General features: G+C 72.5%; 199 protein-coding genes, 3 pseudogenes and 1 riboswitch (2 of these 203 cut by a window edge). Of the genes and pseudogenes, 103 read left to right on the top strand and 99 right to left on the bottom strand.

Annotated features, from left to right (window positions below):
• Positions 1 to 155, bottom strand: partial view of an SseB family protein gene (locus tag ACIPAE_RS01750; RefSeq protein WP_402442222.1) — the beginning only. 364 nt of this gene lie to the left of the window's left edge; the window shows 155 of its 519 coding nt (coding positions 1–155); it begins with the start codon at positions 153 to 155; the stop codon falls past the left edge of the window.
• 139 nt (positions 156 to 294) lie between these two features.
• On the opposite strand from ACIPAE_RS01750, the gene ACIPAE_RS01745 reads away from it, so the two are divergent.
• Positions 295 to 2,121 (top strand): acyl-CoA dehydrogenase, encoded by a 1,827-nt coding sequence (locus tag ACIPAE_RS01745; RefSeq protein ID WP_366413031.1) that lies wholly within the window; start codon positions 295 to 297, stop codon positions 2,119 to 2,121.
• A 142-nt stretch (positions 2,122 to 2,263) separates the two neighbouring features.
• The gene (locus tag ACIPAE_RS01740) at positions 2,264 to 3,568 is read left to right on the top strand and encodes a M18 family aminopeptidase (protein WP_366413032.1); all 1,305 of its coding nucleotides are present in this window, start codon (positions 2,264 to 2,266) and stop codon (positions 3,566 to 3,568) included.
• Between the two features lie 39 nt (positions 3,569 to 3,607).
• Here ACIPAE_RS01740 and ACIPAE_RS01735 read toward each other — a convergent pair.
• Together ACIPAE_RS01735 and ACIPAE_RS01730 are read right to left on the bottom strand one after the other, a co-directional pair.
• Positions 3,608 to 3,772 (bottom strand): annotated as a pseudogene (locus ACIPAE_RS01735) (LD-carboxypeptidase); the annotation flags it as partial.
• Positions 3,773 to 3,811: 39 nt separating this feature from the next.
• A complete protein-coding gene (locus tag ACIPAE_RS01730) occupies positions 3,812 to 4,189 on the bottom strand; it encodes an LD-carboxypeptidase (RefSeq protein WP_402442647.1) in 378 nt (125 codons plus the stop codon).
• A gap of 91 nt (positions 4,190 to 4,280) precedes the next feature.
• On the opposite strand from ACIPAE_RS01730, the gene ACIPAE_RS01725 reads away from it, so the two are divergent.
• The gene (locus ACIPAE_RS01725; RefSeq protein WP_402442220.1) at positions 4,281 to 4,472 is read left to right on the top strand and encodes a hypothetical protein; all 192 of its coding nucleotides are present in this window, start codon (positions 4,281 to 4,283) and stop codon (positions 4,470 to 4,472) included.
• Positions 4,473 to 4,572: 100 nt separating this feature from the next.
• Entirely contained in the window at positions 4,573 to 4,812 is a 240-nt protein-coding gene (locus tag ACIPAE_RS01720; protein ID WP_329366869.1) for a DUF6458 family protein, read from the top strand.
• Here ACIPAE_RS01720 and ACIPAE_RS01715 read toward each other — a convergent pair.
• Complete coding sequence (locus ACIPAE_RS01715) at positions 4,806 to 6,650, bottom strand: NHL domain-containing thioredoxin family protein (RefSeq protein ID WP_402442218.1); 1,845 nt, start codon at positions 6,648 to 6,650, stop codon at positions 4,806 to 4,808. The two genes, ACIPAE_RS01720 and ACIPAE_RS01715, sit on opposite strands and share 7 nt — an antisense overlap.
• 65 nt (positions 6,651 to 6,715) lie before the next feature.
• Between ACIPAE_RS01715 and ACIPAE_RS01710 the strand changes: the two genes are divergently transcribed.
• Complete coding sequence (locus ACIPAE_RS01710) at positions 6,716 to 7,210, top strand: LURP-one-related family protein (protein WP_329366872.1); 495 nt, start codon at positions 6,716 to 6,718, stop codon at positions 7,208 to 7,210.
• 174 nt (positions 7,211 to 7,384) lie between these two features.
• On the opposite strand, the gene ACIPAE_RS01705 is transcribed toward ACIPAE_RS01710, so the two are convergent.
• On the bottom strand, positions 7,385 to 8,161 hold the full coding sequence (locus tag ACIPAE_RS01705; RefSeq protein WP_402442216.1) for a carbon-nitrogen family hydrolase: 777 nt from the start codon (positions 8,159 to 8,161) through the stop codon (positions 7,385 to 7,387).
• Between the two features lie 135 nt (positions 8,162 to 8,296).
• Between ACIPAE_RS01705 and ACIPAE_RS01700 the strand changes: the two genes are divergently transcribed.
• The 5 genes from ACIPAE_RS01700 (at position 8,297) to ACIPAE_RS01680 (ending at position 13,781) form a co-directional block, all read left to right on the top strand.
• The gene (locus tag ACIPAE_RS01700) at positions 8,297 to 9,124 is read left to right on the top strand and encodes a maleylpyruvate isomerase family mycothiol-dependent enzyme (RefSeq protein WP_328466774.1); all 828 of its coding nucleotides are present in this window, start codon (positions 8,297 to 8,299) and stop codon (positions 9,122 to 9,124) included.
• A 444-nt stretch (positions 9,125 to 9,568) separates the two neighbouring features.
• Positions 9,569 to 11,299, top strand: a complete 1,731-nt coding sequence (locus ACIPAE_RS01695) for an ATP-binding protein (RefSeq protein WP_402442214.1) — start codon at positions 9,569 to 9,571, stop codon at positions 11,297 to 11,299.
• A complete protein-coding gene (locus ACIPAE_RS01690) occupies positions 11,299 to 11,730 on the top strand; it encodes a roadblock/LC7 domain-containing protein (RefSeq protein ID WP_328466770.1) in 432 nt (143 codons plus the stop codon). The genes ACIPAE_RS01695 and ACIPAE_RS01690 overlap by 1 nt, the downstream gene beginning before the upstream one ends.
• On the top strand, positions 11,730 to 12,080 hold the full coding sequence (locus ACIPAE_RS01685) for a DUF742 domain-containing protein (protein WP_402442645.1): 351 nt from the start codon (positions 11,730 to 11,732) through the stop codon (positions 12,078 to 12,080). The genes ACIPAE_RS01690 and ACIPAE_RS01685 overlap by 1 nt, the downstream gene beginning before the upstream one ends.
• Positions 12,081 to 12,182: 102 nt before the next feature.
• Positions 12,183 to 13,781 carry a cytochrome P450 gene (locus tag ACIPAE_RS01680; RefSeq protein WP_402442212.1) on the top strand — a complete coding sequence of 533 codons (1,599 nt, stop codon included), beginning with the start codon at positions 12,183 to 12,185 and terminating at the stop codon, positions 13,779 to 13,781.
• 240 nt (positions 13,782 to 14,021) lie between these two features.
• On the opposite strand, the gene ACIPAE_RS01675 is transcribed toward ACIPAE_RS01680, so the two are convergent.
• The 5 genes from ACIPAE_RS01675 to ACIPAE_RS01655 all read right to left on the bottom strand — a co-directional run bounded on the left by ACIPAE_RS01675 (position 14,022) and on the right by ACIPAE_RS01655 (position 18,117).
• A complete protein-coding gene (locus tag ACIPAE_RS01675; RefSeq protein ID WP_329366883.1) occupies positions 14,022 to 15,335 on the bottom strand; it encodes an MFS transporter in 1,314 nt (437 codons plus the stop codon).
• Positions 15,332 to 15,976: a GntR family transcriptional regulator gene (locus tag ACIPAE_RS01670; protein ID WP_328466763.1), complete on the bottom strand. Its 645-nt coding sequence runs from the start codon at positions 15,974 to 15,976 to the stop codon at positions 15,332 to 15,334. The genes ACIPAE_RS01675 and ACIPAE_RS01670 overlap by 4 nt, the downstream gene beginning before the upstream one ends.
• Positions 15,977 to 16,090: 114 nt before the next feature.
• Entirely contained in the window at positions 16,091 to 17,116 is a 1,026-nt protein-coding gene (locus ACIPAE_RS01665; protein WP_329366885.1) for a hypothetical protein, read from the bottom strand.
• On the bottom strand, positions 17,101 to 17,763 hold the full coding sequence (locus ACIPAE_RS01660) for a hypothetical protein (RefSeq protein ID WP_329366887.1): 663 nt from the start codon (positions 17,761 to 17,763) through the stop codon (positions 17,101 to 17,103). Before ACIPAE_RS01660 ends, ACIPAE_RS01665 begins: the two co-directional genes overlap by 16 nt.
• A gap of 159 nt (positions 17,764 to 17,922) precedes the next feature.
• Positions 17,923 to 18,117: a hypothetical protein gene (locus tag ACIPAE_RS01655; protein ID WP_329366889.1), complete on the bottom strand. Its 195-nt coding sequence runs from the start codon at positions 18,115 to 18,117 to the stop codon at positions 17,923 to 17,925.
• A gap of 281 nt (positions 18,118 to 18,398) precedes the next feature.
• On the opposite strand from ACIPAE_RS01655, the gene ACIPAE_RS01650 reads away from it, so the two are divergent.
• The 3 genes from ACIPAE_RS01650 to ACIPAE_RS01640 all read left to right on the top strand — a co-directional run bounded on the left by ACIPAE_RS01650 (position 18,399) and on the right by ACIPAE_RS01640 (position 20,692).
• Positions 18,399 to 18,767 carry a hypothetical protein gene (locus ACIPAE_RS01650; RefSeq protein ID WP_402442208.1) on the top strand — a complete coding sequence of 123 codons (369 nt, stop codon included), beginning with the start codon at positions 18,399 to 18,401 and terminating at the stop codon, positions 18,765 to 18,767.
• 102 nt (positions 18,768 to 18,869) lie between these two features.
• The gene (locus tag ACIPAE_RS01645; RefSeq protein ID WP_366413252.1) at positions 18,870 to 19,334 is read left to right on the top strand and encodes a GtrA family protein; all 465 of its coding nucleotides are present in this window, start codon (positions 18,870 to 18,872) and stop codon (positions 19,332 to 19,334) included.
• A gap of 197 nt (positions 19,335 to 19,531) precedes the next feature.
• On the top strand, positions 19,532 to 20,692 hold the full coding sequence (locus ACIPAE_RS01640; protein WP_402442206.1) for a site-2 protease family protein: 1,161 nt from the start codon (positions 19,532 to 19,534) through the stop codon (positions 20,690 to 20,692).
• Between the two features lie 73 nt (positions 20,693 to 20,765).
• Here ACIPAE_RS01640 and ACIPAE_RS01635 read toward each other — a convergent pair whose 3' ends face one another.
• Entirely contained in the window at positions 20,766 to 22,397 is a 1,632-nt protein-coding gene (locus tag ACIPAE_RS01635) for a N,N-dimethylformamidase beta subunit family domain-containing protein (protein WP_402442204.1), read from the bottom strand.
• A 326-nt stretch (positions 22,398 to 22,723) separates the two neighbouring features.
• On the opposite strand from ACIPAE_RS01635, the gene murJ reads away from it, so the two are divergent.
• The 14 genes from murJ (at position 22,724) to ACIPAE_RS01565 (ending at position 41,597) form a co-directional block, all read left to right on the top strand.
• Positions 22,724 to 24,868, top strand: a complete 2,145-nt coding sequence (gene murJ / locus ACIPAE_RS01630; RefSeq protein WP_402442202.1) for a murein biosynthesis integral membrane protein MurJ — start codon at positions 22,724 to 22,726, stop codon at positions 24,866 to 24,868.
• 75 nt (positions 24,869 to 24,943) lie between these two features.
• Positions 24,944 to 25,366 carry a hypothetical protein gene (locus ACIPAE_RS01625; RefSeq protein WP_402442200.1) on the top strand — a complete coding sequence of 141 codons (423 nt, stop codon included), beginning with the start codon at positions 24,944 to 24,946 and terminating at the stop codon, positions 25,364 to 25,366.
• Positions 25,363 to 27,951: a DUF4132 domain-containing protein gene (locus ACIPAE_RS01620; RefSeq protein ID WP_402442198.1), complete on the top strand. Its 2,589-nt coding sequence runs from the start codon at positions 25,363 to 25,365 to the stop codon at positions 27,949 to 27,951. The genes ACIPAE_RS01625 and ACIPAE_RS01620 overlap by 4 nt, the downstream gene beginning before the upstream one ends.
• A gap of 98 nt (positions 27,952 to 28,049) precedes the next feature.
• Positions 28,050 to 28,970 (top strand): RNA polymerase sigma factor SigF, encoded by a 921-nt coding sequence (locus ACIPAE_RS01615; protein WP_329364684.1) that lies wholly within the window; start codon positions 28,050 to 28,052, stop codon positions 28,968 to 28,970.
• Between the two features lie 260 nt (positions 28,971 to 29,230).
• On the top strand, positions 29,231 to 31,651 hold the full coding sequence (locus ACIPAE_RS01610; RefSeq protein ID WP_402442197.1) for a phosphatidylglycerol lysyltransferase domain-containing protein: 2,421 nt from the start codon (positions 29,231 to 29,233) through the stop codon (positions 31,649 to 31,651).
• Positions 31,652 to 33,458: 1,807 nt separating this feature from the next.
• Positions 33,459 to 35,081, top strand: coding sequence for an ATP-binding protein (locus ACIPAE_RS01605; RefSeq protein ID WP_402442195.1), 1,623 nt, complete (start codon positions 33,459 to 33,461; stop codon positions 35,079 to 35,081).
• A gap of 2 nt (positions 35,082 to 35,083) precedes the next feature.
• Complete coding sequence (locus ACIPAE_RS01600) at positions 35,084 to 35,518, top strand: roadblock/LC7 domain-containing protein (protein WP_328469353.1); 435 nt, start codon at positions 35,084 to 35,086, stop codon at positions 35,516 to 35,518.
• Positions 35,515 to 35,865: a DUF742 domain-containing protein gene (locus ACIPAE_RS01595; protein ID WP_328469351.1), complete on the top strand. Its 351-nt coding sequence runs from the start codon at positions 35,515 to 35,517 to the stop codon at positions 35,863 to 35,865. Before ACIPAE_RS01600 ends, ACIPAE_RS01595 begins: the two co-directional genes overlap by 4 nt.
• A 16-nt stretch (positions 35,866 to 35,881) precedes the next feature.
• The gene (locus tag ACIPAE_RS01590; RefSeq protein WP_402442643.1) at positions 35,882 to 36,517 is read left to right on the top strand and encodes a GTP-binding protein; all 636 of its coding nucleotides are present in this window, start codon (positions 35,882 to 35,884) and stop codon (positions 36,515 to 36,517) included.
• Complete coding sequence (locus ACIPAE_RS01585) at positions 36,514 to 37,758, top strand: cytochrome P450 (protein WP_329364694.1); 1,245 nt, start codon at positions 36,514 to 36,516, stop codon at positions 37,756 to 37,758. Before ACIPAE_RS01590 ends, ACIPAE_RS01585 begins: the two co-directional genes overlap by 4 nt.
• Before the next feature lie 15 nt (positions 37,759 to 37,773).
• Entirely contained in the window at positions 37,774 to 39,018 is a 1,245-nt protein-coding gene (locus ACIPAE_RS01580) for a cytochrome P450 (RefSeq protein WP_402442192.1), read from the top strand.
• Between the two features lie 151 nt (positions 39,019 to 39,169).
• Positions 39,170 to 40,639 (top strand): PE-PGRS family protein, encoded by a 1,470-nt coding sequence (locus ACIPAE_RS01575; protein WP_402442190.1) that lies wholly within the window; start codon positions 39,170 to 39,172, stop codon positions 40,637 to 40,639.
• Positions 40,640 to 40,648: 9 nt separating this feature from the next.
• Positions 40,649 to 41,221: a hypothetical protein gene (locus ACIPAE_RS01570; RefSeq protein ID WP_402442188.1), complete on the top strand. Its 573-nt coding sequence runs from the start codon at positions 40,649 to 40,651 to the stop codon at positions 41,219 to 41,221.
• 7 nt (positions 41,222 to 41,228) lie between these two features.
• Positions 41,229 to 41,597 (top strand): hypothetical protein, encoded by a 369-nt coding sequence (locus ACIPAE_RS01565; protein WP_402442186.1) that lies wholly within the window; start codon positions 41,229 to 41,231, stop codon positions 41,595 to 41,597.
• A gap of 43 nt (positions 41,598 to 41,640) precedes the next feature.
• Here ACIPAE_RS01565 and ACIPAE_RS01560 read toward each other — a convergent pair whose 3' ends face one another.
• The 4 genes from ACIPAE_RS01560 to ACIPAE_RS01545 form a co-directional block, all read right to left on the bottom strand.
• Positions 41,641 to 42,504: a hypothetical protein gene (locus ACIPAE_RS01560; RefSeq protein ID WP_402442184.1), complete on the bottom strand. Its 864-nt coding sequence runs from the start codon at positions 42,502 to 42,504 to the stop codon at positions 41,641 to 41,643.
• A 94-nt stretch (positions 42,505 to 42,598) separates the two neighbouring features.
• Complete coding sequence (locus tag ACIPAE_RS01555; RefSeq protein ID WP_329364705.1) at positions 42,599 to 42,847, bottom strand: hypothetical protein; 249 nt, start codon at positions 42,845 to 42,847, stop codon at positions 42,599 to 42,601.
• A 126-nt stretch (positions 42,848 to 42,973) separates the two neighbouring features.
• Entirely contained in the window at positions 42,974 to 44,812 is a 1,839-nt protein-coding gene (locus ACIPAE_RS01550; protein ID WP_402442182.1) for an aromatic amino acid ammonia-lyase, read from the bottom strand.
• 274 nt (positions 44,813 to 45,086) lie between these two features.
• Entirely contained in the window at positions 45,087 to 46,058 is a 972-nt protein-coding gene (locus tag ACIPAE_RS01545; protein WP_329364709.1) for an ABC transporter substrate-binding protein, read from the bottom strand.
• A gap of 367 nt (positions 46,059 to 46,425) precedes the next feature.
• Between ACIPAE_RS01545 and ACIPAE_RS01540 the strand changes: the two genes are divergently transcribed.
• The 4 genes from ACIPAE_RS01540 (at position 46,426) to ACIPAE_RS01525 (ending at position 50,880) form a co-directional block, all read left to right on the top strand.
• The gene (locus tag ACIPAE_RS01540; RefSeq protein ID WP_402442179.1) at positions 46,426 to 49,239 is read left to right on the top strand and encodes an ATP-binding protein; all 2,814 of its coding nucleotides are present in this window, start codon (positions 46,426 to 46,428) and stop codon (positions 49,237 to 49,239) included.
• Positions 49,236 to 49,694, top strand: coding sequence for a roadblock/LC7 domain-containing protein (locus tag ACIPAE_RS01535; RefSeq protein WP_328469339.1), 459 nt, complete (start codon positions 49,236 to 49,238; stop codon positions 49,692 to 49,694). The genes ACIPAE_RS01540 and ACIPAE_RS01535 overlap by 4 nt, the downstream gene beginning before the upstream one ends.
• Positions 49,695 to 49,904: 210 nt before the next feature.
• Positions 49,905 to 50,315 carry a DUF742 domain-containing protein gene (locus ACIPAE_RS01530; RefSeq protein ID WP_402442177.1) on the top strand — a complete coding sequence of 137 codons (411 nt, stop codon included), beginning with the start codon at positions 49,905 to 49,907 and terminating at the stop codon, positions 50,313 to 50,315.
• Positions 50,263 to 50,880: an ATP/GTP-binding protein gene (locus tag ACIPAE_RS01525; protein ID WP_329364713.1), complete on the top strand. Its 618-nt coding sequence runs from the start codon at positions 50,263 to 50,265 to the stop codon at positions 50,878 to 50,880. The genes ACIPAE_RS01530 and ACIPAE_RS01525 overlap by 53 nt, the downstream gene beginning before the upstream one ends.
• Positions 50,881 to 50,910: 30 nt before the next feature.
• On the opposite strand, the gene ACIPAE_RS01520 is transcribed toward ACIPAE_RS01525, so the two are convergent.
• Positions 50,911 to 51,945, bottom strand: a complete 1,035-nt coding sequence (locus tag ACIPAE_RS01520; RefSeq protein ID WP_402442175.1) for an acyltransferase family protein — start codon at positions 51,943 to 51,945, stop codon at positions 50,911 to 50,913.
• Between the two features lie 629 nt (positions 51,946 to 52,574).
• Between ACIPAE_RS01520 and ACIPAE_RS01515 the strand changes: the two genes are divergently transcribed.
• Complete coding sequence (locus tag ACIPAE_RS01515) at positions 52,575 to 53,459, top strand: class I SAM-dependent methyltransferase (RefSeq protein ID WP_402442173.1); 885 nt, start codon at positions 52,575 to 52,577, stop codon at positions 53,457 to 53,459.
• A gap of 346 nt (positions 53,460 to 53,805) precedes the next feature.
• Here ACIPAE_RS01515 and ACIPAE_RS01510 read toward each other — a convergent pair whose 3' ends face one another.
• Positions 53,806 to 54,183 (bottom strand): hypothetical protein, encoded by a 378-nt coding sequence (locus ACIPAE_RS01510; protein WP_402442171.1) that lies wholly within the window; start codon positions 54,181 to 54,183, stop codon positions 53,806 to 53,808.
• Between the two features lie 22 nt (positions 54,184 to 54,205).
• Here ACIPAE_RS01510 and ACIPAE_RS01505 point away from each other — a divergent pair, with 22 nt between their 5' ends.
• Positions 54,206 to 55,189, top strand: coding sequence for a polymorphic toxin-type HINT domain-containing protein (locus ACIPAE_RS01505; RefSeq protein ID WP_402442169.1), 984 nt, complete (start codon positions 54,206 to 54,208; stop codon positions 55,187 to 55,189).
• Between the two features lie 415 nt (positions 55,190 to 55,604).
• On the opposite strand, the gene ACIPAE_RS01500 is transcribed toward ACIPAE_RS01505, so the two are convergent.
• From ACIPAE_RS01500 to ACIPAE_RS01490, 3 genes are read right to left on the bottom strand one after another with little or no spacing between them, the layout of a single operon-like run.
• On the bottom strand, positions 55,605 to 57,677 hold the full coding sequence (locus ACIPAE_RS01500; protein WP_402442167.1) for an iron ABC transporter permease: 2,073 nt from the start codon (positions 57,675 to 57,677) through the stop codon (positions 55,605 to 55,607).
• 4 nt (positions 57,678 to 57,681) lie between these two features.
• Positions 57,682 to 58,701 carry an ABC transporter substrate-binding protein gene (locus ACIPAE_RS01495; RefSeq protein ID WP_402442165.1) on the bottom strand — a complete coding sequence of 340 codons (1,020 nt, stop codon included), beginning with the start codon at positions 58,699 to 58,701 and terminating at the stop codon, positions 57,682 to 57,684.
• Positions 58,698 to 59,573 (bottom strand): ABC transporter ATP-binding protein, encoded by an 876-nt coding sequence (locus tag ACIPAE_RS01490; protein ID WP_329364725.1) that lies wholly within the window; start codon positions 59,571 to 59,573, stop codon positions 58,698 to 58,700. Before ACIPAE_RS01490 ends, ACIPAE_RS01495 begins: the two co-directional genes overlap by 4 nt.
• A 176-nt stretch (positions 59,574 to 59,749) precedes the next feature.
• Between ACIPAE_RS01490 and ACIPAE_RS01485 the strand changes: the two genes are divergently transcribed.
• A complete protein-coding gene (locus ACIPAE_RS01485) occupies positions 59,750 to 60,256 on the top strand; it encodes a DinB family protein (RefSeq protein WP_402442163.1) in 507 nt (168 codons plus the stop codon).
• Positions 60,257 to 60,328: 72 nt separating this feature from the next.
• Here the strand turns inward: ACIPAE_RS01485 and ACIPAE_RS01480 are convergent, their stop codons facing one another.
• The 6 genes from ACIPAE_RS01480 to ACIPAE_RS01455 form a co-directional block, all read right to left on the bottom strand.
• Positions 60,329 to 61,099, bottom strand: a complete 771-nt coding sequence (locus ACIPAE_RS01480; protein ID WP_402442161.1) for an alpha/beta fold hydrolase — start codon at positions 61,097 to 61,099, stop codon at positions 60,329 to 60,331.
• The gene (locus ACIPAE_RS01475) at positions 61,096 to 61,869 is read right to left on the bottom strand and encodes a VOC family protein (protein WP_402442159.1); all 774 of its coding nucleotides are present in this window, start codon (positions 61,867 to 61,869) and stop codon (positions 61,096 to 61,098) included. The genes ACIPAE_RS01480 and ACIPAE_RS01475 overlap by 4 nt, the downstream gene beginning before the upstream one ends.
• Positions 61,870 to 61,977: 108 nt before the next feature.
• Positions 61,978 to 62,160, bottom strand: coding sequence for a hypothetical protein (locus tag ACIPAE_RS01470; RefSeq protein WP_402442157.1), 183 nt, complete (start codon positions 62,158 to 62,160; stop codon positions 61,978 to 61,980).
• Between the two features lie 67 nt (positions 62,161 to 62,227).
• Positions 62,228 to 62,749 (bottom strand): PASTA domain-containing protein, encoded by a 522-nt coding sequence (locus tag ACIPAE_RS01465; protein ID WP_402442155.1) that lies wholly within the window; start codon positions 62,747 to 62,749, stop codon positions 62,228 to 62,230.
• The gene (locus ACIPAE_RS01460; RefSeq protein ID WP_402442153.1) at positions 62,746 to 63,381 is read right to left on the bottom strand and encodes a SigE family RNA polymerase sigma factor; all 636 of its coding nucleotides are present in this window, start codon (positions 63,379 to 63,381) and stop codon (positions 62,746 to 62,748) included. The genes ACIPAE_RS01465 and ACIPAE_RS01460 overlap by 4 nt, the downstream gene beginning before the upstream one ends.
• A 270-nt stretch (positions 63,382 to 63,651) precedes the next feature.
• On the bottom strand, positions 63,652 to 64,431 hold the full coding sequence (locus ACIPAE_RS01455) for a VOC family protein (protein WP_329364740.1): 780 nt from the start codon (positions 64,429 to 64,431) through the stop codon (positions 63,652 to 63,654).
• 161 nt (positions 64,432 to 64,592) lie between these two features.
• Here ACIPAE_RS01455 and ACIPAE_RS01450 point away from each other — a divergent pair, with 161 nt between their 5' ends.
• Both ACIPAE_RS01450 and ACIPAE_RS01445 read left to right on the top strand, forming a co-directional pair.
• Entirely contained in the window at positions 64,593 to 65,171 is a 579-nt protein-coding gene (locus tag ACIPAE_RS01450; RefSeq protein WP_402442150.1) for a hypothetical protein, read from the top strand.
• A 201-nt stretch (positions 65,172 to 65,372) separates the two neighbouring features.
• On the top strand, positions 65,373 to 66,245 hold the full coding sequence (locus ACIPAE_RS01445) for an alpha/beta fold hydrolase (RefSeq protein ID WP_402442148.1): 873 nt from the start codon (positions 65,373 to 65,375) through the stop codon (positions 66,243 to 66,245).
• 794 nt (positions 66,246 to 67,039) lie between these two features.
• On the opposite strand, the gene ACIPAE_RS01440 is transcribed toward ACIPAE_RS01445, so the two are convergent.
• Positions 67,040 to 67,954, bottom strand: coding sequence for an alpha/beta hydrolase (locus ACIPAE_RS01440; protein WP_402442146.1), 915 nt, complete (start codon positions 67,952 to 67,954; stop codon positions 67,040 to 67,042).
• 68 nt (positions 67,955 to 68,022) lie between these two features.
• On the opposite strand from ACIPAE_RS01440, the gene ACIPAE_RS01435 reads away from it, so the two are divergent.
• Positions 68,023 to 68,499, top strand: a complete 477-nt coding sequence (locus tag ACIPAE_RS01435) for a MarR family transcriptional regulator (RefSeq protein ID WP_366412405.1) — start codon at positions 68,023 to 68,025, stop codon at positions 68,497 to 68,499.
• A 704-nt stretch (positions 68,500 to 69,203) separates the two neighbouring features.
• Here the strand turns inward: ACIPAE_RS01435 and ACIPAE_RS01430 are convergent.
• On the bottom strand, positions 69,204 to 70,079 hold the full coding sequence (locus ACIPAE_RS01430; protein WP_402442144.1) for an NAD(P)H-binding protein: 876 nt from the start codon (positions 70,077 to 70,079) through the stop codon (positions 69,204 to 69,206).
• Between the two features lie 187 nt (positions 70,080 to 70,266).
• Between ACIPAE_RS01430 and ACIPAE_RS01425 the strand changes: the two genes are divergently transcribed.
• The gene (locus tag ACIPAE_RS01425; RefSeq protein ID WP_402442142.1) at positions 70,267 to 70,869 is read left to right on the top strand and encodes a TetR/AcrR family transcriptional regulator; all 603 of its coding nucleotides are present in this window, start codon (positions 70,267 to 70,269) and stop codon (positions 70,867 to 70,869) included.
• A gap of 23 nt (positions 70,870 to 70,892) precedes the next feature.
• On the opposite strand, the pseudogene ACIPAE_RS01420 reads toward ACIPAE_RS01425, so the two are convergent.
• The 5 genes and pseudogenes from ACIPAE_RS01420 to ACIPAE_RS01400 all read right to left on the bottom strand — a co-directional run.
• Positions 70,893 to 71,540: pseudogene (locus tag ACIPAE_RS01420) on the bottom strand (alpha/beta hydrolase); the annotation flags it as partial.
• Positions 71,541 to 71,553: 13 nt separating this feature from the next.
• The gene (locus ACIPAE_RS01415) at positions 71,554 to 72,813 is read right to left on the bottom strand and encodes a DUF2332 domain-containing protein (protein WP_402442140.1); all 1,260 of its coding nucleotides are present in this window, start codon (positions 72,811 to 72,813) and stop codon (positions 71,554 to 71,556) included.
• A gap of 21 nt (positions 72,814 to 72,834) precedes the next feature.
• A complete protein-coding gene (locus ACIPAE_RS01410) occupies positions 72,835 to 74,646 on the bottom strand; it encodes an SPFH domain-containing protein (RefSeq protein WP_402442139.1) in 1,812 nt (603 codons plus the stop codon).
• Positions 74,643 to 76,082 carry a TIR domain-containing protein gene (locus tag ACIPAE_RS01405; protein WP_402442137.1) on the bottom strand — a complete coding sequence of 480 codons (1,440 nt, stop codon included), beginning with the start codon at positions 76,080 to 76,082 and terminating at the stop codon, positions 74,643 to 74,645. The genes ACIPAE_RS01410 and ACIPAE_RS01405 overlap by 4 nt, the downstream gene beginning before the upstream one ends.
• Before the next feature lie 162 nt (positions 76,083 to 76,244).
• Positions 76,245 to 76,823: a toll/interleukin-1 receptor domain-containing protein gene (locus ACIPAE_RS01400; protein ID WP_329364763.1), complete on the bottom strand. Its 579-nt coding sequence runs from the start codon at positions 76,821 to 76,823 to the stop codon at positions 76,245 to 76,247.
• Positions 76,824 to 77,015: 192 nt separating this feature from the next.
• Between ACIPAE_RS01400 and ACIPAE_RS01395 the strand changes: the two are divergent.
• The 7 genes and pseudogenes from ACIPAE_RS01395 to ACIPAE_RS01365 all read left to right on the top strand — a co-directional run.
• Positions 77,016 to 77,354, top strand: a pseudogene (locus tag ACIPAE_RS01395) (multiprotein-bridging factor 1 family protein); the annotation flags it as partial.
• 132 nt (positions 77,355 to 77,486) lie between these two features.
• A complete protein-coding gene (locus ACIPAE_RS01390) occupies positions 77,487 to 78,515 on the top strand; it encodes a hypothetical protein (protein WP_402442665.1) in 1,029 nt (342 codons plus the stop codon).
• Complete coding sequence (locus tag ACIPAE_RS01385; RefSeq protein WP_329364768.1) at positions 78,512 to 79,141, top strand: HAD-IA family hydrolase; 630 nt, start codon at positions 78,512 to 78,514, stop codon at positions 79,139 to 79,141. The genes ACIPAE_RS01390 and ACIPAE_RS01385 overlap by 4 nt, the downstream gene beginning before the upstream one ends.
• A 173-nt stretch (positions 79,142 to 79,314) precedes the next feature.
• Positions 79,315 to 80,064 (top strand): hypothetical protein, encoded by a 750-nt coding sequence (locus ACIPAE_RS01380; protein ID WP_402442134.1) that lies wholly within the window; start codon positions 79,315 to 79,317, stop codon positions 80,062 to 80,064.
• Between the two features lie 92 nt (positions 80,065 to 80,156).
• Positions 80,157 to 81,071 carry an aminoglycoside phosphotransferase family protein gene (locus tag ACIPAE_RS01375; protein WP_366412415.1) on the top strand — a complete coding sequence of 305 codons (915 nt, stop codon included), beginning with the start codon at positions 80,157 to 80,159 and terminating at the stop codon, positions 81,069 to 81,071.
• Positions 81,072 to 81,129: 58 nt separating this feature from the next.
• Positions 81,130 to 81,741, top strand: a complete 612-nt coding sequence (locus ACIPAE_RS01370) for a class I SAM-dependent methyltransferase (protein WP_329364775.1) — start codon at positions 81,130 to 81,132, stop codon at positions 81,739 to 81,741.
• Positions 81,742 to 81,768: 27 nt separating this feature from the next.
• Positions 81,769 to 82,314, top strand: a complete 546-nt coding sequence (locus tag ACIPAE_RS01365) for an HAD domain-containing protein (protein ID WP_329364777.1) — start codon at positions 81,769 to 81,771, stop codon at positions 82,312 to 82,314.
• Between the two features lie 83 nt (positions 82,315 to 82,397).
• Here ACIPAE_RS01365 and ACIPAE_RS01360 read toward each other — a convergent pair whose 3' ends face one another.
• Positions 82,398 to 82,937, bottom strand: a complete 540-nt coding sequence (locus ACIPAE_RS01360; protein WP_402442132.1) for a class IV adenylate cyclase — start codon at positions 82,935 to 82,937, stop codon at positions 82,398 to 82,400.
• A gap of 661 nt (positions 82,938 to 83,598) precedes the next feature.
• Here ACIPAE_RS01360 and ACIPAE_RS01355 point away from each other — a divergent pair.
• A complete protein-coding gene (locus tag ACIPAE_RS01355; RefSeq protein ID WP_402442130.1) occupies positions 83,599 to 85,260 on the top strand; it encodes a TlrC/CarA/OleB/SrmB family ABC-F type ribosomal protection protein in 1,662 nt (553 codons plus the stop codon).
• A 314-nt stretch (positions 85,261 to 85,574) separates the two neighbouring features.
• Here the strand turns inward: ACIPAE_RS01355 and ACIPAE_RS01350 are convergent, their stop codons facing one another.
• Positions 85,575 to 87,044: a DHA2 family efflux MFS transporter permease subunit gene (locus ACIPAE_RS01350; RefSeq protein WP_402442641.1), complete on the bottom strand. Its 1,470-nt coding sequence runs from the start codon at positions 87,042 to 87,044 to the stop codon at positions 85,575 to 85,577.
• 152 nt (positions 87,045 to 87,196) lie between these two features.
• On the opposite strand from ACIPAE_RS01350, the gene ACIPAE_RS01345 reads away from it, so the two are divergent.
• On the top strand, positions 87,197 to 87,763 hold the full coding sequence (locus tag ACIPAE_RS01345) for a TetR/AcrR family transcriptional regulator (RefSeq protein ID WP_402442128.1): 567 nt from the start codon (positions 87,197 to 87,199) through the stop codon (positions 87,761 to 87,763).
• 60 nt (positions 87,764 to 87,823) lie between these two features.
• On the opposite strand, the gene ACIPAE_RS01340 is transcribed toward ACIPAE_RS01345, so the two are convergent.
• The 3 genes from ACIPAE_RS01340 to ACIPAE_RS01330 form a co-directional block, all read right to left on the bottom strand.
• Positions 87,824 to 88,099 (bottom strand): DUF397 domain-containing protein, encoded by a 276-nt coding sequence (locus tag ACIPAE_RS01340; RefSeq protein WP_402442126.1) that lies wholly within the window; start codon positions 88,097 to 88,099, stop codon positions 87,824 to 87,826.
• 89 nt (positions 88,100 to 88,188) lie between these two features.
• Positions 88,189 to 88,404 carry a DUF397 domain-containing protein gene (locus ACIPAE_RS01335; protein ID WP_402442125.1) on the bottom strand — a complete coding sequence of 72 codons (216 nt, stop codon included), beginning with the start codon at positions 88,402 to 88,404 and terminating at the stop codon, positions 88,189 to 88,191.
• On the bottom strand, positions 88,401 to 89,222 hold the full coding sequence (locus ACIPAE_RS01330) for a Scr1 family TA system antitoxin-like transcriptional regulator (RefSeq protein ID WP_402442123.1): 822 nt from the start codon (positions 89,220 to 89,222) through the stop codon (positions 88,401 to 88,403). Before ACIPAE_RS01330 ends, ACIPAE_RS01335 begins: the two co-directional genes overlap by 4 nt.
• Positions 89,223 to 89,658: 436 nt before the next feature.
• On the opposite strand from ACIPAE_RS01330, the gene ACIPAE_RS01325 reads away from it, so the two are divergent.
• From ACIPAE_RS01325 to ACIPAE_RS01315, 3 genes are all read left to right on the top strand, one after another.
• Positions 89,659 to 90,234 (top strand): DUF6907 domain-containing protein, encoded by a 576-nt coding sequence (locus ACIPAE_RS01325; protein ID WP_402442121.1) that lies wholly within the window; start codon positions 89,659 to 89,661, stop codon positions 90,232 to 90,234.
• Positions 90,231 to 90,890: a hypothetical protein gene (locus ACIPAE_RS01320; RefSeq protein WP_402442119.1), complete on the top strand. Its 660-nt coding sequence runs from the start codon at positions 90,231 to 90,233 to the stop codon at positions 90,888 to 90,890. The genes ACIPAE_RS01325 and ACIPAE_RS01320 overlap by 4 nt, the downstream gene beginning before the upstream one ends.
• Before the next feature lie 181 nt (positions 90,891 to 91,071).
• Positions 91,072 to 92,601 carry an RICIN domain-containing protein gene (locus ACIPAE_RS01315; protein ID WP_402442117.1) on the top strand — a complete coding sequence of 510 codons (1,530 nt, stop codon included), beginning with the start codon at positions 91,072 to 91,074 and terminating at the stop codon, positions 92,599 to 92,601.
• 65 nt (positions 92,602 to 92,666) lie between these two features.
• Here ACIPAE_RS01315 and ACIPAE_RS01310 read toward each other — a convergent pair whose 3' ends face one another.
• Positions 92,667 to 93,164 (bottom strand): hypothetical protein, encoded by a 498-nt coding sequence (locus ACIPAE_RS01310; RefSeq protein ID WP_329364799.1) that lies wholly within the window; start codon positions 93,162 to 93,164, stop codon positions 92,667 to 92,669.
• Positions 93,165 to 93,208: 44 nt separating this feature from the next.
• Positions 93,209 to 94,306 (bottom strand): hypothetical protein, encoded by a 1,098-nt coding sequence (locus tag ACIPAE_RS01305; protein WP_402442115.1) that lies wholly within the window; start codon positions 94,304 to 94,306, stop codon positions 93,209 to 93,211.
• 402 nt (positions 94,307 to 94,708) lie between these two features.
• Here ACIPAE_RS01305 and ACIPAE_RS01300 point away from each other — a divergent pair, with 402 nt between their 5' ends.
• Positions 94,709 to 95,443, top strand: a complete 735-nt coding sequence (locus ACIPAE_RS01300; RefSeq protein ID WP_402442113.1) for a hypothetical protein — start codon at positions 94,709 to 94,711, stop codon at positions 95,441 to 95,443.
• Between the two features lie 78 nt (positions 95,444 to 95,521).
• Entirely contained in the window at positions 95,522 to 97,369 is a 1,848-nt protein-coding gene (locus ACIPAE_RS01295) for an FG-GAP-like repeat-containing protein (protein WP_402442112.1), read from the top strand.
• Between the two features lie 99 nt (positions 97,370 to 97,468).
• On the opposite strand, the gene ACIPAE_RS01290 is transcribed toward ACIPAE_RS01295, so the two are convergent.
• Complete coding sequence (locus ACIPAE_RS01290) at positions 97,469 to 97,852, bottom strand: winged helix-turn-helix transcriptional regulator (protein WP_402442110.1); 384 nt, start codon at positions 97,850 to 97,852, stop codon at positions 97,469 to 97,471.
• A 73-nt stretch (positions 97,853 to 97,925) separates the two neighbouring features.
• Between ACIPAE_RS01290 and ACIPAE_RS01285 the strand changes: the two genes are divergently transcribed.
• Positions 97,926 to 98,855: an NADP-dependent oxidoreductase gene (locus ACIPAE_RS01285; protein WP_366412429.1), complete on the top strand. Its 930-nt coding sequence runs from the start codon at positions 97,926 to 97,928 to the stop codon at positions 98,853 to 98,855.
• 113 nt (positions 98,856 to 98,968) lie between these two features.
• On the opposite strand, the gene ACIPAE_RS01280 is transcribed toward ACIPAE_RS01285, so the two are convergent.
• On the bottom strand, positions 98,969 to 99,709 hold the full coding sequence (locus tag ACIPAE_RS01280) for a TetR/AcrR family transcriptional regulator (protein ID WP_402442108.1): 741 nt from the start codon (positions 99,707 to 99,709) through the stop codon (positions 98,969 to 98,971).
• 118 nt (positions 99,710 to 99,827) lie between these two features.
• Here ACIPAE_RS01280 and ACIPAE_RS01275 point away from each other — a divergent pair, with 118 nt between their 5' ends.
• From ACIPAE_RS01275 to ACIPAE_RS01265, 3 genes are all read left to right on the top strand, one after another.
• The gene (locus ACIPAE_RS01275) at positions 99,828 to 100,535 is read left to right on the top strand and encodes an NAD(P)H-binding protein (protein ID WP_366412431.1); all 708 of its coding nucleotides are present in this window, start codon (positions 99,828 to 99,830) and stop codon (positions 100,533 to 100,535) included.
• A 211-nt stretch (positions 100,536 to 100,746) separates the two neighbouring features.
• Positions 100,747 to 101,610 (top strand): maleylpyruvate isomerase family mycothiol-dependent enzyme, encoded by an 864-nt coding sequence (locus ACIPAE_RS01270; RefSeq protein ID WP_402442106.1) that lies wholly within the window; start codon positions 100,747 to 100,749, stop codon positions 101,608 to 101,610.
• Between the two features lie 77 nt (positions 101,611 to 101,687).
• Positions 101,688 to 102,188: a DUF1990 domain-containing protein gene (locus ACIPAE_RS01265; RefSeq protein ID WP_366412433.1), complete on the top strand. Its 501-nt coding sequence runs from the start codon at positions 101,688 to 101,690 to the stop codon at positions 102,186 to 102,188.
• A gap of 8 nt (positions 102,189 to 102,196) precedes the next feature.
• On the opposite strand, the gene ACIPAE_RS01260 is transcribed toward ACIPAE_RS01265, so the two are convergent.
• The 7 genes from ACIPAE_RS01260 to ACIPAE_RS01230 form a co-directional block, all read right to left on the bottom strand.
• On the bottom strand, positions 102,197 to 104,326 hold the full coding sequence (locus tag ACIPAE_RS01260; protein WP_402442104.1) for a PQQ-binding-like beta-propeller repeat protein: 2,130 nt from the start codon (positions 104,324 to 104,326) through the stop codon (positions 102,197 to 102,199).
• Between the two features lie 206 nt (positions 104,327 to 104,532).
• Positions 104,533 to 105,183, bottom strand: a complete 651-nt coding sequence (locus ACIPAE_RS01255; RefSeq protein ID WP_402442639.1) for an ABC transporter permease — start codon at positions 105,181 to 105,183, stop codon at positions 104,533 to 104,535.
• Positions 105,184 to 105,197: 14 nt separating this feature from the next.
• Positions 105,198 to 105,959 carry an ABC transporter permease gene (locus ACIPAE_RS01250; RefSeq protein WP_329364822.1) on the bottom strand — a complete coding sequence of 254 codons (762 nt, stop codon included), beginning with the start codon at positions 105,957 to 105,959 and terminating at the stop codon, positions 105,198 to 105,200.
• Positions 105,956 to 107,143: an ABC transporter ATP-binding protein gene (locus ACIPAE_RS01245; protein ID WP_366412435.1), complete on the bottom strand. Its 1,188-nt coding sequence runs from the start codon at positions 107,141 to 107,143 to the stop codon at positions 105,956 to 105,958. The genes ACIPAE_RS01250 and ACIPAE_RS01245 overlap by 4 nt, the downstream gene beginning before the upstream one ends.
• Before the next feature lie 241 nt (positions 107,144 to 107,384).
• Complete coding sequence (locus ACIPAE_RS01240; RefSeq protein WP_402442102.1) at positions 107,385 to 108,311, bottom strand: ABC transporter permease; 927 nt, start codon at positions 108,309 to 108,311, stop codon at positions 107,385 to 107,387.
• Positions 108,308 to 109,897, bottom strand: a complete 1,590-nt coding sequence (locus tag ACIPAE_RS01235) for an ABC transporter permease subunit (RefSeq protein WP_402442100.1) — start codon at positions 109,895 to 109,897, stop codon at positions 108,308 to 108,310. Before ACIPAE_RS01235 ends, ACIPAE_RS01240 begins: the two co-directional genes overlap by 4 nt.
• Positions 109,894 to 110,934 (bottom strand): ATP-binding cassette domain-containing protein, encoded by a 1,041-nt coding sequence (locus tag ACIPAE_RS01230; RefSeq protein WP_402442098.1) that lies wholly within the window; start codon positions 110,932 to 110,934, stop codon positions 109,894 to 109,896. Before ACIPAE_RS01230 ends, ACIPAE_RS01235 begins: the two co-directional genes overlap by 4 nt.
• 148 nt (positions 110,935 to 111,082) lie before the next feature.
• Between ACIPAE_RS01230 and ACIPAE_RS01225 the strand changes: the two genes are divergently transcribed.
• Both ACIPAE_RS01225 and ACIPAE_RS01220 read left to right on the top strand, forming a co-directional pair.
• The gene (locus ACIPAE_RS01225; protein ID WP_329364832.1) at positions 111,083 to 111,745 is read left to right on the top strand and encodes a response regulator transcription factor; all 663 of its coding nucleotides are present in this window, start codon (positions 111,083 to 111,085) and stop codon (positions 111,743 to 111,745) included.
• Positions 111,742 to 113,013, top strand: a complete 1,272-nt coding sequence (locus tag ACIPAE_RS01220) for a sensor histidine kinase (RefSeq protein WP_402442096.1) — start codon at positions 111,742 to 111,744, stop codon at positions 113,011 to 113,013. The genes ACIPAE_RS01225 and ACIPAE_RS01220 overlap by 4 nt, the downstream gene beginning before the upstream one ends.
• 51 nt (positions 113,014 to 113,064) lie before the next feature.
• Here the strand turns inward: ACIPAE_RS01220 and ACIPAE_RS01215 are convergent, their stop codons facing one another.
• Positions 113,065 to 114,540, bottom strand: coding sequence for a polysaccharide pyruvyl transferase family protein (locus ACIPAE_RS01215; protein WP_402442094.1), 1,476 nt, complete (start codon positions 114,538 to 114,540; stop codon positions 113,065 to 113,067).
• Positions 114,541 to 114,908: 368 nt separating this feature from the next.
• Between ACIPAE_RS01215 and ACIPAE_RS01210 the strand changes: the two genes are divergently transcribed.
• Complete coding sequence (locus ACIPAE_RS01210; protein ID WP_366412441.1) at positions 114,909 to 115,625, top strand: type 1 glutamine amidotransferase; 717 nt, start codon at positions 114,909 to 114,911, stop codon at positions 115,623 to 115,625.
• 88 nt (positions 115,626 to 115,713) lie between these two features.
• Here ACIPAE_RS01210 and ACIPAE_RS01205 read toward each other — a convergent pair whose 3' ends face one another.
• The 4 genes from ACIPAE_RS01205 to ACIPAE_RS01190 form a co-directional block, all read right to left on the bottom strand.
• The gene (locus tag ACIPAE_RS01205) at positions 115,714 to 116,397 is read right to left on the bottom strand and encodes a hypothetical protein (protein WP_329364841.1); all 684 of its coding nucleotides are present in this window, start codon (positions 116,395 to 116,397) and stop codon (positions 115,714 to 115,716) included.
• 69 nt (positions 116,398 to 116,466) lie between these two features.
• On the bottom strand, positions 116,467 to 117,342 hold the full coding sequence (locus ACIPAE_RS01200; RefSeq protein WP_402442093.1) for a carbohydrate ABC transporter permease: 876 nt from the start codon (positions 117,340 to 117,342) through the stop codon (positions 116,467 to 116,469).
• A gap of 5 nt (positions 117,343 to 117,347) precedes the next feature.
• Positions 117,348 to 118,310: a carbohydrate ABC transporter permease gene (locus ACIPAE_RS01195; protein WP_402442091.1), complete on the bottom strand. Its 963-nt coding sequence runs from the start codon at positions 118,308 to 118,310 to the stop codon at positions 117,348 to 117,350.
• Positions 118,311 to 118,415: 105 nt separating this feature from the next.
• Entirely contained in the window at positions 118,416 to 119,762 is a 1,347-nt protein-coding gene (locus tag ACIPAE_RS01190; protein WP_366414274.1) for a sugar ABC transporter substrate-binding protein, read from the bottom strand.
• A gap of 230 nt (positions 119,763 to 119,992) precedes the next feature.
• Here ACIPAE_RS01190 and ACIPAE_RS01185 point away from each other — a divergent pair, with 230 nt between their 5' ends.
• Both ACIPAE_RS01185 and ACIPAE_RS01180 read left to right on the top strand, forming a co-directional pair.
• Positions 119,993 to 121,144 (top strand): right-handed parallel beta-helix repeat-containing protein, encoded by a 1,152-nt coding sequence (locus tag ACIPAE_RS01185; RefSeq protein ID WP_402442088.1) that lies wholly within the window; start codon positions 119,993 to 119,995, stop codon positions 121,142 to 121,144.
• A 202-nt stretch (positions 121,145 to 121,346) separates the two neighbouring features.
• Positions 121,347 to 122,291 carry a 5-dehydro-4-deoxyglucarate dehydratase gene (locus ACIPAE_RS01180; protein ID WP_329364849.1) on the top strand — a complete coding sequence of 315 codons (945 nt, stop codon included), beginning with the start codon at positions 121,347 to 121,349 and terminating at the stop codon, positions 122,289 to 122,291.
• 411 nt (positions 122,292 to 122,702) lie between these two features.
• Here ACIPAE_RS01180 and ACIPAE_RS01175 read toward each other — a convergent pair whose 3' ends face one another.
• Both ACIPAE_RS01175 and ACIPAE_RS01170 read right to left on the bottom strand, forming a co-directional pair.
• The gene (locus ACIPAE_RS01175; RefSeq protein WP_402442086.1) at positions 122,703 to 123,134 is read right to left on the bottom strand and encodes a hypothetical protein; all 432 of its coding nucleotides are present in this window, start codon (positions 123,132 to 123,134) and stop codon (positions 122,703 to 122,705) included.
• A gap of 228 nt (positions 123,135 to 123,362) precedes the next feature.
• Complete coding sequence (locus ACIPAE_RS01170; RefSeq protein ID WP_402442085.1) at positions 123,363 to 124,508, bottom strand: Gfo/Idh/MocA family protein; 1,146 nt, start codon at positions 124,506 to 124,508, stop codon at positions 123,363 to 123,365.
• A gap of 210 nt (positions 124,509 to 124,718) precedes the next feature.
• On the opposite strand from ACIPAE_RS01170, the gene ACIPAE_RS01165 reads away from it, so the two are divergent.
• Together ACIPAE_RS01165 and ACIPAE_RS01160 are read left to right on the top strand one after the other, a co-directional pair.
• The gene (locus ACIPAE_RS01165; RefSeq protein WP_366414270.1) at positions 124,719 to 125,726 is read left to right on the top strand and encodes a helix-turn-helix transcriptional regulator; all 1,008 of its coding nucleotides are present in this window, start codon (positions 124,719 to 124,721) and stop codon (positions 125,724 to 125,726) included.
• Positions 125,727 to 125,873: 147 nt separating this feature from the next.
• On the top strand, positions 125,874 to 126,110 hold the full coding sequence (locus ACIPAE_RS01160; protein WP_366414269.1) for a hypothetical protein: 237 nt from the start codon (positions 125,874 to 125,876) through the stop codon (positions 126,108 to 126,110).
• Positions 126,111 to 126,240: 130 nt separating this feature from the next.
• Here ACIPAE_RS01160 and ACIPAE_RS01155 read toward each other — a convergent pair whose 3' ends face one another.
• Both ACIPAE_RS01155 and ACIPAE_RS01150 read right to left on the bottom strand, forming a co-directional pair.
• Positions 126,241 to 126,705, bottom strand: coding sequence for a hypothetical protein (locus tag ACIPAE_RS01155; RefSeq protein ID WP_328469216.1), 465 nt, complete (start codon positions 126,703 to 126,705; stop codon positions 126,241 to 126,243).
• A 176-nt stretch (positions 126,706 to 126,881) separates the two neighbouring features.
• A complete protein-coding gene (locus tag ACIPAE_RS01150) occupies positions 126,882 to 127,556 on the bottom strand; it encodes a pentapeptide repeat-containing protein (RefSeq protein ID WP_402442082.1) in 675 nt (224 codons plus the stop codon).
• A gap of 199 nt (positions 127,557 to 127,755) precedes the next feature.
• Here ACIPAE_RS01150 and ACIPAE_RS01145 point away from each other — a divergent pair, with 199 nt between their 5' ends.
• Complete coding sequence (locus tag ACIPAE_RS01145; RefSeq protein WP_402442080.1) at positions 127,756 to 129,297, top strand: FtsW/RodA/SpoVE family cell cycle protein; 1,542 nt, start codon at positions 127,756 to 127,758, stop codon at positions 129,295 to 129,297.
• Positions 129,294 to 130,784, top strand: coding sequence for a penicillin-binding transpeptidase domain-containing protein (locus tag ACIPAE_RS01140; protein ID WP_402442078.1), 1,491 nt, complete (start codon positions 129,294 to 129,296; stop codon positions 130,782 to 130,784). The genes ACIPAE_RS01145 and ACIPAE_RS01140 overlap by 4 nt, the downstream gene beginning before the upstream one ends.
• On the opposite strand, the gene ACIPAE_RS01135 is transcribed toward ACIPAE_RS01140, so the two are convergent.
• The 3 genes from ACIPAE_RS01135 to ACIPAE_RS01125 all read right to left on the bottom strand — a co-directional run bounded on the left by ACIPAE_RS01135 (position 130,762) and on the right by ACIPAE_RS01125 (position 134,448).
• Complete coding sequence (locus tag ACIPAE_RS01135; protein ID WP_402442076.1) at positions 130,762 to 131,781, bottom strand: polysaccharide deacetylase family protein; 1,020 nt, start codon at positions 131,779 to 131,781, stop codon at positions 130,762 to 130,764. The genes ACIPAE_RS01140 and ACIPAE_RS01135 overlap by 23 nt on opposite strands.
• A gap of 183 nt (positions 131,782 to 131,964) precedes the next feature.
• Positions 131,965 to 133,275 (bottom strand): CapA family protein, encoded by a 1,311-nt coding sequence (locus ACIPAE_RS01130; protein ID WP_402442074.1) that lies wholly within the window; start codon positions 133,273 to 133,275, stop codon positions 131,965 to 131,967.
• Positions 133,276 to 133,320: 45 nt separating this feature from the next.
• Positions 133,321 to 134,448: a ferritin-like domain-containing protein gene (locus ACIPAE_RS01125; RefSeq protein WP_402442073.1), complete on the bottom strand. Its 1,128-nt coding sequence runs from the start codon at positions 134,446 to 134,448 to the stop codon at positions 133,321 to 133,323.
• A 248-nt stretch (positions 134,449 to 134,696) separates the two neighbouring features.
• Between ACIPAE_RS01125 and ACIPAE_RS01120 the strand changes: the two genes are divergently transcribed.
• Entirely contained in the window at positions 134,697 to 135,587 is an 891-nt protein-coding gene (locus tag ACIPAE_RS01120; RefSeq protein ID WP_402442072.1) for a diiron oxygenase, read from the top strand.
• Between the two features lie 405 nt (positions 135,588 to 135,992).
• Here ACIPAE_RS01120 and ACIPAE_RS01115 read toward each other — a convergent pair whose 3' ends face one another.
• Positions 135,993 to 136,700, bottom strand: coding sequence for a TetR/AcrR family transcriptional regulator (locus ACIPAE_RS01115; protein ID WP_329364866.1), 708 nt, complete (start codon positions 136,698 to 136,700; stop codon positions 135,993 to 135,995).
• Positions 136,701 to 136,803: 103 nt separating this feature from the next.
• On the opposite strand from ACIPAE_RS01115, the gene ACIPAE_RS01110 reads away from it, so the two are divergent.
• The 3 genes from ACIPAE_RS01110 to ACIPAE_RS01100 all read left to right on the top strand — a co-directional run bounded on the left by ACIPAE_RS01110 (position 136,804) and on the right by ACIPAE_RS01100 (position 140,500).
• Positions 136,804 to 137,058 carry a hypothetical protein gene (locus tag ACIPAE_RS01110; RefSeq protein ID WP_328469200.1) on the top strand — a complete coding sequence of 85 codons (255 nt, stop codon included), beginning with the start codon at positions 136,804 to 136,806 and terminating at the stop codon, positions 137,056 to 137,058.
• A 146-nt stretch (positions 137,059 to 137,204) separates the two neighbouring features.
• Positions 137,205 to 138,851: a chitinase gene (locus tag ACIPAE_RS01105; RefSeq protein ID WP_402442069.1), complete on the top strand. Its 1,647-nt coding sequence runs from the start codon at positions 137,205 to 137,207 to the stop codon at positions 138,849 to 138,851.
• A gap of 305 nt (positions 138,852 to 139,156) precedes the next feature.
• Positions 139,157 to 140,500 carry an NlpC/P60 family protein gene (locus ACIPAE_RS01100; protein ID WP_402442067.1) on the top strand — a complete coding sequence of 448 codons (1,344 nt, stop codon included), beginning with the start codon at positions 139,157 to 139,159 and terminating at the stop codon, positions 140,498 to 140,500.
• An 8-nt stretch (positions 140,501 to 140,508) separates the two neighbouring features.
• Here ACIPAE_RS01100 and ACIPAE_RS01095 read toward each other — a convergent pair whose 3' ends face one another.
• From ACIPAE_RS01095 to ACIPAE_RS01075, 5 genes are all read right to left on the bottom strand, one after another.
• Positions 140,509 to 141,774: a styrene monooxygenase/indole monooxygenase family protein gene (locus ACIPAE_RS01095; RefSeq protein WP_329364870.1), complete on the bottom strand. Its 1,266-nt coding sequence runs from the start codon at positions 141,772 to 141,774 to the stop codon at positions 140,509 to 140,511.
• Positions 141,775 to 141,984: 210 nt separating this feature from the next.
• Positions 141,985 to 142,593, bottom strand: coding sequence for an ATP/GTP-binding protein (locus tag ACIPAE_RS01090; protein ID WP_328469194.1), 609 nt, complete (start codon positions 142,591 to 142,593; stop codon positions 141,985 to 141,987).
• Positions 142,574 to 142,921, bottom strand: coding sequence for a DUF742 domain-containing protein (locus ACIPAE_RS01085; protein ID WP_329373912.1), 348 nt, complete (start codon positions 142,919 to 142,921; stop codon positions 142,574 to 142,576). Before ACIPAE_RS01085 ends, ACIPAE_RS01090 begins: the two co-directional genes overlap by 20 nt.
• Positions 142,922 to 143,019: 98 nt before the next feature.
• A complete protein-coding gene (locus ACIPAE_RS01080) occupies positions 143,020 to 143,475 on the bottom strand; it encodes a roadblock/LC7 domain-containing protein (RefSeq protein ID WP_329373914.1) in 456 nt (151 codons plus the stop codon).
• An 89-nt stretch (positions 143,476 to 143,564) separates the two neighbouring features.
• Positions 143,565 to 146,543 carry a nitrate- and nitrite sensing domain-containing protein gene (locus tag ACIPAE_RS01075; RefSeq protein ID WP_402442064.1) on the bottom strand — a complete coding sequence of 993 codons (2,979 nt, stop codon included), beginning with the start codon at positions 146,541 to 146,543 and terminating at the stop codon, positions 143,565 to 143,567.
• Positions 146,544 to 146,876: 333 nt separating this feature from the next.
• On the opposite strand from ACIPAE_RS01075, the gene ACIPAE_RS01070 reads away from it, so the two are divergent.
• Entirely contained in the window at positions 146,877 to 147,632 is a 756-nt protein-coding gene (locus ACIPAE_RS01070) for a protein phosphatase 2C domain-containing protein (protein WP_329364874.1), read from the top strand.
• 247 nt (positions 147,633 to 147,879) lie between these two features.
• Here ACIPAE_RS01070 and ACIPAE_RS01065 read toward each other — a convergent pair whose 3' ends face one another.
• Positions 147,880 to 148,302, bottom strand: coding sequence for a MarR family winged helix-turn-helix transcriptional regulator (locus ACIPAE_RS01065; RefSeq protein WP_402442635.1), 423 nt, complete (start codon positions 148,300 to 148,302; stop codon positions 147,880 to 147,882).
• Between the two features lie 266 nt (positions 148,303 to 148,568).
• Here ACIPAE_RS01065 and ACIPAE_RS01060 point away from each other — a divergent pair, with 266 nt between their 5' ends.
• The gene (locus ACIPAE_RS01060; RefSeq protein ID WP_329364876.1) at positions 148,569 to 149,459 is read left to right on the top strand and encodes a lysozyme; all 891 of its coding nucleotides are present in this window, start codon (positions 148,569 to 148,571) and stop codon (positions 149,457 to 149,459) included.
• A 164-nt stretch (positions 149,460 to 149,623) separates the two neighbouring features.
• On the opposite strand, the gene lon is transcribed toward ACIPAE_RS01060, so the two are convergent.
• Complete coding sequence (gene lon / locus ACIPAE_RS01055; protein ID WP_402442062.1) at positions 149,624 to 152,047, bottom strand: endopeptidase La; 2,424 nt, start codon at positions 152,045 to 152,047, stop codon at positions 149,624 to 149,626.
• 376 nt (positions 152,048 to 152,423) lie between these two features.
• Positions 152,424 to 153,368, bottom strand: a complete 945-nt coding sequence (locus tag ACIPAE_RS01050; protein ID WP_402442060.1) for a class I SAM-dependent methyltransferase — start codon at positions 153,366 to 153,368, stop codon at positions 152,424 to 152,426.
• A 146-nt stretch (positions 153,369 to 153,514) separates the two neighbouring features.
• Here ACIPAE_RS01050 and ACIPAE_RS01045 point away from each other — a divergent pair, with 146 nt between their 5' ends.
• The 4 genes from ACIPAE_RS01045 (at position 153,515) to ACIPAE_RS01030 (ending at position 160,390) form a co-directional block, all read left to right on the top strand.
• Complete coding sequence (locus tag ACIPAE_RS01045; RefSeq protein ID WP_366414042.1) at positions 153,515 to 154,291, top strand: spermidine synthase; 777 nt, start codon at positions 153,515 to 153,517, stop codon at positions 154,289 to 154,291.
• A 74-nt stretch (positions 154,292 to 154,365) separates the two neighbouring features.
• Positions 154,366 to 155,079 (top strand): response regulator transcription factor, encoded by a 714-nt coding sequence (locus ACIPAE_RS01040; protein WP_329364884.1) that lies wholly within the window; start codon positions 154,366 to 154,368, stop codon positions 155,077 to 155,079.
• Entirely contained in the window at positions 155,076 to 156,272 is a 1,197-nt protein-coding gene (locus tag ACIPAE_RS01035; RefSeq protein ID WP_366414041.1) for an ATP-binding protein, read from the top strand. Before ACIPAE_RS01040 ends, ACIPAE_RS01035 begins: the two co-directional genes overlap by 4 nt.
• A gap of 236 nt (positions 156,273 to 156,508) precedes the next feature.
• Positions 156,509 to 160,390 (top strand): multifunctional oxoglutarate decarboxylase/oxoglutarate dehydrogenase thiamine pyrophosphate-binding subunit/dihydrolipoyllysine-residue succinyltransferase subunit, encoded by a 3,882-nt coding sequence (locus ACIPAE_RS01030; protein ID WP_402442058.1) that lies wholly within the window; start codon positions 156,509 to 156,511, stop codon positions 160,388 to 160,390.
• Positions 160,391 to 160,573: 183 nt separating this feature from the next.
• On the opposite strand, the gene fxsT (ACIPAE_RS01025) is transcribed toward ACIPAE_RS01030, so the two are convergent.
• The 12 genes from fxsT (ACIPAE_RS01025) to ACIPAE_RS00970 all read right to left on the bottom strand — a co-directional run bounded on the left by fxsT (ACIPAE_RS01025) (position 160,574) and on the right by ACIPAE_RS00970 (position 182,474).
• On the bottom strand, positions 160,574 to 164,194 hold the full coding sequence (fxsT, locus tag ACIPAE_RS01025; protein ID WP_402442056.1) for an FxSxx-COOH system tetratricopeptide repeat protein: 3,621 nt from the start codon (positions 164,192 to 164,194) through the stop codon (positions 160,574 to 160,576).
• A complete protein-coding gene (locus tag ACIPAE_RS01020; protein WP_402442054.1) occupies positions 164,191 to 165,657 on the bottom strand; it encodes a CHAT domain-containing protein in 1,467 nt (488 codons plus the stop codon). The genes fxsT (ACIPAE_RS01025) and ACIPAE_RS01020 overlap by 4 nt, the downstream gene beginning before the upstream one ends.
• Entirely contained in the window at positions 165,644 to 167,626 is a 1,983-nt protein-coding gene (locus tag ACIPAE_RS01015; protein ID WP_402442052.1) for a magnesium chelatase, read from the bottom strand. Before ACIPAE_RS01015 ends, ACIPAE_RS01020 begins: the two co-directional genes overlap by 14 nt.
• Positions 167,623 to 168,708: an AAA family ATPase gene (locus ACIPAE_RS01010; protein WP_402442051.1), complete on the bottom strand. Its 1,086-nt coding sequence runs from the start codon at positions 168,706 to 168,708 to the stop codon at positions 167,623 to 167,625. Before ACIPAE_RS01010 ends, ACIPAE_RS01015 begins: the two co-directional genes overlap by 4 nt.
• Positions 168,705 to 169,082, bottom strand: a complete 378-nt coding sequence (locus tag ACIPAE_RS01005) for a CU044_2847 family protein (RefSeq protein WP_328469166.1) — start codon at positions 169,080 to 169,082, stop codon at positions 168,705 to 168,707. The genes ACIPAE_RS01010 and ACIPAE_RS01005 overlap by 4 nt, the downstream gene beginning before the upstream one ends.
• Before the next feature lie 57 nt (positions 169,083 to 169,139).
• Entirely contained in the window at positions 169,140 to 172,148 is a 3,009-nt protein-coding gene (gene fxsT, locus ACIPAE_RS01000) for an FxSxx-COOH system tetratricopeptide repeat protein (RefSeq protein WP_402442049.1), read from the bottom strand.
• 96 nt (positions 172,149 to 172,244) lie between these two features.
• Positions 172,245 to 173,768 carry an aKG-HExxH-type peptide beta-hydroxylase gene (locus tag ACIPAE_RS00995; RefSeq protein WP_402442047.1) on the bottom strand — a complete coding sequence of 508 codons (1,524 nt, stop codon included), beginning with the start codon at positions 173,766 to 173,768 and terminating at the stop codon, positions 172,245 to 172,247.
• The gene (locus ACIPAE_RS00990) at positions 173,765 to 175,024 is read right to left on the bottom strand and encodes an FxsB family cyclophane-forming radical SAM/SPASM peptide maturase (RefSeq protein ID WP_329364904.1); all 1,260 of its coding nucleotides are present in this window, start codon (positions 175,022 to 175,024) and stop codon (positions 173,765 to 173,767) included. The genes ACIPAE_RS00995 and ACIPAE_RS00990 overlap by 4 nt, the downstream gene beginning before the upstream one ends.
• A 263-nt stretch (positions 175,025 to 175,287) precedes the next feature.
• Positions 175,288 to 175,491, bottom strand: coding sequence for an FxSxx-COOH cyclophane-containing RiPP peptide (fxsA, locus tag ACIPAE_RS00985; RefSeq protein WP_328469158.1), 204 nt, complete (start codon positions 175,489 to 175,491; stop codon positions 175,288 to 175,290).
• 271 nt (positions 175,492 to 175,762) lie between these two features.
• The gene (locus ACIPAE_RS00980; RefSeq protein ID WP_402442044.1) at positions 175,763 to 179,320 is read right to left on the bottom strand and encodes an SAV_2336 N-terminal domain-related protein; all 3,558 of its coding nucleotides are present in this window, start codon (positions 179,318 to 179,320) and stop codon (positions 175,763 to 175,765) included.
• Positions 179,321 to 179,327: 7 nt separating this feature from the next.
• Complete coding sequence (locus ACIPAE_RS00975; protein WP_328469154.1) at positions 179,328 to 180,350, bottom strand: MoxR family ATPase; 1,023 nt, start codon at positions 180,348 to 180,350, stop codon at positions 179,328 to 179,330.
• 36 nt (positions 180,351 to 180,386) lie between these two features.
• The gene (locus tag ACIPAE_RS00970) at positions 180,387 to 182,474 is read right to left on the bottom strand and encodes a trypsin-like peptidase domain-containing protein (protein ID WP_402442042.1); all 2,088 of its coding nucleotides are present in this window, start codon (positions 182,472 to 182,474) and stop codon (positions 180,387 to 180,389) included.
• A 470-nt stretch (positions 182,475 to 182,944) separates the two neighbouring features.
• Between ACIPAE_RS00970 and ACIPAE_RS00965 the strand changes: the two genes are divergently transcribed.
• The 3 genes from ACIPAE_RS00965 (at position 182,945) to ACIPAE_RS00955 (ending at position 185,279) form a co-directional block, all read left to right on the top strand.
• Entirely contained in the window at positions 182,945 to 183,127 is a 183-nt protein-coding gene (locus ACIPAE_RS00965; RefSeq protein ID WP_328469150.1) for a DUF6104 family protein, read from the top strand.
• Between the two features lie 150 nt (positions 183,128 to 183,277).
• Complete coding sequence (locus tag ACIPAE_RS00960) at positions 183,278 to 184,213, top strand: DUF4097 family beta strand repeat-containing protein (RefSeq protein ID WP_402442040.1); 936 nt, start codon at positions 183,278 to 183,280, stop codon at positions 184,211 to 184,213.
• A 1-nt stretch (position 184,214) separates the two neighbouring features.
• Complete coding sequence (locus ACIPAE_RS00955) at positions 184,215 to 185,279, top strand: helix-turn-helix transcriptional regulator (RefSeq protein ID WP_402442038.1); 1,065 nt, start codon at positions 184,215 to 184,217, stop codon at positions 185,277 to 185,279.
• On the opposite strand, the gene ACIPAE_RS00950 is transcribed toward ACIPAE_RS00955, so the two are convergent.
• From ACIPAE_RS00950 to ACIPAE_RS00940, 3 genes are all read right to left on the bottom strand, one after another.
• Entirely contained in the window at positions 185,269 to 186,231 is a 963-nt protein-coding gene (locus ACIPAE_RS00950; RefSeq protein ID WP_402442036.1) for a zinc-binding dehydrogenase, read from the bottom strand. The two genes, ACIPAE_RS00955 and ACIPAE_RS00950, sit on opposite strands and share 11 nt — an antisense overlap.
• Positions 186,232 to 186,312: 81 nt before the next feature.
• Positions 186,313 to 186,867 carry a Uma2 family endonuclease gene (locus tag ACIPAE_RS00945; RefSeq protein ID WP_402442034.1) on the bottom strand — a complete coding sequence of 185 codons (555 nt, stop codon included), beginning with the start codon at positions 186,865 to 186,867 and terminating at the stop codon, positions 186,313 to 186,315.
• Positions 186,868 to 187,046: 179 nt separating this feature from the next.
• Positions 187,047 to 188,261, bottom strand: a complete 1,215-nt coding sequence (locus tag ACIPAE_RS00940; RefSeq protein ID WP_402442032.1) for an NADP-dependent malic enzyme — start codon at positions 188,259 to 188,261, stop codon at positions 187,047 to 187,049.
• 422 nt (positions 188,262 to 188,683) lie between these two features.
• On the opposite strand from ACIPAE_RS00940, the gene ACIPAE_RS00935 reads away from it, so the two are divergent.
• From ACIPAE_RS00935 to ACIPAE_RS00925, 3 genes are read left to right on the top strand one after another with little or no spacing between them, the layout of a single operon-like run.
• Positions 188,684 to 189,658 (top strand): ABC transporter substrate-binding protein, encoded by a 975-nt coding sequence (locus ACIPAE_RS00935; RefSeq protein WP_329364920.1) that lies wholly within the window; start codon positions 188,684 to 188,686, stop codon positions 189,656 to 189,658.
• A gap of 1 nt (position 189,659) precedes the next feature.
• Positions 189,660 to 190,682, top strand: a complete 1,023-nt coding sequence (locus ACIPAE_RS00930; protein ID WP_402442031.1) for an amino acid ABC transporter permease — start codon at positions 189,660 to 189,662, stop codon at positions 190,680 to 190,682.
• Between the two features lie 52 nt (positions 190,683 to 190,734).
• Positions 190,735 to 191,487: an amino acid ABC transporter ATP-binding protein gene (locus ACIPAE_RS00925; protein WP_329373917.1), complete on the top strand. Its 753-nt coding sequence runs from the start codon at positions 190,735 to 190,737 to the stop codon at positions 191,485 to 191,487.
• 134 nt (positions 191,488 to 191,621) lie between these two features.
• Here the strand turns inward: ACIPAE_RS00925 and ACIPAE_RS00920 are convergent, their stop codons facing one another.
• Positions 191,622 to 192,404: a class I SAM-dependent methyltransferase gene (locus tag ACIPAE_RS00920; protein WP_329364924.1), complete on the bottom strand. Its 783-nt coding sequence runs from the start codon at positions 192,402 to 192,404 to the stop codon at positions 191,622 to 191,624.
• An 82-nt stretch (positions 192,405 to 192,486) separates the two neighbouring features.
• On the opposite strand from ACIPAE_RS00920, the gene ACIPAE_RS00915 reads away from it, so the two are divergent.
• Positions 192,487 to 193,119 carry a CGNR zinc finger domain-containing protein gene (locus tag ACIPAE_RS00915; RefSeq protein WP_328469132.1) on the top strand — a complete coding sequence of 211 codons (633 nt, stop codon included), beginning with the start codon at positions 192,487 to 192,489 and terminating at the stop codon, positions 193,117 to 193,119.
• Here the strand turns inward: ACIPAE_RS00915 and sodX are convergent.
• Positions 193,023 to 193,448, bottom strand: a complete 426-nt coding sequence (gene sodX / locus ACIPAE_RS00910; protein ID WP_328469130.1) for a nickel-type superoxide dismutase maturation protease — start codon at positions 193,446 to 193,448, stop codon at positions 193,023 to 193,025. The genes ACIPAE_RS00915 and sodX overlap by 97 nt on opposite strands.
• A gap of 134 nt (positions 193,449 to 193,582) precedes the next feature.
• On the opposite strand from sodX, the gene sodN reads away from it, so the two are divergent.
• Complete coding sequence (gene sodN / locus ACIPAE_RS00905) at positions 193,583 to 193,978, top strand: superoxide dismutase, Ni (RefSeq protein WP_103884447.1); 396 nt, start codon at positions 193,583 to 193,585, stop codon at positions 193,976 to 193,978.
• Positions 193,979 to 194,084: 106 nt separating this feature from the next.
• Here the strand turns inward: sodN and trxA are convergent, their stop codons facing one another.
• Positions 194,085 to 194,501 (bottom strand): thioredoxin, encoded by a 417-nt coding sequence (gene trxA, locus ACIPAE_RS00900; protein ID WP_402442027.1) that lies wholly within the window; start codon positions 194,499 to 194,501, stop codon positions 194,085 to 194,087.
• Positions 194,498 to 194,917, bottom strand: coding sequence for a MerR family transcriptional regulator (locus ACIPAE_RS00895; RefSeq protein ID WP_328469124.1), 420 nt, complete (start codon positions 194,915 to 194,917; stop codon positions 194,498 to 194,500). The genes trxA and ACIPAE_RS00895 overlap by 4 nt, the downstream gene beginning before the upstream one ends.
• A 218-nt stretch (positions 194,918 to 195,135) precedes the next feature.
• Between ACIPAE_RS00895 and ACIPAE_RS00890 the strand changes: the two genes are divergently transcribed.
• Positions 195,136 to 197,157, top strand: a complete 2,022-nt coding sequence (locus ACIPAE_RS00890; RefSeq protein WP_402442025.1) for an N-acetylmuramoyl-L-alanine amidase — start codon at positions 195,136 to 195,138, stop codon at positions 197,155 to 197,157.
• Positions 197,158 to 197,288: 131 nt separating this feature from the next.
• On the opposite strand, the gene ACIPAE_RS00885 is transcribed toward ACIPAE_RS00890, so the two are convergent.
• Positions 197,289 to 198,182: a MurR/RpiR family transcriptional regulator gene (locus ACIPAE_RS00885; protein ID WP_329364941.1), complete on the bottom strand. Its 894-nt coding sequence runs from the start codon at positions 198,180 to 198,182 to the stop codon at positions 197,289 to 197,291.
• A gap of 208 nt (positions 198,183 to 198,390) precedes the next feature.
• Here ACIPAE_RS00885 and ACIPAE_RS00880 point away from each other — a divergent pair, with 208 nt between their 5' ends.
• The 4 genes from ACIPAE_RS00880 (at position 198,391) to ACIPAE_RS00865 (ending at position 201,715) form a co-directional block, all read left to right on the top strand.
• The gene (locus ACIPAE_RS00880; RefSeq protein WP_402442022.1) at positions 198,391 to 199,305 is read left to right on the top strand and encodes a 1-aminocyclopropane-1-carboxylate deaminase/D-cysteine desulfhydrase; all 915 of its coding nucleotides are present in this window, start codon (positions 198,391 to 198,393) and stop codon (positions 199,303 to 199,305) included.
• Positions 199,306 to 199,357: 52 nt separating this feature from the next.
• Positions 199,358 to 199,939 carry a GNAT family N-acetyltransferase gene (locus tag ACIPAE_RS00875; RefSeq protein WP_402442020.1) on the top strand — a complete coding sequence of 194 codons (582 nt, stop codon included), beginning with the start codon at positions 199,358 to 199,360 and terminating at the stop codon, positions 199,937 to 199,939.
• Between the two features lie 155 nt (positions 199,940 to 200,094).
• On the top strand, positions 200,095 to 200,508 hold the full coding sequence (locus ACIPAE_RS00870) for an anti-sigma regulatory factor (protein WP_093740726.1): 414 nt from the start codon (positions 200,095 to 200,097) through the stop codon (positions 200,506 to 200,508).
• 262 nt (positions 200,509 to 200,770) lie between these two features.
• Positions 200,771 to 201,715 carry a SigB/SigF/SigG family RNA polymerase sigma factor gene (locus ACIPAE_RS00865; protein ID WP_402442633.1) on the top strand — a complete coding sequence of 315 codons (945 nt, stop codon included), beginning with the start codon at positions 200,771 to 200,773 and terminating at the stop codon, positions 201,713 to 201,715.
• Positions 201,716 to 202,159: 444 nt separating this feature from the next.
• Here the strand turns inward: ACIPAE_RS00865 and ACIPAE_RS00860 are convergent, their stop codons facing one another.
• Entirely contained in the window at positions 202,160 to 202,633 is a 474-nt protein-coding gene (locus tag ACIPAE_RS00860; RefSeq protein WP_366410977.1) for a hypothetical protein, read from the bottom strand.
• Positions 202,634 to 202,681: 48 nt separating this feature from the next.
• On the opposite strand from ACIPAE_RS00860, the gene ACIPAE_RS00855 reads away from it, so the two are divergent.
• Positions 202,682 to 203,650: a diacylglycerol kinase family protein gene (locus tag ACIPAE_RS00855; protein ID WP_329364949.1), complete on the top strand. Its 969-nt coding sequence runs from the start codon at positions 202,682 to 202,684 to the stop codon at positions 203,648 to 203,650.
• Between the two features lie 324 nt (positions 203,651 to 203,974).
• Complete coding sequence (locus ACIPAE_RS00850; RefSeq protein ID WP_037913060.1) at positions 203,975 to 204,232, top strand: WhiB family transcriptional regulator; 258 nt, start codon at positions 203,975 to 203,977, stop codon at positions 204,230 to 204,232.
• 160 nt (positions 204,233 to 204,392) lie between these two features.
• Here the strand turns inward: ACIPAE_RS00850 and ACIPAE_RS00845 are convergent, their stop codons facing one another.
• Complete coding sequence (locus ACIPAE_RS00845) at positions 204,393 to 205,844, bottom strand: histidine kinase N-terminal domain-containing protein (protein WP_329373922.1); 1,452 nt, start codon at positions 205,842 to 205,844, stop codon at positions 204,393 to 204,395.
• A gap of 346 nt (positions 205,845 to 206,190) precedes the next feature.
• The gene (locus ACIPAE_RS00840) at positions 206,191 to 206,784 is read right to left on the bottom strand and encodes a TetR/AcrR family transcriptional regulator (RefSeq protein WP_329364952.1); all 594 of its coding nucleotides are present in this window, start codon (positions 206,782 to 206,784) and stop codon (positions 206,191 to 206,193) included.
• Between the two features lie 160 nt (positions 206,785 to 206,944).
• On the opposite strand from ACIPAE_RS00840, the gene ACIPAE_RS00835 reads away from it, so the two are divergent.
• Positions 206,945 to 207,727 carry an SDR family oxidoreductase gene (locus ACIPAE_RS00835; RefSeq protein ID WP_402442016.1) on the top strand — a complete coding sequence of 261 codons (783 nt, stop codon included), beginning with the start codon at positions 206,945 to 206,947 and terminating at the stop codon, positions 207,725 to 207,727.
• Positions 207,728 to 207,794: 67 nt separating this feature from the next.
• Here the strand turns inward: ACIPAE_RS00835 and ACIPAE_RS00830 are convergent, their stop codons facing one another.
• Positions 207,795 to 208,871 (bottom strand): SIS domain-containing protein, encoded by a 1,077-nt coding sequence (locus ACIPAE_RS00830; RefSeq protein WP_329364956.1) that lies wholly within the window; start codon positions 208,869 to 208,871, stop codon positions 207,795 to 207,797.
• Positions 208,872 to 209,006: 135 nt separating this feature from the next.
• On the opposite strand from ACIPAE_RS00830, the gene nagB reads away from it, so the two are divergent.
• Positions 209,007 to 209,792, top strand: coding sequence for a glucosamine-6-phosphate deaminase (gene nagB, locus ACIPAE_RS00825; protein WP_329364958.1), 786 nt, complete (start codon positions 209,007 to 209,009; stop codon positions 209,790 to 209,792).
• Between the two features lie 125 nt (positions 209,793 to 209,917).
• Here nagB and ACIPAE_RS00820 read toward each other — a convergent pair whose 3' ends face one another.
• The 4 genes from ACIPAE_RS00820 to ACIPAE_RS00805 form a co-directional block, all read right to left on the bottom strand.
• Entirely contained in the window at positions 209,918 to 211,456 is a 1,539-nt protein-coding gene (locus ACIPAE_RS00820) for a glycoside hydrolase family 3 protein (protein ID WP_329364960.1), read from the bottom strand.
• Positions 211,453 to 212,280 carry a carbohydrate ABC transporter permease gene (locus tag ACIPAE_RS00815; RefSeq protein WP_329364962.1) on the bottom strand — a complete coding sequence of 276 codons (828 nt, stop codon included), beginning with the start codon at positions 212,278 to 212,280 and terminating at the stop codon, positions 211,453 to 211,455. Before ACIPAE_RS00815 ends, ACIPAE_RS00820 begins: the two co-directional genes overlap by 4 nt.
• Complete coding sequence (locus tag ACIPAE_RS00810; RefSeq protein ID WP_366410975.1) at positions 212,277 to 213,296, bottom strand: sugar ABC transporter permease; 1,020 nt, start codon at positions 213,294 to 213,296, stop codon at positions 212,277 to 212,279. Before ACIPAE_RS00810 ends, ACIPAE_RS00815 begins: the two co-directional genes overlap by 4 nt.
• Before the next feature lie 96 nt (positions 213,297 to 213,392).
• Positions 213,393 to 214,688, bottom strand: a complete 1,296-nt coding sequence (locus ACIPAE_RS00805; RefSeq protein ID WP_329364967.1) for an extracellular solute-binding protein — start codon at positions 214,686 to 214,688, stop codon at positions 213,393 to 213,395.
• 316 nt (positions 214,689 to 215,004) lie between these two features.
• Here ACIPAE_RS00805 and ACIPAE_RS00800 point away from each other — a divergent pair, with 316 nt between their 5' ends.
• The 3 genes from ACIPAE_RS00800 to mctP all read left to right on the top strand — a co-directional run bounded on the left by ACIPAE_RS00800 (position 215,005) and on the right by mctP (position 217,866).
• On the top strand, positions 215,005 to 215,775 hold the full coding sequence (locus ACIPAE_RS00800) for a GntR family transcriptional regulator (RefSeq protein ID WP_329364969.1): 771 nt from the start codon (positions 215,005 to 215,007) through the stop codon (positions 215,773 to 215,775).
• A 259-nt stretch (positions 215,776 to 216,034) separates the two neighbouring features.
• Positions 216,035 to 216,229 carry a DUF3311 domain-containing protein gene (locus tag ACIPAE_RS00795; RefSeq protein ID WP_329373924.1) on the top strand — a complete coding sequence of 65 codons (195 nt, stop codon included), beginning with the start codon at positions 216,035 to 216,037 and terminating at the stop codon, positions 216,227 to 216,229.
• Positions 216,226 to 217,866, top strand: a complete 1,641-nt coding sequence (mctP, locus tag ACIPAE_RS00790; protein WP_329364971.1) for a monocarboxylate uptake permease MctP — start codon at positions 216,226 to 216,228, stop codon at positions 217,864 to 217,866. Before ACIPAE_RS00795 ends, mctP begins: the two co-directional genes overlap by 4 nt.
• Positions 217,867 to 217,987: 121 nt before the next feature.
• Here mctP and ACIPAE_RS00785 read toward each other — a convergent pair whose 3' ends face one another.
• On the bottom strand, positions 217,988 to 218,953 hold the full coding sequence (locus ACIPAE_RS00785) for a GlxA family transcriptional regulator (RefSeq protein ID WP_402442630.1): 966 nt from the start codon (positions 218,951 to 218,953) through the stop codon (positions 217,988 to 217,990).
• A gap of 89 nt (positions 218,954 to 219,042) precedes the next feature.
• Here ACIPAE_RS00785 and ACIPAE_RS00780 point away from each other — a divergent pair, with 89 nt between their 5' ends.
• The 8 genes from ACIPAE_RS00780 to ACIPAE_RS00745 form a co-directional block, all read left to right on the top strand.
• On the top strand, positions 219,043 to 219,180 hold the full coding sequence (locus ACIPAE_RS00780) for a hypothetical protein (protein ID WP_328469078.1): 138 nt from the start codon (positions 219,043 to 219,045) through the stop codon (positions 219,178 to 219,180).
• A gap of 158 nt (positions 219,181 to 219,338) precedes the next feature.
• Positions 219,339 to 219,467: riboswitch (cobalamin riboswitch) on the top strand.
• 151 nt (positions 219,468 to 219,618) lie between these two features.
• Positions 219,619 to 222,240 carry a ribonucleoside-diphosphate reductase subunit alpha gene (locus ACIPAE_RS00775; RefSeq protein ID WP_402442011.1) on the top strand — a complete coding sequence of 874 codons (2,622 nt, stop codon included), beginning with the start codon at positions 219,619 to 219,621 and terminating at the stop codon, positions 222,238 to 222,240.
• Positions 222,240 to 223,292 (top strand): ribonucleotide-diphosphate reductase subunit beta, encoded by a 1,053-nt coding sequence (locus tag ACIPAE_RS00770; protein ID WP_402442628.1) that lies wholly within the window; start codon positions 222,240 to 222,242, stop codon positions 223,290 to 223,292. Before ACIPAE_RS00775 ends, ACIPAE_RS00770 begins: the two co-directional genes overlap by 1 nt.
• A gap of 194 nt (positions 223,293 to 223,486) precedes the next feature.
• Complete coding sequence (locus ACIPAE_RS00765; protein ID WP_402442009.1) at positions 223,487 to 225,607, top strand: hypothetical protein; 2,121 nt, start codon at positions 223,487 to 223,489, stop codon at positions 225,605 to 225,607.
• 14 nt (positions 225,608 to 225,621) lie between these two features.
• Positions 225,622 to 226,329, top strand: a complete 708-nt coding sequence (locus tag ACIPAE_RS00760; protein WP_402442007.1) for a hypothetical protein — start codon at positions 225,622 to 225,624, stop codon at positions 226,327 to 226,329.
• Between the two features lie 23 nt (positions 226,330 to 226,352).
• Positions 226,353 to 226,664 carry a hypothetical protein gene (locus ACIPAE_RS00755; RefSeq protein WP_402442006.1) on the top strand — a complete coding sequence of 104 codons (312 nt, stop codon included), beginning with the start codon at positions 226,353 to 226,355 and terminating at the stop codon, positions 226,662 to 226,664.
• Between the two features lie 177 nt (positions 226,665 to 226,841).
• Positions 226,842 to 227,495: a hypothetical protein gene (locus ACIPAE_RS00750; RefSeq protein WP_402442004.1), complete on the top strand. Its 654-nt coding sequence runs from the start codon at positions 226,842 to 226,844 to the stop codon at positions 227,493 to 227,495.
• A 164-nt stretch (positions 227,496 to 227,659) separates the two neighbouring features.
• Positions 227,660 to 228,039: the beginning of a hypothetical protein gene (locus ACIPAE_RS00745; protein ID WP_402442002.1), read on the top strand. It continues 451 nt past the right edge of the window; only the first 380 of its 831 coding nucleotides appear in the window; the start codon lies at positions 227,660 to 227,662; its stop codon lies off the right edge, out of view.

Raw genomic sequence — 228,039 nt, 5'->3', positions numbered from 1 at the left:
TCCGGGTACGCGGGAGAGGGGTCCTGGTAGCCGGGGCCGCCCATCGGACCGCCGCCCATCGGGGAGCCCATGGGCGCACCCATCGGCGGACCCATCGGGCCTGCGCCCATCGGACCGCCGGGCCCGCCGTTCCCGCTCTGCTCGTAGCCGTACACGGGCCCAAGGGTATCGACCCGGGCGGGCGGGCAACGAGGAAGGCGTCACATCCGGCCGGAAGGGGTTGCGCCTTATTACCGACCGGTAGCATCATTTCGGGTGAAGCCTTCTTCTTGACTGCGATACGGAGCCTCCGTCATGGGCCACTACAAGTCGAACCTCCGCGACATCGAGTTCAACCTCTTCGAGGTCCTGGGCCGCGACCAGGTCTACGGCACCGGTCCGTTCGCCGAGATGGACGTGGACACCGCGAAGGACGTCCTGAGCGAGATCGCCCGCCTCGCGGAGCGCCAGCTCGCCGACTCGTTCGCCGACGCCGACCGCAACCCGCCGGTGTTCGACCCCGAGACCAGCACCGCGCCGCTGCCCGAGTCGTTCAAGAAGAGCTACGCGGCCTTCATGGACGCCGAGTACTGGCGGCTCGGCCTGCCCGAGGAGATCGGCGGCACCACCGCGCCCCGCTCCCTGATCTGGGCCTTCGCGGAGATGGTGCTGGGCGCCAACCCGGCCGTGTGGATGTACGGCTCCGGTCCCGCCTTCGCCCGCATCCTCTTCGAGGAGGGCACCGAGGAGCAGAAGAAGATCGCGGCCGTCTCGGTCGAGAAGCAGTGGGGCACCACGATGGTCCTCACCGAGCCCGACGCGGGCTCCGACGTCGGCGCCGGCCGCACCAAGGCGGTCCGGCAGGAGGACGGCAGCTGGCACATCGAGGGCGTCAAGCGCTTCATCACCTCGGGCGAGCACGACCTGACCGACAACATCATCCACTACGTGCTGGCCCGCCCCGAGGGCGCGGGACCCGGCACCAAGGGCCTGTCGCTGTTCATGGTCCCGAAGTTCGAGTTCGACTTCACCACCGGCGAGTTGGGCGAGCGCAACGGCGTGTACGCCACCAACGTCGAGCACAAGATGGGCCTGAAGGCGTCCAACACCTGCGAGCTGACCTTCGGCGACCGGCACCCCGCCAAGGGCTGGCTGATCGGCGACCGGCACGACGGCATCCGCCAGATGTTCCGGATCATCGAGTTCGCCCGCATGATGGTCGGCACCAAGGCGATCGCCACCCTCTCCACCGGCTACCTCAACGCGCTGGAGTACGCCAAGGAGCGGGTCCAGGGCCCGGACCTGGCCCAGTTCACCGACAAGGCCGCGCCCAAGGTCACCATCACCCACCACCCCGACGTACGCCGCTCGCTGATGACGCAGAAGGCGTACGCGGAGGGCATGCGCTCCCTCGTCCTCTACACGGCGACCGTCCAGGACAGCATCGAGGCCGCCGAGGCCCGCGGCGAGGACACCAAGCAGCTCCACGGGCTCAACGACCTGCTGCTGCCGATCGTCAAGGGCTACGGCTCCGAGCGGTCCTACGAGCAGCTCGCCCAGTCACTTCAGACCTTCGGCGGCTCCGGGTACCTCCAGGAGTACCCGATCGAGCAGTACATCCGGGACGCCAAGATCGACACCCTCTACGAGGGCACCACCGCGATCCAGGGCCAGGACTTCTTCTTCCGGAAGATCGTCCGCGACCAGGGGCAGGCGCTGACCGCGCTCAGCGAGGAGATCAAGAAGTTCCTCGCCGAGGCACCGGGCGGGCAGGACCTGGCCCCGGCCCGCGACCAGCTCGCGAAGTCCGCGGCCGACCTGGAGTCGATCGTCGGCACCATGCTCACCGACCTCGCGGCCACCGAGCAGGATGTGCGCTCCATCTACAAGGTGGGGCTGAACTCCACCCGGCTGCTGCTCGCCTCCGGCGACGTCGTCACCGGCTACCTGCTGCTGCGCGGCGCCGCGGTGGCCGCGGAGAAGCTGCCGGCGGCGACCGGCAAGGACCAGGCGTTCTACGCGGGCAAGGTCGCGGCGGCGAAGTTCTTCGCGGCCACCGTCCTGCCGGAGGTCGGCACGGCACGGGCACTGGCCGAGGCCGTCACGCTCGACGTCATGGACCTGCCCGAAGAGGCGTTCTGACCGAGGCACGACGGTGTGCCGCCGCCCTTCCGGGGCGGCGGCACACCGTCGTGTGCGGCCGGACCGCCGTCGGGTGCCGCCGCCTGACCACCGGGCGAACGGCCGGGTGGGGCTGGAACCGAGCCGAAACTAAGCTGCTGCCATGACCTCTCAGCACCCTGCGTTCGACCGCGGGCACACCGACGACCTGGCCGCGTTCGTACGATCCGCGCCCTCTCCGTACCACGCCGCGGCCTCCGTGGCCGAGCGGCTGGACGCGGCCGGATTCCGCCGGGTCGAGGAGGCCGAGCGGTGGGAGGACGGCACCGGCGGCGGGGCCGGCGGGCGGTACGTGGTGCGCGGCGGCGCCGTCGTCGCCTGGTACGTGCCCGAGGGCGCCGCACCGCACACCCCGTTCCGCGTGGTCGGCGCGCACACCGACTCCCCCAACCTGCGGGTCAAGCCGCAGCCCGACCTCGGCTCGCACGGCTGGCGCCAGGTCGCCGTCGAGATCTACGGCGGCCCGCTGCTCAACAGCTGGCTCGACCGCGACCTCGGCATCGCCGGGCGGCTGTCGCTGCGCGACGGCTCCACCCGCCTGGTGAACGTCGACCGGCCGCTGCTGCGGGTGGCCCAGCTCGCCGTGCACCTCGACCGCTCGGCGAACGACGCGCTCACCCTGGACCGGCAGCGCCACCTCCAGCCCCTGTGGGGCCTGGGCGACGCGACCGAGGGCGACCTGATCGCCTTCCTCGCCGAGGAGGCGGGCGTCGCCGAGGCCGACGTCACCGGGTGGGACCTCATGACGCACGACGTCCAGCCGCCGGCGTATCTCGGGCGCGACCGCGAACTGTTCGCGTCCCCCCGGCTGGACAACCTGCTCTCCGTGCACGCGGGCGTGGCCGCGCTCATCGCGGCGGCCGCGCGGCCCGACCTCGCGTTCGTGCCCGTGCTGGCCGCGTTCGACCACGAGGAGACCGGCAGCCAGTCCGACACCGGGGCCGGCGGGCCCCTGCTCGGGCGGGTCTTCGAGCGGTCCGTGCTGGCGCGGGGCGGTGACCAGGAGGACGTGCTGCGCGCGCTGGCCTCGACGGTCTGCGCGTCCTCCGATGTCGGGCACGCCGTGCACCCCAACTACGCGGAGCGGCACGACCCGAGCCATCACCCGCGGGCGAACGGGGGGCCGATCCTCAAGACGAACGTCAACCAGCGGTACGCCACCGACGGGGTGGGCCGGGCGGTGTTCGCTGCCGCGTGCGAGCGGGCCGGGGTGCCGTTGCAGCACTTCGTCTCCAACAACACGATTCCCTGCGGGACGACGATCGGGCCGATCACCGCGGCGCGCCACGGCATCACCACCGTGGACATCGGGGTGCCGCTGCTTTCCATGCACTCCGCCCGCGAGCTCGCCGGCGCGGACGACCCGCACCACCTGGCGAACGCCCTCACCGCGTTCCTGGCGAGCTGACCCGCCCGGCTGCCCCGTCCTGCCGGTGGCCGGTACCTCCTAGTACGTCACCGTGATACGGCGGGCGGGGCCGTCGACGCGGACCTGGCCGCCGTAGGGGATGACCTGCTGCGGGTCGGTGTGGCCGAGGTCGACGTCGAAGACGATCATCGTGTCCGGGGCGTACCGCTCGAACGCACGCAGGACGGCGGCGCGTTGCCTGGCACGGTGGTCGACGCGTCGGGCGGGTCCGTCCCGGCTGCCTCACCCTGACGGTTCCCGGACCTGACGGCCGGTGGTGGGCTGGTCGCGCAGTTCCCCGCGCCCCTGATGGTGGACGTCTTCCGCACGATTCAGCCGGCACCCGTGGCTCGGAAGCCTGCGCACGACCAAGGCGAGCGGCCACAACAGGGCGCGTGGGAGTACCTCCCAGGCGAAGTTCCGGGGGAGAGCCGCGCGAGCAACCGGCCACCGGGCCGCACCCGGAAACAGACCGGACCCGTCGCGGCGCCAAACCCCACCGATGCTGCTGATCGCCGCCTTGATGTCGGGGTCGGCGAATGCCGCGTGCAGGTCCGCGGCCCGCTCCTCCGGCGTCGCATACCGCCATGATCGCCGATCCGCGCATCCTGTCGAGCGAATGGGATGTTCCTGTCACCGCGCTGTGAAACTCTCCCGGCAGGATGTCCGTTCGAACACCGCAGCCGAAGACACCCCCGGGGGATACCGCGCCATGCCGAGCCGCACGCACAGAAGCAGCGACAGCACCAGCCGTACCAACAGCCTTGCCAGCAGCCGTAGTCGGAGCGTCGTGGTCGCCGCCGTGGTCGTCGCGGTGTGCGGGGTCGGGCTGACCGCCTGTCACAGCACGTCGGGGAGCAGCCACAGCCACCACTCGCACAGCCACAGCCGCAGCCACCACTGAGGAACCGCACCGCCGAGGAACCGCGCTGATTGCGGGTCGGGGGTCCGGGTAGGCGACAGCCGTCACCACACGCCGTCAACTCGACAGGGAGGCGGGCATCGTGGGCATCGGAGGCTGCATAGTCCTCATCGCCGTAGGCGCGATCATCACGTTCGCGACCGACTGGCACATGAAGGGCGTCAACGTCGACCTGGTCGGCCTGATCATGATGGCCGTGGGCATCATCGGACTCGCCGCGTACGTCAGCATCTTCAAGCGTCGGCGCATCCCGCCCACGGCGGACGGCGACGTGCCGCCCGTCGTGGAGGAGCGCTACTACCCGTCGGACCGCCGCTACTGAGCCTGTTCGGCGGGGCCCTCGTCCATGCCCGCCAGGACGAGGGCCAGCCGGGCGTCGCCGCCCGGCACCAGCCGCACCGGGACACCCCAGTCCTGCTGGTGCACATGGCAGGCGGGATACGGATTGGCCGTGTCGTCGTCGCACGACGCCGCCATCGCCGAGACGTGCAGGACGCCCTCGGTCACGGCCGGGTCCAGTTCCAGCTCCCGGAAGAGGTCGGTGCCCTTGCCGGTGCCCGCCTTCAGCAGTTCCGGCGGGGTCGCCTCGACCAGCAGCCGGGTGGCCGGACCGTAGCGGTCGTCCAGCTTCTGGCCGGGCGGCGCGCTGAACACCACGTCCAGCCGCAGCGGGCCCGGCGCCACGTCGGTCGCCGCCCGCTGCGTGCGGTGGGCGGCGCCCTGCACGCGGGCCGCCTCCTCGGGCAGCCGCATCCGGGTCAGCCGGTGCCCGGCGGACTCCACCACCACCACGTCGCCGTCGACCACGGCCGCGTCCGACGGCTCGCGCAGATCGCCCGCGAGCGTGGTCACCTCGCCGCTCACCGGGTCGTACCGGCGCAGCGCGTTGTTGTACGTGTCACTCACCGCGACGGAGCCGTCCGGGAGCGCGGTGACGCCCAGCGGGTGCTGGAGCAGCGCCTGCCCGGCCGGGCCGTCACGGTGCCCGAAGTCGAAGAGCCCGGTGCCGACCGCCGTACGGATCACGTACCCGTCGCCGTCGGCCGCCTGCTCGGCCCAGCGCAGCGCGGACGTCTCGGCGTCGGCGATCCACAGCCGGCCGTCGGCCGCCGACAGCCCGGACGGCTGGGCGAACCAGGCGTCGCCGGCGTGCCCGTCGACCAGGCCCTCGTTGGTGGTGCCCGCCGCGACCTCGACCCGCTCGGTGGCGGGGTCGTACGTCCACAGCTGGTGCACGCCGGCCATCGCGATCCACACCCGGTCGTCGAACCAGGCCACGTCCCACGGCGAGGACAGGTCCACCTCCAGGGCCGGCCCGGAGGTGGGGGAGCCCTGCCACCACTGCCGGCCGGTGCCCGCGACCGTGGTGACCTCGCCGGTGTCCAGGTCGAGCCGGCGCAGCGCGTGGTTCACGGTGTCGGCGACGATGACGGTGCGGTCGGGCAGCAGGGCGAGGCCCTGCGGCTCGCTGAACATGGCGGCCTGCGGGCCGCCGTCGGCCAGTCCGCGCTCGCCGGTGCCGATCCGGCGCACCACGGTCTCGCCGTCGGCCGCCAGCTCCACCAGCGCGTGCCGGGTGGAGTCCGACACCAGGTAGTGGCCGCTGCCCGGCAGCGACAGCACCTTCGCGGGGAAGCGCAGGTTCGTCGAGACCGGCTCCGGCGGTACGTACAGGTCGTCGCCCCGGCGCAGGGTGCCCTTGGCGGCGTGCTCCTGCTCCAGCCGGTTCACCAGCTTCTCCAGCGCGTGCGCGTGCCCCTCCCCGGCGTGCTGCGCGACCACGTAGCCCTCCGGGTCGATCACCACCAGCGTCGGCCACGCCCGCACCGCGTACTGCCGCCACGTGGCGAGCTCCGGGTCGTCCAGCACCGGGTGGTGCACGCCGTACCGCTCCACCGCGTCGACCACGGCCTGGTGCTCCGCCTCGTGCACGAACTTCGGCGAGTGCACGCCCACGATCACCACGGTGTCGCGGTGCCGCTCCTCCAGCTCGCGCAGCTCGTCCAGGACGTGCAGGCAGTTCACGCAGCAGAACGTCCAGAAGTCCAGGATCACGATCGATCCACGCAGGTCAGCGAGGGTGGGTTGGCGATCACCTGTGTTCAGCCAGCCGCCCTTGCCGACCAGCTCGGGCGCTCGAACGCGTGCGCGTGCAGTCATATCCCCATCAAACCGCATCACGGCACCGAACACATTCCGGTCCCCGGCCGGGGTACACATGCCCCATGAAATACGTGGTGCGAGAGAAGATGTTCGCGATCGGCGACGACTACTGGGTGGAGGACGAGCACGGGCGGCGCGCCTTCTACGTGGACGGCAAGGTGCTGCGGATCAGGGACACCCTGGAGATCCAGGACGCCGACGGCAACGAGGTGGCGGTCATCCACCAGAAGCTGCTCAGCCTGCGTGACGCCATGACCATCGAGCGCGGCGGGCAGACCCTGGTCACCGTCAAGAAGAAGCGGCTCGCCCTGGTGCGCGAGGTCTTCCGCGCGGAACTCGCCTCCGGCGAGGAGCTGGAGATCCGCGGCGACCTCATCGACAAGGAGTACGACATCGAGTACGACGGGGAGCGGCTCGCCCGCATCTCCCGCCGCTGGTTCACCCTGCGGGACGCCTACGCCATCGACGTCGAACGCGAGGACGCCGACGCGGGCATGCTCCTCGCGATCGCGGTGTGCGTGGACCACATCATCGCCAAGGAGCACGACTCCCACTGAGCCGCTTTCCGCGGCGGAGGCACGGATGTACGGCTCTCCGCCGTACGGCTCTCCGCCGCGACGGTTCCGGTGCACTGCCGGGTGCGGTCCGGCGGCCGGTCGCGCGACCGGCCGGCGCGGACCGCGAGGTCCCGGCGTCCACAGGACGGGGCAGCCGGGCGGGTCAGGGCACCGTCACAGGCGGCGGTCCCGGAGGACGGGGAAATCCGCCCGGGTGGAGGCGACGAGGGCGGGGTCGAGGTCCACGGAGAGGGCCTGTTCGCCGGGGCCGGCCTCGCAGAGGATCTCGCCCCAGGGGTCGACGACCATGCTGTGCCCGGCCTGCTCGACCCCCGCGTGGGTCCCCGCGGTCCCGCACGCGAGGACGTACGCCTGGCACTCCACCGCGCGGGCCTGCACCAGGACCCGCCAGTGGGCGAGGCGGCGGGCGGGCCAGCCGGCGGGGAGGACGACGATCTCCGACCCGGCGTCGACCAGCAGCCGGAAGAGTTCGGGAAAGCGGAGGTCGTAACAGGTCGCGAGGCCGAGCACGGCCTCGGGGTGCCGCACGGTGACGACGGACTCACCCGGAGCCATCAGCGCGGCCTCTCCCCGGTCGAAGCCGAACCGGTGGATCTTGCGGTAGGCGCCGCGCAGCTCCCCGTCGGGTGCGAAGACCAGCGAGGTGTTGTAGAGCGGCCCCTCGGGGTCGCGCTCGACGACGGAGCCCGCGTGCAGCCACACCCCGGCGTCGCGCGCGGCCGCGGCCATCGCCTCGACGGTGGGCCCGCTCTCGACCGGTTCCGCCTCCGCCGGGAACAGGTCCGAGGCGAACGCGCCGACCGGCCACAATTCGGGCAGTACGACAAGATCCGCCCCGGCCTGCGCCCGCACCAGCGCCGCCACCCGGGCCCGCCGCGCGGCGGGCTGCTCGGCGGGGTCCACGTCGATCTGGAGAAGCGTTGCGCGCATCCGGACACCGCCCCTACGTTGGGTCGTCATAGTCGGGCCTACCATCGTCACTCGAAAGCACTGCGTGGGCGCCCGCGCGAAGACTAACTTAGGCGCCAAACCGCCACGACCGCGCACCGACCGTCGAGGGGTCCCGTGACCGTCCACAGCAAGATCCAGCCGTATATCGACGCCTGGACCCACTCCATAGAGTCCATCAACGAGCTGGTCTCGCCACTCGCCGAGGGTGAGTGGAACCGCCCCACCGAGTGCCCGTACTGGTCCGTTCGCGACGTGGTCTCGCACGTCATCGGCTTCGAGTGCGAACTGCTCGGCGACCCGCGGCCGATACACAGCCTGCCCAGCGACCTGCGGCACATCACCAGCGAGACCGCCCGCTACACCGAGGTCCCGGTCGACATCCGCCGCCACCACACCGCGCCCGAGATGACCTCCGAACTGGAGTACACCATCATCCGGCGCTCCCGCCAGCTGCGGAACGAGTCGCGGCAGCCCGACGCCGACGTGCGCGCGATCGGCGGCGGCGAGACCACCCTCGAAGAGCAGCTCTGGTCGCGGGTGTTCGACGTGTGGGTGCACGAACAGGACCTGCGCCGGGCCCTGGACAAGCCCGGCAACCTCGCGTCGGCCGCCGCGGTGCTGTCCCGCGAGTTCGTCCTGCGCGCGCTGCCGAAGGTGGTCGCGCACGACGCGGGCGCCAAGCCCGGCTCCGCGGTGGTCTTCGACGTGCACGGCCCGCTGGAGTTCATGCGCACCGTCCGGGTCAACGCCGAGGGGCGCGGCAGCATCGACTCCGCGGTCTCGCTCGGCCCGGCGGTCACCTTCGTGGTCGACTGGGAGACGTTCCTGCGGCTGCTCACCGGCCGGGTGAAGGCGACCGCGGTGTCCGAGGACCGGCTGAAGGTCGAGGGCGACCCGGAGTTGGCCCAGCAGATCCTGGCGCAGCTCGCGGTCACGCCGTAGCGGCGGCGGCCGGTCGCATCACGGGGCCGGTCGCATCAGGGTGCCGGTCACATCAAGGTGCCGGCCGATCCGGTTCCGGCTGTACGGGGCCCGGCCGCCGCACAATGCACCGCAGGGCCGGGCGAGTTGCCCAACTGCCCCTGGAACAGGGCGAATCGGTGGCCGAAAGTGAATTCTTGCACGGGCGGTGATGATCCAGTAACGGTACGGCGACCAATCCCTCGCGTTTCGGGCGTTGAAGGCGAGTTGGGCGAGTAGGGTGAGGCGAACTCATCCTGTTGCCGCCCGTAACGTCAGCGTGACCCGGCACGGCGGTCGGCTTCCGGCCCGGCCATGGGGTATCGATTGATGTCAACTCAAGGCTCCCCGTTACCTTTTCAGCCGCCGCGAGACTCCGGCGGCGGGTTCCGTGCCGTCGTCCGCGCCGCGCCGCTCCCGCTCGCCGTGGTGGTCGCCGGCGCCGCGGCCGGCGGCTGGGCGGTGCGCCGCGCGAGCCACCAGGACCGCCCGCTGGTGGCCGTGACCGGTGCGCTGGCCGCCCTGCTGCTCGGCACGGTGGTCGCGCTGGCCGCCTCCCGCCGCCGCACGGTGCGCCGACTCCGCGCCGAGGCAGCGGAGTTACGGGACGACACCGCCCGTACGGTCGCGCTGCACGCGGAAGCCACCCGGCAGGCCGCCGCCGAACTCGACGCGGCCCGGCGGACGGTGCGGGAGACGGAGGCGCGGCGGCGCGCCTGGGCCGAGACCGAGGCAGCGCTGCGGGCCGCGCTGCACACCGAGACCGCGCGGGCCGCCGCCCTGGAGGACGAGGCCGCGCGGATGGCCGAGGTGACGATCCCGCTCGCCGTCGAGCGGATGCGCGAGGGCGGCTCCACCAGCACCGTGCTGGCCCAACTGCCGCGCCCGGTCGGTGAGGTGCACCAGCGGCTGCTGGAACTGACGGTCCGCGAGCTGGGCACGAGCGAGCGCGCCAAGGCCGCCGGGATGGCCGCCTGCGCCAGCGCCGCCGCCCGCGTGCAGGCCCTCACCACCACCATGCTCGCCGACCTGCGCGAGATGGAGCAGCGGCACGACGAGAGCGTCCTGGACGACCTGCTGCGGCTGGACCACTGCGCCGCGCAGACCGGTCGGCTCGCCGACAGCGTCGCGGTGCTCAGCGGCTCGCGCTCCGGCCGCCGTTGGACCCGGCCGATCGCGATGGAGAGCGTGCTGCGCGGCGCGATGGGCCGTATCCACGCCTACCGCCGGGTGCGGCTGCACACCACGGCCGGCGCGGCCGTCGCCGGGCACGCCGCCGAGGGCGTCATGCACGTGCTGGCCGAACTCATGGACAACGCCTGCAATTTCTCGCCGCCGTCCGAGGAAGTCCACGTCTACGTCCAGGAGTCGCACTCGGGCGTCGTCGTCACCGTGGAGGACGCCGGGCTCGCGATGCCCGCCGGCGACCTCGCCCGGATCGAACGCCTCGTCTCCGGCGACCCGGCCGAGGCCGCGAACGACCTGCTGCCCGGCCTGTCCGGCACCCGGATCGGCCTCACCGTGGTCGGCCGGCTGGCCCGCAAGCACGGCCTGCGGATCTCCTTCCGGCCGTCCTCGCGCGGCGGCACCGGCGTGGTCGTCCTGATCCCGTCGAGGATCGTCACGCGCACGGCGGAGTCGTACGGCCCCGCGTCGTACGGCACGCCGGCGGTCGGCGGGCGGTACGACACGCAACCCGGCCCGGGGGAAGGGCAGTTGGGCCGCGGCGGTGGATACGGCGGCGCCCAGGGGTCCACGGGGGCGCCCGGGGCCGACATCGGCGCCGGGTACGACGGCTTCCCGGAACCCGGGCGGCCCGAGGAGATCGGTCACGCGGGACCGGCCGAGCGCGGCTCGGCAGGCGGCCCAGGAAGCGGTGTACGGCCCCCTACGGGCCCGGACGCGGGCGCGGGCACGGTCCGGGACCCCGGAGCGGCGCCGGGCCCTGCCTCGGCCGTACACATGCCGCTGCCGCGGCGGACCCGGGGGCGGGGCATGCCCGATACCGCGCCCGGGTACGACTCTCCCCCGTGGGCTCCGGCGCGGGAGGCGCCGCCCGGCGGCGCCGACGCGGGCGCCCGGTTCGGCGCCTTCCGGGACGCCGCGACCGGCCGGGACCGGGGAACCGCCGACAGCGAAGGGGAGGGTGGCCAGTGATGACGAACGGAACCGGTGGCGGCGGAGGCGGGGTCGCGTTACTGCTCGAACGGTTCGTGGCACTGACGCCCGGCGCCCGCCACGCGCTGCTGCTCTCCGCCGACGGGCTGAAGCTGCACTGGTCGCCCGAGCTGTCCGTGGACCGCGCCGACCAGCTCGCCGCGATCGCCTCCGGCATCCAGAGCCTGGTGCACGGCGCGTGCGTCGAGTTCGGCGACGGCAGCGGCGGCGTACGGCAGTCGATGACCGACTTCCACGGCGGCGCGCTGTTCCTCGTCGAGGCCGGCGCGGGCGCCCATCTGGCCGTGGTGGGGGAGGAGTCGGCGGACGCCCGCGCGGTCGGGCGCGGCATGAACGACATCGTCGAGGCGGTCCGCGACCAGCTCGGCACCCTGCCCGCGGCGGGCATACGCGGGAAGCTCCCGGCATGATGGGCGTGCCGGTCGACAGCGGCGCCCCGGACCGGCTCTACACCCTCACCGGTGGGCGGAGCAGCGCCGGCACCAAGGGGTTCGACCTGGCCACGGTCATCGCCGCACGCGCCGAACCGCTCCCCGGAATGCCCTCGGAACACGTCCGCATCCTGCGGCTGTGCCGCCGCCCCATCGCCGTACTCGAACTCGCCTCCCGCCTGGCCCTGCCGGTCGGCGTGGTCCGGGTGCTGCTCGCCGACCTCCTCAACGCGCAGCACATCAGCGCCCATGCGCCCACCACCGCGGCGGAGTTGCTGCCCCCTTCCGACATGCTGAGGAAGGTCCTCCGTGCGCTGCACAACCTCTGAGCCGGGAACCGCGGCAGGGCGCGGAGCCGGTCACGGGACGGGGCGCCGGGCGGGGCGCGTCGCGGTGGGCACCCGCGTGAACGCAGGAGAGAGAACGGGCACATGACATCGTCACAGGAGCGGGAACCGGAGGCGCGGCGCGACCGGGCGGACGAGGTGGTGCCGCCGCGCGGGCTCGCACCGGAGCGGCGGGTGCCCCAAGTGGGTGCTGCGGCACGGCAGAAGCTCGCGGAGATACCCGGGCCGCAGCCGGTGCCGCCGTGGGGCCCGGCCGCGGCGCAGGGGCAGGGGCACGTGCAGGGGCAGGGGCCCGGGCCGGGTCCGGAAGGGGCCGCGGAACCGGAGCGGGCCCTGCGGCCCGGGCCGGAACAGGGGCACCCGCCGCAGGCCCGGGAGCAGGCGCAGGCACAGGCGCACCACCAGGTCGCCCACGTGCCGCAGCCGGCCGGGCCCGCGTTCGACCACGCCGACCCGGGGGCGTACTACCGGGCGCTGCGGGAGGCGTACGGGCCGGTCGCACCCGTGCTGCTGGACGGCGGGATGCCCGCGTGGCTCGTCCTGGGCTACCACGAGGTGCATGTCGTGGCCGGGAACCCGGAGTTGTTCGGGCGGGACCCGCGCCGCTGGCACGCGTGGGACCGCGTCCCCGCCGGCTGGCCGCTGCTGCCGCACGTGGCGCACACCCCGTCGGTCCGGTTCACCGAGGGGGAGGAGCACGTACGGCGCGCGGGCGCGGTCGCCGACGTGCTCGGCGGGGTCGACCCGTTCGAGCTGCGGCAGCGCGCCGAGCGGGCCGCGGACGCCGCGGTGGACGCGTTCGCGGGGGCCGGGCGGGCGGAGTTGGTGGCGCAGTACGCCGAGCAGGTGCCGTTGCACGTCATGGCCGGGCTGTTCGGGTTGCAGCCGGCCGAAACAGCGGCGCTGGAACGGGACTTGGCCGGCCAGTACGGCTACGGCACCGCCGCGCCCGGGCCGGCCGCGGAGCCCTCGCACCCGGTCCACCCGGTCCACCCGGCCCACCTGGCAGCGCCGGCCGGGCCCGCCGCGTCCGCCGCGCGGCTGCGGGCCACGCTGGAAGCGGTGCTCGCGCGGGCCCGGCGGGCCCCCGCGCCCGGGGCCGACATCCCGTCCCGGCTGCTCGCGCATCCGGCGGGCCTTACCGACGAGGAGGTCGTGCAGGACCTGCTCACGATCATGGCGGCCGGGCGACGGCCCACCGCGGACTGGATCGGCAACACGCTGCGGCTGCTGCTCACCGACGAGCGGTTCGCGCTCACCCTGTCCGGAGGGCGGCGCAGCATCTCCCAGGCGCTCGCGGAGGTGTTGTGGACCGATCCGCCCGTGCAGAACGTCATCGGGCGGTGGGCCACCCGCGACACCCAGCTCGGCGGGCGGTACATCCGGCGCGGCGACTGCCTCGTGCTCGGGCTGGCCGCGGCCAACGCGGACCCCCAGGTCCGCCCGGCACTTCCCGGGGCCGCCGTCGGCAACCACGCGCATCTGTCGTTCAGCCACGGCGCCCATCGCTGTCCCGCGCCCGCGCCCCAGCTCGCGGAGGTCGTCGCGACCACGGCGCTGGAGATCCTCCTCGACCGCATCCCCGATCTCGTCCCCACCCTCCCCCCGGACCAGCTCCCCTGGCGCCCCTCCCTCTGGCAACGCGGCCCCGCGGCCCTCCCGGTGACGTTCACTCCCTTGTGAGCCCCTGAACCCCCGGTTGCCCACGGCCCGTCGGGGCGCCCCTCGGCCAAGCACCGTTGTGGTGCCGGTTCGTTTCCCGACCGCGGGCCGGTGGCCTGCTGAGCGCGCAGTTCCCCGCGCCCCCGGGCAGGTGACCCTCTTTCCGCGGAAGGAGCCGCACGTTCTCAGCGGCGCGTGGTCCGGGAGCCGACAGCACCACGCGGCCCGGGCGGACCCGCGGCCGCACCTCCCCGCCAGGCCCTAGTCGCGGATCGCTGCGGCGTGGCCGCGGTGGACGCTTTCCACCCGGCTCACCGCGATCCGCTCCCGTTCGAGCTGAGCCGTCCGCCGCCGCAGCCGCAGGATCTGCACGGTCCCGAGCAGTTGGAGGACGAACACGCTGCTCCAGGCCACCTGATAGTCGTCGCCGGTGGCGTCGAGCAGCAAGCCGATCGCGAGAAGGGTCACCATGGACGCGGTGAACCCCCCGATGTTGACGATCCCGGACGCCGTACCGAAGCGCTCCGGCGGGTTCGCCGGCCGGGCGAAGTCGAACCCGATCATGGAGCCCGGGCCGCAGGCCCCGAGCACGACGCACAACACCACGAGCAGCCAGAGCGGATCGTGCCCGCCGGGCCACCCGAGAACCGCCGCCCAGGCGACCGCGGTCGCCGCGATGACGCCGAGCGTCAACGGCATCCGAGCCCCGTGATGCCGCCCGATCAACTGCCCGAAGACCATCCCGAACACCATGTTCGCGAGGACCACCAGCGTGAGCAGCCCACCCGCGCCGCCTCGCGACATCCCCTGGTCCTCGACGAGGAACGGCATCCCCCACAGCAGCAGGAACACCATCCCGGAGAACTGCGTGGTGAAGTGCGTCCACATGCCCAGCCGGGTACCGGGTTCCCGCCAGGCATCGGCGATCTGCCGCCGTACGTAGGCGAGTCCGGCGTGCTCGGCGGGAGCGGGGACGTACCCGTCGGGGTGGTCCTTGAGGAAGAGGGCGACCAGGACGAGGACGAAGGCACCGCCGATCGCGGTGCCGAGGAACGTGGGGGTCCAGCCGGCGGAGTGCAGTACCCGCGAAAGCGCCACCGTGGACACGAGGTTGCCCGCGACCCCGAAGAGCGCCGCACCCTGGGCGATCATCGGCCCGCGCCGCGCGGGGAACCAGCGCGAGCCGAGCCGCAGCACGCTCACGAAGGTCATCGCGTCGCCGCAGCCGAGTACCGCGCGGGCGGCGAGCGCCATCCCGTAGGAGTGCGACAGCGCGAACGCGCCCTGACCGACGGTGAAGAGGACCGCGCCGAGCATCAGCACCCGCTTCGTGCCGAGCGAGTCCACCATCAGGCCGACGGGTATCTGCATGCCCGCGTAGACCAGCACCTGGAGGATGGAGAACGACGACAGCGCGGAGGCGCCGATGTGGAAACGGGCGGCGGCGTCGATCCCGGCGACGCCGAGGCTGGTGCGGTGCACGACGGCGACGAGGTAGACCAGGGTGCCCACACCCCAGACGAGCGCGGCCCGGCGGCCGCCCGGTGGGTCCCCCGGCAGTGGCTTCCCGGTCACGACTCGCCCCGGGCCAGCGTGTTGACCCAGGACACGTGCCGGTCCACGACCTCCGCCGCGGTCCGCTCGTCGCCGTTCCGCAACGCCTGGAGGATCTCCGTGTGTTCGGCGATGTTCTTCGCCACCCGGCTCGGCTCGGCGTGCATCGTCGCCACCCCCATCCGCAACTGCCGGTCCCGCAACTGGTCGTAGAGGTGCGCGAGGATACGGTTGCCCGCCGCGCGGACGATCTCCGCGTGGAAGCTGCGGTCCGCGGCGGCGAAGGCGGACAGGTCGCCGGCGGCGGCGTGCTCGCACTGCTCGGCGAGCGACTCCTCCAACCGCTCGATCAGCCGCGCCGGCACCGCGTGCACCACTTTCGCGACCGCGTGCTGCTCCACCAGCAGCCGGGTCTCCACCACGTCCGCGATCTCCTGCGCGGAGACCGGCAGCACCAGGGCGCCCTTCTTCGGATACAGCTTGAGCAGCCCCTCCGCCTCCAGCTTCAGCAGCGCCTCCCGCACCGGCGTCCGCGACACCCCCACCGCCTCGGCGAGGTCCCCCTCGGTCAGCAGCGTCCCGCCCTCGTACGACCGGTCCAGCACCCCGCTCTTCACATGCAGGTAGACCCGCTCGGCGGCGGGCGGCGACTTCGTATCCATAATGCGCACATCATAGATACAACACACAACCAGACGATACCCCCGGGCGGCACGGCACCCCGTTCACGCCGCGGCCGCGGACCCGTTCGGTCCGCGGCCGACGACGAACCGGGCTCAACGGTTGACGGTCTGGATCTCCTCGACGGTGACGGGCTGGTCGGAGTCGGACCGCCCGTCGGGCAGCGGGGTCCCGCCGGGCCGCACCTCCGCGGTCGGGGTCCACGACACCCGCCACGTCATGGCCGCGGTGAACGTGTACGTCCCCGCGCTCGCCTTCGTGTACGTGATGTTGCAGGCCGCGCCGGACGAGTCCAGCGAGGCACCCTCCCCGGACTGACCGAGCCGGTAGTCACAGCTCTCCGGGCTCGCGTACTGCGTCCCCGCCTCGACATGCAGGCTGTACGGCCGCGCCACCACCGTCGCCGCGACCGTGTCGCCGTTCGGCTCGGTGAGCTGCGCCGTGACGGACACCTGCGCGTCGGCCTCCTTGAAGTCCACGTACGTGGGCAGGTTCACCTTCTGGTTCCCCGGCTTCGGGCTGAGCTCGACGCCCTTCGTGGGCAGCTTCAACTGTCCGTACGCGGCCTGGGCGAGCACCTGCGGGGAAATGGCGCCCTCCGGCGGGTCCGCCGGCGGCTCCCATATCCACCCGGTGCTGTACGGGCAGGTGGCCCCGGGCTCGTTCAGGGCGTTGTCGTCCCAGGTGAGGACCCACCAACTGCCCTTGTCGCCCTTGTGGTACTTGATGTCGTTCATGTCCGACTGGACCTGGTTGTAGTAGTCGGAGACCGTCCCCGCGCCTTCCTGACCGGCCTCGTCGTACCGCCGGTCGATCTCCGCGTGGAACTGGTCCGGCGTGAAGCTCGTGTACCAGCACACCGGCGGCGAGAAGTTCGCGTCGGACGATGTGACGGGGGCCGCCCCGTCCCCGTCCGAGGTCCCGCGATGCGTGTACTTCACGTGCACCTGGTAGGAGCTGCCGCCGCCGCTGGCCCCGCTGTCACTGCTGCTGGACGAACCCGAATCGCCGTAGCCCTTGCCGGTATTGGCCCAAGCTCCGTCGGCGGCAGCCAGCGCGGAGACGCAGGTGAGGATGACGACAACGCCGCGCGACAGGCGACGTATCAGGCGATCTGACACTGCTTTGCCCCGTTCTGCCACGTGTGATCGTATGCCTGCCATTCCCCCGTCGAACTCTTGGTCATGGTCAGGGTCCACAGGTTGAAGTCCGCCAAGGACGGTGTGGTCACGTTGACCTTGCCCGTCTTGGCGTCCTTGCCGTATGCCTTCCGCTGGTCCTCGCAGTACTGGACCGACAGGTTTCCGGTCACGAGCTTCTTGACCACCGGCTTGTAGTAGTCGAAGGTCCCGGTGACGACACTGCCGCCCTTGCCTTGCGAGATGAGCGAATCGGCGAACTCGGCACCGTGCTCGCCGGTCCAGAACCGCTTGAAGAACGCCGGTTCCTTCGTGTACGTCTTCGCCGTGAACGCGACCACCGCCGTCGCCGCGTACGTGGCGTCCTTCAGCGCGGCCTTCTTGGTCGGGTCACTGCTGTCGAACCCGTCGAAGTTGACCTTGATGTCCGACGGCAGGTCGAAACTCGGCGCGCCCGGCCCCGCCGCCTGCGTCGGGGACGCGGTCGTCGCCGACGCCGTGGCGCTCGCGGTCGGGGAGTCCGACGCGTCGATCTTGTCCGAACCGTTCGAACCGCCGCCGCACGCGGCCAGCAGGAGCACGGCCGCGGCCGCGGTGACCGCGGCGACGGGCAGAGAAGAGCGGGTCACGATGGCATCCCCCGTGAAGTACCTGTACGTAAAGAGAATTGGCACCCCGACGCTACCGGCGCCGCGCACGGGACCGGAAGCGTTCCCCCCGGACTGTGACCCGCCCGGCACACGGGCCCCACGGATCATGCACCGCCGGCACCGCGGGAGAAGGCGGCCCTAGGGATGGATGGTGCCGACCAGGGAGGCGGTCGAGGTGAGGGTGGACTGGATGGTGGGGGCCAGGCTGGAGGACGCGAGGCAGAAGCCCAGCAGGACGCAGGTGATGGCGTGGCTGGGCTTGAGGGACCGGTTGTGCATCTGCATCCCGGCGAGGACGAGGAGCAGCAGGACGACGGAGACAGAGACGACCATACGGTCGATGGCAGCACAAAACGGACGGGAAGTGCGGGAGACACGCACAGCGGCGGGGGGGGGGGGGGGGGGGCCGCCCGCCCCCCCGGGGGGGGGGGGGGGGGGGGGGGGGGGCGGCGGGGGGGGGGGGGGGGGGGGGGGGGGGGGGGGGGGGGGGGGGGGGGGGGGGGCCCCCCCCCCCCCCCCCCGCCCCCCCCCCCCCGCGCCGCCCCCCCCCCCCCCGCGGCCGCCCGCCCGCCCCCCCGGCGGGGGGGGGGGGGGGGGGGCCCCCCCCCGGCCGGGTGCCGAACGCCACCGCGTGGGGAGCGGTGGCCTGCGGTGTCACCTCTCTCCTGGTCAGCCCGATCACCTGGACCCACCACTGGGTGTGGAACGTGCCCATGACGGTCCTGCTCGTCCACGAGGCGCTGCGCCGGCGCGATCCGCGCTGGGCCCTGGGCGCGGCGGCGTGCGTGCTGGTCTTCTGCTGCGACGCGGTGTGGTCCCTCCCGCACGGCGCCGGCCGGCCCGAACTCCACGAGAACGCCGGCCAGATACTGGTCGCCGCGAGCTACCCGCTGGCCGGGCTCGCCTTCCTCGCCACGGCCGCCGCCGTCACCGTACGGCCCCGCGCGACCGCCCCGGCGGAGACCAGCACCGTGTACCCCTGACGGCCGGCCCGCCTGCGGGACCGTCCCCCCTTGTCCTGGCGGCCGGGGGCGGCCCCGGCGGGCCCCACCACCGGCCGGCGGGCCGCACGACGGAAGGACCCCATGAGCGTCGCGTCGCAGAGCAGGATGGCCGGCCTGGCGCGGGAGGCCGCCAGGTTCGGCGCGGTGGGCGTCAGCGGCATCTTCGTCAACCTGGGCGTGTACAACCTGCTGCGCCGCTACACGTCCCTGCTCGTGGTGCAGGCCGGCGTGATCGCCACCGTGGCCGCCGTCGCCTTCAACTACGTCGGCTTCCGCTACTTCACCTACCGCGACTGCGACCGGCGCCGCCGGCTGCGGCGGATCACGCTCTTCCTCGCCTTCAGCGCGGTCGGCGTCGTGATCGAGAACGGCGTCTTCTACGGCGCGACCCGGGGGCTCGGCTGGAGCAGCCCGCTGCGCAGCAGCGCCGGGAAGTTCGCGGGGATCGCGCTGGCCACCGCGTTCCGCTTCTGGGCCTACCGGACCTGGGTCTTCACGGCGCTGCCCGCCGCCCAGGACCCCGTCCGGCCGGCCGGCGAGGAGTGAGCGCCGGCGGACCTCCGCCCTCCGCGCGCACGCACCCGACACGCACCCGACACGCACGCGCGGAACCGTCACGGACCCGTCTGCCGGAACCGGTCGCGCCCGGCCGTCCGGCCGCGCCCTCACCGGAGCAAACTGGAAGGGGAAGGTGTCCCGCCGGATGGCGGGCCCGCCTGCCGGGAACGGGCGTGGGAGGTGCGATGAACGGATCGCTACCGCTGGGCCGGATCGCCGGTGTGCCCCTGCGGGTCCACTGGAGCGCCCCCCTGCTGATCGTCGTCCTGAGTTTCGGGCTGGCCGGCGGGGTGCTCCCCGCCTGGGCCCCCGGCCACTCCGGGGCGGCCTACGACGCGTGGGCGGTGGTCGGCGCGCTGCTGCTGATGGTGAGCCTGGTCGCGCACGAGGCGGCGCACGCCCTCGTCGCCCGCCGCTCCAAGGTCGAGGTGGAGGACGTGACGGTCTTCGCGCTCGGCGGGGTGACCAGGATGGGGTCGGCCACCACCGCGCGCAGCTCGGGTTGGATCGCCGCGGTCGGCCCGCTCACCAGCCTGTTCCTGGGCGGCCTCGGCCTGGGCGCGGCGGTGCTGGCCGGCGACGTCCTGCACTGGACGCTCTTCGCCGCGCTGCTGGCCTGGACCGGCTGGGCCAACGTCCTGCTCGCCGCCTTCAACCTGATCCCGGCCGCGCCCCTGGACGGCGGCCGGGTGCTTCAGGCCGTGATCTGGCGGATGCGCGGGGACCGCGAGAAGGCGGCCCGGATCGCCGCGCGCTGCGGGCAGGTGGCCGGTGTGCTGATGATCGCCGGCGGCTGGCTGGAGTTCCTCGCGGGCGGCGCGGCCGGACTGTGGCTCGCCCTGGTCGGGCTGTTCGTGCTGATGGCCGCGTTCTCGGAGGTGCGCCGGTCGGTGCTGTTCGAGGCCGTACGCGGGGTGCGGGCCGCCGACGCGATGCGACCGGTGGCCACCGGCCAGGACTGGCAGACCGTGGACCGGTTCCTCACCGAGACGATGCCGCGGGCCACCGACCAGGCCGTGGTGCCCGTGACGGACCTCGACGGCCGGCCCAGCGGGGTGGTCACGGTGCCCTCGCTGCGCGCGGTCCCCCTCGCGCAGCGGGCCCAGGTCCGGGTACGCGACATCGCCGCGCCCCTGGAGAGCTGCACGCTGGCCGCACCCGACGACCAGGTCACCGACATCCTCGACCACGCCGTGAAGACCGCGGGCCGCCCGATCCTGGTGATGGCGGACCGGCACGTCGTCGGGATGATCACCACCGAGGACATCATCGGCTTCACCCAGCGCCGGCCGCCGCACCCGCCGGCGTGGCCGCCCACAGCGCACAGCGCCGGGCACGGCCGCTGACGGGTGCGCGCGTCCAACGGTGGGCCCACGTCCAGCAGCCCGCGCGCGTCCAACGGTGGCCGCGCACCCGGCGTCAGGCGCGCCCTCCGCCGTAGAGGGAGGCCACGTTCTCCCGCGGGGCGGGCTGGTGCCGGACGGCGGGTCCCTCGGCGAACCCGGTCAGCACGTTCTCGGTGACCTTGGTGACGAACCCCCGGGTGCGGGCGTCCATCTTGTGGTCCCGCCCGTCCAGGCCGGTGCCCGCCATCAGCCCCTCCACCCAGCGCATAGTGCCGGTGGAGAAGACACCGGCGCCGCTGGGCACCGTGTAGTACGCGGAGTCGGAGTGGCTGTGCTTGCCGTGGCACACCAGCGGCGAGTGGGCGACGACCTCGATCGACCTGGGCATGGGAGAGCCCGGGGTGACCCGGTCGTACTCGACGCCGACCAGGTGGGCGAAGCTCTCGCCCCGGCGCACCCCGGTGCCGCGGAAGGCCCAGTGGTCGGGGTTCTCCACGACGTAGGGCGCGTCGGTCGGGAAGCCCTCGTACAGGACGCCGGTCAGCGAGGACTCCGGGTCGGCCCCCGGGCCGCTGCGGAAGTCGGTGGTCGCCATGTGCGGGTGGTCGGCGAGGTACGGGTCGGCGTAGAAGTCGGTCTTGTAGCAGACCACCGGGGGCGGCGCGGTGGCCGTGGTGGCGGCCAGCCGGACCCGGCGGAAGCAGGTGTTGGCGCCCAGGAAGGCCAGGTTGGTGCCGGCGTCGCGGGCCGCCGTGACATGCTGCCGCTGCTCCGGGGTCCAGTACTCGTCGTGGCCGAGCGCCACCGCGGTGGTCGCGCCCTTCAGCACGCTCGGGTCGCGGTGGACGTCCATCCCCGTGGTGTACGCCAGCGGGATGCCCGACCGCTCGGCCAGCACCACCGCGGCCCGCTCGTAGACCAGGAACTTCTCCGCGCCGCTCTTGGCGTAGGGCCGCTCGAAGGACACCTCGTACGCCCGGCGCGCGTACGAGCCGTCCGCGCCGTAGTAGAGGCAGTTGCCGCCCCAGTCGTTGTACGCCTGCCAGGTCGCCGGGGCGTGCATGAGGAGGGTGCGGCCGTGGGCGCTGGTCGAGCGGACCACCAGGGGGACGTACCGCTGGTGGCCGCTGTCGGCCTCCAGCCGCAGCAGGTAGGCGCCCGCCGGCCAGCCGTCGGCCGCGATCTCCAGGCTGCGGTCCCAGCCCGCGTGGATCATCCGCGTGTCCAGGGCGGTGCTGTACGGGCCCTGCCGCCGGCCGGCCACCGTGTGCGAGGCCCACACCAGGGCCGCCTGCTTGCCGTCGTACCAGCCGACCCGGAAGGCGGAGACCCGGAACGCCCGCGCCGTGGTCGACACGTGCAGCCCGAAGGTCTCCCCCGGCAGCACGCTGACCCGGTCGGCGTAGCCCTCGATCGCGTGCGGCGGGCCGATCGGGCCGAGCCGCCAGTCGTCGGTGCCCTTCGGCGCCGCGTGCCCGGTGAGGCGGTACGCGCCCGGGTCCGGCGCGGGCGGCGTGGGGCGCGCCCGGTGCGGGCTCCCGCCGCATCCGGCGCTCGCGACGACGACCAGCCCGGACGCCGCGACCCGCAGCACCCGCCGTCGCCCCGGCCCGCCCGGGCCCCCCGGATCTGCCGGATCTGCCGGATCTGCCGGACCGGTGCCGTCGGCGCCACCCCTGGCCGCGTGCTCCTCACCGCTGCGCATGACGCCGCCCTCTCCACCCGTCTCCACCGCTCGCCCCCTCGATCCTGCGCCGGACCCCGCCCGCGGGCCAGCCGAACACGACCGAACGGCGGCACCGGGCACGGCTGTTCGGCCACCAGCCCCCGTCGGACGTCGCCGAGGCCGAACACGGTCGTCGTCGGCGCGGAGCCCGCGCGCGGTCGTGCGGTCGGGTGGCGTACGTTCCGCCCCCGCCGCCTGACGCCACTCGGGGAGATGCCGCGCCGCCGCGGATGAGAAGGTATGCGGTACGGGCGGCGGACCGGGGGCGCCGGTCCCGTCCTGGTGCAGCGGAAGCGGAGAGACCTATGAGCACGCCGGACGGCGGCAACGGTCGGCGTGACGGATACGAAGGTCCGTACGGGGAGGACGGGTACCCGCGGGACGGCGGGTACCCGCAGCAGTACCCGGGCCAGTACGGCGGGTACGACCAGCAGGGACCGTACGACCAGCAGGCGCCGTACGGCCAGCAGGCACCGTACGACCAGCAGGGCGGGTACGAACCGCAAGCGCCGTACAGCCAGCAGGCGCCGTACGGCCAGTACGGCGGGTACGAACAGCAAGCCCCCTACGCGCAGCAGCAGTACGGGCCGTACGGCTACACCTCCGTGCCGCAGCAGAGCGCGCCGGACCCGGACCCGTACCGGCACCTCTACCGGGACGACGACGCCGACTACTCCCTCTACTACGCGCCGAACGTCTACGGCGGGGCCAGCGGGGACGTGGCGGCGGAGGCGACCGGGACGTTCCCGGTGATCGACGTGGACCGGGCGCCGCCGCGGGAGGCGGGGCGCGAACCGGCCGCGGAGGGCAAGGCCAAGTCCAAGGGCTCGGTGCTCGGTTCGAGTGCCGTGATGGCGCTGGGCACCATGGTGTCGCGGGGCACCGGCTTCGTCCGCAACATGATGATCGCCGCGGCGATCGGCCAGGGCGTGATGGGCGACTCGTACCAGGTCGCCTACACGCTGCCCACGATGGTGTACTTCCTGGTCGGCGGCGGCGCGCTGAACGCGGTGTTCGTCCCGCAGCTGATCCGCAGCATGAAGAACGACGCGGACGGCGGCGAGGCGTACGCCAACCGGCTGCTGACGCTGGTGATCACCGCGCTCGGCGCCGTGGTGCTGGTGATGGTGGCGGCCGCGCCGCTGCTGGTGCGGATGCTCTCCCCCTCGCTGATGTCCACCCCGGCCAGCGCGCACGTCACCGTGGACATGGCGAGGTACTGCCTGCCGACGATCTTCTTCATGGGCGTGCACGTGGTGGCCGGCCAGATCCTCAACGCCCGCGAGCGGTTCGGGGCGATGATGTGGACCCCGGTGCTCAACAACATCGTGGTGATCTTCACCTTCGGGATGTACATCTGGGTGTTCGGCAGCTTCGGCCACTCGGCGGTCAGCCCGAACACCATCTCCCCGCAGGGCGTACGGCTGCTGGGTGTCGGCACCCTGCTCGGCCTGGTGGTGCAGGCGCTGTCGATGCTCCCCTACCTGCGCAAGTCCGGGCTGCACTTCCGGCCGCGCTTCGACTGGCGCGGCCACGGTCTGGGGCACGCCGCCAAACTCGCCCGCTGGACCTTCCTGTTCGTGCTGGCCAACCAGGCCGGGCTGATCGTGGTCACCCAACTCGCCACCGCCGCCGAGAAGTCCGCGGCGGCGCACGGCTTCGCCAGCGGCACCGGCCTGGCCGCGTACACCAGCGCCCAGACCATCTGGCAGCTGCCGCAGGCGGTCATCACGGTCTCGGTGATGAGCGCGGTGCTGCCCCGAATATCCCGGGCCGCCTCCGACGGCGACGCGGCCGCGGTTCGCGCCGACATCTCGCACGGCCTGCGCACCTCCGCGGTGGCGATCGTGCCGGCCGCCTTCCTCTTCCTCTCCCTCGGCCCGTGGATCGGCGCGCTGATCTACGGCACCGGCGCCAACGGCGGCCGCTCGGTGGGCTACATGCTCGCCGCGTTCGCCCTCGGCCTGATCCCGTACTCGGCGCAGTACGTCATGCTGCGCGGCTTCTACGCGTACGAGGACACCCGGACGCCCTTCTTCAACACGGTGTGGATCGCCCTGGTCAACGCGGCTGTCGCCGGGCTGTCGTTCCTGCTGCTGCCGCCGCAACGGGCCGTGATCGGCATGGCGTTCGGCTACGGCGTCGCGTACTTCGTCGGCCTGATGGTCGCGCTGCCCCGGCTGCGGCGCCGGATCGGCACCCTCGACGGGCCGCGCATCCGCCGCACCTACGGCCGCCTGATCGTGGCCAGCGTCATCCCCTCGATCCTGAGCTTCCTGCTCGCCCGGACCACCGAGCACGTCCTGGGCGGCGGCCTGCTCGGCGCGGCCGGCGCCCTGCTGATCGGCCTCGTGGTCCAGATCGGCCTCTTCCTCGCGATCGCCAAGCGGATGCGGATCGAGGAGCTGAACGCGCTGCTGGGCATGGTGCGCGGCCGGTTGGGCCGCTGACCGGGCCGGAAGGCGTTGTCAGAGGGTCGCCCTAGGGTCGTGGTGGAGTGATCGTGAGGGAGGGGGCGGGCGGCGATGGTGCTGCTGGAGGTGCGCAGTCGCGCGGTGGGGGTGCCGGACGGGCCGACGGTGCCGGCGGTGTGGCTGGAAGTGGCCGCGGACGAGGCCGTGCTGACGCTGCGGGAGATCGTGGGCCGCGCGGTCGAGGCGCAGCTCGCGGCGGCGGACGCGGCGGACCGCGAAGGGGCCGCTCCGGGCTCCAAGAGGCCGCGCGCGGCGCGGAGTTCGGTGGGCGCCCAGTTCCGGTCCGGCCCTGACCGCACCGAGCCGGTGGGCGGCGCCGCGGCCGAGACGGAGCGGGCGATGGCGGCGATCGACCGCGGCCTGGTCGCCGTGTTCGCGGGCGGCCGCCGGCTGGAGTCCCCGGACGAGCCGGTGGCGGTCCGGCCGGGCGACCGGATCACCTTCCTCCGCGTCACCGCGCTGGTCGGCGGATGAGCGCCGTCCCGGCCACGGACGAAGTGGCGCACCGGCTCGGCGAGTTGCTCGCCCGGGCAGCCGGCCCGTTGCGGCAGCTCGCCGACGAAGTGCCGTTCGACGTCCCGGTGGAGCTGCACACGTTCCTGCAGGAGACGTTCGGCCCCGGGTCCTACGGCCTGCACGAGTGCTGGGACGCGGCGGCCCGCGCGGTCCTGGAGCGCCCCGTCACGCCGGAGCGCACCGCCCTGCTGCGTTCCCTGCTGCTCGGCAACGGCTCCGGCTTCCGCGGGTGGGAGCTGATCCGGCTCGTGCAGGGCTTGTACGACGCGGGGGCACTGGACGACGACGTCCTGCACCCGCTGCTGCGGGTGCGCCATCGGTCCTGGGAGCTGTGCCCGGTCGATCCGGCGCGCCGGGAGCAGCCGCACTTCCACGACCGGCCCGCGCTGTGGGACGAGGTCTCCGCGGGCTGCCGCGACAGGATCGCGGACTCCCTGGACCGCTTCGTCGACCTGCTCTGCGCGGCGCCCACCGCGGAGAGCGTCAGGCAACTCCCGCCCTGGCGCCCGCGCGGCACGCGGTTCTTCCTGCGGGCGCTGGAGCTGTGGCGGGCCGAGACCACCGCGCCGGGCGGGGACCGCGCCCGCGGCACCGCCGCCGTGTACCTGGCGCGGGCCCGCCTCACCGAGGCCGAACAGGTCTCGCTGCTCGACGAGTTGGGCACGCGTCCCCGCGCCGAGCGCGAGGCGGCCGTGGCCCTCGCGGCGTCCGCGCGGGAACAGCCCCTGGACCTGCTGGAGTTGCTCGACGCCGCCGACGCGCGACCGCTGGCCCGCCTGATCCGTGCCGGCGTCGCGCCCGTCGACCCGGAGTCCGACGCGATCGACCTGGGCGCGCTGCGCCGCGTGGAACTGCCGGCCGAGCGGATGGCCGAACTGCTCCCGCTGCTGTGCGCCACCGCGACGACGGTCACGGCCGACCTCGCCGGCCTCGGCGCCGGGTCGGTCGGCGCGGCGGACGACCTGCCGGAGTTCCTGCTCGCCCGGTACGGCCTCAACGAGCCGCGGGTCCGCGAACGGCTGCGCCGGCACGCGTACTCGGCGATCGCGTGTCTGGGCCTGCTGCCGCTCACCGCCGGCGAGACCGTGCTCGACCGCTATCTGGAGCTGCGCGGCTGCGCGAAGGCGGCCACCCGGTTCGGCGCCGAGCGCCGCGCCAACCACCTGCGGGCGGTGCACGCCGGGCTGTGGCACCTCGCTCAGGTCACCGGGTACCCGTCGGCCGACCGCCTGGAGTGGGACATGGAGGCCCGGCTGGCCACGGACACCCCGCAGCGCTGGAGCATCGGGGCGTACACCCTCTCCGTCGACCTGGCCGACCCCGCTGTGCCCCTGCGGGTCGAACGCGCCGGCAAGCGGCTCGCGTCCGTACCGAAGCAGGTCCGGCAGGACCCTTCCTACGGTGAGATCCGCGCCGTGCAGGAGCGGTTGCGCGAGCAGGCCCGCAGGGTGCGCACCGGGCTGATCGAGCCCCTGGTGGCCGGGGGCGACCTGCTGGACGCGGCCGGCTTCGACCGCCTGCTGGCCCTGCCCGCCGCGCGGGCCATGCTGTCCGCGCTGGTGCTGCGCACCGCCGACGGCGTGTTCGGCCTGCTGGACCTCTCCGGCGCCGCCCCCGCGCTGGTCGGCCTCGACGGCGTACCGGTGCCGATCGGAGCCGGCGGCGGCGCCGGGGTCGGGGTCGGGATTGGCGCGGCCCACCCGCTGGACCTCGCCGCCCGGGACCTGCTCGGCGGGTGGCAGCGGGAGGTCGTGCGGCGGCGGATACGGCAGCCGGTCAAGCAGGTCTTCCGGGAGTGGTACCGCCTCACCGCGGCCGAGCGGGAGGACGGCACGTGGTCACTGCGGTTCGCCGGGCGGGACGTGGCCGGCGCGGTCGCCGGGCGGCTGCTCACCGCCCGGGGCTGGCGGGCGTCGGTGCGCGAGGACCAGCCGTTCGCGACGCGGCGCCTGGGCGGCTGCCACGCCGTGCTGCGCTTCGACGAGTTGGGCCACTTCCTGGGTGAGGGCTCGGCCAGGACCGGGCCGACCGGGTTCGTCGAGACGGTCGACGGCCCCGGCCACAGCCTGGTGCTCGGCGCGGCGGTGCCGCTGGCGCGGGTGCCGGCGCTCGACCTGTCCGAGGCGCTGCGCGACGTGGACCTGGTGGTCTCGGTCGCCGCGCGGCAACTGCCGTCCGAGGAGTCGCCGTCCGATTCGGCGGCGGCGGTCCGCGGCGCGCTGCTCGCCGCCCTCGTGGCCGACCTCGGCCTGGACCGGGTCACCCTCGACGGCCGGTACGCCCGGGTGCGCGGCACCCGCGCCGACTACCGCGTGCACCTCGGCAGCGGCAGCGTCCACGTGGACCCGGGCGGCCACCTGTGCATCGTCCCGGCCGGGTTGACCCGCACACCGCACCGCGACCTCTTCCTCCCCTTCGCCGACGACGACGAGCAGACCTCGGTGATCCTCAGCAAGGTCCTCCTCCTCGCCGACGACGAACACATAGCAGATCAGGACATATTGGGGCAGATCGCCTACGTATCGGCGCCGGTCGACCGCTGAAAAGATGCCGCGTGGAAACTGTTCTGAAGAAGTGGGAGTGTGGGGGGAGGTCGGGGGTAAGAGGCCGAAGAGCAGTTCCGACGACTGAGGATGATGACATGACGGTGGCCACGCAGACCGCAGAAGCATCCGTCCAGCCTGCTGCGACGGGTTCCGCTACCTCTCCTGGTGCCCCCGTGTCGGGCGCGCACGCAGGGTCGGTCGGTGAACTGCCCTGGATCGAGGAAGCCGGCAAGGTCGCCCCCAAGGACGCGCGGGCGCTGTCGAAGCTCTTCTTCGACCGGCTGCAGACCCTTGAGGAGGGCACCCGCGAGTACAGCTACGCGCGGAACACCCTCATCGAGATGAACATGTCGCTGGTGCACTTCAGCGCCCGCCGGTTCCGCAGCCGCGGCCCGGAGGAGATGGAGGACATCCTCCAGGTCGGCACGATCGGCCTGATCAAGGCGATCGACCGGTTCGACCTGAGCCGCGAGGTGGAGTTCACCACCTTCGCCGTGCCGTACATCGTGGGCGAGATGAAGCGGTTCTTCCGCGACACCAGCTGGGCCGTGCACGTGCCGCGCCGGCTCCAGGAGCTGCGGGTGGAGCTGGCCAAGGCCCGCGACCACCTCACCGCGGTGCTGGACGCCAAGCCGTCCGTCGCCGAGCTGGCCGCCTACCTGGAGATCGGCGAGGAGGACGTCATCGAGGGCCTGGTGGCGTCGAACGGCTACACCGCCGGCTCGCTCGACCTGCCCGCCGGCGACGAGGAGGGCGGCTCCGACAACAGCCGGCCGTACGCCGAGTCGATCGGCGCCTGCGACCCGGCGATGGAGCTGGTCGAGGACTTCCACGCCCTCGCCCCGCTGCTGGGCCGGCTCGACGACCGCGAGCGGAGCATCCTGCGGATGCGCTTCGCCGACGAGATGACGCAGGCCGAGATCGGCGCCGAGCTGGGCTGCTCGCAGATGCACGTCTCCCGGCTGCTGTCGCGCACCCTCACCAAGCTGCGCAACGGGATGCTCACCGAGCGGTGAGCCGCCCCACGCGGCAACCCCGCGCCACCGGGTGAGCCACCTCACACACCTCGACCGGGTGCCGATCCACCCCCGGCCCACCCGCGGCACACCGATCCGCGGCACTCGCTGAGCGCCGCTCCGACTCCGAGCCCCGCATGGTCACGATGCGGGGCTCAGTCGTGTGCCCGTCGCCCGGCATGCCCCCATCTGCGCCAAGCCCGCCACCCGTTCCGCGCGTCCCGGTCCGCGTCGGGGCGCGCGGCCAGCACCCTTGGCCCATGAGGCACTGGTTGGGCGGCACGCACGGCATGCAGACCTCGGGCGCCGGGCGCGAGCAGCTCTTCCTGCTGCTGGCCGGGCTGGTCTGCTCCTTCCTCTTCATCCGGTTCAGCACCCGGATGATCCGGCGGCAGGTGTCGTGGTGGCCGGGGAACGTGCAGCCGGGCGGGATGCACATCCACCACGTGGTCTTCGGCCAGGTGATGATGATCATCGGCGGGGTGGGCGCGTTCGGGATCAGCGGCGGGCCGGTGGCGCACGACATCCTCGCGGTGGTCTTCGGGATGGGCTGCGGGCTGGTGCTGGACGAGTTCGCGCTCGTGCTGCACCTGGAGGACGTGTACTGGAAGGAGGAGGGCCGGCGGTCGGTCGACGCGGTGATCCTCTCCGTCGCGGTGATCGGGCTGCTGGTGGCGGGCGAGGCACCGCTCGGCGGGTACGTCGGCGGGGGGTCGTACGGGTCGTACGCGGTGGCCGCGGTGCTGCTCGGGTTCGTGGTGCTGTGCCTGCTCAAGGGCAAGGTGTGGACCGGGCTGCTGGGCGTGATGGTGCCGGTGCTCGCGGTGGTGGGCGCGCTGCGGCTGGCCCGGCCGCACAGCCCGTGGGCGCGCTGGCGCTACGCCGCGCGGCCACGCCGGATGGCGCGGGCCGAACGGCGCGAGGAGGGCGCGCGGCGGCGGGTGATGGCCGCGAAGACCGCGGTGATGGACGCGGTCGCCGGGGCACCCACCCCGGTGTCGCTGGCGAAGCGGGCGTCGGCGGTGCCGACGGTCGTGGAGGTGCCGCCGTCGCGGCTGGAGTTGCTGCTGGGCCGGGTGCTGGGGCCGCTGCGCGGGCCGGGCGCGGTGATCGCCGTGTGGTACCTGCGGCTGGCGGCCGCGGTGGACGTCGTCAGCGGACTGGTCGGCCCGCTGCGCGACCGGGTGCGGGCCGCGAGCGGCGGCGGTCACGTCTCCGCGTTCCTGGTCAGCCCCGGATTCACCGGCGCCGCGCTGGCGTTCGTGCTGTCGGTGAGCCTGCGCCGGCGCAAGCGGGCGGCGTGGCTGCTCACCACGGTGGCGACCGCCGCGTACACCGTGGCGATCGCGAGCACCGTCGCGGCGGCGCCGGGGGCGCACCGGCACGCCGCCAACTGGCTGGCGATCGCCCTGACATTGGTGCTGCTGGGCGCGCTGCTGGTCTCGCGCACCGCCTTCAACGTGCGCGGCGAGCGGCGCAACATCGCCGTGGGCCTGCTCAGCCTGGTGGTGGGGGCGGCGGTCGCGGTGGGCGCCGGCACCCTGCTGGTCCAGGCCACCGACCAGGACCCGCCGTCGCGTTGGGGCCCCAGCGCCCGGTACGCGGCGGTACGGACGCTGACGCTGTCGGCGATCTTCGACCACCCCGGGATCAGGGTGCCGTGGTGGGCGGACCTGCTGATCAACCTGATCAGCGTGGCGCTGCTGCTGCTCGTGGTGCTGGCGTTCCTGCGTGCGCCGCGCGGCCGGGACCGGCTGCTGCCCGCGGACGAGCGGCGGTTGCGGGCGCTGCTGCGGGCGGACGGCGGCCGGGACTCCTTCGGGTACTTCGCGCTGCGCCGGGACCGCGCGGTGTGCTGGGCGCCGGACCGGCGGGCCGCGATCGTGCACCGGGTGGTGAACGGCGTGACGCTCGCGGCCGGAGATCCGGTGGGACCGCCGGCCGCGTGGCCGGCGGCGGTCGCGCACTGGCTGGACACCGCCCGCCGGCACGCCTGGGTCGCGGCCGTCGCGCACGCGGGCGACAGCGCCGCGGGCGTCTACACCGCGGCCGGGCTGCACGGCCTGGACTCGGGCGTGGAGCCGGTGGTCGAGGTCGGCGCCCTGCCGGCCGAGCCGGCCCGGCTGCGGCAGGCGATGGAGGGCGCCGGCTACACGGTGGTGGTGCGCCGCGAGCGGGAGGTGGCCGAGGAGGAGTGGGTACGGCTGCGGCAGCTCGCCGACGCGTGGCGGCGGCACGGCCGGGCGGCCGGCGGGGTGCAACTGGGGCGGCTCGGCGACCCGGCCGACCCGGGCTGCGTGATCGCCGAGTGCCGCGACCGGCACGACCGGACCTGCGCGCTGCTGGCGTTCGTGCCGTGGGGCGAGGACGGGCTGACCCTGGCGCTGCTGCGGCACGACCAGGAGTCGGGGCACGGCCCGGTCGATCTCGTCCTCACCGAGGTGCTGCTGCGGGCGCGTACCGGCGCCGAACCGGTGGCGGACGTGGTCCGCGTCTCGCTCAACCTCGCGCCGTCCGACGGCGAGCAGGCGTACGCGGGGTACCGGCCGCGCTGGGTGACCCGGCACCTGCTGTACGAGCGGCGCGCCGAACTCCCCCGGGTGATCGCCGCCGCGGCCTACACCGAGGGCCTGCGCCTCGCCGCCGCACGAACCGCCCGGGCTTCCCACCAGGTGCACTGACCCGCAGCGTTGTGGACGCGGGTCACCACACCCGGGGCCCGCCCGGGGGTGGCCGCGCGGGCGGTTCGGGGGTGCCCCGGCGGCCCCCTCCCTCCGGCCGTTCGGGCACTCCCGCCGCCGGACGCACCCGTCTCCGCGGATTTCCGCTGCCGAATCGCCTGCGCGGTGCGGGAATTCCGGCACCTCGGGTCGGCCGCGAAGGAATCAGCCGGGCGAATTCGCGGCGGGCGCATACGGCAGCCGAATGAGGCGGGCGAATGCGTCAGCCGAATACGCCGTCCGGGAACCGAATACCGGATGTCCGGCCGCGTTCCGGCCGCCGGAATCCGCGCTCGCGGATTCACCCGGGCGGGGCCGGGCGAAAGGCGAAGCGCACCGTGCCGAAAGGGAGGAAGCGCGGGCCGTACGGCCCCCTGCGACCGCCACGGCACCCGCCGCGCGGCGGCCGCGTCCCCGGCGGGCGCCCGCCGGTCGTACGGGCGGCACCCGCACCGCGGACGGGAGCCGAGCGGCCGCCCGGCGGGCGCCCCACCATTGCCGGCACCCGCAATTCCGACCGCGCGGCACCATACGCGGCACGGAACGCGGGGGAAGTCGGCGGCGAAGTCCGCGGCTCGCGGGAAACCCGGGCCGGTGCGGCCGACTTGTACCGCGGTGACCAGCGCGGCGGCGCCCAGGACAGCCCGCACCGGACGCCGTCGAGACGCCGAGCGCGAATGCCAGGCTCTCCCCTGAGATCGGACGGAACGTCAACTCCGGTTCATCCAAACGGTGTTGATATGAAGTCATGATGGGCTGACGCTGCCGAGATCCACGCCCGGACCGCGCCCGGACCAGGGCGAGAAGCCCGCCGCACCCCCGCCCGCCGGTGAAGCGGGGGCCGATCGACCGGTCCCCGCGGGACCGCGGCAGGGGCAGCCGCGCCCGGTCGTCGTCGCGCCGACGGAGGGAAACCGGGCCGCCGCCGTCAAGCCGGCGCCGGCGGATCGTCGCACGCGCCACCCGTTCGCGGTCGGCATTCGCGACTCCAACTCCTTCCGGCCTACGTAACGGTAGGCTCCCTCTCCGTACCTGACCGCGATCGCCTGCGACGCCGGCCCGGGGACCGGTGCGCCCACCATCGCGCCCGCCCCGTGGACTCCACCGCGGCCGCGACTGCCACAACCCTCGAAGGGGTGGAGAATTCGGTTGTCTGATCGAGCGACTCGCCCGAATTCGCCGCCTTCTTCCGCACATATGGGCGGCGAGCAAATGCAGCGGCTTGGCGCGGAACGGCCGCCTGTATATGATCGCAAAGTGGCCGCACCAAGGCCGTTCCCCAATGGCCAGGCACAATCGAATCCAGTACGGCGCCCCGAACCACTCGCACCGCGCGACCGTTCGGCCGGGCGATCAGGACACCACCCACGCCCGCTCGTTCCGGTCGCCGGCCGGCGTGATCCACCGAGCCGCCGCACCCCCGACGGTGAGGACAGGCAAGTGACCACGGCCGTCAGCCGCAGCCTCCGCGAGGACCCGGCCCGGTGGCCGCGCCCCGCCCGGGGGCAGTTATCCGCGGACCCGCCGCCGTCATCGACCGTCAGCGTCTCCCGTGCCGCGGCCGGAAGGGTGTGCCTGGTTCGCGGTGCCCGGTGCGGAGCGTCGCCAGGCGGAGGATCGCCCTCGTACCGGGCGTACGCGGACGACTCCGACCACGCAGCGAGGTGCCGCGCCGGGCGCCGCGAACCGGTGCACCTCTCCGGTCACGGCACCAGAGACCGCCAACCCCGGACGGGCGTTGAGCCGCGTCCAGATTCCTGAGGATCTGATGACCACGTTGATACAGGAGGCGGCAGCTGCGCTGCTGTTGGCCCTCGCGCTGGCCGCCGGCGGTGCGGCTCTGCGGTTCCGCCGTATCGCCCGCACCCGGCAGCGGCAGGCCGAGCAGCAGCACGCACAAAGCCATGCCACGGTCCTGGCCGAGCGAGAGCGGGTACGCCAGCACGCCGAGCAGCAAAGGGCGTTGGAGGACGCGCTGGGCTACCTGGCGTCGGCCGGCCTGGCCGAGGCCACCGCCGCGGCGCTGGAACCCGGCGAGAACCGCGAGGTCGAGTTCGTGCTGCCGCAGCCGCTGGCCGGCACCCTGGCGGCGCAGCGCATCGAGGAACTGGTCTCCCAGCACACCGCGTTGGTCCGGCAGACCCGGCGCGACGCGCAGGACGCCGCCGAGTTGCGGGTCGAGAAGGCCCACGAGGACGCCCGCGACGCCACCCGCGCGGCCGTACTGACCTTCGCCTCGGCCCTGGTGAGCCTCGGTGCCGAACTCGCCGAGGAGGTCAGCGTGGGCGTGCGCCGGCACCACGGCGACGACGCGTACGAGACGCTGATGGAGATCGACCACACCGCCCAGCAGATGCTGCGTATCGCCCAGGGCTACATGGTGCTGTCCGGCGGCACCCTCGGCCGCCGGCTGCCGGCCACCGAGTTCACCGACATCGCCCGGGCCGCGATGGGCCGTATCCAGAACTACGAGCGGGTGCGGGCGCAGGAGCTGGACCAGGCGGTGGTGCCGCGCGCGGTCGAGGCGCTGGTGCACACCCTGGCGATCCTGCTCGACAACGCCGTCCGCTACGCGCCGCCGACCTCCTACGCGGAGGTGTCCTTCCGTACCGGGCACAACGGCGTGACGGTGGTCGTGGACGACGCCGGGCTGCAGATGAGCACCGAACAGCTGGAGCGGGCCCGGGAGATCCTCAGCGGCAAGCAGTCGCTGGACATCCACGCGCTCGGCGCGTACCCGCAGACCGGCTTCCGGGTCGCGGCCCAGCTCTCGGCGCGCTACGGCTTCCGGATCGACCTCGAAGCGCCCAACCTGTTCGGCGGCACCCGGGCGCTGGTGTTCGTGCCCGCCGCGCTGCTGACCACGCTGCCGGCCGAGCAGCCGGCCGGCCACCGCGCGGGCCCCGGCGCCGACCAGCCGTACCTCCCGGCGCAGGGCCACCCGAACGGGCCGCAGCCGGGGCAGCCCGCGCAGTACGCGCAGAGCCCGCAGCCGGTGCAGGCCGCCCACGACCCGCAGCCGTACGCGGCGGGACCCTCGTACGGCTCCGACAGCCGTCACGACGGGTCGCTCGGCGCCCAACCGGCCACCACCGCGAGCGGGTTGACCCGGCGGCGGCGCCGGCCGCAGCCGGCACCCGCGCCCGCCGCACCCGCCGCGCCGGTGGCCGAGACCCGGCCGGGCCGGCCGGACATCGCCGCCGCGTGGGCCGACGGGTCCCGCCGGGGCCGGGCGCTGTCGGAGCAGGCATCTTCAGCGGCCTCCTCCTCGGCGGGGAGCCGGCCGGACCCGGACGAGGGTCCGCGGGAGGACCTGCCGGACCGCCCCTGGGGCACCGACCGGCAGGGCACGTCGGAGAACACGTCGGCCACTTCGAAGGGCGATTCCTGACCATGTTGAAAGCTCACGACGACAATGCGCTGGGGTGGCTGCTCGACGAGCACCTCGGCAATTGCCCGGGCGTGCGGTTCGCGGTCCACATGACATCAGACGGCCTGCTCAGCTCGTACACCAAGACCATCGACAAGGACACCGGCGACAAGCTCGCGGCCGTGACGGCTGCGCTGCGGGCGGCCGGGCTGGCCTGGGCCGAGGTCACCGGGCGGCGGGGTGAGCCCAACTCGGTGCGCCAGCACCTGATCGAGACCGACCAGTGGATCGGGCTGACCTCGGCCGCCGCGGAGAACTCGCTGCTGGCGGTCTGCGCCGAACTCGACAGCGACATCGGGCTGATCAGCGAGCGGATGAACGCGCTGGCCCAGCGGGTCGGCCACGAGCTGGTCAGCAGGGAGCGCCGACCCGTCGGCGAGGGCGGTCGGGCGAGGTGAGCGGCCCGCGGCGTGACCCGGATGTGGTCCGGCCCTACGTCCGCACCGGCGGGCGCAGCCGCCCCTCCCGCGACGTACGCCTGGAGTCCCTGGTGATCGCCGCGCCCGCCCCGGTGCAAGGACTGGAGCCGGACGCCCGCCGGGTGTTCCTGCTGTGCCGCGGCGGGGTGCTGGCGGTGGCGGAGATCGCCGCCGGGCTGGAGCTGCCGCCGTCGGTGGTCAGGATTCTGGTCTCCGGCCTGATCGACTCCGGCCACCTCGCGGCCCCGGTCCGGCGTACCCGCGCCGACGCGCCGTCCACCGACCTGCTGAAGGAAGTGCTGCATGGCCTCCGCTCCATCGCCTGACGCCGGCCTGTCCGAGATGACGGGCCCGTCCGGCGAGACCGCCCGTCCCGACGACGACTCCGCCGCCGAGCCGCTCGGCTTCGACTACCTCCCCTCCACCATCACCCGCTCGGCGAAGCTGCTGGTCACCGGGCCGTTCGGGGTCGGCAAGACCACCTTGGTGGGCACCGTCGCGCCGCTCGTGCTGCGGATGGACGAGCCCATGACCGAGGCGAGCGTCGGCGTCGACGACCTGCGCGGCACCCCGGAGAAGACCACCACCACCGTGGCCATGGACTTCGGCCGGCTGCACCTCAACGAGAGCCTGGTGCTCTACCTGTTCGGCACCCCCGGCCAGGTGCGGTTCAAGCCGCTGTGGGAGGGGCTGGCCGACGGCGCGCTCGGCGCGCTGGTGCTGGTCGACACCCGGGACCTGGACCGCTGCCACGACGTCCTGGACCTGCTGGAGGAGTACGACACCCCGTACGCCGTGGCGATAAACCGCTTCGACGACGGGATGGAGTACCCGCTGGAGGAGGTCCGCCAGGCCCTCGACCTGGACGACGCCACCCCGCTGACCACGTGCGACGCGCGGGACCGGCAGTCGTGCCTGGGCGCCCTGATCACGCTCGTCGAATTCCTGTCCACCCGCCAACTGGAGCCCCGCCCGTGACGTCCCCGCCCTATGCCGACCCCGCGCCCGCCACGCACGCGCCGGGCCGGCGCGTCCCGCTCTACACCGAGGAGTTCGCCGCCGACCCGCACGGCGCCTACGACCGGATGCGGGCGGAGTTCGGCCCGCTGGTGCCGGTGGACCTCTCGCCCGGTGTCCCCGCCACCCTCGTCATCGGCTACGCCCAGGCGCTGCGCATCCTCAACGACCCGCAGCGCTTCCCGGCCGACCCGCGGGTGTGGCAGCGCGACGTGCCCGACGACTGCCCGGTGAAGCCGATGATGGAGTGGCGGCCGAACGCGCTGCGCTCGGCCGGCGAGGAGCACCACCGCTACCGCGGGGCGAACACCGCGAGCCTGGACCAGGTCAACCAGCACCAGCTGCGGGCGACCGTGGAGCAGGTCGCCGCCGAGACCATCGGCCAGTTCAGCCCCACCGGCACGGCCGACCTGCTCACGCAGTACGCCTGGCCGATCGCCTTCCGCGTGCTCAACGAGATGCTGGGCTGCCCGCCGCAGATCGGCCAGCGGGTCGCCGACGGCATGGCCGCGATCTTCGAGGGCGTGGACGCCGCCGCCGGGAACGTGATGCTCGGCCAGGCGCTGCGCGACCTGACCACCAGCAAGCGCACCTCCCCCGGCGCGGACATCACCAGCTGGCTGATCGGCCACCACGCGGCGCTCACCGACGAGGAGATGGACCACCAGCTGGTCACCCTCTACGGCGCCGGCATCGAGCCGACCACCAACCTGATCACCAACACGCTGCGGCTGATGCTCACCGACGACCGGTTCTCCGGCAACCTGCACGCCGGCAGCCTGTCGGTACGCGACGCGCTGGACGAACTGCTCTTCACCGACCCGCCGATGGCGTCGTACTGCGTGTCGTACCCGCCGCGGCCGATGGACGTCGACGGGGTGCGGCTGCCCGCGCACCAGCCGGTCGTCATCTGCATGTCCGCCGCGAACAACGACCCGTCGATCGGCGCCGCACCCTCCCGCCGGGTCGGCAACCGCGCCCACCTGGCCTGGAGCAACGGCCCGCACGCCTGCCCGGCCAAGTCGCACGCCTACCTGATCGCCGAGACCGCCCTGGTCCACCTCGTCGACGCGCTGCCGGAGATGGATCTGGCCGTCCCCGCCGAGGAGTTGACCTGGCGGCCAGGACCGTGGCACCGCGCGCTCACCGCGCTGCCGGTCACCTTCCCGCCCGTCCCCGCCCCGCCCGCGCCCCAGAGCTGAACGGAGCACTCCGCCGTGTCCCTGCCCACCCCTCTCGTCCTGGACCCCACCGGCTCCGACCCGGACTCCGAGCACGAGAAGCTACGCTCCCAGGGCCCCGCCGCCCGCGTCGACATCCTCGGTGTGCCGGCCTGGGCCGTCACCGACCCGACCCTGCTCAAGCAGCTCCTGACCGGCCCCGACGTCTCCAAGGACGCCCGGCAGCACTGGCCGGCGTACGACCACGCGGTCGCGACCTGGCCGCTGGCGCTGTGGGTGTCGGTGCACAACATGTTCACCGCGTACGGCGGTGACCACCGCAGGCTGCGCCGGCTGGTGGCCCCCGCGTTCAGCGCCCGCCGGATAGCCGCGCTCGGCGACCGGGTCGAGCAGATCGTCAGCACGCTGCTGGACCGGCTCGACGAGCTGTCCCACGACGCCCCGGACACCCCGGTCGACCTGCGCGAGCTGTTCGCCTACCCGATCCCGATCCAGGTGATCAGCCATCTGATGGGCCTGCCCGAGGAGCAGCAGGCGGACTTCCGTACCGTGGTGGACGGCGTCTTCTCCACCACCCTCACGCCTGATGAGGCGATGGCCAACACCGTTCGCCTGTACGGGGTGTTGGACGACCTGATCGCCGCCAAGCGGACCGCGCCCGGCGACGACATGACCTCCCTGCTGATCGCCGCGCGCGACGAGGAGGGCGACGGCTCGGCGCTGTCCGAGACCGAACTGCGCGACACGCTGCTGCTGATGATCAGCGCCGGCTACGAGACCACGGTCAACCTCCTCGACCAGGCGATCTCCGCGCTGCTGACCCACCCCGACCAGCTCGCGCTGGTCCGGTCCGGGGACTCGGACTGGTCGTCGGTGGTGGAGGAGACGCTGCGGCTGGAACCGGCGGTGAAGAACCTGCCGATGCGCTTCGCGGTCCGCGACATCCCGCTGCCCGACGGTCAGATGATCGCCGCGGGCGAGGCGATCCTCGCCGCGTACGCCGCGGCGAACCGGCACCCCGACTGGCACGGCGACACGGCCGGGCAGTTCGACCTCACGCGCACCGCGCCCGGCCCCGAGCACCTCGCGTTCGGCCACGGCGTGCACTTCTGCCTGGGTGCCCCGCTGGCCCGGCTGGAGGCGGTGGTCGCGCTGAGCGCGTTCTTCACCCGCTTCCCCGACACCCGCCTGGCGACCCCCGCCGACACCCTCCCCCGGGTGCCCTCCCTGATCACCAACGGCCACCAGACCCTCCCGGTGGTCCTGCGCCCCACCGACTGACGCTCCCCCACGACCCACCCGCGGCGGGCCGCCCCACTCCGGGGCGGCCCGCCGCCTCCTTTCCCCCTCACAGGGCACGGGTTCACCACCCGGTCACCAAGGAACGTTAAAGTTGCCCATGGTGACGACGTGCCTCCGGGGAGGGAATCGCATGGGAGACGGCCGCGACCAGAAGTTGCGCAGCGTGGACCCCGTCGACCTGGAGCAACTGGCCACGCTGCTCGACGGCAAGGGGCCGAACAGCCTCAAGAGCCGTACCGACGCCGCTTTCCGCAGCGCGGCGGCGCTCGGCGCCACCTCCCATCTCAACGGCCTGCGGCCGCTCGCGCGTTGGGCCGACGACACCGCGCCCGACCTGCGCCGCCGCGCGGCCCGGGCCCGCATGAACGCGGGTGACCTCACCGGGGGGTTCCTCTGGGCCGGGTTCTCCGCTCAGGACCTCGCGAAGTACAAGGGCGACGGGCTCTCCCCCGAACTCGCGCTCGTCGCCAACTCCGTCGCCGCCAGTGACGACCCGAAGGCGTCGCAGTTCCGGCGCCGCCCCAATGAGAACCTCGACGACTGGATCGACCGCCTCAAGGCCCAGGCCCTCACCGCCCTCCCCGGACTCCAACCGTTCGAGCCCGCGGTCCAGAGCTACCTCACCAACTTCGGCGACTGGAAAAGCGCCACCGACGCAGCCGGCCACGTCATCTTCCAGGGCTCCCAACTCACCAAGGTGCTGGTGGGGAACTCCTTCAAGAAGGGATGGCTACGGCAGTGGCAGACCTGGGCGGCGACGAAGCTGCGAGGTCCTGGCATCAACCGCCTCGCTGACGTGGCCAGCCGGATTGACCAGTGGGAGCCGAGAATCCGCTCGCTGAGCGCCCCCGGCGCATGGCTTCCCAGCAAGCTGACCTCGGCGCTTCAACACGTTCCAGGATTGAACGGAATGATCGGAGACTTGGCAAGCGATCGCTGGGACCCACTCCGCGAAAAGCCGCTCATGAACCTTGCCTTGCATGGCGTCTCGGCAAACAAGGTGATCAATTTCCTGGTCGGCAATGACAAGCTCGCGAAGCAGTTCGGCGGTCTGACGCACTCCGGCGTCGAGGTCAAGCGCGCGGCCCACGCCAACCTGGCCAGAGTCGGTGCCAAGGCATATCGAGGCCTGCGGGAAGGCACCGCCTTCGAAAACGTCGCGGCCAAGAGCCGCTACGGCGCTGCCCTGAAGGGGCTCGCCACCGTGAGCGAGACCGCCGGCGCGTTCCGCAGCTTCAACATCGTCACGAGCGTCGCCATGACCGGGATCAGCACGGCGAACCTGATATCCGACGGCAATCCCGTCAAGGCGTTCAAGCGCGAGGGTGCCGGCTACGTCGCCGACGCCGCCGACACGGCCTTCAACGCATCCCTGACCGCCACTCTCATCGCACCGAACCCGGTCACCTTCGGCCTCACCATCGCCACCGGCAGCGTCTACGCCGGCGCGGAAGTCGTACAGCACTGGGGCGACATCAAGAAGGGCACGTCAACGGCCACGCACTGGGTGGACAAAACCACGAGCAACGTGACTCATGACATCGCCAGCGGCGCCAAGTCCGCGGCGAAGAAACTCAACCCGACCCACTGGCACTTCTAGGATCGACATATGAGCGGCCTTACCTTCGAGCTGGAACCCTTCAGAAACGAAGCGCAAGAGGGCTTCCGCGGTGTCGCGGGGCCCTACGGCGACACCATGGCCTACTACGTCAAGTCCGTGCGCGATCATCAACCCAACGCGACACTCCGGGCTCAACTCGTCTCCGAGCACCTCCCTGAAGCACACGTCGACGGCATCGGGATGGGCGGGCAACCCTCACCCTACAAAGCGACCCTCGAAGTCGACGGCATCACCGGAAAGCTCAAGTACAACTCCTACGGCCTCACCCGAGCCGCACGCGCACTCCACATCACCTACGCCGACCGCACGTACACCTACGCCTACACGCGAACCCTCAGAACCGACACGGAACTCCGCAGACGCGGCGCACGCATCACCCTCACCAACGGCCGCCGAATTCGCGGAACCGGCCAGGTCCGCAAGGTGACGACGCACGGCGACACCGACGAAGTGGACCTCGCCATAGCCCTCGTCTTCGAAGCCGTCGCCACCGACCCTCTCGACCCCACAGCAGCGCCGCTCTACGGACTCTTCAGAAGCGACACCAATGGGGACGGATAACCGCGAAGTGATCAACCTCACCTTCGAACTCGGACCCTTCGAACTCGGACCCTTCGAAGACGACCCGCAGCGCGGATACCGCGGCACCGCCGGGCGCTACGGCGACGTCATGGCTTTCCACACGCGCCGGCCGAACCATCCCAAGGCCGTGTTCCAGGCCCAGCTGGTCTCGGAGCATCTTCCGGAAGCGCACGTCGCCGGGATGGGCATCATGGGCCAGCCGTCCACTCACAAGGCCACGCTCCAAGTCGGTGGCACAGCAGGCAAACTCAAGTACAACTCATTCGGCCTCACCCGAGCCGCACGTGCACTCCACATCACCCACGCCCAACACGAACCGGACCGCCTCGGTGCCAACACCGTGGGCAGTGGCTGACCCTCCGATGGCCGGCTTCACCTCCGCCGCGTTCGGGGTTGGCCTACGCCGCGTTGCCCTCGTCCGCCAGTTCCGGCTGGTCCGGGAGGAGGTCAGTCAGGCGGGTCCAGAGGGTTGAGGTGGTGGCGGGGGTGAGGTGGAGGGGGGTGGTGGGGTCGACGCCGCCGGGGAGGATCGGCTCTTCCGGCTGCTCGCGCACCCAGTAGCCGAGGGCGCCGCAGTCCCAGACGGCGAGGGCGCGGAGTGCGGTGACGGGTTCGGCCGCGGGCGTGGGCGGGGCGCCCCAGACGACGGTGACGCGCCAGGTGCCGGCGAGCGCGCAGACGAGGTCGGCGAGCAAGGAGAGTTCGGGGTCGGCGAGGGAGCCGTCAGCGGCGGCGAGGGCGGCCCGGGCGAGGAGGGCGCCGTCTTCGGGTGGGACCGGGGCGCCGTCGGCCGTGGCTGCGGCGAGGGCAGCGAGAGCGGCGTCCAGCGCGCCCATGGTGGTCGTGATCCGGGGCGGCACGGCCGGCTCCGGCGCGGAGACACCGTGCAGATTGACCATGCGGGCGATCTCCCAGACCAGGGTGGTCGGGAGGATCGAGAGGTACTCCGACTCCTCCTCACCGGGCCAGCCGTCGTGCGCGATGACGGCGTCCGGGCCGACGACCAGCCCGTGGTGGACCGGACCGTGGCCGCCGGTGACCTCGATCCGCACGACGGCGACGGGATCGGCGAGGGTCTCGATCAACTGCTTGAGAGAGAGGTCGAGTTCGCCCTCGGGCCCGACCAGCCCGAGCTCCTGGAGTTCGCCGAGCGAGGGAAGCAGTTCCTCGGGCGGGGACTGGTGGTCGGAGAGATGGCCGAGCACGGCGATGTGCCGGTCGGCGAGGCGGAACCGGCTACGTGAACTGTCGTACGAAGGCATGCGGGTGGCGCGCTCCTGGTCGGGCCGACCGAACCCGGGCGGCGTGCGGCGGCGTATCGCGGCGTAAGGCGGCACACGAGTGCCGTACGGGCGGCTACTTGAGCTTCTTCGCGTTCTGCTCGCACGTACCCGCCTCGGTGCGCAAGGACTCCGCCACGGTGCGGCACGTGGTCCGCCACGTGCCGAGTTCCCCGCGGGTACGGTCGGCGTGCGGGCCGGACCAGTCCTTCATCGTGGCGGTGGCGAAGGTACGGGCCGCGTCCGGCAACGCCTCGATCTCGTCGGCCAGGCCGCGCAACCGGCTCGCCCTGTCGGTCAGTTCCTGGACGCCTTCCGATGCCATCCGCGCCATCCCCCCAGGTGGGCCGCATATACGAAAACATGATCAGGACCCACGATAGATCCCGGTCCGGCCGCGCTCCAGACGGGTTCGCGCCGAAGCGACCACGGGAGTGGTCCGCGCGGCGGCTCAGAGGGCGGCGAGGGCGGGGAGGAGGAGGGTCGCGGCGGTCACGTCGGGGGTGAGCGGGCGGTCCCCCGGGCCGGCCGGGAGCGCGGGCGAGGTCAGGACCGCGTGCACGGGTGCGCCCGGGTCGAGAAGGTCCGCCGGCTGGATACGCAACGCCCGTACCGCCGCGACGAGTTCGCAGGCGAGCACGAGACGGTAGGCGCCCGCGGCTCGGAGCGCCTGCCGTGCCGCCTGGGAGGCGAAGCTCGCCGCCTCTTCGAGCCCGCGGGAGATGACGGTGTGCCCAGCGGACGCGGGCGACGAGGCGGAGGCCCGCAGCTCCGCGAGCGCGGAGTTCGCGCTGTACTCGAGGATCATGATCCCTGAGCTGGCCGCGGGCCCGTCCGCGAGGAAGGGCCGCAGCCCGGTGATGTCGGGGTCGCCGAGGTGCCCGAGGCGGGCGGTGGACAGCCGGGCGGTCTGGAGCACGGCCAGCGAGAGCTGGTCGAGCGCGAGGCCGAGCGGCGCGGCGAAGAACCCGCCGTGGTGGTAGACCGCGGGACCGCCGTCCGGCCCGCCGTCCTCGGTGATCAGCGGGTTCTCCGAAGGGCAGTTGATCTCGACGCCGAGCACCCGGCGCAGCGCGCCGACCGCTTCCAGCGCCGGCCCGTGCACCTGCGGGAACGCCCGGAAGCCGTACGGGTCCTGGATACGCCGGCCGGGCGCCTGCGGGCGTTCCGGCTGCCCGAGCAGCCTGCGCACCTCGGCGGCGGCGTGCAGGGTGCCGGCGTACGGGCGCAGGGCGTGCACCGGAGCGGCGTACGCCTCCAGGGAACCGCCGACCGCGGCCAGCGAGAGGGCGGCGATGGCGTGCGAGGCCCGCAGCAGGACGTCGATGTCGTGGCAGACCAGCGCGGCCTGGCCGAGCGCGAGGGCGTTGCTGCTCATCAGGGCGAGCCCGTCGCCGCGCTGAAGGGTCACGGGCGCGGGTCCGGGCGCGGTGGCGCTGGTGTGCAGCGGCGCGACGGGGCCGCCGTCGGGGTGCGGATCGGCGTGGACGCCCACCGGCCCCGGCTCGGTGGAGTTCGCGCCGGGCGGTACGGGACCGGGCGATACGGCTCCGGGCGGTACGGCTCCGGGCGACGCGGGACCGGCTGGTACGGGACCGGCCGGTACGGCGCCCGGCCTCACCCCGCCGTGCCGCACCCCGCCGTCCCGTACCGTTTCCGCGCCCAGCACCTCCGCACCCCGCGCCTCCGCACCGATCGGGTCGAGTTCCGGCCCCAGCGCCCCCACCGGGTCCGCCAGCCAGGGCCGCTCGCCGATCAGCGTCAGCCCGGTCTGCGCGAGCGCCGTCAGATCGCCGGTGCCGACCGCCCCGTACTCGTTGACGGCCGGGTGCACATGCAGCCGCAGCGCCTCGACCATCGCGTGGACGAGTGCGGGCTGGAGGCCGGAGCCGCCGGCCAGCACCTGGTTGGCGCGGACCGCCAGCATCGCGCGGACCTCGCGGGCGGGCAGCAGCGCGCCGACCCCGCCGGCGTGGCTGCGCAGCAGCCGCAGGTCCTGCTCGTCCTTGTCCTCGTCGCTGAGGAAGACCATCCGGTTGGCGCCGACCCCGGTGTCGCGGCCGTAGATCCGGCCGGAGGCGGCGAGCCGCTGGGCGGTGCGCCAGGAGCGTTCGGCGCGTGCGTACGCCTCCGGCGGGACGACGGGTCCGGCCACGCCGTCGGCGAGCAGTGCGACGCCGTCGGCGTCGAGGCCGAAGCCGTCGAGGACCGCGCCGGCCGCCTGCGCACGCTGGGGTGCGGAGGAAGCGTCGTTGCCGCGGTGCGACGACGACTCAGGGGCTGTTCCCACGGTCGCCTCCGGCTGAGGGCGGTACGGAAGGGTGGTTCGGAAGGGTGGTTCGGAGAGGCAGTGCACAAGGGCGGTACGGAGGGGCCGTCCGTCACGGTCGCGCCCCGGGTCGTACGTCGTGCGGGCTCCGGGGTGTCCGTGACGCGTGCTCGGGGCGCCCCGGTCGTCCCCGCGGCCTGGGCCGAACCGGGCCGCCCCGGGGTGCGCTCGGCACCCCGGGACCGTCCTCAGGCTCGTACGCGGGCCTACGCGGGCCCGGCTCAGCCTTCCCCGCTCAGCTGACGCCGATGGACTTCAGCCACGTCTGCGCGACCGCGAGCGGGTCCTTCTTGTCGGTCTGCACCTGGGTGTCCAGGTCGAGCAGCTTCGCGGTGTCGAGCTTCGCCGACACGCTGTTGAGCGCGTCGACACCGGCCTGCGAGAGCCCCGACTTGTAGACCAGCGGAAGCACGTTGCCGAAGCCGAAGAGGCTCTTCGGGTCCTGGAGCGTGACGAACTTCTCGGACGAGATGGTCGGGTCGGTGGTGAAGATGTCCGCGGCCTGGACGTTGTTGCTCTTCAGCGCCGACTCGGTGAGCGGGCCGCCGGCGTCCAGCGCCTTGAAGGACTTCGGCACCACGTTGTACTCGGACTTCAGGCCGACCAGGCCCTGCTGGCGGGTCTGGAACTCCGGCGAGCCGCCGATCACGAGGTCCTTGCTGATCGAGGCGAGATCGGCGATCGAGGAGGACGCGGTCAGGTGGTACTTCTTCGCGGTGGCGGCGTTGACCGTCACCGAGTCCTTGTCCTCGGCCGGGGCGTCTTTCAGCACCGTCAGCTTCGGGTCGAGCTTCGCGGTGATCGCGGAATCCGTCGCGGCCGCCGTCGTGGCCACCGCCTTGGGGTTCAGGTAGGAGAGCAGCGCGCCGTTGAACTCCGGCATCACCGTCAGCGTGCCGTTCTTCATCATCCCGTAGGTGGTCTCACGGGTGCCGATGTTCAGCTTGTAACTGACCTTGATGCCCTTGGACTTGAGGGTCTCGCCGTAGATGTAGGCAAGCACGGTGCTCTCGGCGAAGTTGTTGGAGCCGACGACCACGGTGCCGCCGGACGCCTTCTTCCCGGCCAGCGGGTCACTGCCGCTGTCGCCGGACGAGGAGGAGGAACAGCCCGCCAGCAGGGGCGCTGCCACGGCAGCGACGACCGCCACGGCGGCCAGTCGGAGGTAACTCGGGCTGGACCAGGTGCTGTTCTCGCGAGTAGTCACGGTTTCCGCTTCCGGCTCGGTGTTCGAAAGATGATCAACGTTGTTCGAAACATGCCTTGGTGACGATCCAATCCAGCCGCTTCCCACCCAGTCAAGTGAAGGCTGGTCACCGATTGGCATCGACGCGTGCGAAGCGCCGATCCGGCACCCGGCGGCACCGCGCTGACCTGCGGCGGAACCGGATCGCCACAGGTCGGTGCGTGGGCGGACTTAACAGGATCTTGATGTGCAGGCCAGGTGCCGGACGACAAGACGAGGTAGTCTCCGGGCAGTTGGCGACCATTCCCGGACTGACACGGGGAGTTTTCGGCCACTTCCGTCCGACCAAGGTGACGAAAGTGGTCAAAGTCACGGAGGAGGGCGCGTCGTGTCCGCGAACGGAGCGATCGGACCGGAACGAGAGCATCCGGTACCGGAAGTCCCGCACGATGGCGACCGTCCGCCCCGAACATCCGCGCTCGCCCGCTTCGCCGACCGCCGGCCCTTCCGGCGCAAGCTCGACGTGCTGCTCGGCGTCCCCCTCGTCGTGATCGCCCTGCTGCTCGGCTATGTGATCTCCGGGCTGGTCGGCCAGGCCAGGGACGCGGGCTCCGCCGCCCAGCTGGTCCGCAGCAGCCGCCAGGTCGCGACCCTGGTCGACCGGGTCGAGTCCGAGCACCAGCAGGCGCTGCTGCTGTCGGTGCGCTACGAGTCGGCCACCACCGGCGGCCGGCCGTCGCTGACCGCCTACCGCGACGCGCAGGACGCGGTGGACCGGCAGGTCGCCGCGGTCCGCCACGCCTTCGGCTCGCGGCTGCCGGCCGCCGAGGAGCAGGTGCTCAAGGAGATCGACGGCCTGAGCAGCCTGCGCAGCACCGTGGAGCAGAGCTACCTGCCGGCCGACAACATCGACCCGGCGTACACCTCCGCGATGGACGACCTGATCGACGGCCTCGACCTGGACACCAGCACCAACCTCTCCACCACCCGCACCGGCAGCCTGCTGGACTCGCTGCTGCGCGCCGAGGCCGCGCACAGCTCCTTCGAGACCAGCGTGTTCTCCGCGCAGACCGGTGACGCCAACGCGCTGATCGAGTTCGTCCACGCGGTCGGCGACGAGCAGGTCTACACCACCGAGGCGGCCCGGTTCGGCCGCTACGCGACCTCCAAGCAGAGCGCCGAGCTGGCCGGGATCGAGCAGGGCACGGCCTGGAACACCATCTCGCAGCAGTACGCGGGCCTCCAGGTGGACCCGAGCTCGCTGGTGGCCAACGGCCCGGCGGCCATCAAGGCGGCCTTCACCTCCGCGCTCCAGGCGTACCCGCAGTACCAGCAGCAGGCGGAGAGCCGGCTGCGCGTCACCAGCTCGCTGATCGGCCAGATCGCCGACCGGGCCGACCACGCCTCGGACAACGCGTGGTGGCGGGCGGCCTGGCTGCTGGCCGGCGCGCTGGTGGCGTTCGTCCTGTGGCTGGCGCTGTCGGTGGCGATCCGCCGCTCGGTGATCCGGCCGGTGCAGGCGCTCACCGGGGCGGCCGCCGAGGTCGCGGAGGTGGCCGGGCGGGAACTGGCCCGGGTCGCCGACGACGACGCGGTGGACGCGAGCCCGCCGCGGCTGCGCGAGATGCCGGTGACCGCGCGCGACGAGATCGGCGACCTGGCCGCCGCCTTCAACCGGGTGCAGACCACCGCGGCCGCACTGCTGGAACGGCAGGTGCTCAGCCGCCGCAACACCGCGGAGATGTTCGGCAACGTCGGCCGCCGGGTGAGCAACCTGACGGCCCGTCAACTCTCCCTGATCGACGCGGTGGAGCGCGGCGAGACCGACCCCGCGCTGCTCGACCGGCTCTACCGCATCGACCACCTCGCGGTCCGGCTCCAGCGCAACGCCGACAGCCTGATGCTGCTGGCCGGCATCCGCGAGACCGGCATGGAGGCGGGGCCCACCCCGCTCACCAACGTGGTGCGCGCCTCGCTCGGCCAGATCGAGGGCTACCAGCGGGTCTCGCTCAGCGCCGAGACCGAGGTCACCGTCGCGCCCGACATCATCGCCGACCTGACCTTGATGCTCGCCGAGCTGCTGGAGAACGCGGTCGCCTTCTCGCCCGCCCGCAGCCCGGTCGAGGTGACGGTGAGCGCGCGCTCCGAGGGAGCGCTCATCGAGGTCACCGACCACGGCCTGGGCATGAGCGCGGCCCGGCTCGCCGAGGAGAACGCCCGGCTGGTGCGCCGCGAACGCCTCGACCTGGTGCCCACGAAGGTGCTCGGCCTGTTCGTGGTCGGCAGCCTGGCCCGGCGCTGGGGCGTGCGCGTCACGCTGACCCGTACGCAGGGCGGCGGCGTCACCGCGCAGGTGGCGATCCCGTCGGCGCTGCTGCTGATGATGAGCCCGTTCGCGGAGCCGAGGAAGCGGCTGGACACCGGGAACGGGGCCGGCGCCGGAACCGAGGGCCGGGCCGGGCGCAGGTCGTACGAAGGCGGGGCCGCGGAACTCGAACGGGGCGACCTGGCCGAGCGCGGCGAGCGGGCCGCACGGGGGCCGCGGCACGCCGCCCGGGTGCCCGAGTCGGGCCCGGCCCGCCCGCACCCGGAGCCGGGCCGCGACACGGAGGCCGGCGGCGGCGCCCGGCACGCGGCGCCGAACCGCCCGGACGCGCCCGCGCCGCTCCCCCGCAGGGTGCCGCAGCGCAACGCGGCGATCAGCTCAGCGGCCGTGCCGTCCGCGCCCGCCGCACCGGTCCGCCGCCTCGGCCCGGGGCAGGGGACCGCCCCGAACGGCAACGGAACCGGGAACGGGAACGCAATAGCGCTGGGCGGCGCCGCGACCGGCGCACATACGGTGAACGGCGCGGCGAGCGGGCCCGGTTCCACGGGTGCCTCCACCGCACCGGGTACTCCCGCCGCGCCCGGCACACACGCCCACGGGAGTACGTCGCCGGGCGGGCTGCGGCGCCGCGTGAAGGGCGCCACCCTCGCCACCACGCTCGGAGCGGCGGCCCCCGCCGCCCCGGCCGCCGCCGGCCCCGCCGTACCCTCTCCCCCAGACCCGCACCGCCCCGCCGCAGACGCCGAGCAAGTCCGCTCCGAGCTGGACGAGTTCGAGGCGGCGGTGGAACGGGCGCACCGCGACACCGCGACGGCCGACACCGGCCAGAGCCGCACCACACTGGACACGGGGTTCCCGGAAGGAGCCGAAGAGTGACAACGCCGACAGGTGGCGGGCCCGAGGAACTGCGGGCCGCCGCAGCCGATTTCACCTGGCTGCTGAACCGTTTCGCCACCGAGACCGCGGGGGTGGTGGACGCCATCGCGGTGTCCTCCGACGGCCTGCTGATCGCGGTGTCGCAGCTCCGCGACCCGGCGGACTCCGAGCGGCTCGCGGCGATCGTCTCGGGCATGACCAGCCTCGCGGCGGGCGCCGCCGGCAACTACGGCCTGGGCCCGCTGAACAAGGTGATCATCGACCTCGCCGAGGGCCACATCCTGGTCTCGGCGATCGGCAGCGGTGCTGTCCTGGGCGTGGTGACCTCCAAGGAGGCAAAGCTCGGGAACATCGCCTACGAGATGACGGTGTTCGCGAACCGGGCCGGGGCGGCGCTCAATCCGGAGCTGGTGCTGGAGTTGAAGAACACCGTCGGTTCGCCGTCGGCCCGTTGACGTACCGGCCTTCCGCGTACGGGCAGTTGACGTACCGGCCGGGCGGGTACGGCCGGTACGCGTACCGCCCTTGCGGGCACGGGCAGTTGCCGTACCGGGCTTCCGCGTACGGGCAGTTGACGTACCACCTGTTCACGTATGCGCGGCCGGAGGCGCCGGCCGCCGCTGAGCGCACACCGCTGACGGCTCACCGCGAGGAGGTGAAGGCCCATGGGTGCCGGTGACGAACCGGTCGACCGGGCGCCCGCCGTACGGCCGTTCCTGGTGACCGCGGGCCGGGTGGCCGGGGCGGCCGGCGGCTCGGACCTGCCGCCGATGCCGGTCGAGACCCAACTCGTGGCGACCGCGGCCGGGTTGGAGCGGCTGGACCTGATGTCGTTCGAGCGGCACGACATCGTGGCGGCCTGCCGCCGACCGCAGTCGGTGGCCGAGATCGCGGCCACGCTGCGGCTGCACCTCAACGTCGTCCGGGTGCTGGCCGAGGACCTTTCGGCGGGCGGCCACCTTTCGGTGTACGTTCCGAGCGCCGACATCGCCCGCGACGTTTCCGTACTGCGAAGGGTTATCGATGGTCTCCGCACCATCCCCGACTCCGGGGGGACACTCCGTGACAACGACTGAGGCGCCCGGCCGGGGCGCTCCCCCGCTGCCGGTGAAGATGGTGGTCGCGGGCGGGTTCGGGGTCGGCAAGACCACCGCGGTCGGGTCGATCTCGGAGATCCGGCCGCTCACCACCGAAGCGGCGATCACCGAGGTGGCTGCGGGGGTGGACGACCTCAGCCACACCCCGCACAAGACCACGACCACCGTGGCGATGGACTTCGGCTGCATCACCATCGACGCCGGCCTGAAGCTCTACCTCTTCGGCACCCCGGGCCAGGAGCGGTTCGGCTTCATGTGGGACGACCTCGTCCAGGGCGCCCTCGGCGGCCTCGTCATCGTGGACACCCGCCGGCTCGACGACTGCTACGCCGCGGTCGACTACTTCGAGCACCGCCGGATACCGTTCGCGGTCGCGGTGAACGCCTTCGACGGGCGCGTCGAGCACACCCTCGACGAGGTGCGGTGGGCACTGGACGTGGCGGAGAACGTCCCCGTCATCACCTTCGACGCGCGGGAGCGGGGTTCGGTGCGGGACGCGCTGCTGGTCGTGCTGGACGTGGCGCTCACCCGAGCGGAGGCGTGAGCGGGGACCGTGGGAAGAGCCGCTCGACCCTCAGCGCAGGAGGGCCCGTTTCAGCAGCGGGGCGAGCGGCTTCTCGACCAGGCGGTGCAGCAGCCAGGCGAGCACCAGCATCATCCCCGCGGCCAGCAGGAGCACCACGGCCGGCGGTAGCACGGTGCTGTGCACGAGGACCGCGACGGTGACCGTACCCAGGTGGTCGTGGACGAGGTAGAACGGGTACGTCAGAGCGCCGGCCGTGGTCAGCCAGCGCCAGTTCAGGCGGGATATGGACGGCACCAGGGTCACCGCCGCCACGGCGGCGAAGCCGAAGGCGACCACCGCGATCACGCCGAATTCCGTGCGGTGGTGGAAGACGCTCATGTGCGCGGGCGCGACGTTCGCCTTGACCGCGTTGCGCTGGCCGAGCAGGAAGCCCACCGCGACCACGCCCCAGGACATCGCGTCGTGCCCGAAGCGGTACACGAGGTACATCCCCATGCCGGCCACGAAGAACGGCGCGTACTCCGGCATGAGCGCGGTCTTCGCGAACGCCTCCCCCGAGGTGTCGGCGTAGAGCGCGAGGACCGTCCAGGCCGCGCAGAACACCAGCACGCGGCGGCGGGTGGCGCCCGGCCAGACCACGGCGAGGGCGAAGAGCAGGTAGAACCGCATCTCGGCCCAGAGCGTCCAGCACACGCCGAGCACGCGCTCGGCACCCGCCGGCATCTGGAGCATGGTGAAGTTCGTCAGCAGGTCCGGCCGGGACACGACGTGGCGGCCGGCCAGCGCGAAGGCGGCGGTGACGATGATGAGCGCCGCCCAGTAGGCGGGGTACAGGCGGGTCACGCGGGACACCGTGAAGCTCTTCAGGTCCCGTCCCCAGCCGGACATGCAGATCACGAACCCGCTGATCACGAAGAAGATCTCGACGCCCAGACAGCCGTAGGAGAACGGTCCGGCCAGATGCGGGAAGACCTCCGCGGGCGAGCGCCCCCACGACTGGTCGATGTCGCCGCCACGACCCGCGTAGTGGTAGGCGCAGACCATCAGGGCGGCGACCAGCCGGAGGCCGTCGAGGGCGCGCAACCGCCCTCGGGGGACGGAGGCCGGGGCCGCCGGCCCTTGGGACCGCGCCGCGGCGGCGGGCAGCGGGGCGGGCGAGGCGCCGGGTGTACGGTCGGCCGAGGGGCGGGGGCGTGAGGGGGTTCATCTCCGGCGGGACTCCTTCGAGTCTTGTCGAGGTGGCGCCGCGGGGGAGCCGTGCGGGTGCGGGTGCGGAACGAGCGCGAGCGGCAAGTGGAAGCCGATCGTCCGATCAGACACAGTTCCCGCCGGAAGGGATGCACGGATATCCGGCCGCACGGGACATGTCATCGAAGCGTCTTCCGTGCGTCAGCCCGCGTTCCCCGAACGGTGGGCGGATCGCCACCCGGGGCGAACCGGGGAGCGCGTCGAAGGAGCCGGGCGTCAAGGCGAGCGGACGTCGAAGAACCCGGGCGTCAAGGCGAGCGGACGTCGAAGGAGCCGGGCAACGATCGGCAGGCGGCCGGCCAACACCCCGGATCGGGCGACATACCCGCATCCGGCTTCCCGTGCTTGCTAGCGTGCTGGCCCTGTCCCTACGGGTGACGAGGACCTACGTCGAACGTGGAAGCGGTGCCGGCCGTCGCGACGGCCGCCGCCCGAGCCACCGGATGCACCGGAAGAGGACCGATATGGCGACCGATCGGAACGGGCCGGGCGACCCGGGCGACTCCGCTGACGGGCCCGAGAGTTCGGCGGAGCGGGTCGCGCTGTGGCGCGCGCTGCACGTACGACTGGACGCGCCGCCGCACGTGTTCGTGGACGAGGTGGGGCTGCGGCTGGTGGCCCCTCCGGAGGGGTGGCGTGACCGTCCCGACATGGACCCCGAGGCCAGCCGCGGGTTCCGCGCGGCCATCGTGTCCCGGGCGCGCTTCATCGAGGACCTGGTCGCCGAGCGGGCCGGGCAGGGCGTGGACCAGTACGTCATCCTCGGCGCGGGGTTGGACACGTTCGCCCAGCGCGAGCCCGAGACCGCCGCCCGGCTCACGGTGTTCGAGGTCGACCAGCCCGCCCCGCAGGCGTGGAAGCGGCGCCGCCTGGACGAACTCGGCTACGGCGTCCCCTCGTGGCTGCGCCTGGTCCCGGTGGACTTCGAGGCGGGCGACTCCTGGCTGGACCGGCTCGTCACCGCCGGGTTCGACCGCTCCCGGCCCGCCGTCTTCGTCTCCGCGGGCGTCACCATGTACCTGACCCGGGAGGCGACCGAGGCCACCCTCCGCCAGATCGCGGCCCTCGCCCCGGGCACGACCCTCGCGATGACCTTCCAGCTCCCCACCGAACTCGTCGACCCCGTCGACCGCCCGATCCGCGAGGCCACCCTCAAGAACGCGCGCGCCTCCCGCACCCCCTTCATCAGTTTCTACGCCCCGCACGAGATGCTCGCCCTGGCCCGTACGGCCGGGTTCCCCTCCGCCCACCACGTCTCCGGCTCCGACCTGTTCCACCGCTACTTCGCCGCCCGCCCCGACTCCCTCCGCCCCTCCACCGGCGAGGACTTCCTCATCACCACCGCCTGACCCCCACCCCTGTCCCCACCCCCCGCCGCGGCTCCGGCCGCCCCGGCGCGAACCGTTGAATCGTCGGGTTCTCGGCCGGCCCGGGCACCTCCCCGTTCAACCGAGCATGCGCCTCCCGCAGGAAGCTGCCGAAAGCGTCCACCCCAGGGCCCCGGCGAAGTTGTTGGTCATGCGGCCAGGTGCAGGTTGATGGGGCGGTCGGTGTCGCGGGCGTGATCCCCTGGTCGGACGGTACGGCGTAGGAACCTCCATCCAACCGGACCGGAACACGCCCGCGCACCGCTACCCCGCCGCAAAACCCCACGCCACAGAGCTACAAGACAACCTTGCCGGGGCTCTGAGGAGGCTACCGAGACTCGCCCTCGCTGACGGGCCGCAATACAGCTCTCAAACTGTCGATCGCGGCCTGAGCCTCTTCCCTCTCGCCGACGTCGACCCAGCTCCTCCAAAACCAGCCGTCTGCAGGAAATGTCAATTCCAGCGCCTGACTTGCAGACGAGGCGAGGAGAGGCGCAATGGGCTTCGTCAGCCATTCTGTGATTCTCGGATATTCCTCGTTCCAAGGCAAGGAGCGCCCAGCTGGAACATTAGCCGCAACCACAGCGGAAGCAGCCATAATTTCCTCAGGCAGCACGGATGAGGTCGAACCTCCGCCCGCCTCAATGGCGGCGCGAAACGTACGCTCAACGACTTCCAGACGCCGCGGTGCGGGCTGTTCTTCCATCTCATCGAGGAAGTCCTCTGCGGTGTCACTGTCGAACGGGCCTGAGCCCCAGGTTCCCATCACAAACTCCAGTAGAGGCTTAGGGCAGATATCCGCCGATTGGAACTTCGATCTCTGGGTTTCTCCGGTTCAAGAGTCTTACACCCTGCGACGTCAATCCATCCATGACTGTCTGCTCAACTCTGCGTGCACCTACAGTTCCTATCTCGGAAGGGAGAGGAATCCAAGTGACGTTCACGACGTCGTCGGCAACCACGACGGCGACCTTATCGACCTCACCATCGAAACGACCCCCGGCCAAAGCAGCGTCCGCCATACCACCTCCAACCACCCCTTCTGGGACGACACCACCCACCGATGGGTACCCGCCGGGGAGCTCGCAATTGGTGACAACCTCAGCGCGGCCACCAACGGACACGTCCGTCTCGTCGCGCGCCAAGTGCGCCCGGGCGCTGCGGGCATGTACAACCTCACCATCGACCAACTCCACACGTACTATGTTGTGGCGGGGACCACGCCGGTCCTCGTTCACAACGCAAAATGCGCGAACCTGGAACGAAGTTCGATGTTCCGAATTGATCCAGGTGGCCGTGACAGCGCGAGGGCCCTGGTGTTTTCCGTTGTCCGGGTCCGCGGCTTGGACTTTGTCACCGGGCTTGACCTTGGCGATGGGTTTCGTCTTGCCGTCGGCCATGAGGATGGGGTCGTCGGCGCGAAGCTGCATCCCCTGCCGGAAGATACTCCTTCCTCGGGCAGATCCATCATTCCCATGATCCCGATCAGGGAATTTGCCATGTTGTTGCTACCGTCGCCAAAGGAGTCACTCCTCGGCAGGTCCGCATCATTGCTTCCAGGACTCCTGGGTCCACTGCTGTTTGGTGTCGACATCTCCAAAGCGGCCGTCACCGCGGACGACGGGGGCCCCAGTACCGGTTACGTGGCGGTAGCCGTCGCCAGGGAGTTGGGGAACTTTCGCGCGACAGATCAACTTACGTCTTCCGAATAGGGTGAAGACGGTTAAATGATGATGAATTCCCCTCCAATGAGCACGCGAAGTCCCACTGACAACCACGCCATGGACACAACTCGCACGAGCCCTCACCAGTCCGTCACAAGTTCGGCCTCTCTGGTGAATCTGCGTCAGGCGGCTTGTGCAAAGCGGAAGTTGGGTCCCTCTCGCACCCCAGTTCCACCCATCCGATGACGCCAGCGCGGGGAGATCGCGTCAACTGGACGTCGGCGAAGATCCGACTCCCCTGCCCACCTTCACGGTGACGGGCTGTCAACCCGGTCACGACACCCCCACGCCGGTGGAAGAGTTGCAGTCAGGAGTTCACCCGGGGGGAGGGCGCCCCCGCCGCGCCCGCCGAAAAGGGCGCCCCCTTCCCGCGTACCGCAAGAAGGCGGGGCGCCGCGTTCGGCTACTTCCGCGTGCGGACCAGCAGGCGGACGAAGTACGGCGTGCCCACCACCGCTGTCATGAGCCCCGCTCCCAGTTGGGCCGGGGCGATCACGGTGCGGCCCAGGAGGTCCGCCGCGCAGACCAGGGTCGCGCCGAGCATCATGGCGACCGGGAGGACTCGGACGTGTCGGCGGCCCACCAGTGCGCGGGCCGCGTGGGGGGCCACCAGGCCGACGAAGCCGATGGTTCCGGCGGCGGCGGTCGCGGTGGCGCTGAGCAGCACGGCGACCGCGAGGAACCCGAACCGCGTGGGGGCGAGCCGTAGTCCGAGCAGGCGGGGGGTGTCCTGGTCGAGGGAGACCAGGTCCAGCTCGCGACGCCTGACGACCGCGTAGCCGGTGCCCGCGAGGAGGACGACCGCGACCGGCGCCAGGTCGGGGCCGGTCCGCCCGTAGGTCGAACCGGACAGCCAGGTCAGGGCCTTGGTGGCGTCGAACGGGTCGGTGAGCACGATGACCAGGCTGATGAGCGCGGTGGTGGCGGCGGACACGCCGACGCCGACCAGGACCAGCCGGTTCTGCTGGAACCCGCCGCGCGCGGCGAGCCCGAAGACGATCAGGGCGGCGGCCGAGGACCCGGCGAACGCGGCCCCGGCGATGCTCCACGCGCCGGCCGCCGGCACCGAGGTGACCAGCAGGACGGCGCCGAGGCCGCCCCCGCCGGAGACGCCGAGGATGCCGGGTTCGGCGAGCGGGTTGCGGGTGACGGCCTGCACGAGCGTGCCGGACAGCGCGAGCGCCGCGCCGGCCAGCAGTGCGGCGCCCACCCGGGGCACCCGGGTGTCCAGCACGAAGGTGACCCCTTGACCGGCCCTGCCCAGCGCCCAGTTGGTGACGTCGCCGAGCAGCAGCTTGGTGTCGCCGAGCAGCACCCCCGCGATCACCACGGCGACCAGCACCGCGGTGAGCACGACCAGGCAGACCGCGAACCCCGCCCGGGTCGGCACGCGCATCCGGTCGGTGTCGGCGGCGGCCGCGGAGTCGCGGGCCCGGAACGCCATCGCGATCAGGAACGCCGCGCCGACGACGCTGGTGATGACGCCGGTGGGCACCGCGGGCGCGGACTGCTTGCTGACCAGCGCGCGCAGCAGCACGTCGGAGCCGAGCACGAGGGCCGCGCCGACCAGTCCGGCGAAGGGCACGGCCGCCCGGACCCGGACGAGCGTGCGCAGCCGGCGGGCCAACGGCCGTACCAGCGCGGGCGCGCACAGCCCGACGAAGCCGATCGGCCCGGCGAGCGTCACCGCCGCGGCGGACAGCAGCGCGGCGAGCACGACGACGGTGACGCGGGTGCCGCGGACCGGGACGCCGACGCCGCGGGCCGCGTCGTCGCCGAGGGCGAGCGCGTCGACGCGGCGGGCGACCAGCAGCAGCCCGGCCAGGCCCACCGCGACGACCGGTGCCATCTGGTCGACGCCGCCGAACCCGTTCTGGCTGATGCTGCCCTGGCTCCACTGGTACAGGCCGTTGGTCCGCTCGGGGAAGAGCAGCAGCAGCGCGTCGGTGATCGCACCGAGCCCGAGCGCGAGGGCGCTGCCGGCCAGCACGAGCCGCACCGTCCCGGCGCCGAGGCCGGACAGGCTGAGGACGACGGCTGCCGCGGCCAGGCCCCCGGCGAACGCGACGCCGGAGGAGGCCAGCAGCGGGAGCGAGGCGCCGGTGACGGTGAGCACCCCGAGCGCGAGGTACGAACCGGCGTTCACCGCGAGCGTGTCGGGGGCGGCGAGCACGTTGCGGCTCACCGCCTGGAGCGCGGCGCCCGCACTGCCGAGCGCGGCGCCGACGAGGATGCCGGCCACCATCCGCGGCAGCCGCGAGGCGATGACCACGGACGCGTCGGCCTGGTCGGCGTGTCCGGTCAGCGCCTTCCACACCTCGCCCGCGCCGACCGCGGCGGTGCCCTGCGTGATGTCGACCATCGCCAGCGCGGCGACCACGAGCACCAGCGCGCCGGCCGCGGCGGCCGCCCCCGCGCCGGACCTGGCCGAGGCCGTACGGGCGGGGGCGGGCACGGTCGTCTCGGTGACGGCCATGGCGCTACTTCGTCAGGGCGTCGACGAGGCCGTCGATGTACGCCTCCATCGACCCGGGTCCGCCGAACATCCAGACGCCGTCGGGCAGCCGGTGCACATGGCCCGCCTTCACGAACGCCAGCGACTTCCAGACCGCGTTCTTGCCGAGGTTGGCGGTGAACGGGTCGCCGTCGCTGCTGTTCTGGATGTAGGCGAACGACACGTCGCCGAGGCCGGTGAGCCCTTCGACGTCGGTGGTGGCCAGGCCGTAGCTCTTGTCGCCCTTGACCGTCCAGGCGTTCTTCAGGCCGAGTTGCTCGTTGACGGCGCCGATCAGGGAGCCGCTGGTATAGGCGCGCACCGAGACCTGGTTGGACACGACGTAGCTGTCGGCGAAGGCGATCTTCTTCCCGGCCAGACCCGCGTCCTGGAGCTTCTTGCGGCCCGTGGCGAGCTTGTCCTGGAAGGCGGCCTTCACGGCCGTCGCCTTCGTGGTGGTGCCGGTGGCGCGGGCGATGAGGTCGAGGTCGTCGGTCATCGTGCCGATCTGGTCGGCGGCGTCGGCGGGCTTCACCACCAGGACGGTGGCGACCTTGCGCAACTGCTTCAGCACCGAAGGCGAGAGGTCGGTGGTCGCCACCACGAGGTCGGGGGTGAGGGCCGCGATCGCGTCGGTGCTCGGCTCGCCGCGGGTGCCGATGTCCTTGGGCGAGCCGGTCAGCGGGGCGGCCTTGTCCCAGTCCGTGTAGCCCTTGACGTCCGCGACGCCGACCGGGGCGACGCCGAGCGCGACGAGGTCCTCGACGACGTCCCACTCGGTACCGACGACGCGGGTGGCGGGGTGGTCGAGGTGCACCGTCGCGCCGGACGCGTCTTTGAGCGTGACCGGGCCGGCCGGCGTCGCCGAGCCGCCGGCGGACGCGGCGGAGGGGGAACCGGCGGAGTCCGAGGAGTCGGTGGAGTGCTCGGTGGTGCCGCAGCCGGCCAGGACGAGCACCGAGGCGAGGGTCGCGGAGAGGGCCGCGACGGCGGGGAGACGTCTCATGAGGGGGTGTGGTGCCTTTCGCTTCGTGCGTGGTGGCGGCCGACCGCGCGGGTGCGCAGCCGACCGGTCGCGGGGTCGGTGTCCACGTTGATCCGGATGCCGTAGACCTCGGTGAGGCGCTCGGGCGTCAGCACCTCGTCGGGGGTGCCGTCGGCGACGATCCGTCCGTCGTGGAGCAGGGCGATCCGGTCGGCGACGGCCGCCGCCTGGTCGAGGTCGTGCAGGACCACGCCGACGGCGATGCCGTGGTCGTCGGCGAGGTCGCGGATCAGGTCGAGGAGTTCGACCTGGTAGCGCAGGTCGAGGTAGGTCGTCGGCTCGTCGAGCAGGAGCACGCCGGTCTCCTGGGCGAGGCAGCCGGCGAGCCACACCCGCTGGAGCTGCCCCCCGGAGAGGTGGTCCACGCCGCGGCCGGCCAGGCTCTCCAGGCCGGTCAGCGCGAGGGCCCGGTCCACCGCCGCGGTGCCGCCGGGGTCCGGCCGGCCCCAGCGGCCCCGGTACGGGTAGCGGCCGAACTCGACCACGTCCCGCACCGTGAGCCCGCTCGGCGTCGGCCGGCCCTGCGTCAACAGGGCGATACGGCGGGCGAACTCGCGCGCGGACAGCACCCTGCCGTCCAAGGCCGCCTCGGTGCCGCCGTCGAGCGTGAGCGTTCCGGTGCGCGGGTCCTGGAGGCGGGCGAGCGTACGCAGCAGCGTCGACTTCCCGCTGCCGTTCGGCCCGACGAGCGCGGCGACCTCGGCGGGCCGCAGCGTGATCGCGACGCCGTGGACGACGTCGGTGCCGTCGTACGCCACGGTCACGTCCGCGGCCGACAGCTCATGACCACGGCGCGGCGGCGCCGACTTCTCGGAACGTTCCCCAACTCTCACGCGAGTTAGGATAGCCTTACTTTACTTCGCCCATGGTCAGGGGTCCCCGGCGGGGATCAGGGGGTGCTCGGCGGGAAGCGGGCGGCCCCGGTCGGGGCGGCCTCGAACGCGGCGGCCTCGAACGCGGGGGCCGCGCAGGGGGGATCGCCGGGCCGGGCAGGTGGGATCATCACGGCATGACCCGTACCGACATGCCACCCGCCTTCGACGAGCGCACGATGCTGACGACGTTCCTCGACTACGCGCGCGCCACGGCGGTCGCCAAGTGCGCGGGGGCGTCGGCGCAGGACGCCGCGAAGGCTCCGCTGCCGGGGTCGCCGTTGATGACGCTGGGCGGGCTGCTCAGCCATCTGCGGTGGGTGGAGTACTGGTGGGTGCAGGCAATGTTCCTCGGGGAGGAGGACACCGAGGGCCCCTGGACCGACGAGGACCCGGACCGGGAGATGCGGATCGGCGCGCGCACCCCGCTCCCGGAACTGATCAGCGCATACGAGGAACAGAGCGCGCGCTACCGCGAGTTGGTCGCCGCCACCGACCTCGCGACGACCGCGAAGCGCCCGACGCGGGACGGCACGTACGTCACCCTCGGGTGGGTGCTGATGCACCTCATCGAGGAGACCTCACGGCACAACGGCCACATCGACGTCCTGCGCGAACTGGCCGACGGCACCACCGGCGACTGAGCGTACGGCGCGCCCCTCGGCCGCGATGGGACGGCGAGTCACGCCGCGAGCCGGACCGCGATCAGACCGCGATCAGACCACGGGGTACGTCTCCCGCAGGAACCCGGTCACCAGCTCCGTGACCTCCTCGGGCCGCTCCAGGCCGGGGAAGTGCCCGGCCCAGGGCAGTTCGACATGACGAACGTCGGCGCCGGTGAGCAGTTTCGGCAGCCGGGCCCCGATCTCCCGGAAGTCGGTCACGTCCTGCCCGCCCGACACCGCGAGGCACGGCGCGCCGACCACCGACAGATCGACCGCCACCTCCCTGCGCCCGGCCCCCTCGGGCGCGGCCAACTGCACGTCGAACGCGCGTTGTTGCATCGTCCGCACCGCGGCCCGGGCCTCCTCGCCGGCATCCGGCCCCAGCCAGGTCTCCACGTTCAGCTCCACGGCCGCCGCGATCTCGCCCGCTTCCAGCAGCGCGTCCTCCCGCTCGCCGATCGCGCGCAGTTCGGCGCTGGGTTCGTGCCCCGGCTGCCCCGGGCACAGCAGCGCCAGCGCGGCCACCCGCTCCGGGCGGCGCGCGGCGATCTCCAGCGACACGTGTCCTCCGTACGACGACCCGACCAGCGCGGCCCGCCCGATGCCGAGGACGTCCATCAACTCCACCACGTCCTCGGCGTCGTTGTGCCGCTCCCCCGGCAGCGGCGACTCGCCGAACCCGCGGAAGTCGCAGGCCACCACGCGGTATCCGGCGGCCACCAGCGCGGGCACCTGCCGTTCCCACATCCGCCGGTCACACACCCCGGAGTGCAGCAGCACCACCGCGGGCCCGTCCCCCGTCACACCATGCGCAAGCGTCATGCGCCCGACCCTAGGTCCCGCGTGCTGGCAGCGCCTCCCGATTTCGCCACTGGTGGAAGTACGCGGAACTCGTTGCCGTCGGGGTCGGCCAGGGTGACGCCGACGGTGCCGGTCCCGGGGGTGTCGAGACGGGTCGCGCCCAGCGCGAGCAGGCGTTCGACCTCGGCGTGGAGGTCGCCGTCGGCGGGCGGCGCGAGGTCGAAGCGCACCCGGTCCCGGCCGGACCTCGGCATCAGCGGCGGGCCGCCCCAGGTGAACTTCGAGCCGCCGTGCGGCGACTGGATCGCGGTCTCCTCGTCCTGGTCCCAGACCAGGGGCCAGCCCAGGGCCTTGCTCCAGAAGTAGCCGACCGCCTGGGTGCCGTCGCCGGCCAGTGCCCCGATGAAGCCGCAGCCGGCGAGGAAGTTGTTGCCCGCCTCGATGACGCAGAACTCGTTGCCCTCCGGGTCGGCCAGCACCACATGGCCCTCTTCGGGGAGTTGGCCGACGTCGGTGTGCCGCGCGCCCAACTCCAGTGCCCTGGCCACCGTTTGCCGCTGGTCCTCCGGGGAGGTGCTGGTCAGGTCGAAGTGCGCCCGGTTCTGGCTGGTCTTCGGCTGGTCGGTGGGGAGGAAGCGGATACTGAAGCCCGTGTCGTCGGCGGGCGGCAGCACGATGCCGCCGCCGTCAGGGTCGTCCGCGGACTCCCGGCCCAGGAAGGCGGACCAGAAGCGGGCGAGGCGCGGCGGCGAGGTCGCGTCGATACAGAGGGCGAAGAGCGAGGACGTCATGGTGCTGGGCTTCTCCGGTTCCGGTGGCCGACCGGCCACGGCCGGCGGGGCGCGGTGTCCGCACCTCCCGCCGCAGCCTAGGAGCGGTCCGGCCCGGCCGCATCCGAGTTACCCGGGGGCCGGCCGCCCCCGGAGTCCCCCCTGGCTGTCCGCCGTCCCGGACCGCACCAGCCACCACCCGGTGAGTACGGCCCCGCCCAGCGTCACCGCGCCGGCCACCACGAACGCCTCGTCGAGCCCGGCCTCCAGCAACGACGCCCCACCGGACTGCTCGACCCGATCCTGCGCCACGCCGCAGAGTGAGCCCGCCGCACGACGAAAGCGCCGCAGCGTGAACGCGCCGACCCGGGGCCCTCGGTCAGCGGCAGAGGGTCAGATCGACCTTCTCGCCGCCGTGGAGGACCGTCGGGCTGAGCGGCGAGACCGCGATGACCGCGCCCGGCTTGCACGCGGGAACCGCCCGGTAGGTGACCTTGCCGACCGTGAGGTCGCCTTGCGCCAGCGCCTCCTTGGCCATGTCCAGGTTCATGCCCCCCAGGTCGAACGGCTTGACGTACGGCACCGTGGTGTCGTTGCCCTTGACCGCGGTCGGGGTCGGGGTCGGGGTGCCGTGGGCGGCGGCGGAGTGCGTGGCGTGCGAACCGGTGCCGACGGTGGCCAGGGCGGTGCCGCCGCCGACCACGATGAGGGCCGCGGAGGCGGCGGCGATGAAGCCGGCCCGCTTGCGGCGCACACGGCTCCTGATGCCGGTGGCGTCGAAGTGGGGCGCGGGGGAGGTGCGGGAGAAGTCGTTCAAGGCGGTCACCAGTTCCTGTTCGAAGGGGTCGACGTGGGTGTCACCGTCAGGGCCGCCTGAGGACGGCGATGCGTAGCCGGTCATCGGATGGGGTTTCCTTCCCGGGACCGCGGTGACGGAGGTTCGGCGAGCGCGGGCATCTGGGCCCGGAGCTTCGCCAGGCCGCGGGTGAGCTGGGACCTCACGGCGCTCGGCGAGATCCGCAGGTCCTCGGCGATCTCGGCGTCCGAGAGGTCGTGGAAGTAGCGCAGCACCACGACGGTGCGCATGCCGATCGGCAGACGTTGCAAGGCGCGGACCAGCTGGTCCCGGCTGTCGACGCGCCCGTACTCGTCCCCCGGGGCGGCCCGGTCGTCACCCGCGTCCTGCTGGGGTACGACCCGGCGGAAGCGCCGCCAGCGGTCGTTGGCCAGATTGACCATGATGCGCCGCACGTAGGCGTCCGGTACGTCCTTGGCGGCGATGGTGCGCCAGCGGCGGCAGGCGCGCTCCAGGGTCTCCTGGACCAGGTCCTCGGCCGCCTCCCGGCTTCCGGTCAGGACCAGGGCGCCGCGGAACAACACCGCCGAGCGGGCGGCGACGTAGGAGTGGAAATCCTCCTCCGGGTCCATGCCGGACGACGCCGCGGACGCCGGATCGGATCGGCCGCGCCGACCGAGCCGACGTGTGCGCACCGCCTCGGAAAGCGGCGCGTTCCATTTGGCTGCCAGAGCCACACCGTCCCTCCCTTCCTGTCCCCCCATTGACGGCGGGGCGTCCCCGGCTGCTGCACCGCTTCGTTGAGACCTGCGTCACAAGGGGTGCGGCTGGGGGGCCGGTTGGGGGGTGCGGGCGGCAGCGCGGGCAAGGGCGGGCGCCGAACGCCGCCCGCACCGGAGGTCCGGCGGGCGGCGCCGGGTGGTGCGGGCGGCGGGTGGAGCAGGTCCGGCGGGCGGAGCGGGTGGAACGGGCGGAACGGGTGGAGAAGGTGGAACGGGTGGCTCGGGCTACATCGGGGTCGGCTTGAGCAGGGCGAACGGAGCACCCTGGGGGTCGGTGACGACCGACATCCGGCCCGCCACCATGTCGAACGGCGGGGCGAGAACCGTCCCGCCGCGCTTGACCAGCGCGTCCACCGTGGAGTCGGTGTCGTCCACCGCGAAGTAGGCCAGCCAGTGCCCGGGCGTGCCGGGCGGGTCGTTGTCGAGCAGCGACGCACCGCCGACGGTACGGTCGCCGACCCGCAGCTCCCAGTAGTCGTCGGCGCCGTCCATCGGCTTGATCTCGATGCCGAAGACCTCGCCGTAGAACGCGGTGGCGGCGAGCACGTCGGGGGTGTGCAGCTCGTTCCAGAGCAGCGCGCCGGCCTCGTTGACGATCCGGGCGCCGAAGAACTCGCCGGGCTGCCAGACGCCGAACACCACGCCCTGCGGGTCGGCGGCGATCAGCATCCTGCCGAGCGAGCCCACGTCCATCACCGGGGCGATCAGGGTGCCGCCCGCGCCGACGATCGCGTCCTGGGTGGCCTGGGCATCGGTGGTGGCGAGGTAGCTGGTCCACACGGTCGGCGGAACGGCCGTGCCCTCGGCCGCCATCGCCTTGCCGATGCCGGCGACCGCCTTGCCGTTCAACTCGCAGACCGTGTACCCGCCGAACTCGTCCGAGCCGACCTCGCCCTGCCAGCCGAGCAGGTCGCGGTAGAAGTCCAGCGCGGCCTGCTGGTCCTTCGCCATCAGATCGACCCAGCACGGGGTGCCGGTCTTGTACGGAGTGGTCACTTCGGGCATTTTCGCCCCTTCTGGTGGGATTCCGGAACGACCAGACTCGCCTCACGGACCCCGCTCCACGGCTCGACACGCGGTCGCGCCCGCCGGATGCCCGGAATGCCGGAGCACCGGCCGGAGGCCGGCCGCGCCCCGGGTCCGGGCGCCGTTTCCCGGGTACCGTCGTGAGGACCTACGGCGTACGGCAGTTGGGCGAGGGGGTCGTGGTGACGGGTGTGGAGATCGCGGTCGGGTACCTGTTCGCGTGGCTGGTCCGCAAGGCCGGGCGGGTGGGCAGGCGCGCGGACGCCGAGGTCGACCGGGGCCTGGAGGCGGGCATGGACCGGCTGCACGAACTGGTCAGCGCCCGGCTCGGCGCCGATCCGGCGCTGGAGCGGGCCCGGCAGGAGGCCGAGGCCGGCCGGCCCGAGCCGAGCGAGCGCACCCGCCGCCGGCTGACCGACGCGCTCGACGACGCGGCCGAGCACGACGAGGACTTCGCGCGCGCCCTGGCCCGCGCGGTCGAGGAACTACGGGCGGCCGGCCCGATCGACACCGCGACCCGCACTGGTGCGGCGAGCGCGAGCGACGGGGGCCACGCGAACACGGGCGTGCGCCGCCCGGGCGGCGCGGCGGGCGGGGGCGGTACGAGCAGCGGTACAGGCAGCGGTACGAGCAGCGGTACGGCGACCGCGCGGGACACCGGGAACGCCACGGCGGACGGGCCGGGCAGCGAGGCGAACTCGGGCATCGACTACCGCTGAGCCGTGCCCGGTGCTGCCGGCGGTCCCGGTGCGTGACTCCGTCCGGGACGCCGAGCGGCGGTCAGTGACCGCTGGAGTGGATCTCCTGGACCTTGCGGACGGCGTGGTGGACGAGGGCGATCCGCCGTGACGCGCTGGGGCGGTGTGCCAGGGGAGCCCGCCCCCGGCGGGTCCGCGCGTTTCTGACGTAGGTTCTCCCCCATGACGAACCTCCAGCTCACCGATGGCCGGACACTGGAATACCTGGTGGCCGGTCCCGCGGACGGCACGCCCCTGGTTCTGCACAACGGCACGCCGTCCGCGGCGGTGCTCTTCGAGCCGATGGTCGCGACCGCTGCGCGGCATGGCCTGCGGGTCGTGGTCCACAGCCGGCCCGGATACGCCGGTTCGTCGCCGCAGCCCGGCCGTACGGTCGCCGCGGTGGCCGTCGACGTCGCCGCCATCCTGGACGAGCTGGGCGCCGACCGGTTCCTGACCGTCGGCTGGTCCGGCGGCGGCCCGCACGCTCTGGCCTGCGCGGCGCTGCTGCCCGGCCGGTGCCTCGCCGCCGCCACCGTGGCCGGTGTCGCCCCGCACGGCGTCGAGGGCCTCGACTGGCTGGGCGGCATGGGCGCGGAGAACATCGAGGAGTTCGGGGCGGCCGTGGCCGGAGCGGGGCCGCTGACCGCCTTTCTGAGCGCTCAGGTCCCCGGCCTGGCCGAGGTGCAAGCCGGCCAGATCGCGGCCGCGTTGGGCGATCTGGTGTCCGACGTGGACCGCAGGGCGCTCACCGACGAGTTCGCCGATTACACGGCGGCGACGTTCCGGGCGGCCGTGTCCAGCGGCATCGCCGGCTGGCGCGACGACGACCTGGCCTTCGTCGGCGACTGGGGCTTCGATCTCGGCGCCGTCAAGACTCCGGTTTCGGTCTGGCAGGGCGCCGAGGACCGGATGGTGCCCTACGCCCACGGCCGCTGGCTGGCGAGCCGGTTGACCGGTGCCACCGTCCACCTCGAACCGACCGAGGGTCACCTTTCGCTGATGCTCAACGCGTTCGACGACATCGTGACCGAGCTGACCGGGCACCTGGCCTGACGCGTTCCCGGCGCCGGCGTGCGGGGTCGCGTCAGCCACCGGGCTGGGTCCGGGACCGGCGCAGGACCGCGGCCGGGTCGGCGGCCAGGTCGGCGGCAGGCACGCCGGATCTGGGCGGGCGGATCGCCGGTCACCCTCAATCCGTCGATCTTGCGCTGGTGGATCGGGAACGAACGCGGCGACGCCGGCGACCCGTAGCCGGTGCCGAAATCGTCGAGGGCCACCCGGCCGCCGCTCGCGGTCACCCGGTGCAAGGCCCGGTGTACGGCCCGGCGTCCCGTACGGCGCCCGGCGCGCGAGCGGCACGGGGCGGCGCGAACCCTTCAGCGGACCGAAACCCGTATCAAGGGGCGCCCGGGCGGCGGCGCCCCGTCACCGGAATCAGCGCGGCCCCTTCCGCTCCTCCAGACGACCCGCCGCCTCGACCGTGTCGGGGTGCTCCGCGCCGAACAGCCGCTCCCGGTCCGCCACGACCTGCTCCTCGATGCTGATGGCCTCGCCGATCCACTGCCGTGGACCTCGACCTCAGCGGAACCCGCAACGGCGCCCGTGGCAGCGGCTGTTGGCGGAGGGCCGCGGCAACCCGTCACCGCGCGGACGCCGTCCACGGCGTTCGCGTCACCGCTCCCCGCGACCGTCACCGCGTCGCGCGGCGCACCCGTATCCGTATCCGTATCGGCGTCCGCGCCTGCACCCGCGCCCGACGCCCTCCGGCCGACCCTCGCCCTTCCCGCCCCTCCGGCCCGCCCGGGCCCGCTCGCCGTATCACCGGACGGCTCCGAGGCTCACCCGGCTCACCCGGCTGACGCGTCGGGCGTACGGACGTGCTGGGTGAGGAACAGGGCCGCGCGGTCCAGCGCCAGATCGGCGTCGTCGAGAACGCCGGCGAACGCCTGGAACACGTGCGGCACGTCGGCGGTGACATCCAGGATGACGTCCACGCCGGCCGCCCTCGCACGCGCGGCCAGTCGCGTGGAGTCGTCCAGCAGGATCTCGTTGGTGCCGACCTGGATGAGCATCGGGGGGAAGCCGGTCAGGTCGGCGAGGACGGCCGGGCTGAGCAGGGGCTGGCGCGGGTCCTGCCCGGCGAGGTACATGGCCGCGGTGTGTTCCACGGACGCGCGGGTGAAGATCGGGTCGATGCCTTCCTTGGTGTCCATGCTCTCGCCCGTGCGGGTCGCGTCGACGCCCGGGGAGAACATCACGAGGGCGGCGGGCAGCGGCAGGCCCGCGTCGCGGGCGGCCAGGCAGGTCGTGACGCTGAGGCCGCCGCCGGCCGAGTCCCCGGCGAACGCGATGCCCGAAGGGTCCCGACCGTTGTCGAGGAGGGCGCGGTAGGCGCTCAGCGCGTCCTCGATCGCGGCCGGGAACGGGTGCTCGGGGGCGAGGCGGTAGTCCACCGAGTACGCCCCGAAGCCGGTCCTGGCCACGAGGTGCCCCGTCAGCGACAGCGCGGTTTCGGGGGAGCCGAACACCCAACTGCCGCCGTGGAAGTACAGGATCGTCCCGGCCCGCGCCCCGCTGTCCGGCTCGACATGGAGTGCGGGCCGGTCGCCGAGCGCCGTCCGCACGCTGCGGATGCCGTCCGGGACCACCATCTGCGCCATCAGCTCCTCGAAACCGGCTCGGATCGCCTCGACCGACCGCGGGCCCTCGGGCCGCGGCTGCCGCAGCATCGCGTCGACCCGCGCACGCTGTTCCTTGCTCATCGTCTTCTCCTGTCGCGAATAGCTTCCACAGAACTATATGCCGTGGAATCTAACGTAGACTACATGCCGTGACATCCAAAGCGAGCGGCGAGACGGTCGACCTCCCGGGTTTCTTCTCCGACCTGGTCCGATGCGAGACGCGTCTGTACAACGCCCTCAACGACCGCCTCCGCGAGCGGCACGAGATCGTCACCTCGCAGTTCGAGGCCCTGCGCTACCTGCGCGACCACCCCGGGGCCCGAGTGGCGGACCTGGCCGCCGAATTCGCCATCGGCATCGGCGCGACCAGCAAGACCGTCGACCGGCTGGAGAAGCAGGGTTGGGCCGTTCGGCGACCGAATCCGTCCGATCGCCGGTCCTCGCTGCTGGCCCTGACGGACGACGGCCGGCAACTGGTCGACGCGGCGGAAGAGACCTTCACCGAGCGGCTGGCCGAACTGACCGCGGACGCGTGCAAGGCGTCCGCCATGACGGCTGCCGCACAGGCCCTGTCGGTACTGCGTTCCGGCCTGGAGCGCGAGCAGATCGGCACACCCACGGGCTGACGCGCCTCCCGCGGGTCACCGCGCCTCCCGCGGGTCACTTCACCCGCCGGTCGGGCGCGAGGCGGACGCGCGCCGGGCGCCGGGCGCGGGCGCCGGGCACACCCGAGTCCGCCCGGCGGGCGCGGTCGGCGGGCGCGGTCGGCCGGGCGCCCGAAAACCACTGGAGCCGCACATCCGCGTGCCGTTACGGTGCTTCCGCCCGCAGCCATCGCAGTCTCCCGGTCGAGGACGAGCCGTTGTACACCAAGTGAGCACCCCCGAGCGCTGATCCGTCGCGCGTCGCCGCTGTGCGCCGCGCTCCTTTCCGCTGCGGTCCTCTCACTGGAACCGGTGTCTCTCCATGTCCAAGTACCTTGTGGTCCTCCCCACTTGCCCGCCGACCTTCGTCTGCCCGCCACCCCTCCCCCTCCGCTGCCGCAGGTGTTCGTCCGAGCACTCCCGGCTGAACGGCGCGTTCCGCGTACGGGGCGGCCCGGACCGCACCGACCGGCCGGCCTGGCAGTCGCCGTACGGCCCGCCGCAGCACCGCGCGCACCGCGGCCGTTGGGCGCCCGTGCCGGGGGTGTCCGCGACGTCCCGTTCCGCGGTGCGGCGCGAGCAGTTGTGCGGGCGGTGCGGGTGACCGCCGACCGGCCGCCGGTGTAGGCCCGGCCGACCGCCCGCTCCCCCGAGGCCACGTCAACTCCGCCCCGATCCCGTCGACTTCAGCTCGACGGGATCGGGGCGCGCTCGAACGCGTCGGCGTGGTCGGCGACCCACTCGGCGAACGACCTCGGCGGCGCTCCGAGGATGTCGGCGACCGCCGAGGTGACGTACGCGGGCCTTCCGATCGTCGCGCCCCATGCGGCGAGCAGCATGTCGACGACCGCGCGCGGCGCCTTCCCCTCCGTCTCACCGCGGAACTCGTCCGGCGACAGCTCCTCGAACCTGATCGGGCGCCCCAGGACGTCTCCGATGATGCGCACCTGCGCCGCCTGGCTCAGCGACTCGGGGCCGGTGAGGACGTAGTCGCCGCCCGCGTGGCCGTCCTCGTACAGCATCCGCGCCGCGACGGCCGCGATGTCGCGGTCGTCGACGGGGGCGGTCTCGGCGGCGCCGTAAGGCCACCGGACGACGTCGCCGGCGCGGAGGGCGGGCGCCCACCAGGCCGTCGCGTTGGAGGCGAACATCCCCGGGCGGATGATCGTCGACTCGATTCCGGCCGCCGCGAGGAGTCGCTCGATCTCGGCGTGCAGCACTGCCATGGGGTTCGGCTGACGGAAGAAGGGGTGCGGCGTCCGGTGCGGCGAGGAGAGGAGGACCACGCGCCGCGCGTGGGTCGCCAGGCGCTCGACGACCGCCGCGGCGGTCGTCGGCGGCGCGGTCCACAGCAGGAAGACGGCGCCGGTGCCGCGCAGCGCCCCGTCGAGGGACGCGGGCACGGTGAGGTCACCGGTGACGACGTCGACGCCGGCGGGCAGCTTCGCCGCCGCTTCGGTCCGGCGCGTGAGGGCGCGGACCGGTATGCCCGCGGCCACGAGCCGGTCGATGACGCCGCGCCCGATCCGGCCGGTGGCGCCGGTGACGAGCACCGGTGGCATGGGGTTTCGGGGTGGGTTTCGGGTCGGGTTTCGGGTCGTGAGTGCCTCGCCGCGGTCCTTGGGCAGGCGCGCGGAGCCGCGGGAACCGTCCCGGTCCGCGTCGGAGATGTCTGAAGGAGTCACGTCCCGCATCAAACCGTTACTCGGTTAAAAACACAACCCGGTTACACGTTGATACACTGCTCCCATGACCGAGCCGACAGGGCTGCGCGAACGCAAGAAGGCGCGGACCCGTGATGCCATCGCCGACGCGGCGATCACCCTGTTCCTGGCGCACGGATTCGACCAGGTCTCGGTCAGCGACATCGCCGCGGTGGCCGAGGTCTCCAAGCCCACCCTCTTCCGGTACTTCCCCAGCAAGGAGGACCTGGTACTGCACCGGTTCGCCGACCACAACGGCGAGGCCGCGCGCGTCGTACGCGCCCGCGGGACCGGCGTCTCCCCCGTGACGGCGCTGCACCGGCACTTCCGGGCCGGCCTCGACCGCCACGAACCCGTCACCGGCCTCAGCGACCATCCCGCGGTGGTGGAGTTCCACCGCCTGGTGTTCACCACCCCGAGCCTGGCCGGACGGCTCACCCAGTACCTGCTCGACGACGAGCAGGCCCTCGCGTCGGCCCTCGATCCCGGCCCCGACATCCGCGCACGGCTGCAAGCGGCCCAGGTCCTCGCCGTCCAACGCGTCCTCGCCCGCGCCAACTGGCAGAAGATCGCCGACGGCCGCGCCGCCGACGACGTCCACCCCGAGGCCGTCGCCGACGCCGACCACGCCTTCGCCCGACTCCGATAACGGGCTCCGCGAGCGGCGTTCGGTCAGTCGCCGTCCGGCCGCCACAGCCAGCGGAGGGCGTCGGGGAGGAGGACACCCGCGTGGTTGGGGGTGTGGGGGCCGTCGCCGAGGACCAGGCGGAAGTCGTAGCCCGCTTCGGCCAGGGCGGCGGCGACGCGGAGGTTCTCGGCGAGCCAGTTCCGTTCGGGTGCGTTCCAGCGCAGGTCGCGGTGGCCGGCTTGGAGGAAGACGCGCAGCGGCTTGCGGGGGGTGTCGGGGAGGAGCCGGGGGTAGGGGTTGCCGTCCGGCATCTGCGCGAAGCTGGAGAGGCAGCCGATGACGCGGCGGAACCTGTCGGGCCTGAACCAGGCAGCGGTGAAGGCGCAGTTGCCGCCGCTGCTGCCCCCGCAGATGCCCCAGCGTTCCGGCTCCTCGGCGATGGCGTAGCGCGCGGTGACCTGGGGGACGATCTCGGTCAGCAGGAAGGTGGCGTAGCGGTCGTCGAAGGCGTCGTACTCGTGGTTGCGGTTCTTCGGGGCCTCGGCGTCCGGGAAGACGCCAGGGTCGACGAACACGCCGATGGTGGGCGGGATGTCGCCGCTGTGCACGAGGTTGTCCAGGACCGTCGCGCCGCGCACCTGCCCGTCCGGGTCCAGGTACCACCAGCCGTCCTGGAACACCATCAACGACGCCGGCGCCGAAGGGTCAGCTCGGGGGGACCCAGGAGAAGTCGTCCGCGGGGGTGCGGGCCGGGGAGAGCCAGCGCAGGTAGGGGTCGGCGAGGCCGAGGGAGCGGTCGTGGTCCGGGGCGGCTCCGCGCAGGCTCGCGCCGACCAGGTAGAGGGTGTTGCGGCGGGCGAGGGGGCCGCGCAGGGCGGGGATGTCGAGTCCGGTGGTGGCCAGCAACCCTGGCGCCTCGGCGAACACCCAGGCCACCGGGCGCCGTTGGGCGGCCTGCCGGAGTTGGGCGACGAACGCGGTACGCGCCTGGGCGGTGAGATAGCTGAGCAGCGACGCGGTGAACACGACCACCGGCTCGCGGCCCGGCAGTTCGCCGAGGATACGGGCGGTGTCCGTGGTCGCGTCGCCCCGTACGACGCTCGCGGCTGCCGTGGACGCCGTGGCCGCCGTGGCCGCCGTGGCCGCCGCGAGGGTGAAGGCGCCGCGCAGGGTGGCCAGTTCGGCGGTCTGCTCAGGCCAGACGAACGCCTCCAGCCAGGCCCGGGCGCCGGGGTCGGACAGGTCGATCGGGTGCTGGTCGATACCGAGCCGCCGTACGATCGGCGGCGCCGCCCGGAGGAAGCCCGCACCGGACGCGCCCCGCGCCTCGCCCTTCCCCTCGCCCCGCGCCTCGCTCCACTCCCCGCCCGGCACCCCGCCCAACTCCCCGCCCCCCGCTCCGCCCCTCACCTCGCACGACACCACGACCCGCGAACCGTCGCAGCCGGTCGCCGCTCCCCCGTCGAACCGGTAGTCGTAGCGGTCGAACAGCAGGTTCAACCCCGCACTCGCACCGACCTCGACGAGGTGCACCGGCCCCGGCCAATGGCGTTGGACGTGATCGACGCCGAGCCGCAGCGCGACGCACCGCCGGATCTCGTTCGTCTGGGTGGACCGCTCCGACAGCAGCCGGGCCAGCTCGTCACGATGCCGGCGGCAGAACGCCGCGAACACCGGCACCAGTTGGCCGTCGACCGCCCGACTCCCCCCGTGGATCGGGTAGTACGCGGCCAACTCCGCGCCCCGGCCGCCCGCCAGCAGCAGGTTCACCGCCGCGAACAGAAGGCTGGGCCGGCGCTGGTCCGCCGGCGCGTCGAGCAGCAGCGCGAGCAAGTCACCGTCACCCACGACGCCTTCACTGAGCGCCGCGTACACCGGGGAGCGCCCGGCGCCCTGGATCGCACCGAAGACCCCGAACAGCCGCCGAAGCCGCCCGACTTCGCCCTCGCGCCGAGGGTCACTCACGCCAACGCTCCCGCCCCGCACTCACTCCGACGCGGCCTCTTCCGCCTCCCCCTGGAACCCGGCCTTCTGGTCGAGCATAGGCGCAGCCGTTCCGCGGCCGACCTGGTGGTCTGAGCGCAGTTCGCGGAGCCTGCCGAGGATGTCCCGCATGTTCGCCATCGGAAGTGCCTGGACCAGGCCCGCCATGTCGCCGCCGCCGATGTACTCGGGGACCTGGAACTGGGCGAACTCCCGCACGATCCGGATGACCGCCGCGTTCTCGGGCCCGAGCGCGTCGATCTCGGCCTGCAACTCCGCCTCCAGTTGCATGGCGACACGCCTCCGGTCCTTCCGCGACTCGATCTCGTCGATCTCGTCCGCGGTGCCGGCGCCCTCCAACTTCGCCATCAGGAAACGGTTGTTCATCTCGGCGAGGAATTCCCGCTTCATCGCCTCGTTCATGCTGGCGTCCTCGGGCTGGAACTCGCCCAGCGTCGTGCCCTTGGCCTCGACACCCCACACCAGCAAGGCGTTGCGGACCTGGGCGGTGAGGTCGGTGCGCGTCTCGGCGTACCTGCTCAGGAACTCCTGGATGGTGGCGGCGGCGGCGATCTCGCTGAAGTAGGACTCCACGGTGGCGCCGAGGACCCGTTCGACGAACCGCTGGACCGGCGCCGGGTTGTGGGACAGCCCGCCGATTCCCGAGGTGGTGCCGCCGAACTGGCTGACCAGCACCGGCGCGGCCTTCTCCGGGATCTGGAGGCTCTGCTTCATCTCGACGTTGACCCGGTGGCCCTGGATGGTCACGGTGATCTGTTCGAGTTCGGCGTCGTAGTTGCGCTGCGCCTCCGCGCCGGTCTTCTTGGTCCACTCCAGGATCAGCAGCCGGGTCGGGATCAGCATGACCCTGACGAACCAGGGGTTGAGCGCGCAGACGGCGCCTTCGCCGAGCGTCTCCTGCTGCACACCGCGGCGGCCCCCGGCCGCCAGGAACACCCACGGCAGTCGGAAGCTGCCGTGCCCCTCCACCCGCGGCGCCACGGTCTCCGCCGCACCGTCCCGCGGGGGTTCGGCGCCGTCGAGGGTGACCACCACCCCGGTCGCACCGATCGGGATGGCGATCTCCTGGAGGCTCTCGACGGTGAGGCCGTCGCGGGACTCCCGCACGTTGGCGACGGTGGTCACCTTGAACAGGGCCGGGTTGATGTCGTAGTAGGCGCCGCCGCCGAGGATCGCCAGTTGCCTGCCCTGCTCCCCGCCACCGGACAGGAACGCGTGTCCGTCCTGGAAGCTGTTGCACTCCACGTGCCTGCCGAACGGCCGGTGCGGCGGCCGGATGCCGCCCGCCCTGGCCTCCACCACGCCCACCGTGCCGGGGGGTACGTACGTGCGCGGCTCGGTCTCCACGGTGAAGAGCATGGTGTTGATGTAGTACGACTGGCCGCCCGCCAGCGTGTTGGCCTGCCGGCCCTGCTCACCGCCGCCGAGCAGGAACCCCGGCCCGTCCTGGAAGTTGTCGCACTCCACCTGCCGCGCGAGCGGCTGGCCGGCCGGACGGCTGCGGCCCTCCACCGCCGTGACCACGCCGATCCTGCCCTCCGGGATGTCCACCCTGGGCACGATCTCCACCGTGTACAGACCCGGGACGAGCCAGCTGGAGCCGTTGGTGGGCAGCACCCGCGCCTGGAGGCCCCGCTTGTCGTACGGGGTGACCCGCCTGAACACGGGATCGGACGGTCCGAACCGCCGCCGGACGATGCCGACATGGCCGGGCGGTACCACCACGCGCCCGATCACGCCGACATACCCGGCGCCCGCGGCCAGGAGCACGAGGATGACGATCGTCGTGATCATTGCAGGGTTCCCCGTTCGTCCAGGCGTAGGTGTACCGCCAGCGCTGTGGCGCTCCACTGGTCGTACCAGTCGGCGAAGTGCTCGTTCTGCGGATTGCGGAGCGTCGGGAAGAAGCCGGCGCGGCGGCCGGGCCCGGCGCGGTCGGCGAACTCCTGGTAGCCGGCCGGCACGACGTCGTCGACCGCCCGCCGCCAGCCGCACGCCACCGACAGGTTCAGGAACTCCGCGTGCCGTCCCCTGCGGACCCGCGCGAGGCCGCGTTGGACCCGCAGCCCCTGCCGGTCGTGGGAGTGGCGGGCCCACACGGCGTCGACCCCGGCCAGCAGCTCCGCCGGGAGGGCGTGGGCGTCCCGCGCGCGGAGCCAGCCGTCGCCGGCCCGGTTCGCGGCCTCCAGCAGCAGCGAGGTGGTCAGCAGGTCGGCGTGGGTGTACTCCTTCTCCGCCAGGTACGTGTCCAGGCGGCTGAGTCCGGTGGCCGCCGGCACGCGCACGGCCCGCACCGAAGGCCGGGTCGGTGGCTGCGGGAGGACGGCCACCGGGTCCACCTCGGGACCGTCCGGCGCACCGCCGTCCGGCCCGGCGGCCACCAGCCGTTCCAGCAGGGCCAGTTCGCCCTCGCCGAGCAGCCGGCCGTCCCGCGCGTCGACGTACCACGTGTTGGCCAGGTGGAAGTTGCGCTCGCCGTGCAGCAGGATCGGCACGAACGGGCGCCCGTGCTGCTGCCCTTCGAGGATCATCCGGGTCACGTCGTCGGAGTCCTGCGACTGGGGCGACATCAGGACGACGATCCCCACCGCGTACCGCAGTTGCCGGCGGACCGTCCAGAAGTGGGCGTCGCCGGGGCGTAAGTCGCCGATCGACCACACCGGCAGCCCGCCGGCGCGGAGTTGCCGCACGAGTTCCCCGGCGTACTCGGCGTCGGCGCCCGCGTAGCAGACCACGAAGGAGTGCTCGGGCGGTTCGGTGAGCGGGCGCGGCGGCGCCGGTTGGGACGCCGCGAGGTTCTCCTCGGCTGCCGCCACCCGGTCGGACGCGGCCTCGCCCAGGATGACGGCGGCGATCTCGTCGACTTTCTCGTCGTACTGGTGATCGGTGATCTCGCGGAAGTCGCGCCAGACGCGGTTGGCGGCGAAGGGCGGAAGTGCCACGTCGCCTATCAGCACCGGAATGAAACGGAGTTGGCGTTCCGCGGAGGCGTGGGCGAGGGCGGCGTACTCCTCCATGACGCGCGGTGAGCCGATGGATTCCGGGCTGATGATCGCTATTCCGTGGGAGGCGCTGCGAATCGCCGCGTCGAGTCGGTGGACCAGCACGTCGCCGAAGTCCAGACTATATCGATCGAGGAAGATCCGGATGTCGGGCCGGTTCAGCCGCTTGGCGAACCCTTCGGCCCATTCGCTGTCACCCGGCGCGTGGGAAATGAACACGTCGATCACTCGGCCGCCCCCCTGCCCGCTACGCCGCAATCCTGCCCGCCCTCCTCCTCCATGGTAGGAGGAAATCCAGCAACCCGGCGGTTCCCAAAGGAAATTCAGCGGTGGAGTTCGGCAGGCGCCGCCACTCGTCCACCGCGCCGGCGCACGCCCTCGGCCGAACGGTCAGGAGCCCGCGCCCAGTTCGGTCGGCCGCAGCGCACGGACCAGCAGGTCCACCCGCGTCTCGTACTCGGCGTCGCCGCACGCCAGGTCCAACGGCACCCGAATCCGTGCGAAGGGCGGCAGTTCCACCGGCTCGGCCAGCACCGGGACGAACCTGCGCGCCCCGGAGTGCACCCGCTGGAGCAGTGCGGCGTATTCGTCCATGATCCGCGGATCACCCGTCGTCGCCCTGCTGAAGATCAGTACGCCATTCGCCGAACCCAGCAGCGCGCGCTCCTTCTCCAGGATTTCCACCAGCCCGGGGCCGATCCACTTCGCCAGGAAGATCCGAATCCCGCGGAGGCGAAGTTTTTCGGCCAACCGGACGGCGTGCGGCTCGTCCGCCTCGGCGTACGAGATGAACACGTCGTAAGAGGAAGGTGCGGGTTCGGAGGAGGGCGCGGAACCGTCAACCGCCGGCGCCGCCGGGGGATCATGGCGGCGCCGTATTTGACCCCTGAGGGTGACGTAGGTGAAATACGTCGCCACCACGCCAGTTGCCATCGCGGCAACCGCTACAAGCAGATTCGCCCAAGCCATCAGCCGAGCGTACTGGAGTGGCCCTCGGCCCGACCGCGAAAAGCGCCACCCTTTCCCGCACGGCGCCGCCCCATCTCCGCCGCCTCGCCCCGCCCTCGTCCACCCGTCCCCACCCCGCAGGCCGCCGACCCTGGTTCTGCCCCATCGGCTCGCTGAGCGAACCCAGGGTGTCGGCGCTCACGCAGCGGCGCCGTGCTCTCGCATCAGCCGCCGCACCTCGGCGCCCTTCCATGTAAGACGCCCTCTCCACTCGGATGGAGGCGGGTCGTTCCGCTGCCGGCGGCATGCCGTCGTGAGTACGGTTGCTCTACGTGGTGGAGTAATCACGGCGTCTGGGGGCGTCCTGTGGCGGGCATCGACAGTACGATCGGTGGACGGATCGAGAAGGGGCGCCGTCGCAAGGGCTGGCACCAGAGGGATCTCGCGGAGCGAATCGGCCGTTCGGAGTCCTGGGTGTCGCAGGTGGAGCGTGGCGTGATCGCGCTGGACAGCGTGGGCTTGGCGGAACGGATCGCTCAGGTGTTGGGGCTGGCTGTCGATTACGTGCTGGCGTTCGACGTTCGGTACGCCGGAGCTGCTGTGATAGCACAGTCGTCCAGATCACATTTGCTTTCTCCGCCTTCCCCCCGCGCGACTGCGCCCGATCCGGAAAGTTCTGAGATTGTGCGTCGACGTACTTTCACCCTCGGCTCCCTGGCAGGTCTGACCGGTGCCGTCGCCGGGCTCTCCCCGGACGCTCAGGCCCAGGTCAGCCGACCGGCTGGTGGCGCCGTGGACCAGGCGACTGTGGACGAGTTGCGGTCGATCGGCGCCAGCTACCGCCGGTCGTACAAGTCCTTCCCGGCCTCCACCCTCGTCCCGGTCGCCCATGGCCAGCTCCAGTTGGTGACCTCGCTCAAACCGAAGACCCAACCGGCCCGTCTGCGGAACTCGCTGCTGGCCCATATGGTCGAGATGGCGTCGCTGGCTGCCGTCCTGCTGTCACTGGACCTGGGTGACCAGGAACAGGCCGACGCCTACATGGACTTGGGGTTCCGGATCGCGAAGGAGATCGGCAGCGCAGAGTTGTCCGCGCTGATCCTGGCCGGCCGGGCATTCGGCACCTCCTACGGTGGCGATCCGGAGGGCGGGCTGGACTACGCGCTGGCCGCGGTGGAGGCCGCCAAGCGGGGGGCGTCGGTGCGGATGCGGGCGTGGACGAACGCGGTCGCCTCGGAGATGTACTCCTCCACCGGCGACGAGTACGGCTTCCGGTCTTCGATGGAGGCGTCGCGCACACTGTTGTCCGGGTCCATGGATGACGAACGGTGGGGCGGCATCGCCTGGTTCGACCTGTCCAAAGCGGATGCCTACGAGGGCAGTGACCTGGCGCGGCTGGGCCGCTTCGATGAGGCGCTGCCGTCGCTGGACCAGGCGCTCGTGCGGCTGTCGCCGGAGATGCTGCGGCACCGCTGCACCGCGTTCATCTCCCGCGCGGAGGCACATGCCGGGGCCGGCCACGTCGAGCAGGCATGCGAAGACGGCCACGCGGCCCTGGACTTGGTCGAGCAGGTCCAGCACCGGGGGACGCTGCGGCGGGTCACCGACCTGCACCGGACCTTGCGGGACAACAAGACCGCGGGAACGCGGAGCCTGAGCGAGCACCTGATCGACACCAGGACCCTGCTGAAGGCCAGTGGGAGTGCAGCGTGAAGGGCCGCACGGGGCTGATCCTCGACTTCGGTGGGGTGCTGACCACCAGCGTGGCTGCGTGCGCACTGGCCTTCGACCGGCGGGCCGGCCTGCCGGAAGGCACGTTCTTGTCGGTCATCGCCAAGGACCCGCAAGGCGCGGCCTTGTACGCGGACCTGGAACGCGGGGCGATCACCCAGATCCAGTGGAACGAGCGGACAGCCGCACTGCTGGGGATCGACGGCGCCAATCTCCTCGGGCGCGTGCTGGAAGACCTGCACCCGGAGCCGACGGTGATCGCCGCTTCCCAAGCGGCCCGTGCGGCCGGAGTCAAGGTCGGGATCTTCTCCAACAGCCTGGGCACCGGTCCGTATGACGTCTACGCAGGCTACGACCTGGCCGCGAACTACGACACGGTGCTGATCTCCGAGGACTACCAACTCCGCAAGCCCGACCCGGAACTGTATGCGGTCATGCTCGGCCTGATGGATCTGCCCGGCGACGCCTGCGTGTTCGTCGACGACACCGCCCGCAACCTTCCTCCTGCCGAAGAACTCGGGGTCGCCACCATCCTGGCGGTAGACCCGGCGGACACGATCGCGCAGATGGAAGCCGCCCTCGGGCTGCGGCTCACCCACGAGGTCTAGACCCATCCGCAGCCGGGTTGCGGGGCCGCAGTCCGGCTGCGGATACGGACCCGGCCGGGGCGCGATGGTGGTTCTCCCGCCGCCTCGGAGCAGACAGGGTTCCCCGCTCCGGGACGGCGGCCCAAGCCGCACAGCACCCCTGCTGGGGGTGCCCACCCGGATCGGAGACACAGGTGACCACCACCGTCGACACGACCACGATCACGGTCGAACTGCCCGAGGCGTTCGACCCGCGCTGGAACCGCCTGCCCGGCATCACCGTGGACGGCACGCGTATCACCATCGACCCTGCGGAGTACTTCTTCCGCTTCGAGATCAGTTCCTGGCTCGTGATCGACTGGCAGACCGTCAAGGACGGGCTGCTGGCCGCGGACGAGACCGAGACCGCGGCCGTCGAGCAGATGGCACTGGACTTCATCAAGGACCACGCCCGCTCCACCGGCGACGCCGGCGAGGTCCTGGCCATCGCCTGGCAGGTGTACTCCTACCTGTTCCGTGACGAGCACCTGGTCACCCTCGGCCTGCCGGACTTCACCGCCGGCCACCTCGCGATGCTGCGGCAGGCCGCGACGCTGATGGCCCTGAACAAGGTCGAGCTGGACGGACACATCTCCAACGTCGGCCCCTGCTGGTTCTTCCCCTCCGCCACCGGGGTCGTCTTCGACCTCAGCGAGACCGACGGCCAGATGCTCGACGAGGTCTACCACGGCGGCTGGTTCAACGAGTACCGCCGCATCGAGGGCATCAAGGCCCACACCGCGCTCGGCGGCCGGCTGGTGCACGGCTGCCAGTCCGTCCCCGACCAGTCCGGCGGCGTCGTCGCCGCCTACGGCACCTCCATGGCCGACTTCGCGGTGGAATTGGCCGGGATGAAGTCCGAGTGGATCGAGCGGATCGAGTCGCACCGCGTGACCGCCGCCTGATCCGTCACGTCGGCCCACCGGTGCGGGGCGGCAGGCGCCGCCGCCCCGCACCCCAACTGCCCTTTCCCGTCTCGCACGTTCGGAGCACGCTCGTGGACACCCAGCACATCACTGACCTCCTGGCCGCCGTCTGCTCGGCCGCCGGCAGCCCGACCCCGACTCGCAGCCCGATCCGCGTGTGGTCCCTTTCCGGGGTCGAACGCCTGACCTTCCCCGACGGCGCCACCGCGATCTACAAGTACGCCGCCGAGCCGTTCACGGCCGAGGACCGGTTCCTGCGCGCCGCCGCGACCGCCGGTATCCCGGTGCCGGACATCGCCGGCTCGCTGGTCCGCGACGGGCTTCTGGGCATGGTGATCGAGGACCTGGGCGAGCCCGTCCGCGAGGCCCAGGACGCGGACGGCGTCACGGCCGCGGTCACCCTGCACGCCGCCGCACCGAGCACACTGGTGCCCGCTCTCGACGAAGACGCCCTGGCTGCTCTGCCAGGCTTGGCCTTGGGCCATCTGCGGCATCTGCGGGAGGCCGGCCGGTGGACCGAGGGCACCGAGGACATCGCCGAGATGCTGCACGCGCTGAACGGTGCCGCCGCCAAGCGGGCCGAGGGCACCACCGTCGCCCCGTGGGGCTGGGTGCACTCCGAGTTCCACCCCACCAGCCTCCACATCAAAGCCGACGGCTGGCATCTGCTGGACTTCGCCCGCACCTTCAACGGCCCCGGTCTGCTCGACCTCGCGTCCTGGCACGGCACGATCGGAAACGCTGACCCCGACCGGCTGCGCGCCTTCATCGAGACCTACGTCGTGGCGGGCGGCAACCGCTGCGCGCTGTCCACGCGAGGCGGCCTGGCCCCGCAGGCGTGGGCACTGGGATGGCACCGCGTCTGGGCGATCGAGTGGTTCATGGAGCAGGCCCTGCGCTGGATCAACGACCCGACCTCGGACGAGGCGTACATCACGGTGGTCCGCCGCCACCTCCACAGCGCCGCACGGCTCCTGGAACCATGAGATGGAAACCTGGGACGCCCACGCGGCTTCGAAGCCGGCGGACAGCCCTCCAGGGCCTTTGGCAGCGCCACAGCGGTTGGAGTGGACCCAGCGGCCCGGCATCGGTCCCGGGGCCGAGATCCTGGGCGGTGATCTGAGCGACCGCCGGATCGTGGAACTGGGCTGCGGCGCGGGCCGCAACAGCGCCCATCTGGCGGCTGCGGGGGCGATCGTCACCGGCGTGGACCGCTCAGCCGGACAGATCCGCCGTGCCAGAGCCCACTACGGCCACACCGGCGCCCGGTTCGTTCGCGCCGGAGCGACGCTCCATCTCACCCGCAGCGCCACCCGCCTGGACGCGATCGTCTCGGTCTTCGGCGCGATCGGCACCACCGAACCCTCCCAGATCCTCGCCCTGTGCTCACGCCGCCTGGCCCGGCGCGGAGTCCTGGCCTTCGCCGTAGCGCACCCGCACCGCACCGGCGCCCTGCCCGCCACCGCGCGCACCCTGACCGAGGTGACGCTCCCGAACGGGACCACCGGCAGCGTCCAGCACTGGGACATCGACCCCGGAGCCTGGGCCCGCGCCCTGAACCGGGCGGGCCTGCTGGTCACCGGTACGCAGGACCTGTTCGCGCCGGCCGACGCCCCCTGGCCCACCACCCTGCTCATCACCGCGCGCAAACCCTGACGGCCGACCCACCTTCCGGGAGGCACCGTGCACCAGATCCCGTACCTGCTGCTGGACATAGACGGCGTCCTCGTCCCGTTCCCCGCGCAGGACAAAACCACCCCGGCCACCCACACCCGCCACCAGGTCCGCATGACCGGCCGTCCCGACCCGGTCACGGTCTGGCTCAACCACCACCACGGCCCGATGATCACCGACGCCATCGCCACTGGCCTCATCCGCCCGGTGTGGTGCACCAGCTGGCGCGCGGACGCGCCCGGTGTGATCGGCCCGCTGCTGGGCCTGCCGGTCTTCGAGTACATCGACCTGCCCCGGCTGCCGATCACCACCAGCCACCCCGACGGCTACCTGTGGAAGCGCGACCACGTCGACACCTGTCTCGGCATCGCACCGGCCGCGTGGATCGACGACGACTTCACCGCGCTGGACCACGAGTGGGCCGCCGACCGCACCGCGGCCGGGCACGCGACCCTGCTGATCCAGCCCGAACACCACGTCGGTCTTCAGCCCGAACACGTCTTCACCGCGCTGGAATGGGCTGCCGACATCACCGCGGCCACCGAAGCGGCCTGAGTGTCCGAACTCGGGGTCGGACAGCCGGTGACCATTGCTGATCTCCGGCTGTCCGACAACAGAAGGCCACGGGGCTGCCTCCCTCACTCGAAGGTGAGCCGGGGGATCGACTCGATGTCGATGCCGTACCGGCGGTAGACGGCGGTCGTGTTCTCGCTGGTGAGTTCGTCCACGGGCAGCCCGAGGGTCTCGGCCACGCGGTGGACGTGGTCGCCGCTGGTCCCCTCGATCTCCAGGTAGGGAGGGATGCGCGGCCAGTGGTCGAGCTCGACCGACGCGCCGAGCACCGTCCAGGACGACCGCCGGTTCTCCTGGTACGCCTTCGGCAGGTAGCCCAGCTTGCCGAGAATGGCGTGCGTGGCGTCGAAGTCGCTCACGGCCGTCTCGGTCTCCCGGACCCCGTCGATCGCGTCGCTCAGGATCTCCTTCACGCACAACGTCGCGGTCTCCCCGTTGTCCCGCAGCCGCACCCACGTCCCGGACCTGCCCGGGATGTCGTAGACGTAGCGCCGCTGAAGCCGGTCCCCGGCGTGCTCGGCACCGGCTTCCAGCAGCCTGGCGCGGATTTCCTCGGGGTCGATGCCGAGAAGCTTCGCCTCGAACTCGATCGCCGTCGTACCCATATGCATGACCTCCTGTGGATCGGGGCGGAGCACCCAGAACACCACAGTGCGCTTTTTCAGCGTTGCCTCTCCAGAGATGACCGCGGCGACCGCCTGCCCGAGCAACGGTCGGACGGTGGGGAGTTCGCCCGCGCGACCCGGGCCCCGCTGACCGCCCCACCCGAGGGTTCCGCGCCGTACGTTCACGCGGCGACGCCGCGTACCTCGCGCGTCCGCCGGACGAACTCGCGGACGGCCGGCGGGGCGGCACGCTGGTCGGGGCAGTCGGCGACCGAGTTGGCCCGCCATCCGGCCTCCCGTGCCGTCCGCGCCGGTTGCCGTCCGCGCCGGTTGCCGTCCGCGCCCGGTGCCCGGGCCGGAGGCGTACTCGTCGTCGCCGGTCCACCGCGGGGATTCGCCCCACCTCTGCCGCACCTTTTGCCACCTCACCGGAAAAAACGACTTGCAGCCCCATGGACTAACTCCTATGGTGCTGCGCATGGGTTCTCTGTGATATCCCCCGTGCGGCCGCGTTGAGCTTGGCTCCGTCGTCGCGCGTTCTCATCCGTGCTTCCGTTCCTCCCGTGATGCCGTCTGTCCGGCCTACCGCGGAGTGTTTCCGGCGTGCGCGGAGGCGTCCGTCCACCCGTGCCGATCGGCCCGGCCGAGAACAGGGGAATCCATGCTTACCGCGCAGCTATCTCTTCAGAACGTCACCCGCCGCTACGACGACCACGTCGTGCTGGACGACGTGTCCTTCAGCATCAAGCCGGGCGAGAGGGCCGGCATCATCGGCGACAACGGCGCCGGAAAATCCACCCTGTTGCGACTGATCGCCGGGCAGGACCGGCCGGACAACGGCGAACTGACCGTGATCGCACCGGGCGGCTCGGGCTATCTGGCCCAGTCGTTGGCCCTGCCCCCCGAGGCCACCGTCCAGGACGCGGTGGACATGGCTCTTGCCGATCTGCGTGAACTCGAAGCGCGGATGCACCACGCCGAAGCCGGACTCAAGGGCTTGGCGGGGGCGGAGCTCACCGCCGCGCTGGACGCCTACGCCCAAACGGTCGCCCAGTACGAGGCGCGCGCCGGCTACGAGGCCGACGCCCGGGTGGAGGTCGCCCTGCACGGGCTCGGCCTGCCGGGTCTGGCTCGGGATCGGGCCCTGGGCACGCTGTCGGGCGGTGAGCGATCACGGCTGGCACTGGCCGCGACCTTGGCGTCCCAGCCGGAACTGTTGCTGCTGGACGAGCCGACCAACGATCTGGACGACCAGGCGGTGGGCTGGCTGGAGGCACACCTGCGGGCGCATCGCGGCACGGTGCTCGCGGTCACCCATGACCGGGTGTTCCTGGAACGGGTCACCACCACGATCCTGGAGATCGGCGAGGGCAAGGTGACGCGTCACGGCGACGGCTACAACGGCTACCTTGCCGCCAAGGCCGCTGAGCGGCGGCGCCGCCTGCAGGAGTACGCGGACTGGTGCGCGGAGTTGGCTCGCAACCGCAAGCTGGCCGCCACGAACGTGGCACGGCTGGAGGCGGTGCCTCGCAAGCTGCCGTTCGCCGTGTTCGGCCACGGCGGCTTCCGTGCCCGCGGCCGTGGTCACGGGGCGATGGTCCGTATCCGCAATGCGAAGGAGCGGGTCGAACGGCTGACGGACGATCCTGTCGCGCCGCCGCCCGAACCGCTGGTCTTCGCCGCTCGTATGAGCACCGCCGACGGTCGGACGTCGCAGGCCGCGGCGGAACTCACCGGCATCCGTGTCGAGGACCGGCTGCACGTACCTTCGCTGCGGATCGGCGGCGAGGAGCGGCTGTTGGTCACCGGGCCCAACGGGGCCGGCAAGACGACGCTCATGCGGGTGCTGGCGGGTGAGTTGCAGCCCGATGAGGGGACGGTGCGCACGCGGGGCCGGGTCGGGCACTTGAGGCAGGAGGAGACACCGTGGCCGCCTGGCCTGACCATCCCACAGGCGTTCGCCCACGGCCGCGGAGGCGAACCGGACGAGCACCTCGACCATCTGCTGTCCCTCGGCCTGTTCAGCCCTGCCGACCTGCGCCTGAAGGTGGGCGAACTGTCCTACGGACAAAGGCGCCGGATCGAACTGGCCCGACTCGTCAGCGAACCCGTCGACCTGTTGCTGCTGGACGAGCCGACCAACCATCTCTCCCCCGTCCTGGTCGAAGAACTGGAAGGAGCCCTGGCCCACTACCAAGGCGCGGTCGTCGTCGTCACCCACGACCGCCGCATGCGAACCCGCTTCACCGGCAGGCACGTGGAACTGGACGCCGGCCACGTCGCACCGCCTCGGCCCTCTTCTCCCGAGGCAACGGCGACGTGACAGTTGGCCCTCCGCAATCGGAGTGACGCTCGGTCAGGGGTGGGTGAGGCCAGGCCCGGGGAGTGCAGGCCCGGGGAGGCCAGGCCCGGGGAGGCCAGGCCCGGGGAGGCCAGGCCCGGGGAGGCCAGGCCCGGGGAGGCCAGGCCCGGGGAGGCCAGGCCCGGGGAGTGCAGGCCCGGGGAGTGCAGGCCCGGGGAGTGCAGGCCGAGCCCAGCCGACCACGCGTCGGCTGGGCTCGGCCTGCCGACCACGCGTCGGCTGGGCTGCGGGCGCTCCCGGCTCGGCACGGCGGCCATCCGAGGCGGCTGTTGTCGTCAACGGCTGTTCGCGGATGCCTCGTTCGAGGTGGCGACCGCACCCGGATCGGTGGAACGTCGCGGCGCCGCGGAGCCCTCTGCGGACGTGGACCGCGCCAGCCACAGGCCGGTGAACACGGCGGCGGCCAACGTGATGGCGCCGGCGGTGAGGAAGGCGCTGTCGAGGCCGGTCTCGAAGGAGGCGCCGCCGGATTGCCGGGTGCGGACGACGGCTCCGAGCACCGCCACACCGAGCACCCCGCCGATCTGCCGGGTGGTGCTGCTGATGCCTGACGCGAGGCCGCCTTCCTGCGGGCTGACGGCTTGGATGGCGGCTCCCGTCAGGGGGGACAGGGTCAGGGCGAAGCCGATGCCGACGAGTGCCAGCCGCCACCACACGTTCCCGTAACCGGTGTCGGCGTGCACCGTGCCGAGCGCGAGCAGTCCCAGGCCGGCCAGGGCCAGGCCGGCGGTGACCACGACGCGGAAGCCGCGCCGGGCGGCGATCCGGCCCGCGTACGGGCTGACGATCACCATGGCGAGGGAGACGGGGAGGGTCTGCAGGCCGGCGCGCAGGATCGAGCTGCCCTGGACGTACACGAAGAACTGGGAGAAGAAGAACGACGAGCCCATGAGCGCGAACCCCACCACGACCATGGCGGTGTTGGACACGGTGAACAGGCGCTGCCGGAACAGCCGCAGCGGCAGCATCGGAGCGGAGCGGCGCGCTTCGACGGCGAAGAAGGCGGCGAGGAGCATCACCCCCGCGGCGAAGCTGCCCAGGATGACCGGCGACGTCCAGCCGCGGGCACCGCCCTCGATCAGCCCGTAGGTCAGCGCCCCCACCGCCAGGGCGGACAGCACCGTGCCCGGGATGTCGATCGCGGGGGCGCTCGGATTGCGGGACTCGCCGAGGTGGCGCAGGCCGATCAGCAGGAGGAACCCGCCGATGGGCAGATTCACCAGGAAGATGGCGGGCCAGCCGTAGGCTTCCGTCAGCACGCCGCCGGCCACGGGGCCCGCGGCCATGCCGATTCCGCTGAATCCGGCCCACAGTCCGATCGCCTTGACTCGTTCCTGCGGCACGGGATAGGCGGCGACGAGCAGGGCCAGCGAGGCGGGGCTCAGGGCCGCGGCACCGATGCCCTGCACGACCCTTCCGGCGATCAGCCACCCCAGCGAGGGCGCGACCGAGCACAGCACGGACGCGAGCGTGAACACCCCGACGCCGGTCAGGAACACCCGCTTGCGGCCGAACCGGTCGGCGAAGATGCCTCCGGACAGCAGCAGCATGGCGACCAGCAGTACGTACGCGTCGACGATCCATTGCAGACCGGTCAGCTGCGTGTGCAGCCGGTCCTGCATGTCGGGCAGCGCCGCTCCGACGATCGTGTTGTCGAGCAGGACCATGAACTGACCCAGGCAGGTCACCGTGAGCAGCACGGCCCGGTTCGATCGGCTGCCTACGGTCGCATGTGATGCGGTGATGAGGATTCCTCTCGATCGTCAGGTGCGCCCGGTCACGGTCGACGTGGGGGGGCGATACACCTGAGCGCCTTAACGCAGTCTTCGCCTGCGTTAAGGCGACTATAGGGAGGGCTCCGCGAAAACGCAAGTCCCGACTGCGTTAAGGTGAGGGGATGAGCGAGCGACAGCAAGCCCGGCGGCCCGGCGGGCGCAGCGCCCGTGTCGGCGCGGAGGTGCACCAGGCCGTCACCGACCTGATCAGCGAGCGTGGCTACGGCAACTTCACCGTCGGCGACGTCGCGGCCCGCGCGGGCGTGGCCGACAGCAGCATCTACCGCCGGTGGGGCAGGCTGGAAACCCTGCTCACCGACGTGGCGCTCACCCGCCTCAACGCGCAGTCACCGATGCCCGACACCGGGAGTCTCGCCGGCGACCTGCACACTTACGCGGCCAACGTGGCCCGCGAGATCACCGGACCCGACGGCCCGGCACTGCTGCGCCTGGCCTTCGCCCTGTCCAACAACGGTGAAGAGGGCCGGCGGGCCGGTGACGACCTGCGCGCCGAACGCACCCGTCAACTGCAGTCCATGCTCGATCGCGCCCACGACCGTGGCGAACACGCACCCGACGCGTTCACCGTGCTGGACCACATCCTGGCCCCGATGTACATCCGCGTGCTGTTCGGCATCGTGCCGCTCGCCCCGGAATACGTCGACGGGCTGGTCGACCGATTGCTGTGACCCCTACCCGGTCGGCAGCAGGCCGGGGCCGGACGACGCTCCGCTTCCACCAGGACCAGATCAGACGGTGGGGAGTTCGCCCGCGCGGACGGCGTCCACGAACGAGGTCCACGCGGCGGCGGTGAACGTCAACTGCGGGCCGTCCGGGTCCTTCGAGTCACGCACGGGGACGACCCCGTCGGCGTGCGGAGCGAACTCGACGCACGAGCCGCCATTGCCGTCACTGTGGGAGGACTTCCGCCATACGGCCGCGGCTTCGACGCACTCGCCCCCATTGCCGTCACTGTAGGACGACTTACGCCATTCGGCGCGACTCAACTCCCGTTCCGTGTGCATGCGTACGCTCCTCCGCGGGTGGGCCGGGACGGTACGCGTGCAGCGTCGCGCCCCGGTCACTCACCGGCAAGAGGGCGATCCGGCCACGGTCAGACGGCCGGGAACTCCCCCGCCCGCACGGCCCCGACGAACGAGGCCCACGCGTCAGCGGAAAACGCGAGCGCGGGGCCCTGGGGGTCCTTCGAGTCGCGTACGGGGACGACCCCGGAGACGTTCGGAGCGAACTCGACGCACGCACCGCCGTTGCCCTCGCTGTAGCTGCTCTTGACCCAAGTCACCGTGCCGAGATCAGAGTTGGTGCTCATCGGCTGTACTCCTCCATGACGTCACGGATGAGCGCCAGCGACTCTTCGGGCGACATCGCGGCTGCTCGGAGTCGATCGTACTTGGCTTGTGCGTCCGCAACTGCGGCTACGGAGTCGTCCACGTGGCCTTGTTGCAGCGTCTCCGTGTAGAGCGCCGTTGGACCGTCTTCCGACGTGACCAAAATGAACGGCAAGCCACCAGCCGGAGCTCCCTTCGCGAATGGAGCGACCTGTACGTCAACATGCGGGCTCTTCGTCTCCTCCAGGAGATGAGCGAGTTGAGCTGCCATGACCTCCGGGCTCTTGATCACCGTGCGCAACGCGGCCTCGTGCAGAACGAACCAGAGCAAGGGCTGTTGAACCCGCCTCTTCAGCGCCGCTCGACGCTCAAGCCTGGTCTCCACCCGAGTGCCGATCGCATCCGACTCCTCGCGTGGGTGAGCCCGATGGAAGATCTCAGTCGCGTACTCCCTGGTCTGAAGCACACCGGGCACGATCATGGGCGAGTAGTCCAGGATCTCCGTCGCGTCCCGCTCCAGATTGACGTACGGGATGAACCAGCCCGGGTGGCCCCGCTCGCTCACGCGGACCCGTAGGCGCGCGAAGAACCCGGGCGTACCGAAGATGCGGTCGCACGCTTCCGCGAACTGCTCGGACGCGAGGAGCTTGCCGCTCTCCACGCGGGTGACGTAGGGGCGTTCATACCCCGTTTCCGCCGCCAACTGGGCCTGAGTCATGCCGCGTTGCTCTCGGGCGAACCTGACCTCCTGGCCGAAGTAGGCGGCACCGTCCTGGCGTTGGGACATGTGTGTGCGCATGTGCTCCCTCCTCGCTCTGAGTTCGGTCCCCTTTGGAACCCGTTTTTCGCTGGCGAAGGTACCGGTCAGACGCGACGCTGGAAACACAGAGCGAGGGCGCGAACACGGAGAGGCGACCGTCATGCCGTACCCCGAGGGGACCTGGGTGGTGGACACCCGCACCGGCGACCTGGGCGAGGTGATGCGCAGATCTCCCGGGCTGCTGTCGCTGAGCCGCCCGGGCAACCGGGGGCTGTGGACGGCGGAACCGTGCAGCGTACGGCGGGCGCGGCCCTCGGAAGTCGCTTCGGCGGAAGCCGTTTCCGGGGGGCGGGACGCCCGCGTGGGGAGCCCGGGGGGCGGCACGCAGGGCGAGCCCTTCACCCGTACGTATGAGCACGCGCGGGCACTCGGAAAGCTCGCTCCGGAAAAAATCGCGCAGAAAGGGAAATTGCAGATGGAACCCACCACCGTGGACACCACCGCGCTGACGTTGCCGGACGGCCCGAGGAAGGGCGGCGAAGCCTTACCGGTGGCCGGGGCGCCGCAGGCACGTGAGTGGCGGATCACCACGACCAGCCGGCACACCGTGAGCGGGTATCTGCCGCCGTGGGCGACGGAGGACCCCAGCGAAGTGGACGTGCCGATCGAGCACTTGGCCGCGCGGCTGGTGGACGTGCACCACTACGCCGACTTCGAGGGCCAGACCGTACGGAACGCGCGGCGCACCGGGCACGACGGCGCCGAACCCGCCGACCTGCACGTGCTGTGCGGCAGCATCGACTGCGTACCGTTCGCGGCCGACCCGGACCCGCGCGTGCCGACGGTGAACCTCAACCTCACGCCCGAGTGCTGGCTGAGCGACCTGGGCCCGGACGACGTGTTGCGGTTGGTGGCCCAACTGCGCGCGCAGGCGGACCGGTTGGCGTACGAGGTGCATCCGGCGCTGGTCGCGGCGCGGGCGGACTGGGCGGCGGCCCACGGCGACGGCGCGGACGCCGTGGCCGTCCACCTCGTGGGGAGCCGCACATGAGCGCCCACCTTCGTACCGGCGCCGACAACTCCGGTGTGCCCGCGGTCCCTTACATCACGACGTGGAGCGCGGAGGACCGTACGGCCGGGGCGGTGACGCTGCGACCGGACCGGTGCGGCATCGCGTACCTGGACGAGACGCCGCACGACCGGGACCGCGAGGGCGCGTTGTGGCTGCGCACGGGGCTGGCGCGGGGGCGCGGCCGGCCCAGGTTCGGCGCGGTGCACCCGGCGCGCCAACGGCGGGCGATGCGGCTGATGTTGTGCCAGGTGTGCGCCGGGCCCGCCGACCGCGACGAGCGCGGGGTGCTGTGGCTGCTCGGCGACGACCACGACGACTGGCCGGGCTGGCCCGAGGAGATGGGCGCCACCCATCCCCCGGTGTGCCGCCCCTGCGCGCTCGCCTCGCTCCGCCTGTGCCCGTATCTGCGGCGCACCCACACCGCGGTCCGCGTCGCCCGGCCCCGGCTCGGCGGCGTGCACGGCATGCTCTACGGTCCCCCGTCCGGCCCCGACGAGGTCCGCCCCCAACCCCTCGGCCCCGCCCTCGTCCCCTACGGCGACTCCCTCATCCCCTGGGTCCTCGCGTCCCAACTGGCCATGCAGCTCCGCGACTGCACCCCCGACCACCTGGACCCCGACGCCCGCCACCCGTGATCCACCCCGCAGGCCGCCGTACCCCGGTACGCCCACGGGGTCGGATGGCACAGGTCTCTCGTCAACCTGCTCCGTGAGGACCACCCGCAGGGGATCTTGCCAGCCCGACACCCTTGTGACTTTCTGGAATGAGTCGACAACCGCTCGTAGCCGGCGGTCAGCGAACGGCGAAGGGATGGCGATGAGCACTGCCCAGACGGAAGCCACAGGTGGCGAACGATCCGACCCTCCGATCAGCACGGTCGCGGGGACCGGGATCGCGGGATTCTCAGGGGACAACGCGCCCGCTGTTTCGGCTCAGTTGAACCGTCCGTACGGGATCGCGGTGGACGGCGCCGGCACCCTCTACCTCTCCGACTACAGCAACCACCGGGTGCGGAGGATCACGACCGACGGGAGGATCAGCACGGTCGCGGGGAACGGCGTCGCCGGCTCCAGGGGGGACAACGGCCCTGCCGCCTCTGCCCAGTTGAACTGCCCGCGCGAGGTGGCGGTGGACAGCGCGGGCAACGTCTACATCGTCGACGCCGGCAACCACCGGGTCCGGAAGATCACGACCGACGGGACGATCAGCACGGTCGCCGGCTCGGGCACCGCCGGCTTCAGCGGTGACGGCGGCCCGGCGACCGCCGCCCGGTTGAACCTCCCGCTGGGGGTGGCGGTGGACCGTACCGGCGTCCTCTACGTCACCGAGTACCACAACCAGCGGGTCCGGAAGATCACGGCCGACGGGACGATCAGCACGGTCGCCGGCTCGGGCGCCACGGGCTTCAAAGGTGATGGCGGCCCGGCGACCTCGGCCCAGCTGAACCGCCCGTACGGGGTGGCGGTGGACAGCGCGGGCGATCTCTACATCGCCGATGCGGACAACAACCGGGTCCGGAAGGTCACGGCCGACGGGACGATCAGCACGGTCGCCGGCTCGGGCACCGCGGGCTCCGGCGGTGACGGCGGCCCAGCCGCGTCGGCCCAGCTGAACTTCCCCGTGGGGGTGGCGGTGGACAGCACCGGCACCCTCTACCTCTCCGACCACCGCAACAACCGGGTCCGGAGGATCACTCCTGACGGGACGATCAGCACGGCCGCCGGCACGGGCACCGCGGGCTCCGCCGGCGACGGCGGCCCAGCCGCCTCGGCCCAGTTGCGCACCCCGTACGGGGTCGCTGTGGACTGCGTCGACGCCCTCTACATCGCCGACCACGCCAACGACAGGGTCCGGAAGATCGCGTCGGAGATGATGGCCGGGCTGCCCGATTCGGGCACGGTGGCCTGCTGGGCCAACGTCCGGAGCCGGTTGCGGATGGGGGTCCTGCGCGAGTCCACCAAGGACGGGGCCGAGATCCACCAGTCCCTCGCCGCCCCCCGGGAACACCAGCGGTGGCGGCTGGTCGTGGCGGGCCAGGACGACGGCGAGGTCCTGTACACGATCGAGAACGTGCGCAGCGGCAAGGTCCTGGAGGTCGTCGGAGCGGGCATGGCAGACGGGGCGGTGGTCGCGCAGCGCGCCTACGAGGGCCTTGACGCCCACCACCAGCAGTGGCGGATGCTCCCGGTGGGCTCCGTGACCGACAGCCCGAGGGTGTTCGAGATCGCGAACCGCAACAGCGGCCTGCTGCTGCGCGTCGGCACCAACGCCCCCGCGGCGGTCAAGCAGCACACGGTGACGGAGGGCGACCCCCGCGACCGGCAGTGGCAGTTGCTCTCCGTCTGACCCGCGAATCGGCACACGAACGAGGGGTCAGGGGCAAGGCCGCCCCTGACCCCTCGGGACGAGGACTACTCGGAGCGGCCGGGCTTCTCGGCGCTCGCCTTGGGCGCCTCGGGCTTCTTGGCCTCGGGGGTCGCCGGTTTGGGCTGCATGCACTCGCTCTTCTTCGGCATGTCGTTCAGGTCCTCGGGCTTCCTGAGGTCGCTCTGGCCCTTCACCGTCGCGCTCGACTCCTGCATTCCGGCGGCAGCCGCCGCGGACACCGAGCTGGGCTGCTGGGCGTACTGGGCCTGCGCATCGGCCGATGCCTGGGTGTTGCGGATGAACGCGCCGAGGAAACCCAGGACGACCCGCGCCTCGGGTGACTGCTCCTGCACGATCTTCGCCCGGGAGGAAGCCCCGTGGATCGCGCTGGTGTAGAGGCTCGTGGTCGTGTCGTCGTAGGTGGCGTCGTCGGCGTCCTCGAAGTCGACGCCCGCTCCCGGCTGCGGCTTGTCCCGATCGGGGATCACCGAGAAGAGCCCCGCGCCTTGGCCCGCGAAGCGGAAGATGTTGTCGAACACCATGATCGTCACCTCTGGTCGTCGTCGTGGCGGTGCCGCACGTGCGGTCAGGGCTGCTTGTACAGCTCGCGCCGGCTGTCGGTCAGGCTCTCGCCGTCGAACATCGTGTGGTGGACCTCCAGGGCGGAGACGACCTCGGCCAGCCCCTTCATCCGAAAGCCGCCGCCGGCCAGGCCGACGTCGCCGATGTCGCGGGCGACCAGCTGGTCGAGGCCGGGGTAGTCCCCGCGCTGCGGGGGTGCCAGGACCGCCACCGGAACGTCGTACTGCACCGCGATCAGCCCGGAGAAGGTCACCGGGATCTCGTACGTGTACTGCTTGCGGGTACGGCGCTGTGTCACGAGGGTCTCCACCCGGGAGCCCGGGGGGACCTTCCCCGAGATCTGTGATTTCGAGGCCCAGCTGGTGGACAGGGAACCGCCGACAGAAGCCGCGACGCCCTGTGCCAGCGCGGCGTTGAGCCCGGCGGTACCGGAGGCGCTGCCGGTGGTCGTGAACGCCGTCGACCCTGTCACCGAGCCCGTCGCGGTGTTGGTCACCCCGTTGGTCATGCCCATGTCCATGGCGTTGGCGTTGTCCACGCCCACGTTGTCCTTGCTGTTCTTGTTGGTCATCGTGTTCGTGTTCTTGTTCGTCATCTCGTTCTTCAGCTGCGCCTGAAGCTGCGCCTGGAGGTTCAGTCCGAGCTGTAGCTGAAGCTGCAACTGGAGCTGCGCGCTGACGCTGCCGCCGAAGGTGAGCTTGGAGTCTCCCTGGAGCGACCAGGTGGCGCCGTTCGACACGGTGAAGTCGACCGAGTCGGTGAAGGTCATCTCGGACTGGCTGCGGTTGACGTAGGTCCGCGAGGAGAACGTGTCGGGCGGAGGCTGGCTGATGTCGCCCCGCTCCTCGATCAGCGGCTCCCCGAGATTCATGTAGGCGAGCCAGCCCAGATCGAACGCCAAGCTGCCGGTGAAATCGCCGAAACCCAACTTGTTCACGGAGAACCCGACGGGCCTGTGCCGCACACCGTATTCATCGACATATACCAGGCTGGGGTGTCCCAGGATGGACTCCGGGGCCTGCGCGATGCCGAGTTCCCGCAAGTTCTTCTTGGTCAGCGGCTGGCGCTTGGCCCGTTCCAGGTTGTACGCGTTGGAAGGCATTTCCCGTCCTTGACTGATCCGGTCGAACCGCGCTCGGCGAATGGGAACCAGGAACCCGCGCACGTTCGGACGATCGAAAGTATCACCGCCCCCATTGCCGGGGAAGGCGAATGCACGCATCACACTCAATCGTGTGGTCAACGTTTGGCGCCCGCCGGCGCGTTGCGGGAGGCGGAACCTTTCCTCACGGCGGTCACCCGAAAGATGACTTCTCGGCCACCCCACCTGCCCGTACTGTGGCCTCGATCATTCCCGTGGGCGAGGGATGTTCCTCGATCGTCCGTGCGCTGCCCGAATTCCTTCGCCCGATGGCGATGTGGCCTGTGGTCATTCCGCGTGAGAATCCTGCAACGAGCGCCCGACGTATCGTTCTCCCCCATTCAGAACAGGTGAGGTTCCGCGATGTACACCCAAGAACGCACGGCGATGGCGAATTTGGTGGTCGGCGGCCCGGTGGCGGTGAACAGCTACGACAACGCGATCGTGGCAGCGCTGATCGAGAATCGTCCGGTCATGCTCGTCCACGCCTTCAACGGCGGTTACCTGCGGCCCGCCGAACTGAAGGAGGCGAGCCACGACAAGGGGGTCAAGCTGGCGACCGCGCTCGACTCCGCCACCAAAGACGCGGAGGGCCACCTCTGGTACATCACCCCCGGCGGATTCTTCGGGCAGCGACCGCTGTACTTCATCGAGAGCGCCGCGGGCCAGGTGCCGCCCCCGCCCGCCGGCGTGGTCGGAGCCGGAGCGGGCGGGGCCGGCGTGGGCCGCGGCGACGACGGTGCGCCGAAGCCGCAGCGCAGGCGCGTCACCGTCCACCAGGAGGCCCCCAAGAGCGCCGCGGACACCGTCCAGGTGGGCCTGCCCGACAAGGTGGGCGACAAGTGGCGCGGGAAGAACGGGGCGCCCGAGGACACCCAGCTCTGGGTCGTCACCGTAACGCCGTGGGGCGGCATCACCTTCGTGCCGATCACCCACCCCGACGCCATCCTCGGGTTCAAGGACCACGCGGTGACGGCCGACAGCGAGGTGCGCCTCACCTACAACTGGGGCGGGGACTTCACCGGGACGGTCATCAACACGTTCTACCCGCGGCTGCCCAACGAGTGGAACGTCCCGTACCACCACGTCTTCACGTGAGCCGGCGCCGCCCCACACCCGTCCCGGGCCGACGCCCGTTCCACATCAACGCCCGCACCGCCTGGAAGAGGCACCACGATGCCCGTGCCCACGGAAGAACTGAAACTGGAGATCGTCAACGCCGCCACGGGGAAGACCCTCGGCGCCAGGGCCGCGCCGGGCGCGGACGGGGCGCTCGTCGTCCGCGACTTCCCCGATACCGGCCCCGGCCCGGAGCAGTGGCAGCTCAGCCCCGTGCAGGCCGCGCAAGGCGGGCGGGAACACGACGACCAGGCATACGTGATCCGCAACGCGGTCAGCGGCAAGGTGCTCGACAACCCTGCCGCCGCGGACCGCGGCGTCCGCCAGTGGGCCGCCACCGCCGGCAAGCAGGGCCAGCAGTGGCACCTCGTCCCCGTCGAGGGCGAGGCGGGCCTCTACTTCATCGAGGGCGCGACCGACGGCGCCGTTCTCGACCTGGCCGAACCCGGAGCGGACGACACCCGGATCGTCCTGCGGGAGTACGACGACGGCGCGGAGAGCCAGCGGTGGCGGTTCGTCACGGCCGAGCCCGAGCGCACCAGCGACGCCGTGCTGCGCTTCGCACCGCTGGACCACTGGAACGGCCGCCGGTCCTGGCGGCTGGCCCCCTCGACCGCGCTGCGGCCGGCACCCGACGCGAAGCCCTCCTTCAGTGACATGCTGCTGGTCCTCGATCAGTTCGGGAGCGACCAGGCCGCAGGCGGCTGGAAGACCGACGAGGCCGTCCCCTCCTCCAACGGCCGACCGGACCGGTGGGCCGGCCTCGGTGCGCGCTTCCTCGCCGACACCACCGGAACCGGACGGCCGGACATCGTCGGAATCAAACCCGCCAAGGGGGCGGTCACTTCGTCCGGCGGAGGCGACGGCACCTTCGGCGACAGCGAGCGCGTCCTGCACTCGCCCCCGCCCTCCCCGAGTCCCAAAGACCTGTGGACCCTCGCGGACACGACGGGCGACGGCAGGTCCGCCATCGTCGTGCTGGCCGCCGACGGTGTCCGGGTCTCCCTTCGGAGCGAGAGCGGGACGTTCACGCCCACGGGCGGAAAGCTGGCCCTCAAGGCGTTCGGCCACGGCCCGCAGGCCGGCGGGTGGGTTGACGGCAAGCATCCCCGCTTCCTCGCCGACACCACCGGCGACGGCCGGCTCGACATCGTCGGCTGCCACGACGACGGCGTCCGGATCTCACTCCAGAACGAGGACGGCACGTTCACACCCCTCGCCGACGAGCCGGTCCTCAAGGCGTTCGGCCACGGCCCGCAGGCCGGCGGGTGGCTCGTCGGCAAGCATCCCCGCTTCCTCGCCGACACCACCGGCGACGGCCGGCTCGACATCGTCGGCTGCCACGACGACGGCGTCTGGGTGTCACTCCAGGACGAGGACGGGGCGTTCGCCGAACCTCTGTACGTCCTCGACGACTTCGGCGTCCACCAGGGGTGGAGCTCGGTCGAGGAGCACCCCAGGTTCCTGGTCAGGACCACCGGTGGCGGAGCGCTGGACCTCGTCGGGTTCGGCCCGCAGGGCGTGGTCGTGGCCCGCGGGCGCGGCGACGGCACGTTCGAGCCCTCGAAACTCGTGCTGAACGACTTCGGACTCGCCCAGGGATGGACCGGCGGGAAGCACGTCCGGTGCCTCACCGACGTCACGGGGGACGGCAACCCGGACATCGTCGGCTTCGGTGACGAGGGGGTCTGGGTGTCGCACAGCCGCGGCGGCGGCCGGTTCGAGCAGGCCCAACTGGTGTGCCGAGGTTTCGGATACGACGACGACGCGGGCGCCTGGCGGGTCGACCGCCACCCCCGCTTCCTCACCGACATCACCGGTGACGGGCGTGTCGACATCGTCGGTTTCGGCGGGCCGGGAGTCTACGTGGCCCGCAACCTCTTCCGCCGCTTCAGGACCCGATGACCCGCGAACAGGGGTGCGCGCAGGCGTGAGCGAGGTCGGGGCGGTGAAGGTCTCCCCTCACTCGGCCGTGCGGCGCGGCCCGGGCGCCCCGGCGCACCCTCACGCGCCCGGGGCGGCCTGCTCGGAAGCGCCGTCGAGCGCGTCGAGCACCGCGTCGCCGTTCGCCCTCGCCCACTCCGTCAGCATGTGGATCGGTTCGATCAACGTCGCCCCGAGCGGGGTGAGTTCGTACTCGACGCGGGGCGGCACCTCGGCGTAGGCGTGGCGGCGGACGAGGCCGTGCGCGGCGAGCCGCCGGAGCGTCTGGGTGAGCATCTTGCGGGAGATGCCGCCGATCAGCTCGATCAACTCGCCATGCCGAACAGGGCCTTTGCTGAGTCCGTAGAGCACGACCACCGTCCACTTGTCGGCGATCAGCTCGACCGCCAGACGTGCCGGGCAGTCGGCGAGGAAGAGATCACCGGGGGGACCGAAACCGTTCATGGGGCCAAAGGTACCTGCGGGTTCCGGTCGGAAACCTAGCCTGGGTGATCCCCCCTTCCGAGCCAGGAGAGTCATGCGAACCATCACCCAGCAGACGCTCGGCGGTCCCGAGGTGCTCACCGTCGTGGACACGCCCGAGCCCCGCCCGATCCCGGGCGAGGTGCTCGTCCGGGTCAAGGCGATCGGACTGAACCCGCTGGAAGCGCGCCTGCGCGCCGGCGAGTTCCCGCTGATCGGCCGACCGCCGTTCGTCCTCGGCTGGGACATCAGCGGCGTGGTCGAGGAGGCGCCGCAGACATGGCGGTTCCGGCCCGGCGACGAGGTGTTCGGGATGCCGCTGTTCCCGCGGGCGGCGAGCGCGTACGCCGAGGTCGTGGCGGCCCCGGCGCTGCACCTGGCACGCAAGCCGGCGTCGCTCTCGCATGTCGAGGCTTCGGCGCTGCCGGTCGTCGGGCTGACGGCCTGGCAGGGCCTCGTCGACCTCGGCGGCGTGACCGAGGGCGACCGTGTCCTCGTCCACGGCGGCGGTGGCGGGGTCGGCCACGTCGCGATCCAGATCGCGAAGGCGCTCGGCGCGTACGTGATCGCGACCGCCGGCCGGAGCAAGCGGGCGTTCGTCGAAGGGCTCGGCGCCGACGAGGTGATCGACTACACGGCGGTCGACTTCAGCGAGGCGGTCCGCGACGTCGACGTCGTGCTCGACACGATCGGCGGCGACACCGCCGAACGGTCACTCGGCGTGCTGCGCCCTGGCGGTCACCTGGTGACGGCGGTCGCCGAGGAGGACACCGCGCTCGCCGCCGCGTACGAGGCGGCCGGCATCCGCTTCAGCGGCATCGCGGTCGACCCCGATCCGGTCGCCCTGCGAGGGCTCGTCGCGCTCGTCGAACAGGGCAGGCTCCGGGTCCACGTGCAGGAGACGTTCCCGTTCGAGCGTGTCGCCGACGCGCACCGGCTGCTGGAGGGCGGCCACCTCCAGGGCAAGCTCGTCCTCACCGTCTGATTTCGGCGCGGGGCTGCCCCCATCGGACCCCACCCCGCCCCACCCCGCCCTCAGCGTGAGCCTTCGGAGCCTGCCCTTCAGACGGGGCCTGGCCTTCCGACGGAGCCCGCCCTTCAGATGGGGCCCGCCCTTCCGAAGTCGCGGTCGATGCCGATGCCCAACGTCCTGACGAGCTGGGCGAGTTCCTCGCGGAAGAGCTTCTCCGGGCTGGTGGTCTGGGTGCGCATGTGGCCGTAGACCTCCAGTGACACCAGTCCGTGCAGGTGCCCCCAGATCCGCAGGGCCAGGGCGACGGCCGCGGGCGGCAACTCGGGGAAGGCGGGACGCACCTTCGCCAGCAGCCCTGGGTCGAAGTCGGCCCAGTCGAAGTCGCTGTCCTGGTAGTGCTGCCGGGCGTGGGGCCAGGCGGCTGCCGCGAGGGCGGTGATGCCGGTGCAGACCCGGCGGGCGGCGTCCGGGGCGGCGCCGCCCTCGGGGGCTTGGTAGCCGGGCACGGGGTCGCCGTAGATGAGGCGGAAGCCCTCGGGGTTGGCCAGGGCCCAGGCCCGGAAGGCGTTGGCCCATGCCTCGATCCGGACGGCGGGTTCCGCGGAGGGCGCGGCGTGCCAGGCGGTGTCCACGGCATCGGCCAACGCGGTGTACACGTCGTTGATCAGCGTGGTGACCAGGTCGTCCCTGGTCGGGAAGTAGCCGTAGATGGCGTTGGCGGTCATACCCATCTCACGGGCGATGGCCCGCAGGGTGATGGCGTCCGGCCCGCCCGAGGCCATCAACGCCAGGGCCACCTTCTTGATTTCGGCCGTCGTCTCGGCCCGTAGCCGCTCGCGCCTTCCGCTGCTGCCCGTGACTGTCACAACAGGCACTCTACAGCGTCGAGTTACTTCACCCCGTACAGAAGCTGCACGGCGTATAGTTTTCGCACGGCGTCACCACCGTGGCGTTCCGCTTCTGCATGCACCGGGGAGAACCAACATGCACATCGGAGTCATCGGAGCCACGGGCACCATCGGCGGCCGGGTCGTCAGCGAAGCCCTCGACCGCGGCCACCACGTCAAGGCGTTCAGCCGGGACGCCGGCCAGGCGCAGCGGGAGGAGCGTCGGGAGAACATCACCTGGACGAGCGTCGACGTCCTGGACCCGGAGAGCATCGCCGCCGTCCTGCCCGGACTTGACGTCCTGATCAGCGGATTCCAACCGGGCAATGCCGCCAAGGACTTCGCGGACACCTTGCGGCGCTCGGTCGCCGACCCGACCGTCTACGCGACGGCGGCGCGGGCCCTGCTGAAGGCATTGGAGACCCGTCCGCGGACCCGGCTCATCGTGATCGGCGGCGCCGGCAGCCTCGAAGTCGAGCCGGGAGTGGTGCGGGCGGACTCGGACGAGTTGCTGAACCCCGGCCTCGACCGGCTCGGGCTGCCCCGCGAATACGCCGCGGCGGTGCGCGGCCACCGCGACGCCCTGACCGTCCTGCGGACGTCGAACCGGCTGTGGACCTACTTCAGCCCCGCGGAGGAGATCGCCCCCGGCGAGCGGACCGGCCGCTTCCGGATCGGCGGCGACCAGGTGGTCCAGGACGCCGACGGCCGCAGCCGCATCTCCGTGGAGGACGCGGCGGTCGCGTTGATCGACGAGGCGGAGCTGCCGCGCTTCGTGCAGCGCCGCTTCACCATCGGCTACTGAACGCCCGGCGCACGATGCAGACGGGCCCTGCGCGGGGGCCTGCGCGAAGCCCCGTCCGCGTCCCGGACCCGCCGGGGATGTCGTGGACGTGGGGAGGCCGTGTTCGCGCGCCGGCGAGGCGGCGACGCTCGTACGCCGACGCGCCTGCCGCGGTCGCTCGGGAAACGGGGATTCCGTGGCAGGCCCCGCCTCGGGATGCCAGGGTTCGGGGATGGGAACTCCACTCGGCAGCGATTCCGACACCTCGTGGCTCGGCACGCCGATCGACGTGCGCCCTTTGTTCGCAACGGAGTTGGCCTCCCTCCTGGATCTCCTGCGCACGCTGAGGCCGGCCGACTGGGAGAAGGCGGTGGTGCCGGGCTGGTCGGTCCGCGACCTCGCCGCCCACTTCCTCGGCGACTACCGGGGCCGCCTCGGCTGGGCCACCCCCGGCTTCCGGCCCGCCTTCGGGCCCGGTGAGACGCTGGAAGCCTTCATCCATCGCGCCAACCAGCAATGGGTGGACCTCCACGCCGATACGGACCCGGCGACGCTCGTCGGGGCGCTGGAACGCGCCGGCACGCAGGTCGTCCGGCGGTTCGAGGCGGCCGACCTCGACGCCATGGGGCTGGGCGTGTCCTGGGCCGGGGCCATGCCCGCCGCGCCCAACTGGCTCGACGTCGCACGGGAGTTCACCGAGTACTGGACCCACCGCCAGCAGATCCGCCACGCGGTCGGGCTGGACACGGACACCGCGACGCGTCCCCTGGCCGCGGTCCTGGACACCTTCCTTCGCGCCCTGCCCCACACGCTCCGCGCCACCCCGGCGACGGCGGGAACGCAGGTCCAGGTGGTCATCGACGGCCCGCCCGGCGGCACTTGGACCGCCACCGCCACCGCCACCGCGACCACCCGCTGGTCGCTCGCGGAAGCCCCCGCCGGCCCACCCGCCGCAACCGTCCACCTGGACGCGGAAACCGCCTGGCGACTGTGCACCCGCGGCATCGAGCCCACCACGGCCCTGTCCTCCGCCCACCTCCAAGGAGCCCCCCACCTCGCCCGCGCGGCCCTCCAGATCGTCTCCATCGTCCGCTGAGCCCCACCGCGTCCGACCGATTTCCGCTGCCGCGGCGCACCGGCCGGGTGCGGTGGGGGCGGTGGTACGTTCGGTGGGTGTGGGAGGTCGACTACTCGTCCGTGGGGATGACGGCGCCGGAGGGGCCCGCGGCGCCCGCGGGGTTTCACGGGCTGACCGTGCGGACCCGGCTGGGGGTCGGGACGTACGACGCGGCGGCTCGCGCGCTGTTCGGGTGGGAGATGCACCGGGGCACCCCGTTGCTGGACGTGCCCGCGGGCACCCCGGACGCCGCGCCCGGGGTGCGGGTGACGGTGCGGATGGGCCCGCTGCACGCGCCGTGCCAGGTGGTGTGGACGCTGAACGAGGCCGACCGCACGGGCTTCGGGTACGGGACGCTGCCCGGGCACCCGGAGTGCGGTGAGGAGTCCTTCGTCCTGCGCCGGCACCCGGACGGCTCGGTCGACTTCACGGTGCACGCCTACAGCCGTCCCGCCGCCTGGTACCTGCGCGCCGCCGGCCCGCTCGGCCGCCTCGGGCAGCGCGTCGCGGCCGACCAGTACGGCAGGGCGCTGCGCCGGGCATCCCGCGGGCGCTAAGCCCGGGTTCAGGCGGGAAGCTCACCCGTGGCCGCGTCGAGCGCCAGCACGCGGCCGTTGACGGAGGTGTACACGAAGCCGTAGGCGGCCGCCATGTCGCTGCCCACCTTTTCCAGCGTCGCGGTGGACCAGCGCTGCGAGCCGTCACCGGTGTCGACGGCGTAGACGGTGCCGTCCTTGTCCTCGGTGCTGGCGACGAAGACCAGGTCACCCGCCAGTGCGATCTGCGTGGGGTACTCCTGGCTGGTCTTCACCATGTGGCCCCACTTCCTCTTCCCCGTCGACGAGTCGAGCGCGTGGACCAGTCCGTTGCCCAGATCGTCGCCGCCGGTGAGGTAGAGCGTGTCGCCCGCCGCGCGGATGCTCTCCCCGTTGAACTTCAGCGACCACTTCCTGGTGCCCTCGGCGGCGTGGAGCGCGTAGAGGCTCGTGGCGTCGTCGAGGACGTACACGACTCCGCCGGACACGACGGGTGGCTGGTCGGGGCGTGCTCCGGAGCTGAGCGGGAAGGCCCACTTCTTGGCGCCGCCGGTCGCGTCCAGCGCGTACAGGGCCTTGCCGCCGCTGACATACACGGTGCCGTCGGCCACCGCCAGAGCGCCGGAGTCCTTGTCCCCCAGCGGGTGGTCCCACAGCTTCCGCCCGCTGTCCGCGTGCACGGCGTACGCGTGGCCGTACGCCGTGAAGTAGACGATTCCGCCGGCCACGACCGGCGCGTCGCCGGTGTCGCCGAACGCGCAGAACCACTTCTTCCGGCCCTCCGCGTCCAATGCGCCCAGGCCGTACGTGGTGCCGACCTGCCCGGCCGCGTACACCGCCCCGCCGGCGGCCGTCAGGGGGTCGCTGAACCGGTACTCCCGGGAGAAGTCGGCGGGGCCTTTCCAGCGCTTGCGCCCGGTGCGCGCGTCCAGGGCGACGACGGTCTCCTCGGTGGAGACGTACAGCACACCGCCGGCCACGGTGAACCGCGGCGGCTTGTCATCAGTGGTCGGACCCTCGACGGCGTACTCCCACGGGTCCACCTTCTTCTCGGGCTTCGGCGGGGTGTGGCCGCCGGCCTTCAGGGCGATCCCGATGCCGCCGGCCACCACGGCGGCCCCGCCCAGGCCGAGCCACAGGACGCCGCGCCGCCCGAACGCCCTGGGCGCCTCGGTCGCCGGAGCCCCGCCGGCCCCCGGCGGGAAGGCGCGCGGGGAGGCGGGCGGGGATGCCGGCGGTGCGAACGGCGTACCTGTCTGGGTCGGCAACTGGTGCGCGGGAGCGGGCGTATGAGAGGGGGGAGCGGCGGGGGCCACGGGTATGTCGGGCGTGGTGGGCGTCGGCACCCGCACCGACGCCAGGTCCAGCGCCCGCAACTCGTCGTGGACGGCGGCCGCCGACTGCGGACGGTCCTCCGGCCGCTTCGCCAGCAGCCGCAGCACCAGGGCGTCGAGAGCGGCGGGAAGACCGGCGCGCAGCGAACTCGGCGTCCCGGGCGGCCTGGTGAGGTGCGCGGTCATCAGCGACACCGGGTCGCTCATCGTGAACGGCGGCTTCCCGGTGAGCAGTTCGTGCAGCACGCAGCCGAACGCGTACAGGTCGCTGCGCGCGTCCCCGGACTGCTCCGCGAACCGCTCCGGCGCCATGTACGCCAGCGTGCCCATCACCTGGCTGGACTTGTCGGTGGCGGCCATGAAGCGGGCGATACCGAAGTCGAGGACCTTGACCTCGCCCTCGGCGGTCAGCATGAGGTTCGCGGGCTTCAGGTCCCGGTGCACCACGCCCGCCCCGTGCGCGGCGGCCAGCGCGGCCGCGGTCTGGGCGGCCCATTCGACGCTCAGCGCGGGCGCGGGCGGGCCGTCCTCGTGCAGCACGACCGCGAGGTTGCGCCCGCTCACGTACTCCATCACGAGGTAGAGCGCGCCGTCGCTCGGGTCGCGGCCCAGGTCGTGAACGGTGACGACGCCGCGGTGGTTCAGCCCGCCGGCCGTGCGCGCCTCCCGGAAGAACAGGTCCGCGGCAAGGCCGTGCTGGTGGTCCGGCAGCAGCTTCACCGCCACCCGGCGCCCGATCACCCGGTCCCGGCCCTCCCACACCTCCCCCATCCCGCCCCGTCCCACGAACGCCACCAGTTCATACCGGTCCGCTACGACTCGCACCTCTACGTCCCTCCCGAGCGTTCCCCCGCCAGCCCAACCACCCCGCACCGTAACGGAATCGCCCCGCCCCACGCGCCCCAACTCCGGTCCGCCGCACCACCCCCGGGTGCCGCCGAGCCCCGGCAGGTCGCCGCCGGAGACGCCGAAGGGCCGGTCCGCGTCAGGTGCGAACCGGCCCGTGGCAGTGAACTCCGTGGCGCTCAGCCTCAGTTGCTGCGCCGCACCCCCGGGGAGACGACCAGGCGCTCGATCAGCCAGATCAGCCCGACCATGGCCAGCGCGAGCAGCGCGATCAGGGTCGCACCGCCCACCACCGTCGAGTAGTTGCGCTGGTAGAGGCCGTCCACGATGTACCGGCCGAGGCCGCCGAGGCTGACCGTCGCGGCGATCGCCGCGGTGGAGACAACCTGGATCGTCGCCGAGCGCAGGCCGCTGATGATGAGCGGGAGCGAGGCGGGCACCTCGACCTGGAAGAGGACCGCCATCGGCCCCATGCCCATGCCGCGGGCCGCGTCCACTGGGGCCGGGTCGACCGTGCGAATCGCCTCGTAGGAGGTGACCAGTATCGGCGGGACCGCGAGGGCGATCAGCGGGATCATCACCGGGACCAGACCGATGCCGAGCCAGAAGAACATCAGCACCAGCAGACCGTAACTGGGCAGCGCGCGACCCGCGGTGGCGATCAGCGCGAGGGCGTTGCCGCCGCGCCCGGTGTGGCCGGTGATCAGGCCGATCGGCAGCGCGATGGCGGCGGCGATGGCCAACGCCTCGAAGGTGTAGCCGAGATGCTCTTCGAGGCGGTGCGGAACGCCGTACTCGCCGTGCCAGTGCGCGCTGTCGCTGAAGAACACGTTCATGAAGTGGAAGATGTTCACCTGGCCGCGCCTTCCAGCTCGGCCGGACCGTCCGCGTGGCCGCCGCCGTCACCGGACGTGGCGGGTTCGACGGCGGAGGCGAGGCTCGCCCGGCGCGCGGCCTTGCGGCCACGCGGCATCCAGGGAGTGAGCAGCGTCCGCACGCCGATCAGCAGCAGGTCGATCACGACGCCGAGGATCGCGATGGACACCACCGACGTTACCGCGAGGTTGGACCGGTGGTAGGCCAGCGCGTCACCGAGCAGGTTGCCGAGGCCGCCCTGGTTGCCGATGATCGTCCCGACGCTGACCAGGCTGATGCTGGAGACCGTGGCCACCCGCAGCCCGGCGAAGATCGCGGGCACCGCCATGGGCAGTTGCACCTGGAAGTAGCGCTGGAAGGAGTTGAAGCCCATCGCCTCGGCGGCCGCCAGCGTCTCAGGAGGCACCGATCTGACGCCGTCGACGATCGACGGCAGCAGGATCACCAGGCTGTAGATGGTCAGCGGGATGATCACGGTGGTCGCGCTGTCGCCGGTGTAGTCGATCAGGAAGACGAAGAACGCGATCGACGGGATGGCGTAGAGGATCGTGGTGATCCACAGCACCGGCGGGTACAGCCACCGGAACCGCACGCACGCCTGGGCCAGCGGCAGCGACACCGCGAGGCCGATACCGACCGGGATCAGGGACTCCTGAAGGTGCACGCCGATCAGTCCGGCGTAGGAGTGCTGGAGGTCGCTGGGAAGATCGAAGAATCCGTTGCCGCCGCTGCTCATGGGGCGACTCGCACCGCTTTGGAGTCACGGCCGGCCGGGCCGCTCCTGCCACCGCCCGCCCCGCCGGCGCCCTCACGCTCCGCGTGCGCGGAGCGGATCGCCGCGCCGATGGTGGCCTGCGAGGTCACCCCGACCACCCGCCCGGTGTCGTCGACCGCGACCGCCCACCCGGTGGGCGAGAGCACCGCGCAGTCCAGCGCGTCCCGCAACGACTCGCGGCCGAACTCGAACGGCCGCCCGTAGCTGATCAGATCGGCGGCCGGGACGCTGTCGGCGCCGCCCGCGAGATCCTTCGGCTCGGCCCAACCCAGCGGCTTGCCGTCGGCGTCGGTGACCAGCAGGTACGGGGTGTCGGCGGTGGTCCGCTCGGCGACCTGCGCGGCGGTGGCGTCGACCGGGACCACGGGCACGGTGGTGAGTTCCAGGCCCGCGGAGGTGAAGAACGACAGCCGCCGCACCCCGCGGTCGGTGCCGAGGAAGTCCTCGACGAAGGCGTCGGCCGGGTGGGAGAGCAGCTCGTCCGGCGGCGCGAACTGGGCGAGCTTGCCGCCGGTGCGCAGCACCGCGATCATGTCGCCGAGCCGGATCGCCTCGTCGATGTCGTGCGTGACGAAGACGATGGTCTTGCCCAACTCCTCCTGGATGCGCAGGAGTTCCTCCTGGAGCACCTTGCGCACGATCGGGTCCACCGCGGAGAACGGCTCGTCCATCAGCAGCACCGGCGGGTCCGCGGCGAGCGCCCGGGCCACCCCGACGCGCTGCTGCTGGCCACCGGAGAGCTGGTACGGATAACGCCTGGCGAGCGAGGAGTCCAGGCCGACCCGCTCCATCAGCTCGGACGCGCGCTTGCGGGCCCGGCTCTTGTCCCAGCCGAGCATGCGCGGGACGGTGGCGATGTTGTCCAGGATGGTGCGGTGCTGGAAAAGGCCGGCATTCTGGATGACGTACCCCATCGACCGGCGCAGCGCGTTCACCGGCTGCTGGTGGATGTCGGCGCCGTCGAGCAGGATGCGGCCCGAACTCGGCTCCACCATGCGGTTGATCATGCGCAAGGTGGTGGTCTTGCCGCAGCCGGAGGGCCCTACCAGCACGGTGATGGAGCTGTCCGGTATCTCCAACGACAGGTTGTCGACCGCTGTCGTGCCATCGGGATACCGCTTGGTTATCGACTCGATCTGTATCAAAAGTCCGTGTCCCCTCCGGGATTGGGCATCGGTGCGGCCTGCTCCCGGGCACGAACGCACAAGCCGTCGCGGGCAGAGTCTAGACCGCGAGTATTACAGGAGTTTGGAATTGGCCAAGGCGGCTGGTCTTATGCCCCGCCACGACTGCACCATGCCACGCCGCGTGACTTCCGACCGTGACGGTTATCACGCTGGGTGACGACGGCCGACCGTATCACCGTACGGCCGGCCGCGCGTCCCGCTACGCGTCCCGTGCGCGCAGCACCGCTGTCCCGGCGAGCAGCGCCGCGCCCGCCCAGCACGCGAGCACCCCGAGCCCGGCCCACGGTCCGATCGGCTGGGTGTGCAGCACGGCCGGCACCGTGGTCTGCACCGCGAGCCCCGCGCTGGACGGACCGATCTGCTGGAGGTGGCGCTGCCAGTGCGGGTCCGCCACCAGCGCGGCCGTGATCGGGAAGAGGTAGAGCAGCGCGAGCACGGCGCCGATCGACGTGCCCGGGTCGCGTACGGCGGCGGCGGTACCGAGCGCGAGCAGCGCGACCAGCACCAGGCACAGGGCCGAGCCGAACCCCGCACGCAGCACCGAGCCGTCGGTCGCCGACAGCGCGGGCCGCGCGGCCGCGGGCAGCAGCAGCCGCCCGGCCAGCAGCGACCCGCCGACCGACAGCAGCGCCGCGGGCAGCACCATCGCGGCGAGCACCGCCGCCTTCGCGGCCAGTACGGTGCCCCGGCGCGGCATCGCGGCGAACGTGCTGCCCAGCATCCCCGTGGAGTGCTCGCCCGCGATCATCGCCGCACCGAGCACCGCGGCCACCGCCTCACCGAGCTGCACCCCGGTCAGGCTGACCTTCGCCGCGTCGGTGCCGGGGTGGTACGACACGGTCGCCGCGGCCACCGCACCCAGCGCGACGGTCAGCAGGACGAGCGCGCCGAGCAGCGGCCGGGTGCCCGGGAGCGTCCACACCTTCGTCCACTCGGCGCGCACCGCGTCCCGCAGGGGTTCGAAGCGGGGCGCGGGTGCGCGGGGTTCGGGAGCGCGGGGTTCGGGTGCGCGGAAGGCGGGCGGCCCACCGGGGCGTTCAGGCGCGCGGGATGCCCCGGGTGTCGCGGATGGCACGGATTCGCCTGCCGGCGCGGGGAGTTCGGGCCCGCCGGGTGCCGTTCTCATGTGTCCCTCCTGCGCAGCAGCGCGTACGCGACGGCGAGCACGACCGCGGTCCAGCCGCACAGCACGGCCAGCCCCGCCCAGGGCGGCAGCGGGTAGTAACCGTCCGACGGCGCGTAGACGTTGGCGACCTGGTGGTAGCGGAGCGTCGTCTGCTGGATGGCGAACGCGGCCGCCGGCGTCACCCGCAGCACCCAGTCAGCGGCGGCGTCCGGGAGGGCGGTCATCGCGAGGATGTAGGGGAGCACCACCCCGGCGACGACGGCGGTGACCGCGCCGGTCGCGCGGCGCAGGATCGTGCCGACGGCCAGCGCGAGGACCGCGGCCAGCGCGACCAGCAGGGCGGTGCCGACCACCACCCGGGTCTCGGTGCCGAAGCTCGCCGGGAGGATGAAGACCCCGTTGGAGCGCAGCCGGTGGAGGGTGAGCACGAGCGTCAGCACGGACGCGGCGAGCCCGACCGCGAAGGCCGCCGCGCCGACCACCACCGCCTTGGCGGCGAGCACCTGGCCGCGGCGCGGCTGCGCCGCGAGGGTGGTGCGGATCAGGCCGCGCCGGTACTCGGCGGTGACGAACGACGAGCCGACCACCACCACGACGAGCAGCCCCGCGAACGTGCCGGCCAGCCCGCGCTCGATGCTGCGCGCCCCGAAGACCTGGCCGCCGACGGCGGGGGCGATGTCGCCGGAGCCGCTGACGGAGAAGACCTCGCCGTTCGCGGTGGTGCGGTGGGTGGCGGCGGAGAGGGAGGCGGAGAGCGGGTCGCCGCCGACCTCGGTGGTCTGCCAGCCGTGCGCCGCCTGCGCGGTGGAGCCGCCGCCGGTGCCGCTCCCTCCCGTGCCGCCGCTCCCGCTGCTCCCGCCGGTCCCGCCGCCGCTCAGCGTGACGCGGTCGAACGCGGCCGTGGCACGGGTCGGTGCGCTCATCGCGCTGCTGCCGAGCGCGTGCCGGTCCACCTCCATGTGCGCCGAGGAGGTGACGAAGAGGCCGACCCGGGCGGTCGCGGGCAGGTCGGGCAGGGTCGCGGTGCCGACCGTCGTCCAGTGGGTGCCGTCGGGCGAGGTGCCGCCGGTCAGCGTGCTGCCCGCGCGGGTCAGGCGCAGCCAGCGCGGGGCTGCGGCGGAGGGCGCGGCGACCTCGGGGCCCGCCGTGTCGTGGGTGAAGTCGCTCTGCATGCGCACCCCGTGGCCGCCGGTCACCATGACCGCCGCGTAGGTGCTACCCGGCGCGGTGCCCGCCTTGACGATCAGGCCGGCCTTGGCCCACGCCTCCAGGTCGGGGGTTCCGGTGCCGTCCGGGGTGCGTGCCGCGATCCGCCCGGTCATCGAGGTGATCCGGGCGGTCAGGGTGCCGTCGGTGCCCAACGGCCGCTGGACGAAGGTGAAGTCGTCCACGACGGCCACCCCGCCCGGCCCCTTCGGCGGCCCGCACACCTTCATGCCCGGGCAGCCGCCGGACCGGGTCGCGTCGGCCGAGGCGTAGCCGATGCCCACGACCACGACGAGCGCGGCCACGAGGGCGAGCACCCAGCCGCGTACGGTGCGCAGCTTCGTCCACTCGGCGCGGACGGTCAGCGGGAAGCCGTTCACGCCTGCTCCCCCTCGCAAGCGCCGCGCACGTCCCGGCCGCCGCGTATGTCCTGGCCGCCGCGTATGTCCTGGCCGCCGCGCACGTCCCGCGCGCCGCCCCGGTCCTGGCCGCCGCCCGGGTCCGTTCCGCTGAACTCGACCTCGTCCCTGGTCAGCCGCATGTACGCGTCCTCCAACGTGGCACGGTGCGCGGTGACTTCGGCGAAGGGAACGGCCCCGCGGGTGAGATGGGCGACGACCTCCTCGGCCGGCAGCCCGGAGACGTGCAGCGCGCCCGTACCGGCCGGGACGGCGGTGCCGCCCGCCGCGGTGAGGACCTCGGCGGCCCGGTCCGGCCGCGGCGTGCGCAGCGTGACGTGACCGCCGGCCGAGGCGGCGGCGAGGAGGTCGGCCACCGACGTGTCCGCGACGACCCGGCCGCGGCCGACCACCACCACATGGCTCGCGGTGTCCTGGAGTTCGCTCATCAGGTGGGTCGAGATCAGCACCGCCCGGCCCTGATCGGCCAGCGTGTGCAGCAGGCCGCGCAGCCACACGATGCCCTCGGGGTCCATGCCGTTGAACGGCTCGTCCATCATCAGCACCCCGGGGTCGCCGAGCAGCGCCGCCGCGATGCCCAGCCGCTGCCGCATGCCGAGCGAGAAGCCGCCCGCGCGGCGGCCCGCGACCGCGGTGAGGCCGACCTGCCCGATCACCTCGTCCACCCGGCGCGCGCCGATGCCCTGCGAACGGGCCAGCCACATCAGGTGGTCGCGGGCCCGGCGGCCCGGCTGGAGTGCGGCGGCGTCCAGCAGCGCGCCGACGTGCGTCATCGGCCGGCGCAGCGCGCGGTACGGCCGGCCGCCGATCAGGGCGGTGCCCTCGTCCGCGGTGTCCAGGCCGAGCACCACCCGCATCGTGGTCGACTTGCCGGCGCCGTTCGGCCCGACGAAGCCCGTGACCCGGCCCGGTTCGACGCCGAACTCCATCCCGTCCAGGGCCGCGGTCGCCCCGTATCGCTTGCGCAGGGCCCTGACGGCCACTCCCACCTCGCCCATGGCGACGTGTCTCCCTCCGTGCGCGTGCCGCCACCGCCGTCCGGCGGCGTACCCGCGCTGTCGGCACCGGTTGTACGGCGCGGGCGGTGACGGCGAGGTGACGGCCGCCGTCACCTCGCTGACACCGGGCGGCTGGCATCGTGGACGCATGAGAGTGCTGGTGGTCGAGGACTTCGAGGTGCTGGCGACGGCGCTGGCGACCGGGCTGCGCCGCGAGGGCATGGCGGTGGACGTGGCCCTGGACGGCACGCAGGCGCTGGAACGGCTCGCCGTGACCCGCTACGACGTGGTCGTCCTGGACCGCGACCTGCCCGGGGTGCACGGGGACGAGATCTGCCGGGGGCTGGCGGAGGGGCCGGCGCAGAGCCGGGTGCTGATGCTCACCGCGGCGGCGGCCGTCAGCGACCGGGTGGACGGGCTCGCGCTGGGCGCCGACGACTACCTCCCCAAGCCGTTCGACTTCGCCGAACTGGTCGCTCGGGTAAGGGCGTTGGGCCGCCGCTCGACGCCCGCGCTGCCGCCGGTGCTGGCCGGCGGCGGGGTGCTGCTCGACCCGAACCGCCGCACCGCCTTCCGGGCCGGGCGCCGGCTCGACCTGAGCCCCAAGGAGTTCGCCGTGCTGGAGTGCCTGCTCGGCGCCCGCGGCGCCGCCGTCTCCGCGGAGGAGCTGCTCGACCGGGTCTGGGACGAGGCGGTCGACCCGTTCACCACCACCGTGAAGACCACCGTCCGGCGGCTGCGGTTGAAGCTCGGCGACCCGCCGCTGATCGCGACCGTCCGCGAGGGCGGCTACCGGATCGAGGAGTCGTGAGCGCCGCGCCGGGCGGCCCGCCGCGGCGGGTGACCCGGCTGCTGCCGCGGCCCCGTACCCTCCGGATGCGGCTCGCCGTGCTCTACGGCGCCCTCTTCCTCGCCTCCGGGGTGCTGCTGCTCGCCATTCCGAACCTGTTCGTGGGATCGTCCTCGGCCGTCAAGGCGCCGGGCCCGGACGTGCCGCCGTTTCCGGACGGCTCCAGGCCCGTGCTGCCGATCCTGGGCGGCGGCCGGGCCTCGCTCGCCGAGACGCAGCGCGGGCGGGACATGGACCGGTACGTCACCGGGTCGGTGATCGCGCTGGTGGCGCTGGTGGCGCTGTCGGTGGGGCTGGGCTGGCTGCTGTCCGGGTGGCTGCTGCGGCCGCTGCGCACGATCACCGCGACCGCCGGGGAGATGTCGGCGGCCAGCCTCGGGCGGCGGCTCGCCATCCGCAGCTCGGGCGACGAGTTCACGCAGCTCGGCCGGACTCTGGACGACCTGTTCGCCCGGCTGGAGGCGTCCTTCACCGCGCAGCGGCACTTCGTCGCGAACGCCTCGCACGAGTTGCGCACCCCGCTCGCCGCCGAACGCACCCTGCTCCAGGTCGCGTTGGCCGATCCGGACGCCGACGCGGCGACCCTGCGGGCCGCGTGCGAGCAGGCCCTGCTGCTCGGCGCGCAGCAGGCCCGCCTGATGGAGGCGCTGTTCACGCTGGCCACCGGGGAGCGCGGGGTGCGGCGGCGGGAGGACTTCGACCTCGCCGAGGTCGCGGCGGGGGTGCTGGCCCGCCGGGGCGACGAGGCGGCCGGCCTGCGCATCCGGGTCGAGGCCGCCCTCGACGAGGCCCCGGTCTCCGGTGACCGCGGCCTCGTCGAGATCCTGCTGGACAACCTCGTGGACAACGGACTGCGCCACAACCACCCCGGCGGCGACCTCCGGGTCCGCACCGCCGTCTCCGCCGGCCGCCGCGCCTGCCTCGAAGTCGCCAACTCGGGCCCCGTTGTCCCCGAGGCCGACCTCGATCGCCTCTTCGAGCCCTTCCAGCGGCTGGGCACGCCCCGCACCCGCGCCCGGACGGACGACGCCCACCACGGCCACGGCCTGGGTCTGGCCATCGTCCGCGCCGCCACCACCGCGCACGCCGCCGCCCTCACGGCCACGCCGCACCCCGCCGGCGGCCTCACCGTGCGCGTCGACTTCCCACCCGGGGACGCGGGCGGCCCGGGTGACGCGGGCAACGCGGGCGGCCCGGCCGGCAAGGACGCGCCGGCCGGATCACGCTGACCGGCAGCCGCCGGGGACGGTACGGGTATGGGCCGGGGTCCGCGCTCGGGCTCAGCCGCCGGGCTTCTGCTTGGCCACCCGCCGGCGCAGCGCCGGACCGATCCGGACCAGGGCCCGCCGTTCGATGCCGTTGATCCGCTTCTCGACTGCGGCGACCCGCTTGCGCAGCGCCGCGGCCTCCTTCTCCGCGGTGACGTGCCGCTTCTCCGCGGCGGCGACCCGCTTCTGCAACTCCCGGTTCTTCCTGGCGAGGTCGTTCGCGCGCCGCTCCGCGGCGGCCCGGTCCGTGGCGATCTGCTCGCGCAGCCGGGCGAACCGGTAGCGCAGCGCGCCGTCGTCGGCGCCGTCCCAGAGGCTGACGGACGGCGGGAGTTCGGTGCCGGCCAGCCGGGCGTCGAAGGCCGCGCCCGCGTCGCCGTGGGAGTAGGTGTTCGCCAGGTCGTTGCGGTCGAGGAAGTCGGTGTAGCGGGTGAAGCGCTCCTTGTGGCCGTTGAGCAGCCCGCTGAAGTCGGCCTGTTCGTACAGCTCGGCGGGGTCGGTGTCCGCGGGGACGTCGGTGAGCATCCGGTGCGGCAGGTCGAAGTAGCGGCACAGTTCGAGCGTGCGCGAGTCGTGCGTGAGCACCACCGCGGGGGTGCCGGCCAGCAGCGCGGCGATGTTGCCGTGGATGCGGGTGCCGTACGCGAAGTCGTGGCCCGCCAGTTCGTCGAGCCAGGTCCGGGGGTCCAGCGGGACGCGGACCTTGTCCGCCCGGAACAGCTCGTGGGTGAGCTGGAGCGGGAAGGAGTCGTGCCGGCCGGCCTCGGCCGAGGTGTCGCCCCAGAAGAGCAGTTCGGCGTCGACCAGGTTCTGCGCGTAGTACGTCAGGGCCGGGAAGCGCTCGAAGGCGTACCGGGCGAGGCCGCCGATGTCGCCGACCGGGATCGCGTCCGGTGACAGGTTGATCGCGATCCGCGCGTCCGGGCCGATCGTGCCGGGGTCGGAGGGCACCGGGAAGACGTCGCCGTGCAGGAACATCGACGGGCAGCCGATGATGTCGACCTGGTCGAAGCCGAGGCCGCGCAGGTACGACGCGGTGAGCTCGCCGCGCACCCCGATCGAGGCGGAGCGGTCGAGCACGGCCCGCACGAAGCGCCGCACCGACTCCTCCATCGGCCCGAGCGTTCCGAGGTCGTAGTCCGCGCCGACCTGGGCGCCGACCCCGACCACCACCACGGGGATGGTCAACTGCTCGATCAGCGCGGACAGCCGGTCCAGCGAGGCGCGGAAGCTCGGCCGGAAGGCGTTGGCCAGCGGCACCACGAAGACGTCGTACTCGTCGTTGATCCGCGCGGCCCGCTGCTCCGACGCGTCGGTCCTGATGCCGTTCGAGACCACCTCGGTGTCCGGGGTCAGCAGCATCCGGTGCACCGCGTCGCTGAACAGCAGGTTGCCGGAGTTCGTGCCGAAAAGGTCCTGGTGCAGGAACTCGGCGTGCGTGGCGGCGTGGAAAGGGCTCTTCCCGGACCGGATGAGTATGCGCTTCACGTGCCACCCCTCGCTCTTTCGGACAGGGGACAGCTCTCACCTGGCGCGACGCACGTCCGGGGCCGACCTCCGAGCGGGGACGATACCCCACGGCACTTTGAATTCCTATACGAAATCATGGGGAAGAACAGACGAATCCATGGCGCCTCACAGGGAAATCCTTGGTGCGACAAAGATCGATCCATGAACTGTGCATTACTTGTGCCTCGTCTGTGCGCCCAAGCCGCACGCACCCCCGGCAAAGGGTGCCCGGGAGGCGGGCCGGGGAAGGGCCGGGGAAGGGCCCGGGACGGGGATGAGCTTGGATGGAGGGGAGGCGCAGCACGAAGAGAGCAGCACGAAGAGAGAAGAGAAGGGCGGGTCGCGGGATGGCGGTTACGGCGCTGGTGGTGCAGAACACTCCGACCGGTGGGCCGGGGCGGTGGGAGCGCTGGCTGGACGAGGGCGGGCTGACGCTCGACGTGGTGCGCGGCTACGCGGGAGAGGAACTGCCCGAGCGGCTGCGCCCGCGCCACCAGGCACTGGTGGTGCTCGGCGGCGGCTACCTGCCGGACGACGACGCGCGGGCGCCGTGGCTGGCCCGGACCCGTGAACTGGCGCGCGAGGCAGTGGAGTTCGGGCTGCCGGTGTTCGGGATCTGCCTGGGCGGGCAGTTGCTCGCGCAGGTCGCGGGCGGCGCGGTGCGCGGGGAGCACGGCCAACCGGAGTTCGGCAGCACGCAGTTGACGCTCCGCCAGGAGGCCGCGGACGACCCGCTGTTCGCCGGGCTGCCGGCGCGGCCGCACGCGATCGAGAACCACGTGGACGCGATCACCGCGCTCCCGCCGGGCGCGACCTGGCTCGCCTCCACCGACGGTTGCCCGTACCAGGCGTTCCGGCTGGGCGAGCGCGCGTGGGGCGTGCAGTTCCACCCCGAGGCGGACGCCGAGCGGATCAGCGGGTGGGACACCGACCGGCTGGCCCGGCACGGCGCCGACCGCGACACCCTGCACCGCGCCGCCCTCGCCGCGGACGCGGAGTCCGCGGCGGTCTGGCGCGAGGTGGCGCTGCGCTTCGCCGGGCAGGCGGTGGCCGCGGCGGCGTGACGCGGCGCGAAGCGGCGGCCACCCGGACGCACGCGCGGACACGCGCCCGGACGCACGCGCACGTGCACGCGTCCGGGCGCGCCGCGGACTACCAGCGGGCCTGCTCCGCCAGCGAGCGGGCGAGCGGCGCCACGGACTTCGCCGGCAGCGCGATGTGCCCGGCGTCGTCGTCGACCACGTCCACCATCAGCAGGATGTTCCCCGACGTCGCGGGCAGCGTCACCACCGCGACGTTGCCGGACGGGGTGAGCACCGGCGTACCGGGCTTAGCCGCCAGGCACTTGGCGAAGTACGCCGCCAACCGGGAGTTCGGCAGGTGCGCCCGGGACGCGATCAGCGGAAGCGTCATGGACAGCGCCGGGTCCTTGCCGTCCGCCGGGTCGTCGGTCCGGGTGGCGACCGTGGTCAGATCCGTCTCCTGCGCGCCGATCGTGTAGTTGCAGTAGACGACCACGCCGTGCGCCTTGGCCACCGGCGCCGTCGGATCGGCGCCCTTCTCGGTGTCCGCGCTCACCGCGTCCTTGTCCCGCATGAGCGCCGCGTGCCCGGTCAGCCCGGCGCTCCTGGCGGCCTTGTCCATCCGGTACGGCACCGGGCACGTCGTGGTCTTCCCGGCCGCCACCTCGTCCCCGAGCTTCACCAGCCCGGACGGGTCCAGCTTCTTCCCCGCGCCCGACGACCCGCCGCCGCACCCGGCCGACGCGACCGCCACGGTTCCCAGGACGACCGCCGAGACCGCCATCCGGCCGATCCGGCTCCTCATCGCCGTCACTCCCCCCACTCCCCCCACTCGGCACGATCCGGGGACCGTACCACCCGAGGAGACCTCGGCCGCCGTGGCTCACCCCTTCAACGAGCCGTTGAGCATGCCGCGTTCGAAGAGCCGCTGGAGCCCGAGGTAGACCAGCACGCTCGGGATCATCAGCATCAGCGACGCCGCCATCCGCACCCCCTCGCCCTGCTCCTGGCTGGAGGACAGGCTCGTGACGACCAGGGTCATCGTGTACATGTGCGGGGTGGAGGCGACCAGCAGCGGCAGCAGGTACTGGTCCCAGATCATCAGGAAGCCGAACACCGCGCAGGTGCCCAGCGCGGGCCGGCACAGCGGCAGGATGATCTGGAAGAAGATCCGCAGGTCCCGGGCGCCGTCGACGCGGGCGGCCTCCTCCAGTTCGGTCGGGATGGTCTTCATGAACCCGGTGAGCACGTAGATCGGCAGCGCCCAGCCGACCACCGGAAGGATCAGCCCCGAGTACGAGTCGAGCAGGTCGCTGCCGCCCAGCGGGTCGGGGACCTTGCCGAGCACCAGGTAGAGCGGGATCGCGATGACCTCTTCCGGCATCATCATGGTGGCGAGGATCGCCAGCAGCACCACGGCCTGGCCGCGGAACTTCTTGCGGGCCAGCGCGTACGCCGCGAAGGCGCTCACCGTGACCTGGAGGAAGAGCCCGACGCCGGTGACGATCACCGAGTTGAGCAGCCCCCGGCCGACCCCGAACCGGAAGGCGGTGCGGATGTTGGCGAGGGTGAAGTGCCCGGGGAAGAGGGCCATCTGGCCGGTCTTGAGGGTGGTGCCGCTGAAGACGGTGGCGACCATCGTCCACAGCGGCATCACGAAGACGAAGAGCACCGCGGCGTAGAGCACGACACGGACCGCGGTGCGGGTCCACGCCTTGCTGGGCATCCGCAGGCCCAGCGCGGTGGTGGGGGCGCTCATGCCGCTCATGCCTCCTTGCGCCTGCGCCACCACAAGGTGAGGCAGGTCAGCAGGACGGTGACCAGGAACAGCACGGTGGACACGGCCGAGGCCATCCCCAACTGGTTGTTCTGGATGCCCTGTTTGTAGGTGTAGGTGACGATGGTCTCGGTGGAGCCGGCCGGGCCGCCGCCGGTCAGGACATAGATCTCGGTGAAGACCCGCAGCCCCCGGATGATGCCGAGGGTGAGCACGATGGTGGTCACCGGGCGCAGCGACGGCAGCGTGACGTGCCGCAGCCGGTGCCACGCGCCGGCCCCGTCGATCGCCGCGGCCTCGTACAACTGCCGGTCGATGCCGGCCAGTCCGGCGACGAAGATGACCATGTCGTACGGGGCGCTCTTCCACACCTGGATCAGCATCACCGAGGCGAGCGAGGAGTGCGGTGAGGACAGGAACGGCTCGGGGCCCAGGCCGACATGGCCGAGCAGGGAGTTGAGGGTGCCGTAGCCGCCGGGGTAGAGGATGGTGTTCCACAGTTCGGCGACGGCCACCATCGCGGTGACCACCGGCAGGAACGCGGCCGTGCGCAGGATGCGCAGATGCCGGGCCGGGCCTTCGAGCAGCAGCGCGAGCCCGAAGCCGAGCAGCGCCGAGGCGGCCACCGTGACCAGCGCGTCCAGGACGGTGTGCTCGACCGCCGAGCGCAGCGCCGCGTCGTGGAAGGCGGTGCTGAAGTTGTCCCAGCCGACCCACCTGTTGCCCAGGTAGGGACGCACCTCGAAGAAGCTGAGGTACATCCCCCACAGCGTCGGCCAGAACTTGAAGACGCCGAAGAGGACCAGTACGGGCGCCAGGTAGAGCCAGGGGGTGGCCACCCGCGGCCACCTGGGCAGGGCGCGCGGCGCGGAGGGGTTGCGGTTGCCGGCCGGGAACCGGGGGCGGCCGCTGCGCGGGCTGCCTCCGGGCCGGTCCTTGGTCAGGGCCATGTGTCGTCTGCCGTCTTCTTCTGCCGTCGTCTTCTGCCGTCGTCTGCTACGGGCATCGGTGCCGCGGGCGTCCGCTGCTTCGGGGTACCGGCGGGCGGGCACCGGCTACTTCTTGAGCAGCGACCGGTACTGGGAGTCGAGCGAGGCCAGCGTCTTGCCGGGGTCGCCGCAACCGGACAGCATCTTGTTGAGGCTCTCCGAGGCGTCGCTGCGGTAGGTCTCCCAACCGGGGGCGCTCACCGGCTCGTAGGTGGAGCTCTTCGCGTAGACCTGCTGGGCGACCTGCCAGCGCGGGTCGCCCGCGTGCACGGTCGCCGGATCGACGGTGGTGTTGATCGGCAGCCGCACGATGGTGGACGTGGGCACGCCGGTCATCCCGGTCTTCTGCGCCTCGGGCGAGACCATGTACGAGGCGAGCGCGTCGAAGTCGGCGGCGCGCTTGGAGCCGGCCATCGCGTAGACGGTGGTGCCCTCGGCGAGGCTGCCGGTGCCCTTGGGCCCGGCCGGCGGGGCGACCACGTCGTACTTCCCCTTGACGGCGGTGGCGTCCATGGTCGCGTAGGCGTAGGGGCCGGTGAGGTACATGCCGGCCACGCCGGTCTGGAACGCCTTGTTGGTGTCGGTGGTCAGGTTGTTGAGCGCGCCGGGCTGGACCACCTTGTCGGTGCAGTACAGCTTCTCCAGGAACTGCGCGGCCCGCACCGCCTGCGGCGAGTCGACGACCGAGCGAAAGCCGCCGCTGCCGGTGGGCTCCAGGAAGTTGCCGCCGGCCTGGTAGAGGAAGTTCGACCAGAACCAGGAGAGGTAGCCGCGCTGGGTGGAGCCGGGCACGGCCAGGCCGTAGGTGTCGTTCTTGCCGTTGCCGTCGGGGTCCTGGGTGGTGAACGCCTCGGCGACCTTCTCCAGGTCGGCCCAGGTCTTCGGCGGCTGCATGCCGACCTTCTTCAGCCAGTCGCTGCGCACCAGCAGGACGTTGGCCTGCGCGGAGAACGGCACGCCGTAGGTCTTGCCCTGGTCGTCCGCCACGGACTTCCACGCGGCGCCGCTCACCTGGGACGCGCCGCTGATCTTCGCCTGGTCGACCTCGGTGATGATGCCCTGGCTCTTGAACGCGCCGAGTTGGGAGCCGTCGTCTATCACCACGTCGGGCAGCTTGTGGGCGGCGGCGGCCGCGTTGAGCTTGGTCTCGAAGTCGGTGTTGGTCATGAAGAGCTGGACCTTCACGCCGGTCTTCCTGGTGTAGCCGTCGAAGACCATCTGGTAGGCCTTCTGCGAGTCGCCCGCGCCGCGCACCCAGACCTTCAACGGGCCCGACGCCGAGCCGCCGCCGGACCCCCCGCCGCACGCGGTGAGCGCGGTGGAGGCGGTGACGAGGGTGATCGCGAGGGCCGCCATCGGAAGGGCTCGTCGCCGGCGGATGCTGCCTGTGGTGCTGGTACGGGGCGCGCTCATCGTCCACTCCGTTCATGTACTGGAATCATGTCCACATCCAGGAATAGCCGGGACCCTAGGGCGAGGCGGCGGCGCGGTCAAGGGTTCCGACACGTTTGCGCAGCCCTCTTGACGCGGACGGACAGTCACCCTAGCTTCACCAGACGTCGCAATGGTTCAGTATTGCGACTTGAATTCATGCACATGAACTCGATCGCGCCGGCACGCCATCGATCCGGGAGGCACCCCACATGCCCGACCGACCCCTGCTCACCACCGCGTTGGCCGCGCTCGCCGCTACCGGCGGGCTCGTCGCGGCGGGCGGCAGCGCGTACGCGACCGCGGCCGACGCCGCCCGCCCCGCCGCCTCGTCCCACGCCGTGTCCCACGCCGCGACGGTCTCCGTGTCCACCTCCGACCAGCTCGTGGCGGCCCTCGCCGCGGCGGCGCCGGGCGACACCATCCAGCTCGCCGACGGCTCGTACACCGGCAAGTTCGTCGCCACCACGGCGGGCACCTCGTCGAAGCCGATCACCCTGGTCGGCAGCGCCAAAGCGGTCCTGCACAGCTCGGAGTACACCGGCCCGTCCGCGGTCGCCACGAACGCGCGGGCGGCGTCCCCCACCGCCGCCCGCGCCGCATCCGCCGCCACCCCGGCCTCGTCCTGCCCGACCGGCGGCACCGGCTACGGCCTGTACCTCGACGGCGCCGCCTACTGGCACCTCACCGGCTTCACCGTCGACACCGCGAGCAAGGGCATCGTCATGGACGCCGCCCCGCACGTGACCATCGACGGCGTCGAGGTGCGCAACATCGGCGACGAGGGCGTCCACTTCCGCAAGGGCAGCTCCGACGGCGTGATCGAGAACTCCTACGTCCACGACACCGGCCAGAACCAGCCCGGCTACGGCGAGGGCGTCTACATCGGCTCGGCGAAGAGCAACTGGGCCTGCTACGCGGGCTCCAGCGGCGTGGACGCCTCCGACGACGTGCAGGTGCTGAAGAACCGGATCGGCCCGAACGTCGCCGCCGAGGGCCTGGACATCAAGGAGGGCACCAAGAACGGCGTGGTCAGCGGCAACACCTTCGACGGCACCGGCGAGCAGAACGAGAACTCCGCCGACTCCACGATCGACGCCAAGGGGGACGGCTACCGGATCGACGGCAACAAGGTCTCCCACCCCTACCTCGACGGCTTCCAGACCCACACCGCGCAGTCGCCCTACGGCTGCGGCAACACCTTCGCCGGCAACACCTTCTCCGTCACCGCCTCCGACGGCTACGGCATCAACGTCACGAACAACAAGAAGTGCGCCGACGACGACCAGAACGTCGTCTACGACTCCAACACCTCCAGCGGCGGCAAGGGCCTGACCGACATCACGGTCACCCCGAGCAGCTGACCCCCACTCCTCCTCCCGGCGAGGACCCGTCCGCCGGGAGGAGGAGCACGCACCCACGGGCACCGGCCGAAGCCGCCGGGCGCAGCTCCGGGAGCGAGACCGCGCGGGCGGCCACCCGCCCGCCGCGAGGTCCGGCACCGCGGGTGGAGCGGCCGCCCGCACGGTCCCCGAGCCCACCTTTGAACCGCAAGGAGCCAACGACGTGTCCCTCTTCCACGGCGTGCTGTTCTTCCCCGTCACCCCCTTCACCCCCACCGGGCAGGTCGCCCCCGACCTGCTGGCGCGCCACGTCCGCGCCGGCCTGGACGCCGGCGCCGGCGGCGTCTTCGTGGCCTGCGGCACCGGCGAGTTCCACGCGCTGGAGCCCGAGGAGTACGCCCTGGCGGTACGCGCCGCGGTCGAGGCCACCGGCGGGCGGGTGCCGGTCTACGCGGGCGCCGGCGGCCCGCTCCCGCTGGCCCGCGCCTTCGCCCGCGCGGCGCGCGCCGCCGGCGCGGACGGCCTGCTGCTGATGCCGCCGTACCTGGTGCGCTCCCCCGCGGCCGGCCTGGTCCGCTACGTCGAGCAGGTCGCGGCGGCGACCGACCTGCCGGTGATCGTCTACCACCGCGGCACCGCCGTCCTCGACCCCGCCTCGGCCGCCGAAGTCGCCCTGCTGCCGCGGGTCGTGGGCATCAAGGACGGCTACGGCGACCTGGAGCTGATGGCGCGGATCGTGACCTCGGTCCGGCAGGCGCTGCGCGAGCGGGGCGAGGGCAAGCCGTTCCGGTTCTTCAACGGCCTGCCCACCGCCGAGGTCTCGGTGCCCGCCTACCGGGAGATCGGCGTGGAGCTGTACTCCTCGGCGGTGTTCTGCTTCGCACCCGACATCTCGACCGCCTTCCACCGGGCGGTGGAGAGCGGCGACGGCGACCTCGTCGAGGGACTGCTGGCCACCTTCTTCCGCCCGCTGGTGGCGCTGCGCGACCGGGTGCCCGGCTACGCGGTCGCCCTGGTCAAGGCGGGAGTACGCCAGGGCGGTCTGGACGTCGGCGGGGTGCGCCCGCCCCTGCTCGACCCGGCCGAGCCGGACCTCGCCGAACTCGCCCGGATCACCGCGGCCGGGCGCGCGCTGGCCGCCGCCCAGCCCGCCCGCGCCCGGCGGTGAGCACGGCGAACGGTTGCGCGGGCGGTGCCGAGCGCGCCATCGCGGCGCTGTCGAGCCATCTTTGAGCCAGGATGAAAAGCACCGCCTGTCCGGTTTACCTCCGTTGACGACGACAGCTTCGAAGTCCAGGATGGGGCCTGCATGTTGATCGTCGCGCGCGGGTCGCGCCCGACGACTGGCGACGGCCCACAGGACCGGCCGGGCCGGCGACTCCCCCCGTGGTCGCCGGCCCGGCTGCCGTCTTTTTCGGTGATGCCGCGAATTCGCCACGCCGAATGGCCGTGCTTCGCCACACCACCCGCCGAAGACGCGTAACGTAGGACCTGCGTGGCGGCCCCCATCCCCCCCCGGGGCCGTCACCGCATCGTTCGGCGGCCCCGGGTTTCCCCGGGGCCGCCGTTTTGTGCGCGCTCAGTGCCCGAACAGATGCCGCGCGTGGTGCCGTGGACGGGATGGCGCGTCGACCCGGTGCGAGCCCTCGCCGGTGCCGGCCGCGGCCGTCCCGGCCCCGGCGGGCGCGCCCGCCGCCGCGTCCTCGTCGCCGACCCGCGCCGCCAGCGTGTCCCGTTCGCGGGCGGTGGCGGCCGCGTCACGCCGGATGGCACGGTTCCTGCGCGCCTTGCGGCGGTGCAGCAGCCCACCGGTCATCGCCATCATGCAGCCGAGGCCGAAGATCAGGGCCAGCGCGAGTCCGGCGCAGAAGATCGCGAGCACGTTCATGGACGCGATGTGGTGACCGAGGATGCTCACGTCGTAGTGCGGGCCGCCCGAGATGTTGTCCGCGATCGCGAGTCCGACGAACGCCGCGGTGCAGGCGAGGAGCAGAAGTCCCAGGATCAGCATGTGCCGTCACCTCCGTGTGAAGGAGCTCCTGCCCGGCGAGTACCCCGAACCCGGATCTCCACGCGCCCCGCGGGGCAGCCCGGCCACGGGATCGCCCGCGCACGGCCCCAGGTCAGCCCGGCCACGGGATCGCCGCGCACCCCGCCTCGGGGCAGCCCGGCCACGGGATCGCCTCACGCGCCGCCTCAGGCCAGCCCGGCCACAAGGGCCGCCGCACCCCGCCTCAGGTCAGCTCAACCGCAGGGCCGCCTCACGCACCGCCCGGGCGTCCTGGCGCACATCCGCCAGACCGGGCAGCGCGGTGTCCCCCTCCCCGCTCAGCTGCCGCGCCCAGGCCATGAGCTGCCGCCGGAACCCGGTGTGCCCGGGCTCCGCGGTGTGAACGCGGCGCTCGGCCAGCCCGCGCCCGGCGTCCCAGCTCTCGACGGTGAGCGTGGCCGCTTCGTCGCGCGCCCACGGCGAGGGCAGCGTGAGGGTGGCCACGCCGTCCTCCGCGGTGAACTCCAGCACCTCCCGATAGCGGCGGTGCTTGGGCAGCCGTTGATGGGTCATGTCGACCAGCAGCGCGTCGTCGGGGCGCCAACGGCAGCTCACGCCGGCGCCCCCGGCCCACAGATCGGCGTGCAGCAGCGATCCGTACAGCTCCCGGCCGCTGCCGGCCAGCGCCGCGTGCACCAGGTTCACCTGGTGGATCAGCGATCCGCCGAGCCCGCGGGCGTACGCCTCCCGCTGCGCGCCGGTGGACCCCGGGCCGAGCGCGCGGGCCAGCGCCTCCCGGGCCGGCGGCGGCTGCGGGCCGAAGGGCGGCGGGTCGTACGGCACCAGGTGCGCGACCTGGTGCGGCGCGTTCGGGTCGTGGATGTCCACGGTGAAGCGGCGGGCTTGGTCGAGGCGGTCGCGGCAGTGGTCGACGAAGAGCCGCACCACCGGGTCGTGCCGCTTCATGTAGCCGGCCGCGACCGGCAGTCCGGTGCGCCGCTCGGCCGCGGCCAGCTCGTCGATCTCCGCCGGGTCCAGGCTCACCGGCTTCTCGCACAGCACCGGCAGCCCGGCGGCCAGGCACTCCGCGACCACCTCGCGGTGCGTCCACCACGGTGTGCACACCAGCGCGCCCCGCGCCCCGGCCCGCACCGCCTCCTCGGCCGACCCGCACACCGGGACCCCGCCGAACCCGGAGTGCCGCAGCGCGCCGACGTGCCGCGGGTCGGTCTCCACGACGGCGGCCAGCCGCAGCTCCCCCGGCAGGTCCCGCACCTCCCGCAGATGCGCGGCGTGCGCGACCTTCCCCGCGCCGACGAGCACCACGGGCACCGGCCGTCCCGCCGACCGGCTCCGCGCCGGAAGGGGGCCGTCGGAAAGGCCCGGCTCTGCCATCGGGAACCTCTTTCTGCCGTCCATCGGAAAGGTGGCGTTCGGCGGTCGTGTGATCGATTATGGGGTGGTGCGCCGTCGGCCGACAAAGGAAGGCCGAAGCAGCGCCTCTGGCACCTGACGTATCCATTGCTAAAGTCGCTACGGGCGTCGACTCGGCAACCGCGCGAGCCCGCCGGGGCAACACAGGGTGTGAAGTGAGGGGGAGCGGACGTGGCCGGTGTGGCACGACGTGGGGACGCGGACGCGGCCGGTATCGGACTCGCGATATACCGGGCGCTGCTGGCCAACGGCTCTTGCGAGCGCGAGACGGTCAACGCGAGCCTGGGCCTGGCCGACGAGGAGGCCGCGGCCGGCTGGCGCGAGCTGGACGACCTCGGGCTGGTGCGGCCGAGCTGGCGGCCGGGCAAGACGGACTCCGTCGAACCCGACACGGCGCTCATGGGGCTGCTGGCCAGGCAGCGCGAGACCCTCCTCGCGCAGCGTGATGAGCTGACCGCCGTGGTCAAGGCGGCCGAGACGCTGATGGAGCGGTACCGCCCCATGGTGACCAGGGAGCCCGCCGACGTCGAGGTGGAGGTACTCAGCGGGCCGGCCCGCCGCCGGGAGTTCGTCCGTGATTTCGGCGCGACGGTTTCGGAAGTCGTCTCTTCCATGCATCCGGGTCCGCTGCCCCCACCGGAATTCCTGGAGAGCTCGCTCGATTCCGACCGGGCGTTCATCGAGAAGAACATCCGGGTACGCGCCCTTTACGGCCAGAGCGTGAATTCCGGCCCCCGGCAACGGAAATACCTGAGTGATCTGGCGGCGCTCGGCGCGGAAGTCCGGCTCATTCCCCAGGTGCCGTTCGACCTTCTGGTGGCCGACGAACACACCGCGCTCACCCGGGCCGAACCCTCCGACCCGGACGGCCCCGCGGTGGTCATCCGCGGGCCGGTCCTGGTCCGCTCCTACCTGGCCGTGTACGAGGACTGCTGGCTGCGCGCCGTGCCACACACGGCCAAGACGTCGACCAACCCGGACGACGAGCACGAACTGACCGAGCAGCACCGCACCACCCTGCGCCTGCTCGCGAACGGCCTGACCGATGAGCGCATCGCAAGGAAACTGGGGGTATCCCTGCGCACAGTGAGTCGCCTGGTGTCAGAGGTGATGCGCTATCTTGATGCGGAGAGCCGATTCCAGGCCGGTGTACTTGCGGCTACCAATGACCTCATCTGAATGTGCGCGTACGCGCCATGGCGTACTTTCGCACCATCGGAACGTGGTGCTCCACTTGGCGGCATTGGCATCCTGGAGCAGGCTCATGCGCATTTGAGCTCAGGAACCACTTCAGGCTACCCCCGGCCTTGACTGCTAAGGAATCCGATGTCGCGTAAATGGCTCAGGGCCCACGCGCCCGCCGTCGCTGCATTGGCGCTCGCACTCGGCTCCATCGGCGGCACCGGTGTCGCCGTCGCCGCTGGTGCTCCCCCCGTGACTCCGCCAGCCGTCAGCACCCCGCACACCGCCGCGGTACAGTCCGCGACCCTCACGTCGAGCGACTCCGACAGCGGCACCGGCCAGCGGGTGTTCACTCCCACCATCTGGTACCCGCCGGCCTAGAGCTCCGATCGTCTCCCGCAGCCCCCGCGCTGTACGGCCCGAGATGGTTCACGGGCCGTACAGCGCTTCCTGCGTGTGGGGGGCCGCGGTGATGGGGGGACGGCTCCGCAGGAAGTCTCGGGCTGGGGGTTCAGCAGGCGCCGATGCCGGTGGGCACGGCGGGGAAGCTGGGGAAGCGCAGTATCCGCAGGGCTTCGCGGAGTACCGCGTCTATGTCCGTGGCGGCGTCGTCGGCGGCCGGGTGTACGGCCAGCCAACCCAGATGCCGGCGCAGGAATGCGGCGAGGGCCGGTACCGTCCGCAGGGGGAGGCGAACGGTCCGGCCCTCGACAATCAGATCGGCCCAGGAGGCGAGAGTGCCTCGTACAGCGGCGCGCGCCTCGACAGCCGGCCCGTTCAGGGGGATGCCGGGCCGGGCAGTGCCGGTCTCTCGGTCGCCGGAGTCCGGCGCCGGTACGAGCGCGACCTCCAACTCGCCGTATACCCGGGGAAGCAAGGCGAGTTGCCGATCCAGCCGCTCCTGGCAGGGCACGCACAGCGCCGGGTCCGTCTCGACACACAGATGGTGTGCGCTCCGGAACTCGATCTCCTGCACTGAGTCGTTCCCTTCTCGCCGGGGGCGGTAAGAAGAGCGAACCAGGAAGCGGGTGATCCGGACAATGCCCGCCGACCGGCCGGAATCCGCAATGGCGCGATCGCGCAACAGAGCACCTGTCAAGGCAGTCACCAGGGGTGGCGGAACACGTGTCCCGGGACGCCTGTTGCGGCCGGTCAGCGGTCCTTCACGGTGATGCCGAGAGTCTGCGCCAGGGCGGGTGCGAGGTCCAGCAGTTGCCCCGAACTGATCACCGCGCCGCGCAGGCTCTCGTACCCGTCGGCGAGGTCGATGCCGACGGCGCCGCGCAGGTCGGTCCGCTTCAGTTCGGCGCGGCCGAGGCGGGCCTGCTCCAACCGGCTGCCGGGGAAGGCCACCCCGTCCAGCCGGGCCTCGCCGAGATCGACGTCGCGCAGCACGCAGTCCTCGAAGACCACGTCGTGCAGCCGGGCCGCGCGCAGGTTCACCGAGTCGAGCTTGCAGCGGCGGAAGACCACCCGGCGCAGCACCGAGCCGAACGCCTCGACCCCGGCCAGCGAGCAGCCGATCAGCGCGGAGTCCAGCCAGTTGCTCTCGGCGAGCGAGACGCCGGTCAGCCGGCTGCCGGACGCCCACAGGTCGTTCATCCGGGCGCCGCGCAGGTCGGTCTCGGCGAAGGAGCAGTCGGTGACGGCCGATTCCAGGAAGCGGGACCCGGTGGCGCGGCTGCGGGCGGGGAAGTCGATCCGGTCGAAGTGCACGGTGTCGTAGTCGCCCTCGACCTCCAGCGGACCGGTGTGCGGGCGCAGCAGCTCGGCGTAGGGCAGGTCGGCGAGGTCGTCGGGGGCGTCGGGGGCGTCTGCGGGGGTCATGGCGGCCACCCTAGGGCCGGGCACCGACAGCGGGAGGGCGGGCGCCGGGCGGGTCAGGCGGCAGGCACCGGGCGGACGCGGGGGCCGGCGGCAGGCGGGCGCCGGGCGGGTCAGGCGGCAGGCGCCGGGCGGGCGCGGCACGGGGCACGGCATCCGACTTAACGGACATAGCGGTCGCCGGTTGCTAGCGTGACGGCCCATGAGCGCAACGTCGGCGACCGCTCCTCCCCCGCCCGGGCCGCCGCGCCCGGTGCCCCCGCACGGCGCCGCGCGGCCGCGCCCGGCCGCCCGCCGCGGGGTGGAGCTGTGCCTGCTGGTCGCGGCGGTGGGCATCTCGGTCTACGGCTACGCGGAGGTGGGGCTGGCCCGCAGCGGCGCGGTGCCCAAGGACGCGCTGGCATACGGCGGCGGGCTGGGCGGGCTCGCGCTGCTGGCCCATGTGGCGGTGCGGGCGCGGGCCCGGTACGCCGATCCGCTGCTGCTGCCGATCGCGGTGCTCCTCAACGGCCTGGGCCTGGTGCTGGTCTACCGGCTGGACCTGGAGCCGGTGCTCGGCCCGCGGGCGGCGCCGGCCCAACTGGTGTGGTCCTCGCTGGGGGTGGGCCTGTTCGCGGTCGCGGTGCTGGCGCTGCGCGACCACCGGGTGCTGGCGAGGTACACGTACGTGAGCGTGACCGCGGCCCTGGCGCTGCTGGTCATGCCGATCGCGTTCCCCGCGGTGAACGGGGCGCGGATCTGGATCAGGGCGGCCGGGTTCTCCATCCAGCCGGGCGAGTTCGCGAAGGTGCTGCTGGCGATCTTCTTCGCGGGCTACCTGGCGGCGAACCGCGCGGCGCTGGCGTACGCCGGGCGCCCGTTGCCGGTCGCGGGCCGGCTGAAGGGGCTGCGGCGGCTGCAGTTGCCGACCGGGCGGGTACTGGGGCCGGTGATCGCGGTGTGGCTGGCGAGCGTCGGCGTCCTGGTGCTGGAGCGCGACCTGGGCACCTCGCTGCTCTTCTTCGGCCTGTTCGTGGTGATGCTGTACGTGGCGACCGGGCGGACCGGCTGGACGGCGGTGGGGCTGCTGCTGGCGGCGGCCGGCGCGGCCGCCGTGGGCGGGACCGAACCGCACGTGCACGCGCGGGTGCGGGACTGGCTGCACCCGTTCGCGTCGATCGCCGCCGGGCAGGGCCCGAGCCAGCTCGCCCAGTCGCTGTTCGCCTTCGGCAACGGCGGGGCGCTGGGCACCGGGCTCGGCCAGGGCTCCTCGTACCTGGTGGGGTTCGCCGCGAAGTCGGACTTCGTGCTGGCCACCGCGGGCGAGGAGTTGGGGCTCGCCGGGCTGTGCGCGCTGCTGGGGCTGTACGCGCTGCTGGTGGCCCGGGGGTTCGCGGCGGCGCTGGCCACCCGCGACCCGTTCGGGCGGCTGCTGGCGGCGGGCCTGGCGTCGATCCTGGCGCTCCAGGTGTTCGTGGTCACCGGCGGGGTGATGGACCTGATCCCGCTGACCGGCATGGCGATGCCGTTCCTGGCGCAGGGCGGCTCGTCGGTGGTGGCCAACTGGCTGATCGTGGCGCTGCTGGTACGGATCAGCGACCGGGCCCGCCGCCCGGAGCCCGAACAGCCCGCGCCGACCGGAACGACCGGAGCAGCCGGAACGGCCGGAACGGCCGGCCCCGACACCCCGCCGCCCGCGAGGCCAAGGAACCCGGAAACCCCGGGGAACACGGGGAACCCGGAAAGCACGGGGAGCACGGCGTGAACCGCTGCGTGCGGCACGCCGCCGCCTTCTGCTTCCTGCTGCTGCTCGCGCTGCTCGCCAACGCCACCCGGGTGCAGCTCGTCGAGGCCGGCGGCCACGCCGCGAACCCCGCCAACCGGCGCGCCGACATCGCGCTGTACGCCCGGCCGCGCGGCGACATCCTCGCCGGCACCCGCACGGTCACTGGATCGCGGTCCACCAGCGGCCAGTTGAGGTACATCCGCACCTACGCCGACGGCCCGCTGTACGCGCCGGTCACCGGCTTCGCGTCGCAGACCTACGGCGCCACCCTGCTGGAGGGCACCGAGAACGGCCTGCTGGACGGCACCTCCCCCGCGCTTCACGAGCAGCCGCTGTGGCGGGAGATCACCCGCGCCCGGCAGCGCGGCGGCGACGTGCACACCACGATCGACCCGGCCGCGCAGCAGGCCGCGTACGACGGGCTGGCCGGGCGCAGGGGCGCGGTGGCCGCACTCGACCCGGCCACCGGGCGCATCCTCGCGCTGGTCTCCTCGCCGTCCTACGACCCGGGTCTGCTGTCGGGTGCGGGCCCTTCGGTGACGGCGGCCTGGAAGCGGCTCAACGCCGACCCCGAACAGCCGATGCTGGACCGGGCGATCCGGCAGACCTACCCGCCCGGTTCGACGTTCAAGGTGGTCACGGCGGCGGCCGCGCTGGCCGGCGGCGAGGTCACCGACCTGCGCGCGCCGACCGACTCGCCCGACCCGTACCGGCTGCCCGGCACGGATGTCGCGCTGACCAACGAGGGCCCGGGCTGCCGCGACGCCAGCGTGTACGACGCCTTCCGCTACTCGTGCAACACGGTGTTCGCGAAGCTCGGCGCGGACCTGGGCGCCCAGGACGTGGTGGCGCAGGCGGAGCTGTTCGGCTTCAACGACAACGAGTTGCGCGTCCCACCGAGCGTCGCGAAGAGCAACGTGGACACCACGATGAGTCCGGACCAGGTGGCGCTCTCCTCGATCGGGCAGTACGACACCACCGCCACGCCGCTCCAGATGGCCATGGTGGCGGCCGCGGTCGGCGACGGCGGGCGGCTGATGGCGCCCTACCTGGTGGACCGGGTCACCAACCACGCCGGGACCACCGTGTCCGAGACCCGGCCGCACACCCTGCACCAGGCGGTCGGCACGCGGACGGCGGCGGCGCTGCAGCAGTTGATGGAGGCGGTGGTCAACGACGGCACCGGGACCAACGCGGCGATCCCGGGCGCGGTGGTCGGCGGGAAGACCGGCACCGCGCAGCACGGCCTGGCCAACGCCGGTACGCCGTACGCCTGGTTCCTGTCCTACGCCAAACCGCCCGGCAGCGGCCGGGCCGCGGTGGCGGTCGCGGTGGTGGTGGAGGACGCGGACGCGGTGCGGGCGGACATCTCCGGCGGCGGCAACGCGGCGCCGATCGCCCGCGCGGTGATGGAGGCGGTGCTCAAGGAGCCTGCGGCGGGGGTCAGTTCACCTGCGGGAAGCTGAACGCGTAGCCCTGGCTCTGCAACCAGGTCAGGGTCTGGTCGAGCGCGGCCACGGTCTGCGAGCGGTCGCCGCCACCGTCGTGGAAGAGGATGGTCGGGCCGTTGCCGATCTCGTACTTGACGGTGCTGACGATGGTGCCGACGCCCTTGCGTTCGTAGTCCTTGGTGTCGATGTTCCAGCCGAGCGGGCGCAGGCCGTGCTGGGCGGCGAAGGCGCGGCTGGCCGGGGTGAAGGCGCCGCCGGGGGCGCGGTAGTAGTACACCCGGGCGCCGCCGGACGCCTGCTCGATCATGTTCAGCGCGTCCAGGATCTCCGACTCCTGGTAGGCGACCGGCTTCTTGTCCATGCCCTCGTCGTGGTGGACGGTGTGGTCGCACAGCCGGTGGCCGGCGGCGACGACCGCGCGGACCGTGGCGGGGTTGTCACGGGCCTGCGGGCCGATCATGCAGAAGGTGGCGTGCACGTGGTGCTTCTTCAGCACGGCCAGCACCTTCGGCGTCCAGAACGGGTCGGGCCCGTCGTCGATGGTGATGTTGACGGCTTTGCCGGGGGTCTCGGCGGCGTGCACGATCGAGTCGGGCACGAGCGGGTAGTGGTGGCCGGGAGCCGTCGAGTGGCCGCCCTTGCCGCCGGAGCCGCCGCCGGTCTTGCCGGTGCCCGCGGTGCCGGTGGAGCCGGAATGCGCGGAGTTCTGCGGGGCCTTCGGGTCGTCGGCGGCGGAGGAGTGCTTGCCGGAACCGGGCGCGACGATCGCGGTGACGACGGCGGCGAGTACCACGACGGCGACGGCCAGCGCGATCGCGACCACCTGCGGGGCGGACTTCGCCCGCGAGCGCTGCGGCGGCCCGCTGTTCCAGCCGGGGCCGCCGTTCCACTCGGGTCCGCCGTTCCAGCCGCCGTCGTTCCCGTAGGGGCCGCTGTTCCCGTCGGAGCCGCCCGCCCCGTTCCCGCCCGGTTCGTACGGCGGCTGCTCCGGTATCCGTCCCCGTGCCGTCATGTGTACCCCGCCCGCTTTCCGTCTCGCTCGGCTCCTTGGCGCGACCGGGTCGCCGCCCGGTCCGCGATCGGATAGATGCCGTCACCCACCGTACGGTTCCGCGCCCGAGCGGCAGCACCGGCACCGTTACAGAACCCGGACCAATACCCACGGACCGGGTGCCGCCGGGACGGTGACCTCGCACTACCCGCCGGGCGGGGCGGTGAGGCCGGAGCAGCGCCGCAACTGCCCGTAGCGGTCGGTGATCCCGGCGGCTGCCGCACCGGTCTGCGGCTGCGGCACCCCGTCACCGCCGACGGTCCCGGGGGTGAAGCGCGCCCCGGTGACCTTGCCGGCGCGGGTGACGGTGATCGTGGTCACGCCGGTGTCGTCGGAGTGCGGGTAGGGCGAGGAGCCGTACCAGAGGAAGTTGCCGAAGCCGTAGGCGACATAGGTGGGGCCGAGCATGCCGGAGCCGAGCATCACATGGGCGTGGGTGCCGACCACGGCGGTGGCACCGGCCGCGGACAGGTCGGCGGCGATCGACTTCTGGTCGGCGACCGGGCAGCTCTCGCCCTCGATGCCCCAGTGCAGGTAGACCACCACCACGTCGGCGTGCGCCTTCGCGGCGCGGACGGCGGCCAGCAGTCGCGGCCGGTCCAGCGCGGAGGCGATGCCGGGGGTGGCGGGACCGGCCCGGAAGTCGGAGTTGGTGATGTCGTAGACCTGGCTGGCGGCCAGCACCGCCAGCCGCACGCCGTGCACGGTCTCGGTGTACGGGCGGTACGCCTCGGCCTGGTTCGCGCCGATGCCGATCACCGGGATCGGTGAGGCGTGCTTGGCGGCCACGGAGTCGGCCAGGCCCTGCGGGCCGTAGTCCACGGCGTGGTTGTTGGCCATGGTGACCGCGTCGACGCCGGAGTCGTGCAGCGCGGTGAGGGCGGCGGGGCTGGTGCGGAAGTGGTAGATCTTCGCCTGCGGGGTGCCGCGGGTGGTGATCGCGGACTCCAGGTTGACCATCGAGAAGTCGGCGGCGGCCAGTTGCGCGGACATCGGGCCGAGCGCGGGGTCGACGGTGAGCCGGCCGGCGGTGCGGCCGGTGAAGTGGACGTCGCCGGCGAAGGCGAGGGTGAGGGTGCCGTCGGTTCCGGTACCCGTGTGGTTGCCGCCGCGCGCCGAGGGTGCGGCGGAGGTGCCCTGGCCGGCCGCGGCGGGCTCCCCGGACGGACCGCTCCCGGTGCCGGACCTCGCGGCGGCCTGCCCGCCACCGGCTCCGTGCACCAGGTACAGCGTGCCGGTGACGGCGGCCAGCAGCCCGGCGAGGCCGAGCGCCGCGTTCCGGCGCCGCACCGCCCGCCGGGCCCGGGCCCGGCGGGCGGTGCGGCGCCGGTCGGACCGGGCGCCGGGCGGCGGCGTCCGGTCCTCGCCGTGCTGCGGGCTCTCCCCCTGCGCGTGGGGCGGGGTGCGCCTGGTGGCACGGCGCCCGGGGCGCGATGATCTCGGACCAGCATTCATCACATAAACATACGATTAGCGCGTCCGTGATCATGACGGGGGCCGCTATGTCCGGGGCGCGGCCCCGGCCGGTTCACCGCCCTGGGCGATGGCGTCCGTCACCTCGGCGACCCGGGCGGCCTCCTCGGCCGCGAACCGCTCCGCGTCCAGTTGCTCGGCGATCTCCTCGTCCTGACTCATCAGCAGGTCCAGGTTGGAGTCGCCCAGGTCGAAGACGCCCAGGTCCACGTACGCCTTCTGGAGCCGCGGCCCCCACAGCCCGATGTCCTTCACGCACGGCACGATCCGGCTGAAGAGCAGCTTCCGGAACAGGTGCAGGAACTCCGACTGCTCGGTCATCTCGACCGCCTCGGCCTGCGGGATGCCGAAGTTCGCCAGCACCTCGGTGCCGCGCAGCCGGTCCCGCATCAGGTAGCAGCCCTCGATGACGAACTCCTCGCGCTCGCGCAGTTCGGCGTCGGACAGCTGCTTGTAGTAGTCCCGCAGCGCCATCCGGCCGAACGCGACGTGCCGCGCCTCGTCCTGCATCACGTAGGCGAGGATCTGCTTGGGCAGCGGCTTGTCCGTGGTGTCGCGGATCATCCCGAACGCGGCTAGCGCCAGCCCCTCGATCAGCACCTGCATGCCGAGGTACGGCATGTCCCAGCGGGAGTCGCGCAGGGTGTCGCCCAGCAGCGCCTGGAGGTTGTCGTTGATCGGGTAGAGCATCCCGACCTTCTCGTGCAGGAACCGGCCGTAGATCTCGGCGTGCCGGGCCTCGTCCATGGTCTGGGTGGCCGAGTAGAACTTCGCGTCCAGGTCGGGCACCGACTCCACGATGCGCGCCGCGCAGACCATCGCGCCCTGCTCGCCGTGCAGGAACTGGCTGAACTGCCAGGAGGTGTAGTGCTGCCGCAGCAGCCCGCGGTCGCGCTCGCTCATCGCGTCCCAGTACCGGGTGCCGTACAGCGTCATCGCCTCGTCGGGCGTGCCGAGCGGGTCGTACGGGTCGACCTCCAGGTCCCAGTCGATCCGGCGCACCGCGTCCCACTGCTTGTCCTTGCCCTTCTGGTACAGGGCGAGCAGGCGGTCGCGGCCGTCGTCGTACTCCCACGAGAAGCGGGCGGCGCCCTGGGCCGGGACCTGCCAGGTCCACTCTTTGGGCGGCTGCGTGTAGAGACCTTCCGTCGACATCGACACACTCCGATCGGGCGGCTGCTGGTGTCCGCGCCCTCGCTCGCGGCGACGGCCGGACCGGACCGGCCGGTCCGGGTCGGTTCGGTCCGGGTCGGTTCGGTCCGGGTCGGTCCGGGTCGGTCTGCTCCGGTCCGCGCGGTCCGACTCGCCACCGTTGCCGCGCGAGGGCTTGACGGGCTTGTTGACACAGAGTCTCATAAGAACCGTACCCCAGGTAACCCTCATGCGGCGGAGGCCGGTTGACCATGGACGCGACCCTCATCGACCGGGAGAAGACGGCGGAGCGGCTGCTGTCGGCCTCGGCGAAGCACTCCTTCGACCCTGACATCGAGCTGGACTGGGAGGCGCCGTTCGAGGACGGCGCCTGGTTCTGGCCGCCCGAGCTGGTCTCGCTCTACGACACCCCGTTGTGGCGGCGGATGCCGCAGGAGCAGCGGTTGGCGCTGTCCCGGCACGAGGCGTCGTCGCTGTGCGCGTCGGGCGTGTGGTTCGAGACGATCCTCATGCAACTGCTGCTCCGGCACACGTATTCGCTCGATCCGACGAGTGCGCATGTGCGCTACGCGCTCACCGAGATCGCGGACGAGTGCCGGCACTCCAAGATGTTCGCTCGGGCGGTGACGAAGTTCGGGACGCCGGTGTACGGGCCGAGCAGGTTGGATCATTCGCTCGGGCGGGTGCTCAAGACGTTCTCGACCACGCCGGGGTCGTTCACCGGGACGTTGCTGGCGGAGGAGATTCTGGACTGGATGCAGCGGTTGACGTTTCCGGACGAGCGGGTGCAGACGTTTGTGCGGGGTGTGACGCGGATTCATGTGGTGGAGGAGGCGCGGCATATCCGGTACGCGCGGGAGGAGTTGCGGCGGCAGATGGTGACCGCGCCGCGGTGGGAGGTCGGGCTGACGCGGGCGATGTCGGCGGAGGCGGCGCGGGTGATCGCGCGGTCGTTGATCAGTCCGAAGGTGTATGCGAATGTCGGGCTTGAGCCGGCGGAGGCGGTGGCGGCGGTGCGGGAGAGTGGGCACCGTCAGGAGATGATGCGGCACTCGGCGAAGAGGTTGATGGACTTCTTCGAGGAGATCGGGTTGTTGCGGGGGGCTTCGAAGCCGTTGTGGAAGGCTTCGGGGTTGCTGTAGGTCCTGGTGCGGTCGCTGGGGCTGCGGCGGCGGGGTTCGAGACTGCATATTTACGGCGCCTGCGGGGTTTTCGTGACTTTGCCGTACTCCTCGCGCCACAAATATACGAACGTCTCGAACCCCGCCCCCTTCGCCCCCGCTCCGGTCCGTCCTCGCTCCCGCTATGGGTGCCGCATGGGGTGGGGGGTGGGGGCGTGGGGGGGTGGGGTGGGTGGGGTGCCTTGCGGGTTGCGGGTGGGGGGTGCCGTGACCGCTGGGGTGGGGGGTGCCCTGCGGGCTGCGGGTGGGGGGGGTGCCCTGCGGGCTGCGGGTGGGGGGGGTGCCGTGCCGGCTCGGGTGGGGGGGCCGTGACCGCTGGGGTGGGGTGCCTTGCGGGCTGCGGGTGGGGGGCCTTGGGGGTGGGGGTCAGGGGGTGAAGAGGGTGGTGACTCGGGTGAGGAGTTGGTGGCCTGGGCTGGTGGGGGTTTCTTGGGAGAGGGCGAGGGCGGCTGCCTGGGCTGCTTCCGGTTCGGTGACGGCGGTGGCGACGAGGAGGGCGGTGAAGTGGTCGACCAGCCAGCCGCGGAGTTCGGGGAGTGGGGGTTGTTTGCCGTTGTCGAGCCAGAGCAGGGACACGGCTTCGACGGAGGCGATCCAGGAGCGGACCATCATGGACAGGCGGATGCCGGGTTCGGTGACGCCGAGGTGGAGGAGGACCTGTTCGGCGGCGCGGCGGCGTACGCCGTCGACGATGGCGTCGGTGCGGCTGGTGCCCACGACGCTGCCGCCGCGCAGGAGGGCGCCGTAGGCGGCGTCGTGTTCGTCGACGTAGGCGAGGTAGCGGTCGAGGGCGTCGGCGAGGCGCTGGGTGGGCGGGCCTTCGGCGGGGACGCCGAAGCGGCCGATGAGTTCGTCGGCGGCGCCGAGGACGGCGGCCTCGTAGAGCTGCTGCTTGCCGCCGGGGAAGTAGCGGTAGACGAGCGGGCGGGAGACGCCCGCGGCCGCGGCGACGTCCTCGACGGAGACGTCCTCGGGGCGGCGGTGCCCGAAGAGGTCGAGCGCCGCCGCGAGCAGCTGCTCGCGGCGTTGCTCCACGCTCATCCGGCGGTAGGCGGGCACCGCGCTGCTGCTCATACCCGGCAGCCTAACGACCCGATCCGCTCGCCATCGCGTCCCAGGTCGTAACGACCTGCGTTGCCTGTCGTGGGTCCGCCGGTGGTCGTGGGAGTGTGGGGCCGTGCGACACGAGAAGACCGAGTTCGTCGGTGGGCCGCTGGACGGTCGGGTGCTGGAGGTCATGGTGGGGATGACCGGGCAGCCCCCGCTGGACTACCGGGTGCCCGTGCCCGCTCCTGAGGGCGGCCCGGAGAAGGTGCACGTGTACCACCGGGAGCGCGGCGAGGGCCGTGGCAGCCGGTGGGTGTTCGTGTACGACCCGGAGGGCAGCCCGCATCCGAACCGGCCCAAGTGGCCGTGGTCGAAGCGGCGGTGAGGGCCGGCGGGGGGAAGTGGCGTGCCGTGGTGGCGGGTTCGGGGTGCCCGTGGCGGCGAATGTTGGTCCGGACCATTGACGGAATTGGTCTGGACCTGTTTGCTACCCGGTGACATGAGCACTCCTCGCCGAAGGAGCATCCCCCCATGCCCACCGCCACCGCACCCGATCCGCACGGGCCCACCGTGCGCACCGGCTCCCCCACCCGCAGGCGCGCCCTCGCCGCCGCCGCGACCGCCCTCGCCGGCGCGCTCGCCGTCGGCGGCATGGTCGCCCTCGCCCCGTCCGCCAGCGCCGGGGAGTTCCTGACCAACGGCGACTTCGAGTCCGGCACCCTGTCCGGCTGGACCTGCGACGCGGGCGCCCAGGCCGTCACCGGGCAGGCGCACAGCGGCAGTTACGCCCTGAAGGGCACGCCGTCCGCCTCCGCCACCGGCCAGTGCGCCCAGACCGTCACCGTCGCCCCGAACACCGCCTACACGCTGTCCGCCCAGGTCGACGGCTCCTACGTCTACCTCGGAGTGGACGGCGGCACCTCCACCTGGACCGCGAGCACCGGCGCCGGCTACGCCCCGTTGAGCGTGTCCTTCACCACCGGCGCGACGCAGACCACCGCGAAGGTCTACGTGCACGGCTGGTACGGCGAGCCCTCGTACCTCGCCGACGACATCTCGCTCCAGGGCCCGGGCAGCGGCACCACCACGCCCCCGACGACACCGCCCACCACCCCGCCGACGACTCCCCCGACCACGCCGCCGACCTCCCCGCCCTCCGGCGACCTGCCCACCCACGCGCTGGTCGGCTACCTGCACGAGACGTTCGCCAACGGCTCCGGCTACACCAAGCTCGCCGACGTCCCCGACGACTGGAACATCATCGACCTCGCCTTCGGCGAGACCGACTCCCCCACCTCCGGGACCATCCACTTCACCCGCTGCTCGGTCAGCGAGTGCCCGTCGGTGGAGTCCGACGCGGACTTCAAGGCCGCGATCAAGGCGAAGCAGGCCGCGGGCAAGAAGGTGCTGCTGTCCATCGGCGGCGCCAACGGCGAGGTCCAGCTCACCACCACCGCCGCGCGCGACGCGTTCGTCTCCTCGGTGAGCTCGATCATCGACCAGTGGGGACTGGACGGCGTCGACATCGACTTCGAGAACCAGTCGCTCTCGCTCAACACCGGCGACACCGACTTCAAGAACCCGACCACCCCGGCCATCGTCAACCTGATCGCGGCGATCAAGTCGCTCAAGGCGAAGTACGGCAGCGGCTTCGTGCTGACCATGGCGCCGGAGACGTTCTTCGTGCAGATGGGCTACCAGTACTACGGCACGGGTCCGTTCGGCGGCCAGGACCCGCGCTGCGGGGCGTACCTGCCGGTGATCTACGCGCTGCGCGACGACCTGACCCTGCTCACCGTCCAGGACTACAACTCCGGGCCGATCATGGGCCTGGACAACCAGTACCACACCATGGGCGGCGCGGACTTCCACATCGCCATGACGGACATGCTGCTCACCGGCTTCCCGGTGGCGGGCAACACCTCGAACATGTTCCCGGCGCTCGCCCCCTCGCAGGTCGGCATCGGCCTGCCCGCGTCCGTCAACGCGGGGAACGGCTACACGTCACCCGATCAGGTGGACCAGGCGCTCGACTGCCTGACGAAGAAGACGAACTGCGGCTCGTACACCACCCACGGCTCCTGGCCTGGGCTGCGCGGCCTGATGACCTGGTCGATCAACTGGGACGGCTACAGCGGCTGGGCGTTCTCGCACAACTTCGACAGTTACTTCGGCTGAGCCGGGTCCCGGCTGACAGGACCCGCCTGGCCTGGGGGCGAGTCGCCGCCCCGGAGCTGCCCCCGGGACGGCACGGCTGCCCGCGACCCCTGCTCACAGGGTCGCGGGCAGTCCCCTGCCGGGCCAGAGATGACGGATGATGGCGGGTGGACGACGGGTGACCCGCGGATGACTCCGCGTCGAATCCTCGGCCGTGCGGGTGACCGTTCCGCGGAGATTCGGCCCGTACCTCTGTCGAAGATATGACAATCCATGATTGGCTACTGGCGCTGCTTGTTACCCGCCGGTCATGGGGAGATGAGGGAATGTCAGTGGCCCGTCAGCCCAGCTCGTGGTTCCGCTCGGCCGTGGTGTGCGGCACGCTGCTCGCCGCCGCGGCGCTGTCGCTGCCCGCCGCCCAGCAGGCCGCCGCCCAGCCGCACGACCCGCCGGCCGGACAGGTGCCGCTTTCCACGCTCCTGACCCAGCTCCAGACGTACTACCAGCAGACCGAGACGGCCACCGAGGCGTACAACCAGGCCAAGGAGACCGCCGACCAGAAGCGCACGGCGGCCCGGAAGATCGACAAGCAGCTCGCGGACCAGAAGTCCGCGGTCGCCGACAGCCGGGCCCAGCTCGGACTGATGGCCACTCAGATGTACCGCAACGGCGGCGTGTCGCCGTATCTGTCGCTGCTCAGCGGGCAGACCCCGCAGGACTTCTTCGGGCAGCGGCACGTCCTGGGGCAGATGGCGCAGCAGCAGCGGAGCGTGCTCGGGCAGCTCACCTCCGGCGAGGCGAAGCTGAAGACGCTCAACACGCAGGCGCAGAAGGCGCTCGACACCGCCGAGCAGGCGCAGACCGTCGCCGGGACGAAGCAGAAGGACGTGCAGGCGCACCTCAAGCAGGTCGAGCAGATGCTCGCCGGGCTGACCGGGGTGCAGATCGCCGAACTGCAGAAGCTGGAGCAGGAGGACACCGACAAGGCCCAGCGGGAGCTGATGGACTCCAAGGCGCTGGGCGGCGACCCCGCGCTGCGGGCGCCCTCGCAGGCCGGTGACCGGGCCATCGGGTACGCCTTCGACCAGCTCGGCAAGCCGTACGTGTGGGGGGCGCAGGGGCCGGACTCGTTCGACTGCTCGGGGCTCACCTCGCAGGCGTGGGCGCACGCGGGCACCGTCATCCCGCGCACCAGCGAGCAGCAGTGGGCGCAGTTGCCGCACGTGCCGCTGGCCCTGCTGCGCCCGGGTGACCTGGTGATCTACTTCAAGGGCGCCTCGCATGTGGCGCTCTACATCGGCGACGGCCTGGTCATCCAGGCGCCGCGCCCGGGGTCGTACGTCAAGGTCTCGCCGATCGCGGCCAACCCGATCCTCGGCGCGGTCCGGCCCGACCTCGGCGAGCAGCCGGTGAGCGGCTACCGGCCGAGGTCCATCCCGAAGAACGCGGAGCAGCCGCTTCCGATCGCCGCGGAGACGAAGGCCCCGGCGAAGCCGGCGAAGAAGCCCTCGAAGAAGTCCTCGAAGACGTCTTCGAAGGAGTCCTCGGCGAAGAGTTCGGGGAAGGGCTCCGCCACGTCCTCGGGCGAGGGCTCCGCGAAGCCCCCGGCGAAGGGGACCGTCGACGGCTCCGGCAAGGACTCCTCGGACGGCGGCAAGTCGGCGAAGTAGCCGCCGGCTCAGCCCTGTTCGGCGGGTCCGCCCGCCGCTGCCGACGTGCCGACCCGCGCGAGGTAGCCCTGCGCGAGCTCCGGATCGTAGAACCACTCCTCGAAGTCGGCCGGGTTGTCGAAGCCGTTGGCGAACCGGTCGGCCACGGGCTGGAGTTCACCGGCCGCGCCGATCAGGCCGAGGACGTGCTCGGGGGGCGGCGCCAGCATCGCGTTGGTCCACTTGGTGACCGGCGCCGCCGCCTCCCAGTACCGGTCGAAGGTGGCCTGCATCCAGGCGCGGTCGAACGGGCGGTCCCCGTGCGCGGTGATCCGCTCCAGGTAGATCGCCGCGCACCGGGACGCGTTGTTGGAACCCTGGCCGGTGACCGGGTCGTTGGCGACCACGACGTCGGCGACGCCCAACGTGAGCGCGCCGGAGGGAAGTTCGCCGATCGGGCGGCGCACGGTCGGGGCGAAGCGGCCGGACAGGGTGCCGCCGGCGTCGGTGAGTTCGACGCCGCCGGCGCGGGCGTGCTCCCACGGGACGTAGCGCCGCATCAGGTCGAGGGTGAGCCGCAGGTGCTCCGCGGGGTCCTTGACGCCGGCGAAGACGTCCGCGGGACCGCCCGGGAGGGCCTCCCAGAAGAGGATGTCGCAGGGCCCGGAGGTGGTCAGTGCGGGGATCACGAAGAACTCGCCGATGCCCGGCACCAGGTTGCAGCGCACCGCCCGCACCTCGGGGTGCTCCGGCCGGGGTCCGAGGCCATGCACGTAGGCGACCGCGAGCGCGCGCTGCGGGGCGTCGTACGGCGAGCGGTCCGCGTCCCGGCCGAACATCGACACCAGCTCGCCCTTGCCCGCGGCGACCAGCACCAGGTCGTAGGCGCGGGCGAAGTAGTCCAGGTCGGAGACGGCGGCGCCGTGCACGACCACCTTGCCGCCGCGCTCGGCGAACGTCTCCAGCCAGCCGGACATCTTCACCCGCTGGTCCACCGACTGGGCGGTGCCGTCGAGCCGGCCGAGCCAGTCGATCGCGCGGGTGCCGTCGGGAGCGGTCACCGAGACGCCCAACCCGGTGACGTCAGGGGCCTGTTGGCGCCAGAAGTCGATATCGAGGTCGTGCTCGTGGGCCAGCGAGCCGGCGAACATGCACTGCGTGGACATCACCCGGCCGGTGCGTATCTCGTCCGCGGTGCGGTTGGTCATGACGGTCACGCGGTAGCCCCGCGCCTGTAGGCCCAGGGCGAGTTGGAGCCCGGCCTGACCGGCTCCGACGATGAGAATGCTGCGCATGGCGACTCGCTCGCTTCTTCGCTGTCCGACTGACGTGCACACACCCGTACCCGCCCGCACGGCAACCTACCGGCCCGGGCCGCGCGGCCACAGGGTCCGGGCCTGCCGCCCGGGCCCGCCCCGCCGGACCCGCCGTCCGGGCTCGCGGTCCTGACCCGCCGTCCAGGCCCGCCCCGCCGGACCCGCCGTCCGGGCCTCCGCGGCGTCAGGTCACAGCGGCTGCTCGGCCATCGCGTGTGTGACCAGCGCGAGCAGCGCGTCGACCACGGAGCGCCGCTCGCGGGCGTCGATGACCAGGACCGGGATGTGGTGCGGCACGGCCAGCGCGTCGCGCACGTCGTCGGGGCCGTAGGCCGCGGTGCCCTCGAACTGGTTGACCGCCACGGTGTAGGGCAGACCGGTGCTCTCGAAGTAGTCCAGCGCGGGGAAGCAGTCCGCCAGCCGCCGGGTGTCGGCGAGCACCACCGCTCCTATCGCGCCGCGTACCAGGTCGTCCCACATGAACCAGAACCGCTGCTGGCCCGGCGTGCCGAAGACGTAGAGCACCAGGTCCCGGTCGAGCGTGATCCGGCCGAAGTCCATCGCGACCGTGGTGGTGGTCTTCTCCGGAGTGGCCGCCAGGTCGTCCAGCGCCTCGCTGGCCTGGGTCATGACCGACTCGGTGGTCAGCGGGGTGATCTCCGAGACGGAGCCCACGAACGTGGTCTTGCCCACGCCGAAACCGCCGGCGACGACGATCTTCGTGGAGACCGGTGCGCGGTCGCGCGTGGTCTGCCAGTCCCGCAAGCCCTCCTGCTGGTCAAAGCCTGCGAAGTCCACTGAGCACCCTTTCGAGCAGCGCGCGATCGGGTCCACCGGGACCGTACCCGGTGCCGTACACGCGAATTCTTCCCTGGTCGGCCAGGTCGCTGATCAGGACCCGGACGACACCGAGCGGTATCCGCAGCAGTGCGGAGATCTCCGCCACCGACCGCAGCGCGCGGCACAGTTCGACGATCGCCCGCAGTTCGGGCATCACCCGCTCCGCCCAGTCGCCCCTCGTGAGGGCGGGCTGTTCGTCCGGATGCTCGATCGTAGCCACGAAAGTCTCGACCAGCAGCAGATGCTCGGAACGCGTACGGCCGCCGGTGAGCGCGTACGGCCGCACGCGGGAGGTGCGGCGGTCGCCCTCGCGCTGCCGCGCCGCGGTGCCCGGGGAGGCCGTCGGCGGGGCGGTGGGCGGGCCGGACGGGCCGGCCGGTCGGATCACCGGCCGCCCTCCATCGCCTGGCGCAACTCGCCGCGCAGCGACGGGGTCAGCACGTGGCCGGCCCGGCCGACGAACAGGGCCATGTGGTAGGCGATGACGCTCAGGTCGCACTCGGCGCCGGCGTGCACGCCCAGCAGCGAGCCGTCGCTGATGGACATCACGAACAGCATGCCGTCCTCCATCGCGACGGTGGTCTGCCGCACCTTGCCGCCGTCCATGAGGCGGGCCGCGCCCATGGTGAGCGAGGCCAGCCCGGACACCACCGCGGCCAGGTCCATCCGGACGTCGGAGATCCGGGTCGGCCCGGCCGCCTGCCGGGGCGCGACCGGGTCGGGCTCCGAGCTGAGCAGCAGCAGACCGTCGGAGGAGACGACGGCGACCGAGCGGACGCCGGGCACCTCGTCGACGAAGTTCGCCAGCAGCCACTGGAGGTTGCGGGCATCGTGGCTCAATGCGTCGGAGTGGACGCCGGTGCCCGAGTGGGCGCCGGTGCCGTGGGTACTGGTGGAGCTGGTGGTGCTGAATTGCGTGCGGACCGCGTTCAACGGGTCGCCTCCTCGACGGTGTCTCCCGGACTGGTTGCCGTGGCGGGCCGTGCCGCCGTTGTCTCCGTGGCCCCTCGTGTCTCCAACTCGGCGTCCCTGCGGCCGTCCCGCAGACCGCGCTGCAACCCGGCCAGCTTGCGGCGCAGCCCTTCCGCGTCCAACGGCTCGGTGCGGCGCCTGCCGTCCTGCGCGGCGGCCCGTATCCCGCTGGCCTTCCGCACCCGGCGCGGCAGCGTCCCGTCGGCCCCGTCCGCCCCGGGGTCCAGAGGCGGCGGGGGCGCGGTGGCGGCATGCCGCGGCGCGTACTCGGCACGCGCGTGCTCGACCGACGGTACGTGCCCCGCGGGCGGTACGGCGCCGCCCGGCGGTACGGCCCCGGGTGCGCTCCCGGCCGGGGGTTCGGCGGCCGGCCGGGGCGCGAGCGGGGGCTCGGGAGCGGCCGCGGGTTCAGCCGTAAGCGGCTGCACTTGCATGTCCGGCAACCCCGTCGAGGACATCCGCGCAGGTGGGACGCGCAGACGTTCGACCCGGACCCGCGGCTCGGCCGGGGGGTCGCCGAGGTCGGGCCCGGGGCCGTCGGTGGTCTGCTGCCCGGGCAGCGAGAAGGCGGCGGGCGTCTGCGCGGGCGGTCGCCGCTCGGGCAACGGCGCCTGCGGCAGGGCCGGTTCGGCGGTCTGCTGCCCGAGCACGGGGTGGTCGGGCGCCGGTTGCTGGCGGACCCGCCGGGCGAGGGGCGGGAGCCCGCCCGCCGGCTGCTCCGCCGAGGACGGTTCGGGCGGTGCGGACGCCACGGGCGGTGCGAGCGGTGCGGACGCCACGGGCTGCTCGGGCTGCGCGTGCTGCGTGCCCTGCTCGGCGAAGTGCGCCTCCACGAAGGGCTGTTCGACCGGCGGCCGGTCCTCCGACGGCAGTGCGGGCACGGGAATCCCGCCGCCCGCGCCGTGCTCCGCGCCGAGCCCGGCACCGAACTCCCCACCGGGCACTGCGTCGTACTCCGCGCCGTAATCCCCGCCGAGCCCCGCGCCGTATCCCGCGTCCGCGTCCGGCACCGCGCCGTACCCCGGCTCGGGCGACGCCCCGCGCTGGCCGGGCAGCACCCGGGCGAGCGGGTCGACCGTGGGCACCAGCAGCCGCGGCAGCACCGCGACGGCCGTGGTGCCGCCGTTCGCGTGCGGGCGCAACTGGACCCGGACGCCGTGCCGGTGGGCGAGCCGGGCCACCACGTAGAGGCCGAGGCCGGCCGCCGCGCTCGGCGGCGCCGGGTCGGGGTCGACCAGCAACGCGTTGAGCTCGTCGATCCGCTCCGGGGGCACCCCGATGCCCGAGTCCTCGACCGCGACCATCACCTCGCCGCTCTCCATCACCCAGCCGTTGAGCCGGACTTCGGCGGTGGGCGCGGAGAACGCGGCGGCGTTGTCGAGCAGTTCGGCGATGAGGTGGCTGACGTCGTCGGCCGCGCGGCCGGCCACGTCCGCCTCGGGCATGGCCAGGATGCGGACGCGTTCGTACCGCTCGACCTCGGAGAGGGCCGCGCGGGCCACGTCGATCAGCGGGACCGGGCGGGCGGCGGCGCCATGGCTGTGCTCGGTCCCGGTGAGCACCAGCAGGTTCTCGCTGTTGCGGCGCATCCGGGTGGCGAGGTGGTCGAGGCGGAACAGCGTCGCGAGCCGCTCCGGGTCCTGCTCGTGCTCCTCCATGCCCTCGATCAGGGTGAGTTGGCGCTCGATCAGGCCGAGGGTGCGCAGCGAGAGGTTGACGTGGACGACCTGTACGGCGTTGCGCGCGGTCGCCCGGTTGAGGCGCTCGGCGATCTCCTCGCGGGAGCGCATCAGGTCGTCCCGGGTGCGGGCGAGTTCGGCGCGGGCCACCAGCGCCGCCTGGTGCTCGGCGGCCAGCGCGGTGTGGGCGGCGGCGGACTCGGCGCGCTCGGCGGCGAGTTCGCCGGCACGGGTGCGCAGCGCCTGGGCCTCGTGGGTGAGGGCGTTGATCCGGCGGGCGACGGCGGCGAACTCGTCGGCGCCGATGGCCTCGGCGCCCTGGCCGCTCTCCGGGTCCGCCCGGGACCAGCGGTGCAGGGCGGCGAGCGGGCGGGTGAGCGTGCGGAAGAGGGTGACCAGCACGGCGAGCAGCAGGATCAGGCACAACGCGGCCAGCGCGGCGCGCAGTTCGAGGACGGTGACCTCGTGGTCGCGGTGCGAGGCGGCGGTGGCGGCCTCGTCGGTGGCGGCCGAGGACTCGACGCCGCGCATCAGCGAGAGCCGGGCGGCGAGCGCGGTACCGACCTTCTTGGCGCCCAAGGCCCGGTCGGCGGAGGTGAGTTCGCCGCCGCCCAGCAGCTGGTTCAGGTCGCGGTCGGCCTCGGCGGTGTCGGCGCCGGTGACGGTCTGGTCGTAGTCGGTACGGACCCCGGCGGGCGCGGTCGCGTGGAACTCGGCGAGGGCGGCCTGCTCTTGGAGCCGGGCGGCCTGCGCGTCGGCGACCAGGCCGTGCTGGTCGCCGCCGGCGGTCAGTCCGGCGACGAGCAGGCCGCGCTGCACGGCGGCGGCGGCGGTGGCCCGGCCGAGCGGCGCGGTGACCGGTCCCGCGGCGCGCCCGACCGCGTCGACCAGCGGCTGGTAGGCGGCGACGGCGGCCGGCGCGGAGGAGGCGGCGCGGGCGGACCTGCGGACGGCGGGCAGCGTGGCGAGCGCGGTGCGCAGGTCGGCGGAGAGGCGGCCGCCGCCGGTGACGTCGGCGACCTGGCGGTCGGTGCGCTGCTGGTCGGCGGTCGGGGTGGCGGGCTGCCCGGCCGCGACGGACACCGCGAGGTCGTCCCGCTCGTCGGCGAGGTCGGCGGCCAACGCGGTCGCGCGGACGGCGAGTCGGGCGTCGCCGACGGCGTCCTGGGCGGCCGACAGGTCTCCCACGGCGAGGGCGACCCCGGGCGCGGCCGCGGCCAGGACGATGGCCGCGCAGACCAGCAGGGCGGCGAGCATGCGCTGCCTGACCCGCCGTTCGCGCCGTCGGAGACGTCGTTCACGCACTGTCGGTGCTCGCAATCACGAGTCGCGGGGGCCCGGGATCGTCCCCGGGATACGTGCAGAATCCCTCAGACCCTCGCAGGCCAGCGGGTTCGGGGGCCAGGCGTCCCCTCCCCGGACACCCGAACGAGTGAATCGCACAGGTGAGTTGACCGACAAGTCCGGTACGGGTGGCACCCTCCGCCCGGCACCCGTCGCCGCTGGCACACACCGTTCCGCTTTGGCAGGATGCCCGCGCACAGCAGCGCGTCGCGGTGGTACGGACCAACCGGCTGCGAGACTGGCCCCATGCGGATCGAGACGGCGACCGAGCCCGGGACGACGGGCGTGCCCAACGAGGACTTCGCGGCGGTGGCGCTTCCGGCGTCCGGCGCCGGCGGCGTGGTGGTGGTGCTGGACGGGGTGACGCCGCCGCCGGACAACGGGGGCTGCGTGCACTCGGTGCCCTGGTTCACCGCCCGGCTGGGCGGCGCGCTGCTCGAACTGGCCCTGGCGCGGCGGGAGTCGGAGCTGGCGGACTGCCTGGCCGACGCGATCGCGCGGACCGCCGAGGCACACCGCGGCACTTGTGATCTTTCTCACCCGCTGACGCCGCAGGCCACGGTGGTCGTCGCCCGCTGGGACGAGGCGGACGTGGAGTACCTGGTGCTGTCCGACTCGGTGCTGCTGGTCGAGGACACCGCCGGGGTGGTGACGGCGGTGCTGGACGACCGGATCGACCGGCTGCGGGCGACCGGGGTGCGGGTCGGGCCGCTGCGGAACCAGGAGGGCGGCTTCTTCACGGCCGCGGCCGACCCGTCGGCGGCGACCCGCGCCGTGACCGGCCGGCTGCCGCGCGCGGACGTCACCGCGCTGGCCGCGCTCACCGACGGCGCCACCCGCGCGGTGGAGTACTACGCCGTGGACGACTGGGCTGGCACCTTCGCGCTGCTGCGCAAGGCGGGCCCGGAGCGGCTGTTCGCCCGGGTGCGCGCGCTGGAGACCGAGCAGCCGCCGCCCGGCAAGCAGCATGACGACGCGACAGCCGTACTGATCGAGCTGTAGCCCGGCACGGGCAGGGCCCGCAGCCACGTACGAGCGGGGGTCCGCAGCCGTGTACGGGCGAGGCCCGCAGCCACATCCCGGGCGAGCGCCCACAGCCACGTACGAACGAGGCCCGCATCCACGTCCCGGGCGAGCACCCACAGCCACGTACGAACGAGGCCCGCAGCCGCGTCCCGGGCGAGGACCCACAGCCGCCCTCGGCGGGGCGGGCCGGTCGGCCCCGCCCGGGGGGCGACCGGCCCGCGCGCTACCCGGACTGCGTGGCGTTGAGGCGGTGCAGGAGGCGGGCGAGTTCGGCCACGTCGTTGGGGTCCCAGGCGGCGAGCTGCCCGAGGTAGCGCTCGCGGCGCAGCCGCCGCACCCGGGCGAACCGCTCCCGGCCCTCGCCGGTCAGCCGCATCAGGTAGGCGCGGCCGTCGGCGGGGTCGGGTTCGCGGGCGACCAGCCCCAGTTCCTCCATCGCGCGCAACTGCCGGCTCATGGTGGCCTTGCCGACGCCGAAGTACGCCGCCAGGTCGGTGGCCCGCTCGGGCTCGACCTCGTCCAGCCGGACCAGGATGCCGTAGGCCGCGGCCTCCAGGCCGGGGTGCACCGCGCGGGCCAGGTCGCCGGAGGCGGCCCTGGCCCGGCGGAAGAGCACGGTCAACTCGCGCTCCAGCGCGCCCGCCACGCCGTCGCCGGGCGGCTCCGTTCCGCCCGTGCCGCCGGCATCGCACGCGGCGCGGTTCGCTTGGGTCACAGGGGCCCCGCTTTCAACGGCTGAAAGTTTTCTTCACAGACGGTGGTTTCCGCAGCACGTCAAGTATTTCGCAGGCGTAGACCAACGGCGGTTACCGGTCCCTCTTTCCACGCGCGTAGCGCCCAACGTACCGTCAGTTCTGTCATGACCACACCATGGTCATGCGAGTCCCCCACCTGCCCCTCCTGGAGGCACGCATGTCCCACGGAGTCTTCTCCGTCGTGCACGGCAACGGCTCGGCCAGAACCCGGCTCGCGGTTCTCGCCGGCCTGATCGTCTCCCTCCTCACCCTGGCGTTCACCGCTCCCGGCGCGGCCCATGCGGCGACCGCGACCGGCACCGGTCCGAGCGCCGGCCACCTCACCCACCCGGAACTGGACTGGATGGGCTCGACCGTCGCGGCGCACGAGGGCTCCAGCGCGCACGGCTCGGCCACGTCCGGCACCGTGTCCCCGATGGTGACCCAGACCCCCGGCATGGACGTCTCCGCCTACCAGGGCAGCGTCAACTGGGCGACCGCGTGGGCGAACGGCGGCAAGTTCGCGTACATCAAGGCGACCGAGAGCACCTCGTACACGAACCCCGACTTCGCCCAGCAGTACAACGGTTCCTACAACGTCGGCATGATCCGCGGGTCGTACCACTTCGCCACGCCGGACACCTCCGGCGGCGCGACGCAGGCGGACTACTTCATCGCGCACGGCGGCGGCTGGTCGGCCGACGGCAAGACCCTGCCGGGCGCGCTGGACATCGAGTACAACCCCTACGGCGCCACCTGCTACGGCCTCAGCCAGGCCAGCATGGTGAGCTGGATTCACGCGTTCGCCAACGAGTACCACGCCAAGGAAGGCGTCTACCCGGTCATCTACTCGACCTACGACTGGTGGTCGACCTGCACCGGCAACAACAGCGGGTTCGCGACCACCAGCCCGTTCTGGATCGCCAAGTACTCCTCCAGCGCGGGGACCCTGCCGGGCGGCTACGGCTTCTACACGTTCTGGCAGCACGCCGACTCCGGCACGTTCCCCGGTGACCAGGACTACTTCAACGGCCCGATCTCCGGGCTCCAGGCTCTCGCGAACGGCTAGCGGGGAGGTACCCCACGCGCCCCGTGACAGGTGCGGCTCCCTCCGCGAGGAGGGAGCCGCACCAACAGGGGCGAGGGGAACCGCGCGCTCGGCAGGCCACCGGCCTGCGGCCGGGAACGGCGAGCAACCGCGGCGGCGGGGCGCAACCCACCACCGGGAGGTGGTCACGCGGCGATCGGGACCTCCTCGGCGGGGGTGTCCGCCTCCGCCGGCTCCAAGGCCAGCGCCAGCACCTGGCGGACGTCGCTGACCGGGTGGACATCGAGCACGCCGAGGATCTCCGCGGGGACGTCGTCGAGGTCGGCCTCGTTGCGCTTGGGAATCACCACGGTGGTGATCCCGGCGCGGTGCGCGGCCAGCAGCTTCTGCTTGACCCCGCCGATGGGCAGCACCCGGCCGGTCAGGGACACCTCACCGGTCATGGCGACGTCGGTACGCACCCGGCGGCCGGACAGCAGGGACGCGAGGGCGGTGGTCATGGTGACACCCGCGCTCGGGCCGTCCTTGGGCACGGCGCCGGCCGGCACGTGCAGGTGGACGCCGCGGTCCTTGAGGTCGCCGACCGGCAGCTCCAGTTCCGCGCCGCGCGAGCGCAGGAAGGAGAGCGCGATCTGCGCGGACTCCTTCATCACGTCACCGAGCTGGCCGGTGAGCTGGAGCCCGGACCCGCCGGTCTCCGGGTCGGCCAGCGACGCCTCGATGTAGAGCACGTCGCCGCCCGCGCCGGTGACCGCGAGGCCGGTGGCCACGCCCGGTACGGCGGTGCGCCGCTCCTCCGGGTCCTGCGCGGCCTCGGGCACGTGGTGCGGCCGGCCGATCAGGGCCCGCAGGTCGCCCGAGCCGACCGCGAACGGCAGCTCCCGGTCGCCCAGTTCGTGCTGCGCGGCGATCTTCCGCAGCAGGCGCGCCACGGTCCGCTCCAGGTTCCGCACGCCCGCCTCGCGGGTGTACTCGCCGGCCAGCCGGCGCAGCGCGTCCTCGTCCAGGCTCACCTCGTCGGCGGCCAGGCCCGCGCGCTCCAGCTGGCGGGGCAGCAGGTGGTCGCGGGCGATGACGACCTTCTCGTCCTCGGTGTAGCCGTCGAGCCGGACCAGCTCCATCCGGTCCAGCAGCGGCTCGGGGATGGCCTCCAGCACGTTGGCGGTGGCCAGGAACACCACGTCGGACAGGTCGAGTTCGACCTCCAGGTAGTGGTCGCGGAAGGTGTGGTTCTGCGCCGGGTCGAGGACTTCGAGCAGCGCGGCCGCCGGGTCGCCCCGGTAGTCCGAGCCGACCTTGTCGACCTCGTCGAGCAGCACCACCGGGTTCATCGACCCGGCCTCCTTGATCGCGCGCACGATCCGGCCGGGCAGCGCGCCCACGTACGTCCTGCGGTGGCCGCGGATCTCGGCCTCGTCGCGGACGCCGCCGAGCGCCACCCGGACGAACTCGCGGCCCATCGCGCGGGCCACGGACTCGCCGAGCGAGGTCTTTCCGACCCCGGGCGGCCCGACCAGCGCCAGGACCGCGCCGCCGCGACGGCCGCCGACCACGCCGAGACCGCGGTCGGCCCGGCGCTTGCGGACCGCCAGGTACTCGGTGATCCGCTCCTTCACGTCGTCGAGGCCGGAGTGGTCCGCGTCCAGCACGGCCCGTGCGCCCGCGACGTCGTAGGTGTCCTCGGTGGTGGTGTTCCACGGCAGTTCGAGAACGGTGTCCAGCCAGGTCCTGATCCACGAGCCCTCCGGGGAGGCGTCCGAGGAGCGCTCCAGCTTCTCGACCTCCTTCAGGGCGGCCTCGCGGACCTTCTCGGGCAGGTCGGCGGACTCCACCCGGACCCGGTAGTCGTCCGTCTCGTTGTCGGGGTCGCCGTTCAGCTCGGCCAGCTCCTTGCGGACCGCCTCCAGTTGCTGGCGGAGCAGGAACTCGCGCTGCTGCTTCTCCATGCCCTCCTGGACGTCCTTGCGGATCGTCTCGGCGACGTCCTGCTCGGCGAGGTGGTCGCGCAGCCACTGCGTGGCGAGCTTCAGCCGGGCCACCGGGTCGGCGGTCTCCAGCAGCTCCACGCGCTGCTCCACGCTCAGGAACGGGGAGTAGCCGGAGTTGTCGGCGAGCTGCCCGGCGTCGTCGATCTGCTGCACGCGGTCGACCACCTGCCAGGCGCCGCGCTTGCGCAGCCAGCTGGTGGCGAGCGCCTTGTACTCCTTCATCAGCTCGGCCACGGTGCCGGGCGCCCCCTGCGGCGCGGGCTCCTCCACCACGGTGCCCTCCACCCACAAGGCCGCACCCGGTCCGGTCGTACCCGCGCCGATCCGCACCCGCGAGCGGCCCTTGATCACCGCGCCGGGGTCGCCGTCGGACAGCCGCCCGACCTGCTCGACCGTCCCGAGGGTGCCCACGGCCGCGTAATTCCCATCGACCCTCGGCACCAGGAGCACGCGGGGTTTGCCCGGCGCGTCCCCGGTGTGGGCCGCCTGGGCGGCCTCCACCGCGGCCCGCACTTCGCTGTCCGTCAGGTCGAGCGGTACGACCATGCCGGGCAGCACGACCTCGCCGTCGAGCGGCAGTACGGGGAGGGTGAGGTTGGAACTCTTCGGCTCAAACGCCATGATCGCTCCCTTTGCAAGCAAGTTGAGTACACCTGACTCAATGCAAAGGGCTCCGCCCGTGTTCCCGGCCCCACGTTCGCCCTGAGCGATCAGGGCACCCCGCGCCCCCCGGGAGGGGGTTCCCGTCGGCTCCGGGACCTCGCGGCCGGTGGTGGGCTGGTCGCGCAGTTCCCCGCGCCCCTGGAATTGGTGCGGCTTCTCCGGGGGCATCCCCGTGCCCCCCGAGCCTGCGACAACGCTCTTTTCGCGGAAGAGCCGTCACGAATCCAGGGGCCCGTGGGGGTACCTCCCAGGCGAAGCTCTGGGGGAGAACGGCGGGCGCAACCCCCCACCGGCGGGTGGTCCCGGGGCCGACAGGACGGGGCACCCCGGTGGGTCAGTCCCGCGCCCGCAGAAACGCCGAGGTGGAAACGCGTCCGACCAGGTCGAAACGGGTGGAGCCGGCGAGGTAGGCGTCCGCGCCCTCCTGGACACCGGCCCACTTGTTGTCGCCGTAGTCGTCGAGGACCACGACCGCGCCCGGGGCCGCGATGGTCTCGGCCCACTCGAGGTCCTCGGTCACGCCCTGCGCGGAGTGGTCCCCGTCGATGACGATCACGCCGTACTCGCGGTCGGAGACCGCCGCCCGCACGTCGGGGTCACCGGAGAAGCCGACCTGCACCCGGGCCCGCTCACCCGCCTTCCCCCCGAGCGCCAGGTTCGCCCGGACCACGTCGAGCCGGACCGGCGTACCCGTGGGGTCGAGGCCCTCCAGCCCGCCCGGCTGGAGCTGCGTACCGACCAGCGGGTCCACGATCGTCAGCTCGGGCTCTATCCCCGCGCGGTGCAGCATCCGCAGCATCGTCGCCGAGAAGAGCCCGTACAGCGTGCCGATCTCCAGCACCTCCGCGTTGGGCGGGTCGAGCAGCGGCACCGTGGCGAGCTTGCCGCAGACGTTCTGGGTGGAGCCGGCGAGCCGGCCCACCGCCAGCGCCTCCAGCGCGATCACGTTGCGGAACGCGACCGTCACGTTGCGCCGGGCCACCTTCGGGTCGGTCCCGCTGACCTTCGCCACCTCGGCCACCAGCGTGTCGATCTGCGCCGCGGTGGGCAGCCGGGGGCCGCTGCGGCCGGTGCGGTCGAAGAGCAGCCCGACCGCGTACTCCTGGCCGCGCAGCTCGCCGACCTGCCGGCGCAGTTGCTCCAGCTCCTTCACCTCCCGCCGCAGGGCGTCCAGTTCCTTGCGCAGCCGGGAGACGGGGCGCTGGACGCGCTGGTCGACGAGCGTCGTGGCAGGGCGCAGGAGCCGCTTGGCCATCGGGCTGTTCAGAATGGGCGACATGGCCGGAACCTACGCCGCGCCCCAGGGGCCCGGACCATCTGCGGGCACAGAACAACGGAAGTCCTCCGGTACGGGAGTTGAACGCCCGATGGCGCGGCGGCCGACGTCCGGCCATGGGTTTGCCGCGGGTCCGTCAAAATGGGGTCATGGCGGCTTTGAACACGCGTGACCCGCGCTTCCCGACCCCTGGTCCCGGCCTCCTGACCGGCGAAGGACCGGTCGTGCTGGACCGGCGCGACGGCCCGTACGGGGAGGCGGTGCTGCGCCGGCGCGGCGCGCACCTGGAGATCATCGCCAACGGCACCTTCCTGATGGACACCTCCGACGGCCGCTCGGAGCGGCTGCTGGTCGACGTGGCGCTGGACGCGCTGCCGGCCGGCCGGGACCGGCCGAGCGTGCTGATCGGCGGGCTCGGCGTCGGCTTCTCGCTGGCCCAGGCCGCCGGCCAACCGCGCTGGGCACGGATCGACGTGGTCGAGCGGGAGCAGGCGGTGATCGACTGGCACCGGGCCGGCCACTTCGCGGCGCACACCGACGGCGCGCTGGACGACCCGCGGGTGCGGCTGATCACCGCGGACCTGCCGGCCTACCTGCGGACGGCGCCCGGCGAGCGGTCCGGTACGGAGCCCGCCGGCGCAGGCGCGCGCCCGCCCGCCGGCGGCTACGACGCGCTCTGTCTGGACATCGACAACGGCCCGGACTGGACAGTCACCGACAACAACGGCAGTCTCTACAGTCCCAGCGGCCTCGACGACTGCCGGGAGCTGCTCAGCCCCGGCGGTGTCCTGGCCGTGTGGTCCGCGCAGCCCTCGGCCGCCTTCGAGACCGCACTCAAGGGGGCGGGGTACACCGGGGTGCGCAGCCTTGAGGTTCCGGTCGCGCGCGGCGTGCCCGATGTGGTGCATGTAGCCGTCAAGGCGTGAAGGCGTCATAGTCAGGGCAGCGGCCCGCCCCGTACGCTGCCGGTAACGGACGAGCTTGTGGGGCGGAAGCGGAAGTGGACAGCGCACAGACAACAGGCGCGCAGCGCCGGGTTCTGGTGGTCGAGGACGACCAGACGATAGTTCAGGCCATCGCGGCCCGCCTCCAGGCCGAGGGGTTCCAGGTCCGCACCGCGGGCGACGGGCCGTCCGCGGTCGACGCGGCCCACGCCTGGCAACCCGACCTGCTGGTGCTCGACGTGATGCTCCCCGGGTACGACGGGCTGGAGGTCTGCCGGCGGGTGCAGGCCGACCGGCCCGTTCCGGTGCTGATGCTCACCGCGCGCGACGACGAGACGGACATGCTGGTCGGCCTCGGCGTCGGCGCCGACGACTACATGACCAAACCGTTCTCCATGCGCGAACTGGCCGCGCGGGTGCACGTCCTGCTGCGCCGGGTGGAGCGGGCCGCCGACGCGGCCTCCACCGTCCGGGGCGCCAGCATCCACCTGGGCGACCTGGAGATCGACCACACCCAGCGCCGGGTCCGGGTCGGCGGCAGCGACGTGCACCTGACCCCGACCGAGTTCGAGCTGCTGGTGTGCCTGGCCCACCAGCCCCGGGCGGTGCTCTCCCGCGAGCAGTTGCTCGCCGAGGTGTGGGACTGGACCGACGCGTCCGGCACCCGCACCGTGGACAGCCACGTCAAGGCGCTGCGCCGCAAGATCGGCGCCGAGCGGATTCGTACCGTGCACGGCGTGGGCTACGCGCTGGAGAACCCGGCGCCATGAGCCAGGGGCCCACCGGGGACCCTGCGCGCACCCGGAACCCGGCGCGGGCCCTGCGCGGCTCGGGACCGGCCCGGGGCAGGGTGCCGGCGGTCGTGCTGCGCGGCCGGCAGGTGGTCCGCGGGTGGCTGCGGCAGTTGTGGGAGGCGCTGCGGCCCTGGGACCCGACCCGCTCGATCAAGGCGGCGCTGCAGGCGCTGGTGATCGCCTCCGTGATGATCACCACGCTGCTGGTGACGCTGGCGATCCACTCGCGGACCGAGATCCGGGTGATCACGATCTTCTCGATCATCGCCTCGCTGCTGATCACGCAGATCGTCGCCACCAACCTGACCGCGCCGCTGCGCGAGATGACCGCGGTGGCGCGGGCGATGGCGGGCGGCGACTACACCCGCCGGGTGGCCCGGGTGCGCCGCGACGAGGTGGGCGAGCTCGCCGAGACCTTCAACCGGATGGCCGCCGACCTGGCCGCCGTGGACCGGCACCGCAAGGAGCTGGTGGCGAATGTCTCACATGAGCTGCGGACGCCGATCGCGGCGCTGCGCGCGGTGCTGGAGAACGTGGTGGACGGCGTCTCGGCCGCCGACCCGGAGACCATGCGGCTGGCCCTGCAGCAGACCGAGCGGCTGGGCAAGCTGGTCAGCCAGCTGCTCGACCTGTCCCGGCTGGACAGCGGGGCGGTGCGGCTGGACGCCAAGCGGTTCGAGGTGTGGCCGTACCTGTCGGCGGTGCTGAAGACCGCCAGCCTGGGCGCCGACCGCGGCAAGGCCGGCGGCACCCTCACCCGGGCCCGCGCGGACGTGCCGCTGCACCTGGACGTGTCGCCGCCGGAGCTGGTGGCGTACGCCGACGGGGAGCGGCTGCACCAGGTGGTGGCGAACCTGGTGGACAACGCGATGAAGCACAGCCCGCCCGGCGGCCGGGTCACCGTGCGGGCCCGCGGCGGGTCGGCACCGGGCAGCCTGGACCTGGAGGTGCGCGACGAGGGCCCGGGCATCCCCGAGGCGGACCGGGTCCGGGTCTTCGACCGCTTCCACCGGGGCTCACATCCGGGCACGGACGGCGGCACCGGTCTCGGCCTGGCGATCGCCCGCTGGGCGGTGGATCTGCACGGTGGCCGGATCGAGGTGGCCGAATCCCCGCGTGGCTGCCGCATCCACGTCACCCTCCCGGGGATGCCGCCGCAGCCGCGTTGACGCGGCGGCATGGCAGTGACGTGCGACGCCGCCGCAGACCGGGCGGATGGCATAGACCACTGGCCCGGCGAACCCACAAGAGGGACCACTTTCCCGCCACGATCCGTCCCGAAACCAGTCTTCGGGTGTGACTTGCGCGACGACTGGCCCCCTAAACTGCGTGAACGGGTCAGGTAGGCGTAGCCTTTATTCCCGCTGTCCACCATCTTGTGAAGCGGAAGAGGGCGGTTGCCGCCGTGTCGCCACAGTCCCCCAATAGCTCTAGTGTCTCCACCGACCACGAAGCGCAGGGCGAGGGCCCCGCAGCGGGTTTCGGCCCGAATGAGTGGCTCGTGGACGAGATCTACCAGCAGTACCTCCAGGACCCGAACTCGGTAGACCGAGCCTGGTGGGACTTCTTCGCCGACTACAAGCCGGACGGCTCCGCCGCTCCGGCCGCTCCCGCGGGCCAGGGCGGTGCCTCGGGCGCCGCCGCCCGCGCCAGCGCGGGCGTGCCCGGTTCCACGCCTCCTTCCGCGCCCGCCGGCCCGCAGGCCGCCGCGGCGCCTGCCCCGGCTCCGGCGGCTCCGACCGCGCCGGCGACCCCCGCCGCGCCCGCCGCGCCCGCCGCTCCGGCCCCGCCGGCCCCGGCCGCCGCCAAGCCGGCCGCGCAGGCTCCCGCCCCGGCTCAGCCCGCTCCCGCGGCGCAGCCCGCGGCGCCGGCCCCCGCGGCCAAGCCCGCCGCCGCCCCGGCCGCGGCGCCCGCCGCCGCCGAGACGGAGTACGTGCCGCTGCGCGGCCCGGCCGCCGCCGTGGCGAAGAACATGAACGCCTCCCTGGAGCTGCCCACCGCCACCTCGGTGCGGGCGATCCCGGTGAAGCTGCTCTTCGACAACCGCATCGTCATCAACAACCACCTCAAGCGGGCCCGGGGCGGGAAGGTCTCCTTCACCCACCTCATCGGCTACGCCATGGTGCAGGCGCTGAAGACGATGCCGGCGATGAACCACTCCTTCGCGCTGAAGGACGGCAAGCCGACGCTGGTCAAGCCCGAGCACGTCAACCTGGGCCTGGCCATCGACCTGGTGAAGCCGAACGGTGACCGCCAGCTCGTGGTCGCGGCCATCAAGAAGGCCGAGACGCTGAACTTCTTCGAGTTCTGGCAGGCGTACGAGGACATCGTGCGCCGGGCCCGCTCGGGCAAGCTCACCATGGACGACTTCTCCGGCGTCACCGCGTCGCTGACCAACCCCGGCGGGCTGGGCACCGTGCACTCGGTGCCGCGTCTGATGCCCGGCCAGTCGATGATCCTCGGCGTCGGCTCCATGGACTACCCGGCCGAGTTCCAGGGCACCTCGCAGGACACCCTGAACAAGCTGGGCATCTCCAAGGTCATGACGCTGACCAGCACCTACGACCACCGGGTGATCCAGGGCGCCGCCTCCGGCGAGTTCCTGCGGATCATGAGCCAGTTGCTGCTCGGCGAGAACGACTTCTTCGACGACATCTTCGCCGCGCTGCGCATCCCGTACGAGCCGGTGCGGTGGCGCACCGACATCGACACCGCGCACGACGACGACGTCACCAAGGCCGCCCGGGTCTTCGAGCTGATCCACTCCTACCGGGTGCGCGGCCACGTGATGGCCGACACCGACCCGCTGGAGTACCGCCAGCGCAAGCACCCGGACCTGGACGTCCTGGAGCACGGGCTGACCCTGTGGGACCTGGAGCGGGAGTTCGCGGTCGGCGGCTTCGCCGGCAAGTCCCTGATGAAGCTGCGCGACATCCTCGGCGTGCTGCGCGACTCGTACTGCCGGACCGTCGGCGTCGAGTACATGCACATCCAGGACCCCAAGCAGCGCAAGTGGATCCAGGACCGGATCGAGCGCCCGCACGCCAAGCCCGAGCGCGAGGAGCAGCTGCGCATCCTGCGCCGGCTGAACGCCGCCGAGGCGTTCGAGACGTTCCTGCAGACCAAGTACGTCGGCCAGAAGCGGTTCTCGCTGGAGGGCGGCGAGTCGGTCATCCCGCTGCTGGACGCGGTGCTGGACGCGGCCGCCGAGTCCCGGCTGGACGAGGTCATCATCGGCATGGCCCACCGCGGCCGGCTGAACGTCCTGGCGAACATCGTCGGCAAGTCGTACGCGCAGATCTTCCGTGAGTTCGAGGGCAACCTCGACCCGAAGTCGATGCACGGCTCCGGCGACGTGAAGTACCACCTGGGCGCCGAGGGCAACTTCACCGGCCTGGACGGCGAGCAGATCAACGTCTCGCTCGCCGCGAACCCCTCGCACCTGGAGACCGTCGACCCGGTCATCGAGGGCATCGCCCGCGCCAAGCAGGACGTCATCAACAAGGCCGGCACCGACTTCACGGTGCTGCCGGTCGCGCTGCACGGCGACGCGGCCTTCGCCGGCCAGGGCGTGGTGGCCGAGACGCTCAACATGTCGCAGCTGCGCGGCTACCGCACCGGCGGCACCGTGCACGTGGTGATCAACAACCAGGTCGGCTTCACCGCCGCCCCGGAGTCCGCGCGCTCGTCGATGTACAGCACCGACGTGGCCCGGATGATCGAGGCGCCGATCTTCCACGTCAACGGCGACGACCCGGAGGCCGTGGTCCGCGTGGCGCGGCTGGCCTTCGAGTTCCGGCAGGCGTTCAACAAGGACGTCGTGATCGACCTGATCTGCTACCGCCGCCGCGGCCACAACGAGTCCGACAACCCGGCCTTCACCCAGCCGCTGATGTACGACCTGATCGACAAGAAGCGCTCGGTGCGCAAGCTCTACACCGAGTCGCTGATCGGCCGTGGCGACATCACCCTGGAAGAGGCCGAGCAGGCGCTTCAGGACTACCAGGGCCAGCTGGAGAAGGTCTTCACCGAGGTGCGCGAGGCCGTCGCCGCGCCGCCGGAGAGCCCGAGCCAGGACAACCAGGCCGAGTTCCCGGTCGCGGTGCCGACCGCGGTCTCCAGCGAGGTCGTCAAGCGGATCGCCGAGTCCCAGGTGAACATCCCCGACCACGTCACGGTGCACCCGCGGCTGCTGCCGCAGCTGCAGCGCCGGGCGGCCATGGTCGAGGACGGCACCATCGACTGGGGCATGGGCGAGACGCTGGCGATCGGCTCGCTGCTGCTGGAGGGCACCCCGGTCCGGCTGGCCGGCCAGGACTCCCGGCGCGGCACCTTCGGCCAGCGGCACGCGGTGCTCATCGACCGGGTGACCGGCGAGGACTACACCCCGCTGCTGTACCTGTCGGAGGACCAGGCCCGCTACAACGTGTACGACTCGCTGCTCAGCGAGTACGCCGCGATGGGCTTCGAGTACGGCTACTCGCTGGCCCGGCCGGAGTCGCTGGTGATGTGGGAGGCCCAGTTCGGCGACTTCGCCAACGGCGCCTCCTCGATCATCGACGAGTACATCTCGGCGGCCGAGCAGAAGTGGGGCCAGACCTCCGGCGTCACGCTGCTGCTGCCGCACGGCTACGAGGGCCAGGGCCCGGACCACTCCTCGGCCCGGATCGAGCGCTACCTCCAGCTGTGCGCGCAGAACAACATGACCGTCGCGTTCCCGACCACCCCGGCGAACTACTTCCACCTGCTGCGCTGGCAGGTGCACAACCCGCACCACAAGCCGCTGATCGTCTTCACCCCGAAGTCGATGCTGCGGCTGAAGGCGGCGGCGTCGAAGGCCGAGGACTTCACCACCGGCCAGTTCCAGCCGGTGATCGGTGACACCACGGTGAAGCCGGAAGAGGTCCGCAAGGTCGTCTTCTGCACCGGCAAGGTCTACTACGACCTGATCGCCGAGCGGGACAAGCGCGGTGCGGGCGACGTGGCCATCATCCGGATCGAGCGGCTCTACCCGCTGCCCGGTGCGGAGATCCAGCAGGCGCTGGCGCCCTTCACCAAGGCGCAGAAGTTCGTCTGGGCCCAGGAGGAGCCGGCCAACCAGGGCGCGTGGCCGTTCATCGCGCTGAACCTGATCGACCACCTCGACCTGGTGCTGGGCGCCGCTCCGGACAACGCCGACCGGCTGCGCCGCGTCTCGCGGCCGTCCTCGTCGTCGCCCGCGGTGGGTTCGGCGAAGCGGCACCAGGAGCAGCAGCAGAACCTGGTCAGCGAGGTCTTCGAGATCTGACCGGCGGCGGCCGCGCGGTCCCTCCGGTTCCGCGCAGCCGCCCGCACCTGACGGCCGGCGGCCCCCTGCCCTTCCCGGGCACGGGGCCGCCGGCCGTCGCGGTGGCCGCGGCTGCGCGCCGACACGACTGCGGGACTGCGGGACTGCGGGACTGCGGGCCTGCGGGCCTGCGGGCCTGCGGGACTACGCGCTGAACGGCTCGAAGTCCCAGAACGGCAGGGCGCGGGCCCTGGCCGCCGCCGCGCGCGGGTGGCCGGGCCCCAGGGCGCCGGTGAGGGCGCGCAGGGCCTCCTGGTCGAGGGCGTCCGCCGCGTCGGCGCGGCCCGCGTGGCGCAGGGCGGCGGCGTGCGCCAGCCGGCACAGCACGGCCAGCGGGTGGGCGGCGCCGAGGGCCTGTTCGGCGCGGGCGGCCGCGTCCTGGGCGGTCCCGACCGCGGCCGGGTCGCCGGTCTCCCCCTGCGCGACGGCGGCGTTCAGGGCGCAGCCGACCGTCCAGGGGTGCCCTGCGCCGACCGCCCGCGCCATCGCCGCCAGCGCCGCCTCGGCCTGCTCACACGCCTCCTCCCGCTCCCCCGCCACCCGCAGCACCAGCGCGTGGTTGGCGAGCGCGCCCGCGATGTAGGCGTGCCCGTCGCCCAACTGCCCCCGGTAGCGGGCCAGTACGGCGGCGGCCAGCTCGTGGGCCCGGTCCAGGTCGCCGTGCTCGCGCTCGTAGCAGGAGTACGACGCGGCCACCCGCAGCGTCAGCGGGTCGGTGTCGCCGAGCACCCGCTCGCACCGGTTCATCAGCCGCCCGAGCGTCGCGCACGCCCTCGGCCCGTCGCCGGCCTGGCCCTGGCACTCCGCGAGGTTGTGCTCGGCCCGCAGCGACTGCGGGTTGTCCGGGCCCAACACCTCCGCGTGCTGGGCGCAGTTGCCCTCCTGGACCCGCAGCGCCTCCTCGAACCGGCCGAGCAGGCGCAGGTCGTGGGCGTAGGAGTCCTCCGACGACAGGGCGCGGGAGTGGCGGGCGCCCAGCCGGGCCCGCTGGGCGTCCAGGGTCCGCGCGTCCAGGGCCAGCGCGTCGCCGTAGCGGCCGAGCAGGCGGAAGGTGACGGCGGTGTTGTTCTGTGCGGTCAACTCCCCCGCCTCGTCGCCGATCCGGGCGTAGCCGGTGCGCACCAGCTCGGCGAAGTCCAGCGCCTCGCGGTACTGCCCGAGGTGGCGCAGGTCGGCGGCGAGGCTGCCGGCCGCGCGCAGCACCAGCAGGTCGGCGTCGCCGCGGTCGGCCCGCAGCCGTTCGTAGGCGTCCCGGTCAAGGGCCTCGCTCTCGGTGTACTCGCCCAGCGCGCGCAGCAGGTTGGCGCGGTTGTGGGCGAGGTCCCACAGCCGGGCGTCGCCGGGGTCGAGCAGTTGCGGCCAGTGCTCGTTGGCGCGGCTGGCGATACGCAGGCCGGCGCCGTACTCGCCGGACAGGAACAGGTAGCGCAGGCAGCGGATCACGGTGGTCTGGACGGCCGGATCGGCGGACTCCAGGGCGCCGGACGCCGCCAGGTGCGGCACGATCTCGGCGTAACGCAGCCACCGGGCAGGCTCGTTGGGGCGGCCGGGGTCGGCGGCGACCAGCGCGTCCCGGACCACCCCGGCGTAGCGGTCGCGGATCTCCGGCGGCATGTCGGCCCGCACCGCCTGGTAGACCAGACGGTGCATCTGGATGACCTCGGCGGCGCCGGCCGGCTCCTCGCTGTCGGTGTCCGGCGGGTCGGACTGGATCACCGACCACTGGGCGAGCTTGCCGATCGCCGCGTCCCACCGCTCGGGGTCCGTGGTCAGCCAGGCGAGTTCGGGGGCGATACCGTCGCCGGTCGCGCCGCGGTCCGGCAGGTCGCGCAGCAGCCGGACCGGGACCGGCCCCGGCGCGAAGAACACGCACAGCCGCAGCAGGTCGACGGCCTCCGGCGTGTCCTCGCGCAGCCGGTCGAGCACGATCGAGAACGCGCCGAAGTACGTCATCCGGAAGTCCGCGGAGATCTTCAGGCCCGACTCCACGTCCGCGCCGCGGCGCAGCATCCCGATGTACTCGTCGACCGGCATGTTCGAGTCGTCGAGCGCGCCCGCACTCTGGTCCAGCGCCAGCGCCAGGTCACCCAGCGCGTCCGCGAGTTTGTCCGCGTCGGCGACGTCCAGCCGCGGCGCGCGGCGGCGCACGAACGCCACCGACTCGTCCCGGTCGTACACCGGCACCTCGATCAGCGCGCTGTTGTACTCGCCCCACTCCCGGTTCTGCGAGGTGATCAGCACATGCCCCGGCCCCGTCGGCACCAGGTCGTGGACCTCCTCGGGCTGGTCGGCGCCGTCCAGCACCACCAGCCAGCGGAAGTACGGGTCCCCCCGGCGCAGCGCGTCCCGCACCGCGCGCAGCCGCTCGCCGTACTCCCGCCCGGTGACCAGGCCGAGGACGGGGGCCAGGCCGGCCAACTGCTCGCGCAGGCCGCCGCGTTCACTGGCCCGCACCCACCACACCACGTCGTACTCGCCGGCGAAGCGGTGGACGTACTCGGCGGCGACGTGGGTCTTGCCGACGCCGGACAGGCCGATGAGCGCGCTGACCGCCGCGCCCGGCGGGGCCTCGGTGAGCCGGCGGTGGAGCAGGGCGAGCACGTCCTCGCGGCCGGTGAAGCGGGAGTTGCGGCGCGGCACCCCGCCCCAGACCGCGGGCGGCCGCAGCGGGAAGCGCGGGGCGCCCCAGCCGCCCGAGCCGCCGGGGGTGTCGTCGGGCGACGTGCGCCGCGACGGGACGCCCAGCCGGGCCAGCACCCGCCGCTCCGCCTCGGCCTCGTCCATGTCCCGCAGGTCCACGACCCCCAACAGGTCTGCTGCCGCGGGCAGTTCCGCGGCGGTGACGCGGACCGCGGCGAAGCGGTCGCTGTGGTCCGGCACCACCGCGCGCAGCGCCGAGTTCCACTCGTCCGGGTCCCGCAGGCCCAGCCGGAAGTACCACTCGCTGAACACCACCAGCACCCGGCCCCCGGACAGCAGCAGGTCGCGCAGCCCCTGCTCGACGGCGGCACCGGCGGCGCCGGCGGCGACGTCCCAGCGCTGCATCGACACCTGGACGTCCTGGCGTTCGAGGCGGTGGGCGATCCACACCGCCCAGGGCCGGTCGGTGCCGGCGTAGCTGATGGTGACGCGCGAGTGCGGGGCGTCGTCGGGGGCGGGAGCGGGCTCGGCATCGGGTTCCGGCTCGGGGCCGGTGTCCGGCTCGGGTTCGGCGTCCGGTGCGGGGTCGGGTGCCGTCTCGGGTGCCGGCTCGGGCGCGGCGACCACCGGCGGCGGGGTCAGCCCGTACGGCCCTTCGCCGTAGGCCCCTTCGCCGTAGCCGCCCGCGGCCTCGCCCTCGCCCTCGCCCGCCGCCACCCGCAGCGGGACGCCCTCGGTCGCGCCGTCCGCCGGTCCCGTGCCCGCCGCCACCACCTCGACCGGCAGCCCGGCCGTACGCACCGGCACCCCATGGGCGTTGAAGACCGACAGCCGCAGCAGCGCGGGGCCCGGCTCGGCGCCCGCGGTGACCACGAACCGTGCCGGGCCGTAGGTGCCGCCGAAGCGGTGCAGCACCACGGACGGGTGTCCCAGCGCTTCGCAGACCAGGTGCGGGCTGCCGTCCAGGGCGATCCCGAAGGCGAACTCCTCCTGCTCGTAAGGCCATGCGTCGGGATCGCAGGTGCTGCGCAGGTCGACGGTGACGAGGTAGCCGCGGCCCGCCTCCGCGACGCGGGGCCGGCCGACGACGGGTTCGACGCGCAGCCGCGCGCCCTCGCCGCTCACGGTGCCGCCGATCCCGGGCGGCGGGGCGCGAGTTGGAGGGTGGTCTGCGGGTGGCCGTAGTAGACGTACATGAAGTGGTGGAGCAGCGAGAGCACGCGGCGCTGGGCTTCGACATCCTGGCCGCCGCCGGCTTCCTGGGTGCGCGGGATCTGGCGGGGCAGATCCTTGACCGCGCGGGCCCGGAAGTCGCGGAGCATGTGGGCGAGCGGCTGGTCCGGGGAGCGGCGGGCGTGCTCGACCAGGTGCCCGAGCAGGGCCCGCGCCTCGGTCTCCTCGACCTCGCCGCGGGTGGCGATGCACGCCTTGGCGCCCTTGCGCAGGAAGAGTTCGGAGAAGCCGCGCAACGCGTCCTCACCGCCGCCCCTGTTGTCCACCAGCCGGCCGGAGTGGCAGACGTTGAGGCACACCAGGGTGCCGCCCGTCCCGCTGCCGCCGCGCAGCGCGCTCATCGCCGGCTCGTCCATCTCGTACCAGGTGAGCATGCCCGCCGTCAGGTCGTCGATGCGCTTGCCGTGGGTGCCGTGGCAGCCCATGTAGACCAGGCCGATCCCGGGGTCCGCGCCGGGCGCGGCGGGTGCGTCAGGTGCGGCGGGTGCGTCAGGCGCGCCGCCGGGTCCGGTGGGCGCAGCGCCGCACTCCCCCGCCGCGCCGCCCGTCCGGTCCGGGGCGCCGGGCGCGGCCGACGACCCGTTCCCGCGGCGGCGTTCGTCGAGGCAGTCGAGGAACCCGTCGACGTCGGTGTGCGGTTCGTGCTCGAAGGGCGAGAAGGCACCGATGTCCTGGCGCATCCGCTCGTCGAAGTAGCCGACCACCCGTCCCGAGCAGTGCGCGGGTTCGTCGAGCAGCGGGCGCTGGAGTTCCCTGATGGTGGTCCAGCGCGCGACCGGCACGGCGGCGCCGAGCGGCAGGTCGGGCCCGGTGCCGCCGTCGTCGTTGAGCAGCAGCATCTCCCACGGGATCTCGTACGCGGTGTCGTCCCAGATCACCAGGTGCAACGCGGTGCCGTGCCGGTCCCGTTGCTCGTTGAGCCAGCCGACCAGCGGGCGCTGCCGGTGCGACCAGTGGCGCACCGCGCGGTAGAACTGGCTGGGTACGGCGCCGCCCGCGCGCACCCGGTCCAGGTTGATGTTCGTGGGCGGCAGTTGGGGCGCGCGCGAGAGGTACGGCCGGGTGGGCGGTCCGCCGCAGGCGCCGGTGAGCAGGTAGGCGGGCTCGTCGTCGCCGGATCGCACTCGCTGCACGCGGAGTTGGGCGAGCCCGTCCGGCAGCCGTTCGGTGGGGTCGGCGGCGACGCTGCCGAGCACGTCGGGCGCGCCGTCGGGCACGGCGGCCTCCGGTGCCCGCGCCGGGCGGGGCGCGGGCAGCCGTTCCGGCCGGGGGCTGCGCGGCCCGCTGCCCGGGCCCACCGCGCGGCCTCCGGTGAGCCATTCGGCGGCCCGCCGCATCCGGTCAGAGGGCGGCATCGGCGTCCCCCCGCGTTCCGGGGCCGGCCACCACGCTCCCGCCGAGCGCGTCGGCCAGCTCGAACGGCAGCTCGGCGTACGGCTGCGCGCCGGTGTCCAGCACGACGCAGTGCAGCCGCATCCGCCCCAGCGCGCCCAACTGGCCCGCGGCGGCGAGCGCGTCCTGCACCCCGCGCCGGCCCACCGGCCCGTCGTGCCGGCCGGTGAGGCTGGTGCGCAGCGGTACGTTGCCGCGGCCGTCGCTGGCCACCACCAGCCACGCCTCGGCGAGGGCGGTCGGCTGCTGCTGGAACGCGCGGCGCACCAACTGGGCGGCCAGCAGCAGCCCGTGGGCCAGCGGGGTGGCCCGGCCCGGCGGCCGGTAGAGCGCTTCGGCGAGCCGCGGGTCGAGCACGTTGCGGGCGTGGAAGGTCTGCGCGCGCAGCTCGTCGGCGGCCGACGCGCCGCCGACCTCGACGACGGCGACGGTCGCGCGGGCCGCGTACGCCCACTGCACGTAGGGCGCGAGCGCCTGCGGCCACTCCCACTCGGGCCGGCTGGTGTGGTCCAGCAGCAGCACCAGCATCCGCTCGGGTTCCACGGCGCGGGCGTGGCTGCGCAGGTCGGCGGGGCTGATCACGACGCCGTCGCCGCGGCGGCGGGTACGGCCGGGCAGCCACTGGTGCTTGGCCGCCTCGATGACGGTGGGCACGAGCGCGAGGTCCCGCAGGTCGGTGGCCCGGCGGATGCCGGTGACCGGTCCGCGGTCGGCCGCCGGGCCCGCGTCGCGGCGCCACGCCGCGCGCAGCGGCGCGAACTCCCGCAGCGGCTCGGCCTCGTCCTCCGGGTAGGGGTCGCCGCCCGGGGGGTCGGGGGCGTGGTCGGCGAGCGGCCCGAGCGGCTCCTCGGGCCCGGGTGCGGGCAGTTCGGCGGTGCGGGTGGCGGTGCCGGGCTCGGAGCCGCGCGGGGAGAGGGCGGGCGCCGCTTCCGCGGGCGGCAGGGGCTCGTCGCGCGGCGGCTCGGCGGGCTCCTCGGGGCTGCCGGGCGCGGGACGGTGGGCGCCGCCCGGCGCGAGCCCGATCAGGCGGGCCGCCTCGGTGACGTGCTCCGCGGTGGTGGCCGGGGCGGGGGCGTCACCGAGTACGGCCAGCGCGCGGGCGATCCGGGCCAGCGCGACGGCTCGCCGCTCCCCCGGCGCCAGGTCGGCCGCGCGGGCGAGGGCGCCCTCGTCGAGCGGCGGTCCGCAGGCCCTGCCGCCGGCCGCGGCGCGCGCCGCGAGCCGCACGAGCGCCTGCCGTACGCCGCTGGCCCGCCAGGCGGCCACCGGGTCCACGGGCAGCCGCAGGTCGGGCACCGCCAGGCGCAGCGGGAAGCGGTCCAGCAGGTGCGGGGAGACCCGGCCCGCGTCCTCCGTACGGCAGAACGCGAGCCAGCGGGCCCGCGGCCGCCACACCTCGCTCACCCCGTGCCGTTCGACGGCCGCGACGTCCGCCCCCAGCACCGTGACCGCCGCCCGCAGCCCGGGCAGCGGCAACCGGGCCAGGTCCGACACGACCACGACCCGCGGCGGCGCGGCGGGGTCGGCCTCCACCAGGTCGCCGCCGAGCACCTCCAACGTGATCCGGCCGCCCGCCGGCCGCAGCCTCGTACGCGACCACAGGTCGTCCTCCCGCACCCCGGCGCCCAACCGCACCACCGGCCCTCCGGCCGCGGCCGAACCCCGTTGCCCGGGAAGGCCGTTGCGGATGCCGGCCGGCTCCCCTCGCGGGACCCCGTCCATGGCCGTCGACGCGAACACGCCGGCGACCGGAGCCGCCAGCTCGGGCGGGACGTCGAAGAGGAGGACGCCGGTGAGGCGGGGGTCGGCGGCGGCGCAGGCGAGGACGCGCAGGAGCCGGTCGAAGGCAGGCGTGGTGCCGTGCGGCGTGCTGCCGGCGGGCGTGGCGTCAGGGGGCGTGGTGCCGGGCGGCGAGGTGTCGGGCGGGGTCATGCGAGGAGGTCGTCGAGGCGGGCGAGGTCGTCGGGGGTCCAGTCGGCGGAGCCGCCGTGGGTGCTCTCGGGCCGGCGGTGCCGCAGGGCGAGCGGCGCGGTCGCCCGCAGGTCCGCGGCGGTCACCGCGGGGGCACCCTCGGCGGCGGCGTGCGCGCGGGCGGCCTGGAGCATGACCACCTCGCCGCGGTGGCCGACCACCTGGAGCGCGGCGGCGATGTCGGCGCAGCGCCGGACCACGGCGTCGGGCACCTCGACGTCGAAGAGCCGGGCCCGGGCCGCGAGGAGCCGTTCGCGCAGCTCCCGGTCGAGCCGGTGCCCCTCGGCGAGCCAGGCCGAGCCGGGGTCGCCGCTCTCCTCGTCGAACCGCAGCACCGCGCGGAGCATGGCGTGCCGCTGGTCCGCGTCGAGCGGCTGCGCGGTGGCCATCAGGCCGAACCGGTCCAGGAGTTGGGGCCGCAGCCCGCCCTCCTCGGGGTTCATCGTGCCGACCAGCCCGAAGTTGACGCTCATCACCTTGTCGATGCCCTCGCGCTGCACGGACAGCACCCCGGTCGAGGAGACGTCGAGGATGATGTTGACGACGTGGTCGTTGAGCAGGTTGACCTCGTCGATGTAGAGCAGGCCGTCGGCGTGGGCGGCCTCCAGCAGTCCGGGCTGCTCCCTCGTCTCGCCGCGCAGCAGCGCGTTCAGCTCCCAGCCGCCGAGTACGCGGTCGTCGGTCGCGTCGATGGTGAGGGTGACCGGCAGCCGGCCGCGGGCCATGAGCGCGAACGCCCGGACCACGGTGGACTTCGCGGTGCCGGGCTGGCCGGAGATCAGCACCCCGCCGATCGCGTCCGCGATGTAGTTCAGCTCCAGCGCGAGCTTCAACTCGTCCTGGCCGACGACGTAGCTGTACGGCAGGATCGCGATCCCCCGCGGCGGCCCGCCGTCTCCCCCGCGCCCCGGGTCCCCCTGCTCGGGTGCGCCCTGTCCGGCGTCGCTCTCTCCTGCGTCGCTCTGTCCTGCGTCGCCTTGTCCGGCGTCGCCCTGCCCCGCGTCGCCCTGCCCCGCCTCGCCCCGCTCCGTCCCGGCCGTCACGACGCGGTGCCGGACTGCCAGCGGAACGTCACCTGTAACTGGGCCTCCGCCGAACTCTGCACGACGTACGCGCCCAGCGAGGCGTCCAGCTTGATGCCCACCTGCATCTCGACCTCGTCCGGCCGGGTCCCGTCCGGCAGCGCCCGGAAGCGGGTGGCGGCGATCTCCGCGCAGCGGCAGGCGAGCGCGATGCCGTCCTCGTACACGTCGCGGGACAGCTCGGCGACGCGCCGTGCGGGGTTGCCGCGGGTCTCGCCGGAGTACACCCCTTCGGCGGGGCCGACCGGACCCGGCACGGCGGCCGGGCCCGGCTCGACCTGGACGTAGACGGGCGGCGCGCCCGAGGTGGCGGGCGGGCCGCTGACTATGGACATGTTCCTCGTCCCCCATGGCGGTTGTGGCGTGCGCGGGTCACGGCGGGCGTGGCCCGGTCAGGAGCTGAACGGCTCGAAGTCCCAGTACGGACGGCTCCGGGAGCGGGCCGAGATCGTGTGCGGGTGCTGCGGGCCCAGCGTGCGGGAGAGGGCTTCGAGCGCCTCCTCCTCGACCTTGTCGGCCTCCTGGCGCTTGCGCAGGTTGCGCAGGTCGGTGGCGAGCGCGATCCGGCAGGACAGCGTGAGCGGGTGCTCCTTGCCGAGTCCGGCCGCGGCCTTGTCGGCGGTGATCCGGCTCAGCTCCACGGCGCTCTCCGGGTCGCCGCTGAAGTTGCGGGCCGCCGCGACGTTGAGCGCGCAGCCCAGCGACCAGGGGTGGTTCTCCCCGACCACGCGGGTCATCGCGACCAGCGCGTCCTCGACCTCGATCTGGGACTGCTGGCGCTCGCCGGCCGCCCGCAGCAGCAGGCCGTGGTTGGCCAGCACGCCCGCGGAGTACGGGTGGCCCTCGCCGAACTGCTGCCGGTACCGGGCCAGTACGAGCTCGCCCAGCTCGCGGGCCCGGTCCAGGTCGCCGTGCTCGCGCTCGAACGTGGACAAGGTGGCCGCCACCCGCACGGTCAGCGGATCGGTGTCGCCGAGCACCCGGTCGCAGCGCTCCAGCAGCCGGGCCAGCAGGTTCGCGGCGCGCGGCCGGTCACCGCCGCGCTGGTAGCACAGCGCGAGGTTGTGCTCGGCGCGCAGCGTCTGCGGGTTGTCGGCGCCGAGCACCGTGCGGTGGATCTCCGCGTTGCGCTCCTGCACCGACGTGGCCTGCTCGTAGCGGCCGAGCAGCCGCAGGTCGTGGGCGTAGGAGTTCTCCGACGACAGCGTCCAGTTGTGGCGGTCGCGCAGCAGCTCGCGCAGCGCCTCCATCGTCACCTGGTCCAGCCGGAAGGCGTCGGAGTAGCGGCCGAGCAGGCGCAGGGTCAGGCCGATGTTGTTCTGGGCGACGAGGGTGCGGGAGTCCTGCCCGCCGACGAGTTCCTGGTAGCCGTCGCGGACCCGCACCGACAGTGCCAGCGCCTCGTCGTAGCGGCCCAGCGCGCGCAGGTCGGCCGCGAGGCCGCCGCCGGCCCGCAGCGCGAGCAGGTCGCCGTCGCCGCGGTCGCGGCTCAACTGCTCGTAGGCACGGCGGTCGATGGCCTCGGTGGTCTCGTAGTCGCCGGTGGCGCGGATCGCGTTGGCCTGGTGGTGGGCGAGGTCCCACAGCCGGGGGTGGCTGGGTTCGAGCAGCCGGGGCCAGGTCTCGGCGGCGGTCGCGGCGATCCGCTGCGCGGTGCGGTACTCGCCGGACAGGTAGAGGTAGCGCAGGCAGTTCAGCACGGTGAGCTGGATGTCCGGATTGGTGGACTCCAGCGCGTGGGACGCCTCCAGGTGCGGGACGATCTCGGCGTAACGCGGCCACAGCCGGGTGTCGTTGGGGCGGCCGGGGTCCGCGGCGGCGAGCAGCTTGCGGACCACCCGGGAGTACAGGCTCTGCTCCTCCTGGGGCATGTCGGCCCGCACCGCCTGGTAGACCAGCCGGTGCATCTGGATGACCTCGTTGGTGCCGACCGACTCCTCGTTGTCGGTCTCGGGCGGGTCGGACTGGATCACCGACCACTGGGCGAGCTTGCTGACCGCCGAGTTCCACAGCAGCGGGTCGTCCATCAGCCCGGCGAGCTGCTCGGGCACGTCGCGGATCGGCAGGTCGCGCAGCAGCCGGATCGGGATCGGCCCCGGCGCGAAGAACACGCACAGCCGCAGGAAGTCGACGGCTTCGGGCTTGTCCTCGCGCAGCCGGTTGAGGAGTATCGAGAACGCGGTGAAGTACGTCATCTGGAAGTCGGCGGCGACCTTCAGCCCGGACTCCACGTCGGCGCCGTGCCGGAGCATCCCGATGTACTCGTCGACCGGCATGTTCGAGTCGTTGAGGGCGCCCGCGTTCTGGTCCAGCGCCAGCGCCAGGTCGCCCAGCGCGTCGGCGAGTTTGTCCGCGTCGGCGAGGTCGAGCCGGGGAGCGCGGCGGCGCACGAACGCCACCGACTCGTCGCGGTCGTAGACCGGCACCTCGATCAGCGCGCTGTTGTGCTCGCCCCACTCGCGGTTCTGCGAGGTGATCAGCACGTGTCCCGGCCCGGTCGGCACCAGGTCGTGGATCTCCTCGGGCTGGTCGGCGCCGTCGAGCACCACCAGCCAGCGGAAGTACGGGTCCCCGCGGCGCAGCGCGTCACGGACCGCGCGCAGCCGCTCGCCGTACTCCCGGCCGGTGACCAAACCGAGGGCCGGGGCGAGGCCGGCGAGCTTCTCGCGCAGGGTGCCGCGCTCGCTGGCCCGCACCCACCACACCACGTCGTACTCGGAGCCGAAGCGGTAGACGTACTCGGTGGCGATGTGGGTCTTGCCGACGCCGGACAGGCCGTGCAGGGTGGCCACGCCCGCGCCGGGCTCGGCGGAGGTGAGTTCCTGGTGCAGCCCGAACAGCAGCGCCTCGCGGCCGGTGAAGCGGGTGTTGCGGCGCGGCACGCCGCCCCAGACCGCGGGCTGCTCCAGCGGGAAGCGGGGGCCGCCCAGGCCGATGAGGGTGTCGCTGGGCGACGTGCGCGGCGGGGTGATGCCCAGCCGGGTCAGCACCCGGCGTTCGGCCTCGACCGCGCCCAGGCCCCACAGGTCGGCCGCGCTCAGCGCGGCGGCGGCGCTGGGCAGCGCGGCGGCGGTGACGCAGACCGCGGCGAAGCGGTCGCTGTTCTCCGGGACCACCTCGCGCAGCGCCGAGTTCCACTCGTCCGGGTCACGCGGGCCGAGCCGGAAGTACCACTCGCTGAGCACCACCAGCACCCGGCCCTCGGACAGCAGCAGGTCGCGCAGCCCCTGCTCGATGCTGGCCCCCGGAATGACGTCCCAGCGCTGCATCGACACCTGGAGGCCGTGCCGCTCCAGCCGGCTGGCGATCCACGCCGCCCACGCCCGGTTGTACCCCGCGAAGCTGATCGTCACGGGCCCCCGCCCGGCTGCTGATGAAGCGGTGTTCCGCCCTCCGGCCATGCGACCGACTCCCTCGTTGTACGCGCGTAGTCCTCTGACGGTGCGACAGGTGGCTGCGCCAGAAACTACACCGAATGCTCCCCCGTTGACGTGTCGTCATGCCGGTTCGCGCCCGTTCGTGGTCATCTGCGCCCGTCGGCGCCGCCAGATGACCCGGGCCGTCTCGACGTAGGCGGTGGCGCGGGCCAGGTGGCCGTCCGGCGGAGCGTGCTCCTTGAGCCGAGTGTGATGCGCCGCCATCGCGTTGGCCAGAGCCCGGCCCTGCCGGGTGAGCGCCCGCGCGCCGAGGAGCTGCGGCAGCGCGGCGCCGACCTGCTCGCGGCAGCGGCAGTGGTCGGCCCAGGCGGCGTCCCTGCGGGCCGGGTCGATCAGCGCCTTGGCGGCCCGCAGGTGGAAGTCGGCGAGTGCGAGGTGGGCGTACGCGCCCTGGAAGAGCCCGTCGAAGGGCCGCGGGTCGGGCCGCCAGGGCGCGAAGTAGCCGGGAGCGTCGTCCGCGGTGTGCAGCACCGCCAGTTGGGAGACGGCCAGCAGCTTGGCGTGCTGGAGTTCGTGCACCAGCGTCGCGGCCAGCTCCAGGCCGTCGCGCGGGGTGCTGCTGAGCAGCGCCCCGAACGCCTCGCCCCGGGTGGCGCTGCACTGCGCGCCGGGCGCGCCGGCCAGCGGCACGACGCAGTCCAGCAACGCGCCCACCTCGGCCGCCCGGGTGGGGCCGCCCAGCCGCAGCCACGGCCGCGCGTCGCGCCACGCGGTCCGCCAGGCGGCGTGCCCGCCGAGGTCGAGCCGGTCGGCGATGTCCAGGCCGTAGGGGTTGGTGCGCCGCTCCTCGTCGCGGTACGGGTCCACGTCGTCGATCAGCACGGCGCGGCCGTCGGGGTGCCGCAGCGCCTGGAGCGGGCGCCAACCGGGGGCGGCGGAGCGCCAGATGCCGTCGGCGCCCAGGCGGACCTCGACGGAGCCGGGCAGCGGTCCGGGCGTGTTGAGGTCCTGACCGACGGCCCGGGCGGGGCCGTGGCCGGGGTCGGGGTCGGGCGGCAGCGGGACCAGCCAGAGCCGGCGGGGCTCGCCGATGACGCGGATGCGGGGCGCGGGCGTGCCGGGAGCCGGCGAGCCGGCGGCCGGGAGGAGGGCCGGGCGGTGGCCGCCGAGGGTGGGCAGCCGCAGCTCGCCGTCGCGCAGCGGGACGTCGACGGTGAAGCGCAGGCCCGCGCGGGCGGCGGCGGCCACCGCGAGCCCGGCCAGGTGCGGCAGTTCCTCGACGGCGCGGTGCGCCTGCCCGGGCCGGGTCAACGCGCGTAGGCACCGCTCGGCCCAGGCTCCGGTGTGCGGATACTGCACGACCTGGCGGGTCGCGGCGCTGTCCGCGCGGTCGGCGGCCTCCAGTAGCCGCCAGTCGCGCAGCACGCGGTCGGCGGTGCCGGCCGGCAGCACGCCGGCGGGCGCGTCCATGACCGCCTCCAGCAGGGCGCGCAGGGTCAGCAACCGGCGTGCGTGCTGGTGCGAGACGAGCAGGGCCAGCAGCTGCGGGGTGCTGCCGGTGCTGCCGAGTACGGGCAGCATCTCGTCGGGTAGTGCGCTGTCGGCGGGGGCGGGTGCGGGGGTGGTGGTGCCGGGCGGGTTCACCGGATGGTCTCCCGGGTCGTGGGGCGGCCGAATCCGGTGTCGGCCGCCTGGGCGAGTCGGTGGGCGGTGTGGCGGACGAGCCGGGCCAGGTCGGCGCAGTACACCGACGGGTTGCCGAAGCCGGCGCCGGCCCGGTAGCGGTGGGCGTAGTGTCCGCCGCCGCAGACCGTGACCAGGGCGCAGGCCCGGCAAGTGGCGCCGAGGGCGGCGAGGCCGGCCTGGCGGGCGGCGACACCGGGGTGGGCGAGGGCGTCGTCGAAGCTGTTGCGGAAGACGTCGAGACCGGTGGCGGCGGCGCCCTCGTAGGCGGACTTGAGCGAGTCGACCTGCTCGATGGCGCCGTCGGTCTCCACCACGACCGCCGTGAACGGCTGGAGGCCGAGCCGCTCGATCGCCGCGGGCACGCCCAGCAGCAGCGCGACGCACTCCTCGAACAGCCGTATCCGGGTGCGGCGTTCGGGCGCGTCCCACCACCGGTCGAAGACGGTGGTCAGCCAACGGCCGTACGGTGCCGGGTCGTCGGCCGGTGCGGGCAGGCCGGGCGGCGGGCTGGTCCAGTTGCCGTGCGGCAGCAGCAGGTCGATCGCGGGCGGGTCGAAGGCCAGCAGCGAGTCGTAGACCTCGACCGGGTCGTGCCGCAGGTCGACCACGCACAGCACCCCGCCGTACGCCTCGGGCGCGTGGGCGGCGAGCAGCCGCAGGCCCGCGGCGGCGGCCGGCCAGGAGGGGCGGCCGGCGTGGTCCACGCGCTCGCGGTTGTGGCCGGGCAGGCCGCCGTCGAGGCTGACGCCGATCCGCAGTCCGGCGTCGGCGAGGGTACGGACGCGGTCGCGGGTGAGCAGGGTCGCGTTGGTCTGCACGCTGCCGTGCACCGCGCAGCCGGGCGGGAGCGCGGCGCGGATCACGTCGAGGTCGGCGGCGAGGCGTCCGGCCCCGGCGAGCAGCGGTTCGCCGCCGTGGAAGACCACGGAGACGTCGGTGAGGCGGTGCGCGGCGGCGTGTTCGGCGATCCGGGCGGCGGTGCGCGCGGTCACCTCGTCCGCGGGGACCCGGGGGCGGTCGCGCCAGGTGTGGTCGGGTCCCGCGTACAGGTAGCAGTAGGTGCAGGCGAGGTTGCACCGGCTGTGCGTCTTGAGGATGAACTGCCGGATCGGCGACGGCGGTTCGGGAGCGGGTCCGGATACGGTCGCGGGCTCCGCCACGGATACGGGTGCCGGCGCGGGGTCCGGCGCGGGTGCCGGTGCCGGCGCGGTCATGGGCCCGGGCGCGGCTCCTCGCGCGGCTCCTGGCGCGGTTCCTGGTCGACCCGGGGCGGGGGCGGCGCCGACCGGGCCGGACCGCCGGGGTGCCCCGGCAGTGTGCCGCACGTCATCACCTCCCCCGGGCGTGGGCCACCGAGGGACTTCCCACCGGCCCTCGCGGTTGTTCCCGCTGATCGCCGGGCAGCAAACACCCGGACGGGTAATTGGCCGTATCCCTTCCGGGGCGCGTCCAAAAGCAGGCCGGCGCGCGGAGGCGCTCACGGGGTGTCGTTGTCGAACCCCCACAGCGCCTCACTGCCCGGCGCGGCCACCCGCTCCCGCAAATCGCTGACCAGCGCGGACAGTACCGGGTGCCGTACCGTGCGCAGCGACTCCAGGTCCATGCCGAGCAGGTCGATTCCGGCCTCGCGAAGCGCCGGGTCGCTGTACGCCTCCGCGCCGCCGTAGGGTCGTTCCTCCATCGCGCGCCTCCCAAGCCGTCCGGTCGTCCCGCTGTCCCCAGATCCCCCGCTGTACCGCTGGTACTGCTGGTACCGCTGCTCCCGCTCGTGCCGCTGTTCCCGCGCCTTTCCGTCCCCACCGCCCGTCACGTCCATGGTGCCCCTCCGGGCGCACGCTGTCGCCACCGTTACCGCGCCCACCGGCCCATCACCTTACGGAACAGGGTGGTTGCGCGGGCGCCGCCGGATCGCGCGCCGCTCATGGGGCGCCCACACGGCGGTCACGCGGCGGTCAACTGGTCAGCGCGTCAAGGCGCGCGCCGGTGTCTCGGCCCTCCTCGCCTCCGTCGTCGGGCAGTTGGCGCCACTGGCGCAGGGCCGCACGGTAGGCGTCCACGGCGGCGCGGGGCCGGCGGGCGGTCTCGTAGGCGTCGCCGCGCCAGTGGTGCGCCCTGGCCGCCAGCCGCACCATCGGCTCGGGCTCGGCGGAGGAGCGGGCGGCGTCCGAGGCCGCGGCGGCGGCCTTCCGGTACGCCTCGGCGGCCTGGTCGAGGCGCTCCGGCCGGCGCGAGTGCTGGGGCACCAGCCGGTGCGACTCGCCCAGCTCGAACCATATCCGCGCGGCCAGATCCGCCCCGTCGGCGCCCTGCGCGGCCAGCCCGAGCACCTGCTCGGCCTCGCGCAGGTCCACCAGTTCCTGCTCGGCCCGGTAGCGCAGTATCAACGCGCGCCCCAGCATCAGCAGCCGCTCCGGCTGCTGCGGGTCGGACTCGGGTGTCTCCATCCGGCAGTCCCGCAGCACCAGCACCGCCCGGTTGACGAACGTCCAGCCGCCGGGCAGCTCCGACCGGGCCAGCAGCGCCGCGCCCCACTCGGCCACCAGGTCGCGGTACTCGGTCCGGTCGCGCGGGGTGAGCCGGCACGCCTCCTCGAACCGGCCCGCCGCCGCCTCCAGTTCGCCGGGCGGGCCGCCCTCCGCGTGCCGGGCCACCCTGATCCGGCCGGCCCGGGCCAGGATCGCGGCCCGCTGCAACCGGTCGCGGGTCTCGCCGAGGGCGCGGTCCACCAGCCGCTGCGCCTCCACCAGCCTTCCGCCGGACAGGAGTTCGGCGTCCACCAGGCTGAGCGTCGCGGCGGTGACGGCCTCCGGCGCGGCCTGCTCCCGGCGCAGCGCGATCAGCGCGCCGGCGTAACTGCGGCCCGCCTGCTGCGCGTAGGTCTGCTTGCGCTCCCGGCTGCCCGCGGCGTCGGCCAGCCGCAGCAGCGCGCGCCCGAGGGCGAGGGAGAGTTCGCTGGGGCGGGGGCGCTGCGGCGACCAGGAGTCGGCGACCGCCTCCAGCGTTCCGACCGTCTCCTGGAGCAGCGCCGTGTCACCGCTGATCGCCCACTGCTCCTCCAATACCGCGACCCGCTCCAGCGTGGCGTCGAGCTGCTTCGCGGAGTCCAGGCCGGGCGCGGCGCACACGGCGGTGAACTCCCGGTCGGCGCGCTGGAGCAGTTCGAGCGCGCCGCGGTTGTCGCCGATGGCGGCGAGTTCCTGGGCGGTGGCCTGGAGCACCCGGGCGCGCACCGCGCGGGCCGGCAGCGAGGAGTGGTGGGCGGCGGCGGTCTCGGCCGCCTCACGGGCCTCACCGAGCAGGTCGGTGCCGCCGCGCAGCCGCCACAACCGCAGGAGTTGCTGGGCCAGTTCGGTCCACAGCTCCGGGTCGAGGCCGCGCACCCGCTCCTCCGCGGCGGCCCGGCGCAGCATCGCCACCGCGTCCAGCAGGTTCTGCACCATGCCCTCGGCGGTGAACCGGTCCGCGAGGTCCCGGGCGCGCTGCACCACCGTCGAGGACTGCACCGCCTCGTACGGGTCGGAGTACGGGCTGGGCGCGGTGCCGTCGTCGGGCAGCGGCATGAAGCGCTCCAGCACCCGCGCGGCGACCTCCGCGAACGGCTGCCGCGACTCCGTGATGGTGCCGTCCTCGCCGCCCCGGCCGGCCCCCGACCCGGACCCGTCGGGCCCGAAGCCGCGGGCGGCGTGCTGGACGGCGGAGCGCACCGCGGCGTCCGCGGTCGGGTCGCCGGGGCCCTCGGCGAGCTGGGTGATGGCCAGGGCGGGGAAGTTGGGGCCGGACTTGCCGAACCGCTGCTCGACGTACTCCGAGCAGTGCTTGAGCACCAGACGCGCCTCGTCCACGCCGAGCGGGCCGAGCAGCGCGTCCCGTACGCCGGGCGCGAAGTGGTACCACCGCTGGTCGTCGCCGCTCTTGCGCACCACGAGGCCGCTGAGCAGCACCTCGGCCAGCTCCGCGGGGCCGGAGTCGGGCAGCATGGTGCGCTGCACGAGCTGTATCACCGGCAGGAACAGCGGGGCCGCGGCGAGGTAGACCGCGAGTTGGGCGGCGGCGGGCGACGCGGCGGCGCGGAACCGGCGGACCAGCGCGGGCACCGGCACCGTCGCCCGGCGCGGCCGTACCCGGACCGCGGGCTGGTCGGCGCGCACCCAGCCGACGGCCGCGGGCACCTCGCCGGCGCCCATCCCGGCCAGCAGCCGGGCCCACGCGCCCAACGCCGCGGCGGTGGGCGGCAGTACGGGCACCGGCAGCGCGTCGGGCGCGGCGGGCACCCCGGTCGCGCCGGGCGAGAACCGCAGCGGCGAGGCGAGCAGCATCCCCTCGGCGCGGTGCAGCACCCCGTAGGAGACGGGCAGCAGGGTGCGGCTCCACAGCCGGGCGGGCAGCGGCTGGAGCACGCCGACCGGGCCGTGCCGGCTCAGCCGGTGCAGCAGCCGGTGGGCCTGCCCGGAGCGCCACAGCGGGCCGGCGCAGTCGCTGACCATGAGGGTGATCCGGCGGCCGGTGGGGTCGCTGAGCTGCTCGGCGGAGCGCAGGCTCGCCGGTTCGGGGTCGAAGCGGCCGCTGACGCCGAGCGTGCCGTCGGGGGTGGCGTGCAGGTAGCGGACGTGCACCTCGTGGAAGGCGCCGAGGCGTTCGAAGACGCTGCTCAGCTCGCGCAGCATCCGCTCCCACACGAACATCGAGGAGGAGGTGTCCATGAGCAGTTGCATCGCGGCGTCGCCGTGCGAGGCCGGGCGGAAGACCGGCAGCAGCAACCCGCCCGCGCGGGCGGCGCGTTCGGCGGTGGCGGACTCGTCCAGCTCCACCCGCAGCGGGCGGGCCGGGCTGCGGTAGCGCTGCAACGGGCGCAGGGCCGACTGGAGTTCGAGCAGCTGGGGCAGGGTGCCCGCCTCCGGGACGGCCACTCCGAGCGCGGCTCCGGCCGGGGTGGACCCGACCTGGCCGGGGTAGCCCTCGCCGGGGTAGAGGCTGATCACGCGGTCTTCCGGGGGGACGTGGACCGGTGGGGGCTGGGCCGGGGGGACCAGGCGGGTGCCGGCGCCGTCGGTGCCGTCGGGGCGGTGCGCGCGCGGGTACTCCACGCCGGCGCCGGGGCTGCCGCTGTGCGGGCCGACCAGGGTCTCGGGGTCGGGCCGCGCGGTCGGGCGCGACCAGCGGGCCAGCCACAGGGCGTCGGCGATCTCGGCGGGGTCGGGGTCGAGTCCGGCCCGGCTGATCGCGCTGACCACCCGGGTCAGCGGGTCCGTGGCGCGCGCGGCGGCGCGGTCATCGGGGTCGGTGCCGCAGCCCGTGGCCGCGCCCGTGTCCTCGCCCGTGTCCTCGCCCGGGCCGGCGCCCGAACCGCTCTCCGAAATGCTCTCCGAGCTGGTCTCCTGGCTGCTTTCCTGGCCGTCGGCCGGGCCGCTCTCCGGGCCACCGTGCGTGCCGCCGTTCGGCGCGGTGCGCGCCGTCAGGTCGTCGTCGGCACGGTCGTCGTCGGGCTGCCGTCCGGGGCCCCTCTCGGCCATGATCGCCTCACCTGGGCCTGTCGAGCCGCTGGATGAGCATGTCCGCGAGCCGGGCGCGGGACGGCGGCGCCGCGTGGTGGGTGAGGTATATCGCGTTCAACAGCTGGTCGGTGGCGAGCAGTTCGCTGCGCGAGCGCTCCAGGAAGCGCTGCACCAGGTCGTCGCCGACGGTCGCGGCCTCGTCGCCGAGGTGGGCGCGCACCACGGTCGAGAGCCGTTCGTGGTCGGGCCGGCCCAGCTCCAGGTGGATACAGCGGCGCAGCAGCGGCGGCGGGAAGTCCCGCTCCCCGTTGCTGGTCAGGATCACGAACGGGAAGGCCCGGCAACGCACCCGTCCCTCACGCAGCGTGACGCGGCTGCCGTCGTCGGTCAACACGTCGACCTGCGGCTCGCGTTCGGCCAGCCGCTCCAGCTCCGGGATGCCGAACTCGCCTTCCTCCATCACGTTCAGCAGGTCGTTGGGCAGGTCGATGTCGCTCTTGTCGAGCTCGTCGACGAGCAGCACCCGGGGCTGCGCGGTGGGCAGCAGCGCGGTGCCCAGCGGGCCGAGCCGGATGTAGCTGCCGATGCCGCCGGGCGGCACGGTGCCGGAGTTCGCGGCGATCTGGGTGTCCTGGAGCCGGGCGATCGCGTCGTACCGGTACAGGCCGTCCTGCAAGGTACTGCGGCTGACGATCGGCCAGTGCAGCACCCGCCCCAGGCCCAGTTCGTACGCGACCGCGTGCGCGAGGGTGCTCTTGCCGGCCCCGGGGCTGCCGGTGACCAGCAGCGGGCGGCGCAGGTAGAGCGCCGCGTTGACCATCTCCAGCTCCTCCGGGCTGGGCCGGTGCATCTCGGCCATGTGCCGGTACGCGCCCAGCCGCCGGGCCGAGGAGCTGTCCGGGCCCGGGCCGCTGCCGACCAGCGGGCCGCCGTCGAAGTCCCGCCACGGCGGCGGCTCCGGCAGGCCGTCCATGCCGGTGTGGGGTTCGCCGGTGCCGCGGTAGATGAGCCATTCGCCGGCCGCGCCGGACTCGGTCCCGTCACTCATCGCGATACCCCCGTCGATCCCGGGCGTCGGTGTTCGTCATGGAGTCTCCAGCAGCTCGTCGGTTCCTGGAAGGGGTCGGGTGGGATCGTCGTAGAGCAGCGCCAGCCCGCCCGACCAGAACATCTCCGGCACACCTTTGGCGACGGCGGCGCGCAGGCCCGCGAGTTGGGCGGGCAGGCCGGCGGCCGTCCGGGCGGCGTGGACGGCTTGCGGCACCCCGCGGTGGAGGTCCGAGCAGATCCGCTGGGACTCGATCTCGTCGCGCCGCCACAGCGCCACCGAGTAGCCGCAGCGCAGCAGCCGGTGCAACGCCTCCGGGGCGGTGGCGCCACTGCGGCACAGCACGGGCAGCATCTCCCGTGGCCGGGAGCGCAGTTCGGCGTCCTCCGGGAGCGGCTGCTGCTGCGAGTCGAGGCAGTCGAGCACTTCGGTACGGGGCAGCCGGCGGTGCAGGGTCTGCCAGCGGCTGAGCCGCTCCTCGGCGACGGCCGGGTCGGTGTCCGACGGCGGGTCGGTGCGGCGCACCACGACCGGGCGGACCGCGCCGAGCGTGCTGCCGTCCGGATCGAGCCGCCAGGTGTCGGCGGCGAAGGCCATCAGCGAGCCGGGCACGGCCAGTTGGAGGGCGGCGACATAGCCGGGCTCGTCGCAGCGGCGGAACGCCTCGGCGAGCGGCGCGGCCAGCCGCGCGGGCAGGTCGGCGACCGCGGTGCCGTGGAAGTCCTCGTGCACGCAGTCGACTTCGCCGCTCTCCGGGGACACCGTGACCCGCCAGTCGAACCGGTCCGGCTCCCAGCCGCGCGGGATGATCTCCAACTGGGCCTCGCCACGCGCCCGCAGCGCCGGCTCGGTCCCTGCCTGCGGCGGCACCTCCGCGCCCCGCGCCCGCAGCCGCGACATCCGCTCCCCTATCAGGGAGTTGCGGAAGAGCATGCTCAGGCCCTGGTCGGCCGCCGTGGACTGGGCCCACTCCCACAGCTCCCGCTCGTCGGACTCCTGGGCGGACAGCGGGCGTTCTGCGGTGGCGGCGAGCACCGCGTAGCGCAGCACCGCCTCCAGTTCGGAGCCGCGCCGCAGGTCGTAGAGCAGGCCGAGGCCGTCGCGCCAGGCGCGGGGGGCGACCGCGAAGCCCTGGCCGGCGCCGCCGCGCACCTCCGTGACGAGGTCGCCGAGCGCGCGGGCGCCGGAGGGCGGCGGGAGTTGGGCGAGCAGGCCGAGCAGGGTGGTGCGGCGGCCGGGGGTCAGTGCGCGGCCGGCGGCGGCGCCGATCTCGCTGTGCGCCTCGGTCCAGCCGTAGAAGTCCCGGTTGAGCAGGAACTTGTGGTGGTCGGCGTGGTAGAGGTCGTGGGCGGTCATCACCCGGTGGTACAGGTCGTCGGCCGGGTTCTCGGCGGTCGGCAGGAGGCGTAACTGCTGGATGCTGACGGCGAGTCCGCCGTCCCGCTCGGCCCGGCGGGCCTGCAGCACGCCGATCACCTCGCCGCGCACCAGGTCCACCACCGGCCCGCCGGACAGGCCCTGCGGCATCTCGTCGTCGTTGCTCAGCCGGAGCAACCCGCCGCCACCGGCGCCGAGTTGGCCGCTGATCACGCACCGGCCGCTGTACGGCATGAGGATGCCGCCGAGCGGCAGCCAGCCGAAGTACGCGACCGGGTTGGTGGTGTAGCCCTTGGCGGTGCGCTCGGTGAGCCACACGCAGGGATGGTCGAGCGGGTCGACCAGCCGGATCAGCGCCAGATCGGGGGCCGACCAGCCGGACGGGCCGCGACCGCCGGGGCCGAAGCCGGCCGCCGCGCCGCCGTATCCGGCGTCCTGGCCCTGGTTCTGGCCGGGGATGCCGGAGGCCGGGCCGGAGGGCTGGGCCCACTCGACGACGCCCGCGAGGAGCTGGTCGCGGTAGCCGACGCGCACTTCCTTGCGCGGCGCGCCCACGAGTGTCACCTCCCCTTCGGCCCTCGCGACATGGGCACAGGTGAGCACCCAGTTGGGCGCGACGAAGAAGCCACTGCCCAGGAGAGGATTCCCGGCCTCCGCGCCGTGAATGCGTACGGTGGCCTCCTCGGCGAGCGGGACCAGGATCTCGGCAGCCTGGCCAAGCTGCTCCGATGCGCCCCCGGACGTCACCGTGCGCCCCTTGCCCCGCCATCGGCGCACGCGGCGGCGCGGACGGCGACTCCCATCGGCCCCAGGGGCCGCGACACCCCCACCGGCCGCATCCCCGCGGGCCGCATCCCCGCGGACCGCGCCGTGGCCGTGCTCCCCGTGGTCCCCGCGGGCCGTAACCCCGCGGTCCGCGCCGTCGCCGTGCTCCCCGTGGTCCGCACGAGGGCGCGCGCCGCGCCGCATACCGCGGCCTGCTGGCCGATCGCCGACGTCCGCACGCGCTCATTCCCCCCACTGCCGGGTAGTGCAAGGAAGGTTATCGCCCGCCCGACCTGCATGGGGGCCTTCCCGGACACTGCCTATCCTTGACGGTGTGCGGGCCACGCGGGCCGCCGGCCTCGCGGCCCGCCCCGGGCGGCTCGCCGCCCCGGTGGTTGCTGCGTTTTTCCTGCCCGTCCGTCGCCCGTCCCACCCCTGTTCCGGAGCAGATCTTGTACTTCACCGACCGCGGTATCGAGGAGCTGGCAGACCGGCGCGGCGAGGAGGAGGTGAGCTTCGACTGGCTGGCCGACCGGCTGCGCGAGTTCGTCGACCTCAACCCCGAGTTCGAGGTGCCGGTCGAGCGGCTGGCCACCTGGCTGGCCCGGCTCGACGACGAGGACGAGGACGAGTAGCCGGCAGCCCGCGGGCCCTTCCCGACCCCGGGTTCCGGTCCGAAACGCGGGTTCCCGACGACAACCGCTTGACTTGCGCAGTACGCGATATATCGTGTCTCTCAGAAGACGCGATATGTTGCGTTGGGCGGGCACCCGAGGAGGGGCAAGATGAGCGGCACGTCGGAGCGGCACGTCGCCGAACCGGAGAAGTTCGTCTTCGACGAGCTGATCGACACCCTGAAGGTCCGGATCGTCAACGGCGCGATCAACGTCGTCGGCACCGACGACGGCCCGGCCCGGGTGGAGATCACCGAGCTGGAGGGCCCGCCGCTGAAGGTGCGGCTGGAGGACGGCACCCTCAGCGTCGGCTACGACGACATGGAGTGGAAGGCGTTCTCCAAGTGGTGGGACCGCAAGGGCTGGGCGCGCCGCGCGGAGATCTCGCTCGCGGTGCCGCAGCACACCAGGGTCGAGGTCGGTGTGGTCGGCGCCAACTCGGTGGTCTCCGGGATCAGCGGCGCCACCACGGTGCAGGGGGTCAACGGCGACGCCACCCTGGTCGGCCTCAGCGGCTCGGTGAAGGCGCACACCGTCGGCGGCAACGTCGAGGCGCAGTCGCTCTCCGGCGACCTGAGGTTCAGCACCGTCTCCGGCAACCTGACCGTGGTCGACGGCAGCAGCGAGGTCAAGGCGGACTCGGTGAGCGGCAACATGGTGCTCGACCTGGACCCGTCCGGCGGCGGCGAGGTGCGGCTGACCACGGTCTCCGGCGAGATCGCGCTGCGCATCCCCGAACCGGGCGACGCCGAGGTCGACGTCAACACCACCAGCGGCAACGTCTTCTGCGCCTTCGAGGAACTGCGGGTCTCCGGCAGCTGGGGCGCCAAGCGCATCACCGGCATCATCGGCAGCGGCACCGCGCGGCTCAAGGCCACCACGGTCTCCGGGTCGCTGGCGCTGCTGCGCCGCCCACCGCTGGAGGACCCGGCGGGCCCGGCAGGACCGGCGGGACCCGCAGAAGCGGCAGGACCGGCGGAACCGTCCGGCTCCGGCGGGCCGAGCGACACGAGCGGCGACACCCCCTCGCTGCGGAAGGACGTCTGACATGCCCCCCGTCTTCGCCCACGGCCGCCTGCGCCTGTACCTGCTCAAGCTGCTCGACGAGTCCCCGCGGCACGGCTACGAGGTGATCCGCCTGCTGGAGGAGCGCTTCCAGGGCCTGTACGCGCCCTCCGCCGGCACCGTCTACCCGCGGCTCGCCAAGCTGGAGCAGGAGGGCCTGGTCACCCACTCCACCGAGGGCGGCCGCAAGGTGTACGCCCTGACCGCCGACGGCCGGGCCGAACTCGCCTCCCGCGCCGACGAGATCGCCGGCCTGGAGGCCGAGATCCGCGAGTCGGTCTCCTCGCTGGCCGCCGAGATCCGCGAGGACGTCCGGGGCGCCGCGGGGGACCTGCGCCGCGAGGTCCGCGCCGCGGCCCAGCAGGCCCGTACCGGGCCCGACGGCCACACCGGCTCGGGCCGGCACGGGCTCGGCGACGCGCAGCGGCAGTGGAAGGAGCAGACCAAGCGGGCGAAGGAGGAGAGCCGCCGGGCCAAGGAGGAGGCGCGCGACGCCCGCCGCCAGGCCAAGGCCGCCCGCGAGGCCGCGCGCGACGCGATGGACACCGCGCGCGACGAGATGCAGCGGATCGCACGGCAGGTGCAGGAGCAGGTGCAGTCGCACGCGAAGGGCGGTGACTGGCAGAGCGGGCTGCGCGAGGGGCTCGCCGAACTCACCCGCGAGCTGGGCCAGTTCGGGCAGCCGCCGGCCTCTCCCCCGCCGTCGCCGCCGTCGCCGCCGACGCCCGCGCCCGCGGCATCCGGCGCTCCGACGCCTCCCGCGCCGCCGACTCCGCACTCTCCCCCGGCCCCGCCCGCCGCACCGGCCCCGCCCGCACCGCCTGCCGGTGCCGACGGCCGCGACACCGAACCCGACGACGGCCTGCCGCCCTCCGACGACCCGCGCCGCGACCTCGAACGGCTCCTCGACCGCTTCCGCGACGACATCCGCGACACCGCCCGGGACCTCGGTGTCACCGACCGCCAGCTGCGCGAGGTACGGCGCCACCTGTCGGCCGCGGCGGCGCACATCTCCGCCGCGCTGCACGGCCACGGACCTACGTCGTGAGCACCACCTTGCCGAACGCCTCGCCCTCCGCCAGGCGTTCGAAGCCCTCCCGGGCCCGGTCCATCGGCAGCACCGAGTCGATCACCGGCCGCACTCCGGTCGTGGCACAGAAGCCGAGCAGGTCCTCCAGCTCCTCCTTGGTGCCCATGGTCGACCCGACGACCTTCAACTCCAGGAAGAAGATCCGGTTGAGTTCGGTCGCCGGCGGGTTGGCACCGCTGGTGGCCCCGGAGATCACCAGGGTGCCGCCGGGGCGCAGCGACTTCACCGAGTGCGACCAGGTGGCCGCGCCGACCGTCTCGATCACCGCGTCCACCCGCTCCGGCAGCCGGGCGCCCGGTTCGTACGCGCCGTGGGCGCCCAACCCCTGGGCCCTGGCGCGCTTGGCGGGGCTGCGGCTGGTGGTGTAGACGCGCAGGCCGGCCGCCTTCGCCAGCACGATCGCGGCGGTGGCGACGCCGCCGCTCGCGCCCTGCACGAGCACCGCGTCGCCCGGCCGGACCCCGGCGTTGGTGAACAGCATCCGGTAGGCGGTCAGCCACGCGGTGGGCAGGCACGCCGCCTCCTCGAAGGAGAGCTCCGGCGGCTTGGGCAGCACGTTCCAGGTCGGGACGGAGACCTGCTCGGCGAAGGTGCCCTGGTACTTCTCGGTGAGGATCGAGCGTCGCTCGCGCGGGCCGACGCCGTGGCCGGTCTGGCCGATCACCGAGTGCAGCACCACCTCGTTGCCGTCCTCGTCCACCCCGGCCGCGTCGCAGCCGAGGATCATCGGCAGGCTCTCCTCGCTCAGCCCGACCCCGCGCAGCGACCACAGGTCATGGTGGTTGAGCGAGGCGGCCCGCACCTTCACCCTCGTCCACCCGGGCCGCTCCGGCGGCTCCGGCCGCTCTCCCGACTCCAGCCCCCGCAGCGGCTGCTCCGCATCGATACGCCCGGCATACACGGCAAACATCCCCCGACCCTAGGCCCCCTACCCACCAGTACGGAACCACCCCCCGATGTGACCCGAGCCCCTTCCCCCGCCCGCCCCGCCTCAAAAACCCCCGGTGTCCAGCTCCACATCGAAAGGCCCCGGCAACCGCACCGGCGCCCCGAACGGGTGGGGTCCGCGCACCTCGGTGTACCCGAGCGGACCCGGCTCGGCGAACAAGGTGCAGGTACGCTCCTGCCGATCCACGAGCAGGTACAGCGGCGCGCGGTACTCGGCGTACCTTCGGCGCTTGGCGATCCGGTCGGTCTCGCCGTTCGACTCCGAGGTGACCTCGACCACGAGAAGCGTCTGCTCCGGCAGCAGCGCACCGGCCCCCTTGGCCAACGCGTGCGGCACCACGGCGAGATCCGGGACATACCAGTTGCTGCTCCCCGGCAGGTCCAGATTCCCCGACCCCGCCACACAGCCCAACTCACGCAACGCGCCGGCGATCTGCTCCCTGATGGACGATGCCACGAACTCGTGGTCCCAGCTCGGCGCCACCGGATCGATCACACCCTCGACGATCTGCACCCGGTCCCCCCGGATGTGCTGGATCGCGTACTTCAACGCGGTCTCAGGATCACCGACGGCATACGGCTCCGGCTCTGCGGTCAACGGTCCTCCTCACACGCCCGACGTACGACGACACTTTCCCACCCGGTCTACCGCACCCCGCATCCCCGACGCCCGCGCCCGCGAACTGAATCACCCGTTCGAGTGGGCGGTAGGGGGAGGCGTGCCGCAGGCGCTCCTCCCCCGTCGAACCGACCGCGCGGCCACCCGGCCCGGAGGGCTCAGCGCCTGGCCACGCCCTCCGCCCGGGCCGCCGCCGCGACCGCCGCGGTGACCGCCGGGGTCACCCGCGGGTCGAACGGGGAGGGGATGACCCGGTCCGCGGACAGTTCGCCGGCGACCACCGCGGCCAGCGCCTCCGCGGCCGCGAGCTTCATCGTCTCGGTGATGGCCGACGCCCGCACCTGGAGGGCACCCGCGAAGATGCCGGGGAAGGCGAGCACGTTGTTGATCTGGTTGGGGAAGTCGCTGCGCCCGGTGGCCACCACCGCCGCGTACTTGTGCGCCACGTCCGGGTGAACCTCGGGCGTGGGGTTGGCCATCGCGAAGACGAAGCAGCCCTCCGCCATCCGCGCCACCGCCTCCTCCGGCACGGTGCCCCCCGAGACGCCGATGAAGACGTCCGCACCGACCAGCGCGTCCTGGAGCGAACCGGTCAGCCCCGCCTTGTTCGTATACGAAGCCACCTCGCGCTTCACCGCGTTGAGGTCGTCCCGGCCGGCGTGCACCACGCCCTTGCGGTCGGCGACCGCGACATCGCCGACCCCCGCCTCCAGCAGGATCTTCGCGATCGCGACGCCGGCCGCCCCCGCGCCGGAGATCACCGCCCGCAGGTCGCCGAGCGAACGGCCGGTGAGCGTGGCCGCGTTGCGCAGCGCCGCGAGGGTGACCACCGCGGTGCCGTGCTGGTCGTCGTGGAAGACGGGGATGTCCAGCGCGTCCTTCAGCCGCCGCTCGATCTCGAAGCAGCGCGGCGCGGAGATGTCCTCCAGGTTGATCCCGCCGAAGGACGGCGCGAGCCGCACCACGGTCTCCACGATCTCGTCGACGTCGGTGCAGGCCAGCGCGATCGGCACCGCGTCCACGCCGCCGAACTGCTTGAAGAGGATCGCCTTGCCCTCCATCACCGGCAGCGACGCCTCCGGCCCGATGTCGCCCAGCCCGAGCACCGCGGTGCCGTCCGTGACCACCGCGACGACCTGCGACTTCCAGGTGTAGTCGTGCACGAGTTCCGGCCGTTCGGCGATCGCCGTGCAGACCTCGGCGACGCCGGGCGTGTAGGCGAGCGACAGGTCGTCGGCGTCGCGGACCGGGACGGTGGCGACCACCTCCATCTTGCCGCCGCGGTGCAGCGCGAACACCGGGTCGATCGGGAAGTCTTCGTCCGCTTCGGCGGTGTCCGTACCGTTTCGGGGATTGACGATCTCCGCTGCCACTGTGTGACCCCTTGGTCGAGAAGGTGAGGGTGAGTGCTCGCCCCGGTGTGGGGAGAGGTGGGCTCGGCGCCGCTGCCACCGGGTACGAGTAGCCGGGGTGACAGGGCAGCACCAGGCGCGCCGCACGCACGCCATAGGCCCCGGATGAGGGGTGAAGGACCCGTTCTACCGGAAGCAGGTTTCCGATGACGAGTGCAAAACGATCGACACGGCCCCCATCGCGGTCCGGCCTTGGTGTGCCGGCCCGATGGCAGCCCGGGGATGGCCCGTTATCCGATTTTGACACAACGAGAACCCTGCCTGGCGCTGTCCGGATGGCAAGATGCACAGATCACACTGGGTGGCGGCACTCGAAGATGCGTGCCCCTGGCGCCCAAGGACCGACCGCAGGTAACACGCTCGTTTCGTTGGAGGACACAGCGATGACCGCAGGCTCCCCTCGGTGTTCGACCCCCCTCACTCGCCTCACCGCGGTCGCCGCCCTCGCGGTCGCCGGCGCCCTGGTGCTCACCGGGTGCGGCGACCAGACCAAGAAGGACGACTCCGGTAGCTCGTCGGGAGGTTCGTCCGGTGGTGCGTCCTCGACCAGCACGTCTGCGGCGCCGTTCTTCGCGAAGCTGCCGAAGAAGTTCCAGGACGCCGGCGTGATCAAGGTCGGCACCGACGCCTCGTACGCGCCGATGGAGCAGACCTCCAACGGCAAGATCATCGGGATAGACCCCGACATCGGCGCCGCGCTGGCCAAGCAGCTGGGCGTGAAGCTCGAGTTCACCAACGGCCAGTTCGACGGTCTGATCACCTCGCTCTACACCGGCCGCGAGGACATCGTGATGTCCGCTATGAGCGACACCAAGGACCGCCAGCAGGGACTGGACGACAAGGGCAAGAAGACCGGCAAGGGCGTCGACTTCGTCGACTACTACATGTCCGGCTCCTCGCTGCTCGTGCAGAAGGGCAACCCGAAGAACATCAGCTCGCTCGCCGACGTGTGCGGCAAGACTGTCGCCGTCCAGCGCGGCACGATCTACGAGGACGCGTTCAAGAAGCAGAAGACGGCCTGCGGTTCGAAGGGCCTGAACATCCAGGCGTTCGACACCGACGCCGAGGCGCAGACCCGGGTCAAGGCCGGCGGCGCGGTCGCCGACCTCAACGACACCCCGGTGGCCGCGTACATCGCGCAGAAGTCCGGCAACGGCAAGGACTTCCAGATCGCCGGCTCCCCGGCCGACGCCGGCCCGTTCGGCATCGCGCTCGACAAGAGCAACAGCCAGCTGCGGGACGTCCTCCAGCAGGCGATGAACGCGATCATCCAGGACGGCAGTTACGCCCAGGTGCTGCACAAGTGGAACGCCGACAGCGGCGCGATCAAGACCGCCGCGATCAACGGCGGCTCCTGACATGACCGGTGCAGTGGCCGGCCCCGAACCGGCCGACACCCCGGCGAACCCCCCGTCCGACACGTCGCAGAAGACCCCGCCGCAGAAGTCCCCGCCGCAGACCCCGCCCGGCGAACCGGCCGGCGCGCCGCCGGCCGGCGTGCCGTACGAGCCGATCCGCGCCATCCCGGTGCGCCACTACGGGCGCTGGGTGGCCGGGCTGGTCGTGCTCGCCCTGCTGGGCTGGCTCGCCTACGCCTTCTCCCAGGGCGACATCCTGTGGGGCACCGTCCGCGGCCGGCTCTTCGACCACACCATCCTCCAGGGCGTGTGGCACACCATCCTCATCTCGGTGTGCTCCATGGCCATGGGCCTGGTGCTCGGCGTGCTCTTCGCGGTGATGCGGCTGTCGAAGAACCCGGTGACCGGCGCCGTCGCGTGGCTGTACATCTGGTTCTTCCGCGGCACTCCGGTGTACGTGCAGCTGCTGATGTGGTTCAACCTCGCGTTGATCTTCCACACCATCAACCTGATGCCGGTGTACAAGAACGACACCACCGCCGTGATGACCCCGTTCGTGGCCGCCCTGCTGGGCCTGGGCCTCAACGAGGGCGCGTACATGGCCGAGATCGTCCGGGCCGGCATCCAGTCGGTGGACGTGGGGCAGTCGGAGGCGTCGCAGGCGCTCGGCATGACCGGCGCGAAGACGATGCGCCGGATCATCCTGCCGCAGGCGATGCGGGTGATCATCCCGCCGTCCGGCAACGAGTTCATCAACATGCTGAAGACCTCGTCGCTGGTGTCGGTGGTGCAGTACACCGAACTGCTGCGCGCCGCCACCAACATCGGCAGCGACAGCACCGCGATCATGGAGATGTACTTCGTCGCCTCGATCTGGTACCTGGTGCTGACCAGCGTCTTCAGCGTCGGCCAGTACTACATGGAGCGGCGGTACGCGCGCGGTTCGCAGCGCTCGCTGCCGCCGACCCCGTGGCAGAAGGTCATGAGCAACCTGACCACCGTGCGCCGACCGAAGGTGGCCTGAGATGAGCACCCCCAGCAAGGGCGCCGGCCTGGTGAAGTCCGGCGTCGAACCGATGGTGCGGGCCGAGGCGGTGCACAAGTCCTTCGGGGCCGCGCACATCCTCAAGGGCATCGACCTGGAGGTGGCGCCGCGCGAGGTGTTCTGCCTGATCGGGCCGTCCGGCTCGGGCAAGTCCACGTTCCTGCGGTGCGTCAACCACCTGGAGCAGATCAGCGCCGGCCGGCTGTGGGTCGACGGCGAGCTGATGGGCTACCGCGAACACGGCGGCAAGCTCTACGAGTTGCGGGACCGCGAGGTGGCCGCCAAGCGGCGCGACATCGGGATGGTCTTCCAGCGTTTCAACCTCTTCCCGCACCTCACGGCGATCGAGAACGTCATGGAGGGCCCGGTGCAGGTCCGCCGGGAGACCAGGGCGGTGGCCCGGGAGCGGGCCCAGCGCCTGCTGGACCGGGTGGGGTTGGCGGACAAGGCGGCCAGCTACCCGTCCCAGCTGTCCGGCGGGCAGCAGCAGCGGGTGGCGATCGCCCGGGCGCTCGCCATGGAGCCCAAGTTGATGCTCTTCGACGAGCCGACCTCCGCGCTCGACCCCGAACTCGTCGGCGACGTGCTCGACGTGATGCGCGGGCTCGCGGAGGACGGCATGACGATGATCGTCGTCACCCACGAGATGGGCTTCGCCCGTGAGGTCGGCGACGCGCTGGTCTTCATGGACGACGGCCAGGTCGTGGAGTCCGGCCACCCCCGTGACGTGCTGGGCAACCCCCAGCACGAACGCACGAAGGCCTTCCTCTCCAAGGTGCTGTGACGCACCCCTGCGGTGCCCCCGCGCGCCCCTTGGGGGTCGCCCTCCTTCCGCGGAAGGAGGGTGCGCCCCGAAGGGCCGCTGGGGGTACTCCCCCTGGCGCCGCCGGGGGCACGCGCCGCCCCGAAGGGACCGCCCTACCGCAGCGCCAGCGTCATCGCGTCCGAGGGCGAAGCCCACACCGCACGCGCCTCCCGGAACCCGGCGGAGCGCAACGCCTCCGCGTGCCAACCCGCGGACGGCGTATCCCCGTCCGCGTGCTCCCCGTAGATGCGGAACCGCTCCGCCGTGGCCTCGGCGAGCGCCGGCTCGGCCGCGGCGAGCTCCCACCACTCGGCCCAGCCGAGCACACCCTCCGCGCGCGCCCGCTCCATGCGGGCGTGCCGCAGCGCGGACTCCGCCGCGTTGATCAGGGGCGTGCCGGGGTCGGGCATGTGATCGGCGTTGAGGAACACCCCACCGGCCCGGACCAGCCCCGCCAACTGCCCGTAGAGCACGCTCAGCTCGTCGGAGTGCAGCCAGTGCAGCGCGGTCGCGGTGAGCACCGCGTCGTAGGAGTCGTACGGGAGGGCGTCCGGCCAGTGCGGGTCCTTGAGGTCTGCGGTGACGAAGGAGGTCCGGTCGTCCTGCGCGAAGGACCCGCGGGCGATGATGAGCAGCGCCGGGTCGAGGTCGACCCCGGTGCTGCGCGCCTGCGGGAACCTCCGCAGCAGCCGGTCCGTGATACTTCCGGTACCGCAGGCGAGATCCAGCACCCTGGGCGCGTCGCCGACCGTCGCCTCGACCATGTCGAGCATCACCCGAAAGCGTTCCTCCCGGTCGGGCAGATACCACTCCTGCTGGCGATCCCAGCTCCGCTGCCAGGCGGCCCAGTCCGTGCCGTGCCGATCGCTCCTGGCGCTCTCGGATGTGATGGACACTCCGAACCCCTCCTTGCATGTAATACCCTGGTAGCCCAAGCGGCTATTACAGAGCCTAGACCGTGACCAGTAAGGACCACAAGTGGAACTGGCTTATTACTCGGACTACGCCGTGCGCCTGGTGAACACCGAGGAGCCGCGGCGCGGCACCGACACCCTGACCTCGACGGACACCGTCCGGGAACTGTGCGGGAACAGCACCCAGCTCGCCGCGCGGGTGGTGGAGAGCGACGTCGCACGGCTGCGCGCGGTGCGGACCCGGCTGCGCGGGATCTTCGAGGCGGCCGACGAGCAGGACGAGGTCCGTGCGGTGGACCTGCTCAACGCGCTGATGCTGGAGTTCCCGGTCAGCCCGCAGATCTCCGGGCACACGACCGTCAACGAGGAGACCGGCCGGCCCGACTGGCATATGCACCTGGCAGATCACGCGGTGAACACCGCGGCCGCCTACTCGGCAAGCGCCTGCATGGGGTTGGCGGTCCAGGTCACCTCGTTGGGCGTGGACCGGCTGGGAATCTGCGAAGCAGCCCCCTGCCGCAACGCATACGTCGACACATCGACAAACCGTTCGCGCCGGTACTGCTCCGACCGCTGTGCCACCCGCGCGAACGTGGCGGCTTACCGGGCCCGCAAGCGCCTGGAGAACGACCGGTCGGCGCGCAGCGGGCGCACGCACGACGCCGCCCAGGACGCGACCCCCGCCACCGAGCGCTGAAGCTCACCCGGCGGCCGGAACCGGCCTCTGGCCCGGGCCAGCACCAGCTCGTCCGGCACGGTGCCGAACTCCCGGCTGTCGTTGGCGACGAAGGCGTTGTCCCCCATCACCCACCAGCCGCTCTCGCGGCGCTCGACCGCTCGCTTGACGATGAGCAGGTCCTGCTGGAGGGGATGCCGCATCACCACGACGTCCCCCTCGCGTACCTGCTCGGCTCCGCTGCTCACCTTCTGGATCAGCAGCCAGTCGCCGTGCAACAGTGTCGGTGCCATCGACGGACCGGTGACCTCGACGAGCTGCCATGACAGCCTCGCCCCCTGCTCCCGCATCCTCCGCCTCCAGGTTCGTTTCTTCCCCCAGGGTGACACCAGACTTTTGTCCTAAGCCACCTGGGGCAGCCGGGAAAACGACTACCCCAGGGAGTAATGTCGCACCTGAAAGACGATCACGAGGAAGGACGGCCATGTTCACTCGCCTGTTCGCGCCCAAGGTGAAGGTAAGCGCACACTGCGACCTGCCGTGCGGCGTGTACGACCCGGCTCAGGCCCGCATCGAGGCCGAGTCCGTGAAGGCGGTGCAGGAGAAGTACCAGGCCAACGAGGACGCTGACTTCCGCACCCGCGCTGTCCTGATCAAGGAGCAGCGTGCGGAACTCGCCAAGCACCACGTCTCGGTGCTGTGGAGCGACTACTTCAAGGCCCCGCACTTCGAGAAGTACCCGCAGCTTCACCAGCTCGTCAATGACACCCTGAAGGCGCTCAGCGCCGCCAAGGCGTCGAACGACCCGGCGACCGGCCAGAAGGCCCTCGACCTGATCGCCCAGATCGACAAGATCTTCTGGGAGACCAAGCAGGCCTGACCGCCCGCCGCGCCACCCGCAGACGACCGACGGTCCCGTCTGTGTGACGTTCCTCACGTTTACGTGGGTGTCACACGGTCGGGGCCGTCGTCGTCTGCGGCGGCGCTCAGATCTCGTCGGCCAGCTCCTGGAGCAGCCGCCGCTTCGGCCGCGCGCCCACCAGGACCTTGACCGGCTCGCCGGCCCGGAAGAGCATCAGCGTCGGCATGGACAGCACGCCGTACTTGGCCTGGGTGGCCGGGTTGGCGTCCACGTCGAGCTGGACGATCCGCAGCCGCTCGGCCTCCTCGACGGCGATCTCCGCGAGCACCGGGGCGATCATGCGGCACGGCGGGCACCAGGACGCGGTGAAGTCGACCAGCACGGGCAGGTCGGCGGCGAGCACGTCGGCGGCGAAGGTCGCGTCGGTGGTGACGGGCACGCCCGGGTGCGGATGACCGGCGGTCGTGCCGGTACTCCCGGTGGCGTGCGGGCCGGCGTGCGTGCTGCCGGTGCCGTGCGTGCTGCCGGTGGCGATGGTCATGGCGACGTGGTCCTCTCGGTCGGTGGGCCCAGCTCGCACATCGGTTCCTCGCCGGCCCCCGCGGCCAGTTCCGCCCGGGCGAGCTGCGCGGCGACCTGGTCGCGTACGGACCGCAACCGCTCGACGCAGGCGTCCAGTTCGGCGAGCTTGCGCCGGTAGACCGCCAGCGAGTCCGCACAGGTGTCGCCGGACTCGTGGCCGGCCCGCAGGCACTCGACGAAGGGGCGGGTCTCCTCCAGGCCGAAGCCGAAGTCCTGGAGGGTGCGGATCTGCGCCAGCAGCCGCACGTGCTCGTCGCCGTAGGAGCGGTAGCCGTTGGCGGCCCGCCCGGCGGGCGGCAGCAGCCCGAGGGATTCGTAGTAGCGGAGGGTACGGGTCGTGGTGCCCGCCCGGTCCGCGAGTTCACCGATGCGCATGCGAACGACCGTAGACCTTGACGTATGCGTCAAGGCCAGCCCCGGCGGGCGGCGGCGCGCGGCCCGGAATCACCCGACTCGCACCGACCCGCACCCCCGGCTCTGAAGAAAACTTTCAGGATTTACGTCGAGGAGGTTGCTTACTGCCAGCCGACCTCGCCAGGCTGCGGCCCAGCACTTCTCTCCATGCACGCCTATCCGGAACGCGAGGAGCCTGGATGCACCACCCCCTCAACCTCCCCCGCAGGCGCAGAGCGGCCACGCTGGTCGCGGCGCTGTCGCTGCTGGCCGGCCTGTCGGTGACCGCGGTCACCACGACCACCGCGCGCGCCGCCGACCCGCAGTCCACGCGGCAGGCCGAATTCACCGCGGCCGCCGCCGAGTTCGGCGTCCCGGCGCCGGTGCTCGAAGCGGTGTCGTTCTACGAGACCCGGTGGGAGGACCACGCCGGGCAGGAGAACGCCGAGGCGGGCTACGGCCCGATGAACCTCACCGACCTCACCACCAAGGAACTCGACGCCGACGGCCTGACCACCCAGTCCCCGCGCTACGCCGACCTGCTCAAGGCGCCCGCCGAGCACACCGCGGCCGCCGCGGCCGCGCTGCTGGGCACCGACACCGCGACCGTGCAGAGCGACGAGACGCAGAACATCCGCGGCGGCGCCGCGCTGCTCGCCTCGTACGCCAGGAGCTACGGCCACGGCAAGCTGCCGCGGACCGTCGACGGCTGGTACGCCGCCGCGGCGCGCTACGGCCAGTCCACCGAGGACAAGGTCGCGCAGGCGTTCGCCGACGGCGCCTGGAGCGCCATGCGCACCGGCGAGACCCGGACCACCGAGGACGGCCAGCAGATCACGCTGGCCCCGGTGCGCGGGCTGCACCCGAACCGGAACGACGTGCGCAAGCTGGGCCTGAAGGACGTCACCCCGCCGGTGAGCGACCAGAAGCCCGAATGCCCCAAGTCCGTGACGTGCAACTCCATCCCGGGCGCCTACACCCTGCTGGACCCCAGCGACCTCGGGGACTACGGCAGCCACGACATCGCCGACCGCCCCAACGGCGGCCTGGACATCCGCTACATCACGCTGCACACCACCGACGAGACCTACGACGGCACCCTCGACCTGTTCCGCGACCCGACCTACGCGGCCGGCGCGAACTACGTGGTGCGCTCCTCCGACGGCCTGGTCACCCAGATGACGCCGGACAAGGACATCGCCTGGGACAGCGCCAACCGCTCGTTCTACCAGCACTCGATCGGCATCGAGCAGGAGGCGTGGGCCACCCACGGCGCCGCCTGGTTCAGCGAGGACCTCTACCGGTCGACGGCCAACCTGGTGAAGTACCTCGCGGCGAAGTACGACATCCCGCTGGACCGCGCGCACATCCTCGGCCACGACAACATCCCCGGCGGCACCGAGACCGGCATCGCCACCCAGCACTGGGACCCGGGACCGGGCTGGGACTGGGAGCACTTCTTCGACCTGCTCGGCGCGCCGATCCACGCCACCGCGAAGAAGGGCAGCGACATCGTCGCGATCAAGCCCGGCTACCAGAACAACAAGCAGACCACCACGTACTGCGACGACGTGCAGGGCTACAAGCAGTTCCCCGGCCCGTACCGCAGCTTCGACTGCCCGGTGACCTCCAGCGACACGCCGTCCAGCTTCGTGCCGCTGTACACCGCGCCGAGCACGAGCGCGCCGCTGCTCGCCGACCCCTACCTGCATCCGACCGGCGCGGGCACCAACGCGATGAACGACTGGGGCGACAAGGCGCCCGCCGGTGAGCAGTACGTGGTCGCCGAGCGCCGGCCCGGCTGGACCGCCATCTGGTACGGCGGGCAGGAGGCGTGGCTCCAGGACACCGCCCAGCACCCGACCACGGTGCCGGTGAAGGCCGAGCGGATCGTGCCCAAGGCCGGGCGCGCCACGATCCCCGTCTACACCACGGCGTACCCGGAGGCGTCGGTCTACCCGGCGGACTTCGTGGCCTTCGAGGGCGGCACCGCGCCGCGCCCGCAGACTCCCGCGAAGAAGTACTCGATCGCGGCCGGCCAGTCGTACGTCGCGTCGGGCCCGGCGGTGAACACCGACTCGTACTTCGCGATCTACTACGACGGGTCCGCGCCGCACGACCGCACCGACTTCATCGGCAAGACCAAGGTGTACGAGATCGTCTACAACCACCGGATGGCGTTCGTGAGCGCGGACGACGTGGACGTGGTGCCGGCGAAGTGACGTCAGGACCGCGGTGAACCGGCGGCCGGCGGCGGCCGAGCGGCGGCGAGGCCGACGGCCGGACGTCGGTTCACCGTGACGTCACGACATCGAAGGACCGGAACGACGGGAGCGGCCGGGTGCGCGGGAGGTCAGCGCGCCCGGTCGCTCTCCAGTGCCTGGTGGGTGATCCGCAGCGCACGGCTGGACAGGTCGAAGGTGCGCTGTGCCACGCACACGAACAGGCAGTCGACCACCACGAGTTGGCTGATCCGGCTGGCCATCGCGCCCGGCCGGAAGGTGGTCTCCCGGCCCGCCGACACCAGGACGAAGTCGGCGAGCCGGGCGGCCGAGGACATCGGGTGGTTGGTGATCACCACGGTGGTGGCGCCCAACGCGGAGGCGCGGCGCAGCGGTTCGAGCACGTCGCGGCTCTCGCCGGAGTGCGAGACGGCCAGGAACACGTCGCCCGCGCCGAGCAGCACCGCGCTGGTGAGCGCGGACTGCGAGTCGCCGTGCGCGTGGCAGGGCCGGCCGACCCGGGCCAGCTTCTGCTGGAGGTCCTGCGCGACGAGCCCGGAGGCGCCGACCCCGGCGATGTGCAACTGCCCTCCCCCGCATACCGCCTTGACCGCGCCGGTGAGCTGCTCGGGGTCGAGCTGGGTGGCGGTCTCCAGCACCGCCTGGGACTCGGTGTGCACCAGCTTGGCGATCACCTCGCCGGCCGAGTCGTCCGGGGTGATGCCCGCCGAGAGCGTCGAGCGCGGGCTCTGCCGGGCCGCCGACGCGGCGAGCGCGAGCCGCAGTTCGGGGTAGCCGGCGAAACCGAGCGCGCGGGCGGTACGCACGATCGAGGACTCGCTGGTGCCCGCCAGCGCGCTCAACTCCGAGATGGTGCTGCGGGCCACCTGGGCGGGGTCGCGCACGATGAGCGCCGCGATCCGCGCGGCGGCCGGGGTGAGCGAGGGCAGCAGCCCGCGCACGGTCGCGGTGAGCGCGTCTCCCGCGTCACTGGCCGCAGTGGCTCCCTCCGCTGCGGACCTCACGGGTCTCGGGTCCTTTTCCGGCACGGGAGTAAGGATGCACCGTGAATCCCGCTTGTGGGAGCAGGTGCGCCAAGAAAACTCCGGTTCTTGCGACGGCTGCCGCGCGCCGTCAGGTGTCACCCATGCGGGTGACACTTCCACCTGACCCTCCGGGGCGAGCACGGTGGGAGCCGCACCTGCTCGGAGGGGCACCCGGGAGAATGGGTGGGTGAACGTATCCGTACCGCTGCCCGCGGGGCACCCTGGAGGACGGCTGCCGACTCCGTTGGTGGAGGTCGCCGACGAGCGGCTGGCCCGGCACGGAGTGCACCTGCTGCTCAAGCGGGACGACCTGGCCCACCCCCTGCTCCCGGGCAACAAGTTCCGCAAGCTCGCCCCGAATCTGGCCGCCGCCGTCGAGGCCGGCCACGACACCCTGCTGACCTTCGGCGGCGCCTACTCCAACCACCTGCGCGCCACCGCCGCCGCAGGCAGACTGCTGGGCCTGCGCACCGTCGGCGTGGTGCGCGGCGACGAACTGGCCGGCCGCCCGCTCAACGACTCGCTCGCCGGCGCCGCCGCCGACGGCATGCGGCTGCACTTCCTCGACCGCGCCGCCTACCGCCGCAAGACCGAGCCGGACGTCCTGGCCCCGCTGCTGGAGCGGTACGGCCCCGCCCATGTGCTCCCCGAGGGCGGCTCCAACTCCCCTGCGGTGCGGGGCTGTACGGAGCTCGGCCGGGAGATCGGCGCGGCCGCCGACGTGGTGGCGGTCGCCTGCGGCACCGGCGGCACCCTGGCCGGACTGGCCGCCGGACTGCCGGCGCCGGCCCGCGCGGTCGGCGTCGCGGTGCTGCGTGGCGGCTTCCTCACCGAGGAGGTGCTGCGGCTCCAGCAGGACGCGTTCGGCGGGCGGCGCGGCGACTGGAGCGTGGCGGACCGCTTCCACTGCGGCGGCTTCGCCCGTACCACCCCGGCGCTGGACGCCTTCGCCGCCGGCTTCGCGGCCCGGCACCGCGACGCCCTGGACGGCAGGGACCTGGAACGCGTCTACGTCGCCAAGACGCTGTACGCCGTCTTCCACCTCGCCGAGGAGGGCGCTTTCCCGCCCGGCACCCGGGTCGCCGCCGTGATCACCGGATGAGCGAACCGGACGCTCCTGCACCGCTCACACCGTACGGTCGTAATCTGGTGGCATGATCCGCGCCGCGACCCCCGAAGACGTCCCCGCCATCCAGGCGATGATCCGCGAACTGGCCGCGTACGAGCGGGCACCGCAGGAGGCGCGGGCGACCGTGGCGCAACTGCGGGACGCCCTGTTCGGCCCCGACGCGGTGGCCTCCGCGCTCATGGCGGAGCCCGACGGCGAGGGCGACGGCGGCGGACCGGCCGGGTTCGCGCTGTGGTTCCGGAACTTCTCCACCTGGACCGGGAAGCCGGGCATGTACCTGGAGGACCTGTACGTCCGCCCGGAGATGCGCGGCGGCGGCCATGGAAAGGCGCTGCTGGCCGCGCTGGCGGCGATCTGCGTCGAGCGCGACTACGAGCGCTTCGAGTGGACGGTGCTCGACTGGAACGAGCAGGCGCTCGGGGTCTACCGGTCGATCGGCGCGCTGCCGCAGGACGAGTGGACGGTCCAGCGCCTGTCAGGACCCGCCCTGCACGCGCTGGCGGCCCGGGCCGGCACGCGCGCCGAAGCGGAGATCACCGGATCAGCGACCACTGCAACCGGTGCGACCATCCCATCGTCCAATCAGACGCCGACTCATGCGCGTTGAGTCGGCAGCGCGCACTCCACGTTCCGTACCCGTACGCTTACGATCGGTGACAGAATGGGAAGGGGCCGTGCGCCGTCCGGGCGACAGCCGGGTACGGATCGCGGTAGCGTCGCTGCGAACCAGAGCAATCACTGTGTGCCACCTTGGAGGTGTGGGTGTCCCAGATCGCAGGCGAGCCCGGGTCGAAGGACTTCGTCGAGGTCCGGCTGCCCGCGGCGGGAGCGTATCTGTCGGTACTGCGGACGGCCACGGCCGGACTCGCGGCCCGGCTGGACTTCACCCTCGACGAGATCGAGGATCTGCGGATCGCCGTCGACGAGGCGTGCGCGATCCTCTTGCAACAGGCCGTCCCCGGTTCGGTGCTGAGCTGCGTGTTCCGGCTGGTCGGGGACTCGTTGTGGGTCACCGTGTCGGCGCCGACCACCGACGGCCGCGCACCGGAACGCGACACCTTCGCCTGGACGGTGCTCTCCGCGCTGGCCGGCGAGGTGGACTCCACCGTCGCGGAGGACCGGACGGTCAGCATCAGTCTGCACAAGAAGCGCGGCGCCGTACCCGGGCTGTCGTGAGGCATGTGAGGCGGCCGTCGTGAGCCCAGCAGACACCCCCGGCCCACCCGCGGAGCACGACGTGCCCGCGGCGCGCGGGCATGCCTCCGTGCCGGCCCAGCAGCCGGACCCCGTGGGCGCCGGGCCGGGTGGGCCGCCGCGGCCGTCGGCAAGACCGCACCCCGATCCCGGGGCGGCGGACCCCGACCCCGGCCTGGCCCGGGGCCGGACGGACCGTAGGGAAGTGATGGACGCGTCGGAGCAGGCGGAGCAGGCGGACCGGATGGATCAGCACGAGCACGCGGCATCGGCGGAGCAGCCCGACCAGCCGGCCCGGCCCGAGCAGCCGGGACGACCGGACCAGCCGGGACAGCCCGAGCAGGCGGAGCAAGCGGACCAGCCGGAGCGGCCGGAGCAGTCCGAGCGGCCCGAACAGGAGTCCGCCGCGGGCGAGTCCGCCGAGCAGCACGACCCGCACGACCGCTCGGGGGCCCGCGCGCTCTTCGTCGAGCTGGGCAAGCTGCCCGAGGGCTCGCCGGAGCGGGCCGAGTTGCGCAACCAGCTGGTGCGGATGCACCTCCCGCTGGTCGAGCACCTCGCCCGTCGCTTCCGCAACCGCGGCGAGCCTCTGGACGACCTCACCCAGGTCGCCACGATCGGGTTGATCAAGTCCGTCGACCGGTTCGACGTCGACCGCGGGGTGGAGTTCTCCACGTACGCCACGCCCACGGTCGTCGGCGAGATCAAGCGGCACTTCCGGGACAAGGGCTGGGCGGTCCGCGTCCCGCGCCGGCTCCAGGAGCTGCGGCTGGCGCTCACCAGCGCCACCGGGGAGCTGTCCCAGCGGCATGGGCGCGCGCCCACCGTGCACGAACTCGCCGAGCACCTCAAGATCTCCGAGGAGGAGGTCCTGGAGGGGCTGGAGTCCGCGAACGCGTACAGCACGCTCTCGCTCGACGTGCCCGACACCGACGACGAGTCGCCGGCCGTCGCCGACACGCTCGGCTCCGAAGACGAGGCCCTGGAGGGGGTCGAGTACCGCGAGTCCCTCAAGCCGCTCCTGGAGCAACTCCCGCCGCGTGAAAAGACGATCCTGCTGCTGCGGTTCTTCGGGAACATGACGCAGTCGCAGATCGCGCAGGAGGTCGGCATCTCCCAGATGCACGTCAGCCGCCTCCTCGCCCGCACCCTCGCGCAGCTCCGCGACAAGCTCCTCATCGACGAGTAGCCCTTGCCGGGCGGGCCGAGCGGACCCCCCGGCGTGGTGTGCGCTGTCGGTCCAGGGACCACCTGCCGACGGGTGGCTGCGCGCTGGGGGTGCCCCCTTTGGGGGGAGTTCCCCGCGCCCCTGGATACGCCCGGGTCCCTCCGGGGCAAGCACGCTGGGAGCCGCACATGCACAGGGGCGCGCGGCACCCCCACCCAGCGAAGCTCCGGGGGAGAACCGCCCCGTGCCCCTGGATACGCCCGGGTCCCTCCGGGGCAAGCACGCTGGGAGCCGCGCATGCACAGGGGCGCGTGGGGGCACTCCCCCTGGCCCTCCGCCGGGGGCACCCCCACCCAGGCGAAGCTCCGGGAGAGAACCGCGCGACAAGCCCGTCGCCGGCAGGTGGTCCCTCGGCCGACAGCACCCACCACGCCGGAGGGTCCGCTCGGCCGGGCCGGCAAGGCCCTAGGCGGCGGTCCTGTTGATTCCGAGTGCGTCGGTGGTGGCGGGGTGGACGAGGAGGACGAGGCCCGCGAGCGCGAGCACCCCGAGCACCGCGCCGGAGGCGACGAACCCGGCGCCGTCGCTGCGCACCATGTTCCAGCTGATCGGGAGCGCGACGAGCTGCACGATGAGCGCGGGCCCGCGGCTCCACCGACGGGCCCGGCGCAGCCCGTACGCCGCGAGGAGCGGAAGCGCGGCGAGGGCGAGCACGAGAAACCCGGGCAGCACGTCACTGCTGCCGCCGAAGAACATCGTCACGCCCCACGCGGCGATGGAGAGCCCTTCCAGCCCCGCCACCGCGGCCGCGGCGGTCAGCCGCAGGGGCGGCGGCCCGGTCGGCTGCCCGGCCGGCGGCACCTGTGCCGTGGGGCCGGCGGCCACGCCGTCTGCCCCGCCCGCGCCGGACTCCTTGCGCTTCGTCGTCTTCTGGCTCACACGTGCCAGCGTAGCCCGGCGTGAAAATCCGTAGGTACGCTGTCGAGCATGCGTGCTCTTCTCGTGGTCAACCCCGCCGCCACCACCACCAGCGCGCGGGTCCGCGACGTGATCAGTACCGCGCTGTCCAGCGATCTGAAGCTGGAGGTGGCCACCACCGAGTACCGCGGGCACGCGCGGGACCTGGGCCGGAGAGCCGCGGAGGGGGGCGAGGTCGAGCTCGTGGTGGCCCTCGGCGGCGACGGCACCGTCAACGAGGTGGTCAACGGCCTGCTGCACCACGGCCCCGACCCGGAGACCCTGCCGCAGCTCGCGGTGGTCCCCGGCGGCTCGACCAACGTCTTCGCCCGCGCCCTGGGCCTGCCCAACGACGCGGTGGAGGCCACCGGCGCCCTGCTGGACGCGCTGCGCGCGGGCTCCTCCCGGACCGTGGGCCTGGGCCTGGTGAGCGGCACCCGGGGCAGCGAGGACGAGGGCGTACCGCCGCGCTGGTTCACCTTCTGCGCGGGCCTGGGCTTCGACGCGGGCGTGGTCGGACGGGTCGAGCAGCAGCGGGAGTTGGGCAAACGCTCCACGCATGCGCTGTACCTGCGGCAGGTGGCCCGCCAGTTCATGGCCGACCCGCACCGCCGGCACGGCACGATCACGCTGGAGCAGCCCGACCAGGAGCCGATCGACGAGCTGTCCACCGCCATAATCTGCAACACCGCCCCGTGGACGTACCTCGGCAACAAACCGGTGTACGCCTCCCCCGGGGCATCCTTCGACACCGCGCTCGACCTGCTGGGCGTCACCAAGATGTCCACGGTCGCGGGTGCCCGTTACGCGGCGCAATTGCTCCGTTCCACCCCGGAGCGCGGGCCCCGGGGCAAGTACGCGGTGGCGCTGCACGATCTGACGGACTTCACCTTGCATTCGCAGGCGCCGCTGCCCTTCCAGGTCGACGGTGACCACCTGGGACTGCGTACGAACGCAACCTTCACAGGCGTACGCCGTGCACTGCGTGTGATTGTGTAAGTCGAAGAGCCTAAAGTCCTTTTACTCGAACGTTTAGGCTGCCCCGCACCCCATGGAAGTACGGCTGTGACCGAGGCGACACCGAGGAATCCAAAAAAACTTCCCTGAAGGGGTTGTATCTCCAGCCGAGGTTTGCGAGTCTCTTACTGGCGATCGGGACGGCCGACAAACGGCCCCCATGAGAGCCCGAATCTCCTACCTCACACCAAGCGGGACCGCACCAGCCAGCGAAGGCTGGGTGGCGTCCCGTTCCCTGTGGGGGGATTCGTGAAAGCGTTCACATTCACAAGCGACCTGTTTGTCACACAAGGAGTTGGAGCAGCCATGGACTGGCGTCACCGCGCCGTTTGCCGCGAGGAAGACCCCGAGCTCTTCTTCCCCATCGGCAACACCGGTCCTGCGCTGCTGCAGATCGAGGAAGCCAAGGCCGTCTGCCGCCGCTGCCCTGTCATGGACCAGTGCCTTCAGTGGGCGCTGGAGAGCGGTCAGGACGCCGGTGTCTGGGGTGGCCTCAGCGAGGATGAGCGTCGTGCGATGAAGCGCCGCGCCGCCCGCAACCGGGCCCGTAACGCCAGCGCCTGAGAGACCGGACGACCCAGAAGCCTTAGCCCCGAGCCGCAGCGCGCAGCACCTGCCAATACGCGCAGCACGCAGTATCGCGAGAAGCCCCGTACCGGATGGGTACGGGGCTTCCGCGTGCTGTCCTGCCGGCCGTGCGGCGGGCCGGCGGCGCTCTCAACCGTCAGGCGTCCAACGGCAGTTCGAGGGTCACTCGGGTGCCGGGGCCGGCCGGGGCCGGGAGCATGTCGAAGGTGCCGCCCAACTCGCCCACCACCAGGGTGCGGACGATCTGGAGGCCGAGGTTGCCCGCCCGCTGGGCGTCGAACTCCGGGGGCAGGCCGCGCCCGTCGTCCTGGACGGTGACGGTGATGCGGTCGCGGCCGCGGGTCGCGGTGACCTCCACGGTGCCCGACTCCCCGGGCCCGAAGCCGTGTTCGAGGGCGTTCTGGACGAGTTCGGTCAGCACCATGGACAGCGGGGTGGCGGTCTCCGCGGTGAGGATGCCGAACTTGCCGCCGCGCCGGGTGGTGACCCGTCCGGGTGAGATCTCCGCCACCATCGCCAGCACCCGGTCGGCGATCTCGTCGAACTCCACCTTCTCGTCCAGGTTCTGCGACAGCGTCTCGTGCACGATCGCGATCGACCCGACCCGCCGCACCGCCTCGTCCAGCGCCTCACGGGCCCGCTCGGAGTCCATCCGGCGGGCCTGCAGCCGCAGGAGCGCGGCGACCGTCTGGAGGTTGTTCTTCACCCGGTGGTGGATCTCCCGGATGGTGGCGTCCTTGGTGATCAGCTCCCGCTCGCGGCGGCGCAGTTCGGTGACGTCGCGCAGCAGCACCAGCGAACCGGTGTGCACGCCCTTGGGTTTGAGCGGGATCGAGCGCAACTGGATCACCCCGTCGCCCGCCTCGACCTCGAACTCCCGGGGCGCCCAGCCGCTGGCGAGCTTCACCAGCGCCTCCTCCACCGGGCCGCGGTCCGGGGCGAGTTCGGCGGTGGCCCGGCCCAGGTGGTGGCCGACCAGGTCGGCGGCCAGGCCGAGCCGGTGGTAGGCGGACAGCGCGTTCGGGCTGGCGTACTGCACGAGGCCGTCGGCGTCCAGCCGGATCAGCCCGTCGCCGGCCCGCGGCGAGGCGTCCATGTCCACCTGCTCGGCCGGGAACGGGAAGGACCCCGCGGCGATCATCTGCGCCAGGTCGGAGGCGCTCTGCAGATAGGTCAGCTCCAGCCGGCTCGGGGTGCGCACGGTCAGCAGGTTGGTGTTGCGGGCGATCACCCCCAGCACCCGGCCGTCGCGCCGGACCGGGATCGACTCCACCCGCACCGGCACCTCCTCCCGCCACTCCGGGTCGCCCTCGCGGACGATCCGCCCCTCGTCCAGCGCCGCGTCCAGCAGCGGGCGCCGGCCGCGGGGCACCAGGTGGCCGACCATGTCGTCCTGGTAGGAGGTGGGGCCGGTGTTGGGGCGCATCTGGGCGACCGAGACGTACCGGGTGCCGTCCCGGGTGGGAACCCACAGCACCAGGTCGGCGAAGGACAGGTCGGAGAGCAACTGCCACTCCGAGACGAGCAGATGCAGCCATTCGAGATCGGATGAGTCGAGGCCGGTGTGCTCGCGGACGAGGTCGTTCATGGAGGGCACGCCTGTGAGCGTACCTCCCTGCGAAAGCTGTGAGGTTCGGCGCGTTTCACGGCGCGTCCGACCGGGAATTCACGGACGGAATCGGTGGCACACCCATGGACAAGGCCGACTGGTCTAGTCCACAATACCGATAAGTAGACCTCCGCCCTCCCCGCACAGGAGGACGGATCGAGGCCACGGCGTTCTCTGCCCTGACTACGCCTGACGCCTCACTGGTCGGCCCTATCGGGTCGGAAGGGCACCGCACACCCGTCCGACCACGGTGCCGACGGCAGCTCCGGGCTGCGGTGCTGGAGAGGTTGAGGGTCCTCTCCCGGCACCGCGGCCCGAAGTGTTCTCACGGCCAGGCGCGCAGGGCCAACTCGGCTATGGCGGACAGCTCTTCACGGGTGGCGCCGTCACGGGACTGCTGGGACATGCCCTGGATGACGGCGCCGACGTAGCGTGCGAGGGCGTTGGCGTCGGTGTCCGGGGGAAGCTCGCCGGCGTCGACGGAGGCCGCGATCCGGACCCGGATCGCCTCGACGTTGGCCTCGCGGCGGGCCCGGAGCGCGTCGCGCACCTCCGGGGTCGTGCAGTTCGCGGCCGCGCTGATCATGAGGCAGCCGCGCGGGTGGGCCTCGTCCGCGTACTCGACCGCCGCTTCCCGCAGCAGGCGGGCCACGGCGGCAGCGGCGGTCGGCTCCTCCGCGAGCGCGCGTTCGCCGAAGGCTCCGTAGCGGGCGGCGTAGACGTCCACGACCTCAGCGAAGAGGGCCCGCTTGTCGCCGAACGCGGCGTAGAGGCTGGGCGCGCCGATCCCCATCACCCGGGTCAGGTCCGCGACGGACGTGGCCTCGTAGCCGTGCTCCCAGAAGGCGCGCACCGCCTGGTCGAGGGCGGCCTCTCGGTCGAAGGCGCGGGGGCGGCCGCGGGGCCGGGTGGAAACCATGCCCCACATTCTATAGCGACCGCTAGACAATGTGGTACGGTCCCGTCGCAGGTCATTCTGTAGCGATCGATAGAGAAATCGGGTGCGGGCAATGACGAACACGGGTACGGCGGCGGTCACGGGCGCAGGCACGGGCACAGGCACAGGCACGGGTACGGCGGTGCGCTCCGGCACAGCCACGGCGGCGGGCCCCGGACCGTTCACCGGCAGAACCGCCCTGGTCACCGGCGGCAGCCGCGGCATCGGCAGGGGCATAGCCCTGCGGCTGGCCCGCGACGGCGCCAGGGTGGGCGTGCACTACGGCACGAACAAGGCCGCCGCCGACGCCACGGTCGCCGCGATCCAGGCGGTCGGCGGCGCCGCCTTCCCGCTCGGCGCGGACCTGGCCGACCCCGACGCCCCGGAAGCGCTGTGGGCGGCCTTCGACCGGGCCGCGGACGGGCTGGACATCCTCGTCAACAACGCCGGCATCGGCGTGGCGAGCCCCTTCGCCCGCATCGACCGGGCCGAGTTCGACCGGGTCTTCGCGGTCAACACCCGCGCGCCCTTCTTCCTCACCCGCGGCGCGCTGTCCCGGCTGCGCGACGGCGGCCGCGTCGTCAACGTCTCCACCGGTCTGACCCACAACGCGGTGATGCCCGAACTGATGGCCTACACCATGTCCAAGGCCGCGCTCGACGTCTTCACCCGTGACCTGTCCAAGGAGCTCGGGCCGCGCGGCATCACCGTCAACGCGATCGCGCCCGGGATCATCGACACCGACAACACCGCGCCGGTCATCCGTACCTCCGACGCCGCCTGGGAACAGGCCGCCGGCTACTCCGTCTTCAAGCGGGTCGGCGCCCCCGAGGACGTCGCCGACGCCGTCGCGTTCCTCGCCTCCGACGCCGCCCGCTGGATCACCGGGCACTGGCTCGACGCGACCGGCGGCTCCCTGCTCTGACCGGCGGAACGCGCCTGCGCCGGGCGCGCGTCCACCCCCAGGCGCACGTCCACCGGGGGCCGCCCCGCTACCGGGTCTCGGTCACCTTCGCCAACGCCCGTGGCGCGTCCGGGTCCTGGCCGCGCGCGACCGCCACCTCGTAGGCGAGCCGCTGCAACGGGACGATCTCCAGCACGGGTTGGAGCGCTTCCGGCAGCCTCCCGGTGGGCAGCCCGAAGCCGCCCGTGGCGGCCTTGACCTGGACCCGGGGGCCGATCACCACGAGGTCCGCGCCCCGCCCGCGCAGCCGGTCCAGCACGGGCTGCAACGCCTCGCCGCCCCGGCCCTCGGTGACGATCGCGATGACCGGGGAGATGTTGTCGACCATCGCCAGCGGCCCGTGCAGCAGGTCGGCGCCGGAGTAGGCGAGCGCGGGGATGTAGCTGGTCTCCATCAGCTTCAGCGCGGCCTCCTTCGCGGTCGGGTAGCCGTATCCGCGCGAGGTGATCACCATCCGCTCGGCGAAGCGGTACCGCCCGGCCAGCGCGCGCACCTCGGCGGAGCGGTCCAGCACCTCCTGCACGAGGTCGGGCAGCACGGCGGCGGCCGCCCCGTCGTCGTCGCGCAGGCCCATGACGAACAGGTAGAGCACCAGGAGTTCCGCGGTGTACGTCTTCGTCGCGGGCAGCGCCTTCTCCGGCCCGGCCAGCATGTCGAGGTGGAACTCCGCGACCTCCGCCAGCGGCGAGTCCGGGTTGTTGGTGACCGCGAGGGTGATCGCGCCGGCCCGGCGGGCGGCCCGCGTGGTGGCGACCAGGTCGGGCGAGCCGCCGGACTGGCTGACGCTGACCAGCAGCACGTCCTCCAGGTGCGGGGTGGCCCCGTACGCGGTGACGGTGGACATCGAGGTCAACCCGCAGGGCAGGCCCAGTTCCACCTCGATCAGGTACTTCGCGTACAGCGCCGCGTGGTCGGAGGTGCCGCGGGCGCTGAGCAGCACGAACCGGGGCCGCCGGGCCGCGATCCGGTGGGCGGTCCGGCGCACCTGGGGCGCGGCCTCGGCCAGGACCCGGCGCAGCACCTCCGGCTGCTCGGCGATCTCACCGAACATGATCCAGCCCGGCTCACCCGCGCGCGGGGCCGGGGACGACGCAGAAGCCGACATCCCCACCGCCTCCATCCCACCCGTCCGACCTCCACCAGTCGAACACAGGACGCCCCCCGCCGCACCACCGGAGTGGCCCAATCTGATAGATTGGTCTATACCACATGTATCCTTCTTGAGAACGGCAGGCCCAGCGTGGAAGTTGTCATCGTGCCGGACGCCGCCGCGGGCGGCGAACTCATCGCGGAGGCCATGGCCGCCCTGCTGCGCCGCAAGCCCGACGCACTGCTCGGCGTGGCGACCGGTTCCACCCCGCTGCCGGTCTACCAGGCGCTCGCCGCCAAGGTGCGCTCCGGCGCCGTGGACGCCTCCAGGGCCCGGGTCTGCCAGCTCGACGAGTACGTGGGCCTGCCGGCCGGCCACCCGGAGTCGTACCGCTCGGTGGTGCTGCGGGAGGTGGTGGACCCGCTCGGCCTGTCCTCGAAGTCGTTCATGGGTCCCGACGGCGCCGCCACCGACGTACGGGCGGCCTGCGCGGCGTACGACGAGGCGCTCGCGGCGGCCGGCGGGGTCGACCTCCAGCTGCTCGGCATCGGCACCGACGGGCACATAGGGTTCAACGAGCCCTGCTCCTCGCTCGCCTCCCGCACCCGGATCAAGACCCTCACCGAGCAGACCCGGGTGGACAACGCCCGCTTCTTCGACGGCGACATCGCGCAGGTGCCGCAGCATGTGATCACCCAGGGCATCGGCACCATCCTGGAGGCGCGGCACCTGGTGCTGCTGGCCACCGGTGAGGGCAAGGCCGAGGCCGTCGCGCAGACCGTGGAGGGCCCGGTCGCCGCCGTGGTGCCCGCCTCCGCGCTGCAGTTGCACCCGCACGCGACGGTGGTGGTCGACGAGGCCGCCGCGTCCAAGCTGAAGCTGGCGCCGTACTTCCGCGCCACCTTCGCCGCGAAGCCGGACTGGCAGGGGCTGTAACCGGCGGCACCCCGCGCCCGGCCCGGCCGCCGCGGCCGTCCGTGACGACCGGACGCCGCGGGCTCCTTCCCGGAGCCCGCGGCGTCTGCCGTATCCGGCGCCTTCCCGGCCGCCGCCTGCCCGCGCTACGCCTCGCGGCCGACGATCGCCTCCGCCGCGGCCTCGCCGCAGACCCGGGCGGCGCCGTGCGTGGCGATGTGCAGCGAGCCGACCGGCGGGGCCTGGGGCACGCCCATCTCCACCACGATCGTGTCCGGGCGGGCGGCCAGCAGCCCGTCCAGCGCCCGCGCCATCCACGCGTGCCGGTGCGCGTCGCGGACCACGGCCACCACCCTGCGGTCGCCGGCCGCGGCGAGCAGTTCGGTGACGTCGTCGGTGCGGTAGGTGCCGGTGCGGGTGCCGGGCAGCAGCCGCTCCAGTTCCGCGGCGACTCCCCACGGGGTCACGTCGCCTACCGCGATGTTCGCCATCGGGGTGAACGCCGCCACGTAGGGCGGGTTGTCCAGCGGGGTGAAGCCCTCGGCGCGGGTGATCCGCAAGGCCCGGCGGGCCGCCTCCAGGCCGATGTCGGAGTCGGGTGCGCTCCCCTCCGCCGCACCCGACCGCTGTGCGACCGCCCAGGCGGCCAATTCCCTCACCCGGCGCGCCGCGTCGGCCAGCCGCTCGGCCGGCAGCGAGCCGTCCCGTACCGCCGCCACGATCGCGTCGCGCAGGTCCAGCGCGGTCTGCTCGTCGCACAGCCCGCCGCCCACGCAGATCGCGTCGCACCCCGCGGCCAGCGCCATCACGGTGCCGCGCTCGATCCCGTACGTGGCCGCTATCGCCTGCATCTCGATGCCGTCGGTGACCACCAGCCCGTCGTAGCCGAGGCCGCCCTCCTCGCGGGGGGCGCGGAGCAGGCCGCCCAGGACGGCCGGGCTGAGCGTGCCGGGCAGGTCCGGGTCGAGCGCGGGCACCAGGATGTGCGCGCTCATCACGACCTTGGCGCCGGCCGCGATCGCCGCCCGGAAGGGCACCAGTTCGCGGGCCCGCAGGGTGTCGAGGTCCACGTCGATCCGCGGCATCGCGTGGTGCGAGTCCACCGCGGTGTCGCCGTGGCCGGGGAAGTGCTTGACCGACGCGGCGACGCCCGCGGACTGCAGGCCCTCCACGTAGGCCGCGGTGTTGCGGGCCACCAGTTCGGGGTCGGCGCCGAAGGAGCGCACCCCGATCACCGGGTTGCCCGGGTCGGAGTTGACGTCGGCGGACGGCGCCCAGTTGAAGTTCACGCCGCAGGCGGCCAGCCGGCGGCCGAGTTCGGCGGCGACCGCGCGGGTCAGCTTCAGGTCGTCGACCGCGCCGAGCGCGAGGTTGCCGGGGAACGACGAACCGCCGCGCGCCTCCAGCCGGGTGACGTCGCCGCCCTCCTCGTCGGCGGCGACCAGCACGTCGGGGCGTACCTCCCGCAACTGCGCGGTGAGCGCGGCCACCTGCTCCGGTGACTCGACATTGCGGGCGAACAGGCCGACCGAGCCGAGCCCTTCGCCGAGCAGCCGCAGCACCCACGCGGGCGCGGTGGTGCCGGCGAAGCCGGGCTGGAGGACGGCGAGCGCGTCCGCGGTGACGGTGTCCGGGTGCGGGCCGGTGGCGCCGCCGAGGTCGTCGGTGTGGGCGATGGGGCTCATCCCTTCACCGCCCCGGCTGTCAGACCGGCGACGGCCCTGCGCTGGAGGAACAGGAAGACGATCACCACGGGGATGGTGAACAGGCTGGACGCGGCCATGGTAGCGCCCCAGTCGTCGCCGAAGTTGGTCTGGAACTGGGTGATCCACAGCGGCAGGGTCTGGCCGCTCTCCTTGTTGAGGATGAGCACCAGGGGGAACTCGTTCCACGCCGTGATGAAGCCGAACAGCGAGGTGGACATCAACCCCGGCGCCAGCAGCGGCAGCACCACCCGGACGAACGCCTGGAACCGGGTGCAGCCGTCCATCAGCGCCGACTCCTCCAGTTCCTTGGGCACCGCGGCGATGAACCCGCGCAGCGTCCAGATGGAGAACGGCAGCACCATCATCATGTAGAAGAAGGTCAGCGGGACCAGGCTGTTGAGCATGTCCTGGTCGCGGACGATCAGGTAGACGGAGATCGTCATGACCTCCCACGGCGCCATCTGGGCCATCATCACGATGAGGATGAACGCCTTGCGGCCGCGGAAGCGCATCCGCGCCACCGCGAACGCCGCCGCGGTCGCCACCACCAGCGACAGCAGCACCGAACCGATGGTGACGGTGAGGCTGTTGCGCACCAGGGTCCAGAAGCCCGCCGCGTGCACGGCCTTGTCGAAGTGCGACATGGTGCCGTGGACGGGCACGAAGACCGGGGTGGTGGAGATGATGTCGAGGTCCGGCTTGAAGGCCGTCGTCAGCATCCAGTAGACGGGGAAGACGAAGAAGACGAAGAGGATGACCGCGACGACGTTGGGCCACAGCCGTCCGAACGTGGAGCGCCTCACAGCTCGTCCTCCTGCTTCAACATGATCCGGAAGTAGTAGGACATCAGCACCAGCAGGATGAGGATGGTCAGCACGGAGATCGCCGCGCCGGTCCCGTAGTGCTGGCCGCTGACGCCCTGGACGTAGGCGTAGACCGGCAGCGTCTCGGTCAGGCCCTCGGGGCCGCCGGAGTTGAGGGCGTAGACCTGGGTGAACGCCTTGAACACCCAGATGACCTCGAGGAACGCGGTGCTCAGGAAGAACGGCTTGAGCATCGGGAAGAGCACCGAGCTGAAGGAGCGCCAGGCGCCCGCGCCGTCCATCCGGGCCGCCTCGAAGATCTCCCCGGAGATGGTGGTCAGGCCCGCGTAGAGGTTGAGCGCGACGAACGGGAGCGACTGCCAGACGATCATCAGGGTGATGACCGCGAAGGTGGACAGCTGGTGGCCGAACCAGTTGTAGCCCTGCATCGAGTGCCAGCCGAGCTTGTTCAGGGACCAGTTGACCACGCCGTAGCGGGTGTCGAAGAGCCACTGGTAGACGGTGGTGCCGGCCACGATCGGCATCGCCCAGGCGAGCACCATCCCGATCGACAGCAGCAGTCGCATCCGCTTGCCGAGCCGGTACAGCAGCAGTCCGATCAGGGTGCCGCCGACCATGATCAGCGCGACGTTGGCGAGGGTGAAGAAGACCGACCGCTCGGTGGTGTGCCAGAAGTCGGCGCTGGTCAGCTGGGCCTTGTAGTTGCCGAACCCGGTCCACTGGGTGGTGTGCTGGATCAGCTGGAAGGCGTTGAGGGTCTGGAACGAGATGATCACGTTCCGCACCAGCGGGTAGCCCAGCAGCAGCACGGTGGCCGCCAGCGCGGGCAGGATCAGCAGGTACGGCACCGAGCGGCCGACGACCGCGCCCCCGACGGACCGCGTCTTGGCACGACCGGCCGGCGGCTGTCCCGCGGTGCGCGCGCCGGAGGGCCCGGGTATGGCCGCTCCCTCGTCGGGGCCCCGTACTTGCGTCCCTTTGTACTGCGCGGCCATGCTTCCCTCTTCCTCGTACCGTCCGCTGCAAGGCGCTGTGCCGGGCCCGGGCGCCCGCCGCTCAGGACGGCGGGCGCCGGGACCCGGGCCGGGTGACTACTGCTGGCTGAGCCGCTTGTCGATCTCGGTGTCCGCCTTCTTGGCGGCCGCGCTCGGGGACTGGCCCTGGAGCACGCCGGTCATGAAGAGGGTGGTGATCGGGTTGGGCGCGTTCTCGACGTTGCCCCACGCCGGGATCAGCGGGGTGGTGCCGCCGTTGGCCGCGGCGGCCGCGGAGACGGTGCCGAACTCGTTGCCGGTCAGGTTGGAGTCGAGGCTCGCCTTGTTCGGGACGACGCCGCCCTCCTTGGCCAGCTCGCCCTCGAACTGGTCGGACATCGCCATCTTCAGGAAGTCCTGGGCCAGCTCGGGGTTCTTGCTCGCCTGGGAGATCGCCAGGTTGGAGCCGCCGACGAAGACGCTGGCGGTCTTGTCCGCCGTCTTGCCCGGGAAGGCGAAGAAGCCGACCTGGTCCTTCAGCGCCGGGTTCTTGGTGATGGCGCCGGCCGCCTCCCAGCCCAGGCCGAGGAACGCGCCGACGTCGCCCTTGGCGAACACGTCGGACTGCTGCGGGGTGGCCTCGTCCTTGTCCTTCGGCGCGGTGCCGTAGGAGTTCACCTTCTTGTACAGGTTGATCGCCGCGGCGGCCTGGGGGGTGTCCAGGTTGCCGGTGTACTTGTCGCCGTCCTTCTTGACCAGGTCGGCGCCGGCGTCCAGCAGGAAGCCGTCGAAGCCGTACCAGTCCTGGCCGGGCAGGTAGAAGGCGTCCTTGGTGCCCTTGGCCTTGATCTTGTCCAGGTCGGAGAAGAGCTCGTCCTGGGTCTTCGGCGGCGTGGTGATGCCGGCCCCGGACCAGATCTTCTTGTTGTAGACGACGACCCGGCTGGCGAAGTACCACGGGGCGGCGAACTGCTTGCCGTTGTAGACTGCGGAGCCGTTCAGCGCCGGCACCCAGTCGCTGCCGCCGATGTCGGCCTTGACGCTGGTGAGGTCCTTGAGGCCGCCGGTCGCCGCGTAGTACGGGGTCTGGGTGTTGCCGACCTCGATGACGTCCGGCGGGGTGCTCTCCGACAGCGCGGTGGTGAGCTTCTGCTGGATGCCGTCCCACTGCTGGACGGTGATCTTCAGCTTCGCACCGGGGTACTGCTTCTCGAACGCGGCGGTGATGTCCTTGGTCCACCCGGGCGGGTTGGAGCCGCTCATCAGCCACACGTTGAGCGTCTTGCCCTTGAAATCGGCCGGCCCGGCCGAACTCCCCTTGCCCGAATCGGACTTGTCGCTGCTGCCACCACAGGCCGCGACTCCGGTCAGCACTGCCGCGACACCGATCGCAGCGATGAGCTTGCGCCTCATGCCACCCTCCTCAAGGATGCCCGAAACTCCCCCCACCGCCCGAAATGTCGGCTGCCGCACGCGCATTGCAGCCGCGTCCTGCTCGTGGGTCTGGGATTGGTCGTTAATGGTTTAGACCAGTACCCGGAGCTTGGCCTAGACCTTTAGGGGTGTCAAGGGTGTATAAGAACACCCGTCGGACCTGTTATCGGACCGACACCTGAAGGGCATCAGCCACCCACCGCCTCCCTCCGGCAGGGGAGCCCGTGCCACCATGTGACCGCGATCAACGGAGGAGCCGGTGACGGCAGTACGACGGCAGTCGGGAGTACACGGCATGGACAGCGACACGGGCAGCAGCGCGGAGCCCACGGGGAACGGCACCGCCGGCCGCACCGCCCGCGTGCCGAAGTACTACCGGCTCAAGCGCCATCTCCTGGACATCACCCAGACCATGCCGCCCGGCACCCCGGTGCCCCCGGAACGCACCCTGGCCACCGAGTTCGACACCTCCCGCACCACCGTGCGGCAGGCGCTGCAGGAGCTGGTGGTCGAGGGCCGGCTGGAGCGCATCCAGGGCAAGGGCACCTTCGTGGCGAAGCCGAAGGTCTCCCAGGCGCTGCAACTCACCTCCTACACCGAGGACATGCGCGCGCAGGGCCTGGAGCCCACCTCACAGCTGCTGGACATCGGCTACATCACCGCCGACGACCGGCTGGCCGGGCTGCTGGACATGAAGGCCGGCGGCCGGGTGCTGCGGATCGAGCGGCTGCGGCTGGCCAACAGCGAGCCGATGGCGATCGAGACCACCCACCTGTCCGCGAAGCGCTTCCCCGCGCTGCGCCGCAGCCTGGCGAAGTACACCTCGCTCTACACCGCGCTCGCCGAGGTCTACGACGTGCGGCTGGCCGAGGCCGAGGAGACCATCGAGACCTCGCTGGCCACCCCGCGCGAGGCCGGGCTGCTGAGCACCGACGTCGGGCTGCCGATGCTGATGCTCTCCCGGCACTCCGTGGACACCACGGGGGAACCGGTGGAGTGGGTGCGGTCGGTCTACCGCGGCGACCGGTACAAGTTCGTCGCGCGGCTCAACCGCCCGACGGACTGAGCCCCACCGATCCGAATGCTGTCGTACGAAGGCCCGCCGGACCCGCCGGCGGGCCGCTTCGGCGTTCCCTCGTACGGCTGATATCCGCACAGGTAGTGACGCCTGTCACTCCCCTCCCCTAGATTCCTGCGCACCACATTGATCGCTCTAGGGGACGGGAGCACCAGCTGTGCCGACCGCGCCGACACAAGTACCCCAGCCGCGCCGACCGGCGGACGGACCACGACCGGCGGTCACGCCCGCGCGGGTCGTCGCCGGAATCTGCCTGCTCATTCCGCTCGTCAGCACGCTCTGGGTCAGCTCCTATTCGCGGCTGACCCCCACCTTCATCGGCATCCCGTTCTTCTACTGGTACCAGCTCGCCTGGGTGCCGGTCTCGGCGGTGCTCACCTACTCCGCCTACGTGCTGGTCCGGCGTGACGCACGCAGCCGCAAGGGAGGTGCGGCCAAGTGAAGAACCACGTCGACGGGGTCGCGCTCGGCATCCTCATCTTCTTCTTCGTCGCCGTCACGGCGATGGGCTTCATGGCCGCGCGCTGGCGGCGCGCGGACAACGCGCTGCACCTGGACGAATGGGGGCTGGGCGGCCGAAGTTTCGGCACCTGGGTGACCTGGTTCCTGCTCGGCGGAGACCTGTACACCGCGTACACCTTCATCGCCGTGCCGGCCGCGATCTACGGCGCCGGAGCGTCGGGCTTCTTCGCGGTGCCCTACACGATCATCGCCTACCCGCTGGTCTTCCTCTTCCTGCCGCGGCTGTGGTCCGTCTCGCGCAAGCACGGCTACGTGACCTCCTCGGACTTCATCCGCGGCCGGTTCGGCTCCAAGAGCCTGTCGGTGGCCGTCGCGCTCACCGGCATCGTGGCCACCATGCCGTACATCGCGCTCCAACTCGTCGGCATCCAGGCGGTGCTGGACGTGGTCGGGGTCGGCGGCAGCGACTCGACCAACTGGTTCGTCAAGGACCTGCCGCTGCTGATCGCCTTCGGTGTGCTCGCCGCGTACACCTACTCCTCCGGGCTGCGGGCACCCGCGCTGATCGCGTTCGTCAAGGACGCGCTGATCTACATCGTGATCGCGGTGGCGATCATCTACATCCCGTACAAGCTCGGCGGGTTCGGCGACATCTTCCACAAGGCGGGCGCCGCGTACGCGGTGAAGAACCCCGCCACCGGCAAGCCGCACGGCTCGCTGACCGTCGCACCGCAGGCCCAATGGGCCTACGCCACGCTCGCGTTGGGCTCCGCGATGGCGCTGTTCCTCTACCCGCACTCGGTGACCGCGGTGCTCTCCGGCAAGAGCCGCACCGTCATCCAGCGCAACACCGCGATCCTGCCGCTGTACTCGCTGATGCTCGGGCTGCTGGCGATGCTCGGCTTCATGGCGGTCGCCGACGGCGTCGGCAAGAACGTCAAGGGCTACAACGCCCAACTCGCCATCCCCCAGCTCTTCGAGAACGTCTTCCCGAGCTGGTTCGCCGGGGTCGCCTTCGCCGCGATCGCGATCGGCGCGCTGGTACCCGCCGCGATCATGTCCATCGCCGCCGCGAACCTCTTCACCCGCAACATCTACAAGGACCTGATCCGCCCGAACGCCACGCCCGCGGAGGAGACCCGCGTCTCCAAGCTCGCCTCGCTGGTGGTGAAGGTCGGCGCGCTCGTCTTCGTGCTGTCGATGGACAAGACCGTGGCGATCAACTTCCAGCTGCTGGGCGGGATCTGGATTCTGCAGACGGTGCCCGCGATCGTCGGCGGGCTCTTCACCCGCTGGTTCCACCGCTGGGCGCTGCTGGCCGGCTGGGCCGCGGGCATGGCCTACGGCACCTGGAAGGCGTACGACCAGTCCAGCCCGAGCCAGTCGCACTTCGGCGGGAACTCCGACACGATTCCGTGGATCGGCAAGATCGGGTACATCGGGCTCACCGCGTTCGTGCTCAACGTGGTCATCGCGGTGGTGCTCACGCTGGTGTTGCGGGCGGTGAAGGCACCCGCGGGCACCGATGAGACGGTCCTGTCGGACTACACCGCCGAACCGGGCGAGCCCGGCGCTCCGGGGGTGCCCCTGACCCCCGAGCCCGCCCCGTCCGCGTAGTCGCGGTCCCCTTGTGCGGCTCCTTCCGCGGAAGGAGCCGCACGTACACAGGGGCGCGGGGAACTCCCCCGGAGGGGGCACCCCCAGCGACCAGCCACCCACCGGCGGACGGTCCGGCGACCTACCCCAAGGGGCTCGGTGTGCGGAAGGTGCGCCGGTACGCCTGCGGCGTCGTCCCGGTCCACCGGACGAAGTGGTGCCGCATGGTGGCCGCGTTGCCGAACCCCGCCCGGACCGCGACGGAGTCGACGGTCGCGTCGGTCCCCTCCAGCAACTCCCGGGCGAGCAGCACACGTTGCCCCAGCAACCAGCGGTACGGCGTGGTCCCGGTCTCCTGCTGGAAGCGCCTCGCGAAGGTCCGCGGTGACATGTGGGCGCGCAGCGCCAGTTCCTCGACGGTCACCTCGCGGTCGAGGTGCCGCTCCATCCAGGAGAGCACCCCGGTGACGGTGTCGCTCTGCGCCCGGGGCAGCGGCCGGTCCACGTACTGCGCCTGGCCGCCCTCGCGGTGCGGGGGGACCACCATGCGCCGGGCGATACCGTTCGCCACCGCGCTGCCCTGCTCCTTGCGGACGAGGTGCAGGCATGCGTCGATGCCCGCCGCCGTGCCGGCCGAGGTGACCACGCCGGCGTCGTCGACGTAGAGCATGTCCGCCTCGACCTCGGCCTTCGGATGGCGCCGCGCGAGCCGTTCCGCGTGCCGCCAGTGAGCCGCGCACCGCCGCCCGTCGAGCAGCCCGGCCGCGCCGAGCACGAACACCCCCGAGCACACGCTCAGTACGGTCGCGCCGCGCTCGACCGCGCGGTTCAACGCGTCGAGCATCGGCTGCGGGAAGGTGCGGATGTTGTACGAGTCGCCGGCCGGCACCGCGATCAGGTCGGCCTCGTCCAGCCGGTCCAGGCCCTCCGCCACCACCAGTTCGAACCCGGCGTGCGTCCCCACCCGCGGCCCCTCCGCCGAGACCACCGAGAAGTCGTAGACCGGCAGCCCCTCCTCGCTGCGGTCCAGCCCGAAGACCTCGCAGACGACGCCGAGTTCAAAGGGGTGAACCCCGTCCAGGACCACGGTCGCCACGTTGCGCAACATGTCGTCCAGCCTGCCACGTGGCAGCATGTTGCGGTAGTACGGCAGTGCTGCCACTGTTCGACCGTAAGCGGCGCGAGCACGATTGACCCATGACCGTACTCCTGGACATCGCCGCTCTCCTCGGCCTTCTGCTGGCCCTCACCTTCGTCCCCGTCCTCGGTCTGCGCCACGAGGCGAAGATCACTCGCGAACTGCGGGAGGCGGACCGCAAGCGCGCCGAACTCTGAGACCCCTCACGCGCCCGCCCGACCGGGGCCCGCCCAGGCCCTTCCGCGGCCCCGCCAGACGGCGGGGCCGCGGCCGCATGCGGCCCGACAACGCGCTCAGGCCACCATGAGATTGACAGCGCGACACAACATGTGGGGGTGCCTGCGGTGGGCGCCACTACATGTATGCTCAACCCCGTTGCCGCAGGGGAAGCCGGTGAAAATCCGGCGCTGCCCCGCAACGGTGAACGGTCGCGCGCCCAGCGCCCCGTACAGCCCGATCGCCTGCCGGCCGACACGCTCCCGCGTGCCTTGTGCGCGGGGGTGCCTCCCGAGCCGCCGGGCTCAACGGGAGGGAACCGTCCGGGCCTCGTGGACTGGGTCGACGGGCGCACGGCGGCGTGCCGGAAAACGGCCCCGCCATGCCTCTCGTCGCTCTCCGCGCGGCCGCCGCCGCGTATGAGGGAGAGCACCACCGTGACCACCGCGCCCACCGCCCCCGCGCCCACCGCCGCCACCTCCTCGGCGGCCCCCGCCACCGCTCCCCCCGGCCGGCCGCGGGTGCCGGAGCCCGCGGACGGCGCCGGCGCCGAACTCCTTCGCATGCTCGTCGAACTGACCGCCGACCTGCCCGACGCCGACCCGGGCCGGGTCACCGCCGCCGCCCTGCGCGGCCGCAGCACCGGCGCCGACCGCGCCGAACTGCGCACCCTCGCCATCGACGCAGCCGCCGGTCTGATCTCCGACGACCCGGTGTACTCCCGGCTCGCCGCCCGCCTGCTGAGCGCGGCGATCACCGAGGAGGCGGCCGGCCAGGGCGCGGTCTCCTTCACCACCTCCATCGCGGTCGGCCACCGCGAGGGCCTGGTCGGCGACCGCACCGCCGCCTTCGTCGCCGCCCACGCGGCCCGGCTGGACGCGCTGGTCGACCAGGCGCTCGCCGACCGCGCCGACGACCGCTTCGGCTACTTCGGCCTGCGCACCCTGCACAGCCGCTACCTGCTGCGGCACCCGATCACCCGCCAGGTGATCGAGACCCCGCAGCACTTCATGCTGCGGGTCGCCGCGGGCCTCGCCGAGGACGACGGCGTCACCGCGCCCGGCGGCCCGGCCACGGCAGGCGGCGCGCCCGAGGTGGGCGGCGGCCGCGCGCTGGAGGAAGTCGCCGACCTGTACCGGCTGATGAGCGCGCTGGACTACCTGCCCAGCTCCCCCACCCTCTTCAACTCCGGCACCCGCCACCCGCAGATGTCCTCCTGCTACCTGCTGGACTCCCCGCTCGACCAGCTGGACTCGATCTACGGCCGCTACCACGAGGTGGCCCGCCTGTCGAAGCACGCCGGCGGCATCGGCATCCCCTACTCCCGGGTGCGCGCCCGCGGTTCGCTGATCCGCGGCACCAACGGGCACTCCAACGGCATCGTGCCGTTCCTGAAGACCCTCGACGCCTCGGTGGCCGCGGTGAACCAGGGCGGCCGCCGCAAGGGAGCCGCCGCGGTCTACCTGGAGACCTGGCACGCCGACATCGAGGAGTTCCTCGAACTGCGGGACAACACCGGCGAGGACGCCCGCCGCACCCACAACCTCAACCTCGCGCACTGGGTCCCGGACGAGTTCATGCGCCGGGTCGACGCCGACGCGGACTGGTCGCTCTTCTCCCCCGTCGACGTCCCCGAGCTGGTCGACCTGTGGGGCGCCGACTTCGACGCCGCCTACCGCCGCGCCGAGGCGGCCGGCCTGGCCCGCCGTACCCTCCCGGCCCGCGAGCTGTACGGGCGGATGATGCGCACCCTCGCGCAGACCGGCAACGGCTGGATGACGTTCAAGGACGCCGCCAACCGCACCGCGAACCAGACCGCCCGCCCCGGGCGGACCGTGCACTCCTCGAACCTGTGCACGGAGATCCTGGAGGTCTCGGACGACTCCGAGACGGCCGTGTGCAACCTGGGTTCGGTGAACCTGGGCGCGTTCGTGATCGCACCGCGGGACGGTACGGCGGGCGGCGCGGACGGCATCGACGACGCGATCGACTGGGAGCGGCTGGACCGTACCGTGCACACCGCGGTCACCTTCCTGGACCGGGTGGTCGACATCAACTACTACCCGACCGAGCAGGCCGGGCGCTCCAACTCCCGCTGGCGGCCGGTGGGTCTGGGCATCATGGGGCTGCAGGACGTCTTCTTCCGGCTCCGGCTGCCCTTCGGCTCCGAGGCGGCCCGCGCGCTGTCCACGAAGATCTCCGAGCGGATCATGCTCGCCGCCTACGAGGCGTCCTGCGACCTCGCCGAGCGCAACGGCCCGCTGCCCGCGTGGGACCAGACCCGTACCTCCGACGGCGTGCTGCACCCCGACCACTTCGGCACCGCCCCGCACTGGCCGGAGCGCTGGACCGCGCTGCGCGCCCGTATCGCCACCACCGGCCTGCGCAACTCGCTGCTGCTCGCGATCGCCCCCACCGCGACGATCGCCTCCATCGCCGGCGTCTACGAGTGCATCGAGCCGCAGGTGTCCAACCTCTTCAAGCGCGAGACGCTCTCCGGCGAGTTCCTCCAGGTCAACTCCTACCTGGTGGCCGACCTCAAGCGGCTGGGCCTGTGGGACCCGCGGACCCGGGAGGCGCTGCGGGAGGCCAACGGCTCGGTCCAGGGCTTCGACTGGATTCCGGCGGAGGTGCGGGAGCTGTACCGCACCGCCTGGGAGCTGCCGCAGCGCGCGCTGATCGACCTGGCCGCGGACCGTACGCCGTACCTCGACCAGAGCCAGTCGCTGAACCTGTTCCTGGAGACGCCGACGATCGGGAAGCTCAGCTCGATGTACGCGTACGCGTGGAAGCGGGGGCTGAAGACCACGTACTACCTGCGGTCGCGGCCGGCCACCCGGATCGCCCGCGCGGCTTCTTCCGGGGCTTCCGGGGCTTCCGGGGCTTCCGGGGCTTCCGGGGCTTCCGCTTCTTCCGCGGCTTCCGCTTCTTCCGCCGCGTCCGCGTCCGTACCCGCGCCCGCCGCCGTACCCGTGATCGCCGACGCCGACGCGATCGCCTGCTCCCTTGAGAACCCCGAGTCCTGCGAGGCATGCCAGTAATGACCACCGACACCACCGCGAACGGAACCGTGGACGGGACCTCCCCCGCCGTGAAGAACCTGCTCGACCCGGGCTTCGAACTGACCCTGCGCCCGATGCGCTACCCCGACTTCTACGAGCGCTACCGCGACGCCATCAAGAACACCTGGACCGTCGAGGAGGTCGACCTCCACTCCGACGTCACCGACCTCGCCAAGCTCTCCCCGGCCGAACAGCACCTGATCGGACGGCTCGTGGCGTTCTTCGCCACCGGGGACTCCATCGTCTCCAACAACCTCGTGCTCACCCTCTACCGGCACATCAACTCCCCCGAGGCGCGGCTGTACCTGTCCCGCCAGCTCTTCGAGGAAGCCGTCCACGTCCAGTTCTATCTGACCCTGCTGGACACCTACCTGCCCGACCCCGACGACCGCGCCGCCGCGTTCGCCGCCGTCGAGAACATCCCGTCCATCCGTGAGAAGGCGCAGTTCTGCTTCCGCTGGATGGACTCCGTGGAGACCGTCGACCGCCTCGACAACCGCGACGACCGCCGCCGTTTCCTGCTCAACCTGATCTGCTTCGCGGCCTGCATCGAGGGCCTGTTCTTCTACGGCGCCTTCGCCTACGTCTACTGGTTCCGCTCCCGCGGCCTCCTGCACGGCCTGGCCACCGGCACCAACTGGGTGTTCCGTGACGAGACCATGCACATGTCCTTCGCGTTCGACGTCGTCGACACCGTACGCAAGGAGGAGCCCGAACTCTTCGACGCCCAACTGCGCGACCAGGTCACCGACATGATGCGGGAGGCGGTCGAGGCGGAACTCCTCTTCGCGCACGACCTGTGCGGTGACGGACTGCCCGGCATGAACACCGCCTCCATGCGCGAGTACCTCCAGTGCGTCGCCGACCAGCGCCTGTCCCGCCTCGGCTTCCCCCCGGTCTACGGCTCGGAGAACCCCTTCTCCTTCATGGAGCTCCAGGGCGTCCAGGAACTCACCAACTTCTTCGAACGCCGCCCCTCCGCCTACCAGGTCGCCGTCGAGGGCACCGTCTCCCTGGACGAGGACTTCTGACCCCGCACCTGCCGTGACGGCCCCGCCCTGCTGGGCGGGGCCGTCGTCCTGGGCGGGGCCGTCCTCCTTTCTCCTCCCATCACCCGTCCCATCGCCTCCCATCAGCCACCTTGGACACTCTCCGTACCCGTGTTCTAACCTCCTGCGTACGAGACCGAACAATGGCAACCAATGGCAACCCGGGGGGGCTCGCCATGTCACGGCGCGCAGACGACGGCAGCACGTTCAGCGGAATCGATCCGAAGCAACTGCACACGTTCATCACCACGATCAACAGCCACACCGGCCACGACGGCACCACGAGCGCCCAACCCGTGGTGCGCGACTGGATGAGCCGGGCCACCTACCTCGGACTGGACACCTCCACCCTCGCCGCGGTGACCAGGCACCTGTCGTGGGCGCAGGACCAACTCCCCATGCTGCGGCAGCGGCTCTTCCTGGCCCAGCAGACGGAGCAGCCGTATCCCGGCTCGAAGCACATGGTCGAAATCGACGACGGCATGGTGGACACCTCCTCGCCCGCTCAGGTGCGCCGCGACTCCGCGCAGGCCGTCAAGCTCGCCAAACTCGCCACATCCGACCCGAGCAAGCTCAGCAACGCACAGTTGGAGCAGCTCGACGACCTCCTGGCACTGCACGAGAACAACCCTGACTTCGCCGAGCGGTTCGCCACCGGACTCGGCCCGGCCGGCACCCTGCGGTTCTACGCGGCCGTCACCGACCCACGGCAGTTCACGACCAACCCGCGGAGCAACGTCGGCCTGTCAGCCGACCAGAAGGAGCGGGAAAAGCTCCTGGGCGGCCTGGAGAAGTCGATGGGCACCACCCTGGCCACCGCGACCCGCAACGACGACCCGGCCATGCGGCAGTGGAAGAAGACCATGATCTCCCTCGGCGGCACGGACGTCGGTGACGGACCGGACCAGCACGTCTACGGCTTCCAGGTGATGAGCGACCTGATGCGCAACGGCACCTACGACACGACGTTCCTCGACAGCTACGGGACGTCCTTGATCGCCTTCGAGAAGGCGAACACCAGCGATGTCACCGGCGGCCTGCAAAAGCAGGTCCTCGAGAAGGACGTCCTTCCCTGGGACCAGCCGGACATGATCTACGACCGGATGCACTACGGCGCCACCAACGACGGCGGCACGGACCCCATGACGGGATTCATGGAAGCGCTCGGCCACAACCCCGCGGCCTCCACCACCTTCTTCGAGAACAGCAAGAACTTCGACTACCTCACCGAGACCCGCAACTGGCCCGGTGACTCCACCACCAGCCACTCCGCGAAGACCATCGCCGGTTACAAGTCCCTCGGCCACGCACTGGAGTCGGCGACCATGGGCTCCCCCTATGACGCCAACCCACCCCAACTCCACCGCACCAAGGACACCGCCAAGGTGATGACCGAAGTCGTCAACCGCTACGGCCAGCAGGCGACCGGCACGGACAAGGTCAAGACGCGTGACAGCGGCGCCGACCTCCTCGCCCGCCAGTCCGGCATCGGCCCGAGCCTCGGCCGCATCACGGCGGCGTACATCGACGACGTGGACTGGGGACTGGACGACGACAACGACCTTTCGGTCTACAGCGGAACGAGCAGCGGCAGGCCGCCGAAGGACCGGGCGCACTTCGACGGAGCCCACCTGGAGACATTCCTGGGGACTCTCGCCCACGACGACGACGCCTACACCTCGGTGACCAACGCTCAGCAGGCGTACACCACCTCGGTGCTGAACGCCCACCCTCCCGTCATCGACAAGAACGGCCAGGTGCAAAGCACCGACAGCCAGAACGCCATCCGCATAGGCGCCCAACTCCAAGGCATCATGGACCGCGGCTGGATCGACGAGTACACGGCCAAGGGCGACAAGCAGGACGCCGACTTCAACGAGAGCGTCGACAAGCGCTCCGAGCGACAGCAGATGGTCGCGGGCCGCATCACCGGCGGCGTCTTCGCCTTCGCACCCGAACCCGAGTCCGGCATCGGCGCCACGATCGTCCCGCTCGTCACCGACGACGTCCACGACCAGATCGACGACCAGATCAGCAAGAACATCGGCGACTACTCGGACTCCCAGCACCGCAACCTGGCCGATGTGCGGCAGGGCAAGGCAGCCGGCGTCTACAACGCCGGCAGACGGGGGTCCTGGGTTCCCGCCAAGAACCTCGTCGACAACAGCCCACAGGGATGGAGCCGCGCTCAGGTGAAAGCGTTGAACGACGCGCTGACCCAGGCACAGCAAGTCGGCTACAACACGGGCAGCCTCGACCAGGAGCAGGGCGGCAACCTGCCCGTGACCGGAACATGAGACAGGAGCCGACGATGATCGGTACCCGCACATCCCGCCGCCACAGTGTCCTTGCTGCGGCAGCCCTCGGTGCGCTCGGCGTTTCCCTGCTGTCCGGATGCAGCTCCAAAAAGCCCGCGCCGACCAACTCCTACGGGTCTCCGATCAGCATCCAGAGTGCGTGTGACCGCTCCTTCGACACGCAAGGCGCGGCGGCGTTGCGAGAAATCACCGGCAAGAACCAGCTGTACCCCGCGCTCGCCGCCGAGCAGCACACCGCACAGCAAGTGGCGAACGCACTCCGCGCGGATCTGGATGACACCGACAACATGAACGAACACGACCTATGCTTCCTCGGCGTGGTCGGCGGACTGATGACGTCGGGACTGGAAATCCAGTTCCAGTGGTCGTCGCGCAAGCCGAGCGACAAGGACTTGAAGAGCGGAGACGACTTCACCGCATTTGGCATCGCCTACGGCGCCCTATCGTTCGACAACGGAACCTATCTGGATTTCACCTGCTCTCTCCCCGGAGCATTGGCCGGTGCAAGCCGGACCCGGTACGTCGAGGCATACGCAAACACCAGCGGCCTCAGCGCCGTCGGCAGCGCCGAAAAACGCGAGGCCGGCGTCCGCCTGCTGTACTCCCCCGCGGTGAAGGTCGCCGCCGCGCTGGGCTGCCAGGGCAGCGATCTCCCGCCCACGCTGGGCACCTTGAAACCCCTCCCGATGAAGAAGAAGTGACCGAGAGCGGACGGACGAACTCCATGAGCGACAAGGTCCCCAGCCCCATGTGGCAGGCCCTCAACACCCTCTACACGGTCGTGGAACGCGACCTCGACTCCGTGGCGAACGCCCTGCACGCGGCCGACCAGCAGATGGCCGGCGGCAAGGGCGACGTGTGGGTCGGTGCCGCCGCCGTCACCTGGGCCAGCGACCTCTCCGGCAACGCCCGTGGCACCAGCACGAAGACGCGGGCCTTCGCCGCATACGTCAAGAAGGAACGCGACGGCCACCCCAAGGAGGTCACCCAGGCCGAGGCCGACGCGGAACGGCGTCAACTCGCCCTGCCGGCCTGACCGTCGTGGACGCACTACGTGACGACAGCTAACGTAGGGCACCGAACGTTGCAGAATGTGGCCACCGTGAAGGGGGGCCGGCCCGGGGGGGCTCTGCACACACCAACTCCTCGGCGCGGCCACGCCCGTCACTCCCGTCACGTCTGCGCACACTGACCACGGGAGACTGGCAACACAATGGCACCCCGAACCAAGTTCAGCGCGGCCGCGGGCACCCTCACGGCAGCAGCCCTCCTCCTCACGGCGTGCGGCGGCGGCCACGACAAGAAGATCGCGTCGAGCCCGACCCCCAGTGATACGACTGCGTCGCAGACCACGGCCCCACCGACGACGCCCGCGGCGGACCCCAGCGCGCCGACGTTCGACTTCCCGAGCGACGTCAAGATCACAGTCGACTCGGATACCACGGGTGACAAGACGAAGGACGCGATCCTCCGCGACCAGGGCTACGGTCAGGAGGCAATGCTTCTGGCCGTCACGAAGCAGGACCCGAGCATCCCCGTCTTCACGAAATACGTCTCCGAGACCGCCGCCGAGAGCTGGATCAAGAGCGTCGACAGTGACAAGGCGGCGCATAGGACTCTCACCGGAAAGGTCCGTTTCTACGACCGGAAGGTCACCGTCAGCAGCGCGACCACGGCTGGCGTGACCTTCTGCGAAGACCAGCGGTACGGGTACGACAAGAACACGGAAACCGGAAAAGTCACCCTGACAAAGGCAGACTCCCAGGGCCTGATCTACCACTCTGTCTTCATGCGCAAAGCCAAGGACGGTACTTGGCAGACCGCAACGTACAACTCGCAGAGGGGAGCCACGAGGTGCGAATCATGAGGCGACGCACTCTCCAAGCAGCATGTGTGCTGACAGTGGCTTCATTCGGCGTCTTGATGGCATCCATCCCAAGCCAGGCGACTGGCGGATGGGGGCCACCAGCTGACCCTCCCCCCGCGCCTCCAACTGACAGCAGTCCGCCGCCCAGCACTATCCATTCCCAGGTGCAGTACTCCAAGAGCTACAAGGGCCCGGGCGTACGGATGAGCGCGCCCGCGACCTCCAACTGGTCTCCCCCGCCGTGCTGGTACGAACCCGAGTACAGCCCGACGCAATTCTCGGACTACATCACCAGCAACTACCGGTCTGACAATTCCGCATGGGCGACCATGGCGGACGAATACGGTGCGAACGACTACCACAAGGGTGACAAGGGCGCTTGGGACCAGTTGGTCATCCCCGATGTCACTCAGGCCGACGCCTGCGCCGCCCTCGACCCGTGGAAGTGGATCGCGCCCGACCAGCCGTCCACGCCGGACATTCCGACCGTCGACCCCAAGACGCTTGCCGGGCTCGCGTTCAATCGGACGATTCTGCCGAAGCC

Source organism: Streptomyces sp. NPDC087270, from assembly GCF_044744625.1.
Lineage (GTDB): Bacteria > Actinomycetota > Actinomycetes > Streptomycetales > Streptomycetaceae > Actinacidiphila.
The sequence above is the reverse complement of the archived record's forward strand: the minus strand, read 5'-3'. Positions and strand labels throughout refer to the sequence as shown.

Coding starts and splice junctions, on each gene's coding strand:
- ACIPAE_RS01745 (WP_366413031.1), top strand. CDS start 295: ATGGGCCACTACAAGTCGAACCTCCGCGACATCGAGTTCAACCTCTTC.
- ACIPAE_RS01740 (WP_366413032.1), top strand. CDS start 2,264: ATGACCTCTCAGCACCCTGCGTTCGACCGCGGGCACACCGACGACCTG.
- ACIPAE_RS01725 (WP_402442220.1), top strand. CDS start 4,281: ATGCCGAGCCGCACGCACAGAAGCAGCGACAGCACCAGCCGTACCAAC.
- ACIPAE_RS01715 (WP_402442218.1), bottom strand. CDS start 6,650: ATGACTGCACGCGCACGCGTTCGAGCGCCCGAGCTGGTCGGCAAGGGC.
- ACIPAE_RS01710 (WP_329366872.1), top strand. CDS start 6,716: ATGAAATACGTGGTGCGAGAGAAGATGTTCGCGATCGGCGACGACTAC.
- ACIPAE_RS01705 (WP_402442216.1), bottom strand. CDS start 8,161: ATGCGCGCAACGCTTCTCCAGATCGACGTGGACCCCGCCGAGCAGCCC.
- ACIPAE_RS01690 (WP_328466770.1), top strand. CDS start 11,299: ATGACGAACGGAACCGGTGGCGGCGGAGGCGGGGTCGCGTTACTGCTC.
- ACIPAE_RS01685 (WP_402442645.1), top strand. CDS start 11,730: ATGGGCGTGCCGGTCGACAGCGGCGCCCCGGACCGGCTCTACACCCTC.
- ACIPAE_RS01680 (WP_402442212.1), top strand. CDS start 12,183: ATGACATCGTCACAGGAGCGGGAACCGGAGGCGCGGCGCGACCGGGCG.
- ACIPAE_RS01670 (WP_328466763.1), bottom strand. CDS start 15,976: ATGGATACGAAGTCGCCGCCCGCCGCCGAGCGGGTCTACCTGCATGTG.
- ACIPAE_RS01655 (WP_329366889.1), bottom strand. CDS start 18,117: ATGGTCGTCTCTGTCTCCGTCGTCCTGCTGCTCCTCGTCCTCGCCGGG.
- ACIPAE_RS01645 (WP_366413252.1), top strand. CDS start 18,870: ATGAGCGTCGCGTCGCAGAGCAGGATGGCCGGCCTGGCGCGGGAGGCC.
- ACIPAE_RS01640 (WP_402442206.1), top strand. CDS start 19,532: ATGAACGGATCGCTACCGCTGGGCCGGATCGCCGGTGTGCCCCTGCGG.
- ACIPAE_RS01635 (WP_402442204.1), bottom strand. CDS start 22,397: ATGCGCAGCGGTGAGGAGCACGCGGCCAGGGGTGGCGCCGACGGCACC.
- murJ (WP_402442202.1), top strand. CDS start 22,724: ATGAGCACGCCGGACGGCGGCAACGGTCGGCGTGACGGATACGAAGGT.
- ACIPAE_RS01625 (WP_402442200.1), top strand. CDS start 24,944: ATGGTGCTGCTGGAGGTGCGCAGTCGCGCGGTGGGGGTGCCGGACGGG.
- ACIPAE_RS01620 (WP_402442198.1), top strand. CDS start 25,363: ATGAGCGCCGTCCCGGCCACGGACGAAGTGGCGCACCGGCTCGGCGAG.
- ACIPAE_RS01615 (WP_329364684.1), top strand. CDS start 28,050: ATGACGGTGGCCACGCAGACCGCAGAAGCATCCGTCCAGCCTGCTGCG.
- ACIPAE_RS01610 (WP_402442197.1), top strand. CDS start 29,231: ATGAGGCACTGGTTGGGCGGCACGCACGGCATGCAGACCTCGGGCGCC.
- ACIPAE_RS01605 (WP_402442195.1), top strand. CDS start 33,459: ATGACCACGTTGATACAGGAGGCGGCAGCTGCGCTGCTGTTGGCCCTC.
- ACIPAE_RS01600 (WP_328469353.1), top strand. CDS start 35,084: ATGTTGAAAGCTCACGACGACAATGCGCTGGGGTGGCTGCTCGACGAG.
- ACIPAE_RS01590 (WP_402442643.1), top strand. CDS start 35,882: ATGACGGGCCCGTCCGGCGAGACCGCCCGTCCCGACGACGACTCCGCC.
- ACIPAE_RS01575 (WP_402442190.1), top strand. CDS start 39,170: ATGGGAGACGGCCGCGACCAGAAGTTGCGCAGCGTGGACCCCGTCGAC.
- ACIPAE_RS01570 (WP_402442188.1), top strand. CDS start 40,649: ATGAGCGGCCTTACCTTCGAGCTGGAACCCTTCAGAAACGAAGCGCAA.
- ACIPAE_RS01560 (WP_402442184.1), bottom strand. CDS start 42,504: ATGCCTTCGTACGACAGTTCACGTAGCCGGTTCCGCCTCGCCGACCGG.
- ACIPAE_RS01555 (WP_329364705.1), bottom strand. CDS start 42,847: ATGGCATCGGAAGGCGTCCAGGAACTGACCGACAGGGCGAGCCGGTTG.
- ACIPAE_RS01530 (WP_402442177.1), top strand. CDS start 49,905: ATGGGTGCCGGTGACGAACCGGTCGACCGGGCGCCCGCCGTACGGCCG.
- ACIPAE_RS01525 (WP_329364713.1), top strand. CDS start 50,263: ATGGTCTCCGCACCATCCCCGACTCCGGGGGGACACTCCGTGACAACG.
- ACIPAE_RS01515 (WP_402442173.1), top strand. CDS start 52,575: ATGGCGACCGATCGGAACGGGCCGGGCGACCCGGGCGACTCCGCTGAC.
- ACIPAE_RS01510 (WP_402442171.1), bottom strand. CDS start 54,183: ATGGAAGAACAGCCCGCACCGCGGCGTCTGGAAGTCGTTGAGCGTACG.
- ACIPAE_RS01500 (WP_402442167.1), bottom strand. CDS start 57,677: ATGGCCGTCACCGAGACGACCGTGCCCGCCCCCGCCCGTACGGCCTCG.
- ACIPAE_RS01495 (WP_402442165.1), bottom strand. CDS start 58,701: ATGAGACGTCTCCCCGCCGTCGCGGCCCTCTCCGCGACCCTCGCCTCG.
- ACIPAE_RS01485 (WP_402442163.1), top strand. CDS start 59,750: ATGACCCGTACCGACATGCCACCCGCCTTCGACGAGCGCACGATGCTG.
- ACIPAE_RS01480 (WP_402442161.1), bottom strand. CDS start 61,099: ATGACGCTTGCGCATGGTGTGACGGGGGACGGGCCCGCGGTGGTGCTG.
- ACIPAE_RS01475 (WP_402442159.1), bottom strand. CDS start 61,869: ATGACGTCCTCGCTCTTCGCCCTCTGTATCGACGCGACCTCGCCGCCG.
- ACIPAE_RS01465 (WP_402442155.1), bottom strand. CDS start 62,749: ATGACCGGCTACGCATCGCCGTCCTCAGGCGGCCCTGACGGTGACACC.
- ACIPAE_RS01455 (WP_329364740.1), bottom strand. CDS start 64,431: ATGCCCGAAGTGACCACTCCGTACAAGACCGGCACCCCGTGCTGGGTC.
- ACIPAE_RS01445 (WP_402442148.1), top strand. CDS start 65,373: ATGACGAACCTCCAGCTCACCGATGGCCGGACACTGGAATACCTGGTG.
- ACIPAE_RS01440 (WP_402442146.1), bottom strand. CDS start 67,954: ATGAGCAAGGAACAGCGTGCGCGGGTCGACGCGATGCTGCGGCAGCCG.
- ACIPAE_RS01430 (WP_402442144.1), bottom strand. CDS start 70,079: ATGCCACCGGTGCTCGTCACCGGCGCCACCGGCCGGATCGGGCGCGGC.
- ACIPAE_RS01425 (WP_402442142.1), top strand. CDS start 70,267: ATGACCGAGCCGACAGGGCTGCGCGAACGCAAGAAGGCGCGGACCCGT.
- ACIPAE_RS01410 (WP_402442139.1), bottom strand. CDS start 74,646: ATGATCACGACGATCGTCATCCTCGTGCTCCTGGCCGCGGGCGCCGGG.
- ACIPAE_RS01400 (WP_329364763.1), bottom strand. CDS start 76,823: ATGGCTTGGGCGAATCTGCTTGTAGCGGTTGCCGCGATGGCAACTGGC.
- ACIPAE_RS01360 (WP_402442132.1), bottom strand. CDS start 82,937: ATGGGTACGACGGCGATCGAGTTCGAGGCGAAGCTTCTCGGCATCGAC.
- ACIPAE_RS01355 (WP_402442130.1), top strand. CDS start 83,599: ATGCTTACCGCGCAGCTATCTCTTCAGAACGTCACCCGCCGCTACGAC.
- ACIPAE_RS01345 (WP_402442128.1), top strand. CDS start 87,197: ATGAGCGAGCGACAGCAAGCCCGGCGGCCCGGCGGGCGCAGCGCCCGT.
- ACIPAE_RS01340 (WP_402442126.1), bottom strand. CDS start 88,099: ATGCACACGGAACGGGAGTTGAGTCGCGCCGAATGGCGTAAGTCGTCC.
- ACIPAE_RS01335 (WP_402442125.1), bottom strand. CDS start 88,404: ATGAGCACCAACTCTGATCTCGGCACGGTGACTTGGGTCAAGAGCAGC.
- ACIPAE_RS01330 (WP_402442123.1), bottom strand. CDS start 89,222: ATGCGCACACACATGTCCCAACGCCAGGACGGTGCCGCCTACTTCGGC.
- ACIPAE_RS01325 (WP_402442121.1), top strand. CDS start 89,659: ATGGAACCCACCACCGTGGACACCACCGCGCTGACGTTGCCGGACGGC.
- ACIPAE_RS01320 (WP_402442119.1), top strand. CDS start 90,231: ATGAGCGCCCACCTTCGTACCGGCGCCGACAACTCCGGTGTGCCCGCG.
- ACIPAE_RS01315 (WP_402442117.1), top strand. CDS start 91,072: ATGAGCACTGCCCAGACGGAAGCCACAGGTGGCGAACGATCCGACCCT.
- ACIPAE_RS01310 (WP_329364799.1), bottom strand. CDS start 93,164: ATGGTGTTCGACAACATCTTCCGCTTCGCGGGCCAAGGCGCGGGGCTC.
- ACIPAE_RS01305 (WP_402442115.1), bottom strand. CDS start 94,306: ATGCCTTCCAACGCGTACAACCTGGAACGGGCCAAGCGCCAGCCGCTG.
- ACIPAE_RS01300 (WP_402442113.1), top strand. CDS start 94,709: ATGTACACCCAAGAACGCACGGCGATGGCGAATTTGGTGGTCGGCGGC.
- ACIPAE_RS01295 (WP_402442112.1), top strand. CDS start 95,522: ATGCCCGTGCCCACGGAAGAACTGAAACTGGAGATCGTCAACGCCGCC.
- ACIPAE_RS01290 (WP_402442110.1), bottom strand. CDS start 97,852: ATGAACGGTTTCGGTCCCCCCGGTGATCTCTTCCTCGCCGACTGCCCG.
- ACIPAE_RS01285 (WP_366412429.1), top strand. CDS start 97,926: ATGCGAACCATCACCCAGCAGACGCTCGGCGGTCCCGAGGTGCTCACC.
- ACIPAE_RS01275 (WP_366412431.1), top strand. CDS start 99,828: ATGCACATCGGAGTCATCGGAGCCACGGGCACCATCGGCGGCCGGGTC.
- ACIPAE_RS01270 (WP_402442106.1), top strand. CDS start 100,747: ATGGGAACTCCACTCGGCAGCGATTCCGACACCTCGTGGCTCGGCACG.
- ACIPAE_RS01255 (WP_402442639.1), bottom strand. CDS start 105,183: ATGAACGTGTTCTTCAGCGACAGCGCGCACTGGCACGGCGAGTACGGC.
- ACIPAE_RS01250 (WP_329364822.1), bottom strand. CDS start 105,959: ATGAGCAGCGGCGGCAACGGATTCTTCGATCTTCCCAGCGACCTCCAG.
- ACIPAE_RS01240 (WP_402442102.1), bottom strand. CDS start 108,311: ATGAGAACGGCACCCGGCGGGCCCGAACTCCCCGCGCCGGCAGGCGAA.
- ACIPAE_RS01230 (WP_402442098.1), bottom strand. CDS start 110,934: ATGGGCGAGGTGGGAGTGGCCGTCAGGGCCCTGCGCAAGCGATACGGG.
- ACIPAE_RS01225 (WP_329364832.1), top strand. CDS start 111,083: ATGAGAGTGCTGGTGGTCGAGGACTTCGAGGTGCTGGCGACGGCGCTG.
- ACIPAE_RS01210 (WP_366412441.1), top strand. CDS start 114,909: ATGGCGGTTACGGCGCTGGTGGTGCAGAACACTCCGACCGGTGGGCCG.
- ACIPAE_RS01200 (WP_402442093.1), bottom strand. CDS start 117,342: ATGAGCGCCCCCACCACCGCGCTGGGCCTGCGGATGCCCAGCAAGGCG.
- ACIPAE_RS01195 (WP_402442091.1), bottom strand. CDS start 118,310: ATGGCCCTGACCAAGGACCGGCCCGGAGGCAGCCCGCGCAGCGGCCGC.
- ACIPAE_RS01190 (WP_366414274.1), bottom strand. CDS start 119,762: ATGAGCGCGCCCCGTACCAGCACCACAGGCAGCATCCGCCGGCGACGA.
- ACIPAE_RS01185 (WP_402442088.1), top strand. CDS start 119,993: ATGCCCGACCGACCCCTGCTCACCACCGCGTTGGCCGCGCTCGCCGCT.
- ACIPAE_RS01175 (WP_402442086.1), bottom strand. CDS start 123,134: ATGCTGATCCTGGGACTTCTGCTCCTCGCCTGCACCGCGGCGTTCGTC.
- ACIPAE_RS01170 (WP_402442085.1), bottom strand. CDS start 124,508: ATGGCAGAGCCGGGCCTTTCCGACGGCCCCCTTCCGGCGCGGAGCCGG.
- ACIPAE_RS01160 (WP_366414269.1), top strand. CDS start 125,874: ATGTCGCGTAAATGGCTCAGGGCCCACGCGCCCGCCGTCGCTGCATTG.
- ACIPAE_RS01150 (WP_402442082.1), bottom strand. CDS start 127,556: ATGACCCCCGCAGACGCCCCCGACGCCCCCGACGACCTCGCCGACCTG.
- ACIPAE_RS01145 (WP_402442080.1), top strand. CDS start 127,756: ATGAGCGCAACGTCGGCGACCGCTCCTCCCCCGCCCGGGCCGCCGCGC.
- ACIPAE_RS01135 (WP_402442076.1), bottom strand. CDS start 131,781: ATGACGGCACGGGGACGGATACCGGAGCAGCCGCCGTACGAACCGGGC.
- ACIPAE_RS01130 (WP_402442074.1), bottom strand. CDS start 133,275: ATGAATGCTGGTCCGAGATCATCGCGCCCCGGGCGCCGTGCCACCAGG.
- ACIPAE_RS01125 (WP_402442073.1), bottom strand. CDS start 134,448: ATGTCGACGGAAGGTCTCTACACGCAGCCGCCCAAAGAGTGGACCTGG.
- ACIPAE_RS01120 (WP_402442072.1), top strand. CDS start 134,697: ATGGACGCGACCCTCATCGACCGGGAGAAGACGGCGGAGCGGCTGCTG.
- ACIPAE_RS01115 (WP_329364866.1), bottom strand. CDS start 136,700: ATGAGCAGCAGCGCGGTGCCCGCCTACCGCCGGATGAGCGTGGAGCAA.
- ACIPAE_RS01105 (WP_402442069.1), top strand. CDS start 137,205: ATGCCCACCGCCACCGCACCCGATCCGCACGGGCCCACCGTGCGCACC.
- ACIPAE_RS01100 (WP_402442067.1), top strand. CDS start 139,157: ATGTCAGTGGCCCGTCAGCCCAGCTCGTGGTTCCGCTCGGCCGTGGTG.
- ACIPAE_RS01095 (WP_329364870.1), bottom strand. CDS start 141,774: ATGCGCAGCATTCTCATCGTCGGAGCCGGTCAGGCCGGGCTCCAACTC.
- ACIPAE_RS01075 (WP_402442064.1), bottom strand. CDS start 146,543: ATGCTCGCCGCCCTGCTGGTCTGCGCGGCCATCGTCCTGGCCGCGGCC.
- ACIPAE_RS01070 (WP_329364874.1), top strand. CDS start 146,877: ATGCGGATCGAGACGGCGACCGAGCCCGGGACGACGGGCGTGCCCAAC.
- ACIPAE_RS01060 (WP_329364876.1), top strand. CDS start 148,569: ATGTCCCACGGAGTCTTCTCCGTCGTGCACGGCAACGGCTCGGCCAGA.
- lon (WP_402442062.1), bottom strand. CDS start 152,047: ATGGCGTTTGAGCCGAAGAGTTCCAACCTCACCCTCCCCGTACTGCCG.
- ACIPAE_RS01050 (WP_402442060.1), bottom strand. CDS start 153,368: ATGTCGCCCATTCTGAACAGCCCGATGGCCAAGCGGCTCCTGCGCCCT.
- ACIPAE_RS01045 (WP_366414042.1), top strand. CDS start 153,515: ATGGCGGCTTTGAACACGCGTGACCCGCGCTTCCCGACCCCTGGTCCC.
- ACIPAE_RS01035 (WP_366414041.1), top strand. CDS start 155,076: ATGAGCCAGGGGCCCACCGGGGACCCTGCGCGCACCCGGAACCCGGCG.
- ACIPAE_RS01020 (WP_402442054.1), bottom strand. CDS start 165,657: ATGCCGCCCTCTGACCGGATGCGGCGGGCCGCCGAATGGCTCACCGGA.
- ACIPAE_RS01015 (WP_402442052.1), bottom strand. CDS start 167,626: ATGACCCCGCCCGACACCTCGCCGCCCGGCACCACGCCCCCTGACGCC.
- ACIPAE_RS01005 (WP_328469166.1), bottom strand. CDS start 169,082: ATGTCCATAGTCAGCGGCCCGCCCGCCACCTCGGGCGCGCCGCCCGTC.
- fxsT (WP_402442049.1), bottom strand. CDS start 172,148: ATGGCCGGAGGGCGGAACACCGCTTCATCAGCAGCCGGGCGGGGGCCC.
- ACIPAE_RS00990 (WP_329364904.1), bottom strand. CDS start 175,024: ATGACCGCGCCGGCACCGGCACCCGCGCCGGACCCCGCGCCGGCACCC.
- fxsA (WP_328469158.1), bottom strand. CDS start 175,491: ATGGAGGAACGACCCTACGGCGGCGCGGAGGCGTACAGCGACCCGGCG.
- ACIPAE_RS00980 (WP_402442044.1), bottom strand. CDS start 179,320: ATGGCCGAGAGGGGCCCCGGACGGCAGCCCGACGACGACCGTGCCGAC.
- ACIPAE_RS00975 (WP_328469154.1), bottom strand. CDS start 180,350: ATGAGTGACGGGACCGAGTCCGGCGCGGCCGGCGAATGGCTCATCTAC.
- ACIPAE_RS00960 (WP_402442040.1), top strand. CDS start 183,278: ATGAGCGGCACGTCGGAGCGGCACGTCGCCGAACCGGAGAAGTTCGTC.
- ACIPAE_RS00955 (WP_402442038.1), top strand. CDS start 184,215: ATGCCCCCCGTCTTCGCCCACGGCCGCCTGCGCCTGTACCTGCTCAAG.
- ACIPAE_RS00950 (WP_402442036.1), bottom strand. CDS start 186,231: ATGTTTGCCGTGTATGCCGGGCGTATCGATGCGGAGCAGCCGCTGCGG.
- ACIPAE_RS00935 (WP_329364920.1), top strand. CDS start 188,684: ATGACCGCAGGCTCCCCTCGGTGTTCGACCCCCCTCACTCGCCTCACC.
- ACIPAE_RS00930 (WP_402442031.1), top strand. CDS start 189,660: ATGACCGGTGCAGTGGCCGGCCCCGAACCGGCCGACACCCCGGCGAAC.
- ACIPAE_RS00925 (WP_329373917.1), top strand. CDS start 190,735: ATGGTGCGGGCCGAGGCGGTGCACAAGTCCTTCGGGGCCGCGCACATC.
- sodX (WP_328469130.1), bottom strand. CDS start 193,448: ATGCGGGAGCAGGGGGCGAGGCTGTCATGGCAGCTCGTCGAGGTCACC.
- sodN (WP_103884447.1), top strand. CDS start 193,583: ATGTTCACTCGCCTGTTCGCGCCCAAGGTGAAGGTAAGCGCACACTGC.
- trxA (WP_402442027.1), bottom strand. CDS start 194,501: ATGACCATCGCCACCGGCAGCACGCACGGCACCGGCAGCACGCACGCC.
- ACIPAE_RS00895 (WP_328469124.1), bottom strand. CDS start 194,917: ATGCGCATCGGTGAACTCGCGGACCGGGCGGGCACCACGACCCGTACC.
- ACIPAE_RS00890 (WP_402442025.1), top strand. CDS start 195,136: ATGCACCACCCCCTCAACCTCCCCCGCAGGCGCAGAGCGGCCACGCTG.
- ACIPAE_RS00875 (WP_402442020.1), top strand. CDS start 199,358: ATGATCCGCGCCGCGACCCCCGAAGACGTCCCCGCCATCCAGGCGATG.
- ACIPAE_RS00865 (WP_402442633.1), top strand. CDS start 200,771: ATGGATCAGCACGAGCACGCGGCATCGGCGGAGCAGCCCGACCAGCCG.
- ACIPAE_RS00855 (WP_329364949.1), top strand. CDS start 202,682: ATGCGTGCTCTTCTCGTGGTCAACCCCGCCGCCACCACCACCAGCGCG.
- ACIPAE_RS00850 (WP_037913060.1), top strand. CDS start 203,975: ATGGACTGGCGTCACCGCGCCGTTTGCCGCGAGGAAGACCCCGAGCTC.
- ACIPAE_RS00845 (WP_329373922.1), bottom strand. CDS start 205,844: ATGAACGACCTCGTCCGCGAGCACACCGGCCTCGACTCATCCGATCTC.
- ACIPAE_RS00840 (WP_329364952.1), bottom strand. CDS start 206,784: ATGGTTTCCACCCGGCCCCGCGGCCGCCCCCGCGCCTTCGACCGAGAG.
- ACIPAE_RS00830 (WP_329364956.1), bottom strand. CDS start 208,871: ATGTCGGCTTCTGCGTCGTCCCCGGCCCCGCGCGCGGGTGAGCCGGGC.
- ACIPAE_RS00820 (WP_329364960.1), bottom strand. CDS start 211,456: ATGAGCCCCATCGCCCACACCGACGACCTCGGCGGCGCCACCGGCCCG.
- ACIPAE_RS00810 (WP_366410975.1), bottom strand. CDS start 213,296: ATGGCCGCGCAGTACAAAGGGACGCAAGTACGGGGCCCCGACGAGGGA.
- ACIPAE_RS00805 (WP_329364967.1), bottom strand. CDS start 214,688: ATGAGGCGCAAGCTCATCGCTGCGATCGGTGTCGCGGCAGTGCTGACC.
- ACIPAE_RS00800 (WP_329364969.1), top strand. CDS start 215,005: ATGGACAGCGACACGGGCAGCAGCGCGGAGCCCACGGGGAACGGCACC.
- ACIPAE_RS00785 (WP_402442630.1), bottom strand. CDS start 218,953: ATGTTGCGCAACGTGGCGACCGTGGTCCTGGACGGGGTTCACCCCTTT.
- ACIPAE_RS00780 (WP_328469078.1), top strand. CDS start 219,043: ATGACCGTACTCCTGGACATCGCCGCTCTCCTCGGCCTTCTGCTGGCC.
- ACIPAE_RS00775 (WP_402442011.1), top strand. CDS start 219,619: ATGAGGGAGAGCACCACCGTGACCACCGCGCCCACCGCCCCCGCGCCC.
- ACIPAE_RS00770 (WP_402442628.1), top strand. CDS start 222,240: ATGACCACCGACACCACCGCGAACGGAACCGTGGACGGGACCTCCCCC.
- ACIPAE_RS00765 (WP_402442009.1), top strand. CDS start 223,487: ATGTCACGGCGCGCAGACGACGGCAGCACGTTCAGCGGAATCGATCCG.
- ACIPAE_RS00760 (WP_402442007.1), top strand. CDS start 225,622: ATGATCGGTACCCGCACATCCCGCCGCCACAGTGTCCTTGCTGCGGCA.
- ACIPAE_RS00755 (WP_402442006.1), top strand. CDS start 226,353: ATGAGCGACAAGGTCCCCAGCCCCATGTGGCAGGCCCTCAACACCCTC.
- ACIPAE_RS00750 (WP_402442004.1), top strand. CDS start 226,842: ATGGCACCCCGAACCAAGTTCAGCGCGGCCGCGGGCACCCTCACGGCA.